The 203345-nt window shown below is 38.4% G+C and carries 204 protein-coding genes, 1 tRNA gene, 5 rRNA genes, 5 pseudogenes, 1 riboswitch and 1 other annotated feature (1 of these 217 only partly in view); of the genes and pseudogenes, 102 read left to right on the forward strand and 113 right to left on the reverse strand.

Annotated elements, in window-relative coordinates; genetic code table 11:
• Positions 1–52 precede the first annotated feature (52 nt).
• Positions 53–934, forward strand: a complete 882-nt coding sequence (locus L1999_RS14935; protein ID WP_235739279.1) for an alkaline phosphatase family protein — start codon at positions 53–55, stop codon at positions 932–934.
• A 46-nt stretch (positions 935–980) separates the two neighbouring features.
• On the opposite strand, the gene L1999_RS14940 is transcribed toward L1999_RS14935, so the two are convergent.
• A complete protein-coding gene (locus L1999_RS14940; RefSeq protein ID WP_235739280.1) occupies positions 981–2546 on the reverse strand; it encodes a HAMP domain-containing sensor histidine kinase in 1566 nt (521 codons plus the stop codon).
• Positions 2547–2583: 37 nt separating this feature from the next.
• A complete protein-coding gene (locus L1999_RS14945) occupies positions 2584–3300 on the reverse strand; it encodes a response regulator transcription factor (protein ID WP_235739281.1) in 717 nt (238 codons plus the stop codon).
• 182 nt (positions 3301–3482) lie between these two features.
• Here L1999_RS14945 and L1999_RS14950 point away from each other — a divergent pair, with 182 nt between their 5' ends.
• The 4 genes from L1999_RS14950 (at position 3483) to L1999_RS14965 (ending at position 6807) form a co-directional block, all read left to right on the forward strand.
• Positions 3483–4145 carry a phosphatase PAP2 family protein gene (locus L1999_RS14950; protein ID WP_235739282.1) on the forward strand — a complete coding sequence of 221 codons (663 nt, stop codon included), beginning with the start codon at positions 3483–3485 and terminating at the stop codon, positions 4143–4145.
• Positions 4146–4207: 62 nt separating this feature from the next.
• Positions 4208–5380: an MGDG synthase family glycosyltransferase gene (locus L1999_RS14955; RefSeq protein WP_235739283.1), complete on the forward strand. Its 1173-nt coding sequence runs from the start codon at positions 4208–4210 to the stop codon at positions 5378–5380.
• A gap of 19 nt (positions 5381–5399) precedes the next feature.
• Positions 5400–6125 (forward strand): TVP38/TMEM64 family protein, encoded by a 726-nt coding sequence (locus tag L1999_RS14960; protein WP_235739284.1) that lies wholly within the window; start codon positions 5400–5402, stop codon positions 6123–6125.
• On the forward strand, positions 6118–6807 hold the full coding sequence (locus tag L1999_RS14965) for a polysaccharide deacetylase family protein (RefSeq protein ID WP_235739285.1): 690 nt from the start codon (positions 6118–6120) through the stop codon (positions 6805–6807). Before L1999_RS14960 ends, L1999_RS14965 begins: the two co-directional genes overlap by 8 nt.
• Before the next feature lie 442 nt (positions 6808–7249).
• On the opposite strand, the gene L1999_RS14970 is transcribed toward L1999_RS14965, so the two are convergent.
• Positions 7250–8611: an arsenic transporter gene (locus tag L1999_RS14970; RefSeq protein ID WP_235739286.1), complete on the reverse strand. Its 1362-nt coding sequence runs from the start codon at positions 8609–8611 to the stop codon at positions 7250–7252.
• 759 nt (positions 8612–9370) lie between these two features.
• Here L1999_RS14970 and L1999_RS14975 point away from each other — a divergent pair.
• Positions 9371–9667: a ribosomal protein L7/L12 gene (locus L1999_RS14975; protein ID WP_235739287.1), complete on the forward strand. Its 297-nt coding sequence runs from the start codon at positions 9371–9373 to the stop codon at positions 9665–9667.
• A gap of 58 nt (positions 9668–9725) precedes the next feature.
• Here L1999_RS14975 and L1999_RS14980 read toward each other — a convergent pair whose 3' ends face one another.
• Positions 9726–10955: a DUF438 domain-containing protein gene (locus tag L1999_RS14980; RefSeq protein ID WP_235739288.1), complete on the reverse strand. Its 1230-nt coding sequence runs from the start codon at positions 10953–10955 to the stop codon at positions 9726–9728.
• Positions 10956–10968: 13 nt separating this feature from the next.
• Entirely contained in the window at positions 10969–11196 is a 228-nt protein-coding gene (locus tag L1999_RS14985; RefSeq protein WP_235739289.1) for a DUF1858 domain-containing protein, read from the reverse strand.
• A 266-nt stretch (positions 11197–11462) separates the two neighbouring features.
• On the opposite strand from L1999_RS14985, the gene L1999_RS14990 reads away from it, so the two are divergent.
• Both L1999_RS14990 and L1999_RS14995 read left to right on the forward strand, forming a co-directional pair.
• Complete coding sequence (locus L1999_RS14990; protein WP_235739290.1) at positions 11463–12965, forward strand: FTR1 family iron permease; 1503 nt, start codon at positions 11463–11465, stop codon at positions 12963–12965.
• Positions 12962–13339: a hypothetical protein gene (locus tag L1999_RS14995; protein ID WP_235739291.1), complete on the forward strand. Its 378-nt coding sequence runs from the start codon at positions 12962–12964 to the stop codon at positions 13337–13339. The genes L1999_RS14990 and L1999_RS14995 overlap by 4 nt, the downstream gene beginning before the upstream one ends.
• A 100-nt stretch (positions 13340–13439) precedes the next feature.
• On the opposite strand, the gene L1999_RS15000 is transcribed toward L1999_RS14995, so the two are convergent.
• Entirely contained in the window at positions 13440–14309 is an 870-nt protein-coding gene (locus L1999_RS15000) for a cation diffusion facilitator family transporter (RefSeq protein WP_235739292.1), read from the reverse strand.
• A 270-nt stretch (positions 14310–14579) separates the two neighbouring features.
• Here L1999_RS15000 and L1999_RS15005 point away from each other — a divergent pair, with 270 nt between their 5' ends.
• Positions 14580–15287 (forward strand): DUF421 domain-containing protein, encoded by a 708-nt coding sequence (locus L1999_RS15005; RefSeq protein WP_235739293.1) that lies wholly within the window; start codon positions 14580–14582, stop codon positions 15285–15287.
• 75 nt (positions 15288–15362) lie between these two features.
• On the opposite strand, the gene L1999_RS15010 is transcribed toward L1999_RS15005, so the two are convergent.
• From L1999_RS15010 to L1999_RS15020, 3 genes are all read right to left on the reverse strand, one after another.
• Positions 15363–15506, reverse strand: a complete 144-nt coding sequence (locus L1999_RS15010) for a hypothetical protein (protein ID WP_215042515.1) — start codon at positions 15504–15506, stop codon at positions 15363–15365.
• Between the two features lie 138 nt (positions 15507–15644).
• Positions 15645–15854 carry a hypothetical protein gene (locus tag L1999_RS15015; protein ID WP_215042514.1) on the reverse strand — a complete coding sequence of 70 codons (210 nt, stop codon included), beginning with the start codon at positions 15852–15854 and terminating at the stop codon, positions 15645–15647.
• Positions 15855–15912: 58 nt separating this feature from the next.
• Positions 15913–16827, reverse strand: a complete 915-nt coding sequence (locus L1999_RS15020; protein ID WP_235739294.1) for a type II toxin-antitoxin system SpoIISA family toxin — start codon at positions 16825–16827, stop codon at positions 15913–15915.
• 335 nt (positions 16828–17162) lie between these two features.
• Here L1999_RS15020 and L1999_RS15025 point away from each other — a divergent pair, with 335 nt between their 5' ends.
• From L1999_RS15025 to L1999_RS15070, 10 genes are all read left to right on the forward strand, one after another.
• The gene (locus tag L1999_RS15025) at positions 17163–17804 is read left to right on the forward strand and encodes a helix-turn-helix domain-containing protein (protein ID WP_235739295.1); all 642 of its coding nucleotides are present in this window, start codon (positions 17163–17165) and stop codon (positions 17802–17804) included.
• A 137-nt stretch (positions 17805–17941) separates the two neighbouring features.
• On the forward strand, positions 17942–18688 hold the full coding sequence (gene tatC / locus L1999_RS15030; protein WP_235739296.1) for a twin-arginine translocase subunit TatC: 747 nt from the start codon (positions 17942–17944) through the stop codon (positions 18686–18688).
• Positions 18689–18869: 181 nt separating this feature from the next.
• On the forward strand, positions 18870–19475 hold the full coding sequence (ytaF, locus tag L1999_RS15035; protein WP_235739297.1) for a sporulation membrane protein YtaF: 606 nt from the start codon (positions 18870–18872) through the stop codon (positions 19473–19475).
• A 354-nt stretch (positions 19476–19829) separates the two neighbouring features.
• Positions 19830–21401 carry a cation:proton antiporter gene (locus L1999_RS15040; protein ID WP_235739298.1) on the forward strand — a complete coding sequence of 524 codons (1572 nt, stop codon included), beginning with the start codon at positions 19830–19832 and terminating at the stop codon, positions 21399–21401.
• A gap of 158 nt (positions 21402–21559) precedes the next feature.
• Complete coding sequence (locus L1999_RS15045; RefSeq protein ID WP_235739299.1) at positions 21560–22906, forward strand: TrkH family potassium uptake protein; 1347 nt, start codon at positions 21560–21562, stop codon at positions 22904–22906.
• Positions 22907–22939: 33 nt separating this feature from the next.
• Complete coding sequence (locus L1999_RS15050; RefSeq protein ID WP_235739300.1) at positions 22940–23599, forward strand: potassium channel family protein; 660 nt, start codon at positions 22940–22942, stop codon at positions 23597–23599.
• 63 nt (positions 23600–23662) lie between these two features.
• On the forward strand, positions 23663–23992 hold the full coding sequence (locus L1999_RS15055; RefSeq protein ID WP_235739301.1) for an aldo/keto reductase: 330 nt from the start codon (positions 23663–23665) through the stop codon (positions 23990–23992).
• Between the two features lie 262 nt (positions 23993–24254).
• A complete protein-coding gene (locus tag L1999_RS15060) occupies positions 24255–25094 on the forward strand; it encodes a DUF2935 domain-containing protein (RefSeq protein ID WP_235739302.1) in 840 nt (279 codons plus the stop codon).
• 236 nt (positions 25095–25330) lie between these two features.
• Positions 25331–25813, forward strand: coding sequence for a DUF1259 domain-containing protein (locus L1999_RS15065; RefSeq protein WP_235739303.1), 483 nt, complete (start codon positions 25331–25333; stop codon positions 25811–25813).
• Positions 25814–25853: 40 nt separating this feature from the next.
• Entirely contained in the window at positions 25854–26447 is a 594-nt protein-coding gene (locus tag L1999_RS15070; RefSeq protein WP_235739304.1) for a DUF1259 domain-containing protein, read from the forward strand.
• Positions 26448–26658: 211 nt separating this feature from the next.
• Here L1999_RS15070 and L1999_RS15075 read toward each other — a convergent pair whose 3' ends face one another.
• Positions 26659–28233 carry a GMC family oxidoreductase gene (locus tag L1999_RS15075; protein WP_235739305.1) on the reverse strand — a complete coding sequence of 525 codons (1575 nt, stop codon included), beginning with the start codon at positions 28231–28233 and terminating at the stop codon, positions 26659–26661.
• Positions 28234–28823: 590 nt separating this feature from the next.
• Here L1999_RS15075 and L1999_RS15080 point away from each other — a divergent pair.
• Positions 28824–29828 carry an aldo/keto reductase gene (locus L1999_RS15080; protein WP_235739306.1) on the forward strand — a complete coding sequence of 335 codons (1005 nt, stop codon included), beginning with the start codon at positions 28824–28826 and terminating at the stop codon, positions 29826–29828.
• Positions 29829–29922: 94 nt separating this feature from the next.
• Here L1999_RS15080 and L1999_RS15085 read toward each other — a convergent pair whose 3' ends face one another.
• Positions 29923–30468, reverse strand: coding sequence for a TetR/AcrR family transcriptional regulator (locus L1999_RS15085; protein ID WP_235739307.1), 546 nt, complete (start codon positions 30466–30468; stop codon positions 29923–29925).
• A gap of 242 nt (positions 30469–30710) precedes the next feature.
• Between L1999_RS15085 and L1999_RS15090 the strand changes: the two genes are divergently transcribed.
• The 5 genes from L1999_RS15090 to L1999_RS15110 all read left to right on the forward strand — a co-directional run bounded on the left by L1999_RS15090 (position 30711) and on the right by L1999_RS15110 (position 34323).
• Positions 30711–31151: a nuclear transport factor 2 family protein gene (locus L1999_RS15090; protein WP_235739308.1), complete on the forward strand. Its 441-nt coding sequence runs from the start codon at positions 30711–30713 to the stop codon at positions 31149–31151.
• A 116-nt stretch (positions 31152–31267) separates the two neighbouring features.
• Entirely contained in the window at positions 31268–31855 is a 588-nt protein-coding gene (locus L1999_RS15095; RefSeq protein WP_235739309.1) for an SDR family oxidoreductase, read from the forward strand.
• A 30-nt stretch (positions 31856–31885) separates the two neighbouring features.
• Entirely contained in the window at positions 31886–32254 is a 369-nt protein-coding gene (locus L1999_RS15100) for a nuclear transport factor 2 family protein (RefSeq protein WP_235739310.1), read from the forward strand.
• 151 nt (positions 32255–32405) lie between these two features.
• Positions 32406–33251, forward strand: a complete 846-nt coding sequence (locus L1999_RS15105) for an aldo/keto reductase (RefSeq protein ID WP_235739311.1) — start codon at positions 32406–32408, stop codon at positions 33249–33251.
• Between the two features lie 106 nt (positions 33252–33357).
• On the forward strand, positions 33358–34323 hold the full coding sequence (locus L1999_RS15110; RefSeq protein ID WP_235739312.1) for an aldo/keto reductase: 966 nt from the start codon (positions 33358–33360) through the stop codon (positions 34321–34323).
• A gap of 273 nt (positions 34324–34596) precedes the next feature.
• On the opposite strand, the gene L1999_RS15115 is transcribed toward L1999_RS15110, so the two are convergent.
• Positions 34597–35142 carry a TetR/AcrR family transcriptional regulator gene (locus L1999_RS15115; protein ID WP_235739313.1) on the reverse strand — a complete coding sequence of 182 codons (546 nt, stop codon included), beginning with the start codon at positions 35140–35142 and terminating at the stop codon, positions 34597–34599.
• Positions 35143–35402: 260 nt separating this feature from the next.
• Here L1999_RS15115 and L1999_RS15120 point away from each other — a divergent pair, with 260 nt between their 5' ends.
• The 4 genes from L1999_RS15120 to hmpA all read left to right on the forward strand — a co-directional run bounded on the left by L1999_RS15120 (position 35403) and on the right by hmpA (position 39448).
• Positions 35403–36044, forward strand: a complete 642-nt coding sequence (locus tag L1999_RS15120) for an SDR family oxidoreductase (RefSeq protein ID WP_235739314.1) — start codon at positions 35403–35405, stop codon at positions 36042–36044.
• Positions 36045–36294: 250 nt separating this feature from the next.
• Positions 36295–37035: an SDR family oxidoreductase gene (locus tag L1999_RS15125; RefSeq protein WP_235739315.1), complete on the forward strand. Its 741-nt coding sequence runs from the start codon at positions 36295–36297 to the stop codon at positions 37033–37035.
• A gap of 51 nt (positions 37036–37086) precedes the next feature.
• Entirely contained in the window at positions 37087–37917 is an 831-nt protein-coding gene (locus tag L1999_RS15130; protein ID WP_235739316.1) for an SDR family oxidoreductase, read from the forward strand.
• Positions 37918–38158: 241 nt separating this feature from the next.
• On the forward strand, positions 38159–39448 hold the full coding sequence (gene hmpA / locus L1999_RS15135; RefSeq protein WP_275676904.1) for an NO-inducible flavohemoprotein: 1290 nt from the start codon (positions 38159–38161) through the stop codon (positions 39446–39448).
• A 272-nt stretch (positions 39449–39720) separates the two neighbouring features.
• Here hmpA and L1999_RS15140 read toward each other — a convergent pair whose 3' ends face one another.
• Complete coding sequence (locus L1999_RS15140; protein WP_235739317.1) at positions 39721–40566, reverse strand: STAS domain-containing protein; 846 nt, start codon at positions 40564–40566, stop codon at positions 39721–39723.
• A 229-nt stretch (positions 40567–40795) separates the two neighbouring features.
• Here L1999_RS15140 and L1999_RS15145 point away from each other — a divergent pair, with 229 nt between their 5' ends.
• The 6 genes and pseudogenes from L1999_RS15145 to L1999_RS15165 all read left to right on the forward strand — a co-directional run bounded on the left by L1999_RS15145 (position 40796) and on the right by L1999_RS15165 (position 44985).
• Positions 40796–41911 carry an MBL fold metallo-hydrolase gene (locus L1999_RS15145; RefSeq protein ID WP_430539965.1) on the forward strand — a complete coding sequence of 372 codons (1116 nt, stop codon included), beginning with the start codon at positions 40796–40798 and terminating at the stop codon, positions 41909–41911.
• Positions 41912–42395: 484 nt separating this feature from the next.
• Positions 42396–42470, forward strand: a pseudogene (locus tag L1999_RS29775) (NAD(P)H:quinone oxidoreductase, type IV); the annotation flags it as partial.
• Positions 42471–42604: 134 nt separating this feature from the next.
• Entirely contained in the window at positions 42605–43090 is a 486-nt protein-coding gene (locus tag L1999_RS15150; protein ID WP_235739318.1) for a CBO0543 family protein, read from the forward strand.
• A gap of 177 nt (positions 43091–43267) precedes the next feature.
• The gene (locus tag L1999_RS15155) at positions 43268–43981 is read left to right on the forward strand and encodes a pirin family protein (protein WP_235739319.1); all 714 of its coding nucleotides are present in this window, start codon (positions 43268–43270) and stop codon (positions 43979–43981) included.
• Positions 43982–44248, forward strand: a complete 267-nt coding sequence (locus L1999_RS15160) for a hypothetical protein (RefSeq protein ID WP_235739320.1) — start codon at positions 43982–43984, stop codon at positions 44246–44248.
• 128 nt (positions 44249–44376) lie between these two features.
• Positions 44377–44985, forward strand: coding sequence for a nitroreductase family protein (locus L1999_RS15165; RefSeq protein ID WP_235739321.1), 609 nt, complete (start codon positions 44377–44379; stop codon positions 44983–44985).
• 75 nt (positions 44986–45060) lie between these two features.
• Here the strand turns inward: L1999_RS15165 and L1999_RS29635 are convergent, their stop codons facing one another.
• Together L1999_RS29635 and L1999_RS15170 are read right to left on the reverse strand one after the other, a co-directional pair.
• Positions 45061–45195 (reverse strand): hypothetical protein, encoded by a 135-nt coding sequence (locus tag L1999_RS29635; RefSeq protein WP_275676906.1) that lies wholly within the window; start codon positions 45193–45195, stop codon positions 45061–45063.
• Between the two features lie 304 nt (positions 45196–45499).
• Positions 45500–45919: a MerR family transcriptional regulator gene (locus tag L1999_RS15170; RefSeq protein WP_235739322.1), complete on the reverse strand. Its 420-nt coding sequence runs from the start codon at positions 45917–45919 to the stop codon at positions 45500–45502.
• A 159-nt stretch (positions 45920–46078) separates the two neighbouring features.
• On the opposite strand from L1999_RS15170, the gene L1999_RS15175 reads away from it, so the two are divergent.
• Positions 46079–46930 (forward strand): aldo/keto reductase, encoded by an 852-nt coding sequence (locus tag L1999_RS15175; protein ID WP_235739323.1) that lies wholly within the window; start codon positions 46079–46081, stop codon positions 46928–46930.
• A 123-nt stretch (positions 46931–47053) separates the two neighbouring features.
• Entirely contained in the window at positions 47054–47386 is a 333-nt protein-coding gene (locus L1999_RS15180) for an FAD-dependent oxidoreductase (RefSeq protein ID WP_235739324.1), read from the forward strand.
• 267 nt (positions 47387–47653) lie between these two features.
• Here L1999_RS15180 and L1999_RS15185 read toward each other — a convergent pair whose 3' ends face one another.
• Positions 47654–48202 (reverse strand): TetR/AcrR family transcriptional regulator, encoded by a 549-nt coding sequence (locus L1999_RS15185; RefSeq protein ID WP_235739325.1) that lies wholly within the window; start codon positions 48200–48202, stop codon positions 47654–47656.
• Positions 48203–48406: 204 nt separating this feature from the next.
• Between L1999_RS15185 and L1999_RS15190 the strand changes: the two genes are divergently transcribed.
• The 13 genes from L1999_RS15190 to L1999_RS15250 all read left to right on the forward strand — a co-directional run bounded on the left by L1999_RS15190 (position 48407) and on the right by L1999_RS15250 (position 59693).
• Positions 48407–49162 (forward strand): carboxymuconolactone decarboxylase family protein, encoded by a 756-nt coding sequence (locus L1999_RS15190; RefSeq protein WP_235739326.1) that lies wholly within the window; start codon positions 48407–48409, stop codon positions 49160–49162.
• Between the two features lie 89 nt (positions 49163–49251).
• Positions 49252–50115 (forward strand): aldo/keto reductase, encoded by an 864-nt coding sequence (locus L1999_RS15195; RefSeq protein WP_235739327.1) that lies wholly within the window; start codon positions 49252–49254, stop codon positions 50113–50115.
• Positions 50116–50134: 19 nt separating this feature from the next.
• The gene (locus L1999_RS15200) at positions 50135–50539 is read left to right on the forward strand and encodes a cupin domain-containing protein (RefSeq protein ID WP_235739328.1); all 405 of its coding nucleotides are present in this window, start codon (positions 50135–50137) and stop codon (positions 50537–50539) included.
• A 374-nt stretch (positions 50540–50913) separates the two neighbouring features.
• A complete protein-coding gene (locus L1999_RS15205; RefSeq protein ID WP_235739329.1) occupies positions 50914–52128 on the forward strand; it encodes an MFS transporter in 1215 nt (404 codons plus the stop codon).
• A gap of 16 nt (positions 52129–52144) precedes the next feature.
• Positions 52145–52375, forward strand: a complete 231-nt coding sequence (locus tag L1999_RS15210; RefSeq protein WP_235739330.1) for a tautomerase family protein — start codon at positions 52145–52147, stop codon at positions 52373–52375.
• A gap of 21 nt (positions 52376–52396) precedes the next feature.
• Positions 52397–53257 carry a DUF3737 family protein gene (locus L1999_RS15215; protein WP_235739331.1) on the forward strand — a complete coding sequence of 287 codons (861 nt, stop codon included), beginning with the start codon at positions 52397–52399 and terminating at the stop codon, positions 53255–53257.
• Positions 53247–54431 (forward strand): MalY/PatB family protein, encoded by a 1185-nt coding sequence (locus L1999_RS15220; protein WP_235739332.1) that lies wholly within the window; start codon positions 53247–53249, stop codon positions 54429–54431. The genes L1999_RS15215 and L1999_RS15220 overlap by 11 nt, the downstream gene beginning before the upstream one ends.
• A gap of 32 nt (positions 54432–54463) precedes the next feature.
• A complete protein-coding gene (locus tag L1999_RS15225; RefSeq protein WP_235739333.1) occupies positions 54464–55207 on the forward strand; it encodes an SDR family oxidoreductase in 744 nt (247 codons plus the stop codon).
• An 11-nt stretch (positions 55208–55218) separates the two neighbouring features.
• A complete protein-coding gene (locus tag L1999_RS15230) occupies positions 55219–55584 on the forward strand; it encodes a cyclophilin-like fold protein (protein WP_235739334.1) in 366 nt (121 codons plus the stop codon).
• 95 nt (positions 55585–55679) lie between these two features.
• Positions 55680–56399 carry a dihydrofolate reductase family protein gene (locus tag L1999_RS15235; RefSeq protein ID WP_235739335.1) on the forward strand — a complete coding sequence of 240 codons (720 nt, stop codon included), beginning with the start codon at positions 55680–55682 and terminating at the stop codon, positions 56397–56399.
• Between the two features lie 42 nt (positions 56400–56441).
• The gene (locus L1999_RS15240; protein ID WP_235739336.1) at positions 56442–57419 is read left to right on the forward strand and encodes an aldo/keto reductase; all 978 of its coding nucleotides are present in this window, start codon (positions 56442–56444) and stop codon (positions 57417–57419) included.
• A gap of 348 nt (positions 57420–57767) precedes the next feature.
• Entirely contained in the window at positions 57768–58856 is a 1089-nt protein-coding gene (gene xerS / locus L1999_RS15245) for a tyrosine recombinase XerS (RefSeq protein ID WP_235739337.1), read from the forward strand.
• 426 nt (positions 58857–59282) lie between these two features.
• Positions 59283–59693, forward strand: a complete 411-nt coding sequence (locus tag L1999_RS15250) for a YkvA family protein (RefSeq protein ID WP_235739338.1) — start codon at positions 59283–59285, stop codon at positions 59691–59693.
• A gap of 192 nt (positions 59694–59885) precedes the next feature.
• Here the strand turns inward: L1999_RS15250 and L1999_RS15255 are convergent, their stop codons facing one another.
• The 4 genes from L1999_RS15255 to L1999_RS15270 all read right to left on the reverse strand — a co-directional run bounded on the left by L1999_RS15255 (position 59886) and on the right by L1999_RS15270 (position 61572).
• The gene (locus L1999_RS15255) at positions 59886–60800 is read right to left on the reverse strand and encodes a VOC family protein (RefSeq protein ID WP_235739339.1); all 915 of its coding nucleotides are present in this window, start codon (positions 60798–60800) and stop codon (positions 59886–59888) included.
• A gap of 81 nt (positions 60801–60881) precedes the next feature.
• Positions 60882–60953 carry a DUF4256 domain-containing protein gene (locus L1999_RS29885; protein ID WP_430540040.1) on the reverse strand — a complete coding sequence of 24 codons (72 nt, stop codon included), beginning with the start codon at positions 60951–60953 and terminating at the stop codon, positions 60882–60884.
• A gap of 292 nt (positions 60954–61245) precedes the next feature.
• The gene (locus L1999_RS15265) at positions 61246–61422 is read right to left on the reverse strand and encodes a hypothetical protein (RefSeq protein WP_235739340.1); all 177 of its coding nucleotides are present in this window, start codon (positions 61420–61422) and stop codon (positions 61246–61248) included.
• 78 nt (positions 61423–61500) lie between these two features.
• The gene (locus L1999_RS15270; RefSeq protein ID WP_197031452.1) at positions 61501–61572 is read right to left on the reverse strand and encodes a YjcZ family sporulation protein; all 72 of its coding nucleotides are present in this window, start codon (positions 61570–61572) and stop codon (positions 61501–61503) included.
• A 267-nt stretch (positions 61573–61839) separates the two neighbouring features.
• Between L1999_RS15270 and L1999_RS15275 the strand changes: the two genes are divergently transcribed.
• Positions 61840–61983: a hypothetical protein gene (locus L1999_RS15275; protein WP_235739341.1), complete on the forward strand. Its 144-nt coding sequence runs from the start codon at positions 61840–61842 to the stop codon at positions 61981–61983.
• Positions 61984–62553: 570 nt separating this feature from the next.
• Here the strand turns inward: L1999_RS15275 and L1999_RS15280 are convergent.
• The 4 genes and pseudogenes from L1999_RS15280 to L1999_RS15295 all read right to left on the reverse strand — a co-directional run bounded on the left by L1999_RS15280 (position 62554) and on the right by L1999_RS15295 (position 64840).
• The gene (locus tag L1999_RS15280; protein WP_235739342.1) at positions 62554–62829 is read right to left on the reverse strand and encodes a hypothetical protein; all 276 of its coding nucleotides are present in this window, start codon (positions 62827–62829) and stop codon (positions 62554–62556) included.
• A 49-nt stretch (positions 62830–62878) separates the two neighbouring features.
• The gene (locus tag L1999_RS15285) at positions 62879–63061 is read right to left on the reverse strand and encodes a hypothetical protein (RefSeq protein WP_235739343.1); all 183 of its coding nucleotides are present in this window, start codon (positions 63059–63061) and stop codon (positions 62879–62881) included.
• 361 nt (positions 63062–63422) lie between these two features.
• Positions 63423–64312 (reverse strand): annotated as a pseudogene (locus L1999_RS15290) (cation diffusion facilitator family transporter).
• 189 nt (positions 64313–64501) lie between these two features.
• The gene (locus tag L1999_RS15295) at positions 64502–64840 is read right to left on the reverse strand and encodes a YmaF family protein (protein WP_235739344.1); all 339 of its coding nucleotides are present in this window, start codon (positions 64838–64840) and stop codon (positions 64502–64504) included.
• Between the two features lie 411 nt (positions 64841–65251).
• On the opposite strand from L1999_RS15295, the gene L1999_RS15300 reads away from it, so the two are divergent.
• Positions 65252–65773, forward strand: a complete 522-nt coding sequence (locus L1999_RS15300) for a DoxX family protein (RefSeq protein ID WP_235739345.1) — start codon at positions 65252–65254, stop codon at positions 65771–65773.
• 203 nt (positions 65774–65976) lie between these two features.
• Here L1999_RS15300 and L1999_RS15305 read toward each other — a convergent pair.
• Together L1999_RS15305 and L1999_RS15310 are read right to left on the reverse strand one after the other, a co-directional pair.
• Positions 65977–66197, reverse strand: a pseudogene (locus tag L1999_RS15305) (aldehyde dehydrogenase family protein); the annotation flags it as partial.
• Between the two features lie 253 nt (positions 66198–66450).
• On the reverse strand, positions 66451–66735 hold the full coding sequence (locus L1999_RS15310) for a hypothetical protein (RefSeq protein WP_235739346.1): 285 nt from the start codon (positions 66733–66735) through the stop codon (positions 66451–66453).
• A 255-nt stretch (positions 66736–66990) separates the two neighbouring features.
• On the opposite strand from L1999_RS15310, the gene L1999_RS15315 reads away from it, so the two are divergent.
• Positions 66991–67119, forward strand: a complete 129-nt coding sequence (locus L1999_RS15315; RefSeq protein ID WP_235739347.1) for a YjcZ family sporulation protein — start codon at positions 66991–66993, stop codon at positions 67117–67119.
• 31 nt (positions 67120–67150) lie between these two features.
• Positions 67151–67243: a YjcZ family sporulation protein gene (locus L1999_RS15320; protein ID WP_235739348.1), complete on the forward strand. Its 93-nt coding sequence runs from the start codon at positions 67151–67153 to the stop codon at positions 67241–67243.
• A 352-nt stretch (positions 67244–67595) separates the two neighbouring features.
• Here the strand turns inward: L1999_RS15320 and L1999_RS15325 are convergent, their stop codons facing one another.
• The 3 genes from L1999_RS15325 to L1999_RS15335 all read right to left on the reverse strand — a co-directional run bounded on the left by L1999_RS15325 (position 67596) and on the right by L1999_RS15335 (position 68699).
• Positions 67596–67955: a DUF1259 domain-containing protein gene (locus tag L1999_RS15325; protein WP_275677704.1), complete on the reverse strand. Its 360-nt coding sequence runs from the start codon at positions 67953–67955 to the stop codon at positions 67596–67598.
• Complete coding sequence (locus L1999_RS15330) at positions 67956–68189, reverse strand: hypothetical protein (RefSeq protein WP_235739350.1); 234 nt, start codon at positions 68187–68189, stop codon at positions 67956–67958.
• Positions 68190–68597: 408 nt separating this feature from the next.
• Complete coding sequence (locus tag L1999_RS15335) at positions 68598–68699, reverse strand: YjcZ family sporulation protein (protein WP_235739351.1); 102 nt, start codon at positions 68697–68699, stop codon at positions 68598–68600.
• Positions 68700–69280: 581 nt separating this feature from the next.
• Between L1999_RS15335 and L1999_RS15340 the strand changes: the two genes are divergently transcribed.
• On the forward strand, positions 69281–69421 hold the full coding sequence (locus L1999_RS15340; RefSeq protein ID WP_235739352.1) for a YjcZ family sporulation protein: 141 nt from the start codon (positions 69281–69283) through the stop codon (positions 69419–69421).
• A 53-nt stretch (positions 69422–69474) separates the two neighbouring features.
• Positions 69475–69561, forward strand: a complete 87-nt coding sequence (locus L1999_RS15345; RefSeq protein ID WP_235744358.1) for a YjcZ family sporulation protein — start codon at positions 69475–69477, stop codon at positions 69559–69561.
• Positions 69562–69971: 410 nt separating this feature from the next.
• Here the strand turns inward: L1999_RS15345 and L1999_RS15350 are convergent, their stop codons facing one another.
• Complete coding sequence (locus L1999_RS15350) at positions 69972–71522, reverse strand: FAD-dependent oxidoreductase (RefSeq protein WP_235739353.1); 1551 nt, start codon at positions 71520–71522, stop codon at positions 69972–69974.
• A 156-nt stretch (positions 71523–71678) separates the two neighbouring features.
• On the opposite strand from L1999_RS15350, the gene L1999_RS15355 reads away from it, so the two are divergent.
• Positions 71679–72521: an SDR family oxidoreductase gene (locus tag L1999_RS15355; protein WP_235739354.1), complete on the forward strand. Its 843-nt coding sequence runs from the start codon at positions 71679–71681 to the stop codon at positions 72519–72521.
• A gap of 20 nt (positions 72522–72541) precedes the next feature.
• Here L1999_RS15355 and L1999_RS15360 read toward each other — a convergent pair whose 3' ends face one another.
• The 6 genes from L1999_RS15360 to L1999_RS15385 all read right to left on the reverse strand — a co-directional run bounded on the left by L1999_RS15360 (position 72542) and on the right by L1999_RS15385 (position 76428).
• The gene (locus L1999_RS15360; RefSeq protein WP_235739355.1) at positions 72542–73054 is read right to left on the reverse strand and encodes a CBO0543 family protein; all 513 of its coding nucleotides are present in this window, start codon (positions 73052–73054) and stop codon (positions 72542–72544) included.
• 102 nt (positions 73055–73156) lie between these two features.
• Entirely contained in the window at positions 73157–73354 is a 198-nt protein-coding gene (locus L1999_RS15365) for a hypothetical protein (RefSeq protein ID WP_235739356.1), read from the reverse strand.
• 663 nt (positions 73355–74017) lie between these two features.
• Positions 74018–74527 carry a hypothetical protein gene (locus L1999_RS15370; RefSeq protein WP_235739357.1) on the reverse strand — a complete coding sequence of 170 codons (510 nt, stop codon included), beginning with the start codon at positions 74525–74527 and terminating at the stop codon, positions 74018–74020.
• A 14-nt stretch (positions 74528–74541) separates the two neighbouring features.
• A complete protein-coding gene (locus L1999_RS15375) occupies positions 74542–75048 on the reverse strand; it encodes a hypothetical protein (RefSeq protein ID WP_235739358.1) in 507 nt (168 codons plus the stop codon).
• A gap of 211 nt (positions 75049–75259) precedes the next feature.
• Positions 75260–75964, reverse strand: a complete 705-nt coding sequence (locus L1999_RS15380; protein WP_235739359.1) for a DsbA family protein — start codon at positions 75962–75964, stop codon at positions 75260–75262.
• A 38-nt stretch (positions 75965–76002) separates the two neighbouring features.
• Positions 76003–76428 (reverse strand): DoxX family protein, encoded by a 426-nt coding sequence (locus L1999_RS15385; protein ID WP_235739360.1) that lies wholly within the window; start codon positions 76426–76428, stop codon positions 76003–76005.
• Positions 76429–76623: 195 nt separating this feature from the next.
• On the opposite strand from L1999_RS15385, the gene lspA reads away from it, so the two are divergent.
• Complete coding sequence (gene lspA / locus L1999_RS15390) at positions 76624–77103, forward strand: signal peptidase II (RefSeq protein WP_275677705.1); 480 nt, start codon at positions 76624–76626, stop codon at positions 77101–77103.
• Positions 77104–77157: 54 nt separating this feature from the next.
• On the opposite strand, the gene L1999_RS15395 is transcribed toward lspA, so the two are convergent.
• The 13 genes from L1999_RS15395 to L1999_RS15455 form a co-directional block, all read right to left on the reverse strand.
• Positions 77158–78009: a M56 family metallopeptidase gene (locus tag L1999_RS15395; protein ID WP_235739362.1), complete on the reverse strand. Its 852-nt coding sequence runs from the start codon at positions 78007–78009 to the stop codon at positions 77158–77160.
• Positions 78009–78425 carry a BlaI/MecI/CopY family transcriptional regulator gene (locus tag L1999_RS15400; protein ID WP_235739363.1) on the reverse strand — a complete coding sequence of 139 codons (417 nt, stop codon included), beginning with the start codon at positions 78423–78425 and terminating at the stop codon, positions 78009–78011. The genes L1999_RS15395 and L1999_RS15400 overlap by 1 nt, the downstream gene beginning before the upstream one ends.
• A gap of 643 nt (positions 78426–79068) precedes the next feature.
• On the reverse strand, positions 79069–79557 hold the full coding sequence (locus L1999_RS15405) for a DinB family protein (protein ID WP_235739364.1): 489 nt from the start codon (positions 79555–79557) through the stop codon (positions 79069–79071).
• Between the two features lie 379 nt (positions 79558–79936).
• Positions 79937–80788 (reverse strand): DUF1206 domain-containing protein, encoded by an 852-nt coding sequence (locus tag L1999_RS15410; RefSeq protein ID WP_235739365.1) that lies wholly within the window; start codon positions 80786–80788, stop codon positions 79937–79939.
• 106 nt (positions 80789–80894) lie between these two features.
• Positions 80895–82778, reverse strand: coding sequence for an ABC transporter ATP-binding protein (locus tag L1999_RS15415; RefSeq protein WP_275676926.1), 1884 nt, complete (start codon positions 82776–82778; stop codon positions 80895–80897).
• Positions 82775–84502, reverse strand: a complete 1728-nt coding sequence (locus tag L1999_RS15420) for an ABC transporter ATP-binding protein (protein ID WP_235739366.1) — start codon at positions 84500–84502, stop codon at positions 82775–82777. Before L1999_RS15420 ends, L1999_RS15415 begins: the two co-directional genes overlap by 4 nt.
• A 41-nt stretch (positions 84503–84543) precedes the next feature.
• Positions 84544–84993 carry a MarR family winged helix-turn-helix transcriptional regulator gene (locus L1999_RS15425; RefSeq protein ID WP_235739367.1) on the reverse strand — a complete coding sequence of 150 codons (450 nt, stop codon included), beginning with the start codon at positions 84991–84993 and terminating at the stop codon, positions 84544–84546.
• A gap of 166 nt (positions 84994–85159) precedes the next feature.
• A complete protein-coding gene (locus tag L1999_RS15430) occupies positions 85160–85906 on the reverse strand; it encodes a hypothetical protein (protein ID WP_235739368.1) in 747 nt (248 codons plus the stop codon).
• Positions 85907–86007: 101 nt separating this feature from the next.
• Positions 86008–88446 carry a DNA topoisomerase IV subunit A gene (gene parC, locus L1999_RS15435; RefSeq protein WP_235739369.1) on the reverse strand — a complete coding sequence of 813 codons (2439 nt, stop codon included), beginning with the start codon at positions 88444–88446 and terminating at the stop codon, positions 86008–86010.
• Positions 88443–90422 (reverse strand): DNA topoisomerase IV subunit B, encoded by a 1980-nt coding sequence (gene parE / locus L1999_RS15440; protein ID WP_235739370.1) that lies wholly within the window; start codon positions 90420–90422, stop codon positions 88443–88445. The genes parC and parE overlap by 4 nt, the downstream gene beginning before the upstream one ends.
• Positions 90423–90710: 288 nt before the next feature.
• Complete coding sequence (locus L1999_RS15445) at positions 90711–91124, reverse strand: CoA-binding protein (protein ID WP_235739371.1); 414 nt, start codon at positions 91122–91124, stop codon at positions 90711–90713.
• Positions 91125–91508: 384 nt separating this feature from the next.
• Complete coding sequence (locus L1999_RS15450) at positions 91509–92441, reverse strand: sensor histidine kinase (protein WP_235739372.1); 933 nt, start codon at positions 92439–92441, stop codon at positions 91509–91511.
• Positions 92442–92453: 12 nt separating this feature from the next.
• Positions 92454–93758 (reverse strand): GGDEF domain-containing response regulator, encoded by a 1305-nt coding sequence (locus L1999_RS15455; RefSeq protein ID WP_235739373.1) that lies wholly within the window; start codon positions 93756–93758, stop codon positions 92454–92456.
• Positions 93759–94130: 372 nt separating this feature from the next.
• Between L1999_RS15455 and plsY the strand changes: the two genes are divergently transcribed.
• Positions 94131–94730 carry a glycerol-3-phosphate 1-O-acyltransferase PlsY gene (gene plsY / locus L1999_RS15460; RefSeq protein ID WP_235739374.1) on the forward strand — a complete coding sequence of 200 codons (600 nt, stop codon included), beginning with the start codon at positions 94131–94133 and terminating at the stop codon, positions 94728–94730.
• Positions 94731–95181: 451 nt separating this feature from the next.
• The gene (locus L1999_RS15465; protein ID WP_235739375.1) at positions 95182–96336 is read left to right on the forward strand and encodes a CapA family protein; all 1155 of its coding nucleotides are present in this window, start codon (positions 95182–95184) and stop codon (positions 96334–96336) included.
• A gap of 24 nt (positions 96337–96360) precedes the next feature.
• Here L1999_RS15465 and L1999_RS15470 read toward each other — a convergent pair whose 3' ends face one another.
• The 6 genes from L1999_RS15470 to L1999_RS15495 all read right to left on the reverse strand — a co-directional run bounded on the left by L1999_RS15470 (position 96361) and on the right by L1999_RS15495 (position 100396).
• A complete protein-coding gene (locus L1999_RS15470) occupies positions 96361–96678 on the reverse strand; it encodes a hypothetical protein (protein WP_235744360.1) in 318 nt (105 codons plus the stop codon).
• Positions 96679–96721: 43 nt separating this feature from the next.
• The gene (locus L1999_RS15475) at positions 96722–97168 is read right to left on the reverse strand and encodes an acyl-CoA thioesterase (RefSeq protein ID WP_235739376.1); all 447 of its coding nucleotides are present in this window, start codon (positions 97166–97168) and stop codon (positions 96722–96724) included.
• 3 nt (positions 97169–97171) lie between these two features.
• Complete coding sequence (locus L1999_RS15480) at positions 97172–99508, reverse strand: AAA family ATPase (protein ID WP_430540041.1); 2337 nt, start codon at positions 99506–99508, stop codon at positions 97172–97174.
• 182 nt (positions 99509–99690) lie between these two features.
• Positions 99691–99918: a small acid-soluble spore protein Tlp gene (gene tlp / locus L1999_RS15485; RefSeq protein ID WP_235739378.1), complete on the reverse strand. Its 228-nt coding sequence runs from the start codon at positions 99916–99918 to the stop codon at positions 99691–99693.
• 137 nt (positions 99919–100055) lie between these two features.
• On the reverse strand, positions 100056–100199 hold the full coding sequence (locus L1999_RS15490; RefSeq protein WP_160723456.1) for an acid-soluble spore protein N: 144 nt from the start codon (positions 100197–100199) through the stop codon (positions 100056–100058).
• 65 nt (positions 100200–100264) lie between these two features.
• Positions 100265–100396, reverse strand: a complete 132-nt coding sequence (locus L1999_RS15495) for an FbpB family small basic protein (protein ID WP_160723454.1) — start codon at positions 100394–100396, stop codon at positions 100265–100267.
• A 232-nt stretch (positions 100397–100628) separates the two neighbouring features.
• Here L1999_RS15495 and L1999_RS15500 point away from each other — a divergent pair, with 232 nt between their 5' ends.
• Positions 100629–101990 (forward strand): IS1182 family transposase, encoded by a 1362-nt coding sequence (locus tag L1999_RS15500; protein ID WP_235739379.1) that lies wholly within the window; start codon positions 100629–100631, stop codon positions 101988–101990.
• A 125-nt stretch (positions 101991–102115) separates the two neighbouring features.
• Here L1999_RS15500 and L1999_RS15505 read toward each other — a convergent pair whose 3' ends face one another.
• The 3 genes from L1999_RS15505 to acnA all read right to left on the reverse strand — a co-directional run bounded on the left by L1999_RS15505 (position 102116) and on the right by acnA (position 107551).
• Positions 102116–102652, reverse strand: coding sequence for a peroxiredoxin family protein (locus L1999_RS15505; protein ID WP_235739380.1), 537 nt, complete (start codon positions 102650–102652; stop codon positions 102116–102118).
• 93 nt (positions 102653–102745) lie between these two features.
• Entirely contained in the window at positions 102746–104473 is a 1728-nt protein-coding gene (gene abc-f / locus L1999_RS15510; protein ID WP_235739381.1) for a ribosomal protection-like ABC-F family protein, read from the reverse strand.
• A gap of 372 nt (positions 104474–104845) precedes the next feature.
• Positions 104846–107551, reverse strand: a complete 2706-nt coding sequence (gene acnA, locus L1999_RS15515) for an aconitate hydratase AcnA (protein WP_235739382.1) — start codon at positions 107549–107551, stop codon at positions 104846–104848.
• Between the two features lie 325 nt (positions 107552–107876).
• Between acnA and sspO the strand changes: the two genes are divergently transcribed.
• Positions 107877–108029, forward strand: coding sequence for a small acid-soluble spore protein SspO (sspO, locus tag L1999_RS15520; RefSeq protein WP_098532148.1), 153 nt, complete (start codon positions 107877–107879; stop codon positions 108027–108029).
• Between the two features lie 75 nt (positions 108030–108104).
• Here the strand turns inward: sspO and L1999_RS15525 are convergent, their stop codons facing one another.
• Entirely contained in the window at positions 108105–108374 is a 270-nt protein-coding gene (locus L1999_RS15525; RefSeq protein WP_235739383.1) for a hypothetical protein, read from the reverse strand.
• A 111-nt stretch (positions 108375–108485) separates the two neighbouring features.
• Between L1999_RS15525 and L1999_RS15530 the strand changes: the two genes are divergently transcribed.
• Complete coding sequence (locus L1999_RS15530) at positions 108486–108626, forward strand: small acid-soluble spore protein P (protein ID WP_215042453.1); 141 nt, start codon at positions 108486–108488, stop codon at positions 108624–108626.
• 270 nt (positions 108627–108896) lie between these two features.
• Here L1999_RS15530 and selA read toward each other — a convergent pair whose 3' ends face one another.
• Complete coding sequence (selA, locus tag L1999_RS15535; protein ID WP_235739384.1) at positions 108897–110312, reverse strand: L-seryl-tRNA(Sec) selenium transferase; 1416 nt, start codon at positions 110310–110312, stop codon at positions 108897–108899.
• A 189-nt stretch (positions 110313–110501) separates the two neighbouring features.
• Between selA and L1999_RS15540 the strand changes: the two genes are divergently transcribed.
• On the forward strand, positions 110502–110897 hold the full coding sequence (locus tag L1999_RS15540; protein ID WP_235739385.1) for an Hsp20/alpha crystallin family protein: 396 nt from the start codon (positions 110502–110504) through the stop codon (positions 110895–110897).
• Between the two features lie 83 nt (positions 110898–110980).
• Here the strand turns inward: L1999_RS15540 and L1999_RS29785 are convergent.
• Positions 110981–111166: pseudogene (locus L1999_RS29785) on the reverse strand (Rdx family protein); the annotation flags it as partial.
• 195 nt (positions 111167–111361) lie between these two features.
• Here L1999_RS29785 and selD point away from each other — a divergent pair.
• Positions 111362–112417 carry a selenide, water dikinase SelD gene (gene selD, locus L1999_RS15545; protein ID WP_430539966.1) on the forward strand — a complete coding sequence of 352 codons (1056 nt, stop codon included), beginning with the start codon at positions 111362–111364 and terminating at the stop codon, positions 112415–112417.
• A 501-nt stretch (positions 112418–112918) separates the two neighbouring features.
• Here the strand turns inward: selD and L1999_RS15550 are convergent.
• Entirely contained in the window at positions 112919–113863 is a 945-nt protein-coding gene (locus L1999_RS15550; RefSeq protein ID WP_235739386.1) for an L-threonine 3-dehydrogenase, read from the reverse strand.
• Positions 113864–113953: 90 nt separating this feature from the next.
• Positions 113954–115144 (reverse strand): glycine C-acetyltransferase, encoded by a 1191-nt coding sequence (locus tag L1999_RS15555; protein WP_235739387.1) that lies wholly within the window; start codon positions 115142–115144, stop codon positions 113954–113956.
• A gap of 316 nt (positions 115145–115460) precedes the next feature.
• Between L1999_RS15555 and L1999_RS15560 the strand changes: the two genes are divergently transcribed.
• Positions 115461–115769, forward strand: a complete 309-nt coding sequence (locus L1999_RS15560; protein ID WP_235739388.1) for a hypothetical protein — start codon at positions 115461–115463, stop codon at positions 115767–115769.
• Positions 115770–115945: 176 nt separating this feature from the next.
• A complete protein-coding gene (locus L1999_RS15565; protein WP_235739389.1) occupies positions 115946–117109 on the forward strand; it encodes a serine hydrolase domain-containing protein in 1164 nt (387 codons plus the stop codon).
• 193 nt (positions 117110–117302) lie between these two features.
• On the opposite strand, the gene L1999_RS15570 is transcribed toward L1999_RS15565, so the two are convergent.
• On the reverse strand, positions 117303–118301 hold the full coding sequence (locus tag L1999_RS15570) for an NAD(P)H-dependent flavin oxidoreductase (protein WP_345790852.1): 999 nt from the start codon (positions 118299–118301) through the stop codon (positions 117303–117305).
• A 213-nt stretch (positions 118302–118514) separates the two neighbouring features.
• Positions 118515–118616: riboswitch (purine riboswitch) on the forward strand.
• A gap of 110 nt (positions 118617–118726) precedes the next feature.
• Between L1999_RS15570 and L1999_RS15575 the strand changes: the two genes are divergently transcribed.
• Positions 118727–119320 (forward strand): xanthine phosphoribosyltransferase, encoded by a 594-nt coding sequence (locus L1999_RS15575; RefSeq protein WP_235739390.1) that lies wholly within the window; start codon positions 118727–118729, stop codon positions 119318–119320.
• Positions 119320–120627 (forward strand): nucleobase:cation symporter-2 family protein, encoded by a 1308-nt coding sequence (locus tag L1999_RS15580; RefSeq protein WP_235739391.1) that lies wholly within the window; start codon positions 119320–119322, stop codon positions 120625–120627. Before L1999_RS15575 ends, L1999_RS15580 begins: the two co-directional genes overlap by 1 nt.
• 1092 nt (positions 120628–121719) lie before the next feature.
• On the opposite strand, the gene L1999_RS15585 is transcribed toward L1999_RS15580, so the two are convergent.
• On the reverse strand, positions 121720–121869 hold the full coding sequence (locus L1999_RS15585; RefSeq protein WP_235739392.1) for a hypothetical protein: 150 nt from the start codon (positions 121867–121869) through the stop codon (positions 121720–121722).
• 131 nt (positions 121870–122000) lie between these two features.
• On the opposite strand from L1999_RS15585, the gene L1999_RS15590 reads away from it, so the two are divergent.
• Entirely contained in the window at positions 122001–122150 is a 150-nt protein-coding gene (locus L1999_RS15590; RefSeq protein ID WP_215045906.1) for a hypothetical protein, read from the forward strand.
• Positions 122151–122509: 359 nt separating this feature from the next.
• Positions 122510–122743: pseudogene (locus L1999_RS15595) on the forward strand (purine permease); the annotation flags it as partial.
• 855 nt (positions 122744–123598) lie between these two features.
• Here L1999_RS15595 and L1999_RS15600 read toward each other — a convergent pair.
• Positions 123599–123799: a cold-shock protein gene (locus tag L1999_RS15600; RefSeq protein WP_101646071.1), complete on the reverse strand. Its 201-nt coding sequence runs from the start codon at positions 123797–123799 to the stop codon at positions 123599–123601.
• 188 nt (positions 123800–123987) lie between these two features.
• The gene (locus L1999_RS15605) at positions 123988–124212 is read right to left on the reverse strand and encodes a spore germination protein (protein WP_215045903.1); all 225 of its coding nucleotides are present in this window, start codon (positions 124210–124212) and stop codon (positions 123988–123990) included.
• Positions 124213–124566: 354 nt separating this feature from the next.
• On the opposite strand from L1999_RS15605, the gene L1999_RS15610 reads away from it, so the two are divergent.
• From L1999_RS15610 to L1999_RS15630, 5 genes are all read left to right on the forward strand, one after another.
• On the forward strand, positions 124567–125472 hold the full coding sequence (locus L1999_RS15610) for a putative selenate ABC transporter substrate-binding protein (RefSeq protein ID WP_235739393.1): 906 nt from the start codon (positions 124567–124569) through the stop codon (positions 125470–125472).
• Between the two features lie 14 nt (positions 125473–125486).
• Positions 125487–126245, forward strand: a complete 759-nt coding sequence (locus tag L1999_RS15615) for a phosphonate ABC transporter ATP-binding protein (RefSeq protein WP_235739394.1) — start codon at positions 125487–125489, stop codon at positions 126243–126245.
• Positions 126242–127876, forward strand: a complete 1635-nt coding sequence (locus tag L1999_RS15620) for a PhnE/PtxC family ABC transporter permease (RefSeq protein ID WP_235739395.1) — start codon at positions 126242–126244, stop codon at positions 127874–127876. The genes L1999_RS15615 and L1999_RS15620 overlap by 4 nt, the downstream gene beginning before the upstream one ends.
• Before the next feature lie 262 nt (positions 127877–128138).
• Positions 128139–128813 (forward strand): response regulator transcription factor, encoded by a 675-nt coding sequence (locus L1999_RS15625; protein ID WP_235739396.1) that lies wholly within the window; start codon positions 128139–128141, stop codon positions 128811–128813.
• Entirely contained in the window at positions 128810–129802 is a 993-nt protein-coding gene (locus L1999_RS15630; RefSeq protein ID WP_235739397.1) for a sensor histidine kinase, read from the forward strand. The genes L1999_RS15625 and L1999_RS15630 overlap by 4 nt, the downstream gene beginning before the upstream one ends.
• A 28-nt stretch (positions 129803–129830) precedes the next feature.
• Here the strand turns inward: L1999_RS15630 and L1999_RS15635 are convergent, their stop codons facing one another.
• Together L1999_RS15635 and L1999_RS15640 are read right to left on the reverse strand one after the other, a co-directional pair.
• On the reverse strand, positions 129831–131747 hold the full coding sequence (locus L1999_RS15635; protein ID WP_235739398.1) for an FtsX-like permease family protein: 1917 nt from the start codon (positions 131745–131747) through the stop codon (positions 129831–129833).
• Positions 131734–132501, reverse strand: coding sequence for an ABC transporter ATP-binding protein (locus L1999_RS15640; protein WP_235739399.1), 768 nt, complete (start codon positions 132499–132501; stop codon positions 131734–131736). Before L1999_RS15640 ends, L1999_RS15635 begins: the two co-directional genes overlap by 14 nt.
• 250 nt (positions 132502–132751) lie before the next feature.
• On the opposite strand from L1999_RS15640, the gene L1999_RS15645 reads away from it, so the two are divergent.
• Together L1999_RS15645 and L1999_RS15650 are read left to right on the forward strand one after the other, a co-directional pair.
• Entirely contained in the window at positions 132752–133918 is a 1167-nt protein-coding gene (locus L1999_RS15645) for an MFS transporter (protein ID WP_235739400.1), read from the forward strand.
• Between the two features lie 72 nt (positions 133919–133990).
• Positions 133991–134338: a hypothetical protein gene (locus L1999_RS15650; RefSeq protein ID WP_235739401.1), complete on the forward strand. Its 348-nt coding sequence runs from the start codon at positions 133991–133993 to the stop codon at positions 134336–134338.
• Positions 134339–134414: 76 nt separating this feature from the next.
• Here the strand turns inward: L1999_RS15650 and L1999_RS15655 are convergent, their stop codons facing one another.
• The 4 genes from L1999_RS15655 to L1999_RS15670 all read right to left on the reverse strand — a co-directional run bounded on the left by L1999_RS15655 (position 134415) and on the right by L1999_RS15670 (position 139118).
• Entirely contained in the window at positions 134415–135245 is an 831-nt protein-coding gene (locus L1999_RS15655; RefSeq protein ID WP_235739402.1) for a D-alanyl-D-alanine carboxypeptidase family protein, read from the reverse strand.
• Positions 135246–135273: 28 nt separating this feature from the next.
• Positions 135274–136467, reverse strand: a complete 1194-nt coding sequence (locus L1999_RS15660) for a nucleoside transporter C-terminal domain-containing protein (protein ID WP_235739403.1) — start codon at positions 136465–136467, stop codon at positions 135274–135276.
• 241 nt (positions 136468–136708) lie between these two features.
• Entirely contained in the window at positions 136709–138298 is a 1590-nt protein-coding gene (locus L1999_RS15665; protein WP_235739404.1) for an amidohydrolase, read from the reverse strand.
• A gap of 172 nt (positions 138299–138470) precedes the next feature.
• Positions 138471–139118 carry a hypothetical protein gene (locus tag L1999_RS15670; protein ID WP_235739405.1) on the reverse strand — a complete coding sequence of 216 codons (648 nt, stop codon included), beginning with the start codon at positions 139116–139118 and terminating at the stop codon, positions 138471–138473.
• Positions 139119–139751: 633 nt separating this feature from the next.
• Here L1999_RS15670 and L1999_RS15675 point away from each other — a divergent pair.
• Both L1999_RS15675 and L1999_RS15680 read left to right on the forward strand, forming a co-directional pair.
• Positions 139752–143090 (forward strand): trifunctional glycoside hydrolase family 18/polysaccharide deacetylase/glycosyltransferase family 2 protein, encoded by a 3339-nt coding sequence (locus tag L1999_RS15675; RefSeq protein WP_430540042.1) that lies wholly within the window; start codon positions 139752–139754, stop codon positions 143088–143090.
• A gap of 215 nt (positions 143091–143305) precedes the next feature.
• Complete coding sequence (locus tag L1999_RS15680; protein WP_235739407.1) at positions 143306–143905, forward strand: NADPH-dependent FMN reductase; 600 nt, start codon at positions 143306–143308, stop codon at positions 143903–143905.
• 46 nt (positions 143906–143951) lie between these two features.
• Here the strand turns inward: L1999_RS15680 and L1999_RS15685 are convergent, their stop codons facing one another.
• On the reverse strand, positions 143952–145028 hold the full coding sequence (locus tag L1999_RS15685; protein WP_235739408.1) for a copper resistance D family protein: 1077 nt from the start codon (positions 145026–145028) through the stop codon (positions 143952–143954).
• Between the two features lies 1 nt (position 145029).
• Positions 145030–145578 (reverse strand): copper resistance CopC family protein, encoded by a 549-nt coding sequence (locus tag L1999_RS15690; protein WP_235739409.1) that lies wholly within the window; start codon positions 145576–145578, stop codon positions 145030–145032.
• A 232-nt stretch (positions 145579–145810) separates the two neighbouring features.
• Between L1999_RS15690 and L1999_RS15695 the strand changes: the two genes are divergently transcribed.
• Positions 145811–146374, forward strand: coding sequence for a DUF1259 domain-containing protein (locus L1999_RS15695; RefSeq protein ID WP_345790853.1), 564 nt, complete (start codon positions 145811–145813; stop codon positions 146372–146374).
• Between the two features lie 52 nt (positions 146375–146426).
• Here L1999_RS15695 and L1999_RS15700 read toward each other — a convergent pair whose 3' ends face one another.
• Entirely contained in the window at positions 146427–147008 is a 582-nt protein-coding gene (locus tag L1999_RS15700) for a DUF421 domain-containing protein (protein ID WP_235739410.1), read from the reverse strand.
• A 171-nt stretch (positions 147009–147179) separates the two neighbouring features.
• Between L1999_RS15700 and L1999_RS15705 the strand changes: the two genes are divergently transcribed.
• The gene (locus tag L1999_RS15705) at positions 147180–147626 is read left to right on the forward strand and encodes a hypothetical protein (protein WP_235739411.1); all 447 of its coding nucleotides are present in this window, start codon (positions 147180–147182) and stop codon (positions 147624–147626) included.
• Positions 147627–147653: 27 nt separating this feature from the next.
• On the opposite strand, the gene L1999_RS15710 is transcribed toward L1999_RS15705, so the two are convergent.
• From L1999_RS15710 to map, 6 genes are all read right to left on the reverse strand, one after another.
• Entirely contained in the window at positions 147654–148739 is a 1086-nt protein-coding gene (locus tag L1999_RS15710; protein WP_235739412.1) for a PrsW family intramembrane metalloprotease, read from the reverse strand.
• Between the two features lie 58 nt (positions 148740–148797).
• Positions 148798–149733 carry an NADP-dependent oxidoreductase gene (locus tag L1999_RS15715; RefSeq protein WP_235739413.1) on the reverse strand — a complete coding sequence of 312 codons (936 nt, stop codon included), beginning with the start codon at positions 149731–149733 and terminating at the stop codon, positions 148798–148800.
• 96 nt (positions 149734–149829) lie between these two features.
• Positions 149830–150798: a ring-cleaving dioxygenase gene (locus L1999_RS15720; RefSeq protein WP_235739414.1), complete on the reverse strand. Its 969-nt coding sequence runs from the start codon at positions 150796–150798 to the stop codon at positions 149830–149832.
• A gap of 13 nt (positions 150799–150811) precedes the next feature.
• Complete coding sequence (locus L1999_RS15725) at positions 150812–151417, reverse strand: alpha/beta hydrolase (RefSeq protein WP_235739415.1); 606 nt, start codon at positions 151415–151417, stop codon at positions 150812–150814.
• 180 nt (positions 151418–151597) lie between these two features.
• On the reverse strand, positions 151598–153076 hold the full coding sequence (locus L1999_RS15730) for a SulP family inorganic anion transporter (protein ID WP_235739416.1): 1479 nt from the start codon (positions 153074–153076) through the stop codon (positions 151598–151600).
• Positions 153077–153344: 268 nt separating this feature from the next.
• The gene (gene map, locus L1999_RS15735; protein ID WP_215045867.1) at positions 153345–154085 is read right to left on the reverse strand and encodes a type I methionyl aminopeptidase; all 741 of its coding nucleotides are present in this window, start codon (positions 154083–154085) and stop codon (positions 153345–153347) included.
• A 349-nt stretch (positions 154086–154434) separates the two neighbouring features.
• Here map and L1999_RS15740 point away from each other — a divergent pair, with 349 nt between their 5' ends.
• Positions 154435–155748 (forward strand): D-serine ammonia-lyase, encoded by a 1314-nt coding sequence (locus L1999_RS15740; RefSeq protein ID WP_430539967.1) that lies wholly within the window; start codon positions 154435–154437, stop codon positions 155746–155748.
• A gap of 48 nt (positions 155749–155796) precedes the next feature.
• Here the strand turns inward: L1999_RS15740 and L1999_RS15745 are convergent, their stop codons facing one another.
• From L1999_RS15745 to L1999_RS15755, 3 genes are all read right to left on the reverse strand, one after another.
• Positions 155797–157302: a pyruvate kinase gene (locus L1999_RS15745; RefSeq protein ID WP_235739418.1), complete on the reverse strand. Its 1506-nt coding sequence runs from the start codon at positions 157300–157302 to the stop codon at positions 155797–155799.
• A 148-nt stretch (positions 157303–157450) separates the two neighbouring features.
• A complete protein-coding gene (locus L1999_RS15750) occupies positions 157451–158809 on the reverse strand; it encodes an arsenic transporter (protein ID WP_235739419.1) in 1359 nt (452 codons plus the stop codon).
• 245 nt (positions 158810–159054) lie between these two features.
• The gene (locus tag L1999_RS15755; RefSeq protein WP_235739420.1) at positions 159055–160047 is read right to left on the reverse strand and encodes a hypothetical protein; all 993 of its coding nucleotides are present in this window, start codon (positions 160045–160047) and stop codon (positions 159055–159057) included.
• Positions 160048–160281: 234 nt separating this feature from the next.
• Here L1999_RS15755 and L1999_RS15760 point away from each other — a divergent pair, with 234 nt between their 5' ends.
• The 4 genes from L1999_RS15760 (at position 160282) to L1999_RS15775 (ending at position 164264) form a co-directional block, all read left to right on the forward strand.
• Positions 160282–161394: a CotH kinase family protein gene (locus L1999_RS15760; RefSeq protein ID WP_235744364.1), complete on the forward strand. Its 1113-nt coding sequence runs from the start codon at positions 160282–160284 to the stop codon at positions 161392–161394.
• A gap of 132 nt (positions 161395–161526) precedes the next feature.
• Positions 161527–162054 carry a hypothetical protein gene (locus L1999_RS15765; protein WP_235739421.1) on the forward strand — a complete coding sequence of 176 codons (528 nt, stop codon included), beginning with the start codon at positions 161527–161529 and terminating at the stop codon, positions 162052–162054.
• Between the two features lie 60 nt (positions 162055–162114).
• Positions 162115–163410: a hypothetical protein gene (locus tag L1999_RS15770; protein ID WP_235739422.1), complete on the forward strand. Its 1296-nt coding sequence runs from the start codon at positions 162115–162117 to the stop codon at positions 163408–163410.
• 191 nt (positions 163411–163601) lie between these two features.
• Complete coding sequence (locus tag L1999_RS15775; RefSeq protein ID WP_235744365.1) at positions 163602–164264, forward strand: DUF2642 domain-containing protein; 663 nt, start codon at positions 163602–163604, stop codon at positions 164262–164264.
• A 107-nt stretch (positions 164265–164371) separates the two neighbouring features.
• Here the strand turns inward: L1999_RS15775 and L1999_RS15780 are convergent, their stop codons facing one another.
• Entirely contained in the window at positions 164372–164773 is a 402-nt protein-coding gene (locus tag L1999_RS15780; RefSeq protein ID WP_235739423.1) for a DUF2500 domain-containing protein, read from the reverse strand.
• A gap of 215 nt (positions 164774–164988) precedes the next feature.
• Here L1999_RS15780 and L1999_RS15785 point away from each other — a divergent pair, with 215 nt between their 5' ends.
• Positions 164989–165381, forward strand: a complete 393-nt coding sequence (locus tag L1999_RS15785; protein WP_235739424.1) for a thiol-disulfide oxidoreductase DCC family protein — start codon at positions 164989–164991, stop codon at positions 165379–165381.
• 71 nt (positions 165382–165452) lie between these two features.
• Here the strand turns inward: L1999_RS15785 and L1999_RS15790 are convergent, their stop codons facing one another.
• Positions 165453–165992, reverse strand: coding sequence for a GNAT family N-acetyltransferase (locus L1999_RS15790; RefSeq protein WP_235744366.1), 540 nt, complete (start codon positions 165990–165992; stop codon positions 165453–165455).
• 554 nt (positions 165993–166546) lie between these two features.
• Between L1999_RS15790 and treP the strand changes: the two genes are divergently transcribed.
• The 8 genes from treP (at position 166547) to L1999_RS15830 (ending at position 173491) form a co-directional block, all read left to right on the forward strand.
• Positions 166547–167971, forward strand: a complete 1425-nt coding sequence (gene treP / locus L1999_RS15795; protein WP_235739425.1) for a PTS system trehalose-specific EIIBC component — start codon at positions 166547–166549, stop codon at positions 167969–167971.
• Between the two features lie 79 nt (positions 167972–168050).
• Positions 168051–169721: an alpha,alpha-phosphotrehalase gene (gene treC, locus L1999_RS15800; protein ID WP_235739426.1), complete on the forward strand. Its 1671-nt coding sequence runs from the start codon at positions 168051–168053 to the stop codon at positions 169719–169721.
• A 14-nt stretch (positions 169722–169735) separates the two neighbouring features.
• The gene (gene treR, locus L1999_RS15805; RefSeq protein WP_235739427.1) at positions 169736–170443 is read left to right on the forward strand and encodes a trehalose operon repressor; all 708 of its coding nucleotides are present in this window, start codon (positions 169736–169738) and stop codon (positions 170441–170443) included.
• A gap of 119 nt (positions 170444–170562) precedes the next feature.
• Positions 170563–171756, forward strand: coding sequence for a Rossmann-fold NAD(P)-binding domain-containing protein (locus L1999_RS15810; protein ID WP_235739428.1), 1194 nt, complete (start codon positions 170563–170565; stop codon positions 171754–171756).
• Between the two features lie 62 nt (positions 171757–171818).
• Positions 171819–172496, forward strand: a complete 678-nt coding sequence (locus tag L1999_RS15815) for an SOS response-associated peptidase (protein ID WP_235739429.1) — start codon at positions 171819–171821, stop codon at positions 172494–172496.
• A gap of 227 nt (positions 172497–172723) precedes the next feature.
• Entirely contained in the window at positions 172724–172960 is a 237-nt protein-coding gene (locus L1999_RS15820; RefSeq protein ID WP_235739430.1) for a hypothetical protein, read from the forward strand.
• A 39-nt stretch (positions 172961–172999) separates the two neighbouring features.
• Positions 173000–173242, forward strand: coding sequence for a hypothetical protein (locus tag L1999_RS15825; protein WP_420489644.1), 243 nt, complete (start codon positions 173000–173002; stop codon positions 173240–173242).
• 15 nt (positions 173243–173257) lie between these two features.
• A complete protein-coding gene (locus L1999_RS15830) occupies positions 173258–173491 on the forward strand; it encodes a hypothetical protein (RefSeq protein ID WP_235739431.1) in 234 nt (77 codons plus the stop codon).
• A 37-nt stretch (positions 173492–173528) separates the two neighbouring features.
• Here L1999_RS15830 and L1999_RS15835 read toward each other — a convergent pair whose 3' ends face one another.
• Positions 173529–173972: a GNAT family N-acetyltransferase gene (locus tag L1999_RS15835; protein WP_235739432.1), complete on the reverse strand. Its 444-nt coding sequence runs from the start codon at positions 173970–173972 to the stop codon at positions 173529–173531.
• A 137-nt stretch (positions 173973–174109) separates the two neighbouring features.
• Between L1999_RS15835 and yyaC the strand changes: the two genes are divergently transcribed.
• Complete coding sequence (gene yyaC / locus L1999_RS15840) at positions 174110–174709, forward strand: spore protease YyaC (protein ID WP_235739433.1); 600 nt, start codon at positions 174110–174112, stop codon at positions 174707–174709.
• A 75-nt stretch (positions 174710–174784) separates the two neighbouring features.
• Here the strand turns inward: yyaC and L1999_RS15845 are convergent, their stop codons facing one another.
• On the reverse strand, positions 174785–175264 hold the full coding sequence (locus tag L1999_RS15845; protein WP_235739434.1) for a hypothetical protein: 480 nt from the start codon (positions 175262–175264) through the stop codon (positions 174785–174787).
• A 236-nt stretch (positions 175265–175500) separates the two neighbouring features.
• A complete protein-coding gene (locus tag L1999_RS15850; RefSeq protein ID WP_235739435.1) occupies positions 175501–175908 on the reverse strand; it encodes an SET domain-containing protein in 408 nt (135 codons plus the stop codon).
• Between the two features lie 209 nt (positions 175909–176117).
• Between L1999_RS15850 and L1999_RS15855 the strand changes: the two genes are divergently transcribed.
• On the forward strand, positions 176118–176522 hold the full coding sequence (locus L1999_RS15855; RefSeq protein ID WP_235739436.1) for a hypothetical protein: 405 nt from the start codon (positions 176118–176120) through the stop codon (positions 176520–176522).
• Positions 176523–176579: 57 nt separating this feature from the next.
• On the opposite strand, the gene L1999_RS15860 is transcribed toward L1999_RS15855, so the two are convergent.
• Both L1999_RS15860 and L1999_RS15865 read right to left on the reverse strand, forming a co-directional pair.
• On the reverse strand, positions 176580–176918 hold the full coding sequence (locus tag L1999_RS15860; protein ID WP_235739437.1) for a hypothetical protein: 339 nt from the start codon (positions 176916–176918) through the stop codon (positions 176580–176582).
• Between the two features lie 126 nt (positions 176919–177044).
• Positions 177045–177560, reverse strand: a complete 516-nt coding sequence (locus L1999_RS15865; protein WP_235739438.1) for a YbaK/EbsC family protein — start codon at positions 177558–177560, stop codon at positions 177045–177047.
• A gap of 381 nt (positions 177561–177941) precedes the next feature.
• On the opposite strand from L1999_RS15865, the gene L1999_RS15870 reads away from it, so the two are divergent.
• Complete coding sequence (locus L1999_RS15870; RefSeq protein WP_235739439.1) at positions 177942–178835, forward strand: HD-GYP domain-containing protein; 894 nt, start codon at positions 177942–177944, stop codon at positions 178833–178835.
• Between the two features lie 159 nt (positions 178836–178994).
• On the opposite strand, the gene L1999_RS15875 is transcribed toward L1999_RS15870, so the two are convergent.
• From L1999_RS15875 to L1999_RS15900, 6 genes are all read right to left on the reverse strand, one after another.
• Entirely contained in the window at positions 178995–179714 is a 720-nt protein-coding gene (locus L1999_RS15875) for a YebC/PmpR family DNA-binding transcriptional regulator (RefSeq protein ID WP_235739440.1), read from the reverse strand.
• Between the two features lie 477 nt (positions 179715–180191).
• Positions 180192–181457, reverse strand: a complete 1266-nt coding sequence (ilvA, locus tag L1999_RS15880) for a threonine ammonia-lyase IlvA (RefSeq protein WP_235739441.1) — start codon at positions 181455–181457, stop codon at positions 180192–180194.
• A gap of 63 nt (positions 181458–181520) precedes the next feature.
• Positions 181521–181765: a binding site (T-box leader), on the reverse strand.
• Positions 181766–181948: 183 nt separating this feature from the next.
• Positions 181949–183274, reverse strand: a complete 1326-nt coding sequence (locus L1999_RS15885; RefSeq protein ID WP_235739442.1) for an MDR family MFS transporter — start codon at positions 183272–183274, stop codon at positions 181949–181951.
• A 200-nt stretch (positions 183275–183474) separates the two neighbouring features.
• Positions 183475–184689 (reverse strand): ATP-binding protein, encoded by a 1215-nt coding sequence (locus L1999_RS15890; protein WP_235739443.1) that lies wholly within the window; start codon positions 184687–184689, stop codon positions 183475–183477.
• Between the two features lie 166 nt (positions 184690–184855).
• Positions 184856–185731 (reverse strand): proline-specific peptidase family protein, encoded by an 876-nt coding sequence (locus L1999_RS15895; RefSeq protein ID WP_235739444.1) that lies wholly within the window; start codon positions 185729–185731, stop codon positions 184856–184858.
• A gap of 12 nt (positions 185732–185743) precedes the next feature.
• The gene (locus L1999_RS15900; RefSeq protein ID WP_235739445.1) at positions 185744–186040 is read right to left on the reverse strand and encodes a hypothetical protein; all 297 of its coding nucleotides are present in this window, start codon (positions 186038–186040) and stop codon (positions 185744–185746) included.
• Positions 186041–186213: 173 nt separating this feature from the next.
• Between L1999_RS15900 and L1999_RS15905 the strand changes: the two genes are divergently transcribed.
• Both L1999_RS15905 and L1999_RS15910 read left to right on the forward strand, forming a co-directional pair.
• The gene (locus L1999_RS15905) at positions 186214–186561 is read left to right on the forward strand and encodes a hypothetical protein (protein WP_430540043.1); all 348 of its coding nucleotides are present in this window, start codon (positions 186214–186216) and stop codon (positions 186559–186561) included.
• 65 nt (positions 186562–186626) lie between these two features.
• Positions 186627–186773, forward strand: a complete 147-nt coding sequence (locus L1999_RS15910; RefSeq protein ID WP_235739447.1) for a hypothetical protein — start codon at positions 186627–186629, stop codon at positions 186771–186773.
• 42 nt (positions 186774–186815) lie between these two features.
• On the opposite strand, the gene L1999_RS15915 is transcribed toward L1999_RS15910, so the two are convergent.
• The 6 genes from L1999_RS15915 to L1999_RS15940 all read right to left on the reverse strand — a co-directional run bounded on the left by L1999_RS15915 (position 186816) and on the right by L1999_RS15940 (position 192239).
• The gene (locus tag L1999_RS15915) at positions 186816–187940 is read right to left on the reverse strand and encodes an NADH-dependent flavin oxidoreductase (RefSeq protein WP_235739448.1); all 1125 of its coding nucleotides are present in this window, start codon (positions 187938–187940) and stop codon (positions 186816–186818) included.
• Positions 187941–188142: 202 nt separating this feature from the next.
• Entirely contained in the window at positions 188143–188283 is a 141-nt protein-coding gene (locus tag L1999_RS15920; protein WP_202171458.1) for a hypothetical protein, read from the reverse strand.
• A 69-nt stretch (positions 188284–188352) separates the two neighbouring features.
• A complete protein-coding gene (locus L1999_RS15925; RefSeq protein ID WP_235739449.1) occupies positions 188353–189372 on the reverse strand; it encodes an NAD(P)/FAD-dependent oxidoreductase in 1020 nt (339 codons plus the stop codon).
• 14 nt (positions 189373–189386) lie between these two features.
• Positions 189387–190217, reverse strand: coding sequence for an ABC transporter ATP-binding protein (locus L1999_RS15930; RefSeq protein ID WP_235739450.1), 831 nt, complete (start codon positions 190215–190217; stop codon positions 189387–189389).
• 13 nt (positions 190218–190230) lie between these two features.
• The gene (locus L1999_RS15935) at positions 190231–191253 is read right to left on the reverse strand and encodes a FecCD family ABC transporter permease (protein ID WP_235739451.1); all 1023 of its coding nucleotides are present in this window, start codon (positions 191251–191253) and stop codon (positions 190231–190233) included.
• Positions 191253–192239, reverse strand: a complete 987-nt coding sequence (locus L1999_RS15940; protein ID WP_235744367.1) for a FecCD family ABC transporter permease — start codon at positions 192237–192239, stop codon at positions 191253–191255. Before L1999_RS15940 ends, L1999_RS15935 begins: the two co-directional genes overlap by 1 nt.
• 335 nt (positions 192240–192574) lie before the next feature.
• On the opposite strand from L1999_RS15940, the gene L1999_RS15945 reads away from it, so the two are divergent.
• Positions 192575–193528, forward strand: a complete 954-nt coding sequence (locus L1999_RS15945; protein ID WP_235739452.1) for an iron-hydroxamate ABC transporter substrate-binding protein — start codon at positions 192575–192577, stop codon at positions 193526–193528.
• Between the two features lie 77 nt (positions 193529–193605).
• Here the strand turns inward: L1999_RS15945 and L1999_RS15950 are convergent, their stop codons facing one another.
• From L1999_RS15950 to L1999_RS15990, 9 genes are all read right to left on the reverse strand, one after another.
• Positions 193606–194439 (reverse strand): hypothetical protein, encoded by an 834-nt coding sequence (locus L1999_RS15950; protein ID WP_235739453.1) that lies wholly within the window; start codon positions 194437–194439, stop codon positions 193606–193608.
• A gap of 131 nt (positions 194440–194570) precedes the next feature.
• A 5S ribosomal RNA gene (rrf, locus tag L1999_RS15955) occupies positions 194571–194686 on the reverse strand.
• 208 nt (positions 194687–194894) lie between these two features.
• Positions 194895–197829 (reverse strand): 23S ribosomal RNA (locus tag L1999_RS15960).
• Positions 197830–198020: 191 nt separating this feature from the next.
• Positions 198021–199570, reverse strand: a 16S ribosomal RNA gene (locus L1999_RS15965).
• Together the 16S, 23S and 5S rRNA genes form the textbook arrangement of a ribosomal RNA operon.
• Positions 199571–200039: 469 nt before the next feature.
• Positions 200040–200861: a dienelactone hydrolase family protein gene (locus L1999_RS15970; protein WP_235739454.1), complete on the reverse strand. Its 822-nt coding sequence runs from the start codon at positions 200859–200861 to the stop codon at positions 200040–200042.
• Positions 200862–200930: 69 nt separating this feature from the next.
• Complete coding sequence (locus tag L1999_RS15975; RefSeq protein ID WP_235739455.1) at positions 200931–201917, reverse strand: aldo/keto reductase; 987 nt, start codon at positions 201915–201917, stop codon at positions 200931–200933.
• Between the two features lie 364 nt (positions 201918–202281).
• A tRNA-Leu gene (locus L1999_RS15980) sits at positions 202282–202366 on the reverse strand.
• Positions 202367–202482: 116 nt separating this feature from the next.
• A 5S ribosomal RNA gene (rrf, locus tag L1999_RS15985) occupies positions 202483–202598 on the reverse strand.
• Between the two features lie 210 nt (positions 202599–202808).
• Positions 202809–203345, reverse strand: a 23S ribosomal RNA gene (locus L1999_RS15990); it runs 2402 nt beyond the window's last position.

Raw genomic sequence — 203345 nt, forward strand, 5'->3', positions numbered from 1 at the left:
GAGGAACCATGGTACTATTCTTTTTTACAATTGAAAGGAGATGCAGATTTCATTGAGGAAGGGCTGGAAGTTTTTATTTGTTGGAATCATGCTGTTATTGAGTGCTTGTAATCAAAATGAGCCAAAGAATCAAACTAGTCAAGAAAAGACTGTACATAAAGAGGAAGAAAAAGCGAACCTGCCGAAAATTGATCATATTTTAATCGTTGTGGAGGAAAACCATTCTAAAAGTCAGATTGAACATAACTCATCCGCACCCTATATAAATTCATTAATGAAGCAGGGCGCGAATTTCACCAATTATCATGCAATCCAACATCCAAGCCAGCCCAATTATTTGGCTTTATTTTCGGGGTCCACTCAAGGAGTAACGGATGATAAGATGCCAAAATCTAAATTCTCGACCGCTAACTTAGCGAGTGAATTAATCGAGAAAAATTACTCCTTTAAGGGGTTTTCAGAGGGACAACCTTCTGTCGGTTATGATAAGGAGTCTGCCGGAAATGGGTATGCCCGGAAGCACAATCCTTGGACAAACTTTACGAATGTCCCTAAGGAGTCTAATCAACCATTTAAGAATTTCCCAAAGGACTTTTCCACCTTACCAACCGTCTCATTTGTCATTCCAAATCTTGATTATGATATGCATGACGGTACCATCCAAGATGCCGATCAATGGTTAAAAAATAACATTGATCCGTATGTCCAATGGGCAAAAACACATAATAGCCTTTTGATTGTTACCTGGGATGAAGATGAGGGATCGAACAAAAATATAATTCCAACCTTCTTTGTGGGGCCGATGGTAAAAGCAGGAGTATACAAGGAAGATGTTAATCACTATAATTTATTAAGAACGATAGAAGATATATACGGGTTATCCCATGCAGGCCAGGCAAAAACCAGCCAGCCAATTATGAGTAGTTGGAACTGAATTTAATGCTATAAAGAGGGCCGTCATACTTGACGGCCCTCTTTAGCTAATTCGCCCCGTGAAAGGGCAAATTTATGGTTAGTTGAATCACTTGATTTTTATAATCGACATGGATGGTACCATGATGCAGCTCGATGATACTTTTTGTAATGGCCAATCCTAATCCGGCTCCAGACTTGTTAGAAGAACGAGAGGTATCGACTCGATAGAAGCGATCAAATAATCTGGTAACCTCTTCTTCAGACAGAGATTCGCATGGGTTTGAGACAGAAATCTGGACAGAATGTTTGTTTTTGTACATTTGCACATGAATGTCGCCATGGGGCGTACTATATTTAATTGCGTTGGTTAACACATTCTCCAATGCTCGCACTATTTGATTCGGGTCGACATCCATCAAGATTTGTTCTTTTGGGAGATCAACGCTAAACATAACATGGCGATCGTTTGCAATAGGATCAAGTTCGTCGATTAATTGTCTAATCATTTGATTTAGACTAACTTTTTCTTTCTTAAGCTGTACACCTTGATACGTTAACCGTGTAAAGTCAAAAAGATCCTCAACTAACTTTTTTAATTGTTCGGATTTTCCGTAGGCAATATCAATGTATTCTTCTAATTGTACTTGGGTGTTGAACTGATGGTCTTTTACAAGTCTCAAATACCCCATAATAGAAGTTAGCGGCGTCCGTAAATCATGGGAAACATTGGTGATCAACTCATCCTTTAACTTTTCGGTCTGTCTCTGTCTTTCAATCATTTCGTCTAATTCAGAAGCCATGTAATTGATATTGGTTGCAAGCGAACCCACTTCATCGCTGCTTTTCTCCCGAATCCGATAATGTAAATTTCCCTTTGCTATTTCCATTAACCCTAAAGCGATTTCCTCAATTTCTTTCATTTTCCGTTTGGTAATCAAATAAAAACAGAGGATAAAAGTAACAAGTCCAAGTAGATAAGGCGTAACACCAGTTTCTTTAATATAAACAGCCGTGGATTTAGGGACTCCCAAGACAATTAAATAGTCCTTTCCTCCATCAAGGGTTATCGGGTATAGCCTTGTAACAGTGGGATGGTCATTATGGTCTTTTCCGACAAGTGTCTTTTTTGCATTTGTCCCTACACTTTGAAGATCGACCTCTGTTTCACTTACTCCTTTGGACTTATATAGGACCTTTCCATATGAATTTGTTATGAGTGCATTGATATTGTTTCTTTGGTTAGGTGTATTGATTATATATTGGATTAATTCCATTCTTGTTAAATGATAAACCGATCCTGGTCCGTTTGGCACCGTTATCCATCTTTCATTTCCACCTCTAAATGAAACTGAACGGTTTAGAAACTTCTTTTTAAAGGCAGGATCTTCATCTCCTAATTCGATTACGAGGCCGTTTATATCTTGATTCATCTGGCTGAACTTTATTTCCAACTCTCGTGCACTTTCATCAATGGAAACAACCCCTTCCGTAAAATCAAGTCTGCGATCTTCATTCACAAAGAAAGGGCTTGCGACTAAACCAACAAGAGTGGAAGCTAGAATACATAGTGCAAAAGCTAAAATAACTTGAATTCGCAAGCTTGTTTTCACAAGATGGACAAGTTTATCCAAATAATTACCTCTCGGAAGGAAAGGTAAAAATCGTTTCTTATTGTTCAATTTTATATCCAACTCCCCAAACGGTCTTTATAAACCTAGGTGTTCGTGGGTTATCTTCAAGTTTCTCTCGAAGATTACGAATGTGAACCATTACAGTGTTTTCTGATTCATAAAATGGTTCATTCCAAACTCGTTCGTAGATTTTTTCCGTACTAAACACGACGCCAGGATTCCGGGCCAAAAGTTCTAAGATGGCAAATTCCCTTGGTGTTAACTTTATGTCTTTTCCTTCTACTGTGACCTCATGAGTAGAGATATTGATTAATAGGTCATCTATCGAAATCACATCCAATTGTTGGTTAGAATTTATGGGAGAATTTCCATCCATCTGATTAAAACGAAGGTAACGGCGGAGCTGCGATTTTATTCTGGCCACTAATTCCAAAGGTTGAAACGGTTTCGTGACATAATCATCCGCTCCCGTTGTTAATCCCATAATCTTATCCATATCCTGCGATTTAGCAGATAGCATAATAATAGGAACATTCCGGCTTTCTCTGATTTTCATACATGCTTGAATTCCATCTAGCCGCGGCATCATGATGTCTAAAACGACCAAATGAACAGTATTTTCTTCCAGGCACTTTAACCCCTCCAATCCATCTGCTGCTTTTAGAACGTTATACCCCTCATTAATAAGATAGATCCCTATTAAATCTCGTATTTCTTTTTCATCATCAATGATTAGAATGGTTTCTTGTGACATTGTAACCGCTCCTTTCTAATGCCTAAAGTTTACTCTTTTCCTCTTAAGAAAAGACAGTAGAATTTCTGAAGATTTTCTGAAGATTTCCCTTAACAATTAAGAAAATCTTCAGAAGGAATGGTATTTTTCCTTAAGAAGTTTTTTGTAACATACATACAGAGAGACCGAGGAGGAAATCGGGGATGAATAAAAAATGGAAAATTGTTGGCATGCTTTGTTTTTTGCTAAGTATACCAGCGATTATGTTGATTTATCCATATTTAAATACACCGAGTCGCGGTGTTCATACGCTTGTTACAAGTTTAGATAAAGCCATTCCTGTTGTGAAATGGTTTGTGATTCCATACGTAGCTTGGGTTGGTTACGTAACGATAACATTGATCTATTTCTGTTTTAAAGATCCTGCCCTTGCCTTTAAAACGATTCTCGTTTTTGACTTGGGATTACTAGCTTGTTTTCTTATTTATTATTTTTATCAAACAGTGGGACCTGTACGCCCTGAGATTATTGGGCATGATGTTCTTTCACAACTGTTGCAGTATGTTTATCAAATTGATCAACCATACAACTGCTTTCCAAGTATTCATGTAATGAGTAGCTATCTAATGATACGAGCTGTTCGTAACCATCCACGGTTAAACAAGTGGATCAACTGGATCATCATTTGTTTCTCAACATCTATTATCCTTGCCACATTGTTTATAAAACAACATGTGATTATGGATGTAGTTGCCTCGATTTTATTAGTGAATGGTTTATATAAAATCGTAGAACTCGTGACTGGATGGTTGTTATTACCAAAACGGAACCTAAAACCTGTTACCGAGAATACTTTGTCTATTTAACCATTTTTGCTCATGACGCACGTCATAGATAGAAATAACACAATTTAAAGGAGTGGAGATAAATGAAGGTAGTGAATAAGGAAAAAATTTTAATCCTTACTGGAAATTACGGAGATGGCCACATTCAAGTAGCCCAAGCCCTAAATGATGCAATCCAAATAAGATACCCATCATTAGAACCTGTGATTTTCGATTTTATGGAATGGGTTCATCCTTATTCCAATCAGTTTAGCCGTTTCATTTACCTCCAGGGTGTGAAAAAATTCCCTAGTTTTTATGGCTATATTTATCAAAAAACAAGAAAAGTAAACAAATTATCCAATGTAATGAAGACTATTTTATCGACAGGAGTCGGCCGGATGCTTAAATTGATTGAAGAAGTACAGCCAACAGTAGTTGTAAGTACATTTCCTTTGGCTGCAGCTGTCATGTCAAAGGTAAAATCCTTAGGATTAACCGATATTCCTAGCGTCACCACCATAACGGACCATACAGATCATAGCTGCTGGATTTATCCTTTTACGGACCAATATCTTGTCGGTTCAAGTATTGTCCGCGATTCACTCCTCACATTAGGCGTGGAAGAGAATCAAATTACTCAAACAGGGATACCGATTCGACAGCCATTTTCTCAATCGTATCGACGAGAGGAGATTTATGAGAAATTCGGTTTAGATCCCCACATACCTACTTTATTAGTGATGGGAGGCGGGTGTGGCATGATTGGGGATGGGAATTCCACCATTCAGGAGATTGATGCATTACCAAAACCGATTCAATTAATTATTGTTTGTGGACATAATGAAAAACTTCGACTGCAATTGCAAGAAAAGCTAAAGAATTCCAAACATCATATTCTTCTCACTGGTTATATTGATTACGTGCATGAGTTAATGGCCATTTCTGATCTGATGATCACAAAGCCAGGAGGAGTAACTACTTTTGAAGCGATTGCGATGGAATTGCCCATGCTTCTTTATAAACCCATTCCTGGTCAGGAACAGGATAATGCAAAATTTCTCGTTCATTCTGGGGTTGCCGTTCAAGCGGTAAACGATCAAAATTTAGTTCAGCATTTATCAGGATTATTGAACAATCGTGAACTACTTCAACAGATGAGGGAGAATTCGAAGCAGTTTCATCCGAAAGAATCAGCATTTGCATCAGTAGAGGTCATTATGAATGCTAAAGAAACCCATAACCGTTTGGGCGAACTATTGTATACGTTTGGTTAATCAATTAGGAAGTAGGTGAATGATGGAAACTATCATGGTAGTTTCACACAAGGAAAAAAGGTCAACGATCACACGTTCTCTGTCCATTGTCAGTTTAGTTATCTTCTTACTTTTTACGGGACTTTATTTATATTTTCTTCATACAGGCACGGCGAAAGTATGGCTTGAATCAATTCGTCATTTGGGTGTGTTTGGGGTAGTAGTCGCTATTTTGATTCAAACGATCGTAAATGTCATCCCTGCGCCTGGCGAATTTGTTTCTCTTTTTCTTATCGAAATATACGGTCCAGTTGCAGGTGGATTCTATTCTTGGATTGGTGGTATATTAGGGGCTTTCCTTGCGTATCAATTATCCAATTGGATTGCTCGCCCCATTATTGAACCATTGGCAAAACCTTATCTAGAAAAAATTGATCGATGGTTGAGAATACAAGGGGATATAGGACTTTTAATTATCCGTTTTGTACCTTTGGTTCCTTATCATTTCATCAATTATGGTGCAGGTATATTAAGGGTGAACAAAAAGGCTTTTATATGGACGACAGCCTTAGGAATATTGCCTTATACGATATCGGTAAGTACTTTATTTGCAGGGGTGCGACATGGAAGATTGATTCCTTTTATAATTGGCGCTGGACTTTTTATTTTGTCCTCTGTCATAAGCATAGTCTTACGAAAAAAGATGGATAAAGGCACTAAAAAGGTAGAAAATGATCGAAAAAGGGGGAGTACAGGAAATGATTAAGTTCGTGTTACTTGTATTGTTCCTTGTAGGAGTTTACTGGGTGATCCCATTTATCCTAACTGCCGGTGCCGGAATCGGAGTCTTAAAAAGGAAAGCTACTTCTGATAAAATTGCCTTTACTTTTGATGATGGTCCAAATCCGGTCTATACGCCGCAGCTTTTAGACCTGTTAAAGAAACATAATATTAAAGCGACCTTTTTTGTGGTTGGTTCTAAAGCAGAGAAGTACCCAGAGTTAATCGCAAGAATGCACGCCGAGGGACACTTAATTGGCATTCATAATTACGTCCACAAATCTAACTGGGTGATGGCTCCTTGGACGACTCTACGTCATCTAAATAAGACTGCTTCGATCATTGAAAGAATTACGGGCGAACGTCCGATTTACTATCGTCCACCATGGGGATTATTAACTCTATTAGATTTTCTGCTATTGAAACAGTACCAAATCATCCATTGGTCGGTTATGGCGGAAGATTGGCGCAGTAGAGGCGGGAGTGAAAAAGTAGAGAAGAGATTATTACAAACCATCAAAAATGGGGATGTTGTCCTACTACATGATTGTGGAGAAACGGCTGGGGCTGATGTAGATGCTCCGAAGAATACCATTCATGCCTTAATAAATGTCTTCAAAGAACTGTCAAATCAAAGTTTAGCTTGTGTAAGACTTGATGAATTGTAAATGAATAGAATAGAGAGGAGGGGTAGGTTTACAACTAATATCCCATTTCCGATTTTTAATATCCTGAATCAAAAATCGTTTAGGACCGAGGAATTTTTCATGAACTATCTTAAAAAAAGAAGTTTTATCCCTGAATAAGAAAATTTTTATATACATTGAACCAATTTAACCAGATAACATATCCTAACAATAGGTGGTACACTAAAAAAAGACCATGTCTCGGAACGACACGGTCATAAAACAACATAATCGGTGAGTCAGAAATCCATCCTCGTCTGCACACAGGGTGGATTTTTTTTGATCCAACATGTGAACATCACTCTTTCTTTCATATGAACTTTTTGTTTGTTTTACGGTAATTGAATGGTTTTAATAGGCTCTACATTCCGTAATAAAGGTGCTCCATTACCTGTCCTTTCATTCTCCTTTTCTAATCTTTGTCTTATTGTTGAAGTACACCGCCAAAAAGCCATGAAACCCAATAATATAATACGACTAATGTAAATAATACAGTAGGAGGGATTACTACACCTGTAATTTTTACATACTCCCACCAAGTGATTTTCACTTTTCCTTTTCTAACAATGTGCATCCACATCAACGTAGCGAGTGTACCCATCGGAAGCAATAATGCCCCCATATCGCTGCCAATCACGTTTGCCAGATAAGCAATTTTCAAGGAGAGTAAATCTAGATGCATATGCGTTAACGTAAGTGTTCCAACCATGAGCGCTGGGTGATTATTAAAAATATTAGAGAGTACAGTTAGAAGAACCCCCATCATCACACTCGCATGCAACAGGCTTCCGGAAACAATTGGCTGCATAAACGTAATCAGCCAATCAGTTAGCCCAATGTTATTCAGACCGTAAATGATGACATACATACAAAAAGCAAAAACGATGATATACCAAGGCGTTTTTTTCAACATATCGCCAGGCGGGATTTTTAAATAAGCCCATCTCCATGCTAACAGAACAAGTGATCCGAATACGGCCATAAGCGAAACGGGAATGTTTACAAACGAGGCGACAAAGAGACTGATTCGGACAGCGAACACGAATAATAGTACATTTCGCATAAATCTGGAACGGTCTTTGTCTGAGCCATGCTGAAGGACTGGTTTGAGTGGATGGTAGGATTTTGACGACAATCCTGTAATTTTCGTTGGGATGGTTTTCGGCAGGACTTTGTAAAACCGTAAGAACAGAAGACCCACTAGTAGGAGCAGACCTAGCGTTGCGGGTACAAACATCATCGCAGTATGCAAATACAAACTCATGTGCACAATTTTTAGAGCAATTAAGTTCACAATATTACTCACACCGATTGGAGCACTCGAGGCTGTGGCAATTAACCCCCCTGAAAGCAAATAAGGGATTTTTTGATGATTTTTCAATCCCATGTTGTTTAATAACATGACCAAAATGGGGGTGGTGATTAAGATACTTCCATCATTATTAAAAAACAGAGTCATGAGAAAACATAAAAGGTTGACATACCAGAATAAACGGATCCCTGAACCTTTAGCCTTGGCAGCCAATTTTTCCGCAACCCAATTAAAGAAACCAAAACTTTCTAAAACAATCGCCATAACAATGGTTGCCATAATCGTAATGGCGGCACCACTTATCGTTTCTGCAATAATCCCCAGGTCTGATAACGAGACACCTCCACAAAGTACGACTATAAAGGCTCCAATTGCCGCAGGTATCGCTTCGTTCATACCTTTAGGTCTCCAAAGAATAAACCCGAGGGTAACCAAAAAGGTGATGATGGTTATCCATATGGTTAAATCATTCATAATAATCTCCTTTCATCTAGCTGATCATTCAGGATGTACCCTGAGACGACACTACCTCCATTGCAGCTGTGCTATTGTCCCTCCCTGCCATCTATCCATCTTGTAGGTTTGTACTGTATTTATATGTATCACGAAGGAGACAGGCTTTAGGTTTGTACCCTTTTTCCCAAAAAATCAACTTATGTCTAAATAATGATGGATTTATAGACGGGATATAGAAAGGGACTCTAAAGAAAAAATGGGAAGGGAAAGAAAGGACGCAAAATAAAAAACAGGATGGATGTCCTGTTTTTGTTTTTGTAATCCTATTGAAGAGTGAAATGACTCGTGTAAGGTATTTACTTTATGCTGGAATAATAGTTTTTTCGAACTGTGTAGGGCACTAATAAATTCCGGTAGGTAACGGCAGCAGGCGGTACCGGTGGTGGAGGAATAATAATGGGAACTCCGTAATGGCTATACCACGGATGGTAGTGATGTATATATATGTATGGATACATAAATATCATCCTTTCCTTTAAAGTTACAGTAGACTATGAGTGATTACCTTATCATGATTGGACAAAAGCCTAATTTTAACGTTATTCTCCACAACATCCCATTTAATGCTTTTTTAGTGAAGAAACACACTGTTTTTTCCTCTTTGGCTGTTTATCGAAAATAAAGTGGTTTATAATGGAAATGGTTGAAACTAAGTTCGATTAAGATAATCCTTTTTTAATAATGTTTAAGAATAAAAGAATATCCTGAGGTGATCATGTGGATGAATTAGTCATTCTGGGAATTATCGGAGTGGGCCTCTTATTAACTAGTATCATAAGTTCCATTAGTCAATTAAGAAGTGACCTTGCTCGTACCAACGCAACATTAAATAAAATGGCCAAACATATTGGCCTTCCTGATGAAGTTACAGCAGATTTACATGATGAATTAATCAGCCTAATTGCGGAGGGTAAAAAAATTAAAGCCATTAAAAGATATCGAATGGAAACCGGACTTGGTTTAAAGGAAGCAAAAGATTATGTGGATTCCTTAAGTGCAAAAACAAAGTTATGAAAAAAACTGGCTCAATGGCGGCAACTGCCTATTGAGCCAGTTTTTTTATTTGTTCAACCTAATTAAGGATCCGTTTTTCTCCTTGAATTTCCTGGATCGAGCTAATATTTTGCGTGAATTCAAGCGTTCCCACATATTGACCCGCTTCATCCCTTACGGCAAAGTAACGGATATACACGTATTTATCTTTAAATTTAATATAAAAATCCTCACAATCTTTGATGCCTGCTTTAAAGTCATGTAATAATTCTTCGACGACATGAACACTTTTTGGCGGATGACAGTTTTGAACGGTTCTGCCAATTACAGCTTTTGTTCGAGCAAAGATTCGTTCTTTGCCATGTGAAAAATAGCGAACCACATCATCTTGGTCGATAAAGGTGATATCAACAGGTAAGTGGTTTAACATCAGTTCCAGTTGTTTTAACGAAAGAATCCCTGTTTCTAAACGAATGTATCCTTCGGTCAGCGCATTTTCTTCAATAGCCTTTCGTTCCGGCTTCCATACACCCGCTGGTCCAGCGATACAAAAACCAATTTCATCACTTTCATGTGCTATTTTGACCCATTCATCTTCCGTTAAGGTTTGTAAGGCCATCGGGAATAAGATGTTTTCCTCTTTAAAAATCATTTCACTAACTTCTCGAATCACGAAATATAGGGCGTCGATTACAGCTTGTTTGTCACCTTTATAGTTCGTTAATTTCTCTTTTGCCTCTTTTATGGCGGCACGTATTCCGTCATCCACTCCCCACATTACTTGAGTAGGGCCCATGATTCCGTACTTTTCTAAATAAGGGAAGAGCAAATTTTCTTTCCGGCTATAGTGTTTGTCAATGTCTAATAAAAGGTTTAAATCGTCTAGTAACTTAAATTTGTTGTCCGCGCTGTCTTCTTTTTCAAAACGTTCGAAATGGAGCTGTAATTTAAAGTTTACTAACCGATCAATCTCTTTATTTTCTAATTTAAAGGTGTGAATAGGGTGTCCCTGCTGTTCTTCCGGTTTTTCAGAACGATGTATTTCTTCAATCGATCCTTTAAAAATTGCCGTATGAACCGAACAGAGGCGCTGGACTTCTTGAACAGGAATACCCTCTTCTTCCATCAGTGCTTGTTCTAATTTAGAAATCTCCGCTACGGAAATATTCCCAGCAGCTTCTTCAAAGCGAGCCTTTACTTCCTCCACACTTTTGCCGTTGTGCAGGTCTTTGATAATCTCTTTTAAAACCGTTTGTCTCTCTAATTGTGTAATCATTTCTTGTTCACGATTATTAATCATTTCACTCATTTTAGGTGCTCCTCTACTTGTTTATAGTAAATCCATTATTTTCAAATGTTTGGATGACTTTATCTAAGGAAATACCTTTCATCCGGCAGCCATTTGGCAGTGTCATAACACGCCCGGCCGTTTTTAGCATAGTTGGATTGGTGATATTCTCAAAACCAAGTTGCTTCATTATCGGGATGATTTCTGGATACTCGGTACATAGTTGAAGGACCGGTTGTTGAATATTCAATACTTTTGACATACTTTTCACTCCTAAAAGAGGGTGATAACTTTTCTCAATAGGAATATACCATAGACATATTTTTTAAATTGTGATTGGTATCACTTATGAAACTATAGATGTTACGTAAATGTGAACAAGTAGATTCGATAAGGACAAGAAGGGAGTCATAAATCCTATTTGATTAGTAAAACTAATTGACAATCATTCTCACAGATAATATGATGGAGATAGATGATATTGAAATTCATTATCACTTAATACTTATAGACAACTAGGGGGACCCTATGGGCAAGAAATTATTACTTTTAATATCTATCCTTCTATTAATTTTTGGTATGGGGGTACATACTCCTGCGTTAGCAGATGGAAATTCAAAAGAAGAGATGAAGAAGGCGAACGTATCAGTTGATCAAGCCATAGATTTAGCATCGAAAGGGGACCTTTCGGGAGCAAAAAAGGCATATGATCAATTTAACAAGTCCTGGAGACAAATTGAAGAAGGGATAAAAGCAGATTCAACTACTGCTTATCGAGATATTGAATCAAATATGGGAAAGGTCGTTTACGCCTTAACTATTAAAAAACCAGATCAAGTTTTAGTGGCATTAAAAGATTTAAAAGCAACTAACGACAAATTTTCAGCTGGTGGTTATCCAAAGGTAGCAGCTGTTACGAACAAAGATCTATCTTTAGATGATTTTATCTTACTTTTACAAGTATTAAAGAAAGAAGTAAAAGAACAAAATCAAGCTGAAGCACTAAAAGGCATCAAAAAAGCTAGTGATAGTTGGTTAGATGTTGAAGGGGTAGTGGTTGCTCAATCAGCCTCTGTATACAGTGATTCTGAGAGAGATTTAGTTACCATCCAGGCGATGCTATCGGATAATCCACCAAATTTCAAACAAGCTAATCGAGTCATCGATAACATGGTTAATTATTTAACTCCTTTAGCAAATAAATCTCAATACACATACTGGGATGCAGCTATGATTTTAATTCGTGAAGGTCTGGAAGCATTATTGGTAGTTATTGCTCTAATGTCCTTTGTGAAAAAGTCAGGAACCGGAAAAGGAAAAGGCTGGATTTGGTCAGGAGTATTATCCGGACTTGGAGTTAGTATACTCCTTGCCATCATTGTGAAATTTGTTATTTCATCCGGAGCTTTTGGTAATAATAATGCGCTGATCGGTGGATGGACAGGAGTTTTTGCAGCAGTCATGTTACTCTATATGAGTTATTGGCTTCATAGTCAATCCAATATTGCTGATTGGAATCGATATATTCGTGAAAAAAGCCAAACCGCTTTAACCACTGGTAAGCTTGTTTCTTTGGGAGTACTTGCTTTTCTGGCGGTATTTCGTGAAGGAACGGAAACAGTCCTATTTTACATTGGAATGGCTAGTCAAATAAGTATCCAGTCTTTATTAATTGGTTTTCTCATTGGAGCTGCGATACTTGGGGTTTTGGCCTACTTAATGGTATTTATCGGTTTGAAACTGCCGTTACGCCCCTTCTTTATGGTCTCTAGTATCATCGTATTTTACCTTTGTATTAAGTTTACCGGTATGGGCATACACAGTCTTCAGCTAGCCGGTTTTATTCAAACAACGAATTCATCAAGTATTCCAAGTATCGAATTTTTTGCACTCTATCCTTCATGGGAAAGTACAATTCCACAGGCAATCCTTGTTGTAGCTGCTGTTATGATCATTTTATTTAAAAAATTGAAAAACAAAAAACTGAGTACGGAAAAAAATACAAACTTTGAAAGTAGGAAGCTGTCATGATGAAAATAACCTCTCTAGTTTTAGCCCTGGGTCTTGGAAGTGCACTTGTTTTAGCAGGTTGTAGTAGTTCAACCGATCAAAAAGTTTCAGATGGTGTCAATAAAATGTTGGACACAACGGAAGAATTGTCAAAAGCAATTGATAGCGGTGATCAGGCAAAGGTAAAGAAAGTTGGACCGCAATTAGAGGATCAATGGTCATCTTTTGAAGATGACGTTAAAAAAGATAACAAAGATTTATACGAGAAAATTGAAACCTATCTAGACCCAACCATTGCAGGTTCTGAAGCAGCAACGTTGGATAAAGAGGCATTAGGAAACTTAAACGACCAACTTACTGATGCGTTGAAAGAGTTGGATGAAAAAACGAAGTAAATTTAGTGAAACAGCAAAAAAGAGACTTTTTGAAAAGTCTCTTTTTTTGCTGTGATTTCAATCGTCGATCTTATATTTGAACCTTTTATATCATATAAACTTAATTAGGTTCTACATGCACATGAACATCATAAACGTGATGGACTTCAATTAATTTCATCTCCACTTCGGTTGCAATATCGTGAGCTTCACGAATATCCAGATTAGAATTGACTAAGATAACAATGTCAACCACTACGTTATTACCATAATTTCTGGCTTTAATATCCTTTACACCTTTGACACCATAGCAATTATCGATCGTTTCTTTGTATAATTCGGTAACTTTTTCATCGAATCCATCCGTCAAATTATGGGATGCTTCTCTAAAAATCTCCCAACCGGTTTTACAGATAAGCAACCCTACTATAATGGCAGTTAACGGATCGAGCCAAGGAAAACCGAACTGGGTACCCAAAATACCAATGAATATTCCTACGCTTACCCAGGCATCTGATAGATTGTCCTTTGCCGCTGCCATAACCGATAGGCTATTAATTTCATTGGCCAATTTTTTGTTATAGCGAAAAACAAAATACATCACTACTGCACAAAGGAGGCCTGTCCATGCAGAGATTAAATCAGGAGATTCATTCCGGCCATGAAAAATACTAGAAATCGCTTCATATGTCACTTGGATCCCGACCACCAGCATAATAAACGAAGCAACCATGGAGGCAATCGTTTCCGCTTTCCAGTGGCCGTATGGATGATCATCATCAGCAGGTCGCTGTGATAGTTTTAACCCTATTAGTACGGCGATTGAGGCAATGATATCAGTAGCATTATTTAACCCATCTGCTTTTAGGGCTTCAGAATTTGCCAAATATCCAACAATTAATTTTAATGCAGACAAACAAATATAAGCAATAATACTTATTACTGCTCCACGTTCTCCGCGTTTCAAGTCCAAATATGCTTGTTCTTCCATTTTACTTCCCCCACGTTTCTATCCTTTTCCATTATGAAGCATTAAAGTCGAGTGGGTCTAGAGAAACCTTTTGTCACTCTGCTAACTAAGTAATAGAGGTGAAAAAAAGTTTCGTTGGGGAAACATTTGAACTAAAAAGTATGGAGTGAAAAACATGACTTTAACCCAAGCTAACTTTAATAAAATAAATAGGCTGGGTTGTTTAGTAGGGAATAAAACTTCTAATACTAAAGGTAATTCTACACTGTAGCCTTTAGAGGAGATGCCAATTTGGAAACATTTTACCGGACATTCTTAGTTTTTGCGGTAGGTTATTTGTTTTTAAGGATTACAGGAAAAAAGGCAGTCGCTCAGATGCATACCTTTGATTTATTGTATATCTTAATTCTTACCAATATTATTAGCACTCCTGTGGAAGTAACTAATATGGGAAAAGCGATTACCTATGCTGGAATCACCGTCATTTTATATAAGATTTTTATCCGATTATCCTTACATAATAAACTAAGATGGATGTTATATGAAAGTCCCACTGTATTAATTCATAATGGTGACATAGATAGAAAAGGGTTAAAGAAGGTACGCATGCCCATGAATGAATTATTATCCCATCTAAGAGTAAAAGGGTACACAGATATTCAAAGTATCTCGATTGCCGTGATGGAGGCCACAGGAAGTATTAGTGTGATTCCTAAGTCGGATTATCGTCCCGTTCAACCAAAAGATTTAAATTTACATGTTAAAAAAGAGTACATTCCTATCCCGCTGATCTTGGACGGACAGGTTGTTTATCATAATTTAAAATATTTACAATTAGACCATAGTTGGCTGATCGGAGAACTCGAAAAGAGGGGAGAAAAAATAGAGGAAATTACCTTAGCCACGTACCAAGACGATGGACAGCTGTTCATTGATAATAATGAAATTTCTGGACATCAAAGTGATCTTTATTATTACAAGCCTGGAAGAGACAATTAAGTTTATCTTTAATTGTACTTTCTAGGTAGTCTGCTTTATTGGGAGGGCGGCAGAATTGATGACATTAACTTACACCTATCTGCCTTTCTTTAATTTATCAATATTGTCTTTTAATTTCTTATGCAAATTTAGAAGTAAATTATGATCCTGGTCCCGCTTTGGAATGGACCCTGAGGGCTGATCCAATAAAAAAGGACTTTTCTTTTTTCTAACACTCACCACATCATCTCCCATACAAATGCTTGTACATATATATTGTCTGTATGGTCCGATTATGAGGGTTTTAATCAAAAAGCCTTTAAAGATACATGGTTCCTTATAAGACACAATAAAAATAGACAGGATTAAAATCCTGTCTTATCGTCTCACTTCACCGTAATGGCTATCCTTTAAGCGATCTACCGCTTCATCACTTCTTTTAAATAATTCCCTCGTATACAATGATGGAGAAGTTTGTGGAACTGTTCGAGTAGCCTTCTCTTGTAAAAAAGGAGACTTCACTCTACCTTTGCGCCTTCCAACCATCGTGACTACATTTCCCTCTGTTTTGTTCGTACGCTCTGGCATTTGTATCCACTCCTTTCCTATCTATTACCCTTATTCTACCAAACTAACACCTTTTTATCTATAACGTTTGCCAATTTGGTTGTTCATTTTCTGGTTTTTTTAACCAAGTATGGATCAAACATAGATTAATGATATGGTCTATGTCTATATCCAACACATGTTCTTTTTCCGATTCAATCGAAATCACCACTGGGAACACTTTTTCGAGATAGGGAATTAGAACGGTTTGTTTATCAACATGAACGACGATATTGTCATTGATCAAATGCATTTGTTCTTCGGTAAGATTTACTCCGAGTACGGTGCCAACTTCTTGTTTAAAAAAATGATCATTGTCTTTCTTAAAGACGGTAATCTCTTGTCTGCAGGTTTCACCGTATGTAAATAAAAAATCCTCTAAACTCTCCTGATAAACCTCTATTTCATCCCATTCTTGGGTTTTAAAAGATGAGATTTGCATCATGTCCAGTATATTGGTGAATTGCAAACTTCTATTTTGTGTTTGGACAATAACCTTCTTCATTTCGTCATTGACGCTTTCCACTTCATTGATTTGTTCCATTTCCGCTCCGCCGATTTTCTTTATCGAGGGAGTAAGAAATAAGGCTAAATCGACAAAGATAAACATCGCTGCTAACAAAGAATATCGCTGCCAATCTTTCGCATTAAAACCTGTTTGAGTGAGCAGCAATACGACCCCTACAATAAACAAGAAATACCATGTTCTCCGCAAATTTTGTTTATGGTTTGTAAAAAAATCTTTAAAGGCCCAACTTATGTAGAGAATGACAGCCGTAAAACCAGTCAATATAAACCACTTGTGTTCCTGGGTATAGGAGAGGAGGGAGTCGCCCCAAATTTTCTTTACGATTAGTAGAATAATGGCAAGAATAATAGGGATAAAAATTTTTAAAATGACTTGGTTTCGGGGAATCTTAAACCATTTTTCAGTATTCTCCTGAAATCCTTCCATAATTCACCTCCAATATGATTATATCATATTCTAGGAGCCACCCCTACGATTAGTAGACTACTAGGAGGAGAAAGGAACATTACTACAGAAAACGGTAATCAAGAAATTCTAACACATTTTCGTACTTTATCATGGTTATTATTGATTGAAATTTATTGACAAAAAATCTAGAAATAATGTCGAATGACAATGATTATTGACAAACTGTCAACATATATCTATATTTTTAAGTGGTCTTGTTTTTATTAGGGTAAGATTGGCAGTTTTTATTAGCTTAATAGAGGTTAAATTTTTTTATGAAATTCACTCAATTAAACTAAGAAAGGAAACTTGATATGACAGAAGATAAATCAGATAAAAAACTAGGTTTGCATTTGAAAAAGTTGTTAAAACAACACTCTTTATCCATGAGGAAGCTTAGTGAACTGACTAATATTGACACAGCCACTATCTCACGGATTGTAAACGGGAAACGCAAGGCGAATCCTGTACATTTACAAAAATTCGCTGAACATTTAAATGTCCCAATCTCAGAGTTATTTGTGGTTGCGGGTTATTCAATGGAACAAGAGGGATTACAACAATCCAATCTTCTTAAGTCTGTTGAGAGTATTCAAAATTTCCTTGAATCCTCAAATATAATAGATAATCAATTTAGTGTTGTAAGTGTGGAGCGTCAATTAGCTAATTATGAACAATATGCACAAACTGAAGAGGGAAAAGGAACTATTCTGAATAATTTTGGTGAAAAACTGAAGAAAATTGGCAGCATTGGTCCATTTATAAGTCAGCTTAAAGACTTGTATGAGAAATTCCGTTTGAATCGAGGAACATCACGAGAACTTGCCATAATAGGAAGTGCACTAATCTATTTTATTGTATCAGTGGATGTCATACCTGATTACATATTTCCAATTGGTTATATTGATGATGCTGTCGCAGTCCAAATTGTAACTAAATCATTAACTGTAAAGTAAATAATTTAAATTTACAATAATAACTTAAAGGTGTTTTATGGAAAGAGTGAGTAGGAGAAGAAGAGTAAGATGGAATAGGGTTATATCGTAATAAAGATGGAGAATGTAATAAATTTGTGACAGGCAGGCGAGGTACTGTGATGGATAAAGAACTTAATTTTGTTGATCATCTTGAGGAATTACGAAAAAGATTAATTATTTCTGTGGTTGCTTTCATTTTATTCCTTGTTTTAGGACTTGTTTATGTGAAAAATATATATCTTTTTTTCATGGGGGATCTAGGATATAAGTTAATGATTTTGGGACCAAGTGATATCATGTGGATTTATTTTCACATAGCCACTGTTGTGGCAGTAGCTGGGACTATCCCAGTGGCTGCATGGCAAATCTGGCTATTTGTCAAACCAGCCTTAAAACCATTAGAAAGAAAGGTTACATTAGCGTATATACCTGCTATGTTTTTTCTCTTTATAGGAGGGTTGGCATTTGGTTATTACTTTATATTTCCGAATATTATGAGGTTTCTCATTAATTTGGGGAAAGATTTAATGACTGCATCCTTTACGGCAGATAAATATTTTAGTTTTTTAATCAATATGACTTTACCTTTTGGGGTAGCCTTTGAAATGCCGCTTGTCTCAATGTTCTTAACTACATCAGGTTTGGTTAATCCATATAAGATTGTTAAATTAAGAAAGTATGCTTATTTACTTCTGGTTTTAATTGCTTCCATGATTTCTCCACCAGAATTTATTTCTCATATTTCAGTGGCAATCCCGCTTATATTATTGTATGAAATAAGCGTTTTGTTATCTAAAATCGTTTATAGACAAAAACAAAAACAAATTACTGTTCTAGAAACTGATGAAGGTATGATTCTTTAGCATTAAAAAAAATGAAAACAGTTATTCATTAAGGGACTCAAACTGAGTTCTTTTTTTTATGTCTTAATGGAATTATGTATAGCTGGGACCCATAATTTCTTTTAACATAATGAAACCCATTTGAATATATAAATACACATAAAGATCAACTTAAGACCAATGTAATTCATAGGGGGAAAATATGCATCTGGCATCTATCTTATTAATTGGTATTGCCTCCAATCTTGATAATTTAGGAATAAGTGTTTCATATGGATTAAAATCAACACGGATTCCATTTATCTCTAATTTGATTATCGGCATCGTTTCCATGTTGTGTGCTTATCTTTCCATCATTGCGGGAAGACTCATTTCAGCTTTTATCAGCATACAAATTGCCAATCTACTAGGAGGATTCATCATCATTTGCATTGGAATTAAATGCATAATGGATTCCTTTTTTGAACAAAAAGCGATGAGTGAGATAAAACTTGATTCAAATTATACACAAGTTATAACTCATCCAGATTTAGCCGATGTAAATGGTGATAAGGTCATATCATTAAAAGAGTCGATTTTTTTAGGATTTGCTTTAGCGATAAATTGCCTAGCAATGGGACTAGGGGCAGGAATAACAGGAGTTTCTCCAGTCTTAGCAACCATTTCGATTGGATTGTTTTCGGTCCTATCCATTTGGTTTGGATTAAAACTTGGGAATAAGATTTGTGGGAAGAATATTGGTAAATACTCAAATATGGTTGCGGGGCTTATGTTATTAATGATAGGTGTTTATGAAATGTTTGTATAATAAATTGAATAGGTTATAAATATAACGAAAATAAAGAGAGTTGGTAACCCAAACTCTCTTTATTTTCGTTTTAGTCATCATTCAATCAATAAGCAAACACAAAGGTAAAGAAAAGATGTTGGACGAGATAAGGTTTCTCCATCAAGTGAAGCGAAATTTAGATATACTGGAAAAAAGGGAGGTTCACTAGAAAAGCCTTATTTTATATTTTTTCTATAGGTGTAACTACTTCTTCTGTGATAGGGTATCTTATTTATAATTATAAACTTAAAACATGGATGAAATACCTGCCTGAAAAAACGTAGAGAATAAATAAAGTAATCACCTGATAAGTTGAGGAGGGACTGTATAAAAGTGACTGAATTAGATTTACATCACATTTTTGAACTTAGCCTTATTTTAGTAATGATTGCAGCAGGTGTAACTGCTATTGCAAAAAAATTCAATCGACCTTATCCCATTGCTTTAGTGATTGTTGGAACAGTGATTGGACTAGTAAACATTCCTGTTTTAGAACAATTAAAGGATTTCATTACAGAAGGGGAAGTTTTTAACTTTGTTATTATTACACTGTTTTTGCCTGCTTTATTAGGTGAAGCATCTTTAAAACTGCCCTTCTCCCATTTAAAAGAGAATAAAGGGCCCATTCTCGCTCTAGCTTTTGGAGGTACACTTTTATCATTTTTAATCATTGGTTTTTTAATGATAGGACTGTTGGATTTTTCGATCCCAAACGCTTTTGTATTTGCTGCCTTAATGAGTGCTACGGATCCAGTCAGTGTTTTGTCAATTTTTAAAAGCATTGGAGTAAACAAGAGACTTGCAACTGTAATTGAAGGGGAAAGTTTATTTAATGACGGACTCTCGGTTGTTCTTTTTAAAATATCCGCCTTTTATTTACTTACATACCTTGACCTTGGAGCAGGAGGGATCGGTTATGGATTATGGGAATTTATCAAAGTAATCTCACTGGGGATCATCATTGGGGGAGCACTTGGCTTTGGTTTTTCACAATTAACCAAACAATTTGATGATTATCCTATGGAAATCATCTTTAGTATTATTCTGTTTTATGGTTCATTCTTATTAGGTGAATCTGTCCATGCTTCCGGTGTTATTGCTGTGGTTGTGGCTGGCTTGATATTTGGAAATTATGGAGCGAAAATTGGGATGAGTCCAACAACGAAGCTCAACATCAATAACTTCTGGGATGTTACTGCATTGCTAGCGAACTCTGTTGTCTTTTTAATGGTGGGGTTAGAAATAACTAAGATTAATTTCAGCGACAAATGGGGTTTGGTTTTAATCTCCATTTTAATTGTACTGATAGCAAGAAGCCTTGCAGTATATGCTAGTCTGATTTTCACTAAGAATTTCCCTTCTGCCTGGAGGCATGTTATCAATTGGGGAGGCCTAAAGGGATCACTCTCCATTGCTTTAGTTTTAAGTCTTCCTCGTCATTTTGAAGGACGGGAGGACATCTTAATTATTTCCTTTAGTGTGGTTCTATTCTCGTTAATCGTTCAAGGACTTTCTATAAAACCTCTTATATCCTTCCTAGCCGTTAATAAAAAAGAAGAAGGATATAAAGAATATGAAGAAATAATCGCACGTAGACACCGATACGAAACGGCCATAACGGAAATAAAATCGATTAGTAAAAAGTTGTTTATTTCAAAAACGGCAGCACAAGAGCTCGTAGCACAATATGAACAAGAGCTATCCGGTTTGCAGACTCAAATGGAGGATCTATTTAGAAAGAATCCTGAATTAAAAGATAAACAGCAAACGATCTTACAAAGACATGCCTTATATGCACAACATGACGCCGTGGAAGTACTTATAAAAGAAGATATTATTTCAAATGAAGTAGCGGAGCAAGAACAAAATCAAATTATCGAGAAACTTGTGAAATTAGAAGAATAACTTCTAAATTTCCACAAACAGTTTTAATCTAGAGAATGCTAATAGATGATTAGTTTTGTTTATGATGAATTATGACTCTTAAAGCCATTTGAACTATGTCTTCGGCAGCTCTTTTTGATAATAAGGTTTGAATACAATGATATTTAAGGGAGATTACTATGAAATTGCTTAAAAGAAAAGGGAATTTGATTAAATTAAATCCTGCCCAAATTCTTGTTATTGGTTTCGGAAGCCTAATTTTAATAGGAACTTGTCTTTTTATGCTGCCAGTTGCTACACATGAACATGGACATGGCCTTAGCTTTATTGATGCTTTATTTGAAGCCACTTCTGCTGTCTGTGTTACAGGTTTAGCCGTTGCGGATACGGGAACCACCTTTACTTTATTTGGTCAAATCGTTCTTCTTTGTTTGATTCAAATGGGCGGTTGGGGATTTATGACGACAGGAATATTTATGTTTATTATTTTAGGAAAAAGGATTGGATTAAAGGAGCGATTATTACTACAAGATTCATTAAATGTATTTACACTCTCCGGAGTCGTCCACTTAGTAAAGCGGATTATACTTATTACCCTTATCGTTGAGTTAATCGGTGCCATTATTTTAGCGATAAGATGGACGTATGAAATGCCATTGAAAAAAGCAATTTATTATGGCGTTTTCCATTCGATCTCTGCCTTTAATAACGCTGGTTTTGGGTTAGAATCTGACAGCCTTAGTAAATGGGTAGGAGATCCGACAGTCAATATTGTTATCACCCTCCTTTTTATTATTGGAGGTATTGGTTTTACTGTCATCTTAGATATTTATAGAAAAAAATCTTTTCGTAAATTATCTCTGCATTCAAAAGTAGCTTTATTGATGACACTGATTCTTAACATTTTAGGAACACTAATTATATTCGTTTCAGAATTTGGTAATCCCTCGACGATTGGTCACTTTGGGTTGGGAGATAAACTTTGGGCATCCTATTTTCAAGGTGTTGTGCCGCGTACAGCAGGATTTAATACGATAGATATTTCTCAAATGACCCTCTCATCTCAAGTATTTATGATGGCCTTAATGTTTATAGGAGCATCCTCTGGATCCACTGGAGGAGGAATAAAAGTAACGACTTACGCCATTATCATGTTCGCTTTTTGGACCGTCCTAACGAATCGAAACGATGTGAATATCTTCAAAAGAAGAATCTCGTGGCAATATGTGAATAGGGCTTTATCGATCGTGGTTGCAGCTATTATTTTTAATTTTATCATTTTTTTCTTACTGACCTATACAGAAAAAGCAGAAATGAGCAAAATCCTGTTTGAAACGATTTCTGCTTTTGGCACGGTTGGTTTAACAGCAGGTTTAACCCCAGATTTAACGCCCGCTGGAAGAATTTTAATAACCATTTTGATGTTTATAGGAAGACTTGGACCTTTAACAATGGCTTTTGCACTTTTAAGAACTCAGAAAGAATCAAAAGTACGATTTGCAGAGGAAAAAATATTAATTGGCTAGTAAAATGTTTTCTTATGGGGTGAATGAAGAAATATGGCAAAGCAAAGTTACGCAATTATTGGATTAGGACGATTTGGAACGAGTATAGCTTCTAAATTATATGAAGCAGAGCAAGAAGTGCTAGGGATTGATCTAAATGAAGATCGAGTAGAGAATGGGAAAGAATTTGTTACGCATGCATTTGTACTTGATTCCACTGAAGAAGAATCGCTTAAATCTGTTGGTATTCGTAATTTTGATTATGTGATTGTAGCGATAGGAAACGACATGCAAGCAAGTATTTTAACCGTTTTGCTTTTAAAAGAATTAGGTGTTAAAAAAGTCATTGCCAAAGCCCTTAATAAACGTCATGGACAAGTTTTAGAAAAAGTTGGTGCAGATTGGGTTGTTCATCCTGAAAGGGATATGGGGGCCCGTGTAGCACACCAGCTTCTTTTACCTAATGTGTTGAATTATATTGAACTGTCAAACGAATACAATATAGAGGAAATTGTCATTCCTTCAAGTATGTCGGGGAGAAGTTTACGGGATTTTGATTTACGAGCAAAATATGATTTAAATGCCATTGCAATCGTTAAAAATCAGGAACTGTTCATTTCACCTTCTCCCGAACAAATTTTAAATGACGGAGACAAGTTAGCTGTTATTGGGCATCGGGACAAAATAAATGATTTTGTAAATATGAAGGAATAAATGTCTTGAAAGTTTTAGGGGAAGGGGAAGAGTGCTTTAACATATTCAGCAGCACGATTTTAGATGGCTTATTTAATTAGTCAAGAATTGTTTAGTACAGGGGTCTGGAAGTCATCCACTGAAATTCTTAATGTTCTTAAGTTGTCTAATAAAAGTTTCCCTTCAGAAATTACAGGAACTGCTTCTCCTTCTATTGGTTATCGTCAAATTGATACTGCACAAGCTTATATGAATGAAGTGGGGATAGGCGAAGGAATCCGTTCCTGCGGTGTCGCAAGAGAAGAACGATTCATTACGACAAAGGTTGTGGCAGAAGCAAAGACCTATGATGCAACTGCGCAGTCCATTGATGCGTCTTTAGCGAAATTGGGGTGGATTATATTTACCTTCTAATTATCCATAGCCCACAGCCTTGGGTGAAATTCCGCGAGGTGAACCACTAAGATTTTGAGAATTCTATTTGTTTTTATAATACTGGATCCTCTCCCCATTGACTAGGAAATAAAGGTTTTTGACAATAATCTTAGATAGAACAAAGATATACCTCTTTCCTTTATAATTTTCAAATGTAAAACGGAACTTTTGCTTTAAGGCATATTCAATGGACTAAGTAAATATGAATAGAGCAAAAGGGTTATTACGGGGAGGATATAGAATGAACGGGGATCATACACCTTTGCATGCTGATACCGGTGTTACATCTGGATTGTTTGTAGAGCGCTCTATAAATGAAATTCGTTTTTGGGCTAGGATCATGAAAGAACATTCTTTATTCCTTCGATTGGGTTTTAGAGCAGAAGATACTCAACTCATACAAGAGGCTAATCAATTTTATCGCTTATTTGAACACATCGAACAAACTGCGCATTCCTATAATAATCAAACAGACCCCGAACAAATAAGAAGATTTAATTCAGAGGTACAACAAGCAGCAACTAATATTTTCGTTTATAAACGGAAAGTCTTAGGACTAATTCTCACATGTAAATTGCCGGGGGCAAATAATTTCCCACTTTTGGTTGACCATATTAGCAGGGAAGCTAATTATTTTAGAAAGCGATTAATTGAATTAAATGAAGGGAAATTACAATCGCTTCCAGATGCCATTATTAAAGAAAATGTCTTCTTCTTAAGAATTATGGCAGACCATGCCAAATTTATTGGTCATCTCCTTGATCCGTCAGAAAGGAAATTAGTTGATTTAGCACAGAATTTCAGCAATGACTTTGATCAATTATTGTATCAAGCAAGAGACTTAGAATCTATGAAGCCACAATCTCAAACAGTTCCTCTCTTAGATCAATTCCTTGATCAAAATCGCGTGTCGGTAGTATCTCTTAGGGACTTCAAAAAAACAGCCCGTGATTTAATTGAGCAATGTAAAATTAAGAGCATTATTCATCCTCTATTAGCAGACCATGTTTTCCGGGAAGCTGATAGGTTCCTAGAAATTATTGATATGTTTGACGCACATCTTACGGGTGGTACCAGATAACCTAGATAACTGCATAAGTTAAGAAAAAGCCTAATTTCAGCAGAAATTAGGCTTTTTTTTGTTCAACTGACCTGCATGTTAGCATCATAAAAATAGACGCCATATTGACATAATCAATCTAAGTACGTAACAAAAAATTAATTAAAAAAAGTTATCTGTCCTGAGTCAATTGTCTATGCTTGTCCAATATCCCTGAATAAAATGTTAAGTAAACAGTGGACAAGGAGGTGATTGAATTGGGAACAAATGATTTTCATCATGAAATGGGATCAAGTCGTGTATGGCATCCTGCAAGTAGAAATAGTAGCCGTAATTCTGTTGGAGGAGTCAACACTTCAACATGCCAACAATTAGCCGATATTATCGGCGGTGTGGTCATCGCATCAACCCCAGCATGCGTCGTTCAGCGCCTGCGAAATATTAATGCTACGATTTTAGGCCGCCGCACAGAATCTCCATTGGCCCTTCCATTTGCTCTATCCTTTGAAGACAATGTAAGAGGAAGAACCCTTAACCTTGGGGAAACTGTACTCCTTCAAAAAGAAGCTAATGCTCTAATGTCTGCATTACAAAGAAGAGGCCTTATCGTAACTGCTTTCCATAACCACTGGCTGTTTGAAAAACCACGGTTAATGTATATGCATTGGGAGAACGTTGGGGATCCGTTTGAGTTTGCTAGAAATAGTTTTGAAGCCGCAAAAGAAGCAGGTCTATTCTAAATTTATGGTTTTTTAGGTATGAGTGAAGGAGGTGATTTTAATGGCAAGACGAGACGTTTTTGAAAATTGGTTTAGATATGTTAATGGTGTTACCGAGACAAGCTCTTTCGGGAGAGATCAAAGGGAAGTAGAATTTGAATCCAGCTCCAGAACAACTGGGCATCATTTCGGATTTGAATCTAGTTCAAACTTTAGAGGACATGAGTCAAGTGAACGAATGACAAGCACTAATCGTGGTGAGGTTAGGGAAATAACTGCTTCAAAATGCCAACGATTGGCAGATATTATTGGCGGAGAAGTTATTGCAGCAGCACCAGTGTGTACTGTAATGCGCCTTCGCGATATTAATGCTACTATTTTAGGTCGCCGCACACGTTCACCGCTGGCACTTCCGTTTATGTTATCCTTTGAAAATAATGGTCTAAATCTTGGTGAATCGGTTGTTCTCCAAAAAGAACTAAATCGATTTATTGCTGCATTACGGAAGAGAGGCCTTATTGTAACGGCCTTTCATAACCATTGGCTGTTTGAAAATCCACGTTTAATGTATATCCATTGGGAGAATGTCGGCATGTCTGCGGAAGAGTTTGCTAGAAATAGTATTTCTGCCGCAAGGGAAGCAGGACTATTCTAAAGAGAATGCCAGTTGTGATACTTCTTAAAGTAATCACAACTGGCTTCTTTTTTGGATCAATAAAGAGAATAAAAAATAAGAATAAGATAACGTATCTTCAATTTCCATTCTCTAATTAATAAAGCCATTTATGATATAACTAAATCATAAATGGCTTTGAATTATTATAACAAACCAACTTCTTTCGCTTAAATTATCCTTGAATCATTTTTTACTGAATAAGGTGCTGGGCTATGGTATATCCAATTAGGTAAGCAGCTGCTGACGTGTTTCCATCCACTGTAAATGGAATTATAGAGGCATCGGCAACCATTAAATTATCCACTCCGTGTACATTTCCAAAACGATCTACTACCCCGCCTTGATGAAGGGGAGCCATTCGTAATGAACTTTGTTGATGATGGTTATGACCGAAATTCTCTTTAATAAACTCTTCAAGTTCATCATCTTTTTCAATCATTTCTGGGGTTGGATGAATCAGCTTGTAATTCGGATCTATACTGGAAAGACTCTCCGCAATATCCTTAATATACGTTTTATAGATTGATTTGACTGCTTCCATGTCATATTCGTTATCGAGAAAACCTTCATCTGCTAGTACAATTTTTAAAGGATCATTACTTTGAATCTCAATTCTTCCCCGACTTCTAGGTTGTAAGAATAGAATAGCAATAGTTAAGTTTTCTTCTGAAAATATTCCTACTAATTGCACACCACGACGATTAGTATTTCCACTGAGTGGATTAGGTAAAAAGGCACCACCCGTATAAAGGGAGAAGGGATCGTTTTGCAGCTCCGTAACGTCTCTTTTGTTAACCGTAAAGGTAGCAGTATTTAACGTGTGATTAGTTAAAAATTCTCCTACATTCGGATTATCAAAAATAACTGGAATACCCACATTTGTAAGGTCATTCGCAGGCCCAATTCCAGATAACATTAAAAGTTGGGCACTGTTTATCCCCGCTGAGATTATCACTTTTTTTCGAGCGAATGCTCTTATTTTTTTTCCTTCCATTAGAAATTCCATACCAATGGCAGTTCTACCATCAAATAATATACGAAGTGCAGTTGTCTTATATAAAACTTGTAATTTACGCCCATTCACACCAAACCCGTCAGGCGTCATAATGTCTGATGACAAAAATGCAGTCGATGAGCTCTCACGTTTTCCATTGTTTTTTTGAAATAGTTGCCATCTAGTAAAAGGGCCAATAGGGGTTAGAGGGTCATTATAATCAAGTATCTTATTAAATCCTGTTGCCTGTTCCATGGCGGAAACTAGTTTTTTTGTCATCTTAGGAGGATTTTGTGGGGCTTGCCTGATATTCAAACGCCCGTTATAACCGTGAATTTCTGGGCTCTTTGTTTTTCCGTGAAAATTTTCTAACTTTTTAAAGGTTTGTATGGCTTGTTCAGGTGACCACAGTGGACCTAAAAGCATTTCCCAATCTCTTAATACAGAGGGTGTGGGTCTAACATATTGTTCTCCGTTTATCGAAGATCCACCGCCTGAAAGCCGACCTGTTGTCCATTCAAAGCTTCTGTTATCTACTCCTAGTTGAGGTACACCTTCTCCTTGCCAGAAATATTTTGCGAAAAATTGTTCCTCAAGTTCAGGAGCATATCTAGAATCACTAATTGACTTATCCTTATCATTATTTTCTCCTGCCTCTAGAACAAGGACTGAAGTTTTTTTATCATCTGTGAGTGTTTTTGCTAAAACGGCACCCGCAGGACCAGTTCCAACCACTATATAATCAAAGGTATTTGATGAACTTTTTTTCATTTCGAAAACCCCTTTTAACATTTAGGTCTTTTTTAAAAAGTAATGCAGCCAAGCGCAGAAAGATTAGTTCCAATTTCTTTTTAGTAGTTTATTCTAAATATGTGTTATGGAATGGACAAGTTGCCTAGTATGTACAACTTTATTTATAAATAGGGGAGGAATCAGAGGGGATATGTGCTACATCAAACTAATTAGGCTTTTTAAAGTTAAGCCCATGTTAAAATCTAAGGATTTTGGCGGAGCAACTCTATTCTCCAATAGGCCTAAAAAACAAATGAATTTTTCAGAAAAAGTAATGGAACTTTAATTAGTAAGGAACGAAGTAGATTTCGTACATGTTAATCAGTTTATTGAGGATCACTAGGAGATTGAATAAAACAGCCAGGTTATATACACTGGCTGTTTTATTGTTTCAAATAGGCATCGTCCGCTATTCCACTTACTCGCCATCAATTTTTAAAGTTAATAAACAATTTTATTCCATCTGTTCATTAATTAACAAATAATAACTATTTAACAATTGTAAGTCTCGCAAATATTTTTATACTTATAATTGAAGATTAAAAATTTCTGCAAAGAGGGGAATGTAAATGAAATATACGAAACTTGGAAATACAGGATTGGATGTATCTAGACTTTGCCTTGGCTGTATGGGTTTTGGAGAAAAGGAACGCTGGATGCATCCGTGGGTAATTGATGAAGAAAGCAGCCGTACAGTTATTAAAAAAGCTCTTGAGTTAGGAATCAATTTTTTTGATACTGCGAACACTTACTCGGATGGAACGAGTGAAGAATTTCTCGGACGTGCCCTTAAAGATTTTGCCAATCGAGATGAAATTGTTCTTGCAACTAAGGTTTATTTTCCATTGGGCAAAGACTTAAATAGCAAAGGCCCGAACAGTATAGGTTTATCCCGAAAACATATTATGAGAGAAATTGATAAGAGTCTGAAACGTCTTGGAACGGATTATGTGGATCTGTATCAAATTCATCGCTGGGATTACAATACCCCAATTGAAGAGACGATGGAAGCACTTCATGATCTAGTAAAGGCTGGTAAGGTAAGATACATCGGTGCTTCTGCGATGTATGCATGGCAGTTTTTGAAGGCGAACCATGTGGCTGAGAAAAATGGGTGGACCAGATTTGTTTCGATGCAGAATCACCTGAACCTCATATACCGGGAAGAGGAACGGGAGATGCTGCCATTATGTAAGGAAGAAAAAATTGGGGTAATTCCGTACAGTCCTTTAGCATCAGGCAGATTAACCCGTGATTGGTCGGAAGACACTCTTCGTTCTGAAACAGATGCAACTCAGAAATCTAAATACGGTGCCACTGAAAATAATGACCGTCTTGTTGTAGAGCGAGTTGCGGAATTGGCGAAAAAACATGGTGTACTTAGAGCACAAATTGCACTTGCCTGGTTGCTTCAGAAAGAACCAGTCACAGCTCCTATTATCGGTGCTACTAAAATTTCTCACCTTGAAGATTCCTTGGGTGCTCTATCAGTTAAGTTAACCAATGAAGAAGTTGCGTATTTAGAAGAACCATATGTTCCACATCATGTGGTTGGTGCGTTAAGTTCTAAGTAATATTGTTTCAATAATAGCTTTTTTAAAAGCAAAAACCCTTATTTCCTAACTAAAGTAGGAGATTAGGGTTTTTTATGTGATTGGAATTTTTAAACTATACAATTCTCTCTATTAAAATACCCACTTGTTCCGCCATCATTTGAGACGTATAAGGCATTCCATTCATAAACCACCATTCCACTAATTCCACATAAGCACCTGCAATAAATCGTAGAACTATCTCTTCATTTATACCGTGATTTTTTCCTTCTGTTCCATTTATTTCTCCCTTTAAACCTTCGATCACAAATTCAAGGAACTGCCTACGGAAAGAAGGGGCTCCTTTACTGGCTAACATGGTTGAGAAGAATAAATAATGATTTTCAAAGTATTCAAACCAGATCAGATTCCCATCGATAAAATCCATATCAGATGCGGATTCGGCCAAATCCTTTAGTTCGTTGATATGTTCTTCAATAAGTTTATCCAGCAAATCAAATTTATCCAGGTAATGAAGGTAGATGGTTCTTCGACTGACATTTGCTCTGTCGGAAATTTCTTGTATGGTAATCTGATCAAAATTTTTTTCAGACATCAGTTCAATAACTGCTTTTTTTATCGCTTCTTGAGATTTGAGTATTCTCCTATCCACCTTAGACATTAGTAGTCACCAAACTTTCTAAAAGATTATGAACAATTTTAATCGATTTGTGCATTATTTCACGAATCAAGGTTAATTGACAATTGTAGGCATTTTGATTCTGTTTATAATTATATACAGATGTCACATAATTCATCAATGTGAATTATTAATGGCATCCAGATGAGGAATAAGAAACAACTTTCTGTTCTTAACTCGCTAGAAATCACAGGAACAGAAATTAAAAATAAGGAGGAAATTCCATGTCATTAGAAATTTTACAAGCAAAATCAGAATTAAAAGAATTAGTAGATACATTCTCAAATTTGGCCGATGAAAAAAATATTTCAGGTCAAATGCCTTTATTTACACCTGATACCAAAGTTCAAGTGTATATGGGTGATAATTTATTGTTTGATATTTCAGGAACAAAACAACTGGAAGAAGTATTCACAAGTTTCACAGCTAATGTTAAACGTTCATTTCATATGAACGGACAACAAGTTGTGAAACTTGATGGCGATACTGCAACAGGTATTGCTTACTGCCAAGTTAAATTAGTGAGCGAAGAAGATGGGAAAGAAGTCATCACCGATAGCAGTATTCGATATGACGATGAGTATGTGCGTCAAAACGGAACTTGGTTAATCAAAACTCGTATTTCTCACTTTTCGATTAATGACAAACGAACATTACAAAGCTAATTTGTTTATATTCGGAATCTAACTTAAACAGAAACTGGTTCAAAAAGGGAATCCTAAAGGAAACTGAATCGATTGCTTGGGGGTTCCCAAATAATAAAATGAGAGGAAGTTTTAATGTGACGAATGTTTTAATCATTGGCGCAAACGGTTCACTTGCTCGTGTAGCTATTGATCTATTCCTTAAAGAAACTGATGCACAGTTGACGCTTTATTTACGTAACTCACGAAGACTAAGAAACGTTGATACAAATCGTGTCCGAGTAATTGAAGGTGATGTTATGGACCTTGAAAAACTAAAAGAGGCGATGATTGGACAGGATGTGGTCTATGCCAATCTTGCAGGTAATCTGGAACAAATGGCAAAAACAATTGTGGATGCAATGGACGATACAGATGTTAAACGTCTCATTTGGGTTAGTTCCATGGGCATATATAATGAAGTCCCAGGAGAAAGTCATGGTAGCATCTTAAATCCATATCGAAAATCAGCTGCGGTCATTGAAGCCTCAGACCTTGACTATACGATTTTGAGACCTGGATGGTTTACCAATAAAGATGAGATTGACTATGAGACAACTCAAAAAGGAGAGCCATTTAAAGGGCATGATGTATCACGAAAAAGTATTGCAGATTTGATTGTTAAATTGGCTGTAACGCCAGGATTGGAAGTTCGTAGCAGCTTGGGTGTAAATAAACCTGAATAAGTAGGTTAAAAGGAGGTTGAAAGTACAGATATGAGCGAAGATAAACAAAAAATCCTAGCAGTTTATCAACAGATTGATCATGCAATGGTTAATAAAGACATACAAAGCTTGGATAACATCCTTGATGACAATTATATGTTAGTACACATGACTGGCTATCATCAACCTAAGCGAGAATGGCTTGAACAAATAGATAATGAACAAATGAAATACTACAAAACCATGCCGCAAAAAACAAAAATTACAATAGAAGGTAATACGGCTACTCTTATTTGTGATACCAAACTTGACGCTAGAATTTATGGTTTTAGAACTACTTGGGGTATGAAAATGAAAATGCATTTTGAGAAACGTGGAGAGAATTGGTGTCCAGTAAATGCAATAGCAACAAGTAATTAACTATAAAGAATTTATTACACGAATTTATTGGATTTGTGAATTAATAAACAAATCGTACTCATTTAACCATTGTAACATCTCAGTTATGGATTAAAATTATACACATATGTTAGCAATGCATCAAAGGGTATATTTGTAAGGAGGAATTTACGTGGAAACTGTTACTTTATCTAATGGAATTAAGATGCCAATTTTAGGTTTTGGAGTGTATCAAATTCCTGAGCTTGAAGAATGTGAACGTGTCGTAAGTGAAGCAATTGAAGTGGGGTATCGTTCGATCGATACTGCTCAAGCTTATGGGAATGAAGAAGCTGTAGGAAATGCGTTCCGTAAAAGTGGTATACCCCGCGCGGAATTCTTCATTACAACCAAAGTTTGGATTTCCAATGCTGGCTACGAGAAAGCTAAAGCATCAATAGAAGAGTCTTTACGAAAGTTGCAAACAGACTACATTGATTTACTATTAATTCATCAACCATTTAATGATTACTATGGTACTTATCGTGCGATGGAAGAGTATTATAAGGCGGGAAAAATCAAAGCAATTGGTGTAAGTAATTTCTACCCTGACCGTTTCATTGATATTGCTAAGTTTAGTGAAATCCCTCCAATGGTGAACCAGGTCGAGACACATGTATTTAACCAACAAAAACAAGCCCAAAAAATAATGGAAAAATACGGCACTCAAATTGAATCTTGGGGACCTTTTGCAGAAGGAAGAAATGACTTCTTTACCAATGCAACTCTAATAGAGATTGGTGATCAATACGGTAAAACGGTTGCTCAAGTGGCCCTACGTTATCTCATTCAACGGAATGTTGTTGTCATTCCTAAAACGGTAACAAAAGAACGAATGGTTCAAAATTTTGATGTCTTTGATTTTGCTTTATCAAACGAAGACATGGATAAAATTGCGAAACTAGATCAAGAACAAAGTTTATTCTTCTCGCATTACGCTCCTGAAACGGTTGAAATGATAACAGGACTAGTCAGATAAACAATAAAGGCTTAAGCAAAAATGGGAGCTACTATTGCTTCCTTTTTGCTTAAGTACATCTAGGATAGGATACATGCAGGAAATACCTCTTTAGGAGTTGAGACAAATGAAAATGAGAGCATTAGGGAACAGTGGTTTAAATGTATCTGCGATTGGTTTAGGCTGCATGGGAATGGACCATGCATATGGAAAGCCTGCTGACCGTGATGAAATGGTCAAATTAATTCGTAGAGCTGTTGAACTGGGCTGTAATTTCTTTGATACGGCTGTTGTTTATGGAGAATCCAATGAAGAATTACTGGGCGAAGCACTTGCACCAGTAAGAGATCAGGTTGTGATTGCGACTAAATTTGGAATTACTGGAACAGAAATTGTAAACGACCATCTGCAACATATTTTAAATAGCACACCAGAATCCATTAGAGAACAAATAGAGGGTTCCTTAAAAAGATTGAAAGTAGATTGCATTGATTTGTATTATCAACATCGTATTGACCCAAATGTAGAACCAGAAACTGTTGCAGAAACGATGAAAGAATTAATGGCTGAAGGAAAAATTAAAGCATGGGGATTATCGAATGCACCTATTGATTATATGAAACGTGCACATGGTGTCTGTCCGATTGCTGCCATTGAAAATCAATACTCCATGATGTGGCGGGAACCTGAAAAAGAATTATTTGAGATTTGTGAAGAGTTAGGGATTTCTTTTGTTGCGTACAGTCCATTAGGAAATGGCTTCCTAAGCGGAAAATATACAAAAGATACAACGTATGAAGAAGGCGACTTTAGAAGTTTCATGGGTAGATTCAAACCTGAAGTCATTGACCATAACAAAGCGTTATTAAATTTAATTGCAGAAGTTGCTGAAAGCAAAAATGCAACATCTGCTCAAGTTGTATTAGCATGGGAAATAGCTCAAAAACCATTTATTATTCCAATCCCAGGTACTACAAAATTACACAGATTAGAAGAAAACTTAGGCGGTGCCGATATAGTATTAACAATAGAAGAATTAGATCGCCTAAATCTAGCTTTAACCAAACTCGATATTGACGAAACACATTTCTAATCAAAATAAGCTTAGTTGAAAGATAATTAACAAATTTAAGGGATTTGTACATTTTTGCACGAATCAAGATTATTTGACAATTGCATGTATTTTGTTTCTGTTTATAATTATAGTGGACACAGGCAAAACCAAATGGATTGTTACTGGTCATTCAGACAAAACCTAAATCACTAAATAAGAGAGGCTTTTGAAGTCTCCTATTTTGTGATTTAGGTTTTTCTTTTATAAAAAACTCGATATAGTCATTTTTTAGGAGGAATCACTCCATGCTTATTATAGATTCCTCTCTAACAAAATTCCCACCTGTTCTGCCATGACTTGAGGTGGATGAGGCATCCCATTGGTGATCCACCATTCCACAATCCCAACATATGAAGTGACAATAAATTGAAGTAGAACATCATCATTTAAGTCATCGTTCTTTCCTTGTGATGTATCAACCTCATCCTTAAACTCTTCGATAAGAAACTCATGGAACTGACTACGAAATGAAGGAGCTCCCTTACTCTTTAACATCGTTGAAAAGAATAAATAATGACTTTTAAGGTATTCAAACCAAGGCAGATTCGCTTCTGTATATTCTGCTGCGGAGGTTGCTTCGCAGATTTCCCCCATTTTGTTAATATGTTCTTCAATGAGCTTATCCAGCAGATCAAACTTATCCATGTAATGAAGATAGATGGTTCCTCGGCTAACATTTGCGTGATCGGAAATGTCCTGAATGGTAATGTCATCGAAATTTTTTTCAGCCATTTGCTCAATCAAGGCTTTTTTTATGGCTTCTTGGCTTTTGGCTATTCTTCTATCTACTTTAGGCATTTTACGGTTCACCAAACTTTCTTAAAAGATAATGAACAAATTTACTTGATTTGTTCATTACTAGTCATATTGAGTTGAATTAACAATTGTAAGCATCCTATATCCGTTTATAATTATATACAGTTGTTCATTAATGAATCAATATTTAATTATTTAAATTGTTAACAAAAAAGGACTGACCAGTCGTTAATTTTTTTCTAAAAGCAGTTTTGATTGTTTTCTATTTTTAACACTTTAAAAAAATAAATGGAGGAGGGTTTATGTTGACTAATGTTTTAATCCTAGGTGCAAATGGCCAAGTTGCACGTATTGCTATTAATTTATTTCTAAAGGAAACTGATGCTCAGTTGACACTTTATCTACGTAACTCAAGAAGACTAAAAATCGTTGATCTAGGTCGGGAACGTGTCATTGAAGGGGACATAAACGATGTTGCTACGTTGAAAGAAGCGATGGATGGACAAGATGTTGTCTATGCTAACATTGGTGGCTCAGATATTGTTCAAAAAACTCAAAACATAATCGATGCCATGCACGCCACTGGTGTTAAAAGGGGAATTTTTATTAATATCCTAGGGATTTACGACGAAGTACCTGGTAAGTTCGGGGAATGGAACAAATATATGGTTGGCAGAGGAATGGAATATTGGAGAAAAGCCGCCAATATTCTAGAAGCCTCGGATATTGATTACACTATTTTAAGATGTACGTGGTTTACAAACAAAAACGAAGTGGACTACGAACTAACGGAAAAGGGTGAACCGCTTTTGGGAACAGAGATTTCCCGTAAAAGTATTGCCGCCTTGGTCGTCCAAATAGCCGAATCCCCAGAATGGGGTGTTCGTCGCAGCTGGGGTGTTAGCAAACCAAATACGGAAGGGGACAAACCCGTGTTTTATTAAAAAAGATGGCACAATAAATTGTAAAATAAGCTCTTTAATCTTATCACCCTCTCGAATTTGTTAAAGTTTTAATGATTGTAAGTATATAGTACACGATAGGGGTAAATCATTTATTCAATTGCTTTGTTCATTAATTAACAAAATGCGGTAATTTAACAATTGTAAGTATCCTATATCATTTTATAATAATAGACGTGAGTTCATTAATGTATTAATATTTATTTTTTTTGTTGAAAGGATGGTATGTAATATGTCTAATATTCAAGAAAAAGTTGTTATCATTACTGGTGCTTCTAGTGGAATTGGCGAGGCTACTGCAAGGGAACTTGCATCTAAAGGGGCAAAATTGGTTCTAGCAGCTCGCCGTGAAGACCGATTAAATAAATTGCAAGAAGCGATTCAAACTAATGGCGGGCAAGCTGTTTATAAGGTAACAGATGTGACTTCTCATGAACAAATGGAAGAACTGGCCGAATTGGCACTTAAAGAGTTTGGGAAAATTGATGTATTAGTAAACAATGCAGGAGTCATGCCACATTCATTTCTTTATAAGAAAAAAGTGGATGATTGGAACAAGATGATCGATGTAAACATCAAAGGTGTACTTTATGGTATCGGTGCTGTACTTCCTACAATGAGAGAACAAAAATCAGGTCATATTATTAACGTTTCTTCTGTAGCAGGACACGTTGTAGGAGCTGGTAGTACTGTCTATGCTGGAACGAAGCATGCTGTACGTGCGATTTCGGAAGGTCTTCGTAAAGAAGAGGCAGGGAACAATATTCGTTCCACCATTATCTCACCAGGGGCAGTAGCGACTGAATTAACCAATTCTATTACAGATATGGATCTAAAACCAGGTATCGATAAAATTTATGAAGGTGCGATTGATGCTAGTTCAATAGCCCGTACCATTGCTTTTGCTATTGAACAGCCAGCTGATGTAGCAATAAATGAAATGATCATCCGTCCAACATCACAGGAACGGTAAGACAATTTTAAAAGTAACTTGATCCTAGAATAAAAATAGGGAGGAAATATAATGAAAGATGTTGTACTTTGGACAGGTGCTGGACAGATTGGCATGGCGATCGCTAGAAGAATCGGTTTTGGTAAGAAAATTATTGTTGGTGATAAAAATCAAGATAATGCCAAAGCGATTGCAAAAATTATGGAAGAAGCAGGATTTGATGTGGTCCATGTCGAAACGGACATTTCTTCCAGAGAATCTATTTTAAATTTGATTGCAGAAGGTCAGAAGTATGGTGAAATCACTACTCTTATTAATGCTGCCGGCGTATCACCAAGTCAGGCACCTATTGAAACCATTTTGAAAGTGGATTTGTACGGAACGGCTGTATTACTGGAGGAAGTGGGAAAAGTTATAGCTCCAAGAGGTGTTGGTATAACAATATCCAGTCAGTCTGGATACAGAATGCCTCAATTGGGAGTTGAAATTGACGAGCAGCTGGCAATGACTCCAACTGAAGAACTCCTTAGTTTGGAAGTCCTTCGGTCAGAAAATATCAAGGATACGCTGCACGCCTATCAAATGGCGAAACGGTGCAATGTAAAGCGTGTTATGTTTGAATCTATACGCTGGGGAGAAAAAGACGCTCGTATCAATTCCATTTCTCCAGGGATTATCGTTACGCCACTCGCTATAGACGAGTTCAATGGTCCAAGAGGAGAGTTCTATAAGAATATGTTTGCCAGTTGCCCTGCCGGACGACCAGGAACAGCTGATGAGGTTGCCAATGTGGCTGAGCTGCTGATGATGCAACAGGGAGCTTTCATCACCGGTTCGGATTTCCTAATTGACGGTGGAGCCACGGCTTCTTATTTTTACGGACCACTAAGACCAGCAGAATAATCAAAGTTTCTCAACATGCTGCCTAATTAGAAATGATGTAAGTCCCAGGAGAAAGCGGAAATTAAAGTAAAAAGGTTATCATTACAAAATATGCAAATAGAATTCTCAACTAAGGTTTGAGTATTCTATTTGTTTTTATAACAGTAAATTTGATAAGGTATAAATTTATAATCTTTAAATTACATAAGGTAGTTAAGCAAGGACATACTTTCAATGTACATTGTTGAAGGAGGTCACGATTTTGAAACCTACAGAAAAACAGGTTCCAGAAAAAGAAACATGGAAAGAAGTCGTTAAAACAGTAAAAGAATTAGACCCTAAAAGGCTTGAGATTATTAAAGCCACACTCCCTGTCGTGAAGGAACATGGTGAAGCAATCACAAAACATTTTTATAAAAGGATGTTTACGAATCACCCTGAATTAAAAAACATTTTTAATATGGCCCATCAGGTAACAGGGCATCAGCCTAAAGCTTTAGCCGATGCTGTCTATGGAGCTGCAGCCAATATAGAAGATTTTAGTCAAATCATGCCTGTTTTAGAGAGAATCGGTCAAAAGCATCGTAGTCTACAAATAAAACCTGAACATTACCCGATTGTAGGAGAGAATTTGTTGGGAGCCATAAAAGAGGTATTGGGTGATGCGGCTACAGATGAAATTATGGATGCATGGGCAGATGCTTATGAGGTTATAGCAGATGTATTTATTCGAATGGAAAATGAGCTTTATAAGGTTACCGTAGCTCAACCAGGCGGATGGGCAGGATTTAAAGATTTTGTTGTCGATCGTAAAGTAGAAGAGAGCGATGTGATTATATCCTTCTATTTAAAGCCAAAAGATGGAGGGGAAATTGCCGAATTTACACCAGGGCAGTATATTACCGTTAAGATGGAAATCCCCGAACAACAGTTTACCAACCTCCGTCAATATAGCTTATCAGATCGACCTGGTTTGGATTACTATCGAATCAGTGTTAGGAGAGAAGATCCAAGGGGAGAAGGGCAGCCTCCTGGTGTGGTCTCAACGTATTTACATAAACATATGAACCAAGGTGATACCATTCCAATCACTGCTCCCGCTGGAGACTTTTATTTAGATATGGAATGTAAACTTCCGTTGGTATTAATTAGCGGAGGGGTAGGATTGACGCCATTAATGAGTATGCTTAATACCGTGACTAATCAAGGTACTGAAAGAGATGTTTATTGGATTCATGCCGCTGTTAATAGCAAGTATCATGCCTTTAAAAAACATGTGAATAATCTTGCGGAAAGTAATAAACATGTGAAACCCTTTGTCATTTATGAGAAACCAACTGATGAAGATAGGGAATCGAAATTATACGATGAAGAAGGATATATCACACTTGACTTTTTACAGAAATCCCTTCCTTCTAAAGAAGCCGACTTTTATTTCTGTGGTCCCGAGCCTTTTATGAGAGCAGTAAAGCGTGCACTAAAACAATGGGATATTCCTGAAGAAAGAATCCATTATGAGTTTTTTGGGTCTTTTGGAAACTTGGATGTTTAACTTATAGCTAGAGGTGTATTTGGCAAATAAGTAATGTTGATCATGACAGTATGTTTTTTGAATGTAAAAAAGCCAAACATATGTAGATTGGCATCCTTTGTAAAAAGGGTGCCTTTTTTAAGAACCCAAATAAATACCCCCACAGAAAATCTGGTTAACCTTATCATACGAACGGGGTGCTAATGATGAAGAAGAAGTTGCAATTGAACTATTGGGCAGGAAACTATTAAAAAAGACAAAAGGCCCGTAGGCCCCAATTCTCTTTACCATACTTACTTCATCAACTGGATTTCTTCAAAAGCTTGATGAAGGTTGGATTTAATTGTTATATTTTCTAAATTTATTCCTAGATTTACAATAGTTTGTGCCACCTCTGGACGTATTCCAGTAATGATAGTTTTCACTCCAATTAGTGCTAAGGCATTTATCACCTTAAATAATTGGTTGGCAACCATAGTATCGATAATAAGAACTCCTGAAACGTCCAATATTAAATATTTCAACCTTAACTTACTTGCCTGTTCCAACGTTTTTTCCATCAACATTGCTGCTCTTTCTGTATCAATGTTGCCAATCAGAGGTAGTACGCCTACTCCTGATGTCAATGGAACAACTGGAACTGTTAATTCCAAAAGGGCACTTTTGGCGTTGTATAACGATTTTTCATAATATCTTACATATGTTAAGCTAAAGTAATATATTGCGTCGTCAAGTAAAGGGTCTACTACCGATATTATTTTAAAAATTGTACTTGTAGATAACTCAATCGCTGCTCCAAATTCTTCTACAGCTTTCCAAATAAATTTTCTATAAAAACTGGTATCTTTTAATGCTTCATCTAAGGGTACCCCCAAATTAAAGATAAAAGCTCCAGTTTCTTCCGCCCATTCTTTTACAAGGGCAATTGTTGTTTGTTCATTATTATGAATTAGAGCTTGTCCAAAGATTCGAATCAATTCTGCTCTAATGTTTAATATCCGCTGTTCAATCTTTTGTAGTTGCTTATTTTGTTCTTCAGAAATTGGTATTCCTGATAGTCTGGTGGTATGTACCTCTTTAGCGATTTCTAGTCTATTATTAATGATGCTTTCCCCTAAGAACCTTAATTGCTCGTTCATATGTTCGTTCCCCCTATAAAAGATATATATATAAATTGGGTAAGTCTCACCTGTACTTTACTAATAGAATATCAAAATATTCTTTTGAGAAATACTCAATTTTAAGTACTAACCACAATTTACGTACTTATTTTCACAACGAGCATAGAGGGGCAAAAGAAATAAAATATTTTTATAAGGGATGACTGCGTTGTACGGACAGTATCATAATAAAAAGAGGGAGGGGGTTATGAAAAAGATGATGGTTTATTTTTTACTTTTTTTAGTCGTATTACTAGTTTTCGTCTTATTATTTATCAACATAAATCCAGCTTTCGGTGGAAACCCAAGCAAAAAACAAAAAGAGCAATATAGTCATTTGGACAATTATGTTGATGGTAAGTTTATCAATCCAGAACCAACAAAGTTAAATATGAGTGCGGCTGATTATTTCTCCATGATTGAGGAAAATTTTTCAGGTGCTAAAGATCGTAGTCCTAAAGGTCAAATTCCTGTTTCCAAGATTGATTGGAACAAAGTCAATAGTGAGGAAGATAGTTTAACTTGGTTTGGTCATTCTACTTTTTTACTTAGTATCGATAATAAAAAAATGCTTGTAGATCCCATGCTAGGTCCAGTTGCATCTCCTGTTTCTTTCGTAGGAAGTAAACGTTACAGTGAGGATATGCTGCATCATATAGATGAAATGCCGCCGATTGATGCTGTTTTTATTACTCATGATCATTACGACCATTTAGATTATCCATCTATTAAAAAACTAAAGAACAAGGTTAATCATTTCTTCGTTCCTCTGGGTGTAGGTGCTCACTTGATTGATTGGGGAGTTAAAAATGAAAAAATAACAGAACTAAATTGGTGGGATGAAATAGAGTTTCAAGGCTTAATTGTAGCATTCACTCCTTCCCAACATTTTTCTGGTAGAGGACCTTTAAATAGAAATTCCACTCTTTGGGGTGGTTGGGTCATTCTTGGAGAAAAGACACGTTTCTATACAAGTGGAGATGGTGGGTATAACACACATTTTAAAGAAATTGGGAGGAAGTACGGTCCTTTTGATCTTACTTTAATAGAAGGTGGCCAATATGATCGCCGTTGGTCTTGGGTTCATATGACACCTGAACAATCTATTCAGGCTCATTTAGATGTACATGGTAAGAATATGATGTTAATTCACTGGGGAGCCTTTACCCTTGCTTATCATGGATGGACAGAACCTATAGAACGAGCATTAAAAGCGTCTGAAAAATCAGGAGCAAATATGATCGCTCCTAAAATTGGCGAAACAGTAACAGTAGATGGGGATTTGTCCATTCCTACCACATCTTGGTGGAAAAAAGTAAAATAGTGGGGATAGGTTAATACAAAAAAGGAAGTAAACGGTAATGGTTATAACTCTATGGTAATCATCACAAAATGAGCAAATAGAATTCTCTCACTGAATTCTATTTGTTTTTAAAACTGTTAATTAGATAGATATTCGCTTAAATAAAAATATATTTGTAGAAAAAATGGGGTACTCACTTAATGATGACACCTTAATAAATTTATAAGAGAGGCCATCCGCCATATTAAAAAGGTAAGCCGTTGTATAAGAAAAGAAACAGACCCAGTATGAACCTTTTCCTACGCAGTCTTTTTGTATTGGAGCCCATGTTTAAATCTAAACCGAAAAAGGTATTGACAATCGAAGTTATTAGTAATAGATTCATTTTTATTCCAAAATATCTCAGTTTAGAGGTTTTTTAATTAAAAGTAATTTTTATAAGATTTAATTAGTGAATAGAAACAAGTCACCAAAAGAGGTCCAGAAAGAAGTTATCCGCCGGCAAATCCAAGCAGCTGTAAAACACCAAGCAAAGCGTACTGTAACCGTTGCAGAGTGGATTAAGAAATCAAATCAATAAATTATTCGTTTAAAGCCTAATCGTAATTTCTCGATTGGCTTTTTTTATTTTTAGAACTTTTTAGAAGGATAATATTTCCTGATTGGGTAATGGTAATAATGTTAATTATTAACACTTTGGAAGGGTGTTTTTTTATGGAAAAGAAATTATTAAATTTACTTACGGCTTTATGTTTTATTTCATTGCCATTTTTATTTAAAGGAACAAAAATGAGAGAGAACCTATTAATTCTTTTTTCGAAAGGGGTAGTTGCAACTCTTGTTGATGCTTATGTTGTAGGAACAAAAAGAGTGGAATATCCAGTGCGTCCTTTTCCAAAAATTTTTAAAACAAATATTATATATGACATATTGTTTTTCCCGATTTTAAGTGTTATCTGGGTGAAAATATCTTACAATGATCATTTCGGTAAAATTTTATTAAAAAGCTTGATTTTTAGTGTTCCTATGAGTATTGGTCAATGGTTTATGGAAAAGAACACCAGATTATTTAAATGGAATAAATGGTCACCGTTCCATACTTTTGCTAGTGTTAATTTTACTTTATTTACGATCAGAGGGTTCGTTGGTTTATTAAAGCTATTCGATAAGTTTAAAGGTAAGCAAAATGTAACTGAATAAAATGTTAAAAAGCTAATCGAGATTGATCGATTGGCTTTTCTTATTATCATTAACTGCAACTTATTTGCAGAAAATAATTATTTGATGTTAAAATAGTCTTAATTAAGAATAGTTCATTTCTAAATATACTAATTAATAATTTATTAAATCAAGATATTAAATAGGGAGTGAAGGAATGTGATTCAACTTTTTCCTGCGGATAAACGCTATACAGTGAAAAATGATTGGTTGAAAAGTTCACTAGGTTTTTCTTTTGGAGAATATTATGATCCAAAGAATATACGATTTGGACCGCTGCGCGTTTTTAACGATGATACATTACAGCCAGGACATGGTTTTGGTATTCATCCTCATCGTGAAGCTGAAATAGTCTCTATTATCTTAAAAGGAGCTCTTAAGCATGGGGACAACTTAGGAAACTCTGGAACTCTTAACCATGGTAGTATTCAGCGGATAACCGCTGGTACTGGAGTGCTTCATTCTGAATTCAACGCTTCAAATGAGGAAGAGGTACAATTTTTACAGTTATGGTTTTCTCCGAATGAGCAAAAGCTAGAGCCCTCATATGAAGACATTTCATATGATCTAAATAAATTGCATAATCAGCTGCTGCCTGTCATTTCGCATACGGCGTCTGATCAGGTGGCTGGAATCCATCAAGATTTGACACTTTATTTGTCAAGATTAGATGGAAAGGAGACAGTGAACTTTGAACAGGAATCAGGTCGGAAGATTTACGTCTTTACTATAGAGGGAGAAATTTCAATAAACAATGATTTTCTTTTAAAGTCCAGAGACGCTGCCCGAATCACTGATATTCCTGAAATAACGATTCAGGGAAATCAAGATAGTTTCTTTTTATTAATCGATTTACCTGGGGGTGAATTTTAAATGTTGATGATTCGTCATTCAATTGGCAGCAGATTATTGTGCCAAACGAATAGATACACTATTGAGCAACAAGACGATCGTTGGCTAATATCCCTACCTGTAGACGAAGAAACGGCTTCGAAAGTTTTAGATTTTAAAGATGAGATAAATTTATTTGAGGTAAAGGAAAATGAGAAGACTTGGTTTTATTCTTCAGATGGAGACATACATTTTCAAGGTGAGAAATTGATGATAGTTGCTGATCATAAGACTGTTTATCCAACATAATAAGTCTATCTACGCACATAAAAACTGTGGAAGATGGTTTATTAGACAAACCAATTGACTTGTTTAATTAAATTATTATTATCCTTAAAATTCTCTTCACAAAAAAGTATAAATGGAGGCATCATGCTATGACAAAAGATTTTTTTACTACTTTAAAAGAAAGACGTACTTATTATGGAATCAATAAAAACGTTCAAGTTTCAGATGATACTATTAAGGAAATCGTAGAATTTGCAGTAAAATTCACGCCCTCTGCCTTTAACTCCCAAACTGCACGTCTTGTGGTATTGACAGGGGAATCCCATGATAAATTATGGGATATTACGACTGAAACTTTAAAAGAAGTTGTTGGTGGTGGAGATTTTTCTGCGACTCAACAAAAAATGGACTCATTTAAGGCAGGATACGGAACTGTACTATTTTTTGAAGACGAAGCAATAATTAAATCTCTTCAAGAACAATTCAGTACATATGCTGACAACTTTCCTGTTTGGTCCCATCAGGCATCAGGTATGCACCAGCTGGTAGTTTGGGCCGCTTTAGAATCAGAAGGTCTAGGAGCTTCTCTGCAGCACTATAACCCACTTATTGACGAAGAAGTAAAGAAGGAATGGAATATTCCTTCAAATTGGAAGTTAATTGCTCAAATGCCTTTTGGTAATCCAACAGCTCAGCCAGGAGAAAAAGAATTTAAGCCAGTGGAAGATCGTGTGAAATTTTATAAAAATATAATATAGGACATTTATTCATGCAAAAAGCCTGATGGGAAGATCCACCAGGCTTTTAATTATCCTTTTAAGAGGAGTTTAATCTTATAATCGTTTTAACATTTCTAAAATTTCTTTACGTTCTTCTTCTTTGTTCATTTCGATATTCATTCTTTTTTTGCAAAATTTAGTTTCGCACTCTTTATCGCGTTGCTGAATGTTTTGATTTTCCACCTGCATAAGGTACACTCCTTCAAATCTAATCAATCAAAAACCCATGAACAATGTAGCGAATTGTATCTGAATTAAGCATTCCCATATATATAGAGACTATACTGAGATTCGCCTTAATTGCTACTAAATGATTGGTCACAAACATTCCTTTTATTTAACAATATTCGACATAATAATAGGGAACTCCAATCAAGTTGATTTGAATATGTAATAAACATATGACACTGTGACACAGTGGGACAGTGGGACAAATTCAATTCTGATGAGTTCCATCAATTGGTGGTTGAGCGGGTTGTGGCAATTGCAGAAATTAATGAGCCAAAGGCATTTTATTTTCCTGCCATTTCCCCGGGTTAGTATCATCTGGGATCACTTTATTGATAATGTCAAGGTAGTGACTTGACTTCTCTTCCATATATTTGACTGTTCGTTTTGCTTCCTCTAACTGAGCCTGGGCGATCTCTTTTTGTTTCAAAATGATTTCATAGCGTTCCTGAATGGTAGAATCGCCTTCCAAACACAAATCTACATACGTTTTAATGTCTTCCACTGTCATACCACATTGTTTTAAATATTTTACACCTGTTAACCAATTGATGGATTCTTGATCAAAAAGACGATTATTATTTTTATCACGCTTTAGATTCGGAACTAATCCTTTATCCGTGTAGAAACGAACGGTATGTTCAGTCAGCTCAAGTAGCTTAGCCACTTCTTTTACTGTATACAATACAATCCCTCCTCGAAATTTAAATAAAAGTTACTTAAAATCTGTTGACTTCGTGTTACACGAAGGTGGTAGGCTTATACTAGCACAAGGATGCTTAAATTGTAAACACCAGCAACAGCATTACTTGTCACAATTTTTATAATACTGGAGGTAAATTATATGCAAAAAGTTATATTAAACAATGGTGTCGAAATACCTATTTTAGGTTTTGGAGTATTTCAAGTTCCTGATCAAGCTCAATGCGAGCAGGCAGTATCAGACGCACTTGAAGCTGGGTATCGTTTAATTGATACAGCAGCTGCCTATTTTAATGAAGAGGCAGTTGGCGCAGCCATCAAAAAAAGCGGGATTCCAAGGGAAGAACTTTTTATAACGACTAAACTTTGGATTCAGGATGCTGGTTATGAAAATGCAAAAAAGGCTTTTGATGTTTCCTTGAAGAAACTAGGGCTTGACTATCTTGATTTATACCTCATTCACCAACCGTTCAGTGATTATTACGGTTCATGGCGAGCAATGGAGGAACTTTATAAAGAAGGAAAAATCCGTGCTATTGGGGTATCTAATTTTTATCCTGATCGTTTAGTTGATTTAATACTGAACAATGAAGTTGTACCAGCCGTTAACCAAGTAGAGACCCATCCGTTCTTCCAGCAGAAAGTTGCAAAGAACGTTATGGAAGAATATGGCGTACAAATTCAATCATGGGGACCGTTTGCAGAAGGTCAGAAGAATATCTTCCAAAATGAATTACTTGCTGGTATTGCGGCGAAATATGGAAAGTCAGTAGCACAAGTCATTTTACGTTGGCATATTCAACGTGGTGTCGTGTCAATTCCAAAGTCTGTTCATAAAGAACGTATTGTTGAAAACTTTAATGTTTGGGATTTCGCTTTAAGTGATGAAGATATGGCCGCAATTGCTACTATGGATGTTGGAAAAAGCGAAATAATTGATCATTTTACTGTTGATACGGCTAAGATGTTAAATGGGTGGAAAATTCATGAATAATGATTCATGAAACACTTGTGAAGCGCGATATTTAATGTTTTTCATCATTAAAAAACCGTTTTTCTAATTTGGAAATTCGGTTTTTTCTTTTTGAAAACATTCCTAATAAGGAGGAAAAACGTTATGAGAAAGGATAACTGGAGCGAATCAAACAGTGACACTTTTATTCAAGAAGCCAATGGAAATGCTGTTGTTGTCGGTGCGTCTCTTTCTGGACTAATGACAGGGATTGCTCTTGCACGAGCTGGAGATGCTGCACATCTACCTACACCACTCACTGCATCGGGATTTAATGCTTCCTTGCAAGATGCTGCTACCTTAACCGAATGTATAGAAAAAGGAATAAAAGGGTCTGCAGCTTCTGAGGCGCTTTTGGAGTATGAATCTCGCCGTTTAAAAACTGCACGGCAAATAGTGCAATCTGGACAATCTTTTAGTCGCTCATTTGGACGATAAATGTATTGGTTTTTTCAACCTAAAAAACGGAGGAAATGAAGATGAAAATTTTAATTTTAGGCGCAGCTGGTCAAATTTCACGTTTGTTGACTGAGAGATTATAAATTCACCACGTCCAACAGAGGCTATAGAAGAATAGAACTTGAAAAATATATATTAATGATAAGTAAAGCCGTTTCCTGGTCGAGAAAACGGCTTTTTAGTAAAAGTATAAGAAGTAATATACTTAAACTATAGGGGTGTTAATGTTAAAGAAAATCGTTGCAATTATTCTAGATTCCTATCTAACAATGCCCCCGTTTGTTCAGCCATCACACGAGCTGACAAAGGCATTCCATTTTTGAACCACCATTCTACTGCCCCTACGACTGCTGATCCAAAAAATTGAAGAATAACATCTTCACTTAATCCTTGATTTTTTCCTTCGGTTGTATCCACTTCAGCTGCAAACTCTTCTATAACTAAATCAAGAAAACGACTACGAAAATAGGGTGCACCTTTACTAGCTAGCATTGTTGAAAAAAATAAATAATGACGCTCAAAGTATTCGTACCAGACATAATTTCCTTCTTGAAACGTCATCTCAGATGACGATTGGCATAGTTCCCGGAGATTCTCTATATGTTCTTCAATCATCTTATCCAGGAGGTCGTATTTATCCGTGTAATGAAGATAGATGGTTCCTCTATTAACATCTGCTCTGTCAGCAATATCTTGAATGGTAATGTCGTCAAAACTTTTTTCAGACATCAGTTCAATGACGGCATTTTTTATAGCCACTTGGCTTTTTGCTATTCTTCTATCTACTTTGGTCACACTAATCCACCAACTTTTCTTAAAGATAATCAACAATTTAAAGTGATTTGTTGAGTAATCAACGAATTGCTCTAAATTAACCATTGAAAGTGTGAAGGGCTTTTTTATAATTATAAACAGATGTTGATTAATCAATCAATAATCATTTTGCAGCTACCTTTTGGAATAATAAAAGTAAATTGACTTCAAACAGGAGGGTTATTTATGGACCGCATTGAAAAGAGTAAAGAAAAATACAAACAGTTATTCGGAAATGGAGTACCAGCCGCATACGCTACCGATCCTGATTTTCAAGACATCCTTAGCCGTTTCATTTTTGGGGAAGTATTCGATCAAGGAAATCTGGATGACAAGCAACGCGAGTTGATTACCCTGGCAGTGCTTACTACCAACCAGACATTGCCTCAGCTCAAGGCACATGTTGCTGCAGCACTAAACGTTGGGCTGACACCAGTAGAAATCAAAGAGGCAGTTTACCAGTGTGCACCATATATCGGATTTCCCAAAACATTAAACGCCATAAATGAAGTGAATGAGGTTTTCAAAGCGAAGGAGATCACTTTACCACTTGAAAGCCAAAAAACTGTAGATGAAGATAGCCGTTTTGAGAAAGGACTTGCTACTCAAGTAGAGATTTTTGGTGATGTCATTACAAAAATGCGTGAGGCTTCTCCAGAAAATCAAAAGCATATGCAGGATTATCTTTCCTCTTTTTGCTTTGGAGACTTTTACACGCGTGGCGGACTTGATTTGAAAACACGGGAGTTGTTGACACTCTGTATTATCAGTACGCTGGGCGGTTGTGAAAGCCAAGTGAAGTCACATGTGCTGGGTAACAAAAATGTAGGCACTGACAAGGAGACATTGATCACCGCCATCACTCACTGCCTCCCATATATGGGCTTTCCGCGAACACTAAACGCATTAGCTTGCATTAATGAAATGATTCCTGAAAATTAAGGCAAACGGTTAAGGATTTAGTAAACGCTTGAGAGTAAGCATCTCTGGTTCACTTGAAAAAAATATAACAATGTAAAGGAGACAAAAGCATGTTTAACGAAACTTACAAATTATCAAATGGTGTAGAAATTCCAAAATTAGGTCTTGGTACATGGCTGCTTGACGATGCACAGGCTGCACAGGCAGTCGTAGAAGCGGTATCGATCGGATATCGTCATATGGATACTGCTCAGGCTTATATGAATGAAACTGGTGTAGGCGAAGGCATCCGTTCATGCGGTGTTGCAAGAGAAGAACTTTTTATCACGACAAAGGTTGCAGCAGAATTAAAGACATATGAGGCAGTCACGAAGTCCATTGATGAGTCTTTAGCAAAGCTGGGACTTGATTATATTGATCTTCTAATTATCCACAGCCCTCAGCCTTGGACCGAGTTCCGTGAAGAGAACCGTTACTTCAAGGAAAACAAAGAAGCATGGAAAGCAATGGAGGATGCTTATAAGACAGGCAAGGTAAAGGCAATCGGTCTTTCTAACTTCCTTCAGGATGATGTAGAGAATATTCTTGCAAGCTGTGAGATCAAGCCTATGGTCAATCAAATATTGGCACATGTGAGCAATACTCCTTTGGAGCTAATTAAATTCTGTCAGAAGAATGACATCCTAGTAGAAGCATATTCACCAATTGCACACGGTGCAGTTCTCGATCATGCAGAGGTTAAGGTGATAGCTGATAAGTACGGAGTATCTGTTGCTCAACTTTGCCTGCGATATGATATCCAACTTGGTCTTGTCGTCATTCCAAAGACGGCAAATCCGGATCACATGAGAAACAATGCAGAGCTTGATTTTGTTATCAGCGATGCAGATATGGAGACTTTGAAAAATGTAGAGCAAATCCAGAATTATGGGGAGCATAGCTTCTTCCCTGTATTCGGAGGAAAGTTAAAATAAATAGGTGGAGGAATTAAAAATGGCAAAACATGAAGAAGTAAAAAATGGTGTTATTTTCCCTGCAGGAGAAAAAAATCCTTTTTCTCAATTTTTCGTGGGACAAAGTTATCTTAAAGGATTAGTATCTGACTCTAAAATCAACGTTGGTGTCGGGAATGTGACTTTTGAACCGGGATGTCGAAATAACTGGCATATCCATCGTGATGGATATCAAATTTTATTGGTAACTGGAGGCGAAGGTTGGTACCAAGAAGATGGACAACCTGCTCAATTGTTAAAAGCAGGGGACGTAATTGTCACGCATGATGGTGTCAAACACTGGCATGGCGCTACAAAAGATAGCTGGTTTGTTCACATTGCAATCACAGCAGGTACTCCGGAATGGTTAGAGCCTGTTGAAGATGAAACTTATAACAAATTGTAAAAAGCAAACGCATCGGATCATTTGATTCGATGCGTTAATTATGACGGTCATACAAACAAAAGGGCGGAAACAGTATTGAAAAAGGTACAGCCTTTACTTTAAGCCAAGAAGTTATTAGAAATGCAGCGATTGAGTTGATGATATGCATATTAGACATGCTGACTTAACCAACCTTTTATAGATACTCAACAATTTTCGTTGATTTGTTGAGTAATCAACGAATTGCGTTAATTTAACCATTGAATACAGTCAGTTTCCTTTTATAATAATAAACAGATGTTGATTAATGAATTAACATTGATTTTTTTAAAGGGTCTTATGATCAGGTTACGACTAAAAATTGAAACTTACATCAAAATACGTAGGGAAAGGAGATGGATATTATACGTTTGGACAGGTTAAAAATATATTCTTTGCTGTCAGTTGCTTTATTGATCTCATCCGGTCCATTGATTGCCGCAAACATTCCTGCAATTGAAAAGGAATTTCCAACAGTAAATCCAACCCATGTTGGGCTTTTAACAACCATTCCTTCACTGTTTGTCATTCTAGGAATCTTAGTTGCGAACCGTTTGGAACTATGGATTGGAAAGAAAAGAACGATATTGATTGGTTTAGCACTTGTTTTTCTTGCGGGTGTTTTTCCGGTACTGAAACATAATATCTTTTCATTTTTGTTTCTTTCACGCTGTTTCTTTGGTTTAGGAATCGGTTTATTCAACCGCCTAATCATTCAAATGATTAGTGATATATTTCAGGATGATTCGCGCAGAAAAGCAGCTGTAATTGGATTGGAAAGTGCCTTTGAAGGATTAGGTGGTATTTGTTTGACGTTTATAGTAGGGCAGTTGTTGAAAATCAACTGGCACACATCGTTTCTTATTTATGCTCTGGCGCTTCCAATTTTTCTGGGATTCCTTTTCTTTGTTCCGAATGACAAGAAAATGGAAAAAAGAAAAGCAGAACCAAGAGAAACTGTATCGGACAGTCCCAACGACGTAGGATCCTATCGCTCAGTCTATGGTTATGGTATTTTGCTTTTTGTGATTGTAACCATTTTTATTAATTACAATATTCAGGTTACCTCACTGCTTTTAGAAAAACACATAGGCAATGCTACGATTGGCAGCAATAATCTTGCCTTCATTGGTTTAGGTGCATTTATTGCCGGTTTTTCATTCGGTAGAATTTTTCAACTGCTGAAGGATTATATCATGCCAGTTGCACTTTTATTTCTCGGAGTTTCTATCTATATCACGACTATTTCAGAAAGTATTGTACTCACGACATTTTGTTCAATGGCTATTGGCTTTTCTTTTCGTTGTATGATGCCCTATTTGTTTCATACATTTACGCAACAAAGCAAAAAAGTGGCAAAGCTTGGAACAACAATGGTGTTAGTTGCTTATAACATTGGTGCTACCCTATCCCCTTACGAAGGGACAGTGCTTTCAAAGTTATTCCACGTTCATACTGTTCAGTCTTTGTTCCTTTCAAGTTCAATTATTATTATTTTGATTTCCCTCATTGTTTTGGGAGTTGTTCTTAAAAAGGAAAAAATGAGCAAAGTCCAACAAAGAAGTTTTTAGTTTGAGAGGAGAATATATGATGCCCCACATTATTGTAAAACTTATACCAGGCAGAACCGAGGAACAAAAGAAAGAACTTACAGATAAGATTGTGCAAGCTGTTATGGAAACAGTAGACGCTGGAGAATCTAGTATTTCTGTCTCATTCGAAGAAGTTCCGAGTGAGAAATGGGAAGAAGAAGTATATCAACCTGATATTTTAGGTAAGGATAACACGTTGTATAAAAAACCAGGATATAGATATTAATGAAATTGGAGGAGAAACACTTTGGAAGCAATTAATCAACAGATGCTAACAGGAGAACGCTCTCTTTTTAAGAGTAGAGATCTTATCATTAAGGATTCGGTTTTTGCGGATGGCGAATCACCACTAAAAGAAAGTAGTGATATTTCTATTGATAATAGTATTTTTAAGTGGAAGTATCCTTTATGGTATTCCAAAAATATCAGCGTAAAGAATAGCAGTTTTCTTGAAATGGCACGATCCGGAATTTGGTATACTCATCATATTTCAATCAGTGACAGTATCATAGAAGCACCAAAAACATTTCGACGTGCACGTGATATTCACCTGACCAATGTTGATATGCAAAATGCGGAGGAGTCCTTTTGGAACTGTAAAGATGTTTACTTAACAAACGTGACTGCAAGAGGCGATTACTTTGGAATGAATAGTGAAAATATTAAAATTGATAATTTCAGATTGGTAGGGAACTACGCTTTTGATGGAGCAAAGAATATCGAAATCCGAAATGCAAAGTTACTTTCTAAAGACGCTTTTTGGAATTGTGAAAATGTTACTGTATACGACTCTACAATTATCGGTGAATATCTAGGTTGGAATTCCAAAAATATCACGTTTATAAACTGTACCATTGAAAGCAACCAAGGCATGTGCTACATGGATCATTTGGTGATCGAAAATGGGAGAATTATCAATACGGATTTAGCGTTTGAATATTCAACAGTAGACGTGGAAGCAACAACAGTGATTGATAGTGTGAAAAATCCAATTGCCGGAAAAATCAAGGCTAAGGACATTAGTGAATTAATATTCGATGATAAGGAAATCATCTCAGCCAATACCCAATATGAACTAGATGATGCAGGTGAACCCTGTGACGTTTAATTTTGATAAAATGACGAATCGCTTTAACACCAACTCTTATAAGTGGGATGTTGGATATAAAGAGCTCCCGATGTGGGTTGCAGATATGGACTTTGAAACATCCCCAGCCATTGTTAAGGCAATGCAAAAGAGATTAAACCACCATATTTTTGGTTATACAAGCGTGCCAGATGACTATTATCATGCAGTTGCTCAGTGGTGGGAAAAGAGACATCAATTTCCTATTGAAAAAGAATGGATTATGTTTTGTACCGGTGTAGTGCCAGCCATTTCTTCCATTGTACGCAAAATGACGAACATTGGAGACAATGTGTTGGTGCTCTCACCTGTTTACAATATCTTTTACAACTCAATCGTCAACAATCAACGAAAAGTTCTTACAAGCGAATTGATTTATAAAGACAATCAGTATTCGATTGATTTTGGTGATTTAGAAAGAAAACTAGCCGACCCTGAAACAACCCTCATGGTTTTCTGTAATCCTCATAACCCAATTGGTAAAGTATGGGATAAAGCGACTCTTGAGAGAATGGGAAACCTTTGTATCAAACACAATGTTCTCATCCTTTCTGATGAAATTCATTGTGACTTAGCGCATCCAGGATATCACTATATTCCATTTGCTTCTGTTTCAGAAGAGATTGCTCAAAATAGCATTACCTGCGTAGCACCAACGAAAACATTCAATCTTGCTGGGATTCAAACATCGAGTATTATTGTGCCAAATCCAGAGTTAAGGAAGCTGGTGAATCGTGGAATCAACACCGATGAAGTGGCTGAACCAAATGTTTTTGCGATCGAATCTGCAATCTCAGCGTTTACAGAAGGTGAACTTTGGCTTGAAGCATTGTTAGATTATCTGATGGGAAATAAGCAATTGATTGACCAATTTATCGCAAGTGAGCTTCCGGATCTTCAAGTCATTCATTCAGAAGCAACCTATTTGGCGTGGCTTGATTGTAGTGCAATAACGCATGATACCAAATATTTATGTGAATTTATTAGGAAAGAGACAGGATTGTACGTTTCAGAAGGTACCATTTTTGGCGGTAATGGTCATAACTTCATTAGACTAAACTACGCCTGTCCTAAGGCAAGGCTTGAAGATGGATTACAGCGTTTAAAAAAAGGAATTGAAGTATTTCAACATTTAAACAATCCATCAAGAAAATAATAATTCATAAAAAATTTATGGAGGTAGTTCCAATGCCAAAAATTAAAGGAAAAGTTGTCATTATTATGGGTGCATCAAGTGGGATTGGCGAAGCGACTACCATGAAACTTGCACAAGAAGGAGCGAAATTAGTCATTGCAGCTCGCCGTGAAGATCGATTAAAATCTCTTGTTGAATCATTGCCAAATGCTGAAGTATCATATGCTATTGCAGATGTAACAAACAAAGAGGAAGTTCAAGCTGTCGTAGATTTGGCAATTGAAAAATACGGCCTTGTAGATGTACTCTACAACAACGCTGGAGTTATGCCAACTGCTCCACTTTCAGAAACACGATTTGATGAATGGAAACAAATGTTAGACATTAATATTATGGGTGTGTTAAATGGGATTGCTGCCGTTTTGCCGATCATGAAAAAACAGCAATCTGGTCATATCATTGCGACTGACTCCATTGCAGGGCATGTGGTCTATCCTGGTTCTGCTGTATACTGTGGCACAAAATTTGCGGTTCGTGCCATCATGGAGGGATTACGCCAAGAAGAGCATGAAAACAATATTCGAAGCACCATTATCTCTCCGGGGCTTGTAGATACAGAACTTTATACGACGATTAACGAGCCTGAAAACCGTGAACGAGTAAAGAAAAATGCAAAAATAGAAGGTTTGGGATTGAAGCCAAGTGACATTGCTGACGCAGTTGCTTATGCCATAAGTACACCGGAATCTGTTGCTGTAAGTGAAATCCTAATTCGTCCAACAAAATCAGTAAAATAAAATAAAAGAAGGTGAGTAATAAAATTAAAATAAAATTAACTGTTGGTGAAGACGTATATACTGCTATTTTAATTGACAGTAAAGCAGCAATTGATTTTATAACACTTCTTCCGCTTAGGTTAACACTTGAAGACTATGCAGGAACGGAAAAGATTAGCAATCTTCCAAAAAGATTGTCTACTACCGGTTCTCCAGATGGTACCAAAGCTTCTATCGGAGATATTACGTATTATGCTCCTTGGGGAAATTTAGCTATATTTTATAAGGATTTTGGTTTTGCAAATGGATTGATTAAATTAGGGAAGATTGAATCTGGTATTGAAAAGCTTGCAAGTATGAAAGGTAATTTTAAAGTTACAATTGAAAAGATCATTTAAAAACATCTCGCAAAAATCCTTGTAAGAATAGGATTAATCTGCACGATTGTTGCAGCTTAGAGGTAGTATTTTACAGTTTAAAAGGGGTAAAACAAATGGAAAGACCATATATAATCTGCCATATGCTAACTTCATTGGATGGGAAAATCATTGGAGAATATTTGAAAGAGGAACGAGCTATCTATTTTACCGACGAATACGAAAAAATTCATAAACATTATGGATGTAGAGCATGGATGTGCGGCAGGATTACTATGGAGGAACACTTTACTTTCGGACATCAATTCGATTTAAAACAAGATAACATTCCAACTATCCCAAGAACTGATTACGTTGCAAATAAGGATGCAAAAGGGTATGCAGTTGTAGTAGACCCTTCTGGAAAACTGGGATGGACAAAAAACTACATTACAGATGACTACGGATTAGGAGACCACATTATCGAAATACTTACAGAACAAGTATCTGATGCCTACCTGGCTCATCTGCAAAAACTTGGTATATCTTATATTTTTGGCGGAAAAGAACAATTGGATTTTACTGTCGTAGTGGAAAAACTAAAGTGCTTATTTTCTATCGATAAATTAATGCTCGAAGGTGGAGGAGTTTTAAATGGCTCTTTTTTGAACGAAGGATTAATTGATGAATTGAGCCTAATTTTAGTCCCAATTGCAGATGGTGCGTCCAACACCACGACACTTTTTGAAACAAGCTATTTTCTAAAAAAACCACAACCCGTAAATTTCTTCTTAAAGGACATAGAAAAACTGGGCGATGGTGGAATCTGGATGAAGTATGTAACAAAACGTGATTAACCTTTATTTAACAAAAAAACAAATTAATTTTGGAGGTACATGATGGAATATCGTACAGTAGGAAAAACAGGAATTCAAGTTTCGAATTTATGTTTTGGGGCAATGTCTTTTGGGGGAGACGCTGACGAAGAAACATCCAAATCCATGTATAAACGCTGTCGGGAAGCTGGGATCAACTTCTTCGATACTGCCGATGTATATGGGCGTTCTGAGGAAATTCTAGGAGAGTGTATTGCACATGAAAGAGACGAAATCGTCTTAACGTCAAAAGTGTTCTGGAACACGGGTGCTGATGTGAATGCGAGAGGGTTGTCCCGAAAACATATGGTGCAGGGGATTGAAAATAGCCTGCGACGTTTAAAGACGGATTATATTGATTTTTATTTTGTCCATGATTTTGATGAATTAACTCCAATGGAGGAAACCTTACGGACACTCGATGACCTACAGCGACAAGGGAAAATTCTTTACCCAGCAGTAAGCAATTGGGCAGCGTGGCAAATCACTAAAGCATTAGGAATTTCTGCAAAAGAGCAACTTGCTCGTTTTGAAATAATTCAACCTATGTATAACCTTGTTAAACGCCAAGCAGAGGTTGAAATTTTACCAATGGCTGCTTCCGAACAAATTGGTGTCATAACTTATAGCCCACTTGGTGCTGGACTTCTTTCAGGGAAATATGGAGTAAATAAACGTCCTGAGCAGGGCCGCCTTGTACAGAATGCCCGCTATGGTGACCGTTACGGGGCCGATGATGATTTTGTTACGGCTGAACATTTCACTAAATATGCAAAAGAACATGATGTGAAACCGGCAACTCTAGCAGTTGCTTGGGTCAAGGCTAATCCTGCTGTTACTGCTCCGATCATTGGTGCACGTAATTTAGACCAATTAGAAGATTCATTAGCAGCGGCTGATTTTAATATGACAGAAGAAATGTACGCTGAAATTACCAATTTATCAAGGACACCTTCACCTGCAACGGACCGTACAGAAGTATTAACCGGCAAATGGAAATAAGAAAGGAAACAATAAAAGTGGAGTGGGAGACCATTTCGCTTTTTTGTGCGCATTTAAATTAGAAAGAACTTTATTAAAAATCAAGAGTTAGGGTTTAAAATTATTTACCTTAAGGTAGATGGGCAGAAATAGAGTCATTGAAAAATCTATTTTTGTTCATAATGAATCCGATACCTTAAAATCGTTGTTAGTTGAACCAGACAGTTTAAGCGATGAACACCGTCAAATCTTTTAAAACGGAAGGAAGCGGGGGAGCCTTTGTAGATTAATTACCCAAAAATATAATTACGTAAAATATAAATTTGACGTAATTAAGTATACCAAGTAAAATAAAAGTGAGGTGTTATTATGGTAAATCAGGATAAACAAACCAATTTTAAAAAATTACAAACCTTGCTTAACGAACTCCCTTGGTATGTCGAAGAATACATAAATCATAAGCTGCGGAAACTTTCGACTGCGTCTTTATTTAATTATTGTCATGACTACAAGATCTTTTTCAATTGGATCATTACGGAGCAGCTGCATCAAGGTACTGTTAAGGAAATCCCGCTGGAACGTCTCGAAGAGATGACCGTTTTAGAGGTCGAAAACTTTTTAAACTATCTGCATTATCAACTAGATAACAAGGAATTGACGGTAAATCGGAAGTTATCTGCTTTAAAGTCACTGTTTAATTATCTGCAAAATATCGCCGAAACTCCAGATTTAAAGCCTTATATTAATCGAAATGTAATGGCCAAAATCGAGTTTAATGAAGTAAAAGACAGCATGGAAACAAAAGCAAATAAAATGGAAGGTAAAATCCTCCTTGGGGATGAATACGAAAAGTTTCGTTTATTTGTTGCAAATGATTATGGCGAATTAAATAAAGAAAATAAAAAACTATCTAACTTTTATCAATTAAATAAAGAACGTGATACCGCGATTGTATCCTTAATTTTAGGTTCAGGACTGCGGCTTTCTGAGTTAGTCGGCATTGAATTAGATGATATTGATTTTAGTAAATACTGTGTAAGAGTGATTCGAAAAGGAAATAAAGAACAATTCGTTTTCTTTAGCCAAGTGGCCATGGCAGACCTCCAGGAATATCTCTCTGTAAGAGCGGCTAAATATCAAGTAGACAAAACAAATAAGGCATTGTTTATTTCTGCACCGGTCGGTCCTAAAGGAAAATCACGGCGGCTGACAGCACGATCGGTTGAAAAACTCATTGAGAAATATGCAACAGCATTTGGGAAGCCATCATTATCAGTTCATAAGCTGCGGCATTCGTTTGCCACCAGATACCATGCTGAGATCAATGATGTTCCGAAATTAAGACGCCAACTAGGTCATTCATCGATCCAGACGACGATGATCTATACTCATATCAAGAATGATGATTTAAAAATTGCTGTCGACAAAATGGATATGCCGAAAGAACAAATCGACTAACAATCAATAAAACTGTCACCCTACTGGCAGTTTTTCTTTATTTTATCAGTTTACATAATATTATTATGTAACCAAATTGCTTATTTGTCTCAATAACTAAGTATACTTAAGATAGTGAGACGAAATAAAAATTTTATCGATAGTTGGGATGCAAACTCCTCTCTTAATGTCCTTAATAGCAGATTTTGAAGACAATTTTTTGGTGATTTTGGTGTCTGTTTGTCTTTAAGAGCCATTCTTAAGGATAGTATTGGATGAAAACTCCTTCCCCTTGTTAGATAAAAGCCACTCTAGAAGACATTTCGGGTGCCTTCTCTTCCCTCTTGTTCTCTATTCCTTCTAAATAACAACTGACAAAAAAGCGCTTATGAAGTTTCAACTCTCTCCTATTTTACTTTATAATCATTACTAACAAGGAGGAGTTAGATGGAACAGAAAAATTTTTTAGCAAAATTAAAAAACTACACAAGAAAACTAAAACAAAATTTATTTGTTCTTTATTTATCATACAAAGATAATAGAGTACCTTGGTACACTAAACTGGTTGCTATTTGTGTTGTTGCTTATGCTTTTAGTCCAATCGATTTGATTCCTGACTTCATCCCTGTATTGGGTTATCTCGATGACCTAATTATTGTTCCGCTGGGCATTTCACTGGCACTAAAATTAATACCACCTTACATTATTGAAGAAAACAGAGAAAAGGCTGAAGAAATTAGAAAAAATGGTAAACCAAAAAACTGGATTGTTGCCCTGCTATTCATTCTAATTTGGATTTTACTTGCGTTTTGGGCTGGTAAATTATTATACAGTATGTTCATTGAAAATAGTCATTAAATCATTGGGGGATATGCTTCTTTGCATATCCCTTCTACACTAAACTATCCCTTTTACCTCAATATGCATATGAGTTTTCTTAATGAGCCAATATTTCCTCTAATTTTTTGGGAGAGATGTATATTTGCTTTTATCGAAAGCTTGAGAAATGGATGAAAGCTTACCTTCGATCTTCCGAAGTCTGCATTCTGATTATCCCTTGTATGCGTTCCGTAATTTTTCCAGATCAAATTTCTTCATTTTTAGAAAAGCATTCGTCACACGTGAAAGCTGATCTGGTCTACCTTTGCTCATCATCTCATTCATCTCGCTTGGCACAACCTGCCAGGATATACCAAACTGATCTTTCAGCCAGCCGCATTGCTCTGCTTCAGGAACTGCAGATAGCCTATCCCAGTAGTAATCAATCTCTTCTTGTGTCTCACAATACACCATGAATGAGATTGCCTCATTAAAATTGAATTTATGTTCATGTGCGCTATCCATTGCAGAAAACCATTGGTCTTCCAGCATAAAATCGGCGAACATGATTGTTCCTTCTTTATCAGGTGCCATGCCTTGAGGGTAGCGGGCGATAAGTCCCTGTTTTGCGTTCTTAAATACGGATAAATAAAAATGAATTGCCTCTTCCGCCATGCCGCATTTTTCGCCGACAAACAAAAGTGATGGAACAATAGTAGGCCGTACTTCACCTTCTGGATTGGTAAGCATTAATTGCCAGGACAATCCATACTTATCCTGAATCCAGCCAAACCTTTCACTGAAGGGATACTTATCAAGCGGCATTAACGCTGTGCCGCCTTCCGACAATTTGTTCCACACCTCATCTATTTTTTCGCTCGCATCATTTTCTCGTGATGGGTCAAAATTAACTATGAAAGAGATCGACGGATTGATTTTGAAATAAGGCCCAGCGCTGATTGACATAAACTTGTGTCCCCACAGCTCAAATGAGACTATCTCGGAGTCACCTGATGGTGTGTCCTGAATGGTTGTGACATTCGTAATTTTTGAGTTTGGGAATATGGAAGCGTAAAACTCGGCAGCTTCTTTTGCCCCCTTTTCATACCATAAATGCGGAACGATTTTTTGTTTTGATTTTGACATATACATTCCTCCATGATTTTTTGTGTCGGCAAGAATGCCTCCAAAACATTTTAGTGGCTAGAATGCCGTTCAAATTCAAATTTACCTAAGCCAGCCACGGAACCCTCTTGTAGAATAGTACGATTCTGCACTATTGTGGTACACAAAAACTATGTCTTAATGACGATAATGAAAGATATCTGAGTATTATCTTATAATTTTCTGCAAAAATAATGAAAATCCTGCCAATTGAAATAAACGGTAATATGAATGAAAATAAATTGTATAAATCAAATACGCAACAACGGAATTTGAAGAAAACAAGAAAAATCGTGAGATTTTCCTTCACATACACGTTACTATTGAATAACTGGTGCATGTCAATTGTTCATTCACTATCAGGTGATAACAGCCTAAAAAAAAAGAGAGCCCGTCGGCTCTTTGGAAACATGTTTAAATTAAATGCTTAAAAGAATCCGCGTCCTCTTCTTTCAATTTCAATACGTCTTCTTCTTTCGATTTCGATACGTCTTCTTCTCTCTATCTCAATTTCGATTTCAATACGTCTTCTTCTCTCTATCTCGATTTCGATTTCAATAGGGAAAAACCCTCTTCTTCTAAAGCCGTCACGGAAAAAAAACAAGTCAATCATCCTCCAATCTTTTCAGTAGTCTAGACAAAGGGAACGAATAAAATCAATTTGCCCTTAGTTCCGTACAAATTAGTAACCCATAAAAGAAGTTCCTACAATGATTAGGAGAATGAACAATACCACGATTAATGTAAATGACATACTTAATCCGTCACCCATGTATATCACCTCCAGTACCTATAGAGTTATATGAGAAATGAATACTTTCCTCTATCTATATATATTTCATTGGACAAGTCTTGATTGGACAATTATCATCATATTTCTACAAAATCCGCAATTTGATTAACCCTGAGATTCTAGGTCAATATTTTCTTCAAGGTATCAGTCAGTTTTTTACAGGTAGTCCATACCCTTTCGTTATATCAACATATTATGTAGTAACACTAAAACGAAGAAGGAATTGGTATGAAGTTTGTAAAAAATTTTTTTAAAATTGTATTTGGTTCTAATTTAGTTGTATTTATTGCTTTAATTTTTCTTCCTGCATTTATCGTTGCGGATCAAGTGGATTTGTTTGAGCGAATCGTTTCCTATATCTCAGAAATTTAAAGTTGTTCCGAAATTGGTGCTTTTGAGTGTACGAAGTAAAAGAGAATGGGGTCAGGTTTGATAAAAACAAACCCCTTATCTTCTCCAATTATATATAAAGGCAAGTTGGTAACTTCGTCTCCTTCATAATAAATCACATCAAAAACCCAATATTGTATCCTGTGATTTGATTTATTGGATTGAAAACTTTCCATTGCCGCCTCAAATTCAGGCTTTCCATCTTAATCTGGTACAATCAGTTCCCCACCCAAAATAGTCCCATCTGGAATATTGGAATAGTCTCTATATTTATGGGAATGCTTTATTGAGATACAATTTTCTACATTGTCCATGGACTTTCAAAAGCCTGGTGGAAATTCCACCAGGCTTTTTACCACTCATAATAAAAAACAGAGCACTTCTGCACTCTGTTAAATAGATAAAAAGATTTGAATAGAAATATTTCACATCAGCTGCTTCTTTTACTCTATCCTTGAAATCTATATACGTATACCAATCACATTTCACAACATTGATATAAACAGCCGCAGGTGTACTTGTAATACTTATCTATTCAATAATACAAATAATTTACATACTGTTTGATTTATTTAAAACGATCCCTGAAATCATAGATTTAGCAAGCTTTATAAGTTCTGTGGTTTTACCATAAGAGATTGATGTGCGATAAGAAGTTTCATCTTCCCATTCCGCATCGACTATAATCAATGTATCATTAAGGGATATTTCAACATTAAAATAATTACATAGGACAAGGTTATTCGATAACTCATTCAATACTGTAAGTAATTCATCAAAATGACTATACTTCGCTATTAAACTACTGTGCAATCTAAAATTCCCCATAAATCCCCCTTTATACATTTGACATAGTGTACAGATCATAGTGTCTTATTTAGACTACATCTTTATAATCTTCAGACTTAGTTGTCGTTATTCCTCTCTCATTCATTGCAGAAAGAATCAAGTCTATTTCATGAAACATCGCCTTAGTTAATATGCCTCTTTCGATATTTTTGTTTATCTCATTATAAAAATCAATTAATACTTCATTAGGCAATTTTTCATATAGATTCATAAGTTACACCTACTTTTGTAATAGACAGAAAATTTAATATTATTATAAAGCGAAAAGAGAGCGTTTTCAATTAGTTCTTTAATTTCTCATAAATATTTAATGTTTAATGAACAAATATCCAATATATAAGGAGGCATTGTTCAAAAGAAAAAGACTCGGCAAGATACCGAATCTTTTTAGTAGGGGTTTGTTTAAAAGGCTTGCAAGTTGTCCTAGTTGCAAATTTATCATACTGGTTAATTTTGAACAAACTATGAACAAAGTATTACATTACATTTAATTATTTTAGGATAATAGTGAGTCGACTTTTTTCTTAATGAAGTAATCCTTTTCTTTTCAACTACCTAGCAGATTTAAATAACTAATTTTGATAGTAAGGATTTAAGTGAATAGGTACCTCTTCAATATTATCATGTTTTTTCATTAGCTCTTGTTTGATTTCTCTCGTAAGATCATGTCCTCTTTAATGGTTTTCTCGTGATCGATTGAAATTCTAAGGTCCACTAATACATAGTGGCCATGCTCCCTTGCTCTAATCTTATCGATGCGTTTAACATCTGGAAATGATGAAATAATCGAACGGTAGTCCAACATTATTTCAGTATCTATGTTCCTTTCAAGTAAAATATCAAAAGATTCTTTAAGCATTTCAATTGCGATTTTAAAAACTAATATAGCAACCACAATACTGGCAATTTTATCGCCATAAAGGAGAACGTGAACATTAAGTTTATCCCCAATGATGGATAGGATTACCCCTCCTGCAGCTGCTATCGATGCCACAATATCCGCTTTATGATCGAATGCAATGGCCTCAATTGCTTTACTACTGTGGACCTTGGCAACCTTTAATGAATACCTATATAGAAACTCTTTTAAACCATAAGAGACAATTGATATCCACATCGCAAGTATATTTGGTGCAGAGATAGGATGAAAAAGTCCAACAATTCCCTCATAGACCACGTAAAAGGATACGATAAGTAATACGATCCCAACTATTCCTGAAACAATTACTTCTGCTTTTCCATGGCCATAAGGATGCTCCTTATCTGCAGGTTTATTCGCTATTTTTATAACTAAGAGAACTATTACTGAAGCAAAAACATCGGCGGCTGAATGGATGCCATCAGCAAATACTGCATCACTTTTCTCGTAATAGCCGACAATTAATTTCCCGAAGGTTAGAAGTATATTACTTATTACGCTTATCCAAGCAACTTTTTTTGCTAGTGATTCCCTAGTACCCATTTTTGTTACCTCCTAAAAAAGACACTTTTGTATCTTATCAAATGGAAATTGAGTGAGTCTAGAGAAAATTATTGAACTGAACTATCAGTTTATCAGTTATATAACAGTTTAATAGAGAACAAACAATGTTGCATTTAGGAAAAATAAATAACCAACCTAATATTCTAGGTTGGTTTCGTTTAAGAATTTTTATTTATTACCTGGAGCAGGTTGGTCAACTCCTTTTACGTGATGCCGATGTTGATCGTTTTCAGTAGTATAAAAATCATAATAATGTACATGCATACCATTTCCAACTGGTATAGCAGGTCCCGAATACGCCTTATAATGATGGGTATGACCGTCTTCAAACATTACATAACCTTCTGTGTAATGAATATGGTTTCCATCCTGGGTTTGGATTGGAGGAGAAGTGACATCTAAACATTGATGAACATGACCATCCGCCACCGAAGTATAATCCACTGATCCATGAGTATGATGTGGTACAAAACCGTTTACAAAATCATCTTTCCCTACCTTCGCCATTTGCACACTCTCCCCGCTAAGGTTTTTCACTCATTTTCTTTTTATTTAACCTGTCTTCAATATCGTTCAAGAACAATTGTTCAGTTGCCGCAAATGATTCGGGTGCAACTAACATCTGATTAATCTGATCCAAGCTTATATGACCAGTAAGATTAGTCTGATCCTTCTTTTTTATCCCTCCTTTACTCCCATCTATACCATGTTATTTGTTTTATTTTTGAATTATGTTATTACACAAAATGGCTTTATTAATTACATGAAAGGAAATTGAAGTAACCGACTTGCAGGAATATATCACTAGGATTTCGATATAATTTAGTTCCTTTTCCTTATTGATAATCATATCAGATTATTTGATAATGATAATCAATATCAATGATAGTCGTTATCATTTACTTGGGAGGTTTTATTATGTTTATTCAATTATTAAAGGAAAATAGCAAAGTATCTCTGTTACTTACTGTTCTTAGACTTTATCTTGGGTGGCAGTGGTTACATGCTGGTTGGGGAAAAATTTCTAGCGGAAAATTTGATGCAAGTGGCTTTCTTTATGGAGCAGTAAAAAACATGTCTGGTGAACACCCTTCTGTTCAACCTTGGTGGGGGAAATTTCTAAAAGAGGTTGCAATTCCATACGTGGATCTATTTAATGTCATGGTTCCTTGGGGAGAGTTATTCGTGGGTCTTGGATTAATTTTAGGATTTTTTACTTCATTTTCTATATTAATGAGTCTTACTATGAACTTTGCTTATATGTTATCAGGAACAACAAGTACCAATCCCCAAATGGTTTTATTAGGGATGTTTATTCTTGTGGCAGGTTTCAATGCTAGCAAAATCGGATTGGATCGCTGGATTATTCCATTATTAAATAAAATGATATTTAGTAAAGTAAATACTGAACAATTGTCTCAAAGTGCTCCTAGAACATAGAGTACGAATGTACATAAAATAAAAGCATGAGGACCCCGAATCCCCATGCTTCGTTTACGTTAAAATTACATCTTCTTTTAACCATTTTATATAGTTACTTTTTTTAATGTTGTATTTATCTCCTTTGTATGTTTCGAACAATAATTGTTACAAATGACCATAGTTAAAAAAAATTAACATGATTATATTTGGTTACTTTATTTTCACTCTGGTATATATGGTAACTCAAGGTTTTAGGATTATTAATTACATGTGTCTCCACATATGATTTTAGTCCTTCATCTCCATACTCTCTTCAGACACCAGACTGCTTAACTCCTCCAAAAGGAAAACGGACATCAAGACCTTGAACCGCTGCTGTGCTAATCATAGTTGTCCCTGCTTCAATTCTACGTCCAACTTTGATTGCATGTTCTTCCTCTCCTATTATCTTCCACCACTAATGACATTCTTCTTCCTTTCTTTATTCCTCTTTCAAGTAAAATATGATTGGTTATGTAAAAGTGTGGACGCATATATGAAAAATTGGATGTGGTAAATGAAAAATAACAAGGACAGATTAAACTAATCTGTCCTTGTTCCGTAAAATTTTAATATCTTATTCTGATTTTCAGTCATATCAATACCTTTTACATTTACAAATTAAAAGAACCCTCAAAGATGCTATTCAAACGTCTTTAGGGTTTTGGTGAGTCAATCCTCTTACCATCTTTTGTTGGATTTTTGACATAATATAACGCTGTACACAATCTTGCTTCGATATATTCCAAAGGATTGTGAATGACAATTTCACCATCGATTCTTTCTTGTTCCATTTTGGCAAACATTGATAAAGCCCTGGCGGTTAAATCTAAAGCCCTTTTTAACCTATAAGTGTCATTATCATAATCTCTGTCATTTGCGTGACATGAAATTTCATCTGCTATTCTAATGATTTCCTTAAGTCCTTGATAGTTGGTCAATTTAACCACCTCCCAATAAATATTATTAAATTGTGATTTACTTTATTACTACTTATTCTTCATAGCTTGGCTCACCATTTTTTGAAACCCTGATAAGTGGCCTTTATTTGTTTTATAATCATCCAATTTTTGACTTTTCATTTAGGCGAATAATCGAATTTTCTAAATGGATGATATTTGTCCAAACGATTCTTGTCTTAGTAAATATACATAGAGTGATATAAATTTCTTACAATCTTATAGGTGGTGAAAAATATGGGCTACGGTTACGGATGTGGCTTTGGCGGCTTCGGTTATGGAGGATTTTACGGCGGCAGTTCTTTTGTTTTAATCGTAGTATTGTTCATCCTTCTTATCATTGTAGGGACTGCTTTCATCTATTAATATTGCTTAAAAGTAAGTGAAGGTGTTATAAATGAGCGACGGCGGATATGGAAATTCATTTGCCTTAATCGTAGTATTATTCATTCTTCTCATCATTGTGGGAACATCTTTTGTGTTCTACTAATAAATGATTAAGAAACCGAATGACATTCATTCGGTTTCTTTTTTTGCACATTTTGAATAAGGAGGGAATAATCCTTTCCAAAAAAAAGGGGAAAGTATACATTATTGTAAGCAACTAGACGGCCATATTTATTTACCCTTGGAAGAAGAAGGGAACGGAAACCTTCTTCTTTAATGGGGATATAACAGTCCTCTGTGTAACAAAGGGATTTCTTGTTAGATGATTGCTTTCAATTTGAAATGGATGGAACACCACCGACAGATGCTTAGCAAGTTCTTAGAGAGTATGGTGATAAAATGAAAAAAGAAGCCATTTGTGATTATTTTAATAAGTATCACAAATGGCATTCTCTTTAGAGTAGGCCTGCTTCCCTTACGGCTGCAATACTATTTCTAGCAAACTCTTCCGCAGACATGCCAACATTCTCCCAATGGATATACAATAAACGTGGTTTTTCAAAAAGCCAATGGTTATGAAAGGCCGTTACAATAAGACCTCTTTTCCGTAATGCAGCAATAAATCGATTGAGTTCCCTTTGGAGAACAACCGATTCACCAAGGTTTAGACCATTATTTTCAAAGGATAACATAAACTGAAGTGCCAGCGGTGAACGTGTGCGTCGGCCTAAAATAGTAGCATTAATATTTCGAAGACGCATTACAGTACAAACAGGTACTGCTGCAATAACTTTTCCTCCGATAATATCTGCCAGTCATTGGCATGTTGAAGCAGTTATATCCCTAACATCCCCCCGATCAGTACTTGTCATTTGTTCGCTCGACTCATGCCCCATATGGTTTGAACTAGATTCAATGTTTGAATGATGCCCAGTCGTTCTGGAAATGGATTCAGATTCTACAATCATCTCATTTCTCTCGAAAGAGCTTGATTCGGTATCACGATTTACAAATCTAAACCAATTTTCAAAAACTTCTCGTCTTTCCATAACCGATATGGTTCCCAGCAATCCTCTTCTAATATTTTAAAATGTATTTTTTCATTTGATGTTAATTAAATCGTCAATATGTTTAATAAGTACCTCAAAAAAGTCCTCATAGCCTCAATGCCTAATAAGTCATTTTCATTAAGTATATATATTGGGGTTTCTCCATAGATTTAGCTTTATTTAAAGGGGATTCTATAACTGCCCACTCACCATCACTCCAGATTGCAGTTTGAAAAAAATTCCTTCAACAATAATTTCACGAAAAGCAGCTCTTTGTAATTCATTGCCATTATCCAATTTTGGCTCTCCAGCAGAGCTTGGTTAATATCCCTTTTATTCCATATGAGTATATAACTATTTACACAAAAAGAAAAAAGCCTTTTATAAGGCTTTTTTCGAGAATTTAAATTAGTAAAAACAGGTTGCTCCAACGATAATTAATAAGATAAATAGTATAACGATTAAGGCAAAGCCACCACCTGCGAAGCCTACACCATCGGACATATACATAACCTCTCTTCAGCTGTTACCTATAAAATATATAAAATACCAAAAAGGGGATGGCCATTAACTTCAATTAATGCCCTTTTCCAAAGGGTGTCTTCCCTGTGCCCTGCTTAGTGTAGTCCTTTATTAAGTCGAAAGGTTTAATAAATACAAAAAATCTTTACAAGGGGCTTCCTGTGATTGCGACTACCTTTGACAAGTCTATGTGCTAAGCAAGACTATGGCTTTTCGGCTACACTCTAGGCTATGCATCATTTTAACTTGAGTACCCAATCGGTTAAGCCTTATTTGGAGGAATATTTTTAGAACAGACCAAGAAATTTATTCGTTAAAAAATCAGCCCTTGTCCAGCTCATTTTATTATCTTGTACATATAATATGATTACACCGCCAGCTACCAGACATATATATTACCTCTTTGGATATAAGAAACGTTTGCCTATAAAGCAAACGTTTCTTTGCATTTATAGGCATGTCGTACCTTTTGCTTTTCAATATGATATTTGTCCAAGCAATTCTTGTCTTTTGAAATATGATACATAGCGAAAGGTTTATTTCGAACAAAATAACAGGTGGTGATAAGTATGTTTGGATACGGAGGATTCGGAGGCTGCGGCGGTTTTGGCTACGGTGGTGGTTTTGGCTACGGCGGAGGCAGTACATTTGTTTTAATCGTTGTACTGTTTATCCTTTTAATTATTGTTGGTACTGCTTTTGTTTTTTAATAAACCAATACACGTTCAAGCGGAAAGAATGATTAAGGTTGGAGGTGAAATAAATGGACGGATTAGGAAGTAGTTTTGCGTTAATCGTAGTATTGTTCATCCTTCTTATCATCGTTGGTACATCATTTGTGTTCTACTAATAATAAGATGGATGGAACAGGAAAAGGTCCCTTTATCGGACCTTTTTTCGATTATCCATATTAGCATTATTAAAGTCGGTTTTCTTAGCATAGGAAATATCGGCTTTTTTGATATTGAAATTTCTTAGCGTATTTTTCGAGCATTTGGTTGTTCGGACCCCTTCTTTTACTAAATATCAAGAAACAGCATGAAGGCAGCTTCTTCTTTAATATTACGGTTCAGGTAACAACATTTGAGGGTGACTATAAGTGTACTTCCCATCGTGCGATAAACAATAATCACCCTAGTTCATTGTAAAAGTTTTGCGTCTAGATTAGAACTTAGACATTTATAATTATTATTACTACTTGTTAGTGAAATTAGAGAAATACGGTTATTGTTGCTTCCCAATGCCTCTATCATAGAACTTCTATGGTTTTTCAGATTGGTCCAGTATTGATTCCAATTTATTTAATCCTTGAACACCTGGACCATCAATAACATCACCTTCATAAGAATACCGAGAACCATGGCATGGGCAATCCCATGACTTTTCAGCTTCATTCCATTGACATTCACAACCACAGTGGGTACAGGTTGTATCTACAATACATAGGTTGCCAATCTCATCCTTGTATGCACCTGCTCTTTTCCCTTTATACGTAACGACTGAACCTTCACCATTTCGAAGGTCCCCTGGTTCTTTTGAAACAAACTTCACCTTGCTTGTTATATGATGAAATGCAACATCCGCATTAGTTGTTAATGCGGCTAACAAATCAGGATTAGCATCAAAGCGTGATGGAGAATAAACTTCTTTATATGGGTTATCCCGATTGAGAACATAATCTGTTAACAAATGAGCAGAAGAGATCCCATTTGCCATGCCCCAATCATTAAAACCTGTTGTGACTAAAATATGTTCCTTACCTTGTGTTATCGGTCCAATGTAAGGGACCCTATCAAGGGTAATATAATCCTGTGCAGACCAGCGGTAAGAATAATCTCTTATACCAAACAGATGCTCGGCATAATCCTGAAGTTCATTATAATATTTAAGGGTATTAATGTCTTGCCCGGTTTTATGACTACCACCGGCAATGATAAGTAATTTTCCTTCGTTCAAAGGCGTATAACGAAGGGAACGTGTTGGGGTATCAGCACTAATATACATACCGCCTGGATATTCCTGATCGGTTTTGATACCAATTATATAAGACCGCTGCGCATACATTCTGGCAGAATAAAGCCCTGGCTTATCATAAAATGGGTAGTTGGTAGCAATAATTACATGGTTGCAATTTATTTTGTACCCGTCTTTTGTAATAACATGGGGACCCACTTTATCCTCTTCTAATTCCACTGCCATTGTATTTTCAAAGACTCTACAACCCATCTTTATCGCTTCATTTAAAAGCCCTCTTAAAAACTTTGGCGGGTGAAATTGAGCCTGATCTACCATCTTAATACTATACTTTATTTGGAGATTAAATGGAATTGAATCCGTTAAATTACCTTTGATACCTAACTTTTGATAGGCTGTCCACTCTTTCTCAATATTTTTAGCATATTTATCTGTTACAGCATAAACATAGGCATCTTGCCTGCTGAAATCACAGTCAATTCCTTTTTCCCTTGAAGTATTCTCTACAAACGGGATTGCATTTGAACTAAACTCATAATAAAGCTTGGCTTTTTCCTCGCCAAAATATTTTATTAAATGGTCGTAAATTAAGATATGCTGTGCTGTTAGTTTGGCGGTTGTATGTGCTGTTGTGCCGTTAAGGATACTCCGAGCTTCAATAATGGCAACCTTCACACCTTCTTTCGCGAGTAAGTAAGCCGAAGTAATTCCTGAAATTCCTGCCCCGATTATGGTAACATCCACAGTTAGATCTTCATTTAGTTTGTTAAAAGTAGGAAGCTCCAGATCACGCCAATAAGTTGTTGAATAATTTTGGACATTTTTCGATGAATCCATATGCAATCCTCCCAAAATTTAAATGGAACCTGTGGTTAACTTTTCCTGAGAGAAAATATTAATTCAAACTTTTGTCTAGGATATATTTCCCTCACAGCAATCATAATCTATATCAGAATTTCATTTATATCAGCCAAAATGAGAGGAGTGTATTTGATGGGTTTCCCACCTCAGCAACAAAGTAAGCCCGGACTTGAATCATTGATGACTCCAAGACCGATATTTGATAACCCCAATTACAAACCAGCCGGTAAACTTCTGAATAAGGTAGCTCTCATAACAGGTGGCGATAGCGGTATTGGGAGAGCTGTCGCTATTATCTTCGCGAAAGAGGGTGCAGACATTGCAATCTCATATCTAAATGAACACAGCGATGCAAATGAAACGATGTTTAATATCCAGAAATACGGACGACGTTGCATTACCATTCCAGGAGATATAGGGTATGAGCAACCTTGCCAACAAGCTGTAATGCAAACGATTCACCAATTTGGTCGTATTGACATTTTGGTGAATAATGCCGGTGTACTTTACATTAAGAACAGTTTACTTGATATAGATTCGAAACAACGAGCAAGCACTTTTCACACAAATATTTTTTCGCAGTTAATTTTGACCAAAGCTGCTCTGCCGTATATGAATTCAGGGAGCTCCATAATAAATACAACATCTATTAGTGCCTATCTAGGAGATCAAGATTCAATTGACTACTCTGCATCAAAAGGAGCGATTGTTTCATTTACACGCTCTCTGTCATTGTCATTGGCATCGAAAGGGATTCGGGTCAATGGTGTTGCTCCAGGACCAATTTGGACTCCATTAATTCCAGCTTCCTTACCTCCTGAACAAATTGCAACTTTTGGAGATAACGTTCCCATGAAGCGAGCTGGTCAACCATTTGAAGTGGCACCTGCTTATGTATTTTTAGCCTCCGATGATGCATCTTACATATCAGGTCAAATTCTACACGTGAATGGGGGGGAAATTGTAAATGGTTAAATATTACGAAACGGGAAGTTTTATTTCATTTTGCTGACTGGGACATTGAAAAATAATAGTAGTCCTACAATTATTAGGACAGACAATCCATAGGCTAATAATGGCTTTTTGTAATGGAGCCGTATAAAAGGCAATTGAACAATATAAAAAATCACAGACCATCCGAAATTCCAACCATTATGGTAACTCATTAAACCCATTTTGTAGTTTACTAACTCGACGACAGACAAAAGGGTCACCCAGAAGATGATCCAGGCAACCTGTTTTACCCAACCAGTTGGATACCGTCCTATATATATAAACACAATGGATGGATAAGAGAGAAACGTTACAAGCAGATTGTTAAAAGTATGATTTGGAATAATATCTGTAGGGTCATATGACCACAACGGATAATTATATGTAAGAAAGTTATATAACAAGTCCAACATGATGACAAAGAGAAAGGTGGACTGATAATTCTTCCAGTTCCGCCAATCTCCCCAACGCCATGCAGCAAGAATCCATAACAACATGCGTACAATAATGTACATAAATACCATCCTATTACAATAAATTCCCAGCAATTGTATTATGACTAATTTTACTTAAAATATGCGTTGCTTTTGCCTACGTTAATAGGTTTCTGCATTTTGCTACCGAACCGGTGCCCCCATGGGCACGGAAAAAATTGGGCCTTCTCCATGGTTATAATGAGGATGATAATGAGGATGATAGTGATGGTACAATGACAATGGCACTGAGTATCCGTACCCCATATGGGTTCCGTAAGGATATGGCATATATCCTGTTCCATAATGATAAGGCATATAGGCTCTCATGTCTGGATTCATATTTCCACCTGCTTTCTTTAGAGTTTTTTGTTAATTTGATAATTTAACTTATTTTTGAACCGCATATGATTCTTTAGATAGTCTATCCAACTATTATTTTTAACTCCAAAATAATAGTCTTATGTTTTTCTAATACGGCACACTTTGGGGCGGTATTTTCTATTTAAAAAAGGTAAACCGTATGTTGGTAAGGATGAAAATTGACCTATCCAATAGTACATTTCACAAAGGCACATACCTCTTTATTTTTCAAAAGAATCCCCTTAAATAATTTTACAGCCCTTTTTCATATCACAATTTCATATTATTCTTCTGGTATTGTCCAAGACTTAGACATTTACCCATTACGAGGAATAACTGGCCACACTGGCGATTTTATAACTTTTTAATATATCAATTGTTTTATAAATAAAAATTTGATTCAATCCTAATCTTAAAAAATGTGAATCTGAATAATCTAAATAATTCAGTGTATGGTGGATGGAAATACATCTGAATCAGTTTACCTAATGGGAAATACTATTGCAAAGCACTTATACAGGCAAATAACGGTGATATTTAAACAAGATTCCGACAAGAACAAAGGACCCCTGATTCAAATTGGGTCCTTTGTTCTCTTATTTACTTTTTTTACACCTTCTTACTCTGTTCCTCTAAAATATCTTAAATTTTAGGCAATGTGATGGAATCCTTCACTTTATTTTGCATCGAATGGAATGTTTCCCTCCCAAAGAAGGCATCAGCCTTCCCTTTAATTTCTTTTAACATTTCATCGTTTTCAGCTAAGGCTACTCGAATCCTTTGTATTAGTTGTAAAGCATTCTGACCAGTAATTTGTTGAGCTACTCGTTCTAGAAGAACCTTAGTATCTACCGAATATTTTTCCGCAAAACTATGGCACATGACCATATTCATACGAAGTGATTCTCGATATTCATCTGTAAATGCTCTTCTAATACACCCTCTTACTCCTGCATATCCATATGAAATCTCTGATGCTGCTCTGTAAAATAGGACCATTCCATCTGCATGACTTGATTCAGGATGAACGCGGAGTTCGGTTATTAATGACATTAATCTTCTTACCATTGGTTTTGCTGACTCCATTGTATTCCACCATTCTAACAACCGTTTCCTCTCTTCAAAATCCATTACCAATGGTTTATTGACCACTTTTTCACCTCCACTTAAAGTCGTGGGATTGCCTGAATACTTTGGATTCGGGAATGTATTTCATGCCACCTATCCCCTAATATCTCTCGTCCTAACCTATTGGCTTCCCTGATCATTTCACCAATTTGAGAGTTCAAATATCGGCTTTGCTCGACTAAATAATAAAAATCTGGCAGTGCCTCTTTAACAACTAATTCAAAATTTGGACTTAATTGTTTTTCGCTAACCATTAATGTATCAAGTTCAAAAACAAGCATTTCATATGCAAAAGGAATAGATTCCCCATTTCGTAATCGATTAATGGTTCCCTGCACCGAATCAAATCCATACCCAATATCTGCAACAGATGCATGGTATGGATTTAGTCCTGGTTTAGTTCTTAATGAGGGAATGGATCGAAATCCTGTAGTAATCGAGCATACCACCTCTTTAGCGGCCATTCCTCTTTCCAATACAGTATATATTGCATCAAGATAGGAAGCACTTTGATTTAAGTTATGATCATTAAAAAAATATGTCATATTTCATTCTCCGTTAATTATTTTTTAACTGCTTAACTAAATGATTTTGCTTGAATTCCCTCCTTTATTACTACTTTCTTATATAGCATATTTATTGAATAATCTGAATATGTTTTGGACGGGAATTGTTTTATTTGTAATTAAACCAATTAAAAAAACCCCTTAGAACTAAAGGGGTGAAGTTTTAATTTTATGTAGTTTTATAGAAAAACTAATTCTCAGTAGCAGCCTTATTTACCATATCAATAAGATCCTTATAGGAATTACCGTTAAATTGTTGTCCATTCACAAAGAATGTCGGTGTCCCTGAAATTCCTAATTGATTAACATAAGAAGTGTCTTTATCTAAAGTACTTTGATATTTTTTTATTTTGAATGCTTTGGCCACTTTCTCACTATCTGTTTGGCTAACCACTTTACTTAATGTCTTTTCTAAAAAGCTTGTCGAATAAAGATCAATTTTTTCATATTTGGAATCTGATGGTTGTTCTGAGTACAATTGTTCATGAAATTTCCAAAAAGCATCATTACCTAATTCTTGAAATACCGTCTCCGCAAAAAGAGCAGCCCTTGTTGAGTCTGTATAAATAAATGGATCGTTCATAAAGTAGAATTGGACCTTTCCTGTTTGAATAAGCTCTTTATCAATTGCAGGAAATACTGTATCATTAAAATTTTTGCAGATTGGGCATTTGTAATCACCAAACTCTACCATTTTTACTGGAGCGTTTTTTTGCCCTAAGTATGGTTGATGCTGATAATCGAATGTAGCTGGCGAAGTGTTTGAAACATCTGTTTTTTGGATGTTACTAAGTAGCATTATTCCAATGAAGCAAATAATAGCTAGTCCTAAAACCCCGAAAAAGAACATTTGAGAAGAAAATTTTTTCGATTTTGATTTTTTCTTTGTAGCCATGTATTCACCCCATTTCATGAAAGTGGTTGGTTAAGTTCTTAATTTTGTACAACTCTAGATTCCCCTTTAGACTTTACTAAAATCGAATCGATTGATAAAAAGCGGCTCCCGTTCAACACAAGATAAAGGGCTATAATCATTAATGATAGTTCCAATTCATAACCAGGCATCTTCCCGTTACCGGTTAGACCAGCTGGTAGTTTTACAACTAAAATTGCACCCGCCATGATTAACACATTAAAAGCCGAAACAATTCTTGTCCCAAGTCCTAATATGATCGCAATTCCGCCCACCAATTCAATGGTTGCAACTACATAAGCCATAAAACTAGGGATTCCCATACTATGGAACCAACCTCCAATATTATCAATACCTCCTTGGAATTTTGATAAACCATGTGCAAAGAAGGTAATACCTAATACAACCCTTAATAGTAATGAACCAATTTCCCTGGTGTTTCTCATATTCATTCTCCTCTCAAAATCACTTCACTACATTGTGTAGTGTAAAAATTTATAAAAATTTCTAGACATGTGATCTCTAGAAAATTATTATTAAATCGAACATATTATAAAACAAATAGTTTTTGACTTGTGCTAATTAATCAATTACACTACACATTGTAGTGATTAGATTTTTTTTCGTCAAGTAAAACACCCATTTTCAGGAAGGAAGTCCTAATTTTGTACTATTTTTTTATTACTTTTGTTATTTTGATCGATCAATTATCAAAATATTGGATTCGTACTCATATAAAAGTAGGAAGTTCTATTGAAATATGGAAAGGTGTTTTGAATCTTAGCCACATTGAAAATAGTGGAGCAGCATTTAGTTCTTTTCAAGGGTATGGACGATTCTTTGTTCCAGTTGCTTTTATAGTGGGTGTAATTATGCTTAAATATCGCAGAGAGGTTAAATATAGGAGACTTTTAGTGGATTTAGGTACGGGCCTATTAATTGGAGGAGGAATCGGAAATGCAATAGATCGCATCTTATATAATCAGGTTACGGATTTTATATCCTTTCATTCAAACCATGGTATCCTAAACTTCGCAGATTATTTCATTCAATATGGTATGATTATTTTATTAATAGATTTGATTTTTAACTATTTATTAAATAGAAGAGAAAAAACTTAGCGGGTTGTCCTTTATTGGACTTCCCGCCTTTTCTTTATTCACCTTCATCTAATGTTAAACAATAATCATTAAAATGAACAAAAAAAACATGACATTAACTGAAATAATAACCGATTTTGTTTGTACTTTAAAAGGTATTGCATAATATGGTTCAATCAAATGCTTAATCCTGTAATCTATCGTTCCATCAGCAAAAGGTACAAGCAGGATTTGAGTTTTAGTTCCTAAGTGAGTCTTGATTAGCTTTAGCAGAGCACTGCTTAGGCCAATCTCAGTCCCCATCAGCTTAATAGCATACTCATCTGCAACTAATTCAATCATAATTTTATAATTTTTATACGCCCATTTGGTAAGTGGAATATACCACATGACTTCAGAAACCGTCTTTAATAGAAAGATTTTTAAGGTATGATGAAATTTTTGGTGGGCAGTTTCATGCTGTATAACAGCCTCTAGTTCCTCTCCGTCTAACATCTCTAATAATGTAGTAGATAGAAGGATAGTTGGATTTAACAGCCCAAAAGTGATTGCGATCAGTTCATTACTTTTGATGATAACGATGTCCTTTTTTCTCCTCTTATACCTTTGATTTACTTCCTTTGTATGTTCCCAATCGGTATGACGGAAAAGTTTTTTCTTTAATCTGTTTGTGTTTGTCACTTGCTGTCTGATTTTATTTAAAAAGACTAATATGGTGTAGATGACATAGGTATTAACAAGGAATAAAACACCGTAATATTCAACTGTACCTAGTTTAAAGATCCTAATACAAAATTGAAATATATTATCATAAAAGGAAGGGCCCCAAAAAACATTGGCCAGATAAAGTCCCATCTGTACAAATAAAGAAACACCACAACAGAGACCTACACTTAAGACAAAAAACGATTTATTTTTCCACATCATTACTTACTACCCTTTTTTAATTGATTAAGCTTTTGTTCAAGTTTATCAAGTAAATTTTGATCAACATCTTCCAATGAATCCAGCATGTGATTTACTACCATATCACCGAACTCATCTAACAGGTTTTCAGTAATTTTCTTTGACTGTTCATCGATAAATTCCATTTTTGTCATAATGGGTTTATAAAGCGAAGTTCTTCCTTCAACTCTCTTTTCAAGAATCTTTTTTTCTACCAGTCGATTCATAACTGTCATTACAGTATTAAAATTTATAGTTCTTTCTTTTTCGATTAACTGTTGAACCTCTTTAATGCTCTTTTCCTTTCCATTCCACAAAATATCCATAATTTTTGCTTCTAATGGTCCAAAAAAGCGATTCAAACCAACCTTATCGTATCGGAAGTTATTAATATTCATACTTTTCACCCCATTACATATTGTAGTGCAAAATGACAAGACTTAAAATAGTTATACAATAAATTAATAATATTTTTTAGGATGTTTCGAATTTAATTCATTTTCACTGTTTAACAGTATTATAGGAGTGATGGATATGAAGAACTTGATTTTCAGAGCAACAGGACCTACTGGCCACCATATTGTTCGTCAGGATCTAAAATTAGGATATGAAATCACTACATTTGTTCGAGACCAAAGTAGATTGAATATAAAACATCCACATTTATATATTTTATGCTTAGGTTAGCATATGAACAAACCCCCAATAAACCTACCATTGTGATCAGTAGCTAAATTGTCAGAAACTGACCTTATGTTTATGGATATTGGAAGAATGAAGCTCAAAAATACTGGTTTGTTTTCTCAATAGTTGTGTAGTAATGATGTAGACGCTCCATTTTCACAAGTTACCTTTAGCCCTCCAAGACTCGCTATGAGCGAATGGCTAGTTCTTCTTACTTGAAGGGAATCCCACCCGCTATATGATACGACCAATGCTCGGCCGCACATGCACCTTTTACTTTAAGTACGGTACTTCACAAACTTTCTCAACCAAAAGGCAATGTCAATTAAACATCGCCCAAATTACTTCTAGATTAAATTAATCATCTGTTCCTAATACATCTGTATTTGGGGGCTCATAACCCATCTGACGAAGCATTGCTACTATTTGTCCCTTGTGATGAAACTCGTGAGTGATGGTGTGCATTAGCAATTTACAAGGAGTAATAGATAATAGTTCAGGTGCTTCTCTCCAAGGGATTTCTCTCTCAATTAGCACGTTTAAATTATGTCCATGTAGTTCTAACAATTCATTTACTATTGAATCCACATGTTCAAATCGTGCTTTTATTTGCTCTAAACTGAATTTTTGTAATTCTTCCCTTGGAGTAAGAGGTTTTTTCGTCTTCAATAAAACAAATGAGCCGAGCCATGCAACATAGCAATCAGCTATATGAACCAATGTATCTCTTACACTTTGCCAACCGAATCCATTTGTATGTGTAAAATGATTAGGATCTAAATTTCTACAAAAATCTAACAGAGTTCCTCTAGTTTGTCGAACCCATCCATATTCATGTTGAAGCATCAAAACACCACCTTAATAAATATAACTACTTATTCTATACCTGTATAGAATAACCCTTTCTTTACTGACTAAAAAAGGATCGCCGCAGCAATCCCTTCTTAAACGCAAGCACCCTATAGTTTAAGTTCACAGTATACAATCATTCGTAGTTTTAAAGATTTTGTATAGATAAACTCCTCTGACATACCAATTAATAACTAGAATAATGGAACTTACCAATAGGCTGCCACAACAAGCTTGGCATCTTTCTGCCTAAAAGGACTTCGATAAAATAAAAATCAATTGTTTACATAAACTCGATTTATATTGCGTTTCTAAACAATGAAAAGTTGCCACGACAGTATTAATCGCGGTAGCTTAATCATCGCTTACCTCTATACTATTTTCCATCATGTCCAAAATTCATATGCTGATATCGTCCTATAATAATTTGGTAGACGCCATATAAAATCAGTCCAACTGCCACTATTACCAGTATAAACTGTCCGAATGGCTGGTTTGCTAATGCTGTTAAAGCACCGCCAATCCCTTTTGATTGATCTGGGTTATGTGTATATGCTGCCCGAATGAAAAAAAAGCCGACCATACTTAGAACAATCCCTCTTGAAATCAGGCCTAGCTTACCAGACAGTCGTGCGATTTTACGTTCTTTATCATTCATTTCATAGGTTTTGAATTTAGACATAAATTTCTCTTTTACACCACTATAAAGTTCGAAAACACCATATCCAGTAATAATTGCTCCTACTATTCCAACTATCCATACACCAAAAGGCTGATCCATTAACTTAGCCGAAATCGTTTTTCCTGAGTTGTCACCACCATTGTACCCCGTGTGACTAGCTAATTTTATTGCACCAAAAGCTAAATTCGTATAAATGACTCCACTGATGAAATAACCAGTTCTTTTAATCAGTCCTTTAGCATCAGTGCCGTCATTTTCAGGATCCTTAATCGCTTTAATAAAATCCCATATGATGTAACCAATTAAAGCAATTCCGATAATCCATAATGCAATCTCACCAAATGGCATTCCGGCCAATGAATGAAGAACACCAGATGTCCCAGTCATGCCGCCTCCGGATCCGAATACTGCTAAAGCTGCGAGTACCCCAATCATTCCATACACGAGGCCTTTAGCCATATAACCTAAACGGCCAAAACGCCGTACCCATGGTTTCACTTCTCTGATTTTATCTTTCGCTTCTGCTTTTGACAGCGAATTCAGCATATTGTTCACTTCCTCTACAATTCACTTAATATATGAGGTTCCCGTTTCAATGTAAAAAGAAACAACCAATAAATAAAGCGCTTAGGAAACTCCTAAGCGCTTTATTTTATCCCACATTTTTTTGACCGGTAAACTGGCTATTATATAAATCCGCATAGAATCCGCCCTGAGCTAATAATTCTGTATGCGTCCCCTTTTCAATAACCTTCCCATGATTCATTACCAGGATTAAATCTGCGTCTCGAATCGTTGATAAACGGTGTGCGATCACAAAACTTGTGCGTCCCTTCATCAAGTAATCCATTGCCTTTTGAATCTGTACCTCTGTCCGGGTATCAACACTGCTCGTTGCTTCGTCAAGAATTAGGATTGCGGGATCCGCTAGAATAGCCCGTGCAATCGTGAGTAATTGCTTCTGACCTTGCGATATATTCGAAGCTTCCTCATTTAAAATCGTCTCATAACCATCTGGTAATGTACGAATAAAGTGGTCTGCGTTGGCGGCTTTCGCTGCAGCAATAATTTCTGTTTCGGACGCCCCTTCTCTCCCGTAAGCAATATTATCAAGGATGGTGCTGTTAAACAGCCATGTATCCTGAAGCACCATTCCAAATAAGCTTCTTAGTTTCTCTCTTTTTAGCTCTCTAGTATCAATTCCATCGATTACTATCTTTCCAGAATTAAGCTCATAGAATCGCATTAATAAATTAATCAAAGTGGTTTTACCAGCGCCAGTCGGTCCAACAATGGCCACTTTTTGACCTGATTTCACCTCTATATTCATATCCTCAATCAGCAGCTCATCGCTTTTATAACCAAAGGAAACATGCTCAAAGCGGACGTTCCCTTCTGGCGATGGAATATCTTTTGGTTCAACCGCTTCTGGAACCTCTTCTGTTTCGTCTAAAATTTCAAAAACACGTTCTGCACTGGCAATCGTCGATTGGATCACGTTCGCGATTTGTGCGGTTTGCGCGATTGGCTGCGAAAACTGACGGGCATATTGGATGAAAGCTTGAATATCTCCAATTTCAATCGCCTTTTTTGTGACCAAAAGGCCGCCGGCCACCGATACCAGCACATAGCCAATATTATTGATAAACGACATAAGCGGCATGATCATTCCCGACACAAACTGGGCCTTCCAGCCTGATTGATAGAGCTTTTCGTTAATTTTTTCAAATTCCTCGCTGGATCTTTTTTCATGGCCAAAAACTTTAACCACTTTATGGCCTGTATACATTTCCTCTACATGACCATTCAACTGACCTAAAGATTTTTGCTGTCCTTTAAAATACTGCTGCGACTTTTTTGCAATATTCGCTGTTGCAATAAAGCTGAGCGGCAAGGTCACAATCACAATTAAGGTCATTAATGGACTGATCGACAGCATCATCACAATCACGCCGACTAAGGTAACAACCGATGTAATCAGCTGTGTTAAGCTTTGCTGAAGCGTGGTACTGATATTATCTACATCATTGACAGCCCTTGAGAGGATTTCACCATGGGTCTTCGAATCAAAGTACTTTAAAGGCATCCGGTTCAGCTTTTCCTCTACTTCTTTCCGAAGATGAAAAACGGTCTTTTGAGCTACCCCTGCCATGATATATCCCTGTAAATAAGCAAAGATCGCACTCAATAGATAGAGGCCGACTAAAAGCAAAATGATATGACCAATATAATCAAAATCAATTTTAGCACCGGGAACCCCTTTTAGCTTCATCATTAACCCTTCAAACAGTTTTGTAGTCGCCTTCCCCATTATTTTCGGGCTGACAATCGAAAAGATCGTACTAATGATGGCAGTAATCAGGACAGAAATGAGCTGCAATTTGTATGGTTTTAAGTAGACGACGAGTCTCTTAAGCGTTCCTTTAAAATCCTTTGCTTTTTGGACAGGCATCCCCATTCCCCGCGGACCAAATCCTCCGCCTGGACCTCTTCTTGGTGAACCCTCGCTAGGTTGATTTTTAGAGTCTGCACTCATGCAATTTCCTCCTCTGACAGCTGTGACATCACAATCTCACGATAAACAGGACTCGTTTCCATAAGTTGTTTGTGTGTGCCGATTCCTGCAACCTTTCCATCATCTAAGACAATAATTCGATCGGCATCCATAATCGTACTGACCCGCTGCGCCACAATTAAGACCGTGGATTGACCGGTTTCTGCTTTTAAGGCCGCCCGCAGCTTGGCATCCGTCTTAAAATCTAATGCTGAAAAACTATCATCAAAGATATAGATTTCCGGCTTTCTTACGAGGGCACGGGCAATCGAGAGCCGCTGTTTTTGACCACCCGAAACATTTGTTCCCCCCTGGGCAATCGTGGCATTAAATCCATCAGGCATGGATGAAATAAATTCATTTGCTTGGGCAATTTCAGCCGCATGATGAACTTCGTCATCTGTAGCATCTTGTTTTCCATAACGGATGTTTTCGGCAATCGTACCCGTAAAGAGAATGGCCTGCTGCGGAACGAATCCAATTTTTTGACGAAGCTGCTCTTGTGTCATTTCACGAACATCTGTTCCACCTACCACAATTTGACCACTATCCACATCATAAAAACGCGGAATTAAATTAATAAGTGTTGATTTACCTGAGCCTGTTCCTCCAATGATTGCCGTCACTTCTCCTGGATTCATCGAAAAAGAAATGTTAGAGATTGCCGGCATTTCAGCACCCGGATAGCTGAAGGTCACATCGCGAAATTCCACATGACCTTCTTCGCCTTTGATTAATGCTGCGGAATCTGGATCCTTAATATCGGCGGTGGTCTCAAGTACTTCGTTAATTCTAACAGCCGAGACAGAAGCTCTAGGGATCATCACAAACATCATCGATAACATAATGAACGAGAACATGATTTGCATGGCGTATTGAATAAATGCCATCATATCCCCAACTTCCATGTGTCCATTACTGATCCGGTGGCCGCCGAACCAAACAATCGCCACCGTCGTAAGGTTGAGAACAACCATCATTATCGGCATCATTGCCGCCATAATTTTATTGACCTTTATCGCGGTCTGTGTTAAATCCCAGTTTGCTTCATTAAAGCGTTTTTTCTCATGCTCAACCCGGTTAAAGGAACGAATAACGCGAATGCCTGTTAAATTCTCCCTTAAGACACGATTAAGTTTATCCAATTTTACTTGCATGGCTTTAAAAAGCGGAATCCCTTTTCTAGCGATGACCACAATCGCAACAATCAAAATGGGAATCGCCACGGCAAGGACCCCTGTAAGCTTGGCATCTTTTGAATAGGCCATAATAATCCCGCCAATACACATCATTGGCGCAGCGGCCATCATTCTCAGCATCATAATCATAACCTGCTGGATTTGCGTAATATCGTTTGTTGTCCTAGTGATGAGTGAAGCTGTTCCAAGCTGATCAAACTCACTTAAAGAGAAGTTTCCGACATGCGAGAAGACTTTGCTCCGCAATAACCTGCCGAAACCTGATGCTGCCTTGCTTGAGAAAAAGCTGGCCGCAATCGAACAAATCATTCCGCCTAAAGCTACTAGCAGCATATAGCCGCCAATTTTCCAGATATAATGTGTGTCTCCCGTGACGACCCCTTTATCTACGATATCAGACATGAGGGTAGGTAAATACAATTCTGATAGAGATTGTAACAGCACGAGCACAAGGACAACATAGATCGGGATTTGAAATGGTTTAAGGTATTTACTCAATTTTAACAAATGGCTTCCACTCCATTTTCCATGTTAATTTTCTATATCTTTTATTGATTTTCCAATTGATTGAAGTAATCATGAACGTTAAAAAGCAATTCTGCTAACTGCAAGCTTTCTGCTTCCCCAAGATAATCAATAAGACCTAAAAAGGTATTCGCAAATGTCTGTCTAGCCTGTTCGGTTGCTTGAAGTCCTTCTTCCGTCAAACTGATCTTGACCGAGCGTCTGTCATCTGGATGAATGGTCCGTTCAATAAAACCATCCTTTTCGAGAACATTGATGATTTGCGTCACGGTAGGTGGTGTTACTCTCAATTTCTGGCTAATTTCTGAAACCTTCATCTCACTGTTATTCTCATTTGCCCGTTGAAGCAGAGCGAGCACTCTGAATTCACTTGGGTTAAAACCAGCAATTTTCTTTTCGTGCCAGCCCGTTTTACGAAATTGCTGAAAAGCCTTCATTAATTTTTGTGCAGTCTCACTTTCAAAATGAGCCACGATCTCACCTCATTTTTATTAACCACCCTAATAGTTAGGTAGCTTAATTATTTATAAACCTAAGTATATTCCCGTTGAAACCTTACGTCAATCAGGAACAAAAAGAAAAAACACAGAAATTTTTCTGTGTTTTGGTGGCTTGCTAGGAAGAAAAACCATAAGTCGGTTAATGGGTTACTTCTGCTTTATAAAGGTTCCAATGTCCACGATCAAAATACCAAATTGAATTAACAAAGGCGATGATATCAGCGTTGGCGATCCCAGTTACTTTCTGCTGCGCTTTTAATCCCATTTTTTGCTGGTCGATTTGGATTGGTTTTACATTATAAAAGGAGTTAACCGTTAATTCGGTTGGCTCATTCAGTTTCCCGCGATAATAAAAGCCTAGTTTTTTATAATACTCCTGGCGATTTTTCAAATCAAAAAGATAGGATTTTCCGGTTTTGGTTAATTTGATTTCCGCTTTGTAGCCATTTTTAAATTTTGCATCCATCTCTAATGGCTCTGGAACGGTTAAGTCGGTCCGCTCAAAATTCTTTAAGCTATACAAATAGCTCGTCACGTTCCCATCGCTCTCACCCGTTAGTACATTCGCAAATAAATCTTTCAAACCATCATGGTTTAAATCTACTAACTTTAAGGATGCCTTCGTACCGCTTTCTAAGGGAAAGCTATAGGTTCTGCCATTGGAAGCCCTGATATCAATAAAGACACTTTTTAAATATTCTCCGTCATCTTGAGAGGGTACCCCTTTTAACCAAATGGTCTCAATTTGCCCATCTCCAGTCAGATCCGCTTCTTGTTTGGAAATCATAACAGTTCTTATATTTTCTTCAATCGCATATACACCCGTAATTGTCGAAAGTGATATAAAAAAAAACGAAACGATGACTAACAGCATCTCTTTTTTCATCCAGTTCCCCTCCACATCCTTTTCTTTCACTTAGTATGTCCATTATTGGGAAAAAAATGAAAAGAACCTCCCTTTTTTCTAAGGAGGTTCTTTTCATCGTTTTATTCAGTTACTGGTTCGGTAGCAGCTACTTTCCATATATGGCTTACTTTGCCGTTCTCGTCCTCGTCAAGAATAAACGAGCCATTCGAATAACGGTCACTATAGCTAATATCCACCGTTTTTAGCGTTTCGGTGTAGCCTTTTTCCGTCTCAATAATAATCAGATCTTGTTCATTTGCGACAACAAAACCTGCAATCCGATGCGGTTTTGCTTTCAGCTCGCGGAGGATAACAACACCACGCTTCGCACGGGTTGCTTTTTCAAATTCTTTTAACTTCATTCGTTTAAACGCACCGCGCTGGGTAGCGACGACAATCGATTCACTGCTATCTGGTGTGATCAGCTTGCCGCCAACCACCACATCATCTTCTTTTAGATTAATCCCTTTTACACCTGCAGCCCGCTGTCCGACGATACTAATCTCTTCCTCATGGAACCATAATGCATAGCCTAAATGAGTAACTAAGAAGAGTTCTTTCGTGCCATCGGTTAGATGCACATCGACTACCTGGTCATCATCCTTAAGATTGACTGCCACAAGTGGTTTTGAGTACCGCTGTGCTTTGTAGGCTTTCAGCTCGGTTTTCTTAACCATCCCGTTTTTTGTTACAAACACAAGATAAGCATCCTCTTCGAAGTCTTTGACGGAGATGGCATGGATGATCTCTTCGTCACGGTCAATTGGAATAATATTGGCGATATGCTGGCCAAGATCTTTCCAACGGATGTCTGGTAGCTCGTGAACAGGGCAGAACAAGTAATTCCCCTTATTTGTAAAGAGCAGCAAGACATCTTTGGTATTCATATCAAGCTGGGCAAGGAGACGATCCGATTCCTTCATCGCCAAGTCCTGTCCGCCGGATGCCGTAAAGGAACGCTGACTTGTTCGTTTCACATAACCTTCTTGTGTCACGGTGACAATCACATCTTCACTTGGCACGGTTACGTCAAGATTAATCTTGATTTCTTCAATTTCCGCTTCAATTTTCGAACGACGTTCATCTACAAAGCGTTTTTTCACGTCTTTCAGCTCTTTTTTAATGACCGATAAAAGCTTTTTCTCACTAGCTAAAATACTAGTAAGTTCCTCCACCTTTTCCGCTAACTCTTTTGCCTCATTCTGAAGGGCCGTGATATCTGTGTTGGTTAAACGGTAGAGCTGTAAAGAAACAATCGCTTCAGCCTGAGCTTCTGTAAAGGCAAATTTGGCGATTAAATTATCTTTGGCATCCCGTTTGTCCTTTGACGCACGAATGGTTGCAATCACTTCATCCAGAATCGACAAAGCCTTGATTAACCCTTCCACAATATGCTGACGCTCTTTCGCCTTATTGAGGTCAAATTGCGTTCTTTTTGTGACAACTTCTTTTTGATGGCCAATATAGGCATCTAATAACTCACGAATTCCCATTAGTTTTGGACGTTTGTTATAGATCGCGACCATATTAAAGTTATAGGTTATCTGAAGATCACTATTTTTATATAAGTAGTTCAGAACACCTTCTGCATGGGCATCCTTTTTTAATTCAATGACGATTCTAAGACCCGTACGGTCGGTTTCATCACGAACCTCAGACATTCCTTCTACTTTACGGTCTAAACGAAACTCATCCATTTTTTTGACCAGATTGGCTTTATTGATTTCATAAGGGATCTCGGTAATAACAATTTGCTGCTTACCGCCGCGAACCTCTTCGATTTCCGCTTTTCCACGGACAATGATTTTCCCTTTACCAGTTTCATAGGCTTTTTTAATGCCTTCTATCCCTTGAATGATACCGCCCGTAGGAAAATCTGGTCCTTTAATCACGGTCATGAGTTCATCTACGGTTGAATCCGGTTGATCCATTCTCATCATGACGCCATCAATAATTTCACCTAAATGATGGGGAGGAATATCAGTGGCATAACCGGCTGAAATACCCGTGGAGCCATTAACAAGTAAGTTCGGGAACATCGCCGGTAAGACAGTCGGTTCCTTTGACGTATCATCAAAGTTTGGAATAAATTCCACCGTATCTTTTTCAATATCTCTTAGGAGTTCAGCAGCAATCGCCGAAAGCCTTGCTTCCGTATAACGCATTGCTGCAGGCGGATCACCATCGACACTACCGTTGTTCCCATGCATTTGCACAAGTACATTTCGAACTTTCCAATCCTGGCTTAAACGCACCATGGCTTCATAAACGGAAGAATCACCGTGTGGGTGATAGTTACCGATAACATTACCAACCGTCTTAGCTGATTTTCGAAAACCTTTATCAAATGTGTTGCCTTCTACATGCATCGCATATAAAATACGCCGCTGTACAGGCTTTAATCCGTCCCGGGCATCCGGAAGGGCACGTTCTTGGATAATGTACTTACTGTATCTGCCAAAACGATCACCAATGACATCTTCTAGAGGTAAGTCCCGGAATTTTTCAAGTGCACTCATCCTTCAGTTCCCTCCTCTGTGACCGTGATATTTTCATTTTCTAAAATCGTATCATCTTCTTCTAAACCGAATGCCACATTACTTTCAATCCATTTGCGGCGCGGCTCTACTTTATCCCCCATCAGGGTCGTGACGCGGCGTTCCGCTCTGGCGATATCATCAATCTTAACGCGGATTAATGTGCGAGTCTCGGGGTCCATGGTCGTATCCCATAGCTGGTCAGCATTCATTTCGCCAAGACCTTTATAGCGCTGGATGATGTAGCCTCTGCCGACTTTTTTAATGGCACCCTGGAGCTCATCTTCATTCCAGGCATACTCAATGATTTCTTTTTTCCCGGAGCCTTTACTCACTTTGTATAATGGCGGCAGGGCAATAAACACCTTGCCTGCTTCAACAAGCGGCTTCATATAGCGGTAAAAGAAGGTGAGTAATAAGACTTGAATATGGGCGCCGTCTGTATCCGCATCGGTCATAATGACAATTTTGTCATAGTTGATGTCTTCAACAGAAAAATCGGCCCCAACTCCGCCTCCAATTGCATGGATGATCGTATTGATTTCCTCGTTTTTAAAAATATCCGATAGTTTCGCTTTCTCAGTATTAATGACTTTACCACGGAGGGGAAGAACAGCCTGAAAGCGGCGGTCGCGGCCCTGCTTGGCAGAACCTCCCGCAGAATCACCCTCTACCAGGTAAAGTTCATTCTTTTGCGGATTTCGTGATTGCGCTGGTGTCAGCTTTCCAGAGAGGACTGCTTCTCCCCGTTTCTTCTTTTTGCCGCTCCGTGCATCTTCGCGGGCTTTTCTTGCGGCTTCACGGGCCTGATACGCTTTAATTGATTTTTTAATTAATAACGAGCTGATATCAGGATTTTCTTCTAGGAAGTAGGAAAGGTGTTCAGACACCACGGAATCCACGGCGGATCTCGCTTCACTTGTACCGAGTTTCCCTTTTGTTTGTCCTTCAAATTGAAGCAGTTCTTCTGGGATTCTGACCGAAATAACTGCCGATAATCCTTCACGAATATCGTTGCCGTCTAAATTTTTGTCCTTTTCCTTCAGAAAAGCAACCTTGCGGGCGTAGTCATTGAACACCCTTGTCATTGCCGTTTTTGCGCCGGCTTCATGAGTACCGCCATCTCGTGTCCTTACGTTATTAACAAAGGATAAGACGTTTTCGGAATAGCCATCATTGAATTGAAACGAAAATTCTACTTCAATTCCATTTTGAGTTCCTTCAAAGCTTCCAACTGGATGAAGTGTTTCTTTATCCTCGTTTAGATATTCAACAAACGCCTCAATTCCGTTTTCATAGTGAAAAACCTCGTGGAGATTATTGCGTTCATCGATAATCTCGATTTTTAGTCCTTTTAACAAGAAAGCTGATTCTCTCAGCCGTTCCGATAAAGTTTCAAAATTATAAGTCGTGGTCGAGAAAATCGTCGTATCCGGCTTAAAATGAATCGTTGTTCCCGTTTGATTGGTTTTGCCGATTTTCTCAAGTGTTGTGACGGGTTTTCCGCCATTTTCAAACCGTTGTTCATAAACAAAGCCATCTCGTTTAATCGTAACGATTAACCATTCCGATAATGCATTTACAACCGAAGCACCAACACCGTGCAACCCACCGCTGGTTTTATAGCCGCCTTGACCAAATTTACCGCCGGCATGGAGCACCGTTAAAATAACCTCAGGAGTTGGTTTTCCCATTTTATGCATACCTGTAGGCATTCCTCGACCCTTATCCATAACACTTATGGAATTATCTTTGTGTATTTTTACAATGATCTGATCCCCGAATCCGCCAAGTGCTTCATCGACAGAGTTATCCACAATCTCATAAACAAGATGATGAAGACCGCGTGAATCAGTGCTGCCAATATACATACCTGGGCGCTTTCTTACCGCCTCAAGACCTTCTAGTACCTGGATGGCATCATCATTGTAATCAAATGCTTGCTGATTCCTTGCCACTAAAATACCCCTTCCTGCCTAAAAAAACATAAATGGCGCTCATCGCCATTTTCATAATGAAGTTAGTAAAACATTCGTTTTAATGAGTCGATTATCCTTTAAATTTATCCAATAGAACTAATGTTTGCCACATTTATTTTAACATAACTTGTTGCGGCGTCTATGCTTTATTGTAGCGATTTATTTCGTTTTGGCAAATATGTATTTAAAAACAACTTATTTTTGTAATACAATTTTGGCGGTCTTTGTGGAGAAAAAAAGAAAAAAACTGCTAAAAAACAGCAGTTTTTATCTCGTCATCGCATATTCGATTTTAATACAGCGATCCATAATAACCGTATAGCCCTTTTCTTTTAAAAATTGATAGGCTTCCTCATTAGCAAGACCGAGCTGGGCCCAATAGACATCCGCATCAATCTCATCAAATTCTTTCGCAACATCGAACAATTGTTCTGATCTCCTAAAAACATTCACAATATCCACATGTCCCTCAATTTCTTTTAACGAAGATACTGCTTTGACACCTAGTACTTCGTCGACAGCTGGGTTAACCGGAATGATTTCATAGCCTGCCTTTTGCAAGACCTCTGATACTTGGTAGGAAGCCTTTCCTGGATTATCACTTAGGCCTACGACTGCAATTCTTTTTGCCTTTTTTAAAATAGCGGCGATTTCCTCACGGCTTGGATTTTCAATTGCCATTCTGACCACTCCCCAATAAGATTAGTATCTTTATTTTACCCTTTTTGAAAATAAAAACCAAAATAAAACGCTTGCAAACAGTAAAGCGAAAGCGCTCAAATAACACCGAAAGAGGATCTTGTCCAATAGGGTGGTTCTATTGGACAGTTTAGGTTCGTTGAGAGAGGATATTGTCCATTAGGATGGTTCTATTGGACAGTATAGGTTCGTTGAGAGAGGATTTTGTCCAATAGGGTGGTTCTATTGGACAGTATAGGGTCGTTGAAAGTGGATTTTGTCCAATAGAATTCTTCTATTGGACAGTTTAGTTAAAAATAGGAGAGTTTTGTTCTATAGAGGCCCCCCTATCATAAACAAAAGCTCCCTTTAATGTGGGAGCTTCCCTTAAGAAACAGAGATGAGTTCAGGTTTAACCGCCTCGTTTACCTTTGGCACGGAGAGGCAAAAACGGGCACCTGCCTTATGGTTTTCAACCGTAACCAATCCATTCATATTTTCAAGAATCATCTTGGTCATATATAAGCCTAAACCCGTTCCATGCGGCCTCGTAGTAAAATAGGGGTCAAAGATTTTATCAAGGAGTGCAGGCTGTATTCCCCCGGCATTATCCGTGAATTCCGCTGTAACAAATTCCGCTGTTTTACTTAATTTAATCGTTATTTTTCTATCCTTGATGTCTTTTTGAACAAAGGCATCGCGGGCGTTGGTTAAGATATTTAATACCACTTGGCTATATTCATTCGGAAAACCGTAAGCGATTAGCTCCCCGCGGTATTCAAATTCCATCTTGATCCCATAATATTTTAAGCTTGATGAAAAAATCGCCAATGCATCCTCAATCGAACTGCCTATTGAAAAAGGGGTTTTTTCGTTATTTGGTTTGTAGAATTTCTGAAAATCATGGATGGTACGGGACATGTGCTTGATTTGAATCATACTTTCCTTGGTGAAGTTATCAATATAGATTTCATCAAGCTGACCAAACTCATATTCCTCACGCACATCCTGAATGATCAGAGATAAACTATTTAACGGCTGCCGCCATTGATGCCCAATATTGGCAATCATTTCACCCATGGCAGCAAGTCTTGAATGCTGAATCAGAAGATGATCCTTTTGCCTGTTTTTTTCTACCTCATCTTGGATTTTCTTTTCTAAATCTCGATTAATCGCTTCGTACTTTTCCGCTAACTCTCGATTGTTTTGTTCACTTTCTTTCAGCTTCTTCATCAGAATGCGGCTCTTAAATACATATAAACAAATGGTTAAAATAATATAACCAATCACCAACGATAAGGAAAGATATATAGTGAGCATTCTACCGCCTCCTTACGCTTCTTTGGTGTATAATGATACACTGTTTCGTCCATTATTTTTTGAAGTGGTCAGCGCTCGGTCTAGTTCTGCCAGCAATTCCACTTTTGTTTTTCCAGGAGAAAATTCGGCAACTCCAAAGCTGCAGGTAACCTGGCCAATTGTATGAAAATGATATTGTTCAATAATCGACCGGATCGATTCAGCAAGTAACACAGCTTGATTTCCATCTGTTTCAGGAACAAGCAAGATGAATTCCTCTCCTCCCCAACGGGCAAACATATCACACTCCCGAATCCGCTGCTGGACAATGGTGGAAACCGTAATAAGCACCTTATCTCCTGCTGTTTGACCAAACTGTTTATTAAGAGTTTGGAAGAAATCAATATCCATTAAAATAAGCGAAAAGGACCGATCAAATCGTTCAGCACGTCTCATTTCGCCGGTCAAAATTTCCTTGAACTTCTGCCGAGTGTAACTGCTTGTTAGCGGGTCCAGCTTGGCTAAATGGTCCTTATCACGGCTTTCTTTCTCTAAATCGGTTATATCTGTCAGAACAAATAAGATCTGTTTGGTGCCCGGAATCGGTCCTGCTTTCATTACATAGTTATAGTCATTGCCAAGCGGGCCTTTCCAACGAACTTTAGCTGAATTTTTCCCAGTGGCTAAAAATTCTTCTATCCAACGCCCTTTATCCTTAGGGTAGAAATAGTGAGGGTCCTCGACAAAAAAACTGGAAAGAAACTGACTTTGGTAACTAGCGGGATGATTCTTGTGTATGCCAATCCCCGTTACCGTTGTAAAGGCTTGATTCCATTCCACAATCTCTCCGTTTTCAATCACAAAAATAAGATTATCTTGGAAATCAAGAATCGTCCGGGTTAGATTCTTTTGTTTTTCAAGCTCTTTTTCTAATTGAATCTGGTAAACAGATTTTTGAATGGCTTGTAACAGTAAATCAAGATCAATTGGTTTTAAAATAAAATGATTGACATTGTTTTCAATTGATTGGACAAAAAAATCATTATCATCATGAGCGGTGGTGACAATGACTTGGACCCTTTCGTTTAGTTCCCTGATTCGTTTAATCATCTCTAATCCGCTCATTTGATTCATTTTAATATCCGCAATAATTAAATCCGGTTTGTATTTTTGATAGAGTTGTAAACCTTCCACGCCATCAATGGCAACATGGATATGGGCAAACCGGCGATTTAAAACCCGCAGAAGTTTTTCACGGGAAAATGTTTCATCCTCAACATATAAAACTCGTATATCCGGGTATTGATAGTTAAGATATTGTAGAACGCTTCTCGCCATTCGAGCATCACCTCTTTTAACAGTTAATAACTAACATTATGTAAGAAAACCGATCCTTCACCGCGTGGATATGGGCGGTTCTTTTATTACTATAAAACGATTTTTCTCTATTATAGATTCACAATTTCCTGCATTCAATCGCTTAAACCTAGGGTTGCTAAATTCTCCATTTTTTTGTAATAAATTTGTCTTTAATTGTCCTTACTTTGGACTTAATAAGGAAAATTTCACTATAAAAAGTAGGATGAAAGTACCGGTTTCACTATCATTTTTTACAACTCTTTGAAACTTATCATCGAAAGAAATAGTGTTTTTATGCCATTCCATGGTAAAATAGATGAACTGGATCTTTTATTGAAGGAGAAATTATTCATGATTCAAATTATCTTGGTCTTGTTCCTTGCCTACTTACTTGGCTCCATTCCGTCTGGGCTAATCGTGGGCAAAACATTCTACAAAGTCGACATCCGTGAGCATGGAAGTGGGAATTTAGGGGGTACGAACACGTTTCGAACGCTTGGTGTTAAAGCAGGATTAGCTGTCACACTTGCTGATATCCTGAAGGGCACACTCGCAGCCGCATTGCCTGTCATCTTCCATCTTGATATGAATCCATTATTGGCTGGGATCTTTGCGGTAGTGGGACATACCTATCCAATCTTTGCTGGATTTCGGGGCGGGAAAGCCGTTGCAACCTCTGGAGGAATCGTATTATTTGCAGCACCGTATATGTTTTTGACGGTAATAGTCGTCTTCTTTATTAGTTTATACCTATCCAAATATGTATCCCTATCGTCTATGATTGCAGGTATTACTGCGGTGTTGTTTGCCATCATATCAGGATTGGTTCGCGATTGGGACATCCCTTTATTAATCGTAGTGTTATTTTTAGCGGTATTTGTTATTTTCCGCCATCGCGCAAACATTAAACGAATTATCAATAAAACGGAACCTAAAATTAAATGGCTATAAAGGGACATTTCGTCTCTTTATAGCCATTTTTTTCTAAACGCGCAATAGTTGAAACCGTTTATGGCCAAGTACATCTTGAACATAATCTAGTTTCGTGTCATTGAAGTAAACCATATCTTTTTCGTGAATAATTACGGTCAGATCGTTAAACTCGAATGAACGATCTCCCTCAATCTTCCGCTCTTCCAGAGACAGATTTAATTTGGGGCCGCCTCAGCCAATCCCCATGGTTAAACGCAGGTAAAGCTGCTCATCTTCTGATGTTTTTTCTTGATTTATGATAGCGGTTAATTGATGGTAAGCACTTTCGGTTAGTTTAAACATCTCATATTCCTTTCTACTCTTTTTGTGAAAATAGCATGAATTATTTTAAAATCATCCTTAAATATAATATAGTATGAACAAGGAGATCAAAAATCATTTGCTCGAGTACGCTTGATAAGGAGATTTTATGAAGAAAAAGGCCATTTTACCTTCTTTTATTATTATATTAAGTTGTATTGTCATTGCCGTAATTCTTTTCATTCAACAAAAACAGTCGGTCATTCAGGAAAACATCTATCGTTCCCAAAACCTTTCGTTACGTCCTTTATTTAATGTAGATCGAAATCTACTATTAACTGAAAAGATTACCCTAGGGGCGGTTGGAGATATCCTTATTCATCAACCCGTATACCAGGATGCTTTTAACGGAGCTGACTATAACTTTGACCCGATCTTTGAACAAGTAAAACCCCTCTTAGAGAAACCCGATATACTAACCGCCAATCAAGAAAGTATAATAGGCGGTCTGGAATTGGGACTCTCCGGTTATCCGAGGTTCAACAGTCCACAACAGGTCGCGAATGCACTGCTAGATACTGGAGTAGATATCGTCTCGACCGCTAATAATCATGCTTTAGATCGAGGAGAAAAAGGAATTCGCTCGGAATCAGCCTATTTAGATCAGATTGGGTTACCACATGTCGGTAGTTTTAAGGATGCGGCTGACCGTCAAAAACTACGAATGATCGATAAAAATGGAATAAAGATTGCCTTTTTAGCTTATACATACGGAACAAACGGAATTCCACTTCCAAAAGGAAAAGACTATCTTGTCAATGTCATCAATAAAAATGTCATGAAAGCCGAAATTGCGCGGGCAAAAACACAGGCAGATGTGGTGGTAATGAGCTTGCATTGGGGGAACGAATATCAACGCATCCCCACAACTGATCAAAAAGAGTTGGCTAAGTTTTTGGCCAATGAAGGGGTAGATATTATCTTGGGTTCCCATCCACATGTCCTGCAGCCAATGGAATGGATCAAGACAAATGATGGACGAAAATCATTTGTGATCTATTCATTAGGAAATTTTATCTCTGGACAGCACAGTAATTACAGAGATATCGGCGGATTAGCGACCATTGATATTACCAAACAAATCACCGAAAAAGGAAGTACGATTGGCCTGTCTAATCCCGTTTTCACACCAACCTATGTATCAAGCCAAAAAAACAAAAGCTTTCGAATCGTTCCGTTAGATAAGGCGGGGGCCTATGGTTTATCAAATGCAGGCCCTAAATATAATGAAATAGAACAGCATATGACCCAATGGCTTAAATAATAGGAAAAGGCACTCTTGAAATGTTTATATCTCAGGAGTGCCTTTTTCTTTTTGCCAAAGTTGTTCGGATAAGCCTTCTTTTAGTAAGATTTCTCTTTGCCGTTCCCCCAGTAAATCAAAATGGGAGTAGCCATCCTTGCGGTGATGGATCCACTCTTTCCTTAGCCCATACCGTTTACCCCAATCAGCTAATTGGTCAAGGTCAAGACATCCGACTTTGGTGACGGTTTTACAATCAGGAAAGCGGTCATCCAGCCAATAATGAGTTAAAAATGCAATTTCACCTTGGTCAATTTTCCTTTTCCATTCGTTTAACTCTTGTCTTTTGATTCCAAAGGCCAACATCATCACCTCAATCCCTGTTGGAATTCAGTCATAGAAGGAGTTATTTCTTCTTGATTTCCTCGTATTTTACATACCATTCCGGAAAAGCTCTTTTAAAAGATGTTGGCTTAAAATTATCTTTTTTCACAATAATATGGGTCGAGGTTCCTTCCGCACAAACCTCATCATTTCCATTTACTATCGTATAGGAATAAATGGTCTTAATGCCATCATTTAAGGATACCCAGGTCTTTACAAAGGCTTTGTCCCCATATCTTAAAGGTTTCTTATACGTGATTTGGATATCATAGACTGGAGCAAAGTAACCCGATTCCTCCATCGCCAGATAGCTATAACCAATATCCTCAATAAATCCAGTCCGGCCAAGCTCGAAAAATTTTAAATAGTTGGCATGATAAATCACACCCATCATATCTGTATCTGCATAATAAAGTTGAATTTCCCTAGTCGAGATAAAATAGTTTTCCACTCTAAACGTTCCTTTCATTCGTCAATAACCTGAAGTCTTCCCGAGTGCTTGTTCGACATCTTCCACTTCAAGGTACATCACTTTTTCTAAAAGATCCTCTTCCACCACATCACTCATTAACCGTAATGCTTGTGCCTGAATCATATCATCGACTAAATTGGTCGCAAATCGTCCATTCCCGATGAAAGTTTCGGTATCCATTGTTTCAAGCAATAGGCTCTTTGCATCCTCTGTAAGCTGATATTGAAACTTACCCGCATAATTAACCATAATGTCGAGTAGTTCTTCATTTGAATAGTCCGGAAACAGAAAGAACTTTTTAAAACGGGAACGTAATCCAGGATTGCTTTCTAATAATTGATTCATTTCATTTGGGTATCCAGCTAAAACGACCACTAAATTTTCATTTTGCTTTGTCATTTCATCGACAAGGGTATCAATGACTTCTTTTCCAAAATCACCGGATGTTTGACTGATTAAGGAATAAGCCTCATCAATAAATAGAACCCCGCCCAAGGCTTCCTTAATTTTTTGTTTCGTTTTTCCGGCTGTCTGTCCAACATATCCAGCCACAAAATCAGCACGACTCGCGACAATAAGATGGCCTCTTTTTAAAATGCCGCATTCCTTTAAAAATTCCGCATAGATCTTTGCTACCGTTGTTTTCCCAGTACCGGGGTTTCCAGTAAAAACGGCATGCAGCTGAATCGGTACAGTAGGCAGACCTCTTGTTCTGCGGAATTGCTGCATTTTGACGAATGAAATAAGGGTCTTTAATTCGACCTTTAAGGAATCCAAGCCAATTAATTGGTTGAGCTGTTCCTGTGGTGATTCGGTAACGGTCTCTTTCTCGATTTGAAAATCTTCTCGGTCGAGGAGCATCATATCTAAGATATCGACATCTGCTGTATGGTTGTCGGCCCCTTTTTTAAAAATCGCGTCAATCACAATATTGTGGACAGTTCTGGCATTGCCAAACGTATCGTCGACCCGTTCTTTTTCGAGGCGATGATCAATTTCAATCTTTGCTTCCTCTGTCAGGAAATAGTCATTTTCAGCGGCCACCAGCTCGGCAATCTGAATTAATTCTTCATTTGAATAATTAGGAAGATGAATAAAGTTTGATTGCGGGAATCGGCTTCGTAACCCAGGATTTGCATTTAAAAAAGAACGCATCTCATCTGGATAGCCAGCTAATATCACAGCGAATTTACCACCATATTCGCTGCTTGTCATTAACGAAACAAGCGTATCAATTGCGGCTTGTCCATAATCGTTTCCTGTTTGTCCCTCCCGTTTTAAGCTGTAGGCTTCATCAATAAATAACACGCCGCCAATTGAGCGTTCCACAATGGCACGAACATTTTCTTCCGTTTGCCCGACAAAGGAACCAACTAGCTGTGAGCGATTGGTTTCAATGACTTCCTCCCTTGGCAAAGCCCCGAGCTCATGATAAATCTTCGCTAACAACCTAGCCAGCGTGGTTTTCCCTGTCCCTGGATTACCGGTTAGAATCATGTTAAGACTTAGTTCATCCTTAATCTGAAGCCCTTTTTCCTTCCGTTGCTTCTGGTACTTCAAAAAACGGTAAAAATCATTCACCCGTTTCTTTACTAAATCCATCCCAATCATGTTTTGCAGCTGATCCAAAGCATTTTCCGTTACAGCAGCAGACGTCTCTTCTTGAACAAATTGCAGCTTCCAGGTCTGTTTTATTTCTTCTAAGTTGGCCATATGCAGCTTTAAGTCATCATAATAGGTGGAAGTATGGAAAACACCTGTAATGGATTGGTTGTATTCTTCGGCCGCATTTAATAAACTCCCCGTCTCCTCAATCGAAGTGGAAAGCAGGTCGGCCAGTGTTTCATACTGTTGTAACAGGTCCTTGTTATCCATTTTAGCGGCAATATCGATCATTTGCTGTAATTCATGGAGGTGGTCATCCGCTTCCGCTAAGAAACGTTGACATACGTCAATATACTCTTCTGCTGTTTTCTTTTTCGCGGTGCGATTATCGGTTTCCCGCATGGAGGGGAACGTTAGAGGCGTTAAAAGTTCCTCCATCTTCTTCCAATCTGATTGAACCGCAAATTCTCTAGCTTTTTGGTTATGAGGATCAAGCTTTAAGGCCTTATCTAACCAAACGGTCGCAATCGAATCGTCCTTATGATGGTGAAGTCTTGACAAAGCACCCATCGTTAATAGTTTTGATAATGATACCGGATTCGTTTCTTGACGAATGACTGTTAGTAACTTTGCCTCATTTAAAATAACACCTGTATCATTCAGTTCTTTTTCCCACGCTTGAATCCAGTCGAGGGATGTAGAACGATTTTTTTCCAATTGATTCAAAATCATCACTCTTCTATTTAAAATTCTTTGGTGCTTGGTTTTACTCACTATCTTATCATAATAAGTTACCCCAAATAAAATAAGAGGACTTAGCTCGGCGATACTATCGTTAAGTACAATCAAATATGAAAGCAAACATCCTAAAAAGGACCTGTTCAGTATAAGAACAGGTCCTTTTTGCCTAGCTGTTAGCCTTGGTTGTTAGCCTCATCTTTCACTTCAGAACGAAACGATTCAATGCTTTCCCGTCTGCGTTCATTTTTTGCTTCGATTTGCTGTCTTTGTGTTTCACTATCTGTTAAAGCAAGTGATTCTTCCGCAGCTTCCATATTTTCAATGGTATTGGTAATCATCGCTTGAAGCTTTTCAACGTTATCGCTGCGGTCATCAGGATTTGGTTTGTTGTTATAAGTCATCGTCAAATTCCTCCTCAAGGTGTATTTGGTACAGATATAGTTTGTAACGAGAAGCAAAATTTATCACAGGATTCAATGGTAACTTCAAACAAAAAGACCCGAAGGCCTAGGCCTGACGGGTCTTATAAATGGTTAAATTATTCACCTTTTGTTTGAATGACTTGTGCATGCTTTCCAGAAGTATCATTCATTTTCTTTCCATTATTTCCACTAAAGCCTCTAGGTTGAGTACCTAAATGACTCGGTGTGTAAGCTTGAAAGTGTTTTTTTGGATTACCCATGTCCAATCCCCCCTTACTTACATTTTACCCATAAGGAGCCGAAGCATGATTGGAAACAAATGTGATTACTCTGCTTTACCGAGGCGTTTTTCTTCTAATCGCTGTTCAATTTTTTCCATAGCAGCACGATCTTTTAAAAGTTGTGATTTATTTTCTAATACAAGTTCTGCAAATGAACGTTTTCTAGGCTTTCTCATTGGTTTCACCATCCTTATTTCCTATTCTAACAGCTATTATTCCCGGAAACGGTTGCAATTATTACAACTTTTTGAAAATTTTAAGAAAAGCGGTACCTTTTAAATTGCAACAAAAAAAGACATTGATATAAACCAATGTCTCAGACTGTCGACAAATCCGAAAAAATTAAGGGTTTGTAGGCAGTCTTTTTTGTATAATTGGGATATAGATAATTTTTTTGAGGTGGATAAGATGTTAAGTAAGAATACACAGATAAATCGTGACCAATTAGAAATGATAGCTTTAGAACAACTTGTGCCGGCCAACCATTTAGTACGCAAGTTAGAAGCTTCTATTGATTTTTCATTTATCTATCCCCTGGTTCAAGAAATGTATTCTACTGAAAGAGGACGCCCAAGCATTGATCCTGTGATATTAATTAAGATGGCATTCATCCAATACACCTTCGGTATTCGATCTATGCGAAGAACTATTGAAGAAATCGAAACAAATTTGGCTTATCGTTGGTTCTTAGGCTTTGGATTTTATGATAAAGTGCCTCACTTCTCTACCTTCGGTAAAAATTACGAACGACGTTTTAAAGATACAGATTTATTTGAACAGATCTTCTATCGTATTTTGAAGGAAGCCTCTGATAAGAAATTGATTAGTAGCGAGCATGTATTTATAGATTCAACCCATGTAAAAGCAAGTGCAAATAAACATAAATTCGAGAAGAAATTAGTTAGAAAAGAAACGAAAGCATACGAAGCAAGACTACAAGAAGAGATTAATAAAGACCGTGAAGAACATGATAAAAAGCCATTTCCACCAGATAAGTTTGAGAAAGAGGAATTTAAGGAAATAAAAAAAAGTACTACTGACCCTGAGAGTGGTTATTACGTAAAAGACGAGCGTACGAAACAGTTCGCATACTCATTCCATGCGGCCGCTGATCGAAATGGTTTTGTATTAGGGGCAATTGTAACTCCTGGGAATGTCCATGATAGTGTCATTTTCGAATCACTATTGGAAAAGGTAATCGAGAAACAAGGAAAACCTTCTGCTGTTGCTGCTGATGCTGGATATAAAACACCTGCTATTGCCCAATACATATTTGAAAATGATATGACACCTGCTTTACCTTATACTCGCCCTCGTACGAAAGAGGGGTACATGAAAAAATATGAATATGTTTATGATGAATACTACGATTGTTATATCTGTCCGCAAGGACAAGTATTGAAGTATGCAACTACGACGAAGGAAGGCTACCGTCAATACTTCTCTAATCCGATTGAATGTGAAAAATGTCCCTTACTTTCAAAATGCACGCAGAGTAAGGAACATAAAAAACTCATTCAGCGTCATGTCTGGGAACACCATATAGAAGAAGCCGAATATCTTCGTTCGACACAAGAGAATAAAAGCATTTACGCAAAACGCAAAGAAACCATTGAACGTGTTTTTGCAGATGCCAAGGAAAAGCATGGTATGCGTTGGACAACCTTAAGAGGCCTAAAAAAATTGTCCATGCAAGCGATGCTTACTTTTGCTGCCATGAATTTAAAAAAGATGGCCAATTGGACTTGGATAAGTCCAGAAATGGCGTAGCAATAAGCATAGGATAGGCCTAACTTTTGCTCTTACGAGCAAAAAAACAACAAAAAGACACCCAGATTGGCACATCCGGATGCCTTTTGTCTACAATCTGAGACATTGATATAAACCAATGTCTTCTAATTCAATTGCTGGGTAAATTTTTTCATGTTCTCAAGCTTCATTGAGCCTGTATATTTGTTCTGAATGATCCCTTTGCTGTTGATAAAATAGGTCGTCGGGATCGACAGAATTTGATAGGCTTCATTTACTTTGTCTTCTGCATCTAGCAGGATGGGAAACGTGATTTTATTTTCATTCACAAATCCTTGTACATCTAATTGAGGGTCGATATTAACCGCTAAAATCACGGTATCCTTGTTCAATTGTTTAGAAAATTGCTCCATTTCCGGCATCTCCGCTTTACAAGGCGGGCACCAGGTTGCCCAGAAGTTAAGCATCACTTTTTTTCCTTTTAAGTCCGAGAGCTTTACGGTGTCTCCGGTTAACGTTTTTAATTCAAAATCAGGTGCTGCAGCTCCGATGGAAAGTCCTTCTTTTGCTGCCGATGCTTCGGTCGCCGTTTTCGGAGCTTCAGTCTTTTTATCCATTGCTTGAACAATCGCTACTGTCAGTAAACTTACAAGTACGACAGCGGCAATCACTTTTTTAATCATCCCGGAACCTCCTTTGTTTCATCTTCTGCTATAACGATTTTACACTATAAACTCAGTTGAAACAAAATAACTGTATGCCAAAGTTGTGACATTTTATTTTTTTAGTTCTCTTTTTTGTTTAAGAAGAAGGTTAAATTCTCGGTCTAAAAGGGGATATTGCGGATCCTTTTGATCCATCATCGATAATTGTCCTAAAATAACAGCAATCTTGTTATCAATAAGTAATAATGCTTCTTCGTTCGTTTCAGGATTCTTAACGGGATTTAAATATTCATCTGGTTTCTTTTCGACCCGCTTCACCTTCTTACCATCAAAAACAAGCAAACGATCACATAGTTTATTTAGAAAATAATAATCATGGGATACCGTAATAATTGTCCCAGTAAACGCAGATAATGTTTTTTCAAGCTGCTCTCTGCTTGGTAAATCTAAATGATTGGTTGGTTCATCAAGAATCAGCACATCGTATTCTTTCATCAACATATCAGTCAGCTTTACCCTTGTTCGTTCGCCGGGACTTAAGGTCCCAATTGGCTTAATAATCAATTGTTCTTTCAGACCTAAGTTAGCTAGCAAAGTTCTGGCTCGATAGAGACAATCGCGCTCCGTATACCCAAGAACTTCTAACGCTGTTTTATCGGCAGGCAGATCGTCCACATCTTGACTTAAATAAGCAATTTGGAGGGAATCGCTTTTCCAAATCTCCCCTTTGAAGCGAGGCTCCTCCCCTAATAGGATTTTAATTAAGGTGGTTTTCCCACAGCCGTTATCGCCGAGTAAGCCCAGCCGCTCACCGTGATTAATGTAGAACTGTGTATCTTTAAAAAGGACTTGATCCGCCGCAAATTCTATTGCCAAATTCTTTGCCTCGATGATTCGTTTCCCTCTTTTCCCGCTTGCATCGAACTGGAATTTCACCGTTACTTCTTCAGCAGGCTTTTCGATCCTGTTTTTCGTTAATTCACTTTCTAACCGTTTCATTTTGGATTTAATTTGGCTGTCCCGTTTTTTCGCTTTTACACGGTGATATTCTTTTATGCCATTTTGCCTTTTGGTCGGACCTGAACCATTCTTGGTGGAATCTCGGTGCGCTTTGTCGGACCAGGACTTTAATTGCTGCATTTGCGATTCTACCTTTTCGATCTGACGCTGTTGGACGTTATAATCATGCCGTTGGCTCTCGATCCTTTTTTGTTTTTCGAGCAGATAATCGCTGTAGTTCCCATTGTAAAAAGAAAGCTTGCTATTTTCTAATTCAATGATTTGAGTGATTGCTTGATCTAAGAAATGGCGGTCATGCGAAATGATGAAAACCGCGCCGGCAAAGCTTCCTATTTCAGCTATAAGCCAGTTAATCCCTTTAAAATCTAAATGATTGGTTGGTTCATCTAAGATTAACAGGTCAGGCTTTGATGCCCAGATGTTAGAAAGAGCCAGTTTTAACTTTTCTCCTCCACTTAAATGCAGAAGTCGCTCGGGATTCCAGTCATAGGCTTTGTTGAGACCTAATTCCTTTGTATATTGGTATAGGTCCTTATCCACATAGGAGTGTATTTGACCAAATTCATTTACCTCATACTCAATCGATTGTGACAAGTAACCTATTTTTAGGTGATCAGCAATTTCAATCATTCCCGCATCAGGACTCAGTTTTCCAAGCAGAAGTTTGGCCAGAGTTGTTTTCCCTGAGCCATTACTTCCGACAAGTCCAATTCGATCCCCCATTTTGATATCAAATTGGAGATTTTCAAGAACCTTTCTTAATTGAAAGCTCTTATCCAAACCCTTTACTCTTAACATGACTTTTTGATTAGTATGCATAAAAAAACTCCCTTCATGTGAACCTGAAAGAGAGTTTTATGTCCTATATAGTTCCATACCAAAAATACAGCACCAAATAAACCTATAACAGGTTACGGTGTTTTCAGTAAAAACGATTAGGGCATAAACGGACAGACTCATCCTATTCTACAGGTTCAACTTTTTCCTATTCGAAAAAATGTGCTGAAAGATAGGATTATAATTTCATCGGCCCTTTGTTCATTCCCTTACGTTTGATAGTTCCATTTTATTGAATAAGAGCTAATTTTGTCAATCCTTACATAAAAACACCATGCCTATTTTAGACATGGTGTTAAGATTATTCCATAGAAATTAGTTTAACCATAGCGCCTAGGCGCTTTTGCTTTCTAATTAAGCTTGTAATTTTTCACGAAGAACCATTGGTAAAATGCCGCCGTGACGATAGTAATCAATTTCAACTTCAGAGTCGAAACGAACAAGAACTTCGAATTCTTTCTTGTTGCCAGCTTCGTCTGTAGCTGTCACTTTTAATAGATCACGCGGTTTTACATTTTCATCTACGTGAACTTCGAACGTTTCTTTACCAGTTAACCCGATTGATTCAGCGTTGTCGCCTTCTTTGAATTGAAGTGGAAGTACGCCCATTAATACAAGGTTTGAACGGTGAATACGCTCAAAGCTTTCAGCAAGAACTGTTTTAATGCCAAGAAGGTTTGTACCTTTCGCAGCCCAGTCACGTGATGAGCCCATTCCGTAATCTTTACCAGCAAGAACCATTAATCCAGTTCCATCAGCTTTATACTGCATGCAAGCATCATAGATGGACGTAACTTCGCCAGTTGGCCAGTAAGTCGTGAAGCCGCCTTCTGTACCTGGTGCGATTTGGTTACGAATACGAATGTTCGCGAAAGTTCCGCGCATCATGACTTCATGGTTACCACGGCGGGAACCGTAAGAGTTGAAGTCACGTGGCTCGACGCCTTTTTCTAATAAATACTTACCAGCTGGAGTATTTTTACCAATTGCTCCTGCAGGCGAGATATGGTCAGTCGTAACGGAATCACCGAACTTACCAACGACACGAAGGCCTGATAATGGTTCAACTGTACCTGGTTCAGGTGATAACCCTTCAAAGAATGGCGGGTTCGCAATGTAAGTGGAATTTTCATCCCAAGTGTATAGTGGTTCATTGCTTGTTTTGATTGCGTTCCAACGCTCGTTGTCACCGAAAACATTCTCGTATTCTCTACGGAATAATTCTGGTGTAACCGTGCGTTTAACCACATCATTTACTTCAGCTGTTGATGGCCAAATATCCTTGAAGAATACATCATTGCCATCTTTATCTTTACCAATTGCTTCAGAAGCAAAGTCGATGTTTACGGTACCAGCAAGGGCGTAAGCAACCACTAATGGCGGTGAAGCAAGATAGTTAGCTTTTACAAGCGGGTGAATACGTCCTTCGAAGTTACGGTTACCTGAAAGAACCGATGTTACTAAAAGATCGTTTTCCGCGATTGTTTTTTCAATTTCTTCTTTTAATGGACCGGAGTTACCGATACATGTTGTACAACCATAACCTACAAGGTTAAAGCCGATTTGCTCTAGGTACGGCAGTAAGCCAGAGTCACGTAGGTAACCTGTTACAACCTTTGAACCTGGTGCTAAAGAAGTTTTAACGAATTTAGGAACTTCCATTCCGAGTTCAACCGCTTTTTTCGCAACAAGACCTGCACCAACTAGAACATATGGGTTTGATGTGTTTGTACAGCTAGTGATCGATGCAATAGCAACCGCACCCGTTTTAATGGCAGCTTCATCGCCATTCGTAAATTTAACCACTGCTGACTTCTCAAGCTCATCTGTTTGTAAGCCGAAGCCTTGGTTTCCTTGTGGAGCAGAAACAGCCTTCACGAATTCACCTTTCATTTGTGAAAGAGGAATTAAATCTTGAGGACGTTTAGGTCCTGAAAGGTTTGCTTCAATCTCTGCAAGGTCAATTTCAATAACATCTGTATAAACAGGTTCAAAAGAAGGATCAAAGAATAAGCCGTTTGCTTTGCAGTACTCTTCTACAACCTTCACTTGCTCCTCGTCACGTCCAGTTAAGCGCATATAAGCAAGTGACTCGTCGTCAATCGCGAAGAATCCACAAGTTGCGCCGTATTCAGGAGCCATGTTGGCAATCGTAGCACGGTCTGCAAGTGGTAATGAAGGTACTCCAGGTCCGAAATACTCAACGAATTTGCCTACTACACCATGTTTACGAAGTACTTGCGTTACTTTCAATGCAAGGTCAGTTGCCGTTGCACCGTTTGGAAGTTCTCCAGTTAACTTCACCCCGACCACTTCTGGTACAGGGAAGTACGAAGGCTGTCCAAGCATTCCAGCTTCTGCTTCGATACCGCCAACACCCCAGCCAAGTACGCCAAGTCCGTTGATCATCGTTGTATGTGAGTCAGTTCCTACTAATGTATCAGGATATGTTTCTAGTTCTCCATCAACCTCAGCGACATGAACAACATCTGCCAAGTACTCAAGGTTTACTTGGTGGACGATTCCTGTTGCAGGCGGAACGGCACGATAGTTGTTAAATGATTTTTGTGCCCAGCTTAAGAACTGGTAACGTTCAGCATTCCGTTCAAATTCGTAATCCATGTTGATTTTTAAAGAATCAGAAGATCCATAAGCATCAACTTGGACAGAGTGGTCGATTACAAGATCAACCGTTTTCTCAGGATTAATTTTGTCTGGGTCTCCGCCAAGGTCAGCCATTGCTTTTCTTAAAGAAGCAAGGTCAACTACTGCTGGAACACCAGTAAAGTCTTGAAGGATAACACGTGCTGGCTTGAATGGAACATCCACTTCTTTTAGCTCAGCCGTTCCCCATTTTGCTAAGTTTTCAACATGTTCTTTTGCGATTACGCGGCCATCGTATTGTCGAAGTACAGATTCAAGTAATACTTTCACGGAGTAAGGCAATTTCGATACATTGCCAATGCCTGCTTCTTCTAAAGCATTTAAACGGTAGTAGTGGTAGCGTTTGCCGTTCACCTCAAAGGAAGAACGGGCCTTAAATACGTCGTTTTTTACCATTTGTAATTCCCCCTGTTCGTTGTTTCTCCATAATTAAATGAAAAGTCTTGAAAGTTTGAATTTTCCCATTCATCTTCACTTTTCTCACAATTCTTATCTTAATACAACCTATTACATAAGTAAATAACAAGAAAGTTATTGTGATTGATAAGTTTTTCTTATGTTTTTTATGTATTTTGTTCAGAATATTTCGTGAATCTCAACTACACAAGAGTTAATTTAGAATTTTAGGAAAATACGCTTTCATTAATATTATCGCAAAAAACTTTTATTTTGTCATTAATTAAGTAAAGGAGGAAATATTAAAGGACAGGAGGTGATGGGCATGGTAAAACGTAAGTCTAATCATGTAATTCCAGGGATGAATGCGGCAAAAGGTCAAGGTAAAGGCGCTGGCTTTAATGAGGAATTTGCCAGTGAGCCGGAACTAACTGCAAAAGAAAGAATGAACAATAAAAAACGAAAGAAAAATCAATAACAAAGAAAACTGCAGTGCCTGAATCAGGCGCTGCAGCTGGACGATAGTAAAGCAGGAGGATCTCCCTCCTGCTTTTTAGTCTTCTTGATTCACTTCGGATACCATCGTTTGAAGATCTTGCTGAAAACGTTCTAATTGTGCTTTCTGGTGTTCTGAAGCGACCTCAAGGGCATTTTCTATCTGTTGGTAAGCCTCATTCACTTCATCCTTTAAATGCTTGAGCTGATGACCATAGCTGGCACTGTCACTCACAATGGTTTCATATAGGCCTTGAGCATTTTCGTATCCTTGCTGTGCCGCTTGAAAAGCTTGTTGTTTGTCTTTATTATAAGGATATTTTTGCATTTTTCATTCCACTCCTTCATTTTATATACCGTTAAATTGCACAGAAAAATACAATTTATTCAGCATAAAAACACTTATTGACTGCATCCTAACAAGTAGGAGGGATGAATGATGGTTAACAAAAATGATGGAAAAGATATGCGTAAAAATGCTCCAAAACAATCCGGCCAGCCGGAACCAATGAGTGGTTCTCATAAAGTGAAGAACCGTAACCATTCACGAAATAACCATAACCCTGGACACGATATGTAAAAGAACAAAAGCTCAAGCGCCTTGAACAGCCCCGACAAGCATAAGACGCTCTGGGAAAGAAGGCGTTCTTTGCCTTCATTCCCAGAGTAGCTGTAGACCATCGAGGGGCTAGGCGCGGGAGCTAGACGTCGAAAGTCCTTTTATTAACAGTTATCCACAAGCGAAAATTTTATAATTTCCTAAGCAAATAAAAAGTTGCAGCCCACTCTTGGCGCTGCAACTAATAGGAAAAACGGAAGCGCCCTTATTTAAGCTTAGGCGCTTCCTTCGTTAGTTGGAATCGATAACCACTAGAGAATCTAACAATTCTGTTTCTTCCTCAGAAGTAACGGTTCTCAGATCAATCATAAATTCATCTTTTTGGATTCGCGCAATAATCGCAGGTTTCGTTTCCGTTCGTAATTTTCTGCCAATCTGTTCTGCGGTAAGCGAATCATGCTTTAAGGCAATGACCACCGTCGGCAGTAAAACATCCGGCATGGTTCCCCCTCCGACTTGGCTGAAGTCCTGAAGAATAGCCGTTTGAAAATGACTCGTTTTTTGTAATAATTTTGTAACGAATAATTGTGCTCTTTCGTCTAATTGATGAATAGAAACTAATAAATCACGAATAGTTGGGATATTCTTTAGCGCGCTTTCCCCTCGGGCATAATCCATTAATGTCCCTTCCAGAGCAGCCAATGTCATTTTATCGACCCGAACCACTCGGGCTAATTGATGTTTTTTCAATTGATCAATAATACCCTTTTTGCCGGCAATAATCCCTGCCTGCGGTCCTCCTAGGAGCTTATCTCCACTAAACGTTACAACATCTGCCCCCATATCAATGATTTCTTTCACAACAGGCTCATCACCAATACCGTGCTTTCTAAAGTCATACAGGGCACCGCTGCCAAGATCCTCATAAAAGATCAGATTTTCTTGCCCTTTGGTTAACTGCACAAGTTCGTCTGTTTCAACTGATTTGGTAAAGCCAATGACTTTAAAATTACTGGTATGAACCTTCATGATGACAGCTGTATCTGGTGACAATGCTTTTTCATAGTCAACCAAATGAGTTTTATTTGTCGTTCCCACCTCTTTTAGGGTGGCGCCGCTTTCTTCCATGATCGATGATATGCGAAAAGATCCGCCTATTTCAACAAGCTGTCCACGGGACACAATGACCTCTTTATTTTTAGCTAGTGCTCGTAATACTAGATAAACAGCCGCGGCATTATTGTTCACAACCATTGCAGCTTCAGCACCGGTAATTTCTCTGATGAGCGCTTCAACATGACTATGACGTGAGCCTCTTTCCCCTTCCTTCAACTTATATTCAAGATTGGAGTAATTTCTAGCCGTTTCCACTACATGGGTAATCGCATTCTCACTGAGCCTTGCCCTTCCAAGGTTTGTATGTAAAATCGTGCCTGTGGCATTGATAACTTTTTCGATCGTATAGGTGTATTGCTTTTGAATCGTTTCTTCTAGGATTTGAAACAACTCTACCGTAAATGTATCTGTTCCAGGTATGGCACCTTGCCAATTGCCTTTTAGGATTGATTCCCTGATTTGATCAAGTACCTCTTTTACCTGTTTGGTAAGCAGGGAATGATCAAGTTGATTTTCGTTCGATAATTTGGAAAAACTCTCATGGTTCTGAAGCTCATGGATGGCTGGTAATGAACGTAACCATTCTTTCACGATAAAAACTCCTTCTTTTACCTAGCTGTCGGCTATTTGACTTTTTCGTATGATATACAGGCAATTTAGCCGCCAGCCTGTGCCATTTCGCGGCTCGTCCAGTGGCAAAATTTCTTTTCCTATTATATCATAATCGCTTCACATTTTAAGGATGAATCGAATAAAATGAACGAGCAAGGGGGATTAAAGATGAAGAAAAAACATCCACAAAATCAAACCTTTGATTTTGCTTTAGTGGAAAAGTGGCTTGAAAACTATTTTCTGGATCCGCTTACTTCGTATTACGACCAAACCCAGTTCCAAATTGACCTGTTCGAGACCGAACAAGAGTGGATTGTTGAAGCGATCTTAAGTGATTTTGAAGCATCAAATTTACGAGTTTATATAGAAGAGAAAAAATTAACCATTTCGGCAAGCAACCCCCCCCTTTACCTACCCCATCATCAACGTTCGCGTTCAATCGAGTTTCCCTTTTATATCAACGAACAGGACATATCAGCTGCTTTTACAAATGGAATCCTAGAGATTTTTATCTCTAAAACCAAAAAAGGATCAGGGAAGAATAGATATATTACTTTACCTTAGATCGATAAGGTGAATTTTTTTCTCATCAGGTTAACATAATATGATTATGTAAATTAAATGAGGCCCTTTTTAAGGGCCTCTTGTTATTTGGTCTTGATAATTTCAATCATTTCATCTGTATCTGGGAATACTCCTGTATCAAGCTTGGAATAGATTTTTTCGCCATTGACGGTCACTTCGAATGCACCGCCCGAACTAGGAATTAGTTCTAGTTTTTGTATGTCCCGATAGAAATGGTTAAATAACTCTTCTGCGAAACTCGCAGCTTTAGGCGCGTAGTTTCACTGCATACAAAATTCTACAACGACATGGTAATTTTTCATGTGTTCACCCCCTATATTTCGATTTTCCTATATCTAGATAGTAGAAATATTTTATCGTATCCCCCCTGCCTTCTGCAAATGTTCTGCAATCTTCGTGCGGATTCATACGGAAAGAGGTATACTATGAAAATGGAGGTGGACATGTTGAGTGAACAAGAGAAGATTCGCCTAACCTCTTTTTCGACAAAAGCGGGTTGAGGCTGCAAAATTGGTCCTGAGGACCTGGCGCAAGTTTTGCGTCAATTACCGAAACAAGAACCTGTCCCTGAATTGATTGTGGGGCTTGATACATCCGATGATGCTGGGGTTTATCAATTAACGGACTCCATTGCTCTTATACAAACCGTTGACTACTTTACGCCAATTGTCGACGACCCTTATATGTTTGGTCAAATTACGGCAGCAAATGCGTTAAGTGATGTCTATGCAATGGGTGGTCAGCCGAAAACAGTTATGAATATTGTCGGCTTTCCAATTAAGAAGCTTGGAGCTGAAATGCTTTCCGATATCCTGCGCGGTGCGGCCGATAAGGTAAAAGAAGCCGGCGCGATTACGGTGGGCGGTCACTCCATCGATGACCAGGAACCTAAGTTTGGTCTATCTGTAACGGGGATCGTCCATCCCGATAAGGTTTGGAAAAATGTCGGTGCCAAACCGGGGGATGTGTTAGTGTTAACCAAACCAATCGGAGTTGGTATTCTGACAACTGGTATTAAACGAAGTGCGGTAACCGCCGAGCAGGAGCAGAAGGTTACAGATACGATGGCCATGCTCAATAAGACAGCAGCTGAAGTTTTGACCCAGTATCAACCACATGCTGTTACCGATGTAACCGGCTTTGGTTTACTTGGACATGCTAGCGAGATGGCACGCGGCAGTGATGTCAGCTTTGAAATTCACTTAAGTCAGGTACCTATTTTAGAAGGTGCTGTAGAGTTAGCGAAGAATGGCGTTGTTCCAGGCGGGTCAAAGTCAAATCATAAATGGATTAGTAATGATACCGTTTATGAGGATATTTCTTCGGAAGAGCAGTTAGTCCTTTGTGATGCGATTACATCTGGAGGCTTGCTAATTTCCATGGATGAACTGGAAGCGAGAAAGTATGTAGACCAGATGCATGCAAACGGCGTTGTTCAAGCAGCGATCGTTGGCCGTGTGTTGGAGAAACAAGAGAAATATATTTATGTTATCAGATAACACTGTAGACGGCGGGGTACCTGCTGGTTTTTTACAAGATAATTAATGAAAGAAAGCCTGTCGATTGACAGGCTTTCTTTATGGTGTTTCTAAAAAAAGATAAGTAGATTGGGCTTAGAATTGTATACAGCATCTATTGGGTATTGGTGCAGTGAAACTCAAGGAAAATGTCTAATAGAATCTTTCTAATGGACAGATTTCCTGATAAAACCAGGAATTTGTCCATTAGGGCTTGGTCTATAGGACAGATTTTCTTTCTATCCATTTTATTTGTCTAATAGAAGCGTTCTATTGGACAGTTAAGCAGTAAGACTTAAGATTATTGTCCAATAGAACCCTTTTATAAGACAGTTTCCGATAACAGTACAGATAAATTGTCCAATAGAGTTAAATCTGGACCATTTTTCTGTATGTCTTTATTTGTAAAGATATCCTTGAATCAAAAGATGGAGACAAACACGCTAAAAAAACCCGGGCCATTTTGGCTCAGGTTTCATTCATCTACAATTTCTCCCGCAGTTTCTCGATCATATCCTGCGTCATTTTATCCAAATCGTACTCATAGGTAAAGCCCCACTCTTCCCTTGCAGCACTGGCATCAATCGAATCGGGCCAGCTCTCGGCAATCCTTTGCCGGTCAGGATCTACCCTATAAGACATCTCAAACCCAGGGATATAGTTTGCGATACTGGCTGCTATATCCCCCGGGGCAACACTCATGGCTGTTACATTAAATGCATTACGGTGCTTTAGCCTTGAGCTGTCAGCTTCCATTAAGTCAATAATTGCGCGCAACGCGTCCGGCATGTACATCATATCCATAAAAGTACCTTTTTCAATATAAGAAGTATACCGTCCATGTTTAACCGCTTCGTAGTAAATCTCCACCGCATAGTCGGTTGTTCCCCCGCCTGGGAGGGCAACATATGAGATTAGGCCGGGGAAACGCAATCCGCGTGTATCAACGCCATATTTATGATAATAATAATCGGCCAGTAATTCTCCGGCAACCTTATTGACCCCATACATCGTAGTCGGCCGCATAATCGTATCCTGTGGAGTATGATGTTTAGGTGTACAAGGTCCAAATGCACCAATCGAGCTAGGCGTGAAAAATTGGGTTTTTAACTCCCTTGCTGTTTCAAGGGCATTCATCAGCCCGCCCATATTCAAATTCCAAGCAACTACAGGTTTTGCTTCAGCAGTAGCGGAAAGCAGTGCTGCTAAATGCATAATCGTATCCACCTTGTATTTTTTGGCTGTCTCCATCATTTGCTTTATATCCGTAACATCAACGGTTTCAAACGGTCCGCTCTGGGCTGCTTCACTATCATTCTTCTTGATATCTGTCGCAACGACCTGATCTGCTCCGTAAATCTCCCTTAACTTTAAAGTTAATTCTGATCCAATTTGCCCTAATGCACCAGTGATTAAAATACGCTTCATCGTCGTTTCTCCGTCCTCTTCACGTATGCTGAATATTTCTTTATATTTATGGATACGTTGCCTAGGTGTGTAGAGTGTCTATATTAACGTTTAAATGACGCCCATTTCCGTGCCGACTTTTTTATAAATGGCAATGGCTTGATCCAGCATTTCCTTCGTATGAGCGGCAGTTGGCATATTGCGTACCCGGCCGGTACCCTTTGATACGGTTGGGAATACGATTGCTTTTGCGTAAACTCCCTCCTCATTCAGCCGTTTACTAAATTGCTGTGTGAGCGACTCGTCGCCAATGATACATGGTGTGATCGGGGTTTCGCTGTTGCCAATATCAAAGCCTAATTCCTTTAATCCCTTTTTAAGATAATCGCCATTTTCCCATAGCTTTTTGTTCAGGTCGGTGCTTTCCATTAAAATCTCGATCGACCTTTTACATGCAGCCACATCCGCAGGCGTTAAGGACGTGGAAAAAAGAAACGGACGGCTCCGAACCTTCAACCAGTCAATCAAATTTTTCTTACCTGCTACATACCCGCCGACAACTCCGATTGCCTTTGACAAAGTCCCAATTTGAAAATCAATTTTATCCGATAGACCAAAATGTTTAACCGTTCCTGCCCCTTCCCCAAGGACACCAGAGCCATGGGCATCATCTACGTACGTAATTAAATCAAATTCCTCCGCAATCTTAACAATTTCTGGCAACTGGGCAATATCACCATCCATCGAAAAAACACCGTCTGTAATCACCATGATTTTGTTATATAGACCTGATTCTTTTGCTTCTTTTGCTTTCGTACGCAGATCTTCCATATCAGAGTGTTTCACACGAATAATTTTTGCTTTAGAAAGCCTGCAGCCATCAATAATCGAGGCGTGATTCAATTCATCTGAAAGAATCGCATCGTTGGCATCCATAACGGCGGAAATTGCGGCCATATTACAATTGAAGCCTGATTGGTAGGCAATCGCTGCCTCTGTATGTTTAAATTCCGCCAACTTTTTCTCTAACTCCACATGTAATTTAAGGGTTCCATTGATGGTACGGACCGCCCCTGCGCCAACACCGTATTTTGCGATGGCGTCCCTAGCTGCCTCTTTAAGTCTTTCATCTGTTGCTAAACCTAAATAATTGTTAGAGGATAGATTAATTAGCTGCTTTCCATTGATGGTAATAAGTGGTCCATTTGGACTTTCCAGTGGATCGATGACATTGTATAAGCCTTTTCCCTTTAAATCTTCAAGATTTTCATTTAAAAAAGTTTCTAAAATAGGACTAGACACAAAATGTTCCCCCTTAGTAATGGAAGTTGGGTTTGTCATGACTAAAAAACAATTGTCCTCCTGAAATGGACATTAGAGAATTGCTGAAGTAGTAATATGCAAGGGTTTCTACTGATTATTTTATCATATTCCCCGTAATCTGTTCACTACAAACGGACAATTTTATTCAATAAAACTAGTGTACTCAGGTTAAACTGCGGATGTTTCTTTCTATATCTTATTCTTGCAGTCAAACTAACCATTTCTAAATGATATCTTTTTCGTTATAATACACTTTGAACTATATACACTTGGCTTCTTAGAAAGGATGTCGAACATGACTGCTTTAACTTCTGCCCTTTATTACATTGTCATCGGAGCTGTATTTATTTATTTTTCTATTTATGCATATGATTTCTTTAACGGTGAGAAACCGGAAAAACAAATAAAAAAGATTCATAAACATTTTCGTAAAGAAACGATCAAAAAAATTGATCTGTTAGAGGTTGAACCCCGTAAATATACCCTGTACCAAGTGACATTAGAAAACAGCATCAAAAAAGTAAAATTAAAACCAGGTTATAAAGTGGTCAATATCGTAGCGAAGAAGGAAACGAAAAAGAAACAGAAAAAAGGAACGATTTAATTTATTAACGGCTTCCATTCATTTCAAAACGACTAAAATATAATATATACGCCTATCGAATTGTATGATAATTCGATAGGCGTTTTTTGGTAGTATATAGAAATTTTTATGCTTTTTTTCACTGAAAATTTGTATAATAGGATTATCTATTTAAAATTGGTTTTGGGGGAAGTTTGATGGGAAATAACAACTATCTTTTTGATAAAAAAAATTACATTCACACTTATCTTTCCTATATGGTAAGTAATAAGTTTTCTGTTGCATACGATGACTATCAATTCTTTTCAACAAAGAAATTCCCATCAGATCCTAATCCATCTTCTTTTAAAGAATCTTCAAATAAACTGGAATTTACCACAATTGAACACTTACATAAAGGAAAAAAAAGATTGGCTGACTTTAACCAATTTATGGAGAATACAGGTACTACTGCTTTACTAATTATTAAAAATGATACTATTTTATATGAAGGTTATTTTAATGGCCATAAACGAGATACTCCCCAAAAGTTGTTCTCCATTACCAAATCATTTATTTCTGCGCTTGTTGGAATCGCTATTGATAGTGGTTATATAAAAAGTGTAGAGGATTCCGTTTCATTTTATTTACCCGAATTAAAACTTAAAAATATTAGTATCAAACATCTTCTTCAGATGGACGCAGGAATAAAGTTCAAGGAAGGTCATTTTCCGTGGAGAGACGAGGCAAAAGTTTACTTGTATCCCAATGCAAGGGAATTGGCACTCACCATTGTAGAAGATACAAAGGATACTTTTTTTCATTATAATGATTATCACTTGTTACTATTAGGGCTTATTCTTGAAAGGACAACAGGTAAAAGTGTAACTGACTTTTTTTATGAGAAGATATGGAGTCCGTTAGGGATGGAATTTCCAGGTTTTATAATAGTAGATAGTGAAAAGTATTCTTTTGAAAAAATTGAGAGCGGGTTAGTAATGACTGCAATTGATTTAGCAAAGTTCGGGAGTTTATACATGAAAAATGGCGAGTGGGCTGGTAAACAGATTATTAGCCAAGACTGGATTGAGGAATCAGTAAGTCCAAATAATGTGCCATCTAATAGGGAACATTTCCGATATTATCATAAACATCCTTGGGGAAAAATGTGGTTTAATCAAAATAAAGCCTATTATAAATACTTATGGTGGGGACATTTAAATAACAAAACGACTAATGACTATTTTGCTTTAGGCGCATTAGGTCAAGTACTATACGTTAGTCCAGATACCAATACAATGGCGATTCGTCTTGGAAGAAAGTGGGGAGTTATGGACTGGTGGCCTACAATCTTAAATAAATTAATCAGCTCTTCAATCTAATAACTACCCATAGTTAAAAGAAGATTGTGCAGGAGGGTAATATAATAGGTAAAAAATAAATACAGAGAATAGTTAAGTTCATATGTTAACGGACTGGGCTATTTTAAAAAAAACAAACCAAAAGACACCGCGATTGCGGTGTCTTTTGATACACAGTTTACTTTACATTTTTAGAAGTTGCTGCAAAAAAACCTTAATTCACACCTACACTCGATAATTTACCAGCAGCGCTATTAATCTTTTGCAGAGCTTCTTTGTATTCAACTTCTAACCGGTTAATAATATCTGCCGCCGATTCAATCCGATCAATGGCTCCGACACCATGTCCGGCAGACCAAATATCCTTCCAGGCCTTGGCGTTTGTTTCTTTTTGCATATCGTCAAAATTCACTTGGTCTTTTTTCACCAAATGGTCCGGGTCAAGTCCTGCTTTTTTAATACTTGGGATAAGCATGTTGGCCTTTACGCCGGAGAATGCATCCGTTAAGATCAAATCCTCCTGTGTGGCCTCAACGAGCATTTCTCTGTATTCATCATTAGCCATACTTTCGCTTGCCACAATGAAACGTGTACCCATATATGCAAGATCGGCTCCAGCCGCTTGAGCTGCTAGTATGCCTTTTCCTGTCGAAATTGAGCCGGCAAGAACGATGATTCCATCCCAAAATGACCGAACCATATCAACAAACGCAAAACTATTAATTTGTCCGGCATGACCGCCCGCGCCGCTTGCCACGAGGATCAAACCATCAACACCCGCCTCGGCCGCTTTTTTAGCAAACTTCAAATCGCTTACATCTGAAAAAACAAGTCCGCCGTATTCATGAACGATTTCAACTACGTGCTTCGGGCTTCCCAAAGAGGTAATGACTAACTGTGGTTGATGCTTTTTAATTAAGTTGAGTTCATCCTGCAAACGGCTATAGGAGCTATGTACCACCATATTCATAGCCCAGGGAGCAATTTTTCGATTCGGGTCAACTGCCCGTGCCTCCTCTAGTTCTTCATTTAACTGTCCCATCCACTGATCTAACACTTCAAGTGGTCTTGCATTTGGTGCAGGAAAAGAGCCAATCACTCCATTTAAACAGCACGCTTTAACTAGCTCAGTTCCTGACACTAAAAACATCGGTGCAGAAATAGCCGGCAATCGGAGTTGGTTCCACCAGCTTTCAGGAATTGATTTTTGCAAACTAAACCCCTCCTTGGTTTGGAATATTCTGACTAAATATCTGTATGTTAATAGTACTCGAAACTGAATGACTATTCAATATTTGATTTGAACCCACTATAAATAGCATGAAAATGGTTTCAATAAGCGAATAATGACGTAATATTTTGTACTAATGTTCGTTATTTGCTAAAAAAGGATTGATTTCCCCTTTTATCCTGATATAATGTGATTATATTAATATATAGTTTCGCTCATATAATCGCGGGGATATGGCCCGCAAGTTTCTACCGGATTGCCGTTAACAATCCGACTATGAGTGGGTAATGAATTTTGCCTATTTGTGCTTTTTAGCAATTATGAAGCCCAATGGTCATTGCCTCACTCGGATTACGGTGTGAGCGATGACCATTGGGCTTTTTATTATTCAAGGGGGATTTAACATTATGAGATTACTAGAAGAAAAGATTATTTCGGAAGGCAGGGTTCTGTCTGATCAGGTTTTAAAAGTGGATTCATTTCTTAACCATCAAATCGACCCTTTCCTAATGAAGGAAATTGGAAAAGAATTTGCGGCACGATTTGCTAATGAAGGAATCACGAAAATCGTGACGATTGAATCTTCTGGTATCGCCCCTGCTGTGATGGCTGGATTATATCTGAATGTGCCGGTAGTGTTTGCTCGAAAAAGAAAATCGTTAACGCTAACCGATGACTTACTCACTGCGTCTGTCCATTCATTTACCAAAAAAGAAACAAACGAAATATCCATTTCGAAAAAATATTTAGACGAAGAGGACCGTGTCCTTATAATTGATGATTTCCTCGCCAATGGACAAGCAGCGCTCGGATTAGCTGAGATCGTTCAACAAAGTGGTGCTATGGTGTTAGGGATAGGGATTGTGATTGAAAAGGCCTTTCAGCAAGGATCAGAAAAACTAAAAGAACGTGGCTTAAGGGTGGAATCATTAGCAAGGATCGCCTCCCTGGCAAACGGTGAAGTTCAATTTATCAAAGAAAAAGTGGAGGAATTAGTCTAATGAAACAAAGTCCATGGAAAACAGCATCTTTAGGAATTCAGCATGTATTAGCAATGTATGCCGGGGCTGTAATCGTCCCGCTAATAATTGGCGGTGCCCTTCATTTATCTGGCAAGCAACTAGCTTATTTAGTTTCATTAGATATCCTAACAAGCGGGATCGCTACTCTTTTACAAGTTTGGCAAAATCGATACTTTGGAATCGGACTTCCAATCGTTCTTGGCTGTACGTTTACTGCCGTTGGTCCGATCATTGCCATTGGCGGTCAATATGGTATGGGTGCGATTTATGGATCGATTCTTGTTTCAGGTATTATTGTAATTTTAATTGCTTCCTTTTTTGGAAAGCTTGTTCGTTTCTTCCCGCCGGTTGTAACGGGTTCTGTTGTAACCATCATTGGACTTACGCTCATTCCTGTTGCGATGAATAACGTTGCCGGCGGACAAGGTAGCAAAGATTTTGGTTCTGTAACGAATCTTTGCCTTGCTTTTGGTACCTTATTATTCATTATTGTTCTTTATCGCTTTTCTAAAGGTTTTATTCGTGCCATTTCTATTTTACTAGGGCTGATTGCTGGGACGATTGTAGCTGCACTTTTAGGAAAAGTTGATTTTTCTGCAGTTGGTGAGGCTTCATGGTTCCACATGGTTGCTCCCCTTCACTTTGCAGCACCTACGTTTGAATTAGCTCCAATTATTACGATGACACTTGTGGCAATTGTTAGTCTAATAGAATCAACTGGTGTGTACTTTGCATTAAGTGATATTACAGGAAAAAAGTTAACGGAACAGGATTTGGTAAAAGGTTATCGTGCAGAAGGATTAGCTAGTATTTTAGGTTCACTATTTAACTCCTTCCCTTATACGACTTATTCTCAAAATGTAGGACTTGTTCAATTTTCAGGTGTTAAGTCGAAAAATGTGATTTACACTACGGCTGGTATTTTAATTTTCCTTGGATTTGTTCCTAAGGTAGCAGCTTTAACAACGGTTATTCCTACCTCCGTTCTTGGCGGTGCTATGGTAGCGATGTTTGGAATGGTTATTGCTTCTGGAATTAAAATGTTAAGTAAAGTTGACTTCTCATCTCAAGAGAATCTTTTAATCATCGCTTGCTCCGTTGGTGTGGGTCTAGGAGTTACAACCGTTCCTACTTTATTTGACGCCCTTCCGGAAAGTGTGAAAATTTTAACCAACAGTGGAATTGTGGCTGGAAGCTTAACGGCAATTGTTCTTAATATCATCTTCAATGTTGCAAAGCCAAAGCAGCAAAGTGTTATTAAATCAGAAGGAAAAGTTGTTGCTTAAATACCATAGTATAGAAAACCACCAGTCTAATCGACTGGTGGTTTGTTTTTATTTTCTTGTGATGTATTTACGTCTTAGTAACCTTTTAATTAATCCTTCAAAATCTAATAACTTTTTCACTTGTATTATTACTAGGTTCTTTAACTTGATTATCATTATTTTGCACCTGAGTATCTTTTGGATAGCTTATTAACGTGGCAGGTTACTTTTAAAATGATTATAATTGAATAAAGAACTAACTTAGAGGTGTTGCTGTTTCTAAATTAAGGAGGTATATCATGAAGTTTTTTATAAAGTTAAATATTCTTAGTGCCTTATACGCAATAGCGTTGTTTATAGCAATCGAACTCATAATAAATGTAACTCATATCAGTACTTTAACTGGCTGGGAATGGGATAATGTCTACATTATAATTGCTGCTATTAATGTTATTGGACTTCTACTTTTGACAATTTTTTTCATTTACTTAACAAAAAAATGGACGATAGGTAGAAAATACAGCTATTTGTCACTCCTGTTGTGGGTACCATATTTTATTCTATTTTTCTCTTTTTTCCCTGTTGTTTTTCCTATTAATGTAGGAGTTACACTTTTTCCGAGATATAGCCTTCTGATTTATGGGTCTGTCATTCTGTATCCAGTTTACATACTATTTATAAATATGTATGCTTCACCTCTAAATACAGATTATGAGGAATTAAGTCATTAATATTGCAGGTCACTTTGCGGGTGCATTAATTTAAAAGAAAAACAATTAATTCTTAAGTGTTTTCTTTTTATCAAAATTAGAAGCCCCTCTCGGTTGAGAAGGGCTTTTTGTTGTGTGGACGTATAACAGGGTATACGGATATATTTCCTAGCGAACAAAAAATTACTAATTGTTTAAATATTGATTATTTGGATAAATAAGTAATAAGTCGTTCGTTATGTCTAATTATTTTAGGAGTGTAAACTTTTCAAGAAGGAGTTGAATTTCAATGAAAAATAAGGATAAAAAGGACTATGATAATTTAACTGAAAAAGACTTAGAATATTGGAATTTACTCGAAGATTTATTTTATGCTTCTGATGATGATGAAGAATAAAAGATTTTAAAGCCCTCCGAATAAGGAAGGCTTTCTGTATTTTAGAAGTGAGTTAATCTTATCAATCGTGTGATTTCCCGCAGAGGAACCATTTACCAGTACCTTGACCATTTCATCCCTCGCTACTTTTGGAGCAACGAATTTGTATTGCTTCATTTTTGACATCTCCTTCATTACACAACTTATTCGAATAACGAAATAATTAAGTTTGCACGTCTAAATTTTCGGACTTCCAACATATAATGGAATAAATAAACCTTTGAAACTATAAAGAGAGGAATACACCCATGAGCGAAATAAAAATTTTCTTATCAAAAGAAATCGGTCGACTAATTGATGATATTTATAAATGTAACAACGAAACTATAAGGGAAATGATTTTAACAGATATAATTTTATTAAATGACGCTATTATGCTTGATGATAAGGATTTTTAGTTTTTATTATGTCGCTATTTTCGTATAGCACAACTTAGACTGTACTAATAGTTTTAATCTCCTTTATTGATATGAATTGTTAATATTTTAATGTATTCTGATGTGTACTTTTTACGGAAATCAATCCTGCGTTTACTGGCATGGAAATGGAAATAGGGGTATTCTTTAGAGAAGAAAAAATTAAATCGATAAGCGTGGATAATATTAATAAAATTTGTAAATCTCTCAGTTAATGTAGAGGATTTTTTTGAATACGTGGATGATAAAGAAAAAGGCGATACTGAATAAACCTGTACCGTCTTTTTTAATTGAAAAAAATAACTAGTCCGTTTTGCTTAATATGTTAAGAAAATGTAGTAGTGGATTTCACATCCCAAGAGAACTTGTTAATCATTGCATGCTCTGTTGGGGTTGGTCTAGGAGTTACAGCGGTTCCTAATTTATTTGACGCCCTTCCAGGAAGTGTGAAAGTTTTAACTAACAGTGGAATTGTCGCTGGAAGCTTAACGGCGATTGTACTAAATATCATCTTCAATGTTGCAAAGCCAAAGCAGCAAAGTGTTGTTAAATCAGAAGGAAAAGTTGTTGCTTAATATAGACTTTAACCAACATATTACTACTCAAATTTTGCCTTTGATACTTATGATCAAAGGTTTTTTTGGCATATAAAAAAGTAAATTAAATCTTAGCCATGCATGAATACATTTTTTTTTAAAAGACATTCTAAGAAAAAAGTGTAGAGGAATTTTAAATATGTCAATGAAAAATAAGTGGTTATTTAATATTTCAATGGTACTACTCTCATGGATACCATTGTTATTTTTGGAATGGAGAAGTATAAAGAGATTTTTCCCAGCCTTTATCTTTGTGTATTTAATAAATCTTATTGATGTTCCAATTGGAAAGAAACGTAGATGGTGGCAGTTCTATAATAAACCAAATTCCTTTTTTTATAACGAATTTCCGTTTTTAATAGGTCCAATGTTAACGGTGGCTTTATGGTCTTTAAAATGGACATATGGAAATTTCAAAAAGTTTATTACCCTAAGTGCCTTTTTTCATTTAATATTTACAATTCTAGCTAAAAGTTTATTCCCACGGATTAAACTTTTTAGATTGGTTCGATTCAATGCATTTCAATTCTTCATCTACTTCCTTTACAAGGCTTTTTTCTTATATGGATTTCAGTTCATTTATGAAAATAAAAAGAGATTATTCCACTAACAGGTGCTTTTAGTGAATATTGAACCAAAATAAAAAGAGCATAAAGCTCATTAATGAAAAAAAATTAGGTTATTCCCAAATTGTATGTTACAATGATTGTACCATTTGAATTACTTTTTGTTTTCATGTGCCCCGCTCATTCGTGAGTGGGATTTTTGTTTTGTTTTTTTTTGAAATAAAAAAACAGACTCTAAAATAGAGCCTGTTTTTATTTGAGCTTACAATTAAGCTTTACGAACGTTAGAAGCTTGTGGTCCGCGTTGGCCTTGTTCTACGTCAAAAGTAACTGCTTGACCTTCGTCTAAAGATTTAAAACCTTCGCCTTGGATTGCTGAGAAGTGTACGAATACATCGTCTCCACCTTCGCGCTCGATGAATCCGAATCCTTTTTCTGCATTAAACCATTTTACTTTACCGTTTTCCATTTGTATTTCCTCCTGCTGTGTGCCATGCACACAATATGTTACTATCCTTGCACTCAGTGATCATCAAGACGAAAAGTTAATCTTATACTATCCTTTACACCGAACAAAAATAATTCTTATTCATCTTAACATTCTTCAAAAGTAATTGCAAGGATGTTAAAAAGATAATATCGAAAAAATCAGACGGGTTAGGCTAAACTCCGTCTGATTATATCTAGTACTCCTGATAGACTCGTTTCAGATATCCCACTTGCTCCACTGCTAGTGGTAATACTTTCGCCGGCGTTATCTCCACCAGAACCTGATGTAGTTCGTGTAATGGATATCGGTGCAATCGTAACTGCTCCACCAAAGTTTACAATCCCCCCTGAAATCGTCCCAATCGTAATTCCATCTCGGTTGACCGCCGTCAATCAAACACTCCTCCCTTCCTTTTTTTCATTATATGTACAAGGTGGAGTGCTTGTTTAAGCTTCTTCATTAAATCTTTGAAAAAAGCTGAAATAAATCACTCCTTCCTAACAAAAGGATGGAATGTTGAAGAATGGTCACAAATGACAGTTTAACAATGATAACCGAACTTCTGCCTTTTGACAGGTTTTTTTCTCGTAACACTGTGTTTCCAAATTAATTCTCGCTATTTCCCTATTCATAAAATCGATTAAACTTTATAGAACAAATAGATTAAATGAATTTATTCGACAAAATTCTTTCTTTATAATGAGAAAGGCAATAAGAATTCACTATACTAAGAGGTGCGGACATTTATGAAGAAATGGTTATATATGTTATTATTAGCTATGCTGGTTTTCTCCTTAGCTGCATGTGGTACGCAAAAGGACAATCAAGCAAGCGATACAAAAAAAGATTCAACTAATACAAAAGAAGTATTCAAAATTGGTGCAATTCCTGACCAAAATGCTGCTGAACTTGATAAAGGGATGACAGCAGTTGCAAAATATTTAAGTGAAAAAACGGGAATGAAGGTGGAATTTGTTCCATCTGTTGATTACGCTGCCCTTGTAACAGGGTTTCAACGCGGCGAAATTCATATGGCCTGGTTTGGCGGCTTAACTAGTGTTCAAGCGATTAGCCTTGTTCCTGGTGCTCAGTCTTTCGCACAAAGACCAAGAGATGCCGAATTCCATTCTGTTTTCATTACGCAGCCAAATTCTGGTATAACAAAGCTTGAAGATTTAAAAGGGAAATCGTTCACATTTGGCAGCGAAAGCTCGACATCTGGTCATTTAATGCCGCGTTATTATTTATCAGAAGCGGGAATTGACGCTAGCAAAGACTTTGATGGAAAGCCAAACTTCTCTGGCTCACATGATACCACTTATAAATTAGTAGAATCAGGTGCATTCAAAGCAGGTGCACTAAACGAAGCCGTCTGGGAAGCAGCCGTGAAGGAAAAAAAAGTCGATACAAACAAAGTAAAGGTATTCTATACAACTCCTTCTTTCTATGATTATAACTGGACGATCAACAGCAATGTAGACGATGTGTTTGGGAATGGTGCTAAAAAGAAAGTGGAAGATGCCATCCTTTCCATTACAACTGATCAGAAAGAAATAACCGATTTCTTCCAAACCGATAAATTTATTGAAACAAAAAATGATAATTATCAAAAAATCCAAAAGGTAGCAAAAGAATTAAACATCATTAAGTAGTAGGTGTCAGAGAAATGTCTTCAAAACATATGATTGAAGCGAAAAAATTAACAAAGCACTTTGAGCGGAAGATAGCCCTATCTTCCCTTTCTTTTACGATTAAACAAGGCGAATTAGTGGCATTAATTGGACCAAGCGGAGCGGGTAAAACCACTCTGCTTAATTCTATTGCTGGGCTTGTGCCCATTTCAGGGGGCGACCTGCACATTGACGGTCAGCCCCTTTCTGCTTATAAAAATGGTAAAGTGTTTGCAAAAAAAGTGGGTGTAATCCGCCAGCAATTCGATTTAATTGGACCGCTGGCGGTCATCCATAATGTGCTTGCCGGAAAACTTTCAGAGTGGGGAACATTTAAATCTCTTTTCTCCCTCTTAATCCCTCAGGAGAAAGAGTTAGCGATTCAGGCATTAGAACGCGTCGGACTTCACGATAAGGCCTTTGAAATCACCTCCACTTTATCAGGCGGAGAACAGCAGCGTGTCGCCATGGCAAGGCTTATGGTCCAAAAGCCAGAAGTTATTTTAGCCGACGAACCGGTCGCATCATTAGATCCGGCGAGAGCAGATGACATATTATCCATGCTAACAACGTTTGTCAAAGAGGAAAATCAGACCTTAATAACCAGCCTTCACTCGGTTGAATATGCTAGAAAGTATTTTACAAGAATCATATCGATGAAAAATGGTGAGATCTTTTTTGATTTGCCAGCCGAACAAGTAACCGATGACCTCTTAGCTGAGTTATACCAATTACAAAGCGGTGGTCCCCTATGAAAGTGACCCGCCTATTTCGATTGCATAACCGCTTTCTCCTTTCACTCCTGTTGGCAGCTATTTTTGGATGGAGTCTTTTTTCGATTCAGTGGAATGCCGATTTATTTCATTCCGGCGGGATCCCAACCTTATGGCAAATCGTTGAAGGACTAGTTCATCCGGACCTATCCCCAGATGTTCTCATGCTTGGGCTGGAATCTGCGTGGATTACACTAGCATACGCCGTTGCCGGGATGTCCTTGGCGATTTTATATGCCTTTATTGTTGGGATTCTAGCATCAGGTGTATTAACTTCTACAAAGACTTCAAAATTGGTTTCAAAGGTGTTTTTTAGAGGTATTTTAGGATTTACGCGTTCGATTCATGAACTTATTTGGGCCTGGCTGTTTGTGGCGGCAGTGGGACTTTCCCCTTATGCAGCGATATTTGCCCTCGCCATCCCCTACGGTGGTATTTTGGGCCGGATCTTCGCTGATATGTTAAACGATGTTTCAAAGGAACCGATTAAAGCCTTAAAAACATCAGGGGCTTCTAAGTTGCAAATTCTTATTTATGGCTACCTGCCATTGATTTGGGCAGATATGATTAGCTATACAATGTACCGCTTTGAATGTGCGATACGTTCTTCAGCTATTATGAGCTTTATCGGGCTTGGTGGATTGGGCTACCAAATTCAACTGGCCCTTCAGGACTTAAAGTACGATCGAGTTTGGTCATTTGTGTTTTTTCTGATCGGACTTGTCATTTTGGTTGATTTATGGAGCAATTTTGTCAGAAGAGCCTTAACGGAGCGAAAGAAACAGCGAGGTTTTAGTCCTGGCTGGAGATCCGTCGTTTTTACCTTATTCCTTATCATTGGTTCATGGGTATTTATCAAAATAAGCGAAAATGCATCATTTATCGAGCTGTTTTCTAATCGGAATATCGAAGCGGCGAAAAGATTTTTCGGCGGGCTTATTGGGATCGGTGTTGATCACCCAGCCTTTCTTGATGGAAAAAGCTGGTCCGCTGCCTTCAAGCTTACGATTGAAACACTGGAAATGAGTATTATGGCTATCGGGTTCGCTACCATTACCGCCTTTATTACGGTCGTTCCGGCCGCAAGGAACATCGCAAACGGCCAATTAACCGGGGATAAAAAAGGGGTTAATTGGCTGCTATTTGGTATAGTGCGGCTCGCTTATATTTTTTCCAGGGCAGTGCCTGAACTTGTTTGGGCGATGATGATTATCTTTATCTTTAAACCGGGTTTATTACCCGGTGCGATTGCCCTAGCCCTGCATAATTTTGGGATTCTAGGAAAGCTATGGGCTGAAGTAATTGAAGACATGGACTCCCGCCCCATTCGTAATTTAGCATCAGCGGGTGCATCTAAAACCGTATCCTTCTTTTATGGAATCCTGCCAATTATGATGCCTAGATTTCTTACCTACATCCTTTATCGCTGGGAAGTGATTATGAGAACAACGATTGTTGTGGGGTTTGTTGGCGCTGGTGGATTAGGAATGGACTTTAAATTAGCCATGAGCTTTTTCAATTACACGCAAATTACCTTACTGCTCTTATGTTATATGATTCTCGTTGTTATAGCGGATTTTGCCTCTGAAAGCACTAGAAAAGCTGTTAAATAAGGAAAAAGCACATTTCATTAGAGATGTGCTTTTTCTATGCTATTTAAAAACTATGTGTCCGCTAGTAAATTGCTAGCTTTTTGTTAGCAGATGCTTCCTAAGGGATAAGCCACGCTACATACCACTATCCTAAGGCTGTTGTGGTTTACTCACCAACTTCCCCCAGCAAATTTCCTCCAATTTTCCATATGTTAATTTTTCCATTTTATAGCACGTAAAGTATAATTGTTTTAAGGAAAATCTGAAAAATGGTGTGATGATAATGTATAAAATAATGATTGTGGAAGATGATCCAAAAATTAGCCATATTATTTTCGAGCATTTAAAAAAATGGCGATTTAAACCATTGGAGACAAAAGAATTTGATCGATTGGAACATCTACTGTTCGAATTCAACCCTGATTTGGTTCTACTCGATATCAATCTTCCCGACTATGACGGATTCTATTGGTGCAGTAAATTCCGTCAGATTTCAAAGGTGCCGATTATCTTTATCTCCTCGCGAACTGAGACGATGGATATCGTAATGGCCATGAATATGGGTGGAGATGATTTTATTCAAAAGCCCTTTTCACTTGAAGTACTGATGGCTAAAATCACTGCACTCCTAAGGAGAACCTACACCTATCAACAAGAAGAGAATCCGTACCTTGAGCATAAGGGGGTAATGCTTAATATGAATAAAAGAAGCTTGCGGCATCTTGACAACGAAATCGCTTTAACCAAAAATGAGTATCTAATCCTCTCCTTGTTAATGAGGAAGAAAGAATCAGTTGTGAGTCGGGACGAGATCATGCAGGCACTATGGGAAAGTGAGAATTTTATTGACGACAATACGCTGACGGTCAATATTGCCCGCCTCCGTCGGAAATTGGATGACTTGGGATTAAAAGATTTCATTGTAACGAAAAAACGATTAGGATACATCCTATCATGACGTTTAAACAATATCTTTCCGATCAAAAATGGCTGTTGGTTACGTTTGCTATTTTACTAGTGATCATCTCTGTTCTCATAAGTGTGGACCCTAACCTGGAAGTCACGGTAAATAGCCTCCTATACTTAGTGGTTCTTGCAGGTATTTTCATAACTGTTTACTTCATAGGTTCCTATTTTTTTAAAAAACAACAATTAAAGCGATGGAAGGAATTCAACATGACTCAGGCAGCTTCCCTTACAAAAGCCAGCACCCATGAAGAAATAACCTATATCCAAGCAATACAACAGGTAAACGAAACCTATCTCCAACAAATTCACGAAATGAAAGAAGCATCCAAAGAACAACTAGAATTTATGACACACTGGTTCCATGAAATCAAAACACCGATTGCTGTTAGTCGATTATTGTTAGAAACGGAAATAGAATCTGCTAGTCTACAGGAGGAAATTAGTCGGATTGAGAGCTATGTAGAACAAGCCCTCTATTTCTCCCGACTCCATGAATTTAATAAAGATTACCTCATTCAGGAAGTAAGCCTCGAAAAATTAATTAAGCAAATAATAGCTGCAGAATCAAAAGCATTCATCGCCAAACGGATAAAAGTAATGGTTCCAAACACAAGCATGACAGTGCTTAGTGATAAGAAGGCATTAAGTTATATCATTCGCCAGCTCTTGCTTAATTCGCTCAAATACACACTGGAACAAGGGGAGATTACCTTTTCTGTTAATCGAGAAACAAAACAATTACTCCTTGCTGATAATGGGATAGGGATTCCGGCAGAAGACCTGCCTAGAGTATTTGACAAAGGGTTTACCGGTAAAAATGGCCGGACATCACCACACTCGACAGGAATGGGTCTCTTCCTGGCCAAGAAAACAGCCGAGAAGCTTGGACATGAATTGATTCTTTCCTCAAAACCAAATGTTGGTACAGAGGCGGTCATATCATTTGGAACCCAGCCTGACGATTACTTTTCGATATAGGGAAAGCAAGCCACTTTGGGCTTGCTTTTTACATAACCTTAATCATTTTTAAATAGCTTCTAGTTGTTACCCAGAAGTACGCTAAATAAATGAAAACATAGACGGCAAAACACAGGATAAACGGAAGAACCATGTCAATTTGTAAAAAATCAGCGAGGATAGAGAGAATCACCCCTGTGTTACAGACTGCAAGGATGATCGGTAAGATAAATACTAAACCAAGCTGCTTGTTAATTGATTTTTTAATTATTTTATCAGATATCCCAATCTTCGTTAATATGTGGTAACGCTCTTTGTCATTTGTAGCTTCCATAAGCTGTTTGAAATAAATCATACTCCCCGTAGCAAGCAAAAAAACGAGTCCGAGGAAAATGCCGATAAAAATCAGCAAACCATATGTCTCTAATCCATAGTGATACTTTTCATAAAAACTTGCAAAAATTGGCTGATTCTCAGCATATCTTAAGTGCTTTATATGTTTTTCGATGTTAGCATTAAGTTTCTCTGCTGTTTTATCAACGCTTGTTTTAACCATATAAAGTGTTTCTGGATTCCCTTCCTGTTTCAACTCCTCGTAAAGAGAATTACTAATGACGAGTGGAAATAACATCTCTCCCTGGTTAAGTAATGAAATATCCTTATAAGCTGTAATGGTAATGGAACGGTTCGCTGGTAAAGTAAGCTTTTTTCCTGAAAAGGGATCGGAATTACGGTCTAGGTTCCCGTCATAAAAGGCCATGGCCTCGTTTTTGCCTAAGTGGGTCCTATCCGTGATACCTCTTAGTTTCATCAATTCATGATATGTTTTTTCCGAAATTATCATAGTTTGGAAGAAATCAGGCACTCTAGTTAAAGAGGAAACATCAGCTTTTATTGACAGATAGTCTACTTTTTTCTTATAAAGAATCTTTCTACCTAATGTTTTTTCAATCATGGTTTGTAATTGATGATTTACATCTTCATTTTTCATATTAAACATATAGCTATACGGATTATTTAGTTCGGTTAGTTGACCAAGATGTCGATATAAACTATACGTGGTAATACAGGCTATGAGTGTGACACTGCTTAAAAGGGAAATGACGGTCAAAATAAGCACATTCCCTTTGATTCTATAAAAAAGATTCGTAATACTAAGTAAATTCTCTCCTTTTAAATAAAACCCGGTAGCTTTTTGGGCCAGTTTTAGCAGAAGAGCCACCAACGAGCTAAACGCGAAATAGGAACCTATCATTAATAATAGAATTGCTGGTACGAACCGGAAGGTCGGGTTGTTAACTATATCGTTGGGATTTAATAAAAGCGTATAGGCACTACCTATAAACATAAGCGAAAGGATGCTCTTTAACCAAGAAATAAGGGGAGAGCTCTCTCCTTTTTGTTCTGCTTTAAACAGCTCTGCTAATGAAAATCGGTAAATTAATCGGTAGCTTTGAAAGGATGTAAGCAGCGTTATCAAAAGAAAAACGGCTGTCGTCTGGATAAGCCCTCGCTCTTTAATCGTAAAGGCCGCCTCCAGCGAGAATCCCATCATCTTAAAGATAATCATCGTAAACAGTTTTGAGAATAATAGACCGACAGTGATTCCGATAAAAAGAGCGAACACCCCCATAATCAAATTCTCATAAAACAGCAGCTGTCCGATTTTTTTCTTACTCATTCCAAACAGTGCATACAACCCTACCTCTTTTTTGCGCTTTTTTGTAAAAAAAGCATTCGAATACCAGATGAAAATGGCCGAAAAGACAATCAGTATGACAGCGGCCGCTTGAAATGCCGGCTCTAGCTTCCCCCGTGTGACAGAGGAAGAAATCAACTGCTCATTGTACTGTAAGGAAACAAACGTAAAATATATTGAAATACTAATGATCATCGAATATAGATAGATCACATATTGACGTAGATTTTTCAGTATATTTTTTCTGGCAAGACTAAACAGCGTCATACTGACCGCCTCCAAGTGTTGACAGAATCGATAATATTTGTTGAAATAATTGTTCTCTGGTGCTTTCTCCTTTGTGAATTTCAGTGAATAAGGAACCATCCTTTATAAAAATGACTCTTGAACAAAAGCTCGCTGCAAAAGGGTCGTGTGTTACCATTAAGATCGTAGTAAGTTGATTCTCATTTAATTTACTCAGTGTTTGCAGTAATTGGTAAGCTGAGGTTGAATCCAGTGCACCGGTAGGCTCATCGGCAAAAAGGATGGTCGGCCCGCCTATTAAGGCCCGACACACCGCTGTCCGCTGCTGCTGACCTCCCGATATTTCATAGGGATACTTATCGATAATGGCCTGTATTCCAAACCTTTCTGCTATTGTGTTCATCTTTTGCTTGATTTCATGTTTCGGGCAATTTGTGAATACTAATGGCAGCATGATATTTTCAGCAACAGTTAATGTATCTAGTAAATTGTAATCTTGAAAAATAAATCCCAGCTTATCCCTTCTAAATTCTCGCAATGGTTCTTCCTTCAGTTTTGTCAGTTCCATGCCTTCGATTCGAATAGACCCTGACGTAGGGGCTTCAATCGAGGAGAGTACATTTAATAATGAAGATTTCCCCGATCCTGAAGGCCCCATTACTGCAACAAATTCTCCTTTTGCTATATTTATATCAATCTCATTCAAGGCTGCAATCGTGGTTCGTTTTGCCCCAAAGACTTTATTTACTCCCTTAGCTTCTAAAACAAATTCCATTCCTACTCCCCCATTTCCAATTTCTCCATAGTTTTACTATAATGAAATCTCATATGCTTTACCATAATCAGTCCTTACACTTTGGAGGTTCAACCTTACATTTTTGTAAGGTTTGCGATAAACTTTCCGGAGCTGCTGATTTCCCACTATTTCCAATCAAGGAAATAATGGGATGTAATTGCTTGTTTTCGAACATTCCTTTGCTATACTCTAATATAGAATGACTTTTTAACCATTGGGGGTGAAATCTTTGCAAACAAAAAGGGCTTTACCGATATTATTTTTAGTTATGTTTCTCGTCATGATTGGATTCGGGATCATCATTCCGGTTTTACCTTTTTACGCGCAGGAAATTGGGGCTAATCCAACGGAACTTGGTCTATTGATGGCGGTTTATTCACTAATGCAGCTTATTTTTGCCCCAATATGGGGTCAGGTTTCTGACCGAATCGGGCGAAAGCCGGTAATGATGCTTGGCATCGCTGGACTGGGACTCTCCTTCTTCATCCAGGCTATTTCCACACAATTGTGGATGTTATTTGCCGCGAGAATACTCGGCGGAATTTTATCCTCTGCTAATATGCCAACCGCGATGGCCTATGTAGCTGATATTACAACTGAGGAAAACCGTGGTAAGGGAATGGGGATTATCGGGGCAGCGACAGGCCTTGGCTTTGTTTTCGGGCCGGCAATTGGCGGCATCTTTTCAAAAATCAGCTTAAATATGCCTTTTTATCTGGCAAGTGGATCTTCGTTCATCACCCTAGTGCTTGTATTCATTTTATTGAAAGAATCCAAACGGAATGGGAGCGAATCTGTACAAAAGAGACCCGCTTTCTGGAAGGCGCTTAACGGACCCACATCGATTCTGTTTTTCGTTCAGTTTTTAATTTCACTCTCCCTTTCAGGGCTTGAAGCAACCTTTGCTTATTTTGCTGCTAAAAAAGCAGGTTTGGATGCCATACAGCTTGGTTATATTTTCATGATTATGGGCTTCGGCAGTGCACTCGTTCAAGGGGGATTGGTTGGCAGATTAACGAAGAGATTTGGTGAGAGAGTAGTGATACAAGGCGGGATGATTGTTTCGGCCATTGGATTCGGGCTTATCTTGCTTGTCCAAAGTTTTACTACTGCTGCGATCTTTTTAACTATTTTTGGATTAGGAAATGGCGTCATCCGACCAAGTGTCTCTTCCCTATTGACGAAACTATCGACAGCAGGTCATGGGCGGGCTACTGGCTTGTTATCGTCATTTGATTCACTCGGCCGGATTATTGGTCCGCCATTAGGCGGATGGCTATTTTCGTTAACCATTGGACTGCCTTACATTTCGGGGGTCGTGATTACAATTGTTGCCTTTGTGTTATTTCTGATCTTCCGACCTCAGGTGAATCCTGCGAAAATAACCAATCCTTAATTTATAAGGCATATGTTGTGCGGACATGCATAAAATGGGTTTGAGGATTCAAAAAAAATGAGGAGCATATACATGAAAAGAAAAACCCTTATCAGTGTTTTTTTCGTTGTGATTCTCTTAGGCTTTTCAGCTTATCTTGATTCACCATACTCATTCCTGAATAAAGACTATGCCTATTCAAATGATCAGCCCGCATCGGCCATTCCAGCAGAAGTGAAACCATCAACGAACGTCCCGGAAACAGAAGAACGACTTGTGAAACGTAAAAAAGAGGATGGCTATATCCTAGAAACATATGAGGAATATGAAGTCTATAAAGACAAAGATGGTCATATTTTAAAAAGTGAACCGACCGGCCAAACGGATACCCTTAAATATTGGGACTATAGCAAGAGTAGAGGAATTAGTAAAGACCGCTAGAAAGAATGCAGCGGTCTTTTTTTGTGTCTTAGAAATTTATTGATTTACTAGTTATGGATTTGTTTGTATGCCAGTTTTAGCGGGCCGAAAGTGCTTGCATATAATCAAACGAATAGTTTGCCATTGTCTGGATGTCACTGTATTTGGACTTTTTATCCGTCTTCATAACAACAGAGATGACTTCCTTATCCCCCTTTTTTAAATATTCAACCAATGTATGTTGTGCGGCATCCGTAAAACCAGGTTTCCCGGCAATTGCGTACGGCATGTTACGAAGCAGAGTATGAATCGTTTTCTCTTGCCTGCTTGTTCTAATTTTCGTCGTTTGTGTAGACAAGACTTTCAGCACGTTAGGATGCGAAATCGCTTCTTTGGTGATGAGCGCCATATCATAGGGGGTGGTGTAATGGGCGGGATGATGTAATCCATTTGCTGTTACGAAATGGGTGTCTTTAAGTCCCCATTGTTTAACGGTCTGATTCATAAGTTCGGCAAATCCGGCTTCACTGCCAGCCACATTTTCAGCAATTGCCACAGCGACATCATTTGCACTTAACAGTAATAAAGCCTTCATTGCGTCTTGTTTAGAAATCATTTCGCCTGCTGTCAGTCCGAAACAGATGCATTCTTGTTGTGCTGCATGTCGACTAACCGTTAACTTTTCCCCATCGTTCAAACGATTATCCAAAATTGTGGCAGTTAACACTTTCGTCATACTGGCAGGATATGCTTTTGAGTGGGCATGCTTGTCGTAAAGAATCTCGCCAGTCACTGCGTCGATGGCGACTCCATACTCCCCCACAATATTGGGTGGCACTGCCTCAGCCGTACTCACCTTCTGTGACAACCCATTCAGGATGAAAAGGATTAAACTGGTTGTTACAACGAACTTCCGGATGTTGACCATGATGTTCCTCCAGTTTTACTAGTGCTTTTTACCAGATAAACAACCCCACATACAAGGCACTTAGCAGCGAAACGGCAATTCCGCTCACTAACAGCTTCCAGACATTTTTTCCAATGATTCGAGATTTTTCATCCCCCATGATCGAAGCAATGGCTCCGTATATCATCCCCACTGTGCTAAAATTGGCAAAGGAAGTCAAAAACGTTGTAGCCACAGCAACGGTATGACGTGGTAAGGAAGCAAGATGCTTCTTAAGATCAATCATCGCGACAAATTCGTTTGTCGCAAGCTTTGTACCCATCAACTGAGCAACATACATGGCATCATGTCCTGACAATCCTAGAAGAAAAGCAAAAGGACTAAAAATGAATGAAAAAATCTTTTGGACCGTAAGTCCATGTATAAAAAATCCTAATATTCCATTAACGCAGGCGGTTAACGCTACGTAACCCACCACCATCGCCATAATGACAATAACCATGCGAATTCCGACAAGCATACTGTTAGAAATGGTAGAGAAGAAATCTTTTCGTTCATTCTTGGAAGGTACATAGACAATGTCTTCTTCTTTACTGACATCAATCGGATTTAACAAACTTGCCAGCAATAAAGCATTTAGGCAGTTTAACGGAATCGCAGCAAATACATATATACCAGGAACCATACTTAGGTAAGCGCCGATAATCGACCCGCTAATGCTGCTCATGCTCATGATTCCAAACGTAAGGAGCCGGTTTTCCTTCAACACGATGAGCTGTTGTCTAATGACAGCCAATGCCTCGGTATTTCCAAGGAACATCATTTGTAACGAAAAAAAGCTTTCCAACTTAGGCAATCCTGAAACCTTAGAAATCACCCAGCCTACTTTATCAATAATCCAGATTAAGATCCCAAAATAGGTAAGGATGTCAAAGAAGGTAATGATAAAAATAATCGGCATTAATGCACTAAAGAAGAAATCAACAGATGGATTCGCCATCGCAGATGGGAAAACAAAAGAGATCCCCTCGTTCGAACAGGAGATAAGAAACGTAAAAAACGAGGCAATTTGATTGATAATCCAGGTTCCAATTTTAGTAGCAAGCATAAACCAGGTAATCAACAATTCAAGCACAATCAAACTAATAATCGAACGCCATTTTACTTTTTTCTTATTAGGAGAGCAAAGAAATACCAGACCTAAAACAACCAGAACCCCTAATACATTCATAAGAAAAAGCATGCAAACCCCCCCTGTGCTAGGGCTTCCTTGTAACAGAAAGTCCTCATTCCACGCTCAGTACTAGACTTGAGAATGAAAATAATCAGTATCTAAGTAAATAGTCTGCATGTTTTTTCCTAGTTTATTCATATTTAAAAGTACCAGCCAACGCCTTTCTCCCTCACCCTTTTCTACAAAAGCCAAAAATAAATCCAACCCATATTCATAGGTTGGAAGTACTTTAAAAATCGATTTCTAAATCCTAATTGAATCTAACTCTGTCAAATACCGTCTTACCCGCCACAACGGTTTTCACGGCTTTTGCTGCCAGCATTTCTTCGGATGTTCCCGTAAACAAATCCCGATCAAAGATGGAAAAGTCAGCTGCATATCCAGGTTTTATAAGCCCGCGTTCGTGTTCTTTACATATGGCTTTTGCACTTCCAATGGTATAAAGTTGAATGGCTTGGAAGAGAGACAGCTTTTCTTCTGGAAGGTATCCATCATGTTCTGCATAAGGTTTTTTTCGCTCTACTGCGGCATAGATAGAAAATAAAGGATTAATATCCTCTATTGGTGCATCTGTTCCAGCCGCACACATTAAACCCCGGTCCATTAGTTTTTTCCAAGCGTAGGACCATTCCAGCCGGTCTCCACCCAGTCGATTTATGACCCATGGGAAATCAGAAGGTACAAATGCTGGTTGAATGTCTAACACAATGGATAACTTTTCCATCCTTTCCACTAAGTCTTCGCGCAACACACAACAATGGATCAGTCGGTCTCTTTTACCATTCGTTACTGGATATTTTTCAATGGTATTAAGCACTTGTTCTGCTCCTGCGTCGCCAATCATATGAATTGCCACGGCTTCATCATGCTGACGTGCCAATTTCACTAGTGCTTCTAATTCTTCATCTGTATGAATGAATAAGCCACGCTTCGCAGGTTGATCCGCATATGGTTGAGATAATGCTGCTGTATGGCCTCCTAATGCACCATCCACAAAGATTTTCATAGCCCCTGGTTCAATAAAAGGCTCGTCAAAAGCAGCATTTGCTTTCATCATTTCTTCAAACACGGCATGATGACGAAGCAGTGTGACTCTAAAGTGATGTTTTTCTCCTACAACCCGTTGGAAAGCGGTTAATGGATTCATAAACCCTCCAAAGTAGCTCATATCCTCGGTATGTCCACCAGTTAAACCATATGACAACATCTGATCAACCGCAAGATTAAGAGAATTGGTTAACGACTCTATATACGTTTCGCCCTTTCTTGGAATGGCTCTTGTCACGGCATTGGCTGCCTGGTCATATAACAAGCCATTTAACTTACCTTCCTTATCCCGGCCGATTTCACCGCCTGCTGGGGATTCACTTTCTTCAAAGATACTGCCTGCTTCAAGTGCTGCTGTATTGCCCAAGATCACATGATGACAAATTCTTGTTAACAGAATAGGTTCCCTGCGAATGTCATTGAGCTCTTGAATCGTCGGAATTCGTTGATCTGCAAAATTATTTTCATTCCATCCTTCACCAAATAACCACTGATCGGGAGGTGTGTTTTTTGCTGCCTCTTTCACCATTTTAAGCATTTCTTCTGCGGAAGTGGCCTTCGATAAATCTAGCCGGATTAACTTTTCACCTTGAAAGATCATATGCAGATGGCTATCAACGAAACCTGGATACATGGCGGCACCTTCCAAATGAATCAGCTCATCTGCCTGATTCTTGAGTTCATCAAAAGTACCTGTGGCGATAATTTTGTCTTCGTCCGTAAGAACCGCTTCTACCATTTCCTTTTCCTTTTCCATGGTGTAAATTGTTCCGCCAAACCATAGTTTTTTCATTCTAGTGGTCCTCTCTTTTCATCATGTATTAGATATAACCCCCGATATTAAGCTGTAACCAAAAGCTTTCCTGTAAACATCAACTCTTTTTCAGAATATATTATTTAATCTTAAAAATAAACATAATTCAAATCAAAATAAAAAAGGATCGCTATGATCCTTTTTAAATAAATTACTTTTTCTTTCCGCTGTTTTCTATTTGATCCTTGCGGTTGGCAGCTTTCTCTCTAGCTGCTTGTGAAACTTGTTTTCCATGATTGGCTGCCGTTGTTGGTGTTGTTTTAGTTGTTGGTGTTGTTGATGTTGATTGTGAGATTTTCGGTACGGTCATGGTAGATGTTTTTGTGCTAGTCGTTCCGGATATAGTAGGTTTCTGATTCGTTGAAATATTTGTAACTGGTGTTGGTGTTTTGGTAGTTGATGAAGCAGCACTTAATTTCGTCGCATTCGTTTGAATCGGAGCCGTTGTCTTACTATTCTTGTTACTGGCTCCTAGAGTAACAATCTTATGAGATCCTGTGGTCTCCACGTTTTTACTATTCGTTGTAAATGCTGGAACTGGAGCTTCCACCGTATTTTTTACTTGGGTGACTTCTTGACTAACGGTCTTTTGTGTTTGTATTATTGCCGGTTTTCCTTTAGGGCTATTATTATCATCTGTCTTTTGGTCATCGGATAAAGGTAATTTATTAATATGAGTTAATGGTTTAGTAGATTGATCGGTTAACGTAGATTGATCGGTTAACAAGGTGTTGGTGACAGAAAACGTAACGGATCCCACTAACACCATCGTTAGGGCTCCTATAATTCGTTTGTTCATTATTTTCCCCTTTTTTCATTTATGCAAGAATCAATACAAATTTCGACCAATGCCTATCGATATATGGGGGTATCTCAATAGTTTCTTGGTTTATCAAAGAACAATTAAGACCATAAAACCCAAGTATTTACTCAACTTCCATGTGATATTCTTAAAAACATTCCAGCCTACCCCCAAAATCCTTTCATGCCTGCCTAACCTTTTGTTGGTAGTCTTTTTTTTGTCGAAAAAACTGTAGATTAAGAAAACGTATTTTTCTATTCAATTAAACGCTAATTTTTATTACCACACCTATAAGGAGGAATCAGGGTGAATCGAGTTTTTAGGTGGTTGGTCCGCTCATTCTTTGCACCTGTTACTGGGAATAGAGGAGCAATTGCGAGTTCGCTCGGATTCTTATTGGCATTTTTGCCTATATACAGTCTAAGGATTCCATTATTGCTAGTTCTTTCACTTTTGTTTCGTCTTAATCTAATCTCCCTATTCCTTGGAACGTTAATAACCCTTTTTATTCCTACTATTCGAGAGTTGCCTTTCCTGGAACTACCTGTGTTGAAGGGTTACAATTTAACACCAATCTTGGGTGGATTAATTGGACTAGTTTGTTATATTATCTTCCATTGGTTTTACAATCTGGGTCTAAAAAAAGGGGAACGGAATCAAGAACATGTTTTTCTTGATTCCGCAAAAAGACGCTGGTCGGTCATTAAACGAATGAGCGCAGGCTTTATTGTATTAATAGTTTTTGTTTCATTTATTTTTATGGAAAGCCTTTATACTGACCCATCGTTTCCTAGGCTTCAATTAGCAAAAAGCGAAGCAACGAACGGGATTCAACCGATAAATCAAAGTTTCAGTGATGAACAGCTTGCTTCACAACTTCAACGGGAGAATCCAAGTCCTCTCATTCAAACAAAGAATAAACTAGGGAACCAAAATCAACTTTCAGGCAGCCAAGAGGTTTTTGGTTTCTACGTAAATTGGGACGAAAACAGCAAAAAATCTTTTGAAAAAAATATCAATTCGATTACAACCTTAATGCCGGAGTGGATGCAGCTTACTCCCGATTTAACCTTTACTAGCAGCGCTGACCCAGCTATTATTACTAAAGCAAAAGAACATAAGCTAAAGATTCTTCCAGTAATTAATAATTTTATAAATAATAAATGGGACAGAGCAACTCTCCACCGATTATTTACTAATCCTGGTGCGGAAGATCTTTTTATTAAAAATTTGTTAGCCTACGTGAGAGCAAATGACTTTGCTGGTATCAATATAGACTTCGAAAATGTTAGTCAAAATGACAAAACCCATTTGACAAATTTTACAAAAAAAGTTTCCGAGCAATTCCATCAACAAGGTCTCATGGTAACCATCGACGTCCCGCCAAGTAACAGTGCTTTTGATTATACTTCATTAGCAAATGATGTCGATCGGATGTTTGTCATGCTATATGACCAGCACAATTCAACAAGTACACCTGGACCTGTCGCACCATTAAATTGGGTAAAAGATAGCTTGAACCAACTCAATATACCTTCCCAAAAATTGATTGTGGGTTTGGGAAGCTATGGGTATGACTGGGAAGAAAACTCTAAGAATCCTGCTGAAACGGTAACTTTCGGGGATATCATGAATCTTGGAATCGGTACGGATCTTCAAATTCAGTGGAATAAACAAGCGGGTAACCCTTATTTGCGTTACAAAAGAAACGGAAAAAAACACGTTATTTGGTTCTTAGATGCCGCAACATTTTATAATCAAATGAAGACAGCAATCGCTAGTGGTTCAAAAGGGATCGCGCTTTGGCGCCTCGGATCTGAAGATCCTTCTATCTGGAACTATATTAATAAGTCAAAGGCATCCGACAATCCATCCAATGCCCTTAAAACGTTAGTCAGTCCTACACCTGTTCACTATTCAGGTGCGGGAGAAATTTTAAATGTCATTTCCCAATCTGAAAAAGGGAAAAGAAGCATTCAAATGGATTCGCAAGGTTTGATCCAAGATGAAACCTATACTAAATTACCAAAGCCTTTTGAAGTAGTTCGATATGGAAAACCCAATAAGAAAGAAATGGTCCTCACTTTTGATGACGGACCGGATCCAGTCTATACACCACAAATATTAGACATTTTAAACAAATATCATATAAAAGGTTCCTTCTTTATGGTTGGAAAGAATGCTGTACAACATCCAGAACTGGTAAAAAGAATTTATAGCGATGGCCATGAAATCGGCAGTCATACCTTCTCACATCCTAATGTTGCATCTACCACTCCTTTGCAAACAAAATTGGAGTTAAATGCCAATCAGCGGCTAGTTCAGGAAATTACCGGTCATTCGATGACCCTATTTCGCCCTCCGTATGTGGCCGATGCGGAACCAAGCACTACGAACGAACTGCTCCCAATAATGAGGGCACAGGAAATGGGATATACGATGGTTGGTGAATTAATAGACACGGACGATTGGCAAAGACCTTCTAGTAATCAAATTGTGAAACGGGTGTTGGAGCAGCTGTCAGAAGGAAATGTGATTTTATTCCACGATTCTGGTGGTGACCGCTCTAACACAGTAAAGGCTTTGCCAATTATCATTAAAGAACTTAAAAACCGCGGCTACAGCTTTACCACCATTGGTCATTTGATTGAAAAAAAGGATAGTCAGATTATGCCCTCAGCTAATCATGACAGCCCTTATATGATCTATGACAAAGCTGTATTTAAGCTCATGCAGGGCTGGCGTTTAGGTTTAACCATTCTTTTCTACTCGGCTATTTTCTTAGGAATTTTGCGTCTGGCGCTATTTATCTTCCTTTCTAGAAAGCAGGTTAAAGAGTATAAAGAGACTGTAATTGACCCTAACTTTACACCCTTTGTCAGTGTCGTGATCGCTGCCTATAACGAGGAAAAAGTAATTTGCAAAACGATTGACTCTATTTTAGCCAGTGATTATCCGACTTTCGAGGTGTTAATAATCGATGATGGTTCAAAGGATGATACGGCTAGAGTTGTTCAAAAAACTTACGCAAACCACCCCATAGTCAGATTAATTAAAAAATCCAATGGGGGAAAATCTTCGGCTGTTAATTTAGGTTTTAAGGCAGCAATCGGAGAAATCGTGGTTGCACTTGACGCTGATACACTCATAGCTAAAGATGCGATTACCCTGCTTGTTAACCATTTTAAAAATGAACACGTAGCGGCTGTTTCTGGCAATGTTAAAGTTGGCAATAAAGGAAACCTCCTTACAAATTGGCAGCATATCGAATATGTGACAGGCTTTAACCTTGAAAGAAGGGCATTCGCCGTTCTTAATTGTATTACAGTGGTACCAGGTGCGATCGGTGCATGGAGAAAGACAGCGGTAATCGAGGCAGGCTACTTTCAAGAGGATACACTGGCAGAAGATACCGATATCACTCTTACTCTTTTAAGCCTAGGAAAAAAAATTGAATTTGAAGAAAAGGCATATGCCTTTACAGAAGTTCCGGAAGATATTAAAAGCTTAGCAAAGCAACGTTACCGATGGGTTTATGGTACTTTACAATGTCTATGGAAACATCGCGGGTCCTTATTTAATAAAAAACATCCCACATTAGGATATATCGGGCTGCCAAATATGTGGATTTTCCAATATATCTATCAAACCATATCTCCGATTGCGGATATAGTGTTTCTCATCGCTCTTTTTAGCGGAAACGCTGGAAAAGCAGCCATTGGATTTATCCTATTTTATTTGCTTGATTTTGTTACATCCTTATATGCGTTCCGTCTGGAGAAAGAAAGCCCTAGACCACTGGGTTCCTTGTTTTTACAGCGAATCTTGTATAAACAGCTTATGACTTATGTTGTGATAAAATCCATCTTCTCTGCAATAAAGGGAGTAACTGTTGGTTGGAATAAACTTAAACGAAACGGTAATGTTACGCAGGAAACCTATATGGAGAATGTTAAGGAAAGTATTTAAAAATATCCGAAGGTCTTTCTCATCCGAGAAAGGCTTTTTTATATATCAGATTATCGGTTTAAGTAAATACTATAAATAATTTGTAAAGATAAATCTTATAAATAAGTATAAAGTCATGCAAAATAAAAGATATTAACTAATATTGGGCTTAATGAAAGGATAGAAAAGGGAGAACATTTCTACATACTTTAATTTAGCCGCAGGTGGTGTATGAATTGGGTTTTTTTAGCAGATTATTTGGTCAGGAAACCAAGGAGGAAACGAGTATGGCAAATGAAAAGTTAAACATCGGGATTATTTTAGGAAGCACACGTCAAGGGCGTGTAAGTCCACAAGTCGGCGAATGGGTGAAAGGAATAGCCGATAAACGAGGCGATGCAAATTACGAAATCGTTGATATTAAAGATTTTGATTTACCATTCTTGGGTACCACTGACGGTTCTGAGCCTGGTTTAGGAAGATGGAATGAGAAGCTTACAAGCTTAGACGGTTTTGTGTTTATCGTCGCAGAATACAATCATAGTATTACAGGGGCATTAAAAAACGCGCTTGATTGTGCTCGTGAGGCATGGAACAACAAAGCAGCAGGAATCGTCAGCTACGGATCGACCGGCGGTGCACGCGCCGCAGAGCACTTACGTGGAATTTGCGGGGAATTAAGTATTGCCGATGTCAGGGTCCACCCAACATTATCTTTATTTACTGATTTTGAAAACGGTACTGATTTCAAACCAAAGGACTTACACTTAAACAATGTGAATGCCATGCTCGACCAAGTTCTTGCTTGGAGCGGTGCATTAAAAACTGTACGCTAAACTCGTAAAAGGAGCATCATTCTTTTGAATGACTGCTCCCTTTTTTTTAAATTGTTAAAGAAAACATGAACCCGATATAAAGGACAACAATAAAACATACTCCAAATAAAACTCCTAATAATGGGTTCACCTTTTTAAAGCTAAGCAAAATCATCATTAAAAATAAAAAGGAAACCACCATTAATAATACGGATTGTAAATTTGGCGCTAAATGGGTAGTTAGGGTGGTGGTAATATTCTTTTCTAAGAACCATTCGACCCATTTAGACGGTCCTTCGGATCTTACAGTAAATTCAATTTCATGCGGAGGTGATAAGGTTCCCATTACCCCAGTGACATAAAAAATGATCAAGATAAATATACTTTCTCCCCTTATCCATGGACGAGGATTAAAGGAGGGTAATGTCAATGATTTCCTGGCTAAAACCCCGTTGATGATGGCAAAAAACAGAACTGGGATGATACTGATATGTTTAAGAAGCAACATTTGTCCATATGGCAATACCCAAGCTCTTACATAATCCTTCGGCTCTACCATATAAATCATTAAAATAAAACCGCTTATGAAAATAAACAGCAGGCTAACTAAGGCGACTGGCGTAAACCAACGTAAAAATTTGCCCCAATTAAGTTCCTCTTTTGAAAACCAGGCTACATGCAGCAGGATACCTGTCCATAATGTCACCATAAGAAAATGAAGGCTATGTGAAAACAAGCCTGTCCAAAAAGATAATGAGGCCACATGACTCGAATATCCCACTCCTAAAATCATCAATAATAACAAGATCGCATGCAAATATTTTGAAGCATTTAATTGTATGGCCATCCACAAGAAAGTTCCCATAAATCCAATGAAGATCCACGCTCTCCCGACTTGGAAATCTGTGAAAACCGCTTCTATCGCAATCGCGAGGCCAACACCTCCCTTGAAATAATAAATGGTTTGCAATATCGGCCCTAAAGTAAAAATGATAATACCTAACGTAGACAGAAGTAAAAACGGTTTGGCTATTTGAGTTTGGGGTTTACGATCATCTGGGACCAATAACAAGGCAACATGTCCCACCAAAATAGAATACATAAGATAATTTCCAAACTCGAAAAATGGTATTAAAAATCCCATGTTACTGCTTCCTTCTAAATAATAGGAACAAACCTATGAATAAAAGCACGACAATAACTAGTGTAATCGTTGTTTTTGAAAATGGAGTTGTTTCACTAGTGGATTTTGTTTGCTTTGGTTCTTCCTTCTTGGCTTCTTCCTTCTTAGGTACCTCTTTTTCCGTTTCAGGCTGCTTTGTCGTAGTATTTGGGACAACAGCTTCCGCCTTATCAACAGAAAAAGCTATTTCTCCGGATAAGGGGTGTCCATCTTCCCCTGCAATGTTCCATTGTATCGTATAGGAGCCATTTTCCAATGGTGATGGCAACTTGCCCATCAACTGATTCCCTTTTGGTTCAACGCTGATAAAAGGAATTTCCTTTCCATCCTTTTGTAACTTCATGGTGCTTAATGATTCAATTTCTCCTTCGTATGTAAGGACGATATCTTTTAGATCCTCTTTCACCATTGCTCCGTTTGATGGATTAGATGTGGTTAGTTCCGTATGTGCACTTACAACGGTTGGAATAAATACTAAAATGCCAATGATTAAGAATAATAGTTTTTTCATTTTAACTCCAAATTCTCTCTTGAATTTTTTCTTACAACTTTCTGCCTGTTCCACTTTCTATTTTAAAGTAAAAAAATATAATTGAAAATAGTTCTCAACAGTAAATTTTACATTAAGGAAATTACCGCTAGTCGTATTTAAAAAAAGGCTTTTTTACTATGGCCATCTGTCCAATCCCATTTCCCGCCTCAGAATATCCTATCTAGTGAGAATTGGACAAGGAGTTGATTATATGGCAAGGAGAGAATTTGATAACTTAGGAAATCAAACTTCTTATAGAAGTTCAACGAACGATCATATGGATTTCTTAAGAAATGACGAATTCGATTTTATTTGGATGGAAAAGATGGATCACAATAGTCGTAAACATGATCATAATTGCAAATGTCATGGGGATGGTAATGATTCAACCATGTGCCAAAAACTAGCCGATATCATCGGAGGAATGGTAATTACCTCAACACCTGTTTGTGTTGTTCAACGCCTTCGAAATATCAACGCAACCATTTTAGGCCGACGCACGCAATCCCCACTGGCACTGCCATTTGCGCTTTCATTTGAAGACAATAGAAAGGGTAAAACACTTAACCTTGGTGAGACTGTGATTCTTCAAGAAGAAATTAATCCTTTTCTATCTGCATTGAGAAAAAGAGGCCTTATTGTTACAGCTGTGCACAACCACTGGCTATTTGACAATCCTCGCTTAATGTATATGCATTGGGAAAATGTCGGCGACCCAGTTGAATTTGCGAAAAATAGTTTTGAAGCAGCAAAAGAAGCAGGTCTATTTAAATAAAAGCAGCCACCGGTGAAAGTGGTTTTCACCGATGGCTTTTTTTTATGACCTGTTAATTTAGGTATTCAGGATGTTTTTGCGGGGTATTGGGATAAATTTCATTGAAGATATTCTGTTCTGCATCTTGACTCTCATTTTGTTCTGAATGAATCCTCATTAGTTTCTTAAACTCGCCAATCGTTAGTGGTTTTGCCTCTTCTTTTAACTCATAGCCTAATTGTCCATTTGGTTCAATCGTTCCCATTTTAATATCTGATATTTTTGTAAGGCCCATATTACGCATCCGCATTTCCAGCCCATCGACCGTTAATCGTAACTTCTTTAAATTTTTTATATTTAACTCGCCGTTTTCAATCACAATTTTGGATTTTCCCATTATTAATTTTTCAAATCTGTTAAAATGAAGCTGGATATATTCTACTACTATAATTGACACAACAAAAATAACAGCCCCGCCAATGGCTTTAACCATGCTTACCTCTGCAATAGGCTCAACGATCAGATGGCCAAGAGAAACTATGACGATTGTTTGAGCAAGGGTCATCTGTGATATCGACTTTCTCCCAGCAATCCGAAGCAGGAATACACCCGTAAAGAATAGTATAAAAGATTTTACGATAAAGGATAAATCCATTCAAAATCCTCCTGTAAATTTCACTTTTACTACTTTTCCCCATTTGGAAGAAATTATGTACTTAAAGGATGCCGAAGGGAAACCCGTCCAAGGAGCAACGGTCAATCTCAGGCGAGACGGCGTCGAAGGATTTAGTATGTCTACTCCTAGCGATCACAATGGCAATACACGATGTATTATTTACCGGAAGAAGATGAAAATCATTACTTCTATGTTCATTACAATGGGATCAATTATACACTTCCTCGGTATAAAGTTTATAATTTCCCTGGTACTGTAAGCGTTAACATGAATGTGACTCTTCCGAAGGATGGGACCATTATTGTGGATAAACCTCCCACACTTGTGACAACAACGGCCCCTGGAGCTTTTTATAAAGGAACACTTATTGGGGTCAATGTTACTAGAGGGATCAGGTATTCCATCTCGATCCCAAAACAGGATGGTTCTTTTGTATTAACGATGCCAAAAAAGGAATGGAATAAGCACCCTAGTTTCTTCGAGGTAAGTTATGCTCATTTTCTTGAGAAAAGCAAAAAATCAGGTGAAGTGATCAATTCCTCCTTTATTCCCGCGCCAAAGGAAACAGAACCAAATCATATTCAGGCCACAAACTAAAAACCAGCGTTTGCTGGTTTTTTTTTGTTACTTCTCCATGATCGGATAGGGAGTTTTTGAAATCATTTTTTTATTGCCAATTTCTTTAAGACCTGCGCGAATCAGCAGGAAAACTACGATCCAAGAAGAGATCATCAAGAAAATCTGCCCAAACGGGAACATCCCTGTTATTGGCGTATCCCAAAGAGCATGCATTAAAACAACTAAGAAAAAGACCCGTAAAAATTTAAACTTAACTAACATACTGAACGTAAAGGGCTGATCGCCTTGGACTCTACAGAAAGCAGCACCTGTCAATGCAGCCCAGGCTACATGTCCACCGGGAGCCAAAATACCGCGCCATAGCATGGTGATGTATAGAGTTTTAGCATCCCCGGAAAGCATGGCCCTTAGGGCATATCCCGCTGTTTCAAAAGCGGCAAAACCTGCACCTACGGCAGCACCAATGAGAAGTCCATTAAGGATAAACCGGTATTTACGGTATCGGACGAAACTGATGACCGTTATCGCTTTGGCAAGTTCCTCGGCAATTCCAATTGTGATCGGATTAATCGTATGCCTTAGAATATCAAAAAATACGAGGGCAACTAACATGGAGAGAATCCCACCAATAAATACAACATAGATAATTCGATAAAAAGCAATATTTTGTGGAGCATTCATTTCCCAAAAAAAGATTAACGTGGTCAAGGGTACAGCAAAAGCACCGACAATGATAAGTCCAGGGATAAAGTTCACATTTCGGAAATACGCAACGCCTATAAACAAGCCGACGAATGCAATGACCGCAAAAATGAATACCCTGGCAAATAGCCAAGGCTTTGGCCAAGTATCCGTTACTTCCGTTATTTTAGGTGTGGTAAGTGCAGTGCCAACGATAAATAGCCTCTCTGCCTCTAGTTCACTATGATTTCGAAAGACACGCGAAAAGACGTTTTGAAATTTGGGCTCAACCGAACGTTCAAATCTCGGAACCATATCTACATAATGGGCAAACTCATAAAATAAGCTGTTATCGTCCTCTTCTGTATTCTTCTTAACGAACTTTTCACCGCAGTTTAAGCAGAATTTTACCCCTTCTGGATTTTTGTAGACGCATTGCGGACAGTTCATATTATTTCACCCCTCTAGGTTTACTTCCCGCTGTTTTTTTACTTTTTAGACTCGGCGCTTACTGGATCTGAATAACAATCTTTCCTTTAGCATGATGGGTTTCACTTAAAGCGTGCGCTTCCCTAATTGCAGTTTCTGTTAATGGATATTTATGTCCGATTATCACTTTTGCTTTATCACGCTCTAATAATCCTCCAATATGAGCCAACTGTTCCCCATTTGGTACTAGCCAAACAATACCAGCTTTAATCCCTTTTTCTTTTGCCTTTTGTTGGTTTGGTTCTGACACAATCGATACTAATTTGCCGCCTTCTTTTAAAATAAAAAAGCTTTTTTCTTGAATTTCTCCGCCTAAAGAGTCTAAGACGAAATCAAAATTCGTCAAGATCGATTCAAAGTTCTCTTTTTTATAATCAATCACCTCATCGGCACCAAGCGATTTTAAGAATTCAACATTTGAGGTTCCTCCTGTTGTAGCCACATAGGCACCGGCATTTTTCGCAAATTGGATGGCAAATGTACCGACTCCTCCGGCTCCTGCATGGATAAGCACCTTATCCCCTTTTTTTACTTCTCCAAAATCAAATAGACATTGCCAAGCAGTTAAACCCGCCAGTGGGACACAAGCTGCTTCATCGAAGCTGATATTGTCTGGAATTTTAGCGAGCAGATGGGCATCAACCGTTGTAAATTCTGCGTATGTTCCCCGATTTGTCGTATCAGGACGAGCAAACACTCTGTCGCCAATTTTGAATTGATCGACCTTATTCCCTACAGCTTCTATTACACCTGCAGCATCCCACCCTAATATAATTGGAAATTCAAAAGGCATCATTGCTTTTAGGTAGCCTTCACGTAATTTCCAGTCAATTGGGTTAATCGAAGTTGCATGAAGTTTGACGATTACCTGGTTGTCACCAGGAATGGGCTGATCCATTTCTTTTTCTTTTAATTGCTCTTTCCCGCCATATTGCTCAATAACAATTGCTTTCATTATATACCCCTTCATATAATTCTTAATTACAGTTAATTTAACCAACTAACACAAATAAAAACAGACGAATTTCTCGCCTGTTTTTTAAAAGATAAATCAATTCAATTCAAGAGGACGCAAGTTTGCTTCAATTTCTGCCCGTCTCGGTTCTAAAAATGGTGGTAATGCCAGGGTTTGCCCCATTGTTTCCATGGGCTCATCCGTTGCAAAGCCTGGTGTGTCGGTCGATAGTTCAAACAATATGCCGTTAGGCTCTCTAAAATACAGTGCCTTAAAATAATAACGTTCCACCTTGCCAGAACTAGCGATACGGTTGTCCTTTAACCGTTGTACCCATTGATTGTATTCTTCTTCATTTGGTACTCGAAAGGCCACATGATGAACGCCACCGCGTCCAATCCGTGCCCGCGGTAAATCAGGTCTTCGTTCAATATGAACTTCCGCTCCTGCACCACCTTCTCCTGTTGCATAAACCACTATCTCAGGGAAGTCCCCTTCAAGAGAAGGATAGGAGCTTACATAACGAAAGCCCATTACTTCTGTTAGAATTCCAATTGTTGGTTCGGCAATGCTGACGGTCAGTGTTACAGGACCTAATCCAATAATCGCATGTTCAACTGGTATCTCGCTTCGTTCCCAAGGAACCCCTGCACGGACCCTTTTTTCGCCATTATCCGCAACAAGGATTAAGCGAGTTCCATCAAAATCACGAAAAGCCAGGGTATCACGGCCAGCTCGTTTTTGAATGGAATCATGTTCAATTCCCAGTTGTTTAAACCGCTCTTCCCAAAACAACAATGAATCTGTTGTTTTGACCCTTAAAGAGACAGTAGATATATCTGAGGTTCCCCGGTAAGAGTGGCCAAGGCCAGGAATATCAAAGAAAGTAACTTCTGTTCCTGGTGTCCCCTCGGCATCCGCATAGAAAAGGTGATACGATTCTGTATTATCTTGATTGACCGTTTTCTTAACTAGTCTCATTCCTAAAATTTTGGTGTAAAATTCGTAATTTTTCTCCGCTTTCCCTGTCAAAATCGATACATGATGCAGTCCTAATAATTGCATGCCAAAACCTCCCTTAACTGACAATTCCTTTATACCATTTTGCTGCTTCCTCTATCTCTTCTCTGGTTAATTGATGGCCGCGATTTTCCCAATGAAGTTCGACCGATGCGTTGGCATCTTGCAGCAATGCTTGCAGTTCCTTAGATTCCAAAGGTGAACAAATCGGATCATTTGTCCCTGCGGCAATAAACACTTTCGTTCCCGTTAAATCAGGAAGCTCCACCCTCCTCGGAACCATGGGATGATGAAGAATAGCCGCTTTTAATGCGTGCTGATAATGAAATAATAAGCTTGCCGCAATATTGGCCCCATTTGAGTAGCCAATAGCAATGATATTATTCCGGTCAAATTCATATTTCTGGGCTGCCTCATCAAGAAACTCGTTTAATTCTTGAGTACGGAAAACGAGATCTTCTTCATCGAAAACTCCTTCTGCTAGGCGTCGGAAAAAGCGAGGCATTCCGTTCTCTAATACATTTCCACGAACACTTAGTATGGAGGCTTCATCATCAATCATTCCGGCCAGCGGCAGCAGATCCAATTCATTTCCTCCGGTACCATGAAGTAAAAGCAAGGTTGGTTTTGCCGGATTTTTTCCTTTTTGAAAAATGTGTTTCATTTAAAAGTCTCCTTTCAAAGTACGTATTCTACTATTGTTTCCAAAAATCATTCGAATTTTATTTCGAAGTTAAGTATCTTGAATATGAGATAATAGTAATACATCCAGTTGAAATAGTCAAATAAAAAACACGCTGAGTTTTTTCAGCGTGTTGCGTTGAATCGTGGTAACGAGCCTTGTTTAATGACCTGCCACTTTTTCGAGACTGCCTGGCTTGTTATGAACAGCTATTTTATTCATAAGCTTATGACTCTCCGTATTTAACCCTTTAAGGTTTACTTTCACACCATTTTGATGGTACTTAATCACAATCTTATCAATGGCCCCTACAGCGGAATCATCCCAAAGGTGCGCATTGGATAAATCGATGTCAATTTCCTCTATGTTTTCTTTAAAGTCAAATCCATTAATAAAGTCGGTAACAGAAGCAAAGAAAAGTTGGCCCGTCACCTGATAGGTTTTTTTAGTAACTCCTTTTGCTGAAATACAGGTTACTTTTACTTTAGAAATTTTTGAAGCAAAGAAGATCGCGCTAAGGATGACGCCTACTAAAACACCCAACGATAAGTTGTTGGTCATAACGACTGTAATAACTGTCATAATCATGACAGTCGAATCCGTAACAGGCACCTTCTTAAAATTCTTCAGGCACGACCAATCAAAAGTGCCAATCGACACCATAAACATAACGGCTACAAGTGCTGCCATCGGAATTTGAACAAGGAAACTCTTAAGTAAAACGATAAGAGTCAATAAGAATGCACCAGCGATAAAGGTAGACAAACGCCCTCTTCCCCCTGATTTAACATTAATAACAGATTGTCCAATCATGGCACATCCAGCCATACCGCCAAACAAACCTGATACAATATTGGCGATCCCTTGTCCTCTGGCTTCTTTGTTTTTATCACTTTCTGTATCGGTCATATCATCGACAATCGTTGCAGTTAATAATGTTTCCACCAAACCTACAATCGCAATCGATATCGCATAGGGAAAAATAATTTGTAAGGTTTCCAAGTTAATCGGGATATCAGGAATTAAAAATACCGGCAGTGTAGAGGTTAATTCACCTAAATCTCCAACTGTCCGAACATCGCTGCCTGTCATAATCGAGATGACGGTAACCACAAGGATGGCCACTAAAGGAGCAGGCACCGCTTTTGTAAAACGAGGCAGAATATAAATAATCACAAGTGCTAAAGCGACCATTGCATACATCTGCCAAGTAGCCCCTTTGAATTGGACTAATTGAGCTGAGAAAATTAAAATCGCAAGTGCATTCACGAAACCCGTCATCACAGAGCGTGGGACAAATTTCATCAAACGGCCTAGTTTTAATGCCCCCATGATGATTTGCAGGACTCCAGTCAGGATGGTTGCGGCAAGTAAATATTGCAATCCATGTTCTTTAACTAGTGATGTCATTAATAAAGCCGTAGCTCCAGTGGCTGCCGAGATCATCCCTGGTCGGCCGCCCACAAAGGAAATAGTGACGGCAATACAAAACGATGCATACAACCCAATCATTGGATCGACACCGGCAATGATAGAAAAGGCAATCGCTTCTGGGATTAGGGCCATCGCCACCACTATCCCGGATAAGATATCCCCCTTGATGTTTCCAAACCATGAATATTTAATTGAACTTAAATTCAAATAAAGCACCTCTCCCTTTTATAACGCTTTCGCTTTTTTTTTTGACTTTCAACTCTCATGAAAGCCGGGGCCGTTGTGAACAGAAAAAGTATAATGGAATATGACAATTTTGTGAAATCGCATGTAAGCGGAGTTATTTAACGAATGCTTCCAATATCTTTATTTTCCTTGTGGTATCACCATCAACTCAACAATTAAAAAAGAGGTGGTTTTTATTCAAAAAAGTCAAAAAAAGAAAGCGTACATCTATACGCTCTCCCTCCATGAATTATTTAGTTAAGATAATCGGGCCATCCTTGGTAACAATCAAGGTATGCTCATATTGTGCGACAAAGCTTTCTTCTGTCACATACGTCCAGCCATCATCTAGTTGGAATACTTCCTCGTCATGGGTAGAGATAAATGGTTCAAAGGCAATGACCATTCCTTCTTTCAACAGCCCATGGTCCGAGGTTTCATTATAATTATAAATATACTCTGGTTCTTCGTGAATGGTCCGGCCAATACCATGCCCTGTAAGGTTCATGATGACCGTTAACCCGTTTTGTCTTGCAACTTGATGAACGACTTTGCCCATACCGGTAATTCTAGCGCCCGGTTTTACTTTTTTTAACCCTGCTTCAAAGGCTTCCTTGGCAACATCACAAATTTTCGTAAGAATTTCCTCGCCTTTGCCTACAACAATGGAAACACCAGTATCAGCGAAGTAACCATTTTTCGAACCGGAAACGTCGATATTCACTAAGTCCCCTTCTTGAATCACACGTTTTCCAGGGATTCCGTGTGCAACTTCTTCATTCACACTGATACATGTAAACCCCGGAAAATCATACTCGCCTTTTGGTGCGGAAATGGCACCTTCTTTTTCAAAAAGTTCACCGGCGAGATCATCAAGCTCTTTCGTAGTCACGCCTGGAACGGCTCTTCGGACTAATTCATCTCGAATAGATGCCACGATTCTGCCAATTTCCTTTAAACTGTTAAAATCCTCTTCTGTTTTTGCAATCATTGGTCTTGCCCCATTCTACATAATTTAGTTGTAAAAACACCATAACTTAGATTTTACTCGTCCTTACGCTAAAATCCAAGTATTGATGATTGTTCAAATTTTTTTGAAAATGATTCTGACTTTCCCTTCGAGTTTTGTCCGTCGATTAAACCGCCATGAAAAAGGCAAAACCGCTGATAAACTTCGAAAACTGCCGATAAAAAACCAAAAGCGCTGATAAACTTTCGAAAACTGCTGATAAACTTCCGAAAACCGCCGATAATTTTCTTACAGTTCAGCCATTCACCTTACGAACAAGGGGTGATACACTTAACTTATCATGTTGAAAAATGAGTGGAGGAATTCCAAAATGCCATCAGAAAAACAAATCTTACTCGAAAAGATGAAATCACTCGAAGAAGTTTTTTGGTTCAATCCTGCTATCCAAACGGCTCAAAACGCCCTCCAAGACGCTCCGCTCACGTTTGCGGATATTCAAGACGCAGAACAACGATTAAACCGATTCGCTCCCTACATCGCTCAAGTTTTTCCTGAAACCAAAGGTACCAATGGCATCATTGAATCCAACTTGGTAGCAATTCCGGCAATGAAACTAAAATTAGCGGAGAATTACGCTCAGCCATTTTTGGGAGATTTATGGTTAAAATGTGATAGCCACCTCCCCATTTCCGGCTCGATTAAAGCAAGAGGCGGCATTTACGAAATCCTCAAACATGCAGAGGATTTAGCCATCGAAAATCAACTTCTTAGCAAGGAAGATGAGTATACTATTTTAGACAGTGAAGATTTCCGGCGTTTTTTCTCGAACTACTCGATTGCGGTTGGGTCGACTGGTAATCTAGGATTAAGCATCGGGATTATAAGTGCTAAATTAGGTTTTAGGGTAACCGTCCATATGTCAGCTGATGCGAAACAATGGAAAAAGGATTTGCTTAGAAGTAAAGGCGTCCAAGTAATCGAATATGAGGCGGATTATAGCAAAGCAGTGGCTTCTGGCCGTATTCAGGCTGAATCAGATCCTCATTGTTACTTTGTAGACGATGAGAACTCAAAGCATTTATTTCTTGGATATGCTGTGGCGGCGATCAGGTTAAAACATCAACTTGAAGAGCTTGGAATAAAAGTGGATGAAGATCATCCCTTATTTATCTACCTTCCTTGTGGTGTCGGCGGTGCTCCCGGAGGGATTACATTTGGTTTAAAACAATTGTTCCAAAACCATGTCTACTGTTTTTTCGCTGAACCTACTCATTCACCCTCCATGTTACTCGGACTAATGACAGGGCTCCATGACAAGATCTCCGTCCAGGATTTAGGTATTGATAATGTTACCGCAGCGGATGGACTGGCTGTTGGCAGGCCTTCTGGATTCGTCGGCAGAATTCTTGAGCCCATTTTAAGCGGGGCTTATACAGTTAGTGATGAGGAGCTTTTTAAACTTTTAAAGGATTTAGTTGATACAGAGAATATAAGATTAGAACCCTCGGCTCTCGCCGGGATGATTGGCCCGGTAAAACTGTCGCAGAAAGGCCATTTATTTTTAAAAAAGGAACATTTGTTAGAGAGAATGGAAAATGCGGTTCATATTGTTTGGGCAACTGGCGGGAGTATGGTTCCTGACGAGATCATGGAACAAGATTATAAAAAAGGCTCCTATCAATAGAATGATAGAAAATGGCGTGTCAACGATATCGTTGAAACACGCCATTTTCTATGATTTGCTTTTTGGGTCAAATATTCCATATTGTGAAGTTAAATCCAATTGCTGCTTCTGTCTAGGCGGATCAACTACCCCTGTATTGACTATTTTCACTAACATTTTCACTGCATCGATAACAAAAGCTCCTTTATTTAACATGATGCAGTTTGCACGAGTCCCATAGGCTGCATCGGTCATTTCTGCACGCGTGGGGATCCCTTTTTTTGTGAGCTTTTCCAGTACACCTGTTGCCCATATTACAGGAGTGTAAGCGGCCGAACAAATGGTTAAAATTTCATCTTGTACAAAGGATAAATTTTCTAGACCGACCTCAACGGCCAAGTCGCCTCTTGCCAACATAATACCGAATCTCTTAAAATGTAATCCTTCTAGAATGATTCTCGCCAAATTATGGATTGCATCCTTTGTTTCAATTTTAGCGACAACACCCATATCCGTGCGATTAAGTATGTCTAATTCTTGCCGCAGTTTTCGTAAATCAAGTGGGGAGTGAACAAAAGATATTCCTACAATATCTGCGTGCTTAGTAATAAACGGTATGTCCGCCAAATCCTTTTTCGTTAAGGCCGGAAGATTTAAACTTAACAGAGAATCTGGCAAATTTAATCCCTTCCCTTCTTTGATCCGGATCGGTTTGAGCGCGGGTGAATCAATCTCTACTTCCACAATTTCTTTGGTAACCTGTGTGACAAATCCACGGATTTTCCCATCATCGATAAAAATAGAATCGTTTACGCGAACATTTCTAAACGCTTTTTCCAGTGTAACCGGAACGCCAGCCGGAGTATTTTCAAGAGCAGGGTGCCCACTAGCTTCGGAATTCAAATATAATCGGAGCCGATCCCCTTTCATTACTAAAATAGGAGCAGCCGGCAGTTTCCCAACCCGTACCTTGGGACCTGCTAAATCCATATAGATTTTACAATCATTTTTATGATAGTTTCCTTCCAGCCTCAACTTTTTCTCTACATCTCTTATTGCATCAATGAGATCTTTCCATATATCCTGATCATCATGAGCGCAATTGATTCGAGCAACGTCCATGCCATTACGTAGTAACTCCTCTATCTGGCTCGGATTATTCAAGACTTTAGAATCCACTGTGACCATAATCGCTGGTTGGTTCATTCGGTTCCCGAAAAGCTCATTTGTCCGTTTTGTTAAGATTTTACTTGATTCGTCCGGAGTGGGAACCAGCAAATTTTTTTGCGATGGTAAAGAGATCGGTAAATAACCTACTATTTTTTCTAGTGTATATAAAAGGTGTTCAGGTGATTGCATCAGATCAGCTAGCCCTTTATTCGTAAGTTCTTGACGCAAACTCAGTAAGTGCTGTTCCCGAAGTACTAGATATGAAATCAAATTGTCTCGACACATCCTCGCATCGCCCTGCAAGTCATGTGGATCCACTAGATGATAACTGGATTGAATGATTTGTTTATAGATATTTTCTAGCCGTTGTGCTAATTCTTGTTGGTTTAGCGGGAATTCTACCACATCCCCTTCACATCCTTGTATCCCGAACTTAATAAGTGTTCCCCCTTATTTAGTATTCATAAATGAAAAAAGTGTGTAGTGATGTTTTAAGCAAAATAAAAAACAAGTTTAATGAATGAGGAACTTTCATCAAACTTGTTTAGATGACCTATTTTACAAAAATGAGCATGAGCCATAGATACAAACTGATTAAGGTAAAGATTAAGGTTGGCGGTATGACGATTAACGTCACTTTAATGTAATCTACCCAGGAGATCTTAATTTTGCTTTTCTTTAAAATATGCATCCAGATGAGGGTTGCCAAAGTTCCAATTGGCAGGATAAGGGATCCCATATCACTTCCAATTATATTAGCTAAATACACCGTTTTCATAATGAGGGGGTCCAGTCCCATTTCTGTTAATGCCAAAGTGGAGACCATTAAAGCAGGATGATTGTTAAAAATGTTGGATAAAAAGGCGGTTATGATCCCCATAGTCAAGCTTGCATGTAAGAAGCTGTCTTGTACAAGCGGTTTAAGATTCTGAATTAAATAGGCCGTTAATCCAATATTGTGTAATCCAAAAATGATCACATACATGCTAAAGGCAAAAATTAAAATGTGCCAGGGTATTTTTTTAAGGATATCCGTTGGACTCACATTTAAATACATCCATCTCCATATCAATAGAATTAACGAGCCACAAACCGCTACTAATGAAACGGAGATGCCGATAAACGAAGCGGCAAAAAGACTAATTCTTACGATAAAAACGAAGAATAACATTTTCATCATTAGGTTCTTCTGTTGGGTAAATAGGCTTTCAGAATTTTCTTGGAGAGGATGGAATGGACGGTTTTTCTGCAAGGGAATGGAGTACGAATGGAAGCGGATTTGGGATGGGATGTTCTTTTTAAAAACGAGGAACAACAAATAGGCTAAAAACAGTAAACCCAAGACCCCCGGAACAAACATCATTTCGGTTTGAAGATAAAGGTCCATTCCAATAATTTTCAATGCAATCAGATTCACAATATTGCTTACACCAATCGGAGCACTTGAAGCAGTGGCAATTAAAGCTCCACTTAAAAGAAAGGGAATTTTTTCTGCGTTTTTTAATTTTAATTTATTTAAAATTAAAATCAGGATGGGTGTTGTAATGAGAATACTTCCATCGTTATTAAAAAACAACGTCATTAAAAAGCATAACAGCAAGGTATACCAAAATAAACGGTAACCAGACCCCTTTGAGAGTTTAAGCATTAGTGCCGCGGTCCAGCTGAAAAAGCCGATGCTCTCAAGAACGATTGCCATGACAATCGTGGCTATAATGGTAATCGCAGCTCCCGTTACCTTAGAACTGATGTCAAGCAAGTCACCTGTTGACACACTACCGCTCAAGAAGACCAGAACCGCTCCAATCGTAGCTGGTATCGCTTCGTTCATATTTTTGGGACGGATGAAGATCATCACCATAGTTAGAATAAAAGCTGTTATCGTAACAATCACCGTCAAATGATGATACATAAAAGTTAATTTACTCCCTTCATTTTGTTTCCTTCTGATTTTTTTCGCTTATTCTCTTCTTGTCCTTGCCATATAGTACGTCTAACATGAAGGCTTGTTCTAAACGAATATCCCGTAATCACACAAATCAGCATTTATCTAGATAAATATTTTTGTACTAAATAGTAAATTGCCTAGCAGGTTACTTTTAGGCACTTTACTCTGTTTAATTGAATTAGGTATTTATGTAGATTTAGATAAAATTGCTAGCATTTTGTTCTGAAGGACAAAAAAAAACCGGCTACTTGTTGAAGTACCGGCTTATAAATCCAATTATTTGTTCCCTTTAGGGCCTTTAGGACCTTTAGGACCTTTAGCGCCTTTCGATCCTTTGCTTCCCTTTGAGCCCTTGCTGCCTTGGGAACCTTTGCTGCCTTTTGAGCCTTTGCTGCCTTGAGAACCCTTACTGCCTTGGGAACCTCTGCTGCCTCGGGATCCTCTGCTGCCTTGAGATCCTCTGCTGCCTCGGGATCCTCTGCTACCTTGAGAACCTCTGCTGCCTCGGGATCCTCTGCTGCCTTGAGAACCTCTGCTGCCTCGGGATCCTCTACTGCCTTGAGAACCGCTGCTGCCTCGGGAACCTCTGCTGCCTCGGGATCCTCTGCTGCCTCGGGATCCTCTGCTGCCTTGAGAACCTCTGCTGCCTTGGGATCCTCTGCTGCCTCGGGATCCTCTGCTGCCTTGGGAACCTCTGCTGCCTTGGGAACCTCTGCTGCCTCGGGATCCTCTGCTGCCTCGGGATCCTCTGCTGCCTTGAGAACCTCTGCTGCCTCGGGATCCTCTGCTGCCTTGAGATCCTCTGCTGCCTCGGGATCCTCTGCTGCCTCGGGATCCTCTGCTGCCTTGAGATCCTCTGCTGCCTCGGGATCCTCTGCTGCCTCGGGATCCTCTGCTGCCTCGGGATCCTCTGCTGCCTTGAGATCCTCTGCTGCCTCGGGATCCTCTGCTGCCTCGGGATCCTCTGCTGCCTTGAGATCCTCTGCTGCCTCGGGATCCTCTGCTGCCTTGAGAACCTCTGCTGCCTTGGGAACCTCTGCTGCCTCGGGATCCTCTGCTGCCTTGAGATCCTCTGCTGCCTTGAGATCCTCTGCTGCCTTGAGAACCTTTACTGCCTTGGGAACCTTTACTGCCTTGGGAACCTTTACTGCCTTTAGAACCTTCAGACTTTTTAGGACCTTTTGGCCCTTTTTTAAATTCAACAGGGTTATTGATTAAGAATTCAATTACCCCGTTCTCTTGTGCTTGTGTAAGCAGGTCTTCCATTACCATTTTCATTTAAACACTCCACCACTTTCTAATATTTTTATACTTCATTGATAATTTATGGGAGAAATACTGAAAGGGTAATAGACAAAAGTTTATTTTTTTGAAAATAACCAAGTAGCCCATAAGCGGCACCATTGTTAAAGACAGAGCATAGTATTCTAAAAAATATGTATTTAATAGGGGTTTTTAAATTGCAAAAATATGAAATTTTTATCAATCCCAAGACATTAAACCAGCTCAATAAAGATATATGGATGAATGAACATGTACCGGCAGTCCTCAAAATAGGAAACAATCAATATACAATTGGCTTGGCCTATCGAGGAAATGTGATCCGCAAGAATAAAAAGAAATCCTATAACATTATTTTTCAAAAACCATTCACCGTTAATGGCGCTCATGAGATCCATTTAAACGCGGAGTACAATGATATCTCACTTAGTCGTAACAAGCTTTCCTTTGATTTCTTTGATTCCATTGGTGTCATCTCTCCTCACTCCCAGCATGTTCTTCTCTATATAAATGGTTTTTGTAAAGGGATTTATTTAGAGATCGAGTCTTTCGATCAATTTCTCTTACAAAAAAGAAAATTACCAAAGGGACCCATTGTATATGCAACTAACTATTACGCAAATTTCTCCCTGTTATCACCGAAAAAAAAATTAAAAACGGATTTACTCGAAGGATATACCCTTAAATATGGTGATGAGGATGATTTATCACATGTAGAAGATTTAATCATCAAAACGAACACCCTTAAAAATGAGGAGTTTGAAGAAGAAATAACAAAGGTGCTAAATGTGGACCAGTATCTAACCTGGCTGGCGGGAGTTGTTTGTACCCAAAATTTTGATGGCTTTATCCATAATTATGCACTTTACCGAAATAGTGAAACCAACACTTTTGAAATAACTCCATGGGATTATGACGGGACTTGGGGCAGAGATCTGCACGGAAAACGGCTTGATCATGATTTTGTACCTATAACTGGGTACAATACCTTAACAGGCAGACTACTTTACGTTCCTGATTTTAAAAAGAAATATTGTGAGATTCTTTCCTGCATTTTAGACAACCATTTTACGGTTGAAACCCAAATAGGAATAATAGAAAATCTCTTCGACACACTGAAGCCTTATTTACAATTGGACCCTTATATTAACAGAAAAGAAAATACACTTGATTCGGAAAAGGACGTTATTGTTCGTTTCATTGAAAAACGGAATAATTACTTAAAGCAGCAACTAATTAAACTACAGGACGACAAAGTATATGGTTGAATATCATATACTTTTTTTTGCCTATTTTTTTCAAAAAATACGAAAAAGGGCCTCTTTATTAGTACAACGTCATCCCGTGATACATATAGATGGAGTGTAAATGTTTATTTATTAAAGGAGGAAGAAACTTTTATGGATAGAGAACTTATGAACATGCATGTTGGCAAAACAATTAGGGTAGATCGTGGCGGTCCAGAATCCAGAATCGGGAAATTACTTGCTGTATTTGAAGACTTCTTTGTACTTCTAACAGAAAAAGACGGTGTGGTTTACTATAAAACGAACCATGTCAGAAGTATCACAGAAAGTTCTAAAGATGCAATGAAATTGGGCTTGAAAATTCCTGAAAAATTAGATTTTAAGACTGCAGAAAATTTTCATAAACTTTTAGAAAGCATCAGATTTCAATGGGTGAAAATAAACCGTGATGGTGGTCCAGAGTCTTTAGAGGGTGTACTAAGTGACTCTAACAAACACTATGCCTCTCTCATCGTGAACGAAGAAGTGGTTCGTTTTTCATTGAAGCACATTCGCAACATTAGCTACGGCCTGATGGTAGAGAAATCATCAAATGATGACGAGAGCAACAGCAACAATTCTGATAACAATAATGAGGATCATGATAGCAAAAAAAATGAGGACAACGAAGATAACGAGTAATGACTATTGTCGCTTCTCCAAACAGAGAAGCGACCCACTATCTCTTAAGGAGGATGAAACATGGGGTTAGAAAAATTTTCAGCTGCATTGGATTTACTAAAAGGGTTTCAGGTAAATCTTTATGTGGGTGAAGACATCTTTAAAGGAAAATTGATTGGTGTAGAAACTGACCATGTGGTTCTAGAAACTGAAAATAACTATATTTTCTACTATAACATTGATAAAATCCAAGCGATTCTTAAAAATACAAAGCAGTTTCGGCCTGAAAACGCATCTGTTGAATTCCAAAAAACTCAGAGCTTAATGGAGCTTTTACGCTCTTTCCAATATTCATGGGTAACGATTTTGAGTATTAATAAGCAAAGTTTTTACGGCGTACTAAGCGAGATTGATGAAGATTTTGTTACGTTGATTAATGGCGAAGAGCGAATCCTAATCAAGGTAGCCCAGATCTCTAATATTTTAAAAGGAGTAATTAAAGAAGAAAAACAAGAGAAAAACGAACAGGAAAAAACGGAAAGCAAGAATGAAACGAATAATCAAGATAAAGAATCAAAAGAGTCTAGTGAAGCGAAAGATTCAAAAAAGAAAACCGAAACGGTTCAATCAAAAGAGTCTAATGAAGTAAAGGATTCAAAAAAGAAAACCGAAACGGACCATTCAAAAGAGTCTAATGAAGTGAAGGATTCAAAAAAGAAAACCGAAACGGACCAATCAAAAGAGTCTAATGAAGTGAAGGATTCAAAAGAGAAAACGAATAAATCAAAAGAAAAAGTGAAAGATCATTTTTCCAATCATTCACCGAAAGAATATAAGACAGAAACCAAAGCAAGTGACAAGAAATCAAAATCCCCATCCACCTCCGAAAAATTCGAGATAAAAATGGAAGCTGAATCATCAGAGGTTACGGTGCCAAATCAAATGGTGGTATGGTCAGGTTCATACAAACATGAACCATCTTTACTCGATGATCCTTCAGCAAAAGGAAATATGTTCCTTGACGAGTTTGAACCAATGCAAATGTTTAAAAGTGAAATAAAAGTACCAATAAACGAACTGCCTCATAGAGAACACAAAAAGGGTGAAGCAATGGGTTCCAAATCAACTACCACGTCACCTGCATCTAAAAAAGAAAAGAAACACGAAAAACCTCAAGAAACCGTAAATGCTGTATCTAAGAAAACTGAAACTTATTCACAGGAGAAAGTCTATAACGATACGAATAAAGTATGGAAACAAACAAACCAAGAAACCAGAGGCTTCTTCTTTAACGGTGAACCCGCTTCACGCAGTCAAGAAAGAACGTTCCCATTTGCAGGTTGGCCAAGTAACAATAAGCGAACCTTTAGATTTTAATTGACCACATTGCACATGAAAACATGTCTATTGCTCGATCAAACAAATATTTTTAAGGCATCCATGTCCTCTTACAAATAAGAGCTGGGCAAACAAATGCGTTTTTAACATGGATAAAGAATTGATGTTTTCAGCCCATCTCTATTTGTGAATGGAAATACCAAGGAAAGGATGTGAGTAAGTCCGTGAAAATGAAAGAAAATATTGGTAAGTATATTAAAATTGAAATTTCCGGAAAGAAATATATTTATGGACTTTTAGTAGATATCGGGAGTGATTTATGGGTTCTTTTTAACGGAATAGACTATCTTTATATTCCTACCATTCATATTCAAAATTGGCAGTTTATGAAGCAATATGAAATTGATGAAATTACGTTCAACGATGAACCAGCACCCATTTATAATCATAATGAAGAGATCTCGTTACGGAAAACTCTAACGGCAGCAAAAGGAATTTTTACAGAAATTTATGTCACAAGTAACCAAGCTTTACATGGTTATATCATTAGTATCATGAATAATTACTTTGTCTTTTACTCCCCCATCTACAAAACCATGTTTATTTCGTTAAACCATTTAAAATGGTTAATCCCATATACGAACAATCAGCGTCCTTACGGCCTAAGTAACGCCAGCCTGCCTGTTAGTCCAAGCAACCTCTCTTTTGCCAGGTCCTTTGAGGTCCAGATTGAAAAATTAGTTGGAGAGTTAATCGTATTTAATATTGCTGAAAATGAAAATGTGATCGGAAGAATTCAATCCATTAATAATAATTTTGTTGAATTAATAAGTGCAAAAGAAGACCCGATTCATATTAACTTCCAGCACATTAAAACCGTGCATATGACGTAGCCGATTTTTTTTAGCCCCATTTTAAACAAGCTTTTTCATGCAGCTTAATAAGCAAAATCTAAAAAGAGTGTCCTGTGACACTCTTTTAAATTGTAGGGAATCTGCAATCAGGATAGTGAACGATTGGTTGCGGCTGGTTCATGATCGTTTTGTTTTCTGGTAAACCCGTGATACCTGGTTCCTTGGAATACTAGTTCTCCGACATCCCCTTCAGCCAAAAGGCCGTAGTCCCTTCCACTGACGGTAAATTCCATGCGATCCCCGCTTTCAAATTGAAAAGTTGCATAATACCAAGTACTTGAGGAGTGGTCAGCTCCACCTCCACTTACTTCGGATCTTTTTGAGATTAAGGCTGCGTTAACGTGCAAGCGTGGTTGTTTATTATTATGGCTCCATTGTTTTACCCCCATTATGATGATAAATAAGATGATTCCCACAATAGCGATAAAAAAAATCGGAACTACGAATTCCATAATGGTAAAAAAATCGATCCCCACATTAACCTCCATCAGAACTCCCCCTTTATTTAATAGTACGAATAATTTATCTATACGTTTCAAAGTTCTTGAAAATAGTTGGTACAAAAACGCCTAGTTAACCATATGTAATTCCATTCTGTTATTTTCTTCTCTACGTAATTTTTATCAGAAAAATGTTGAAGCTTTATGGTGTAGGCATCTTCTATGCTATGCTAATGATACATTGGTTAAAGTTGGTGTTTTGAATGGAACGAATTATTTTATTTGACGGTGAATGTAATCTTTGCAACAGCAGTGTTAAATTCATTTTAAAACGAGATCCTAATGGGAAATTTCACTTTACCTCTCTTCAAGGAAAGATTGGTCAGGGTTTGTTGAAAAGACATGGCCAGAAGATGGATGTTAACAGCTTTGTTTTAATAGAGGATGAAAAATTATACCTAAAATCCGATGCCGCTTTACGTGTGTGCAAGCAGCTAAATGGTCTCTGGAAACTGTTTACGATTCTCCTGGTCGTGCCTCCTTTCGTAAGGGATTTTGTTTATGATATCGTGGCAGCAAACCGGTATAAATGGTTTGGAAGAAACGAAAGTTGTCTGCTGCCATCATCTAAGTGGAAAGACAGATTTTTAGAATAGCAGTTAGATAGAAGTGAATCACTGGTTTATAATCCTTAACGTGGGACAGTAACCCATTGGTTTCAAAAAAATCATACTTGAAAGGACGCTTTATGAAATTGACCAATTAAGCTAAAAAGAATCTCCCCATCCATTGGAAAGATTATTTCTGGCTTTAGCTTTTTATACATAGCCTGATAAGGTTCGGGTACCCAGATATAGTGGTGGATATAATCCGTTAAGACAAAACCGCATTTTTCCCAAAAAACAATCCGTGCCTGATTTTCCGGCGTTTCTTCGGCTTCGACCTCAATCACTAAACTAGTACAATTTTCCGAAGTCATCGCCCACTCTTCGATATATTCTAACATACGAATCCCCGTCCCCTGCCCTCGCTGTTCCTTTTTCACCGCCAAATAATCGATAAGCAACGACTCTGTATCTTTCAATTTACCGGTTAACGCCATCGCTGCTGCTCGCCCATCAATAAAACAGATATGTAGAAAACAAATTTGTTTCCAAAACATATTTCGGATAATCCTTTCCGGTTTTGCCCCTTTATCAGCAAATGCCTGTTCATAAATCGGACAGACTTTGTCCCAAATTTCATCATTCCACTGATCAAACGTCATAAATTCCACTGTTTTGTAACCTCACTTTTCATAAGGACATGTAGGTAAATCTATAATAGCAAATACTCTCTACAGGATGCCAATACGAAAAAAGGAACCTTTGAATAGATTCAAAGGTTCAAATAAAGAACTTAGTGGTCTAGGCTAAGCTCTCACAATTAGGAGGTCTAAACTCAGAAGAATTTAAACAAGTTCATTTTACCATTTTCGAAATCTTCTATCAATATTTATTACTGTAAAGTAGGAAAGTAATTTTAATAATTATTTCAGAATATTAAAATAGCTCTTTCTCGTTTCTATCTAATCTACATCCATGCATGTTTTAATTACATTATCACTAAAATAATAGTGACTTTAAATCTAAAAAATTATTTTAAAAACGTAAAAAATATTGGTTGACATACCTGTATATACAAGTTAGAATGAAAACGTAAACAAAACTTGTATATACAAGCTGTGATTTGTAATGAAACCGTACACAACGCTTGGATAGAAAGGTTAGAAAATTTAAGGAAGAAAATGGTCATCACGCCATTTATTTAGGGGGAAAGAAAATGACGAAGTATACAGATCCTTCGAAAGAACTACTACAACACATTGGTGGTAAAGAAAACATTGCAGCCGTAACCCACTGTGTGACAAGAATGCGTTTTGTTTTAAATGATCCAAGTAAAGCAAACGTAAAAGAAATTGAATCCATTAAACTTGTAAAAGGTACATTTACCCAAGCCGGACAATTCCAGGTTATCATCGGTAACGAAGTACCTAGCTTTTATAATGAATTTGTAAAAATTGCAGATGTTGATGGCACTTCTAAAGAAGAAGCCAAAAAAGCAGCCAAGCAAAATCAGAACTGGATTCAGCGTATGATGGGACATTTAGCTGAAATCTTCACTCCATTAATCCCTGCCCTAGTAGTCGGCGGTTTAATCCTGGGTTTCCGAAATATAATCGGAGATATTAAACTAGTAGATAACGGTACAAAGACAATTATTGAAGTATCTCAATTCTGGGCAGGTGTTCACTCATTCCTTTGGTTGATTGGCGAAGCGATATTCCACTTCCTTCCAGTCGGAATCACCTGGTCTGTGGCGAAAAAAATGGGCGCATCTCAAATTCTTGGAATCGTCCTTGGTATTACCTTAGTATCACCACAATTATTAAATGCTTACGCTGTAGCCGGTGCAAAAGAAATTCCTACATGGGATTTTGGATTTGCACACATTAAAATGATTGGGTACCAAGCACAAGTTATCCCTGCGATCTTAGCTGGTTTAACATTAGGTTTCTTTGAAACAAGACTACGAAAAATCGTTCCAAATTCCATTTCTATGATTGTTGTACCATTCTTTGCATTAGTTCCAACGGTATTAATCGCACACACCATCTTAGGCCCGATCGGCTGGAAAATTGGCGCTGGTATCTCTCACGTTGTTTACTCTAGCTTAACATCATCCTTTGGCTGGTTGTTTGCCGCAGTATTCGGATTTGCTTATGCTCCACTCGTTATTACTGGTTTACACCATATGACAAATGCCATTGACCTTCAATTAGTAAGTCAATTTGGCGGAACAAACCTATGGCCAATGATTGCTTTATCAAATATTGCTCAAGGTTCAGCTGTTCTTGCGATGATCTTTATCAACCGTAAAAATGAAGAAGAAAAGCAAGTTTCAATCCCAGCAACCATCTCCTGTTATCTAGGTGTAACAGAGCCGGCGATGTTTGGTATTAACCTTAAATACGGCTTCCCATTCTTAGCTGCGATGATTGGTTCCATGATTGCAGCGGTTGTATCAGTGGCAAGCGGTGTAATGGCAAACTCCATTGGAGTCGGCGGTATTCCTGGTATTCTTTCGATTCAGCCAAAACATATGGCAGTGTTTGCGATCTGTATGGTGATTGCAATAGTAGTTCCATTTATCTTAACGACTATCTTTTCAAAAACTCGTTTGAATAAGTCTAAGTTAACCAATTAATCAGCACTCCTTACAGGAGGGAGACCATCTCCCTCCTTTTCCACATAGATCAATCAAAAAATTTAGGCAGGTGTTTAGTATGTCAACAGCATGGTGGAAGAAAGCAGTCGTCTATCAAATTTATCCAAAAAGTTTTAATGACACAACAGGAAATGGTACCGGAGACATTCAAGGTATTATTGAAAAATTAGATTATTTAAAAGAACTCGGTGTCGATGTCCTTTGGCTGACACCTATTTATCAATCTCCACAGCGTGATAATGGGTATGATATCAGTGATTACTACTCGATTCATGAAGAGTACGGAACAATGGAGGATTTTGACTTACTTCTTGAAGAAGCGCATAAACGCGGTATCAAAATTATTATGGACATCGTTATTAACCATACATCGACGGAGCATGAATGGTTTAAACAAGCTAAATCGTCTAAAGACAATCCATATAGAGACTTCTACATTTGGAAAGATGGAAAAAATGGCGAGCCCCCTACCAACTGGGAATCTAAATTTGGCGGATCTGCGTGGGAATACGATGAAACAACCGAACAATACTATCTTCATCTATTCGATGTAACACAAGCTGATTTGAACTGGGAAAATGAACAGCTTCGCGCCGCTCTCTATGAAATGATGCATTTTTGGTTAAAGAAAGGCGTCGACGGATTCCGTTTGGATGTCATCAATTTAATTTCTAAAGACCAGCACTTCCCTCAGGATGATAGCGACGGCCGCAAGTTTTATACGGATGGTCCTAGAATCCATGAGTTCTTACATGAAATGAATGAACAAGTATTTTCAAAATATGATATTATGACCGTTGGAGAAATGTCTTCGACTTCCATCGATAATTGTATTCGTTACACGAACCCGGACCAACTTGAATTAAATATGACCTTTAGCTTTCATCACCTAAAAGTGGATTATCCAAATGGTGATAAATGGACAAAAGCGGATTTTGATTTTCAAGCTTTGAAAGATATCTTGTCTAAATGGCAGATTGAAATGAACGAAGGCGGCGGCTGGAATGCCCTTTTCTGGTGCAATCATGACCAGCCAAGAGCAGTCTCCCGCTTCGGTGATGACATCTATTATCATAAGGAATCCGCCAAAATGCTTGCAACAACGCTTCATCTCATGCAGGGAACTCCTTATATTTATCAAGGCGAAGAATTCGGAATGACCAATCCAAACTTCAATGATATAGACAAATATCGTGATGTCGAGTCATTAAATATGTTTCAAATTTTGAAAAATAGAGGCCTTGATGAACAACAAATCCTTGAAATTTTGAAGCAAAAATCCCGCGACAATTCGAGAACGCCTGTTCAATGGAATGATCGAAAAAATGCCGGGTTTACGACGGGAACTCCTTGGATTGATACAGCGGCAAATTATACCGAAGTTAACGCTGAAAAAGCGGTTCAAGAATCAGATTCTATCTTTTATCACTATCAAAAACTGATTCAAATACGTAAAGAGATGGATGTGATTACGGATGGTGATTTCCAATTGATTTTAGGACAAGATCCTGACCTTTTTGCGTTTATCAGAACCAGCGGTGCAGAAAAAGTACTCGTTATCAACAATTTTTACGGTCGAGAAAAGAGATTGATTCTTCCATCACAATTAAATCTTGATGAGGCTGATAGTGAAATGTTAATCTCTAACTATGAGGACTCCCCTGCACACCTAAATCAAGAAATGGTGCTGCGGCCTTATGAGTCGATCGTGTACTATCTGAAAAATTGATCGGAGATGTCATTATGACAAACAAGTACTTAACCATTTATGAATCAATAGTTGAGCAAATAAAAAATGGAGATTTAGCTCCGCAGACGCTTCTTCCCTCTGAAAATGAGTTAAAGGATCAATATGAAACCTCGAGGGAAACGATCAGAAAAGCATTAAATTTGCTCTCCCAAAATGGCTATATTCAAAAGGTTAGAGGAAAGGGTTCCATTGTCATTGACATCAGTAAATTTGACTTTCCAGTCAGCGGTTTAGTTAGTTTTAAGGAACTAGCAAGTAAAATGGGTAGTAAGCCCGTAACCCTTGTCAATGAGCTGGCCTTAATTAAGCCTGACGGATACATCCGCCAACAGCTGCAGCTAGGTGGAAAAGATTTGGTTTGGAAGGTAGTCCGCACAAGGGAAATGGGCGGAGAAAAAATCATTTTAGATAAAGATTACTTATGCGGCAGACTTGTTCCTTCTCTTACGGAAGAAATTTGTGCTGACTCGATTTATGAATATCTAGAAAATGAACTTAAGCTGACAATCAGCTTTGCCAAAAAGGAAATCATTGTGGAAGAACCAACCGCCGAAGACCGCTCACTGCTTGATCTTGAAGGTTTTCACAATGTCGTGGTCATTAAAAACCATGTCTACTTAGATGATGCCACACTGTTTCAATACACGGAATCAAGACACCGCCCCGATAAATTTCGCTTTGTGGATTTTGCAAGAAGATGACAATGCTGTTAGGAGACCTTGGAAGAAAAGGTCTCCTTTTCAATTTTGATACAGTTGTCCAAACATCCCCTCTATTTTGGCATATTCTATTAAGAATCCTAAAAAATCGAGGTGATAAAATGAACGACAGGAAACTCGTCCTAACAATCCTAGGTAGTGCTGGCGGTCTCGCAAGATCTCTCCTCGCTCTCCTAAATAAAGCAAGCCTAGATCCACATGACCCCATTCAACAAAAGCTTTACAACAGTACCATCCACTTAATTGACTACAACCAAAGACCACTTGATTATTATCAGAGCATCTGCCCCAATCTTATCCACCAAATAACGATTCATCAAATGGATTTGAAGGACACGATTATTCTCAGGAACTATTTAAAAGAATCCCATACGTCCATTGTTATAGATGTATCATTAGCCGATACTGTTGAAATGCTAGACTGCTGCAACCAGCTGGGTGTCCATTATGTTAACAGTGCTTTGGAAAATATCTATATCCAGGATCATGCCAATGAGTACAAAGGCTTTCCGCTGATTGAACGACTTCGTTTTTTTGAAAAATATAAAAAGGAGTATACCAACCTAAAAGCGATTATCTGTTCCGGAATGAACCCTGGAGTGGTTCAATGGATGGCCATCGAACTGATGAATCACTATCCTAACGAGCAGCCTCTAGCCTGCTTGATTGTCGAACATGATTCCTCCTTCTTAAAACTAAAGTCAGGTGCTAAAAAGAATGCCGTTTATACGACTAAGCCTCCTGATTGGTTCCTGACATCGGCCATCCAAAGTTTTCCGATGTTCATGCGAAATAGGACCCCGCTCTTCCTATATGAACAGGTCTATAACCTAGAATTCATGGCAACATTAGGGGACAAGCAGCTTCATGGCTGTTTAATGCCAAACGAAGCGGTCTATTTCTTGTGCAAACAGTTTGATATGGAAGGTGGATACTTATTTAAAGGAAATGATGATACAGAATGCCTGATCGGGGAGAATTTAGTCGGGGTTCTCCTCGTCTATCCTGATAAAGAACGATATATGTATCATGCCTTATCCCATGAGGGTAGTATGGAGCGGATTAAAACAAACGCTGCTTATTTTCAGGCTGCCAGCGGTCTATATGCAGCCCTCGCCGTTATCCTAAATGACGGAATCGCGAATGGAGTTTATTCTGTGGACGAGCTTTTAGTAAAAACAAATAATCACTATGGACAGTACCTCTCCTGCCATCTGACAGACTTTGTATGTGGAGAAAACGCTCAGACGGACGGTCTTTTATTTAAACGGATGAAATATCTACATTCTAGCTAACTTTTGTCATCCTAACCATCAATTGTTACAATAAAGGTAACTTAAACGTCGAGGTGAATAGGATGTGCGGCCGTTTCACATTAACAGCATCCATTGATGAGATCATGGATCGTTTCGATATCCAATCCTTCTTAAACGAGGAACTGTACGCTCCAAGTTATAATATTGCTCCCTCCCAGTTGGTTCTGGCAGTTATCAATGATGGATCATCAAACCGGATGGGCTTTTTAAAATGGGGTCTTGTCCCGCCATGGGCCAGCGATCCCTCGATTGGCAATAAAATGATTAATGCCCGAGCAGAAACAATTACCGAAAAACCCAGTTTTCGTAATGCCTTCAAGAAGAAACGCTGTTTGGTGATCGCCGACAGTTTTTATGAATGGAAACGCCATAGTGATAAAACGAAGACCCCGATGCGGATTAAACTAAAGTCAAATGAGTTATTTGCCATGGCAGGTCTCTGGGAAGGTTTTAAAACCCAAGACGGGAAAACACTTTATTCCTGCTCCGTCATCACTACAGGCCCAAATGAATTAATGAAAGACATTCATGATCGAATGCCTGTCATTTTAAAACGTGAGGATGAGTCCCTCTGGCTTAACCCGGAGATTGCCGATCCGAACAGGTTAACACCTTTGCTTATTCCCTTTGATGAGAATTTAATGGATACTTACGAGGTTTCCTCCTTGGTGAATTCACCTAAGAATAATACGATTGAGCTAATCCAAAAAATATGTTAAGCCCTTTTTTAAAAAAATTTTTTTAAAATGGACATGTTCACTACATGCACGTACAAGCACCAACATATGCTGTACTAACCCATAAAAGTTTTCCTTCTTTCGAAAGTGGCAGACCCACTTTCTTTTTTTTGCCTTGACGGTGATCTTTCCATTGTTCTGATTCTCCCTGCCTGCGAATATAGTAAGAGATACAGCAATAGGTTTCCTTTAAGGAAGGAGGCTAAAAGATGTTTTTTATCCCAACAAATGTAACGATTGGTGATGTGAAGATTAATAGTCCTGACCATTCAAGTTCCATAAATTTTGGACCGACCTTGCTCAAAGGAATCAATGTTTATGGCAAAAAATCACAAGGATTTGGCCAGCAAATGGCCGATGCTACAGTAACGGTAATCCCCATCCATCTTGTTCTAGATGATGATCTCATCGATTCACCCAACAGTAAACAAAACGGTCTTGGATAAAACTCCTGAATAGGGATGATAAAAAATATATGCTTAGGAGTGATACAGTTGAATCTCGCCCCAATGGCCATTAATTTTCTAGGCTTTAAAGTGAATTCATTAGATAATGCCGCCTTCATTAATCTTGGACCCAATCAATTTATTGATCAATTCAACTCCTATAAAAGAAACCAAGGGGTCGGTGAACAAAACGGTGATTTATCCCCGGTTAACATCCCGATCTCGTATGTGGTGGACCCAGATTTAACCGACAGCAACACCACGAAAAACAGTTTGGTGTAAATAGGGGGGATCCAGTTGATTTTTGCACCTATGAACGTCAATTTTGGCGATTTGAAAATCAATGTATTTGACCATGGCTCCATTCTCAACATGGGACCAAATCAAATGACCGATGTGTTTATTTCCTATAAACGGAATCAGGGCTATGGTGAACAAAATGGCGATATTGCCCCCATGCTGATTCCCATCTCCTTTTTACTAGATAATGATGTGAGTGACTCTGCGACTGTAAAAAATAGTATTTTATAAAATGACTATGGGAACTTCTCTTTTGGAAGTTCCTTTATTATTTGGCAATAGAATAATAATAAAAGTAATTTGTTTCTTTTTTAAAGCCTATTTTTTCATAGAGCCTTTGGGCGTTATCATTATCGTTTGCTGTTTCTAAAAATAGCCCCTTTGCTCCTGTTTCTGTTGCAAATTGAATGGCTGCTTTGAGTAAATTCTTGCCAACGCCTCTCCCTCTGGCTTCTTTTTTTACATAAAGATCATTTAAAATCCATGAAGACTTCATGCTGACACTTGAAAAGGATGGATACAGCTGCACAAACCCTAGTGGCTGATCACCGTCTAAGGCAATAAAGGCAACAGATTGATCGTTGCTGATTCTTTCTCTTAAGAACTGTTTAGCACCTTCCAGATCTGATTCTTGCTGGTAAAAAAGCCGGTACAGATCAAACAACTCCGTCAGCGGTTCAAGTTCAGTTATGGTTGCTCGTTGGATAAACATGTATGGTCCCCCTTGTACATTAATAAACATAGTATAGCAATATTTTCCACTCGGTAGATTTTTATTTTAACAGGAAGGATTATTTATAGTAAATGAAGAATTCTTTTGTGAAGTCATCATAGTGAGGTGTTAGGGTAGTGGGTATTAAACAGTACAACAGTGAGATAAAATTTTATGAGAAGGTCATCCCTTTTAATGATCGTCTAGCACCTCTATTCATTCGCAACAGTTTATATTCACTCATTCCAGAAGGTACTCAGCACATTTATGTGGTAGGGATTGGTTCTAATTTAATAAGTGGCGACAGTCTGGGACCCTTTGTTGGGACTTTGCTTCGTAACACGTTTCCCAATCATTTAACGGTACTGGGGAATCTTGAGTGCCCAATGGATGCAACCACCATCGTTCCGAAAATTTCCGGGCATATTTTTCCCAAAAACAGCTTTGTCATTTCAATTGATAGTGTGCTAGGCTCTGTAGACTTTGTTAACTCCATTGTATTACGACCAGGACCGCTGCAGCCGGGCCTTGGCCTTGGGCAAAACCTTCCTCCAATTGGCGACTGTAGTGTGATGGGGGTCGTCCTGACAAATGAGGCCGTTTTGGGGAGCGCTTTATTATATACGAATCTGCATTTGATTTACACGATGGCAACCAATATTGCCAAGGGTATTTCGCTGGCAGTGAGGCAATTTTTTAGATATCCTTCCGACCATCCTATTTTAACTGTTAACTAAATTTAAAAAAGCCTTGAAAGAGTCAAGGCTTTTTGTGTTAAGTCGTCTTTGATTGATATTGTTTAGCAGGAGAAATTACATTCCTCCCATTCCACTCATTCCTCCATGTCCACCTTGACCTGGGAAGCCTCCCATGCTGCCATGGCTTGAGGATCCGCCCATTCCTCCATGTCCTGGGTATCCACTCATGCCTCCATGCCAATCATGGCCTGAGTATCCGCCCATCCCTCCATGTCCGCCATGGCCTGGGTAGCCGCCCATTCCCCCATAACCACCATGCCCTGGGTATCCGCCCCAGCCGCCGTGCCAGCCATGACCTGGGTAGCCTCCACCCCAGCCGCTATGCATACCATAGCCTGGATAGCCTGCTCCCATACCGCCATATCCTCCCATACCATGGTAGCCTGTTCCCATGCCGCCATAGCCTCCCATGCCTGGGTAGCCTGTTCCCATGCCGCCAAAACCTCCCATGCCTGGGTAGCCTGTTCCCATGCCACCATATCCTCCCATACTCATGCTTCCATAACTACCTGGATATCCACCTGTTCCCATCATTTCGAGCATCTCTCCTTTATATAGGTTACAGTCTAGAATATGTTCCAACAATAAAAAAGCATGGGCTAATGTCTAGGTTTCCAGAAACTACTTGGGTTTATGGTTTAGTTCAGCTGTTTCTAATGGAATACATCCATTGATTCTCTATGTCTATAGCCCCAAGTTGTCTGAAGCTAAAAAGAAAAGAGCACAAAAAGTGTGCTCTTTTAAATCAGTCGTAATTAGATTCGGTCAACTTAATTTTCATTAGCCGATTCTGGCTTTTCTTTGTCTTTATCAAACCAAAGCGGTTCATCGTCATCAACGTCACCATTATAATTGATCAGAATCTCTTCACCTGCTTTAATATCCTTGTACGCAAAGAAATCAAAGGTATGGTTTGGAAAGTTAATTTCATATGTTGCATTCGGCTGATAGGAATGGTTAAACAGCATCCCATACCCTAAAAGGATGGCGGTGTGATTGATCCCATATTCAAATGCATAATCCGCTAATAACGTTTTTTCGATGTGAACGTGTTCCTCATTGGGATAAGGAAGAACCGGTGCTTCATGAATCAACTCACCCTTTGCGATATCACGAGTCGCAAAAACCCCTCTGTTCAATTCCCCATCACTAAGCTTTGAAGTTTTTACCTCTATCATATTAATCACCTATTTGCTCTTTCTTCAGAAGATTTATCACTATTAAGCTTGCCAGACTAAAGACAAGAAAGCAAATACTTTTTAGTCCCATTTTGGTGCCTGTCACCATTAAGTAGGTTCCTAAGGTGTTAATAATTGTTTATTTGGGTTATATTCACCACTGTCCCAACATATTATAGAATATACGTTCGTACAGGGAGGCTGACAGCATGGTTAGCAACAATGAGTCCTTGATTACTGGTGATATGTTAGTGAGGTATTATGAGTTAAATAAACAAAAAAAAGAAATCGAACTGGAATTGGCTCAATTAAAGGACGCTTTTCAAACTTATTTTAATCACCTAGTTGGTACCCAGAAAAAAGGAGAAATTACCGTAAGCGGGTTCAAGCTGCAAAGACAAATACGCAAAACTGAGAAATTTCATGAAGTTGAAACCGTTAAAAGACTTGAAGAATTAAAGATGACCGATCTAATCCAGGTCATCAAAAAACCCGATGATACGAAAATTAAGGCTGCCCTTGATTTAGGATTATTAATGCCCAGTCACTTAGATGGCTGTGTAGCAACTAGTTATATCCCTGCGATAGCGGTTAAACCGGTTACCCCTCGCTAAAGGAAAAAAAAGAGCTTGGATCTCCAAGCTCTTTTACTATGAATATCTATTTTTTTCTTATGATATAGCTTCATCCATCTTTTTCAGGATAAAACAGGTTCCATCTTCAGCAAAGTATAAGCATTCACCTTGTTTAACATTGAAATTGACATTCTTTTTATCATAAATTAATTTCTTAACCTTAACAAATTGTTCGACTAATTCCCGGTCTGGATTAAAAATAATTCCTGTTTCTCCATTTGTAGTAACAAAACCTTTTGGATCATTCTTCCGTTCCGGCTTCAGTTCCGCAGACCAACTAGCATTTAAAAGAACCGTACCCGCATGGACTCTCGACTTTCTGGTCTGGATTGACCAAGTTTTCCGGCAATTACAGCGGTATATTTTGAATTTCATCACCCGATTCCTTCTTCCTATGATGATTATCCTTGTTAAATTCAAAATAAAATCACTGTAATTATATTAATCAATAAGGCAAATTATTAATAAATTCCCCATTAGATAGGTAAAAAGAATGATCCTCTAAGCCTGTATTTGTTGATTAACCGTTGCCGTCACTTCGTCCTCTCCCCAGCCTTTACAGACATCTACCCACTGCTTGGCAGCCGAGTATTCCAATAGTTCTTCCTTTGTTAATTCAATAGCAGAGTTGGTACTGCCACATGCGGGAAAGACTGTCTCAAATCGCTGCATGGAAACATCTAGGTAGACCTCTAGATTATTTTTTAAACCAAATGGGCAAACCCCGCCAATCGCATGGCCTGTTTGCTCAAGCACCTCATCTGGCGACAACATACGAGCTTTATAGCCGAATTGGTGGCGGAATTTCTTATTATCAATTTTGGCATCTCCTGCCGCAACAATTAAAATCGCTTGTTCCTCAGACCCTCGAAAGGATAATGTTTTGGCAATTCGCGCAGGACTCACCCCAATTGTTTCTGCAGCTTGGTCCACGGTTGCACTGGATGTTTCAAATTCCATCACATCCTGCTCCCGATTCCACTGTTCAAAATGCTTCTTAACACTCTCAAATGACAATTTACTCATCCTTTCCTTTATTTACAATAGTAGAATAATAGCACACTTTTATTTGGTTTTCATTCCTTTCGTTCCCCTCTGTTTCTTCAGTTCATCACTTCTAATATCCCTTCTAACCACCACCATATGTTTATATTCTTCGGAGTTTAGACCTCCTAATTAATTTGCTTATCTTCGACAACTAAGCACCTTTTACCTTTGCTCACGATTGGTCTAAGGTCTATTTTTGAAAAAAAAATGACAAATTTTATGTGAATAAGAATTAACAATCTGAATTATTTCAAAACACTTACTTTTCAATCAATGGGGTGATTTGGAAAGAAGTATGATAACTTTATAAAGGAAATATTACTAAAATTTGTATGATAAAGGGGGGTAACAATGGTAGACTTTTTAGAAAAATGGTTCTCTGATTACAAGCATTTCCGATATGTTTTTTTTATATTTTTATCATTAAGTGTATTGATTAGTTTTTTTTCGGATAATGATAATTTTTTTATACTATATAATGTTTCTGTCATTTTTTTAGGTCTCGGCTTTTATAATAAACCTGTCTATCTTGTTGTTTTTACAATAGTAGTAAGTGGTTGTCGATTTTATTTCGTTCCACATGCAGAAGAAAGCATACTATTTATTTTTATCGTTAGCTACTTCGTAATAACATGTATTTCAACAGGATTGATGATACATATTCAGAAAGTTAAGGAAAAAAGTTTAGATTTAGTAACCACTCTTGCCAAAGCATTGGATTCAAGAGACCCCTATACTTACAATCATTCGGAAAATGTATCTAAATATGCTGTGCAAATAGCTGAAAGAATGAATCTTCCTAAGAATGAATGTAGTATTGTTCGAACTGGAGGGTTATTGCATGATATTGGAAAGATTGGCATCCCTGAAAACATTTTGACAAAGCCTGGGAAATTAACAGAGGAAGAATATAACGTGATAAAAACGCACCCAACAATTGGATATGAAATGTTAAAACACATTGACCATTTTAAGAGCGATGGTACTTTGGATATTGTTTTATATCACCATGAAAGATATGACGGGAAAGGTTATCCTGCAGGATTAAAGGGGAACGAAATTCCATTGCTCGCACGTATAGTCGCTGTTGCTGATACGATTGATGCTATGATGTCAAGGCGTGTTTATAGAAATGGATCTGATCTAGAGCATACTCTGAAGGTAATCCGTCAAAATAGAGGGACACAATTTGATCCTGATGTAGTTGATGCTTGTCTTAGTCAGTTTAACAATCAAGAAACTTAAAATATAGAGATTCTTTATAATTATTGTTTATCCATACAAAAAACCCACTTTTATTCGAATTTCTCATCCTAAAAGTGGGTTATCGTTGTTAATGTAATTAATACTGATTTTTTGTTAGTATTTCACTGTTCATAAATCTTAGGTCTACTCACAGCTTGTTTATTCACCAAGATCTACGTTGTGGTATACGCGCTGAACATCCTCTAAATCTTCTAATACATCAATCATTTTCTCAAATTTGGCTAATGCGTCACCATCAAGAGTAATCTCGTTTTGTGGAAGCATGGTTAATTCTGCTACAGTAAATTCAGTAATACCTGCTTGCTTGAAGGCTTCTTGAACGGCATGGAATTGATCTGGCTCCGCGTAAACAATCACTTGTTCATCTTCATCCGCAATATCACGTACATCTACATCTGCTTCCATTAACAGTTCAAGGACATCATCGGACGATTTACCCTCAATACCAATGACAGCTGTAGCATCAAACATATAGGAAACGGAACCGCTGACACCCATGTTACCGCCGTTTTTCCCGAAAGCAGCACGTACATCTGCCGCGGTACGATTGACGTTATTTGTTAAGGCATCCACAATAACCATGGATCCGTTTGGTCCAAAGCCTTCATAACGAAGTTCTGTATAGCTCTCTTCAGAACCCCCTTTAGCTTTTTCAATCGCACGGTCAATAATATGTCTTGGCACATTATACGTTTTTGCACGTTCTAGGACAAATTTTAATGCTTGGTTGGACTCAGGATTCGGTTCGCCGCTGCGAGCAGCCACATAGATTTCAACACCAAATTTTGCGTATACACGGCTCGTATTGGCATCCTTTGAAGCCTTCTTTTCTTTAATATTGTTCCATTTACGTCCCATTCTGAACACTCTCTTTCCAATTTGAATCTTCCAAAATGCTTTAAATGAAAAATGTCCTTTTCAATATAACAATTTTGAAGATTATACAATTTATACTGACTAGAAAACAAGAACTGTTTTCATGCACAAATAATATTATACATTAAATGTTGCATTTGTTAAGTATCCTGTTGGTTAAAACGCTAAAAAAGACCATTCAGCGCGAGAATGGCCTTTTAAAATTAGGCTGTGTTAATCTTGAATGTTGATTTCCGCTCCAGGCGGCTTCGCTTTCCGCGGGCGTGCCGGGGAGCCTCCTCGGCGCACATGCGCCTTTGGGGTCTCCCCTGGCCCGTACTCCCGCAGGACTTTGATTTTACATCCTCGAATCCGCCCACGCACGAAGGAAATGCGATAGCATTTTCGAGGAGTCTTTCGCCGCCTTCCGCTTCAATCAACGTGCTAAAAATTCAAGTATAATCTTTAACAGAGCTAAAATTAAACTAGCATTTGAAATAAGGTGCTGTCTTTATTCACTTCTCGGTGTAAAAATCCTTTTGCCTTAATTCGTGCAATTAATGGATAGTAATCTTCTTTATCCTTCAATTCAATTCCTACTAGAGCAGGGCCGGTTTCACGATTATTCTTTTTGGTATATTCAAAATGGCTGATATCATCATTGGGTCCTAATACGTCAAATAAAAATTCACGCAAGGCTCCTGGCCGCTGCGGAAATTGAACAATGAAGTAATGCTGAAGACCTTCATAAAGTTTTGATCTTTCTTTAATTTCTTGCATTCTACCAATATCATTATTACCACCGCTAACGATGCAGACTACCGTTTTCCCCTTAATTTGTTCCGCATAAGAATCTAAAGCTGCAACAGAAAGTGCTCCGGTCGGTTCAACGACAATCGCATTTTCATTATAAAGTGATAAAAGAGTCGTACATACCTTTCCTTCAGGGATCACCACAATGTCATCAACAAGTTCTTTGCATAGATTAAAAGTTTTCGTACCAACTGTTTTAACAGCGGCCCCATCCACAAATGGGTCAATCTCTTCTAATGAAGTTACTTCACCTTTCAGAATCGATTCCTTCATTCCAGGTGCGCCTTGTGGCTCGACTCCGATTAATTTAGTATGTGGTGAAAAATGCTTTAAATAAGTTCCGCACCCGGCAACTAAACCACCGCCGCCGATGGCTGCAAACAGGTAATCAATTTTTTCTGGGCAGTCAGCGAGCATTTCAACCGCAACCGTTCCTTGACCGGCGATAACATCGAAATCATCAAAAGGATGGATAAACGTACGGCTCTCCGCGAGACTGCATTCCATCGCCTTTTCATAAGCATCATCAAAGGTATCTCCAACCAGGACAATTTCGACATTGTCCTTACCCCAAAACTTTACTTGATTTACCTTTTGCTTTGGTGTGGTGTTTGGCATAAAGATTTTTCCGTTAATTTTTAACAGGTGGCAGGAATAGGCGACACCTTGAGCATGATTCCCGGCACTTGCACAAATAATTCCGTTCGTTAACTCATCTTCATTTAACTTTCTAATCCTGTTATAGGCACCACGAATCTTAAAGGAGCGAACGCTTTGCAGATCTTCACGCTTCAAGTAGACATGGCAGCCATATCGTTCAGATAATAGGTGGTTGTATTGCAATGGTGTGGGTGAGATGACATCCTTAATCGTATGACTTGCAATGATGATGTCCTCTACATTAAAAACTTTTTTATCGACTTGTTGACTCATGTTTTCTTCCTCCTCTATATAAGTACACATTCGTTTATGGACAACAAAAAACTCGCCCCTGGTTATAGGGACGAGTGAACTCGCGATACCACCCTACTTCCGCTGCCTGAATGAGGCTGCGGCTCTCGATCAACGTACAATCAGCTGTACGTGTTCCAAGTTAACGGTGGACATTCCGGTAAAGCTTACTACTAATTCAGCCATACATCTCGGAGATGATCTTCAGATGGTCCTGTTATCGACTCGCACCAACCGTCGATTCTCTAGAAACAAATAACCTATCCTACTCTTCTCGTCATCAATTCTTATGTAATTTTAGATAAGGTTACCATCGAAAAAAAAGTCTGTCAATGTTTTTTGACTATTTTAACTATTTTGTTTATTTTAAAGCGCTTACATGGGATATACTTACAATTACTTTGAAAAAACCGGTCACATTGGATTGTGACCGGTTTTTCAAATGATCTTCTTATGATCAAAAAGTCCCCCAGCTACTGCTCCCTTACCGCTGCTGTCTTAGCTGGGATTATAAAACTGATCCCAACAGTGACCAAACTTAAAATAAGCGCATAAAGAAACACATTTTTCATTCCAACACTAATATTAGCTGCGTGGTTGATGATCACCCCCATTACCGTAACCCCAACAGATGTCCCAATGTTGCGCAGGAAAATCTGCAAGGAGGTCGACATCCCTTTGATATGGGCTTCAGCAAACTCTTGCGAGGCGATAGTTCCAACCGCGAATAACAAGCCGAAGGCCACCCCTTGGACCATCAAAATAAGAAACAAAACAGGATAGGAAACGTCATTAACAAATATATAAAGCATCAGACCAGAGATCGTTGTGATAAAGCTGCCTACTATAAACAAAGATTTATAGCCAAAGCGAATAATCCATTTCCCTGCCGGTGTACTGCCAAACATCCAGCCGACTGCAATACTTAACAGAATCAATCCACTTTTATAAATACTCATCTGCTTGCCTTCTTGTAAAAACAGCGGGATAAAGTTCGATGTACCAAAAAACGAGAGGCAGTAAAATAACATAAACAGATTGGTTCTAAATATCCCTTTGTTTTTAAAAAGAGAAACGGGTAAAAAGGGTTGTTCTTCTTTTCTCTCGACCAAGACAAAAATGAGCATCCCTATGATCCCAATGACAAGATACCATAACGGATGGCTGACATTGGTCGACAAAAGTAAAAGTGAAATGGAAATCCCAAATAAGAAAAATCCTTTATAGTCAATAAAGGTCTTTCTAAATTCAGTCGTTTCTTTGTAAGGTATTAAACATAAGACCGTAGCAATCCCAATCGGAATATTGATAAAGAAAATCCATCTCCATGTTAACGCTTCTACAAAAAAAGAGCCTAAGATTGGACCAATAACTGACGATATTGCCCAGATACTGCTAAAAACGGCTTGGATTTTGCCACGCCTTTCAATCGTAAATAAATCCCCGACAATGATCATCGAAAGGGGAACCATCCCGCCTGCCCCCAGACCTTGGATACCCCTAAAAACAATCAGCATGACCATCGAATTCGCCATACCGCAAAGAATGGAACCGAACGTAAATAGTCCAACCGAAATCATTAAAAGCTTCTTCCGGCCATACATATCCGATAGTTTTCCGTAAAGCGGCACGGTAATGGTACTTGCTAACATGTAGACAGAAAATACCCAGGCAAATAACTCCATTCCACCAAGCTGCTTTACAATGGTTGGGCTTGCCGTTTGCATAATATTCGCATCAAGTGCTGAAATCAAGGTCGTAATGACTAGACCCCAGAAAACATATTTATTTTTATTCATAAAACCTCCGTTATCCTCCCTTTTTTTGTCAAAATAAAAATAGGCGCATTTACCATTATAGCAAAATATCGATTAAGTTTATTAGTAAAAAGGGGCTTAAATCAATAAGAAGAGCCCCAGCCTAAGGAGCTCTCACATTGCTTAACCAATCACGTATGTATTTTCAACTAGTTTATCATGCTTATATGGGTGAAATTTGATTATATCGATGCGATTGAAGGTAAAGTAATTTCAATCGTTGTCCCTTTATTTACTATACTTTGAATATCAAGGATTCCATGATGACTTTCTATGATTTTATAGCAAGTCATCAGGCCTAGTCCTGTCCCCTTTTCCTTTGTGGTATAAAACGGTTCTCCAAGAGTGGATAATCTTTCTTTTGGAATTCCTACTCCCTCATCTTTTATTACAATAGAGATTTGTCCTTCTCCTTTTTTCTTCACATTCACCTCAATTGTTCCACCATTTGGCATGGCTTCAGTGGCATTTTTAAAAAGATTAAGAAAAACCTGCTTCAATTGATTCTCTTCACAGCTAACCTTTGGCAGATTACCGTCGTAGGTGACGGCGATCTCCACATTACATAAGATCGTTTGGGTACTAATTAAGGTCACAACGTCATTTAGTAATAACGTCAGGTCGTGATCCAAATATACCGCCGCTGTTGGTTTGGCTAAGAAAAGAAACTCACCGACAATCGCATTAATCCGATTAAGCTCCGATAAGACAATATCAAAGTATTCGTCCTTTATTTGATGTGCCTTAAATAACTGGATGAACCCTTTTATCGAAGTAAGTGGGTTACGAATTTCGTGGGCAATTCCAGCAGCCATCTGACCTAACAAGGCCAATTTCTCAGATTTCTGTAATAGATTTTCCGTTTGTTCCTTTCGAGCGGTAATATCTTTTCCAATCGATAATATGGCATCTTTACCATCAAGGGAAATAGATAAGGAGGTGACTTCGAAAAAAAATGTAGACCCGTCTATTCGTTTTGCCTTGTATTCCATTGTGTTAACAGCACTTTTCTCTTTCTTTACCTGGTTAAATCGTTCATTAAAACGATTATTATAATCGGGAAGAATAAAATCCAGTAAATTTCTCCCAATCATATCCTCCCTTCGCTCAAAGCCTGCCATCTGTACAGCCGCTAGATTGGCATAAAGAAAGTGATGATTCCGGGTAATATAGACAGGCTGCGGCAGGGAATCGATTAATGTTTTATAGCTCTCCTCACTGGCTCTTGCCTTTTTCTCATAGTAGCGGGCTTTATCATATTGCCATCCGACAATCCAAGCAATCATCGTAAAAATGAAAAAGTCTAGCGTGAAAAAAAGGTGGTGATCGGTAAGTTTTTGAAAAATGGTAAAGAGAATGGAAATCGAAACTAGTATAACTTGCCCTATTCTTTTCATTTCATTTCCTCATGAATGTTATAGTTCTGAATTAATAGTTCTTTTTGTGTATATTCGCCAAAAAGTTACATTTTCCTTTTAAATAAGCTAATTTTTTCAAAATAGGTCCAATGCTTAAAAAGCAGCTTGAGTCCATCAAGCTGCCCATGTTGAAAACCTGAAATTCCTATTTACAGTCGACTGAGTTTAGAAAATCCCCCATGATTCGCATATATTCGTCTGATTCTTCAATATAAGCCATATGGGCACTCTTCTCAAACACATGGAACCGTGAGTTTGGGGTCAGTTGGCTATAATATTCGGTAGTTTCTGGTGTGGCTTCATCAAACCGGCCGCAGGTATACAAGGTTGGACAGGTAATCTCTTTTAACTGTGAAGTGCAGTCAAACTCTTTCAAATTACCAAGAACGGTAAATTCGGACGGCCCCCACATAATATTATAGATTTCTGCATTCCGATATTCCTTAGGTCTCTTCTCTAGCCACTCCGAATTTTTCTCTAACCGATTTACAAAATGTTTATTAAACACATCAATCGCTGCTTCAAATTCCTTAGTGTCAGTAGTTCCATTTTCTTCTGCGCGTTTGATTGTCTCTTGTACTTCAGGTGGAAGTTGCTTAAGGTTCCGCTTTTGATCTTTTTCCCATAAAGGTGCACTGAGGCATGGACTTGAAAAAATAATGCTCTTTACTCCGGCGGGCTTTGTTAAAGCGTAGGCACTAGCAAGCGTGGTCCCCCAGGAATGACCTAAAATATGTACTTCATGAAGGTGAAGCGCTGCCCGCACTTGACCTAATTCTTCTACAAATCTCTCAATTCGCCATAAGCTCTCATCCTTTGGCCTGTCAGAGCGGCCACAGCCTAATTGATCATATAAGATGACGGGGCGTTCCTTGCTAAGTTCTTTCAATCCTTGTAATGAAAAACAGGATGAACCCGGCCCGCCATGTAACACAAGTAATGGTATTCCCTGGCCGTTTTCGTCAAATTGTTGATACCAAACTTTTCCTCCAGTTACGTCAATTAATCCTTCTTGATACATGCTAATCTCTCCCTACATCTGTTTACTGCTGCCCTGCCGATCCTTTGCTTTACCGATAAATAAGCCAATCAACCAGCCCCCTCCGGCAAAGAGTGGATAGAGGATCATGATGGCAATTCCTTTACTGCTATCTTCACGACTAACATCATAAGTTAACAAACCACTAATGATCACTCCGATAAAATGACCAAAACCACCATACATTTTAGCATACTGTTTTTTTCTCCACCCAACAATTCCAAACAGAAGACCCACTCCAACAAATAACACCAGCAAGAGCATATCCTCCAAAAAATAATAAACCTGCAAATCACTACCTCCGACTGTTAGAATTCTCTTCATCTTATTATTCTACAATTTATTAATAATTCCTTTCCATGATTATGTAACCAATGTTGAAAAGTGGGGAAAGGTAAGAAATAGCTATTTTGGAATAGAAAGAAGGAATTCCCTTGGAAGATAAGGTTGTAGAGGTACTCAGCATGCAAACCAAAAAGCAGATAGAGGATGAAATATCTGGCATGGTCTTTACAAAGAATTTCCGTTCCCCCTCTGCTGAAGAATGGTATATCTTTTTACCTAACTTTAAAGACCCTGTAACTAACGGCGCGGCAGGGAAAGCCATCATTCATTACAATCTGTTGGGGACCAAAGAAATCTTTATTAATACCACGATTATTTTTGATGACCCGGCCCTGCATTTTAAAAAACAACATCAGCTTGTCTATGGAATCTCGGATGAAATTATCAATCGATTAGTTGGCTATGCCGACACCTTATTATCGGTACATGCAGGTGAAAATTCATACACTGCAGAGTACAAACAATAACTTTAAACGTTTCATTGTCATAAACTATCGATCATTTACAAACGATAAGAATGGAGGTGAAGTATATGGAAAAAAACAATCAACCAAACACGGGTACAACAGACAATGAGGAAATTTTGAATAGAGTCAATCAAACATTTGATAAAATTTCACAGGATGTTAAAGAAATGATTAATAGCAATGAGACGGAAAGCGAAAACCATTATTCTTAACGCACTCTTTTAAGGCATCCCAACAATTGGGATGCCTTTGATTTACTCAATACCTGGGAACCATCCTGGCGAATGAATAATCGCCTGCCAAAGAGGATCAGGAACGACCAATTCCTGCTGTTTACTTTTATCGATTTTTGTTTCAATCTCTGCTTCGCGTCCTTCTTTTACCTTCTGAACCCAATCCGGATCAATGATCAGTTCACGGCCCATAGCAATGAATGGTACACCTGATTGGAAGGCCTTTAGCACATCATCTGCTGTATAAAGGGATCCCACACCAAAGACGGGAACCTTGTCACCTACCCGTTCTTGAATGATTTCAATTCTGGAACGCGTATCCTCTACACCGCGTCTTGGTTTTGACCAAAATTCCTGTAGGGAGACATGAAGATAATCGAGATTTTTTTCGGCAAGCGCATCAATTAATACGAACGTTTCAGCCATTGTTATCCCTGGCGTTTCCGGCTCCTCTGGTGAAAAACGATAACCGATGATAAACGAGCCCTTCGCATGTTCAGCCGCCACCTTTTTCACTTCATCCACTACTGCTAATGGAAAGGTTAACCGTTTTTCGATACTTCCTCCCCAGCGGTCGTCACGGCGATTGGTGTGAGGCGAGAAAAATTGCTGAATCAAATAGCCGTTTGCCCCGTGTATTTCAACACCATCATAGCCTGCTTCAATCGCTCGGCGAGTCGTCTCACCAAAATCGTGTATAATCGCTTCAATCTCCTGATCCGTCAATTCCTTAGGTACTGGTTTTCCTTTTCCTTCGACCGGAACAGGGCTTGCACTAACGATTTCTCCATTTGGCACTAATTCAGGCGGACATTGTCTGCCGCCATGAAAAATCTGCAAAACGGCCTTTGCTCCTTGTTCCTTAATACCTGTCGCAAGCTGCTGTAAACTAGGGATTAGTTCATCGCTGTCTCCGCCAAATTCACCTTGGAACCCTTTTCCGTTGGCTGTTACATAGGTACATGCGGTCACAACCATCCCCACACCTTCAGAACGTCTAGCGTAATAGTTTACTTCTGCATCCGTCACCGTTCCATCTGGATTGGATGAAAAATTCGTCATTGGAGCCATGACAATCCGGTTCTTCACTTCCACTCCACTCGGAAACGTAAACGACTCGAATAATGGTGCGTATTTTGAATTCATAGTATCCTCCTAATTAACCCATTTCTCTAGTTGGCCCCTTTACTCGCTAAACCCTTCCTAACCATTATCATGGACAACAAGGTTAGTTTACCGATTTTGAAATAGGTCCATTCCACTTAAATATATACCCAAAAAGGAAAGAAAAAAGCAGAATATCATTAAAATGACATTCTGCATTCGATTAAGTATAGGTTTTGAATGATTATTCGCCCTGAGCCCCATTAGGTGTCACACGTCGAACGTGATCGTCTTCAAAATTATTTTGACGAGCTTTTTCTACTTTATCATTTAAAAGTTTCTTTTGATCCACTTCTGGTGAAGGTGTATTCTTATCTTTTGACATTGGAAATCCTCCTTGGTTTGACATTCCCCTCTCTTATTTTGCTGACCTTTTCAAAAAATAATCATCAAATTAATTTGTATTTCCGGTCGCTCTTGAGCGGTGGAGCTTAGTATGAGTGGTTGAAAAAATCGGCTTTAATTTTTTTCCCGGCTCTATGTAGGCTTTGGCACTGTTCACGGCCGTAGGACCTTCAAAGAAACCTCCAGTGATGAGATGTAGTTTATTGGCATATCCTGCAATATCACCTACCGCAAAGATTCCTTCAATATTCGTTTGCATGGAGTGGTCCACTTTAATACTTCCGTTTTCAAATTCTAAACCCCATTGTTTGATTTCACCTAACTCAATGGAAAATCCATGATTTAGAAGAACTGCATCTACGGGAATTTCCATTGTTTCTTCGGTTTTGATATGTTTAACCGTTACACTTTGCAATGCTTCATCACCGTGTAAAGCATCCAGAATGTAAGGTGTTAAGATGTCCGCCTTTGAGCTTTTCAAATTGTAGATATTTCTTTCTATTCCGGAGAATTCATCTCGTCGATGAACAACCGTTACCTGTTTCGCAATCGGTAATAAACGGTTTGCCCATTCTACCGCAGAGTTACCCCCGCCATAAATTAAGACATGTTGGTTCTGAAAGGTTAGGTAATTTTCAAAGGTATGATAGAGGTATTTTCCTTCGTACTTGTCTGCGTTTAGGAGGTCCAATTCAGAATTTTTAATCGCTCCAAATCCGGTCGCTAAAATAATCGTTTTTGTATGATGCTGCTCACCGTTATGACTTGTTAACAGGAAAGTCCCATCCCCAAGTCTTTCCAATTCCTTCACCTGTTGATTTAAAACAATCGTTGGCTGAAAGGTCATTGCTTGTTGTTCTAATTGCCTTATTAAATTCTCCCCTGTAATCGCAGGAATTCCACCCACATCACCAATGACTTTTTCTGGATAAAAATAAGAAACCTTCCCCCCAAGATAGGGAAGATATTCGATAATTTTGGTTTCCATTTCTCTCATTCCGCAATAAAAGGCTGTATATAAACCGACTGGCCCACCGCCAATAATCGTTACATCGTAAAGTTTCATCATATCCCCATCCAATTTCACTTTGAAAAACTTACTTCTTTTTGCATTTCAACTTGTGTCTCTTTTTTTAATAAATTATAAGAAAGGCACACAGGCCTACTGGTCCTAGGATCCTTCACAATTTCTGCATCAATATGAAAAACCTCTTTTAACACCTCGTGTGTCATAACCTCTTCTGCTGATCCTTCCTTCACTAATCTTCCACCACGAAGTGCGACCATGTGGTGAGAAAACCGAGCTGCATGGTTTAAATCATGGATGACCATCACAATAGTCCGGCCCTCTTTTTTATTTAATTTTTCTAATAATTGTAATATTTCAAGCTGATGCGCCATATCTAAGTAAGTTGTTGGTTCATCTAACAATAATAATTCGGTTTCTTGGGCAATCGCCATCGCAATCCAAGCACGCTGCCTTTGTCCACCCGACAGAGCATCGACGGCTTGGTCAGCAAAAGAGGACAGCCCGGTTACCTCTAAGGCCCATTGAATGACATTCCGGTCTTTTTCCGTTAATCTCCCGAAACCGCCTTGATGTGGGGAACGACCAAAAGAGATTAATTCATAGACGGTTAACCCGCTCGGCGCTTCTGGGCTCTGTGGAAGTACCGCCATTTTTTTTGCAATTTCTTTCGTAGGAATTTTGTGGATTACTTTTCCATCCAAATAAATCACGCCAGCGTTAGCATGATGAACACGTGCCAACGTTTTGAGGATGGTCGATTTTCCGCATCCATTTGCCCCGATGATCGTGGTGATCTCACCCTTATTTATACTTAAATTTAGATCATCGACAATGATCTTCTCTCCGTACCCTATTTGAAGTTGTTCAGTTGAAAGTGATACCACATTTTTTCCTCCTTTATTTTGCTTTCATAAGTAAGTAGATAAAATAGGGAGCGCTGCATATGGCTGTAACAATTCCAACTGGTATCTCGGTCGGGGCTAATAAGTTTTTCCCAATCGCATCGGCCGCTAAGAGAAGCAATGCCCCTAAAATAGCTGTAACTGGAAGCATCAGTTGATGTTTTGGTCCGATAAATTTTCTTGCTATATGCGGAGCGACCAATCCAAGAAAGGCAATACCTCCTCCTGCAGCCACACTAAATCCGGCTAACGCAACTGCCGCCATTAGTAATATTCTTCGTTCCTTCTCCACCCTTATTCCGAGTCCTGTTGCCACTTGGTCGCCGAGATTTAATACGTTAAGAATATGTGACTTATAAATGGCATACGGGAGCACTAAAAGGATTAATGGAGCAATGATTAAAACGAAGCGCCAATTTGCCCCCCAGATATCACCTGATAGCCAAACAGCTGCTTGCATAAAGTCTTGTGGGTTCATTTTCAGTTGAAAAATCACAATAGCCGCACCAAATCCAGAATTCACACCAATTCCGACTAAGATTAGGCGTATAGGATCAATTCCTTTTTTCCATGCGATAGAATAAATCAATACAGCCGCAATTATTGCTCCTACTAAAGCAAATAGAGGCAAAAGAAATACACCATATGTTGAAGATACATCATTCATTGACCCTTGAAAGAAATAGATAAATAGAATAACAGTAAAACCCGCACCAGCATTGATGCCTAAAATCCCAGGGTCTGCCAAATCGTTTTTGGATACCCCTTGAAGAATGGCCCCTGAAACTGCCAATGCCGCACCAATCAATATAGATAAAATCATTCTTGGCAGTCGAAAATCAACCAAGACAAGTCGATCGCGAGAAGTGCCTTGTCCTATTAATGTTTTAAAGACATCATTTGGAGCGATTCTTACAACCCCTAAGTTAAGACTTATCATAAACGTTAGTATTGTAAGGATAACTAAAATACTTATGGTTAAGATAAATTTTCTCCGTTTTGTATTAACCTCATTCATTACAGCCCTCTCCTTTCCCCACGTGCAAGGTATAGGAAAAAGGGTACACCGATAATCGCTGTAATAGCACCAACGGGGGTTTCATAAGGAGCATTTACCATCTTTGAAGCAATATCGGCCATTACTAATAGAAGTCCTCCTAATACAGCAGATATCGGGATAATCCAGCGGTAATCAGAACCAATGATAAACCGAGAAATATGGGGGATGACCAATCCAATAAAGCCGACTGCTCCTGCAACAGATACGGCAGCACCTGTTAAAACAAGGACAACAATCACACCAAGTGATTTTATTAGTAAGGGATTTTGTCCAAGTCCCTTCGATACCTCTTCCCCGAGACTCAAGATCGTAATGGAACGAGAGATGAGCATCGCAAGCACTAGTCCAATGAGTCCCGCAATGGACAATATTTTAATGGATGTCCAGCTGATGGAGGTTAACCCGCCGGCATACCAAAAGCTCATATCCTTTGCCACTTGAAAATGTAGAGCAAATGCACTTGAAATGGCGCTTAACATGGAGCCAACCGCCACACCGGCAAGTGCCAGTTTAACAGGTGTCAGCCCCCCTTTTGAAAAAGCGCCAATTGTAAAGACAAGAGTTACACCAAGTCCGGCACCCACCAATGACGAAAAGGTCAAACCTAAAAGGGTGACCGTTGGAAAAAAGGAAAGCACTATAACGATTGCAAACGCAGCCCCATCGGTAACGCCCATGATGGAAGGAGAGGCAAGCGGATTACGTGTTAATCCTTGCATAATAGCACCTGAAACCGCAAGTAAGGCGCCGACCATGACTGCTCCTATGGCCCTTGGCAAACGGATTTCTTGGATGATTTGGTGGGAGACTAGCTTTGAGTTATAATGTGTGACTGCTTCCCAAACGGTTGCAAGTTTAATATCTGCCGCACCATAGGCAATAGATCCACTGATAAAGATAATAATCAAAATAATACCAAAAACTAAAACGAATGAACCTGTCAGGGATGTTTTCCGTTTTGTTTTGTGCTGTTTAGAATGATTTGTGACGCCACCATGATTCTTGGCATATTCATTCAAAAGGAACACCCTCTCTTATTAAAGCAAGTAAAACGTATTATTATTTGCCTACTACTATAATGATAATCATTATCAATAGTATAAAGTGAAGATAAATATTTTTCAATATGTACATATTATTAAAAAGTAGTCCCAAAAATATCCTTCAATCCTTTTTTTCAATTTTGTAGAATTATTGTTATATACATATTGACTGATTAGTTGAAAATGATTATCATTTGCATTAGCTAATGTTTATTCATACATAAGGAGGAAAAACAATGTTTAAAAAGCGCCTAGCAATCGTATTTACCTTACTAACGATTTTGATTTTGGTAAGTGCGTGTAGTAATTCGGGGGGGAATTCCTCAAAGGATACTAATAATACTGATAATAAAACGGCGGAGGTTAAATTAACAGATGCCAAAGGTGAGGTAGTCATTCCAGCGAATTCAAAGAAAATCATTGCCCCCTACCTAGAGGATTCTTTAGTGGCACTTGGTGTGAAGCCAGCGGCACAATGGTCAATCGGCAATACGGTATTAGATTATCTGCAGCCTGAGTTAAAGGGTGTTCCTAAGATTAGCTGGGATCTCCCTCTTGAGCAAGTGATTAGCAATAATCCTGATTTAATCATATTCAGCTCCCCTTCTGCGATTCAAAAAGGACAATATGAGGAATATAAGAAAATTGCCCCAACCTATGTGTTCAAGGACGAAATCAGCGCTGACTGGCGTAAACAGCTTACTCAAATGGGTCAGATTTTAAGTAAGCAAGATAAAGCAAAAGAAGTCCTTGCTAATTACGATACAAAAGCAGCAGAGGCAAAAGCGAAGATTCAAAAGTCGATTGGTGAAGATACCGTTGCCCTCCTCTGGGTAATGGGGGATAAATTTTACTTAATGGAGCATAATCGATTCAGTGCTAATGTACTTTATAATGATTTAGGGATCAAACAGCCTGACTTTGTGAAAAATCTTGGCGATGCGGCCGTACAGTGGGATCCCATTGCTCTTGAGAAATTACCGGAAATTAAGGCGGACCACATTTTCCTTATCAGCAAGAAGGGCGAAGCCGGCCTTGACCTGTTAAGCAAGAGCTCGATCTGGAACGGTCTTGATGCTGTTAAGAATAAACATGTTTATGAGATGAACGATCCATCTTTCTGGACGATTAATGGGTTAATTGCGAGCGAAAAAACGATTGATACGGTGGAGAAATCCTTGGCTAAATAATGCTTGGAAGGGCAAGTCCTTTTTAGGACTTGCACTTTTTTTATATAAAAGTCCGAATAGTCTCAGATCACCATACTCTATCGTACCCATAGTCTTTTCGCATTAAAAAGAAGAATACTAATAACTAGAGTAATAAAGGAAAACAGTAAAGCAATACTCCCAAAAGCAAGGACATAGGCATTATATCCTGCTAATTTTATGATCATTTCATAAGTATCCCAATTAAGTATTCTAGATATGATATTAAACAAGAACAGAATGAAAAAAATAGTGCTTAACCCTTTAGCCGAACCCCTAATATCCGCCGTACTCAATGCAATATGAGAAGAAATACTAAACGCAATGACTAAAAATATCCAAAAAAGAGGATTTATTAAATTTTCTAATGTAAAAAGATTCTTACTGATAACCGAAACAGATTCGACAATCGTTTTTAATAGGGTAATATCCAGCTGCTCAAATTTAATACGTCGTTGCAATTCTGTCTTAAAAGCAAAAAAAGAATCTGGGACCAAAAAATACATACCTAAAATCAAAGAACCAATACCACTAAAAATAGGACCTAGCCCAATGAAAAAATTTCCAACTTGCTGATACATACTATTCGGATTGTAATGATGTTCCACAAAACCAAGAATACCGGATGGGTGATTTAATTGAAGTAATTTGATCCTCGAAACACGATGACCCCATATAAAACATTGAATAAGATGACCAATTTCATGAATGGGTGTTCCAATCCATGCTGTCACCATAACTCCTTTTGCCCCGAAGGCACGTACTAAATATGTATTAGATAACCGTTCAAGTACTCCTAAGATTAAACCGATGATGATAATCACACCTACTAGATAAAACATTTCTAAAAAACTAATTAGCAAAGTCTGTATAAAAGATAAAAGGATGTCCATTTTCTGTTTCCTCTCGCAGAACATTTTTCTTCAAAGTAATTAACCACATTATATAACCATAGAACTGCAAATCCTAACATCTTGATTAGTGAAAACCAAAAAAGACAACCCATTTAGGCTGTCTTCTTCATGCCTGGCAACGTCCTACTCTCGCAGGGACAAAGTCCCAACTACCATCGGCGCTGAGAAGCTTAACTTCCGTGTTCGGTATGGGAACGGGTGTGACCTTCTCGCCATTATTGCCAGACTATTTAATTGAAAGAAGTTCGTTCTCTCAAAACTAGATAAAGTAGAAGAAACTTTATAAAAACGAGTTACATCGCTTTAAAACTTGGCTAGCTGCGGCTCCTAACTTCTCGGCCGTTTCGATCCGTCCCCACAAATCCAAAACCAGGATTTGCAGTGCCGGCTCTCCAATGCCCGTCGAAGTTGAACAGTCGCCTCCGCTTTTCGTTTTGGTTAAGTCCTCGATCGATTAGTATCAGTCAGCTCCACATGTCGCCACGCTTCCACCTCTGACCTATCAACCTGATCATCTTTCAGGGATCTTACTAGCTTGACGCTATGGGAAATCTCATCTTGAGGGGGGCTTCATGCTTAGATGCTTTCAGCACTTATCCCGTCCGCACATAGCTACCCAGCGATGCCTTTGGCAAGACAACTGGTACACCAGCGGTGCGTCCATCCCGGTCCTCTCGTACTAAGGACAGCTCCTCTCAAATTTCCTGCGCCCACGACGGATAGGGACCGAACTGTCTCACGACGTTCTGAACCCAGCTCGCGTACCGCTTTAATGGGCGAACAGCCCAACCCTTGGGACCGACTACAGCCCCAGGATGCGATGAGCCGACATCGAGGTGCCAAACCTCCCCGTCGATGTGGACTCTTGGGGGAGATAAGCCTGTTATCCCCGGGGTAGCTTTTATCCGTTGAGCGATGGCCCTTCCATGCGGAACCACCGGATCACTAAGCCCGACTTTCGTCCCTGCTCGACTTGTAGGTCTCGCAGTCAAGCTCCCTTGTGCCTTTACACTCTACGAATGATTTCCAACCATTCTGAGGGAACCTTTGGGCGCCTCCGTTACTCTTTAGGAGGCGACCGCCCCAGTCAAACTGCCCACCTGACACTGTCTCCCACCCCGATCAGGGGTGCGGGTTAGAATTTCAATACAGCCAGGGTAGTATCCCACCGACGCCTCCACCGAAGCTGGCGCTCCGGCTTCTCAGGCTCCTACCTATCCTGTACAAGCTGTACCAAAATTCAATATCAGGCTACAGTAAAGCTCCACGGGGTCTTTCCGTCCTGTCGCGGGTAACCTGCATCTTCACAGGTACTATAATTTCACCGAGTCTCTCGTTGAGACAGTGCCCAGATCGTTACGCCTTTCGTGCGGGTCGGAACTTACCCGACAAGGAATTTCGCTACCTTAGGACCGTTATAGTTACGGCCGCCGTTTACTGGGGCTTCGATTCAGAGCTTCGCGTGAGCTAACCCCTCCTCTTAACCTTCCAGCACCGGGCAGGCGTCAGCCCCTATACTTCGCCTTGCGGCTTCGCAGAGACCTGTGTTTTTGCTAAACAGTCGCCTGGGCCTATTCACTGCGGCTCTTCGAGGCTATGAACCCCAAAGAGCACCCCTTCTCCCGAAGTTACGGGGTCATTTTGCCGAGTTCCTTAACGAGAGTTCTCTCGCTCACCTTAGGATTCTCTCCTCGCCTACCTGTGTCGGTTTGCGGTACGGGCACCTTGAATCTCGCTAGAGGCTTTTCTTGGCAGTGTGGAATCAGGAACTTCGGTACTATATTTCCCTCGCTGTCACAGCTCAGCCTTTGCGAGAAGCGGATTTTCCTGCTTCTCAGCCTAACTGCTTAGACGCGCATATCCAACAGCGCGCTTACCCTATCCTCCTGCGTCCCCCCATCACTCAAACGATTCTTTGGTGGTACAGGAATATCAACCTGTTGTCCATCGCCTACGCCTTTCGGCCTCGGCTTAGGTCCCGACTAACCCTGAGCGGACGAGCCTTCCTCAGGAAACCTTAGGCATTCGGTGGATGAGATTCTCACTCATCTTTCGCTACTCATACCGGCATTCTCACTTCTAAGCGCTCCACCAGTCCTTACGGTCTAGCTTCAACGCCCTTAGAACGCTCTCCTACCACTGACATCGCAGATGTCAATCCACAGCTTCGGTGATACGTTTAGCCCCGGTACATTTTCGGCGCAGAGTCACTCGACCAGTGAGCTATTACGCACTCTTTAAATGGTGGCTGCTTCTAAGCCAACATCCTGGTTGTCTAAGCAACTCCACATCCTTTTCCACTTAACGTATACTTTGGGACCTTAGCTGGTGGTCTGGGCTGTTTCCCTTTTGACTACGGATCTTATCACTCGCAGTCTGACTCCCACGGATAAGTCTTTGGCATTCGGAGTTTGTCTGAATTCGGTAACCCGATGAGGGCCCCTAGTCCAAACAGTGCTCTACCTCCAAGACTCTAACTACGTGAGGCTAGCCCTAAAGCTATTTCGGAGAGAACCAGCTATCTCCAAGTTCGATTGGAATTTCTCCGCTACCCACACCTCATCCCCGCACTTTTCAACGTGCGTGGGTTCGGGCCTCCATCCAGTGTTACCTGGACTTCACCCTGGACATGGGTAGATCACCTGGTTTCGGGTCTACGACCACATACTCATTCGCCCTATTCAGACTCGCTTTCGCTGCGGCTCCGTCTCTTCAACTTAACCTTGCATGTAATCGTAACTCGCCGGTTCATTCTACAAAAGGCACGCTATCACCCATTAACGGGCTCTAACTACTTGTAGGCACACGGTTTCAGGAACTATTTCACTCCCCTTCCGGGGTGCTTTTCACCTTTCCCTCACGGTACTGGTTCACTATCGGTCACTAGGGAGTATTTAGCCTTGGGAGATGGTCCTCCCTGCTTCCGACCGGATTTCACGTGTCCGGCCGTACTCAGGATCCACTCAGGAGGGAACGAAGTTTCAACTACAGGGCTTTTACCTTCTATGACGGGTCCTTCCAGACCGCTTCATCTACCCCGTTCCTTTGTAACTCCATGTTGAGTGTCCTACAACCCCAAGAGGCAAGCCTCTTGGTTTGGGCTAATCCCGTTTCGCTCGCCGCTACTTAGGGAATCGCGTTTGCTTTCTCTTCCTCCGGGTACTTAGATGTTTCAGTTCCCCGGGTCTGCCATCAATACCCTATGTATTCAGGTAAAGATACTGTTCCATTACGAACAGTGGGTTCCCCCATTCGGAAATCTCCGGATCAAAGCTTACTTACAGCTCCCCGAAGCATATCGGTGTTAGTCCCGTCCTTCATCGGCTCCTAGTGCCAAGGCATTCACCGTGCGCCCTTTCTAACTTAACCTAAAAGGTTTTACTCTAATTAATAGAGAGAAAAAACTAAAATGGCGATTTTACTCGGTTTTTACTTGGTTTCTTCTATACGATTATCTAGTTTTCAAAGAACGAAATTTCTTGAGAGATTGTACTCTCAAAACTAAACAAACAAAAAGCGGTCAACTTCTTATCAGTCCATAAGGACTGCATTATCCTTAGAAAGGAGGTGATCCAGCCGCACCTTCCGATACGGCTACCTTGTTACGACTTCACCCCAATCATCTGTCCCACCTTAGGCGGCTGGCTCCTTACGGTTACCCCACCGACTTCGGGTGTTACAAACTCTCGTGGTGTGACGGGCGGTGTGTACAAGGCCCGGGAACGTATTCACCGCGGCATGCTGATCCGCGATTACTAGCGATTCCGGCTTCATGTAGGCGAGTTGCAGCCTACAATCCGAACTGAGAATGGTTTTATGGGATTGGCTAGGCCTCGCGGCTTTGCTGCCCTTTGTACCATCCATTGTAGCACGTGTGTAGCCCAGGTCATAAGGGGCATGATGATTTGACGTCATCCCCACCTTCCTCCGGTTTGTCACCGGCAGTCTCCTTAGAGTGCCCAACTGAATGCTGGCAACTAAGAACAAGGGTTGCGCTCGTTGCGGGACTTAACCCAACATCTCACGACACGAGCTGACGACAACCATGCACCACCTGTCACTCTGTCCCCCGAAGGGGAAAGTCCTATCTCTAGGAGTGTCAGAGGATGTCAAGACCTGGTAAGGTTCTTCGCGTTGCTTCGAATTAAACCACATGCTCCACCGCTTGTGCGGGCCCCCGTCAATTCCTTTGAGTTTCAGCCTTGCGGCCGTACTCCCCAGGCGGAGTGCTTATTGCGTTAGCTGCAGCACTAAGGGGCGGAAACCCCCTAACACTTAGCACTCATCGTTTACGGCGTGGACTACCAGGGTATCTAATCCTGTTTGCTCCCCACGCTTTCGCGCCTCAGCGTCAGTTACAGACCAGAAAGCCGCCTTCGCCACTGGTGTTCCTCCACATCTCTACGCATTTCACCGCTACACGTGGAATTCCGCTTTCCTCTTCTGCACTCAAGTCCCCCAGTTTCCAATGACCCTCCACGGTTGAGCCGTGGGCTTTCACATCAGACTTAAAGGACCGCCTGCGCGCGCTTTACGCCCAATAATTCCGGACAACGCTTGCCACCTACGTATTACCGCGGCTGCTGGCACGTAGTTAGCCGTGGCTTTCTGGTTAGGTACCGTCAAGGTACCGGCAGTTACTCCGGTACTTGTTCTTCCCTAACAACAGAGCTTTACGACCCGAAGGCCTTCATCGCTCACGCGGCGTTGCTCCATCAGACTTTCGTCCATTGTGGAAGATTCCCTACTGCTGCCTCCCGTAGGAGTCTGGGCCGTGTCTCAGTCCCAGTGTGGCCGATCACCCTCTCAGGTCGGCTACGCATCGTCGCCTTGGTGAGCCGTTACCTCACCAACTAGCTAATGCGCCGCGGGCCCATCTGTAAGTGTCAGCCGAAACCGACTTTCAGCTTTTCCTCATGGGAGGAAAAGGATTATCCGGTATTAGCACCGGTTTCCCGGTGTTATCCCAGTCTTACAGGCAGGTTGCCCACGTGTTACTCACCCGTCCGCCGCTAACCAACAAGAGCAAGCTCCTGTTGATTCGCTCGACTTGCATGTATTAGGCACGCCGCCAGCGTTCGTCCTGAGCCAGGATCAAACTCTCCATGAAAGTTGATTAGCTCATTTTGTTACGTTGGCTTCATTTCGTAAGAAATGAATAGTATTGTTTGTTGACGTTTTTGTTTGTTTAGTTTTCAAAGAACAATGTCATTTTTAAAAGAAGCGACAAAAACTATCATACCTCATTTAAAACTTTTAATCAATGGTAATTATTTACTAACGGGTGAATTAATAAGTTTTCAATAAAGCTTACTAATAATATCATCGTATTTATTTCCATACAAGAAGTAATTTTTACCAATAACACTTGATTCACTTAAAACGTAATCTGTTTTTAGAGAACGCTTATTATCATAACACCATAAATAACTCAGGACAAGAAGAAATTTTTTCCCAATCTCTTTATTGTTTGATACGTGTTATTTTTTACATAAAAAAATAAACGAGGAGAGGTTATCTCCTCGTTCGTTCCATTTAATAAATTACCTTACTGATTTTCCCTTGATTAATGGAAAGGGCTATTCCTCACCTAGGACTTGATTAAAAAATTGCAATACTTTTTGATAAGCATCCCTTGCTGCGGAAACCTTGTAGGATGCCCTAGTATCATTAAAAAAAGCATGATGCGTGTCTTTATAAATTTGATATTCAAATAACTTCCCATGACTTTTCAATTGATCCGCAAAATCTGTTACCTTGTCAGAGATCCGCTTATCGTGCTCCCCATAAAAACCATATAATGGACAATTAATATTTTTAACTTCTTCTTCAGAAGGAGCATTACCATAAAAGATAGCTGCACCCTTAAGTTGTGGATCGCGGCAAGCAAGTAAACCTGATAATGCTCCACCCATACAGAATCCGATTGAGGCAACGCCTTGGCCTTTTGATGCTTCGCACTCTTCTCTTAAATAGGTAGATGCTGCTAAGAGTTTCTCTATATAAACAGAGGATTGGATACCCCCAAACATTTTTTCGAAGGTTTTAGTGACACGGTTTTGTTTACCCTCTTCCAGTTCACGAATTGCCTGCTCCCTTTCAGAAGGATTGTTCCAAACTGTATGCGGCAAGGAATCTAGAAAATCTCGTACCTCTACCACTCGTTCTGTTTTTAAATCTTCGATTCGTTCCCCATTCTCCGCATATAGGTCTGGAGTAAAGGCTAGATAGCCAGCCTGTGCAAATCTTTCCGTTATATCTTGAATATGTGCATCTACACCCCATATTTCTTGAATAACAATCACAGCAGGTAAGTTTTCATTTACACGGTCCATTTTTGCCATGTAACCAATATATTCTTGATTTTTACCATAACGGACCCACTTAGTTTCTAATGTCATTTCGTTGCCCTCCATCATATTGTTCATTTGGCATTTCATTTGTTGATACTCTATTACTTATCTATTCAGTTAAAGATTGACACCTTTCATCCCTGCTTCATGATACCGATCTCCGGCAGCTGAACCTTTTGGAGCCACCTCATTAATACGGGCAAGGTCGGAATCTGTTAAGGAAATGGTTAATGCACGAACATTTTCTTCTAAATACTTTATTCTTTTTGTACCTGGAATTGGAACAATATCCTCACCCTGAGCTAATAACCAAGCCAGCGCTAATTGTGAAGGGTTACAATCTTTTTCATTCGCAATTTCTTTGATTTTATTGACGAGATTTAAATTTTTCTGGAAGTTTTCACCTTGAAAACGAGGAGAATGGCGGCGATAATCATCTTCAGCTAAGTCCTCAAATTTTTGAATTTGGCCCGTTAAAAAGCCTCTTCCTAAAGGACTATAAGGTACAAAACCAATCCCTAATTCGCGGCAAACGGGTAAAATTTCGTCCTCAACGTCACGGCTCCATAAAGAATATTCGGTTTGTACTGCTGTTATTGGATGAACGTTGTGCGCACGTTGAATGGTTTGTGGAGCAGCCTCAGATAAGCCAAGGTAACGGACTTTTCCCGCCTTTACTAAATCTGCCATTGCACCGACTGTTTCTTCAATCGGCGTCTTTGGATCAACACGGTGCTGGTAATAAAGATCAATATAATCTACACCAAGACGACGAAGACTAGCGTCACATGCTTCCTTTACGTATTCAGGGCGTCCGTTGATGCCTAAAAATTCGCCCTTGTTGCCCCTTACATTTCCGAATTTTGTCGCTATGATAACTTTGTTGCGGGAGTCCTTAATTGCTTGTCCCACTAATTCTTCATTTTTTCCAACACCATACATATCAGCTGTATCTAATAGGGTGACACCTAATTCAATTGCACGGTGAATGGTCTTAATAGACTCTTGGTCGTTTCTTCCACTATAGAAATCAGACATTCCCATACACCCAAGGCCAAGTGAGGATACTTCTAAACCATTACGTCCCAGTGTTCGTTTTTGCATTTTTTTACCTCTCTTCTTCAGCTTTTATACTATGACTCTTTCTATCGTCTTTCAAAAACTAAAGCAATAATGTGTAACATTCTGTTTCCATCATGATTATACGAGATGAAGGAGAATATTTCCATTACATGCACTTTTGTTAATAAAAGTACTGTGACATAAAGAAAGAAGAACTCTGATTAATACCATTGAATGGCTAATAAATCAGAGTTCTTATTGTTATTAAATTATTAGGTATAAAAAAAAACACTTGGATTAACTCACTTATCCAAGTGTTTAATAATAGATTATATATTTTTTACATATCGATAATACAAAATATTAAAAGAAGGATCTATGTATTTCAGAGAAAGGTCAGTTTAAATGGTGCGGGTGAAGGGAGTCGAACCCCCACGCCTTGCGGCGCCAGATCCTAAGTCTGGTGCGTCTGCCAATTCCGCCACACCCGCAAAATAGTTAAGCTGGTATCCGCTACGGGATTTGAACCAGTGATACTGCCGTAATAGTCCGTTGTGTTTACAATTTGACCACGGGGCCTAAATACTAAAAGTCCCAAAGGGGCCTAGCCTGGCAACGTCCTACTCTCGCAGGGACAAAGTCCCAACTACCATCGGCGCTGAGAAGCTTAACTTCCGTGTTCGGTATGGGAACGGGTGTGACCTTCTCGCCATAATTGCCAGACTATTTAATTGAAAGAAGTTCGTTCTCTCAAAACTAGATAATTTATAGAAGAAATGGGGTAAAAACGAGTTTATTCGCTTTAAAACTTGTCCAGCTGCGGCTCCTAACTTCTCGGTCGTTTCGATCCGTCCCCACAAATCCAAAACCAGGATTTGCAGTGCCGGCTCTCCAACGCCTGTCGAAGTTGAACAGTCGCCTCCGCTTTTCGTTTTGGTTAAGTCCTCGATCGATTAGTATCAGTCAGCTCCACATGTCGCCACGCTTCCACCTCTGACCTATCAACCTGATCATCTTTCAGGGATCTTACTAGCTTAAACGCTATGGGAAATCTCATCTTGAGGGGGGCTTCATGCTTAGATGCTTTCAGCACTTATCCCGTCCGCACATAGCTACCCAGCGATGCCTTTGGCAAGACAACTGGTACACCAGCGGTGCGTCCATCCCGGTCCTCTCGTACTAAGGACAGCTCCTCTCAAATTTCCTGCGCCCACGACGGATAGGGACCGAACTGTCTCACGACGTTCTGAACCCAGCTCGCGTACCGCTTTAATGGGCGAACAGCCCAACCCTTGGGACCGACTACAGCCCCAGGATGCGATGAGCCGACATCGAGGTGCCAAACCTCCCCGTCGATGTGGACTCTTGGGGGAGATAAGCCTGTTATCCCCGGGGTAGCTTTTATCCGTTGAGCGATGGCCCTTCCATGCGGAACCACCGGATCACTAAGCCCGACTTTCGTCCCTGCTC

The organism is Neobacillus drentensis, assembly GCF_021560175.1.
In the GTDB taxonomy this organism is placed as follows: domain Bacteria; phylum Bacillota; class Bacilli; order Bacillales; family Cytobacillaceae; genus Neobacillus; species Neobacillus drentensis_A.

What these genes read in the sequence shown, in the direction of transcription:
- L1999_RS15375 (WP_235739358.1), bottom strand. Translation starts at nt 75,048, where the DNA reads ATGACATATTTTTTTAATGATCATAACTTAAATCAAAGTGCTTCCTAT.
- L1999_RS15650 (WP_235739401.1), top strand. Translation starts at nt 133,991, where the DNA reads ATGAAAAGAAAAACCCTTATCAGTGTTTTTTTCGTTGTGATTCTCTTA.
- L1999_RS15110 (WP_235739312.1), top strand. Translation starts at nt 33,358, where the DNA reads ATGAAAATGAGAGCATTAGGGAACAGTGGTTTAAATGTATCTGCGATT.
- L1999_RS15430 (WP_235739368.1), bottom strand. Translation starts at nt 85,906, where the DNA reads ATGAAAAAAGAGATGCTGTTAGTCATCGTTTCGTTTTTTTTTATATCA.
- L1999_RS15385 (WP_235739360.1), bottom strand. Translation starts at nt 76,428, where the DNA reads ATGAGAAACACCAGGGAAATTGGTTCATTACTATTAAGGGTTGTATTA.
- L1999_RS15300 (WP_235739345.1), top strand. Translation starts at nt 65,252, where the DNA reads ATGTTTATTCAATTATTAAAGGAAAATAGCAAAGTATCTCTGTTACTT.
- L1999_RS15815 (WP_235739429.1), top strand. Translation starts at nt 171,819, where the DNA reads ATGTGCGGCCGTTTCACATTAACAGCATCCATTGATGAGATCATGGAT.
- L1999_RS15785 (WP_235739424.1), top strand. Translation starts at nt 164,989, where the DNA reads ATGGAACGAATTATTTTATTTGACGGTGAATGTAATCTTTGCAACAGC.
- L1999_RS15695 (WP_345790853.1), top strand. Translation starts at nt 145,811, where the DNA reads ATGGCAAGGAGAGAATTTGATAACTTAGGAAATCAAACTTCTTATAGA.
- L1999_RS15925 (WP_235739449.1), bottom strand. Translation starts at nt 189,372, where the DNA reads ATGATGAAACTTTACGATGTAACGATTATTGGCGGTGGGCCAGTCGGT.
- L1999_RS15045 (WP_235739299.1), top strand. Translation starts at nt 21,560, where the DNA reads ATGAAATTGCTTAAAAGAAAAGGGAATTTGATTAAATTAAATCCTGCC.
- L1999_RS15760 (WP_235744364.1), top strand. Translation starts at nt 160,282, where the DNA reads ATGTATTTAATAGGGGTTTTTAAATTGCAAAAATATGAAATTTTTATC.
- L1999_RS15875 (WP_235739440.1), bottom strand. Translation starts at nt 179,714, where the DNA reads ATGGGACGTAAATGGAACAATATTAAAGAAAAGAAGGCTTCAAAGGAT.
- L1999_RS15480 (WP_430540041.1), bottom strand. Translation starts at nt 99,508, where the DNA reads ATGATTTTGAATCAATTGGAAAAAAATCGTTCTACATCCCTCGACTGG.
- L1999_RS15075 (WP_235739305.1), bottom strand. Translation starts at nt 28,233, where the DNA reads ATGAAAAAAAGTTCATCAAATACCTTTGATTATATAGTGGTTGGAACT.
- abc-f (WP_235739381.1), bottom strand. Translation starts at nt 104,473, where the DNA reads ATGCATACTAATCAAAAAGTCATGTTAAGAGTAAAGGGTTTGGATAAG.
- L1999_RS15770 (WP_235739422.1), top strand. Translation starts at nt 162,115, where the DNA reads ATGGGGTTAGAAAAATTTTCAGCTGCATTGGATTTACTAAAAGGGTTT.
- L1999_RS15000 (WP_235739292.1), bottom strand. Translation starts at nt 14,309, where the DNA reads ATGGAAGAACAAGCATATTTGGACTTGAAACGCGGAGAACGTGGAGCA.
- L1999_RS15015 (WP_215042514.1), bottom strand. Translation starts at nt 15,854, where the DNA reads ATGCCAGAGCGTACGAACAAAACAGAGGGAAATGTAGTCACGATGGTT.
- L1999_RS15090 (WP_235739308.1), top strand. Translation starts at nt 30,711, where the DNA reads ATGTCATTAGAAATTTTACAAGCAAAATCAGAATTAAAAGAATTAGTA.
- L1999_RS15150 (WP_235739318.1), top strand. Translation starts at nt 42,605, where the DNA reads ATGGAAAAGAAATTATTAAATTTACTTACGGCTTTATGTTTTATTTCA.
- L1999_RS15635 (WP_235739398.1), bottom strand. Translation starts at nt 131,747, where the DNA reads ATGACGCTGTTTAGTCTTGCCAGAAAAAATATACTGAAAAATCTACGT.
- L1999_RS15115 (WP_235739313.1), bottom strand. Translation starts at nt 35,142, where the DNA reads ATGCCTAAAGTAGATAGAAGAATAGCCAAAAGCCAAGAAGCCATAAAA.
- L1999_RS14990 (WP_235739290.1), top strand. Translation starts at nt 11,463, where the DNA reads ATGGGCAAGAAATTATTACTTTTAATATCTATCCTTCTATTAATTTTT.
- L1999_RS15860 (WP_235739437.1), bottom strand. Translation starts at nt 176,918, where the DNA reads ATGAAATTCAAAATATACCGCTGTAATTGCCGGAAAACTTGGTCAATC.
- L1999_RS15285 (WP_235739343.1), bottom strand. Translation starts at nt 63,061, where the DNA reads ATGAATCTATATGAAAAATTGCCTAATGAAGTATTAATTGATTTTTAT.
- L1999_RS15120 (WP_235739314.1), top strand. Translation starts at nt 35,403, where the DNA reads ATGTTGACTAATGTTTTAATCCTAGGTGCAAATGGCCAAGTTGCACGT.
- L1999_RS15715 (WP_235739413.1), bottom strand. Translation starts at nt 149,733, where the DNA reads ATGAAAGCAATTGTTATTGAGCAATATGGCGGGAAAGAGCAATTAAAA.
- L1999_RS14970 (WP_235739286.1), bottom strand. Translation starts at nt 8,611, where the DNA reads ATGAATGATTTAACCATATGGATAACCATCATCACCTTTTTGGTTACC.
- L1999_RS15195 (WP_235739327.1), top strand. Translation starts at nt 49,252, where the DNA reads ATGTTTAACGAAACTTACAAATTATCAAATGGTGTAGAAATTCCAAAA.
- L1999_RS15025 (WP_235739295.1), top strand. Translation starts at nt 17,163, where the DNA reads ATGACAGAAGATAAATCAGATAAAAAACTAGGTTTGCATTTGAAAAAG.
- L1999_RS14980 (WP_235739288.1), bottom strand. Translation starts at nt 10,955, where the DNA reads ATGAGTGAAATGATTAATAATCGTGAACAAGAAATGATTACACAATTA.
- treR (WP_235739427.1), top strand. Translation starts at nt 169,736, where the DNA reads ATGACAAACAAGTACTTAACCATTTATGAATCAATAGTTGAGCAAATA.
- L1999_RS15640 (WP_235739399.1), bottom strand. Translation starts at nt 132,501, where the DNA reads ATGGAATTTGTTTTAGAAGCTAAGGGAGTAAATAAAGTCTTTGGGGCA.
- L1999_RS15465 (WP_235739375.1), top strand. Translation starts at nt 95,182, where the DNA reads ATGAAGAAAAAGGCCATTTTACCTTCTTTTATTATTATATTAAGTTGT.
- L1999_RS15975 (WP_235739455.1), bottom strand. Translation starts at nt 201,917, where the DNA reads ATGCAAAAACGAACACTGGGACGTAATGGTTTAGAAGTATCCTCACTT.
- L1999_RS15395 (WP_235739362.1), bottom strand. Translation starts at nt 78,009, where the DNA reads ATGATGTGGAAAAATAAATCGTTTTTTGTCTTAAGTGTAGGTCTCTGT.
- L1999_RS15415 (WP_275676926.1), bottom strand. Translation starts at nt 82,778, where the DNA reads ATGAGTGCAGACTCTAAAAATCAACCTAGCGAGGGTTCACCAAGAAGA.
- L1999_RS15405 (WP_235739364.1), bottom strand. Translation starts at nt 79,557, where the DNA reads ATGCTTCAACATGAATATGGATGGGTTCGACAAACTAGAGGAACTCTG.
- L1999_RS15685 (WP_235739408.1), bottom strand. Translation starts at nt 145,028, where the DNA reads ATGGGATTTTTAATACCATTTTTCGAGTTTGGAAATTATCTTATGTAT.
- L1999_RS15020 (WP_235739294.1), bottom strand. Translation starts at nt 16,827, where the DNA reads ATGGAAGGATTTCAGGAGAATACTGAAAAATGGTTTAAGATTCCCCGA.
- L1999_RS15410 (WP_235739365.1), bottom strand. Translation starts at nt 80,788, where the DNA reads ATGCTGAATTCGCTGTCAAAAGCAGAAGCGAAAGATAAAATCAGAGAA.
- L1999_RS14995 (WP_235739291.1), top strand. Translation starts at nt 12,962, where the DNA reads ATGATGAAAATAACCTCTCTAGTTTTAGCCCTGGGTCTTGGAAGTGCA.
- L1999_RS15180 (WP_235739324.1), top strand. Translation starts at nt 47,054, where the DNA reads ATGAGAAAGGATAACTGGAGCGAATCAAACAGTGACACTTTTATTCAA.
- L1999_RS15335 (WP_235739351.1), bottom strand. Translation starts at nt 68,699, where the DNA reads ATGTATATGTCCGATGGTGTAGGCTTCGCAGGTGGTGGCTTTGCCTTA.
- L1999_RS15500 (WP_235739379.1), top strand. Translation starts at nt 100,629, where the DNA reads ATGTTAAGTAAGAATACACAGATAAATCGTGACCAATTAGAAATGATA.
- L1999_RS29635 (WP_275676906.1), bottom strand. Translation starts at nt 45,195, where the DNA reads ATGCAGGTGGAAAATCAAAACATTCAGCAACGCGATAAAGAGTGCGAA.
- L1999_RS15780 (WP_235739423.1), bottom strand. Translation starts at nt 164,773, where the DNA reads ATGGAGGTTAATGTGGGGATCGATTTTTTTACCATTATGGAATTCGTA.
- L1999_RS15400 (WP_235739363.1), bottom strand. Translation starts at nt 78,425, where the DNA reads ATGAATATTAATAACTTCCGATACGATAAGGTTGGTTTGAATCGCTTT.
- L1999_RS14945 (WP_235739281.1), bottom strand. Translation starts at nt 3,300, where the DNA reads ATGTCACAAGAAACCATTCTAATCATTGATGATGAAAAAGAAATACGA.
- L1999_RS15615 (WP_235739394.1), top strand. Translation starts at nt 125,487, where the DNA reads ATGTCTTCAAAACATATGATTGAAGCGAAAAAATTAACAAAGCACTTT.
- L1999_RS14965 (WP_235739285.1), top strand. Translation starts at nt 6,118, where the DNA reads ATGATTAAGTTCGTGTTACTTGTATTGTTCCTTGTAGGAGTTTACTGG.
- L1999_RS15145 (WP_430539965.1), top strand. Translation starts at nt 40,796, where the DNA reads ATGAAAAAGATGATGGTTTATTTTTTACTTTTTTTAGTCGTATTACTA.
- sspO (WP_098532148.1), top strand. Translation starts at nt 107,877, where the DNA reads ATGGTAAAACGTAAGTCTAATCATGTAATTCCAGGGATGAATGCGGCA.
- L1999_RS15810 (WP_235739428.1), top strand. Translation starts at nt 170,563, where the DNA reads ATGAACGACAGGAAACTCGTCCTAACAATCCTAGGTAGTGCTGGCGGT.
- L1999_RS15340 (WP_235739352.1), top strand. Translation starts at nt 69,281, where the DNA reads ATGTTTGGATACGGAGGATTCGGAGGCTGCGGCGGTTTTGGCTACGGT.
- L1999_RS15345 (WP_235744358.1), top strand. Translation starts at nt 69,475, where the DNA reads ATGGACGGATTAGGAAGTAGTTTTGCGTTAATCGTAGTATTGTTCATC.
- L1999_RS15915 (WP_235739448.1), bottom strand. Translation starts at nt 187,940, where the DNA reads ATGAATTCAAAATACGCACCATTATTCGAGTCGTTTACGTTTCCGAGT.
- L1999_RS15575 (WP_235739390.1), top strand. Translation starts at nt 118,727, where the DNA reads ATGAGATTACTAGAAGAAAAGATTATTTCGGAAGGCAGGGTTCTGTCT.
- L1999_RS15630 (WP_235739397.1), top strand. Translation starts at nt 128,810, where the DNA reads ATGACGTTTAAACAATATCTTTCCGATCAAAAATGGCTGTTGGTTACG.
- L1999_RS15490 (WP_160723456.1), bottom strand. Translation starts at nt 100,199, where the DNA reads ATGGGTAATCCAAAAAAACACTTTCAAGCTTACACACCGAGTCATTTA.
- L1999_RS15935 (WP_235739451.1), bottom strand. Translation starts at nt 191,253, where the DNA reads ATGAATGAGGTTAATACAAAACGGAGAAAATTTATCTTAACCATAAGT.
- L1999_RS15690 (WP_235739409.1), bottom strand. Translation starts at nt 145,578, where the DNA reads ATGAAAAAACTATTATTCTTAATCATTGGCATTTTAGTATTTATTCCA.
- L1999_RS15070 (WP_235739304.1), top strand. Translation starts at nt 25,854, where the DNA reads ATGGCAAGACGAGACGTTTTTGAAAATTGGTTTAGATATGTTAATGGT.
- L1999_RS15475 (WP_235739376.1), bottom strand. Translation starts at nt 97,168, where the DNA reads ATGAAAGGAACGTTTAGAGTGGAAAACTATTTTATCTCGACTAGGGAA.
- L1999_RS15495 (WP_160723454.1), bottom strand. Translation starts at nt 100,396, where the DNA reads ATGAGAAAGCCTAGAAAACGTTCATTTGCAGAACTTGTATTAGAAAAT.
- L1999_RS15705 (WP_235739411.1), top strand. Translation starts at nt 147,180, where the DNA reads ATGTATTATTTACCGGAAGAAGATGAAAATCATTACTTCTATGTTCAT.
- L1999_RS14985 (WP_235739289.1), bottom strand. Translation starts at nt 11,196, where the DNA reads ATGTCAAAAGTATTGAATATTCAACAACCGGTCCTTCAACTATGTACC.
- L1999_RS15235 (WP_235739335.1), top strand. Translation starts at nt 55,680, where the DNA reads ATGGAAAGACCATATATAATCTGCCATATGCTAACTTCATTGGATGGG.
- L1999_RS15255 (WP_235739339.1), bottom strand. Translation starts at nt 60,800, where the DNA reads ATGTCAAAATCAAAACAAAAAATCGTTCCGCATTTATGGTATGAAAAG.
- L1999_RS14960 (WP_235739284.1), top strand. Translation starts at nt 5,400, where the DNA reads ATGATGGAAACTATCATGGTAGTTTCACACAAGGAAAAAAGGTCAACG.
- L1999_RS15355 (WP_235739354.1), top strand. Translation starts at nt 71,679, where the DNA reads ATGGGTTTCCCACCTCAGCAACAAAGTAAGCCCGGACTTGAATCATTG.
- L1999_RS15210 (WP_235739330.1), top strand. Translation starts at nt 52,145, where the DNA reads ATGATGCCCCACATTATTGTAAAACTTATACCAGGCAGAACCGAGGAA.
- L1999_RS15240 (WP_235739336.1), top strand. Translation starts at nt 56,442, where the DNA reads ATGGAATATCGTACAGTAGGAAAAACAGGAATTCAAGTTTCGAATTTA.
- L1999_RS15050 (WP_235739300.1), top strand. Translation starts at nt 22,940, where the DNA reads ATGGCAAAGCAAAGTTACGCAATTATTGGATTAGGACGATTTGGAACG.
- L1999_RS15775 (WP_235744365.1), top strand. Translation starts at nt 163,602, where the DNA reads ATGAAAGAAAATATTGGTAAGTATATTAAAATTGAAATTTCCGGAAAG.
- L1999_RS15720 (WP_235739414.1), bottom strand. Translation starts at nt 150,798, where the DNA reads ATGCAATTATTAGGACTGCATCATGTATCGATTTTGACAGGGAAAGCG.
- L1999_RS15885 (WP_235739442.1), bottom strand. Translation starts at nt 183,274, where the DNA reads ATGAATAAAAATAAATATGTTTTCTGGGGTCTAGTCATTACGACCTTG.
- L1999_RS15085 (WP_235739307.1), bottom strand. Translation starts at nt 30,468, where the DNA reads ATGTCTAAGGTGGATAGGAGAATACTCAAATCTCAAGAAGCGATAAAA.
- L1999_RS15360 (WP_235739355.1), bottom strand. Translation starts at nt 73,054, where the DNA reads ATGTACATTATTGTACGCATGTTGTTATGGATTCTTGCTGCATGGCGT.
- L1999_RS15525 (WP_235739383.1), bottom strand. Translation starts at nt 108,374, where the DNA reads ATGCAAAAATATCCTTATAATAAAGACAAACAACAAGCTTTTCAAGCG.
- L1999_RS15620 (WP_235739395.1), top strand. Translation starts at nt 126,242, where the DNA reads ATGAAAGTGACCCGCCTATTTCGATTGCATAACCGCTTTCTCCTTTCA.
- L1999_RS15835 (WP_235739432.1), bottom strand. Translation starts at nt 173,972, where the DNA reads ATGTTTATCCAACGAGCAACCATAACTGAACTTGAACCGCTGACGGAG.
- L1999_RS15280 (WP_235739342.1), bottom strand. Translation starts at nt 62,829, where the DNA reads ATGGGGAATTTTAGATTGCACAGTAGTTTAATAGCGAAGTATAGTCAT.
- L1999_RS15820 (WP_235739430.1), top strand. Translation starts at nt 172,724, where the DNA reads ATGTTTTTTATCCCAACAAATGTAACGATTGGTGATGTGAAGATTAAT.
- L1999_RS15350 (WP_235739353.1), bottom strand. Translation starts at nt 71,522, where the DNA reads ATGGATTCATCGAAAAATGTCCAAAATTATTCAACAACTTATTGGCGT.
- L1999_RS15890 (WP_235739443.1), bottom strand. Translation starts at nt 184,689, where the DNA reads ATGAAAAGAATAGGGCAAGTTATACTAGTTTCGATTTCCATTCTCTTT.
- treP (WP_235739425.1), top strand. Translation starts at nt 166,547, where the DNA reads ATGACGAAGTATACAGATCCTTCGAAAGAACTACTACAACACATTGGT.
- L1999_RS15125 (WP_235739315.1), top strand. Translation starts at nt 36,295, where the DNA reads ATGTCTAATATTCAAGAAAAAGTTGTTATCATTACTGGTGCTTCTAGT.
- L1999_RS15175 (WP_235739323.1), top strand. Translation starts at nt 46,079, where the DNA reads ATGCAAAAAGTTATATTAAACAATGGTGTCGAAATACCTATTTTAGGT.
- L1999_RS15740 (WP_430539967.1), top strand. Translation starts at nt 154,435, where the DNA reads ATGCCATCAGAAAAACAAATCTTACTCGAAAAGATGAAATCACTCGAA.
- L1999_RS15365 (WP_235739356.1), bottom strand. Translation starts at nt 73,354, where the DNA reads ATGAATCCAGACATGAGAGCCTATATGCCTTATCATTATGGAACAGGA.
- L1999_RS15100 (WP_235739310.1), top strand. Translation starts at nt 31,886, where the DNA reads ATGAGCGAAGATAAACAAAAAATCCTAGCAGTTTATCAACAGATTGAT.
- L1999_RS15550 (WP_235739386.1), bottom strand. Translation starts at nt 113,863, where the DNA reads ATGAAGCGTATTTTAATCACTGGTGCATTAGGGCAAATTGGATCAGAA.
- L1999_RS15585 (WP_235739392.1), bottom strand. Translation starts at nt 121,869, where the DNA reads ATGAAGCAATACAAATTCGTTGCTCCAAAAGTAGCGAGGGATGAAATG.
- L1999_RS15505 (WP_235739380.1), bottom strand. Translation starts at nt 102,652, where the DNA reads ATGATTAAAAAAGTGATTGCCGCTGTCGTACTTGTAAGTTTACTGACA.
- ilvA (WP_235739441.1), bottom strand. Translation starts at nt 181,457, where the DNA reads ATGAGTCAACAAGTCGATAAAAAAGTTTTTAATGTAGAGGACATCATC.
- L1999_RS15920 (WP_202171458.1), bottom strand. Translation starts at nt 188,283, where the DNA reads ATGTCAAAAGATAAGAATACACCTTCACCAGAAGTGGATCAAAAGAAA.
- L1999_RS15130 (WP_235739316.1), top strand. Translation starts at nt 37,087, where the DNA reads ATGAAAGATGTTGTACTTTGGACAGGTGCTGGACAGATTGGCATGGCG.
- L1999_RS15205 (WP_235739329.1), top strand. Translation starts at nt 50,914, where the DNA reads ATGGATATTATACGTTTGGACAGGTTAAAAATATATTCTTTGCTGTCA.
- L1999_RS15160 (WP_235739320.1), top strand. Translation starts at nt 43,982, where the DNA reads ATGTTGATGATTCGTCATTCAATTGGCAGCAGATTATTGTGCCAAACG.
- plsY (WP_235739374.1), top strand. Translation starts at nt 94,131, where the DNA reads ATGATTCAAATTATCTTGGTCTTGTTCCTTGCCTACTTACTTGGCTCC.
- L1999_RS15910 (WP_235739447.1), top strand. Translation starts at nt 186,627, where the DNA reads ATGGAAAAAAACAATCAACCAAACACGGGTACAACAGACAATGAGGAA.
- L1999_RS15600 (WP_101646071.1), bottom strand. Translation starts at nt 123,799, where the DNA reads ATGGAAAACGGTAAAGTAAAATGGTTTAATGCAGAAAAAGGATTCGGA.
- L1999_RS15225 (WP_235739333.1), top strand. Translation starts at nt 54,464, where the DNA reads ATGCCAAAAATTAAAGGAAAAGTTGTCATTATTATGGGTGCATCAAGT.
- tlp (WP_235739378.1), bottom strand. Translation starts at nt 99,918, where the DNA reads ATGACTTATAACAACAAACCAAATCCTGATGACCGCAGCGATAACGTT.
- L1999_RS15700 (WP_235739410.1), bottom strand. Translation starts at nt 147,008, where the DNA reads ATGGATTTATCCTTTATCGTAAAATCTTTTATACTATTCTTTACGGGT.
- L1999_RS15945 (WP_235739452.1), top strand. Translation starts at nt 192,575, where the DNA reads ATGTTTAAAAAGCGCCTAGCAATCGTATTTACCTTACTAACGATTTTG.
- L1999_RS15060 (WP_235739302.1), top strand. Translation starts at nt 24,255, where the DNA reads ATGAACGGGGATCATACACCTTTGCATGCTGATACCGGTGTTACATCT.
- L1999_RS15660 (WP_235739403.1), bottom strand. Translation starts at nt 136,467, where the DNA reads ATGCTTTTTCTTATGAATGTATTAGGGGTTCTGGTTGTTTTAGGTCTG.
- L1999_RS15855 (WP_235739436.1), top strand. Translation starts at nt 176,118, where the DNA reads ATGGTTAGCAACAATGAGTCCTTGATTACTGGTGATATGTTAGTGAGG.
- L1999_RS15870 (WP_235739439.1), top strand. Translation starts at nt 177,942, where the DNA reads ATGGTAGACTTTTTAGAAAAATGGTTCTCTGATTACAAGCATTTCCGA.
- ytaF (WP_235739297.1), top strand. Translation starts at nt 18,870, where the DNA reads ATGCATCTGGCATCTATCTTATTAATTGGTATTGCCTCCAATCTTGAT.
- L1999_RS15445 (WP_235739371.1), bottom strand. Translation starts at nt 91,124, where the DNA reads ATGGCAATTGAAAATCCAAGCCGTGAGGAAATCGCCGCTATTTTAAAA.
- L1999_RS15190 (WP_235739326.1), top strand. Translation starts at nt 48,407, where the DNA reads ATGGACCGCATTGAAAAGAGTAAAGAAAAATACAAACAGTTATTCGGA.
- L1999_RS15725 (WP_235739415.1), bottom strand. Translation starts at nt 151,417, where the DNA reads ATGAAACACATTTTTCAAAAAGGAAAAAATCCGGCAAAACCAACCTTG.
- L1999_RS14955 (WP_235739283.1), top strand. Translation starts at nt 4,208, where the DNA reads ATGAAGGTAGTGAATAAGGAAAAAATTTTAATCCTTACTGGAAATTAC.
- L1999_RS15250 (WP_235739338.1), top strand. Translation starts at nt 59,283, where the DNA reads ATGGAACAGAAAAATTTTTTAGCAAAATTAAAAAACTACACAAGAAAA.
- L1999_RS15455 (WP_235739373.1), bottom strand. Translation starts at nt 93,758, where the DNA reads ATGGCGAGAAGCGTTCTACAATATCTTAACTATCAATACCCGGATATA.
- L1999_RS15850 (WP_235739435.1), bottom strand. Translation starts at nt 175,908, where the DNA reads ATGATAGAGGTAAAAACTTCAAAGCTTAGTGATGGGGAATTGAACAGA.
- L1999_RS15790 (WP_235744366.1), bottom strand. Translation starts at nt 165,992, where the DNA reads ATGACGTTTGATCAGTGGAATGATGAAATTTGGGACAAAGTCTGTCCG.
- L1999_RS15540 (WP_235739385.1), top strand. Translation starts at nt 110,502, where the DNA reads ATGAAGAAAAAACATCCACAAAATCAAACCTTTGATTTTGCTTTAGTG.
- map (WP_215045867.1), bottom strand. Translation starts at nt 154,085, where the DNA reads ATGATTGCAAAAACAGAAGAGGATTTTAACAGTTTAAAGGAAATTGGC.
- L1999_RS15080 (WP_235739306.1), top strand. Translation starts at nt 28,824, where the DNA reads ATGAAATATACGAAACTTGGAAATACAGGATTGGATGTATCTAGACTT.
- L1999_RS15140 (WP_235739317.1), bottom strand. Translation starts at nt 40,566, where the DNA reads ATGAACGAGCAATTAAGGTTCTTAGGGGAAAGCATCATTAATAATAGA.
- L1999_RS15330 (WP_235739350.1), bottom strand. Translation starts at nt 68,189, where the DNA reads ATGGAAAGACGAGAAGTTTTTGAAAATTGGTTTAGATTTGTAAATCGT.
- L1999_RS15625 (WP_235739396.1), top strand. Translation starts at nt 128,139, where the DNA reads ATGTATAAAATAATGATTGTGGAAGATGATCCAAAAATTAGCCATATT.
- L1999_RS15845 (WP_235739434.1), bottom strand. Translation starts at nt 175,264, where the DNA reads ATGATGGGAACAGGTGGATATCCAGGTAGTTATGGAAGCATGAGTATG.
- L1999_RS15315 (WP_235739347.1), top strand. Translation starts at nt 66,991, where the DNA reads ATGGGCTACGGTTACGGATGTGGCTTTGGCGGCTTCGGTTATGGAGGA.
- L1999_RS15750 (WP_235739419.1), bottom strand. Translation starts at nt 158,809, where the DNA reads ATGTATCATCATTTGACGGTGATTGTTACGATAACAGCTTTTATTCTA.
- L1999_RS14950 (WP_235739282.1), top strand. Translation starts at nt 3,483, where the DNA reads ATGAATAAAAAATGGAAAATTGTTGGCATGCTTTGTTTTTTGCTAAGT.
- L1999_RS15655 (WP_235739402.1), bottom strand. Translation starts at nt 135,245, where the DNA reads ATGGTCAACATCCGGAAGTTCGTTGTAACAACCAGTTTAATCCTTTTC.
- L1999_RS15380 (WP_235739359.1), bottom strand. Translation starts at nt 75,964, where the DNA reads ATGGCTACAAAGAAAAAATCAAAATCGAAAAAATTTTCTTCTCAAATG.
- L1999_RS15320 (WP_235739348.1), top strand. Translation starts at nt 67,151, where the DNA reads ATGAGCGACGGCGGATATGGAAATTCATTTGCCTTAATCGTAGTATTA.
- L1999_RS15530 (WP_215042453.1), top strand. Translation starts at nt 108,486, where the DNA reads ATGGTTAACAAAAATGATGGAAAAGATATGCGTAAAAATGCTCCAAAA.
- L1999_RS15950 (WP_235739453.1), bottom strand. Translation starts at nt 194,439, where the DNA reads ATGGACATCCTTTTATCTTTTATACAGACTTTGCTAATTAGTTTTTTA.
- treC (WP_235739426.1), top strand. Translation starts at nt 168,051, where the DNA reads ATGTCAACAGCATGGTGGAAGAAAGCAGTCGTCTATCAAATTTATCCA.
- L1999_RS15665 (WP_235739404.1), bottom strand. Translation starts at nt 138,298, where the DNA reads ATGAAAAAACTATGGTTTGGCGGAACAATTTACACCATGGAAAAGGAA.
- L1999_RS15295 (WP_235739344.1), bottom strand. Translation starts at nt 64,840, where the DNA reads ATGGCGAAGGTAGGGAAAGATGATTTTGTAAACGGTTTTGTACCACAT.
- L1999_RS15450 (WP_235739372.1), bottom strand. Translation starts at nt 92,441, where the DNA reads ATGCTCACTATATATCTTTCCTTATCGTTGGTGATTGGTTATATTATT.
- L1999_RS15765 (WP_235739421.1), top strand. Translation starts at nt 161,527, where the DNA reads ATGGATAGAGAACTTATGAACATGCATGTTGGCAAAACAATTAGGGTA.
- L1999_RS15055 (WP_235739301.1), top strand. Translation starts at nt 23,663, where the DNA reads ATGGCTTATTTAATTAGTCAAGAATTGTTTAGTACAGGGGTCTGGAAG.
- L1999_RS15895 (WP_235739444.1), bottom strand. Translation starts at nt 185,731, where the DNA reads ATGTATCAAGAAGGATTAATTGACGTAACTGGAGGAAAAGTTTGGTAT.
- L1999_RS15670 (WP_235739405.1), bottom strand. Translation starts at nt 139,118, where the DNA reads ATGAACAAACGAATTATAGGAGCCCTAACGATGGTGTTAGTGGGATCC.
- L1999_RS15970 (WP_235739454.1), bottom strand. Translation starts at nt 200,861, where the DNA reads ATGACATTAGAAACTAAGTGGGTCCGTTATGGTAAAAATCAAGAATAT.
- xerS (WP_235739337.1), top strand. Translation starts at nt 57,768, where the DNA reads ATGGTAAATCAGGATAAACAAACCAATTTTAAAAAATTACAAACCTTG.
- L1999_RS15565 (WP_235739389.1), top strand. Translation starts at nt 115,946, where the DNA reads ATGGGAAATAACAACTATCTTTTTGATAAAAAAAATTACATTCACACT.
- L1999_RS15200 (WP_235739328.1), top strand. Translation starts at nt 50,135, where the DNA reads ATGGCAAAACATGAAGAAGTAAAAAATGGTGTTATTTTCCCTGCAGGA.
- L1999_RS15905 (WP_430540043.1), top strand. Translation starts at nt 186,214, where the DNA reads ATGCAAACCAAAAAGCAGATAGAGGATGAAATATCTGGCATGGTCTTT.
- L1999_RS15710 (WP_235739412.1), bottom strand. Translation starts at nt 148,739, where the DNA reads ATGAACTGTCCGCAATGCGTCTACAAAAATCCAGAAGGGGTAAAATTC.
- L1999_RS15275 (WP_235739341.1), top strand. Translation starts at nt 61,840, where the DNA reads ATGAAGTTTGTAAAAAATTTTTTTAAAATTGTATTTGGTTCTAATTTA.
- parC (WP_235739369.1), bottom strand. Translation starts at nt 88,446, where the DNA reads ATGAGTGCACTTGAAAAATTCCGGGACTTACCTCTAGAAGATGTCATT.
- L1999_RS15560 (WP_235739388.1), top strand. Translation starts at nt 115,461, where the DNA reads ATGACTGCTTTAACTTCTGCCCTTTATTACATTGTCATCGGAGCTGTA.
- L1999_RS15580 (WP_235739391.1), top strand. Translation starts at nt 119,320, where the DNA reads ATGAAACAAAGTCCATGGAAAACAGCATCTTTAGGAATTCAGCATGTA.
- acnA (WP_235739382.1), bottom strand. Translation starts at nt 107,551, where the DNA reads ATGGTAAAAAACGACGTATTTAAGGCCCGTTCTTCCTTTGAGGTGAAC.
- L1999_RS15590 (WP_215045906.1), top strand. Translation starts at nt 122,001, where the DNA reads ATGAGCGAAATAAAAATTTTCTTATCAAAAGAAATCGGTCGACTAATT.
- L1999_RS15165 (WP_235739321.1), top strand. Translation starts at nt 44,377, where the DNA reads ATGACAAAAGATTTTTTTACTACTTTAAAAGAAAGACGTACTTATTAT.
- L1999_RS15610 (WP_235739393.1), top strand. Translation starts at nt 124,567, where the DNA reads ATGAAGAAATGGTTATATATGTTATTATTAGCTATGCTGGTTTTCTCC.